This is a genomic window from Pectobacterium versatile (assembly GCF_020166435.1).
Taxonomy (GTDB): Bacteria; Pseudomonadota; Gammaproteobacteria; order Enterobacterales; family Enterobacteriaceae; genus Pectobacterium; species Pectobacterium versatile.
Map to the genome: position 1 here is coordinate 1 of NZ_JAINZP010000002.1, position 230,686 is coordinate 230,686.

General features: G+C 50.4%; 205 protein-coding genes, 1 tRNA gene, 8 pseudogenes and 1 other annotated feature (1 of these 215 cut by a window edge). Of the genes and pseudogenes, 93 read left to right on the forward strand and 121 right to left on the reverse strand.

All coding sequences use genetic code 11. From position 1 onward, the window contains the following. Positions 1 to 44: 44 nt before the first annotated feature. Entirely contained in the window at positions 45 to 380 is a 336-nt protein-coding gene (locus K7X24_RS21965; RefSeq protein ID WP_263499225.1) for an isocitrate/isopropylmalate family dehydrogenase, read from the reverse strand. A gap of 18 nt (positions 381 to 398) precedes the next feature. On the opposite strand from K7X24_RS21965, the gene K7X24_RS02795 reads away from it, so the two are divergent. Beyond that, the gene (locus K7X24_RS02795; RefSeq protein ID WP_224552846.1) at positions 399 to 611 is read left to right on the forward strand and encodes a hypothetical protein; all 213 of its coding nucleotides are present in this window, start codon (positions 399 to 401) and stop codon (positions 609 to 611) included. A 5-nt stretch (positions 612 to 616) separates the two neighbouring features. Here K7X24_RS02795 and K7X24_RS02800 read toward each other — a convergent pair whose 3' ends face one another. Continuing rightward, positions 617 to 8,974 (reverse strand): LPD38 domain-containing protein, encoded by an 8,358-nt coding sequence (locus tag K7X24_RS02800; RefSeq protein ID WP_224552849.1) that lies wholly within the window; start codon positions 8,972 to 8,974, stop codon positions 617 to 619. A 172-nt stretch (positions 8,975 to 9,146) separates the two neighbouring features. Between K7X24_RS02800 and K7X24_RS02805 the strand changes: the two genes are divergently transcribed. After that, complete coding sequence (locus tag K7X24_RS02805) at positions 9,147 to 9,314, forward strand: transmembrane anchored protein (RefSeq protein ID WP_224552851.1); 168 nt, start codon at positions 9,147 to 9,149, stop codon at positions 9,312 to 9,314. Between the two features lie 32 nt (positions 9,315 to 9,346). On the opposite strand, the gene K7X24_RS02810 is transcribed toward K7X24_RS02805, so the two are convergent. Genes K7X24_RS02810 through K7X24_RS02840 form a run of 7 tightly spaced genes read right to left on the reverse strand, consistent with a single transcriptional unit; the run spans position 9,347 to position 15,863 of the window. Then, complete coding sequence (locus tag K7X24_RS02810) at positions 9,347 to 10,681, reverse strand: hypothetical protein (RefSeq protein WP_224552852.1); 1,335 nt, start codon at positions 10,679 to 10,681, stop codon at positions 9,347 to 9,349. 12 nt (positions 10,682 to 10,693) lie between these two features. Continuing rightward, entirely contained in the window at positions 10,694 to 10,969 is a 276-nt protein-coding gene (locus K7X24_RS02815) for a bacteriocin (protein WP_224552854.1), read from the reverse strand. Continuing rightward, the gene (locus K7X24_RS02820; RefSeq protein ID WP_180829484.1) at positions 10,969 to 11,349 is read right to left on the reverse strand and encodes a hypothetical protein; all 381 of its coding nucleotides are present in this window, start codon (positions 11,347 to 11,349) and stop codon (positions 10,969 to 10,971) included. The genes K7X24_RS02815 and K7X24_RS02820 overlap by 1 nt, the downstream gene beginning before the upstream one ends. Positions 11,350 to 11,352: 3 nt before the next feature. Beyond that, positions 11,353 to 12,018 carry a hypothetical protein gene (locus K7X24_RS02825; RefSeq protein ID WP_224552856.1) on the reverse strand — a complete coding sequence of 222 codons (666 nt, stop codon included), beginning with the start codon at positions 12,016 to 12,018 and terminating at the stop codon, positions 11,353 to 11,355. A gap of 8 nt (positions 12,019 to 12,026) precedes the next feature. Continuing rightward, positions 12,027 to 12,374 carry a hypothetical protein gene (locus K7X24_RS02830; protein WP_224552858.1) on the reverse strand — a complete coding sequence of 116 codons (348 nt, stop codon included), beginning with the start codon at positions 12,372 to 12,374 and terminating at the stop codon, positions 12,027 to 12,029. Positions 12,375 to 12,408: 34 nt separating this feature from the next. Then, positions 12,409 to 14,241, reverse strand: a complete 1,833-nt coding sequence (locus K7X24_RS02835; protein ID WP_224552860.1) for a DUF1983 domain-containing protein — start codon at positions 14,239 to 14,241, stop codon at positions 12,409 to 12,411. Next, the gene (locus K7X24_RS02840) at positions 14,238 to 15,863 is read right to left on the reverse strand and encodes a hypothetical protein (protein ID WP_224552862.1); all 1,626 of its coding nucleotides are present in this window, start codon (positions 15,861 to 15,863) and stop codon (positions 14,238 to 14,240) included. Before K7X24_RS02840 ends, K7X24_RS02835 begins: the two co-directional genes overlap by 4 nt. Here K7X24_RS02840 and K7X24_RS02845 point away from each other — a divergent pair. Continuing rightward, entirely contained in the window at positions 15,853 to 16,194 is a 342-nt protein-coding gene (locus tag K7X24_RS02845) for a hypothetical protein (protein ID WP_224552864.1), read from the forward strand. The genes K7X24_RS02840 and K7X24_RS02845 overlap by 11 nt on opposite strands. Here K7X24_RS02845 and K7X24_RS02850 read toward each other — a convergent pair whose 3' ends face one another. The 7 genes from K7X24_RS02850 to K7X24_RS02880 all read right to left on the reverse strand — a co-directional run bounded on the left by K7X24_RS02850 (position 16,195) and on the right by K7X24_RS02880 (position 23,164). Then, complete coding sequence (locus K7X24_RS02850) at positions 16,195 to 18,648, reverse strand: prophage tail fiber N-terminal domain-containing protein (protein WP_224552866.1); 2,454 nt, start codon at positions 18,646 to 18,648, stop codon at positions 16,195 to 16,197. Further along, positions 18,645 to 19,307 (reverse strand): DUF6682 family protein, encoded by a 663-nt coding sequence (locus tag K7X24_RS02855; RefSeq protein ID WP_161547013.1) that lies wholly within the window; start codon positions 19,305 to 19,307, stop codon positions 18,645 to 18,647. The genes K7X24_RS02850 and K7X24_RS02855 overlap by 4 nt, the downstream gene beginning before the upstream one ends. Next, the gene (locus K7X24_RS02860; protein WP_224552868.1) at positions 19,307 to 19,888 is read right to left on the reverse strand and encodes a hypothetical protein; all 582 of its coding nucleotides are present in this window, start codon (positions 19,886 to 19,888) and stop codon (positions 19,307 to 19,309) included. The genes K7X24_RS02855 and K7X24_RS02860 overlap by 1 nt, the downstream gene beginning before the upstream one ends. Beyond that, positions 19,888 to 20,325, reverse strand: a complete 438-nt coding sequence (locus K7X24_RS02865; RefSeq protein WP_224552870.1) for a hypothetical protein — start codon at positions 20,323 to 20,325, stop codon at positions 19,888 to 19,890. The genes K7X24_RS02860 and K7X24_RS02865 overlap by 1 nt, the downstream gene beginning before the upstream one ends. 56 nt (positions 20,326 to 20,381) lie before the next feature. Continuing rightward, positions 20,382 to 20,765, reverse strand: a complete 384-nt coding sequence (locus K7X24_RS02870) for a hypothetical protein (RefSeq protein WP_224552872.1) — start codon at positions 20,763 to 20,765, stop codon at positions 20,382 to 20,384. Positions 20,766 to 20,834: 69 nt separating this feature from the next. After that, the gene (locus K7X24_RS02875) at positions 20,835 to 22,058 is read right to left on the reverse strand and encodes a N4-gp56 family major capsid protein (RefSeq protein WP_224552874.1); all 1,224 of its coding nucleotides are present in this window, start codon (positions 22,056 to 22,058) and stop codon (positions 20,835 to 20,837) included. A 56-nt stretch (positions 22,059 to 22,114) separates the two neighbouring features. After that, positions 22,115 to 23,164 carry a hypothetical protein gene (locus K7X24_RS02880; RefSeq protein WP_224552876.1) on the reverse strand — a complete coding sequence of 350 codons (1,050 nt, stop codon included), beginning with the start codon at positions 23,162 to 23,164 and terminating at the stop codon, positions 22,115 to 22,117. Positions 23,165 to 23,392: 228 nt separating this feature from the next. Here K7X24_RS02880 and K7X24_RS02885 point away from each other — a divergent pair, with 228 nt between their 5' ends. After that, a complete protein-coding gene (locus tag K7X24_RS02885) occupies positions 23,393 to 23,722 on the forward strand; it encodes a hypothetical protein (RefSeq protein WP_224552878.1) in 330 nt (109 codons plus the stop codon). On the opposite strand, the gene K7X24_RS02890 is transcribed toward K7X24_RS02885, so the two are convergent. The 26 genes and pseudogenes from K7X24_RS02890 to K7X24_RS03015 form a co-directional block, all read right to left on the reverse strand. Then, positions 23,719 to 25,863: a portal protein gene (locus K7X24_RS02890; RefSeq protein ID WP_224552880.1), complete on the reverse strand. Its 2,145-nt coding sequence runs from the start codon at positions 25,861 to 25,863 to the stop codon at positions 23,719 to 23,721. The two genes, K7X24_RS02885 and K7X24_RS02890, sit on opposite strands and share 4 nt — an antisense overlap. After that, positions 25,863 to 27,527, reverse strand: coding sequence for a terminase (locus tag K7X24_RS02895; RefSeq protein WP_224553324.1), 1,665 nt, complete (start codon positions 27,525 to 27,527; stop codon positions 25,863 to 25,865). The genes K7X24_RS02890 and K7X24_RS02895 overlap by 1 nt, the downstream gene beginning before the upstream one ends. 47 nt (positions 27,528 to 27,574) lie before the next feature. Then, positions 27,575 to 28,447, reverse strand: a complete 873-nt coding sequence (locus K7X24_RS02900) for a terminase (RefSeq protein WP_224552882.1) — start codon at positions 28,445 to 28,447, stop codon at positions 27,575 to 27,577. Positions 28,448 to 28,504: 57 nt separating this feature from the next. Then, complete coding sequence (locus K7X24_RS22070) at positions 28,505 to 29,062, reverse strand: DUF2829 domain-containing protein (RefSeq protein WP_318013123.1); 558 nt, start codon at positions 29,060 to 29,062, stop codon at positions 28,505 to 28,507. A 3-nt stretch (positions 29,063 to 29,065) separates the two neighbouring features. Beyond that, positions 29,066 to 29,449: pseudogene (locus K7X24_RS02910) on the reverse strand (Gp49 family protein); the annotation flags it as partial. 71 nt (positions 29,450 to 29,520) lie between these two features. Beyond that, positions 29,521 to 29,832, reverse strand: coding sequence for a hypothetical protein (locus tag K7X24_RS02915; protein ID WP_155277994.1), 312 nt, complete (start codon positions 29,830 to 29,832; stop codon positions 29,521 to 29,523). 103 nt (positions 29,833 to 29,935) lie between these two features. Next, on the reverse strand, positions 29,936 to 30,457 hold the full coding sequence (locus K7X24_RS02920) for a hypothetical protein (RefSeq protein WP_224552884.1): 522 nt from the start codon (positions 30,455 to 30,457) through the stop codon (positions 29,936 to 29,938). 323 nt (positions 30,458 to 30,780) lie between these two features. Next, the gene (locus K7X24_RS02925) at positions 30,781 to 31,101 is read right to left on the reverse strand and encodes a hypothetical protein (RefSeq protein WP_014915656.1); all 321 of its coding nucleotides are present in this window, start codon (positions 31,099 to 31,101) and stop codon (positions 30,781 to 30,783) included. Further along, on the reverse strand, positions 31,101 to 31,694 hold the full coding sequence (locus tag K7X24_RS02930) for an N-acetylmuramidase family protein (protein ID WP_224552886.1): 594 nt from the start codon (positions 31,692 to 31,694) through the stop codon (positions 31,101 to 31,103). The genes K7X24_RS02925 and K7X24_RS02930 overlap by 1 nt, the downstream gene beginning before the upstream one ends. A gap of 140 nt (positions 31,695 to 31,834) precedes the next feature. Beyond that, on the reverse strand, positions 31,835 to 32,230 hold the full coding sequence (locus tag K7X24_RS02935; protein ID WP_224552887.1) for a DUF6979 family protein: 396 nt from the start codon (positions 32,228 to 32,230) through the stop codon (positions 31,835 to 31,837). Position 32,231: 1 nt separating this feature from the next. After that, positions 32,232 to 33,050 (reverse strand): TIGR02642 family protein, encoded by an 819-nt coding sequence (locus K7X24_RS02940; RefSeq protein ID WP_224552889.1) that lies wholly within the window; start codon positions 33,048 to 33,050, stop codon positions 32,232 to 32,234. A gap of 89 nt (positions 33,051 to 33,139) precedes the next feature. Continuing rightward, positions 33,140 to 33,577: a VRR-NUC domain-containing protein gene (locus tag K7X24_RS02945; protein WP_224552891.1), complete on the reverse strand. Its 438-nt coding sequence runs from the start codon at positions 33,575 to 33,577 to the stop codon at positions 33,140 to 33,142. Beyond that, positions 33,570 to 33,902, reverse strand: coding sequence for a nuclease domain-containing protein (locus tag K7X24_RS02950; protein WP_224552893.1), 333 nt, complete (start codon positions 33,900 to 33,902; stop codon positions 33,570 to 33,572). Before K7X24_RS02950 ends, K7X24_RS02945 begins: the two co-directional genes overlap by 8 nt. Continuing rightward, complete coding sequence (locus K7X24_RS02955) at positions 33,895 to 34,362, reverse strand: hypothetical protein (protein WP_224552895.1); 468 nt, start codon at positions 34,360 to 34,362, stop codon at positions 33,895 to 33,897. The genes K7X24_RS02950 and K7X24_RS02955 overlap by 8 nt, the downstream gene beginning before the upstream one ends. Positions 34,363 to 34,372: 10 nt before the next feature. Further along, on the reverse strand, positions 34,373 to 35,020 hold the full coding sequence (locus K7X24_RS02960; RefSeq protein ID WP_224552896.1) for a DUF1367 family protein: 648 nt from the start codon (positions 35,018 to 35,020) through the stop codon (positions 34,373 to 34,375). Next, positions 35,017 to 36,861: a DNA cytosine methyltransferase gene (locus K7X24_RS02965; protein WP_224552898.1), complete on the reverse strand. Its 1,845-nt coding sequence runs from the start codon at positions 36,859 to 36,861 to the stop codon at positions 35,017 to 35,019. The genes K7X24_RS02960 and K7X24_RS02965 overlap by 4 nt, the downstream gene beginning before the upstream one ends. Continuing rightward, positions 36,858 to 37,733, reverse strand: coding sequence for a phage N-6-adenine-methyltransferase (locus K7X24_RS02970; RefSeq protein WP_224552900.1), 876 nt, complete (start codon positions 37,731 to 37,733; stop codon positions 36,858 to 36,860). Before K7X24_RS02970 ends, K7X24_RS02965 begins: the two co-directional genes overlap by 4 nt. 131 nt (positions 37,734 to 37,864) lie before the next feature. Next, positions 37,865 to 38,506, reverse strand: coding sequence for a KilA-N domain-containing protein (locus tag K7X24_RS02975; RefSeq protein WP_318013120.1), 642 nt, complete (start codon positions 38,504 to 38,506; stop codon positions 37,865 to 37,867). Beyond that, positions 38,503 to 38,739: a DNA translocase FtsK gene (locus tag K7X24_RS02980; RefSeq protein ID WP_224553328.1), complete on the reverse strand. Its 237-nt coding sequence runs from the start codon at positions 38,737 to 38,739 to the stop codon at positions 38,503 to 38,505. Before K7X24_RS02980 ends, K7X24_RS02975 begins: the two co-directional genes overlap by 4 nt. Then, positions 38,731 to 39,636: pseudogene (rdgC, locus tag K7X24_RS02985) on the reverse strand (recombination-associated protein RdgC); the annotation flags it as partial. The gene K7X24_RS02980 and the pseudogene rdgC, both read right to left, overlap by 9 nt. Further along, the gene (locus K7X24_RS02990) at positions 39,633 to 40,451 is read right to left on the reverse strand and encodes a hypothetical protein (protein ID WP_224552902.1); all 819 of its coding nucleotides are present in this window, start codon (positions 40,449 to 40,451) and stop codon (positions 39,633 to 39,635) included. The pseudogene rdgC and the gene K7X24_RS02990, both read right to left, overlap by 4 nt. Next, positions 40,438 to 41,364 carry a helix-turn-helix domain-containing protein gene (locus tag K7X24_RS02995; RefSeq protein WP_224552904.1) on the reverse strand — a complete coding sequence of 309 codons (927 nt, stop codon included), beginning with the start codon at positions 41,362 to 41,364 and terminating at the stop codon, positions 40,438 to 40,440. Before K7X24_RS02995 ends, K7X24_RS02990 begins: the two co-directional genes overlap by 14 nt. Further along, on the reverse strand, positions 41,361 to 41,534 hold the full coding sequence (locus tag K7X24_RS03000; protein ID WP_105879705.1) for a DUF4222 domain-containing protein: 174 nt from the start codon (positions 41,532 to 41,534) through the stop codon (positions 41,361 to 41,363). Before K7X24_RS03000 ends, K7X24_RS02995 begins: the two co-directional genes overlap by 4 nt. Then, the gene (locus tag K7X24_RS03005) at positions 41,512 to 41,703 is read right to left on the reverse strand and encodes a hypothetical protein (protein WP_224552906.1); all 192 of its coding nucleotides are present in this window, start codon (positions 41,701 to 41,703) and stop codon (positions 41,512 to 41,514) included. Before K7X24_RS03005 ends, K7X24_RS03000 begins: the two co-directional genes overlap by 23 nt. Next, positions 41,703 to 42,056, reverse strand: a complete 354-nt coding sequence (locus K7X24_RS03010; RefSeq protein WP_180745132.1) for a hypothetical protein — start codon at positions 42,054 to 42,056, stop codon at positions 41,703 to 41,705. The genes K7X24_RS03005 and K7X24_RS03010 overlap by 1 nt, the downstream gene beginning before the upstream one ends. A 16-nt stretch (positions 42,057 to 42,072) precedes the next feature. Continuing rightward, the gene (locus K7X24_RS03015) at positions 42,073 to 42,318 is read right to left on the reverse strand and encodes a transcriptional regulator (protein ID WP_224553331.1); all 246 of its coding nucleotides are present in this window, start codon (positions 42,316 to 42,318) and stop codon (positions 42,073 to 42,075) included. Between the two features lie 108 nt (positions 42,319 to 42,426). Here K7X24_RS03015 and K7X24_RS03020 point away from each other — a divergent pair, with 108 nt between their 5' ends. From K7X24_RS03020 to K7X24_RS03125, 22 genes are all read left to right on the forward strand, one after another. Beyond that, positions 42,427 to 43,170, forward strand: a complete 744-nt coding sequence (locus K7X24_RS03020; protein ID WP_224552908.1) for an XRE family transcriptional regulator — start codon at positions 42,427 to 42,429, stop codon at positions 43,168 to 43,170. 33 nt (positions 43,171 to 43,203) lie between these two features. Next, the gene (locus tag K7X24_RS03025) at positions 43,204 to 43,431 is read left to right on the forward strand and encodes a hypothetical protein (RefSeq protein WP_105879709.1); all 228 of its coding nucleotides are present in this window, start codon (positions 43,204 to 43,206) and stop codon (positions 43,429 to 43,431) included. 25 nt (positions 43,432 to 43,456) lie between these two features. Continuing rightward, positions 43,457 to 43,828, forward strand: coding sequence for a Rap1a/Tai family immunity protein (locus K7X24_RS03030; protein WP_105879710.1), 372 nt, complete (start codon positions 43,457 to 43,459; stop codon positions 43,826 to 43,828). 1,190 nt (positions 43,829 to 45,018) lie between these two features. Further along, a complete protein-coding gene (locus K7X24_RS03035) occupies positions 45,019 to 45,288 on the forward strand; it encodes a hypothetical protein (RefSeq protein WP_161547043.1) in 270 nt (89 codons plus the stop codon). Between the two features lie 125 nt (positions 45,289 to 45,413). Further along, positions 45,414 to 45,674, forward strand: a complete 261-nt coding sequence (locus tag K7X24_RS03040; RefSeq protein WP_044202393.1) for a KTSC domain-containing protein — start codon at positions 45,414 to 45,416, stop codon at positions 45,672 to 45,674. A 76-nt stretch (positions 45,675 to 45,750) separates the two neighbouring features. Beyond that, positions 45,751 to 46,086 carry a hypothetical protein gene (locus tag K7X24_RS03045; RefSeq protein WP_224552910.1) on the forward strand — a complete coding sequence of 112 codons (336 nt, stop codon included), beginning with the start codon at positions 45,751 to 45,753 and terminating at the stop codon, positions 46,084 to 46,086. Between the two features lie 137 nt (positions 46,087 to 46,223). Continuing rightward, positions 46,224 to 46,370, forward strand: coding sequence for a hypothetical protein (locus K7X24_RS03050; protein ID WP_155277992.1), 147 nt, complete (start codon positions 46,224 to 46,226; stop codon positions 46,368 to 46,370). A gap of 17 nt (positions 46,371 to 46,387) precedes the next feature. Then, a complete protein-coding gene (locus tag K7X24_RS03055) occupies positions 46,388 to 47,110 on the forward strand; it encodes a 3'-5' exonuclease (protein WP_224552912.1) in 723 nt (240 codons plus the stop codon). 94 nt (positions 47,111 to 47,204) lie between these two features. Then, a complete protein-coding gene (locus K7X24_RS03060; protein WP_224552914.1) occupies positions 47,205 to 48,290 on the forward strand; it encodes a recombinase RecT in 1,086 nt (361 codons plus the stop codon). Between the two features lie 12 nt (positions 48,291 to 48,302). Continuing rightward, positions 48,303 to 50,144 carry an AAA family ATPase gene (locus K7X24_RS03065; protein ID WP_224552917.1) on the forward strand — a complete coding sequence of 614 codons (1,842 nt, stop codon included), beginning with the start codon at positions 48,303 to 48,305 and terminating at the stop codon, positions 50,142 to 50,144. Positions 50,145 to 50,162: 18 nt separating this feature from the next. Beyond that, entirely contained in the window at positions 50,163 to 51,302 is a 1,140-nt protein-coding gene (locus K7X24_RS03070; RefSeq protein WP_224552919.1) for a hypothetical protein, read from the forward strand. Further along, positions 51,302 to 51,721: a hypothetical protein gene (locus K7X24_RS03075; RefSeq protein ID WP_224552921.1), complete on the forward strand. Its 420-nt coding sequence runs from the start codon at positions 51,302 to 51,304 to the stop codon at positions 51,719 to 51,721. Before K7X24_RS03070 ends, K7X24_RS03075 begins: the two co-directional genes overlap by 1 nt. A gap of 15 nt (positions 51,722 to 51,736) precedes the next feature. Next, positions 51,737 to 52,360 (forward strand): hypothetical protein, encoded by a 624-nt coding sequence (locus tag K7X24_RS03080; RefSeq protein WP_224552923.1) that lies wholly within the window; start codon positions 51,737 to 51,739, stop codon positions 52,358 to 52,360. A gap of 14 nt (positions 52,361 to 52,374) precedes the next feature. Next, complete coding sequence (locus K7X24_RS03085; RefSeq protein ID WP_224552925.1) at positions 52,375 to 53,184, forward strand: hypothetical protein; 810 nt, start codon at positions 52,375 to 52,377, stop codon at positions 53,182 to 53,184. A 229-nt stretch (positions 53,185 to 53,413) separates the two neighbouring features. Beyond that, the gene (locus tag K7X24_RS03090) at positions 53,414 to 53,941 is read left to right on the forward strand and encodes a class I SAM-dependent methyltransferase (RefSeq protein ID WP_224552928.1); all 528 of its coding nucleotides are present in this window, start codon (positions 53,414 to 53,416) and stop codon (positions 53,939 to 53,941) included. Further along, entirely contained in the window at positions 53,922 to 54,464 is a 543-nt protein-coding gene (locus K7X24_RS03095) for a hypothetical protein (protein WP_224552930.1), read from the forward strand. The genes K7X24_RS03090 and K7X24_RS03095 overlap by 20 nt, the downstream gene beginning before the upstream one ends. 74 nt (positions 54,465 to 54,538) lie before the next feature. Then, a complete protein-coding gene (locus K7X24_RS03100; RefSeq protein ID WP_224552932.1) occupies positions 54,539 to 54,772 on the forward strand; it encodes a hypothetical protein in 234 nt (77 codons plus the stop codon). After that, a complete protein-coding gene (locus K7X24_RS03105) occupies positions 54,765 to 55,505 on the forward strand; it encodes a hypothetical protein (protein WP_224552934.1) in 741 nt (246 codons plus the stop codon). Before K7X24_RS03100 ends, K7X24_RS03105 begins: the two co-directional genes overlap by 8 nt. 78 nt (positions 55,506 to 55,583) lie before the next feature. After that, entirely contained in the window at positions 55,584 to 55,769 is a 186-nt protein-coding gene (locus tag K7X24_RS03110) for a hypothetical protein (RefSeq protein WP_212768499.1), read from the forward strand. 47 nt (positions 55,770 to 55,816) lie between these two features. Next, complete coding sequence (locus K7X24_RS03115) at positions 55,817 to 56,293, forward strand: hypothetical protein (RefSeq protein ID WP_224552935.1); 477 nt, start codon at positions 55,817 to 55,819, stop codon at positions 56,291 to 56,293. A gap of 78 nt (positions 56,294 to 56,371) precedes the next feature. Beyond that, a complete protein-coding gene (locus K7X24_RS03120) occupies positions 56,372 to 56,608 on the forward strand; it encodes an excisionase (protein ID WP_116166573.1) in 237 nt (78 codons plus the stop codon). Next, positions 56,598 to 57,737 carry a phage integrase Arm DNA-binding domain-containing protein gene (locus K7X24_RS03125; RefSeq protein WP_224552937.1) on the forward strand — a complete coding sequence of 380 codons (1,140 nt, stop codon included), beginning with the start codon at positions 56,598 to 56,600 and terminating at the stop codon, positions 57,735 to 57,737. The genes K7X24_RS03120 and K7X24_RS03125 overlap by 11 nt, the downstream gene beginning before the upstream one ends. A gap of 136 nt (positions 57,738 to 57,873) precedes the next feature. Here K7X24_RS03125 and icd read toward each other — a convergent pair whose 3' ends face one another. After that, the gene (icd, locus tag K7X24_RS03130; RefSeq protein ID WP_224552939.1) at positions 57,874 to 59,127 is read right to left on the reverse strand and encodes an NADP-dependent isocitrate dehydrogenase; all 1,254 of its coding nucleotides are present in this window, start codon (positions 59,125 to 59,127) and stop codon (positions 57,874 to 57,876) included. A gap of 130 nt (positions 59,128 to 59,257) precedes the next feature. Here icd and rluE point away from each other — a divergent pair, with 130 nt between their 5' ends. The 8 genes from rluE (at position 59,258) to K7X24_RS03170 (ending at position 67,576) form a co-directional block, all read left to right on the forward strand. Continuing rightward, positions 59,258 to 59,884, forward strand: coding sequence for a 23S rRNA pseudouridine(2457) synthase RluE (gene rluE / locus K7X24_RS03135; RefSeq protein ID WP_224553332.1), 627 nt, complete (start codon positions 59,258 to 59,260; stop codon positions 59,882 to 59,884). Beyond that, a complete protein-coding gene (locus tag K7X24_RS03140) occupies positions 59,877 to 60,323 on the forward strand; it encodes an NUDIX hydrolase (RefSeq protein WP_224552941.1) in 447 nt (148 codons plus the stop codon). Before rluE ends, K7X24_RS03140 begins: the two co-directional genes overlap by 8 nt. 137 nt (positions 60,324 to 60,460) lie before the next feature. Beyond that, the gene (gene mnmA / locus K7X24_RS03145; RefSeq protein ID WP_224552944.1) at positions 60,461 to 61,567 is read left to right on the forward strand and encodes a tRNA 2-thiouridine(34) synthase MnmA; all 1,107 of its coding nucleotides are present in this window, start codon (positions 60,461 to 60,463) and stop codon (positions 61,565 to 61,567) included. A gap of 2 nt (positions 61,568 to 61,569) precedes the next feature. Beyond that, complete coding sequence (gene hflD / locus K7X24_RS03150; RefSeq protein WP_039472878.1) at positions 61,570 to 62,208, forward strand: high frequency lysogenization protein HflD; 639 nt, start codon at positions 61,570 to 61,572, stop codon at positions 62,206 to 62,208. 129 nt (positions 62,209 to 62,337) lie between these two features. Then, positions 62,338 to 63,708, forward strand: a complete 1,371-nt coding sequence (gene purB, locus K7X24_RS03155; RefSeq protein ID WP_224552946.1) for an adenylosuccinate lyase — start codon at positions 62,338 to 62,340, stop codon at positions 63,706 to 63,708. 256 nt (positions 63,709 to 63,964) lie between these two features. Beyond that, complete coding sequence (phoP, locus tag K7X24_RS03160) at positions 63,965 to 64,654, forward strand: two-component system response regulator PhoP (protein WP_263485397.1); 690 nt, start codon at positions 63,965 to 63,967, stop codon at positions 64,652 to 64,654. Further along, positions 64,651 to 66,105, forward strand: a complete 1,455-nt coding sequence (phoQ, locus tag K7X24_RS03165) for a two-component system sensor histidine kinase PhoQ (RefSeq protein WP_224552950.1) — start codon at positions 64,651 to 64,653, stop codon at positions 66,103 to 66,105. The genes phoP and phoQ overlap by 4 nt, the downstream gene beginning before the upstream one ends. Positions 66,106 to 66,454: 349 nt before the next feature. Further along, complete coding sequence (locus K7X24_RS03170; RefSeq protein WP_224552952.1) at positions 66,455 to 67,576, forward strand: cupin domain-containing protein; 1,122 nt, start codon at positions 66,455 to 66,457, stop codon at positions 67,574 to 67,576. 251 nt (positions 67,577 to 67,827) lie between these two features. Here the strand turns inward: K7X24_RS03170 and pepT are convergent, their stop codons facing one another. Continuing rightward, on the reverse strand, positions 67,828 to 69,060 hold the full coding sequence (gene pepT / locus K7X24_RS03175) for a peptidase T (protein ID WP_224552954.1): 1,233 nt from the start codon (positions 69,058 to 69,060) through the stop codon (positions 67,828 to 67,830). A 370-nt stretch (positions 69,061 to 69,430) separates the two neighbouring features. Here pepT and potA point away from each other — a divergent pair, with 370 nt between their 5' ends. The 6 genes from potA (at position 69,431) to K7X24_RS03205 (ending at position 75,496) form a co-directional block, all read left to right on the forward strand. Further along, entirely contained in the window at positions 69,431 to 70,546 is a 1,116-nt protein-coding gene (gene potA, locus K7X24_RS03180) for a spermidine/putrescine ABC transporter ATP-binding protein PotA (protein WP_039505391.1), read from the forward strand. Then, complete coding sequence (potB, locus tag K7X24_RS03185) at positions 70,530 to 71,390, forward strand: spermidine/putrescine ABC transporter permease PotB (protein WP_014915241.1); 861 nt, start codon at positions 70,530 to 70,532, stop codon at positions 71,388 to 71,390. The genes potA and potB overlap by 17 nt, the downstream gene beginning before the upstream one ends. After that, on the forward strand, positions 71,387 to 72,163 hold the full coding sequence (gene potC, locus K7X24_RS03190) for a spermidine/putrescine ABC transporter permease PotC (RefSeq protein WP_010309753.1): 777 nt from the start codon (positions 71,387 to 71,389) through the stop codon (positions 72,161 to 72,163). Before potB ends, potC begins: the two co-directional genes overlap by 4 nt. Positions 72,164 to 72,454: 291 nt before the next feature. Next, positions 72,455 to 73,498 (forward strand): spermidine/putrescine ABC transporter substrate-binding protein PotD, encoded by a 1,044-nt coding sequence (gene potD, locus K7X24_RS03195; protein ID WP_224552957.1) that lies wholly within the window; start codon positions 72,455 to 72,457, stop codon positions 73,496 to 73,498. A gap of 454 nt (positions 73,499 to 73,952) precedes the next feature. Next, positions 73,953 to 74,585, forward strand: a complete 633-nt coding sequence (locus K7X24_RS03200) for a YbhB/YbcL family Raf kinase inhibitor-like protein (protein WP_224552959.1) — start codon at positions 73,953 to 73,955, stop codon at positions 74,583 to 74,585. A 44-nt stretch (positions 74,586 to 74,629) separates the two neighbouring features. Beyond that, positions 74,630 to 75,496, forward strand: a complete 867-nt coding sequence (locus K7X24_RS03205; RefSeq protein ID WP_224552961.1) for a helix-turn-helix transcriptional regulator — start codon at positions 74,630 to 74,632, stop codon at positions 75,494 to 75,496. 162 nt (positions 75,497 to 75,658) lie between these two features. Here the strand turns inward: K7X24_RS03205 and prc are convergent, their stop codons facing one another. The 3 genes from prc to K7X24_RS03220 form a co-directional block, all read right to left on the reverse strand. After that, a complete protein-coding gene (prc, locus tag K7X24_RS03210; protein ID WP_224552963.1) occupies positions 75,659 to 77,674 on the reverse strand; it encodes a carboxy terminal-processing peptidase in 2,016 nt (671 codons plus the stop codon). 19 nt (positions 77,675 to 77,693) lie between these two features. Continuing rightward, positions 77,694 to 78,467 (reverse strand): RNA chaperone ProQ, encoded by a 774-nt coding sequence (gene proQ, locus K7X24_RS03215; RefSeq protein WP_224552966.1) that lies wholly within the window; start codon positions 78,465 to 78,467, stop codon positions 77,694 to 77,696. Positions 78,468 to 78,551: 84 nt separating this feature from the next. Next, complete coding sequence (locus K7X24_RS03220; protein WP_130622611.1) at positions 78,552 to 79,058, reverse strand: GAF domain-containing protein; 507 nt, start codon at positions 79,056 to 79,058, stop codon at positions 78,552 to 78,554. Between the two features lie 406 nt (positions 79,059 to 79,464). Here K7X24_RS03220 and yebS point away from each other — a divergent pair, with 406 nt between their 5' ends. From yebS to K7X24_RS03240, 4 genes are all read left to right on the forward strand, one after another. Then, entirely contained in the window at positions 79,465 to 80,745 is a 1,281-nt protein-coding gene (gene yebS / locus K7X24_RS03225; RefSeq protein ID WP_039472853.1) for a membrane integrity lipid transport subunit YebS, read from the forward strand. 2 nt (positions 80,746 to 80,747) lie between these two features. Continuing rightward, on the forward strand, positions 80,748 to 83,387 hold the full coding sequence (locus K7X24_RS03230; protein ID WP_224552968.1) for a PqiB family protein: 2,640 nt from the start codon (positions 80,748 to 80,750) through the stop codon (positions 83,385 to 83,387). Between the two features lie 144 nt (positions 83,388 to 83,531). Beyond that, positions 83,532 to 84,986, forward strand: coding sequence for a 16S rRNA (cytosine(1407)-C(5))-methyltransferase RsmF (gene rsmF / locus K7X24_RS03235; RefSeq protein WP_224552969.1), 1,455 nt, complete (start codon positions 83,532 to 83,534; stop codon positions 84,984 to 84,986). Positions 84,987 to 85,108: 122 nt separating this feature from the next. After that, a complete protein-coding gene (locus tag K7X24_RS03240) occupies positions 85,109 to 85,300 on the forward strand; it encodes a YebW family protein (RefSeq protein WP_010302631.1) in 192 nt (63 codons plus the stop codon). Positions 85,301 to 85,319: 19 nt separating this feature from the next. Here the strand turns inward: K7X24_RS03240 and K7X24_RS03245 are convergent, their stop codons facing one another. Next, positions 85,320 to 85,766, reverse strand: a complete 447-nt coding sequence (locus K7X24_RS03245; protein ID WP_224552971.1) for an extensin family protein — start codon at positions 85,764 to 85,766, stop codon at positions 85,320 to 85,322. A gap of 463 nt (positions 85,767 to 86,229) precedes the next feature. On the opposite strand from K7X24_RS03245, the gene K7X24_RS03250 reads away from it, so the two are divergent. Continuing rightward, on the forward strand, positions 86,230 to 86,712 hold the full coding sequence (locus K7X24_RS03250; protein WP_224552973.1) for a hypothetical protein: 483 nt from the start codon (positions 86,230 to 86,232) through the stop codon (positions 86,710 to 86,712). A 111-nt stretch (positions 86,713 to 86,823) separates the two neighbouring features. After that, positions 86,824 to 87,413: pseudogene (locus tag K7X24_RS03255) on the forward strand (IS3 family transposase); the annotation flags it as partial. A 15-nt stretch (positions 87,414 to 87,428) separates the two neighbouring features. Here K7X24_RS03255 and K7X24_RS03260 read toward each other — a convergent pair. The 3 genes and pseudogenes from K7X24_RS03260 to K7X24_RS03270 form a co-directional block, all read right to left on the reverse strand. After that, positions 87,429 to 88,244, reverse strand: a pseudogene (locus K7X24_RS03260) (IS256 family transposase); the annotation flags it as partial. Between the two features lie 204 nt (positions 88,245 to 88,448). Further along, entirely contained in the window at positions 88,449 to 88,661 is a 213-nt protein-coding gene (cspA, locus tag K7X24_RS03265) for an RNA chaperone/antiterminator CspA (RefSeq protein ID WP_005967874.1), read from the reverse strand. 362 nt (positions 88,662 to 89,023) lie between these two features. Next, a complete protein-coding gene (locus tag K7X24_RS03270) occupies positions 89,024 to 89,596 on the reverse strand; it encodes a hypothetical protein (RefSeq protein WP_224552976.1) in 573 nt (190 codons plus the stop codon). On the opposite strand from K7X24_RS03270, the pseudogene K7X24_RS03275 reads away from it, so the two are divergent. Next, positions 89,596 to 90,678, forward strand: a pseudogene (locus K7X24_RS03275) (IS3 family transposase). The gene K7X24_RS03270 and the pseudogene K7X24_RS03275 overlap by 1 nt on opposite strands. A 53-nt stretch (positions 90,679 to 90,731) precedes the next feature. Here K7X24_RS03275 and K7X24_RS03280 read toward each other — a convergent pair. Further along, a pseudogene (locus tag K7X24_RS03280) lies at positions 90,732 to 91,034 on the reverse strand (portal protein); the annotation flags it as partial. Then, positions 91,034 to 91,714 (reverse strand): annotated as a pseudogene (locus tag K7X24_RS03285) (terminase); the annotation flags it as partial. The pseudogenes K7X24_RS03285 and K7X24_RS03280, both read right to left, overlap by 1 nt. A 66-nt stretch (positions 91,715 to 91,780) precedes the next feature. On the opposite strand from K7X24_RS03285, the pseudogene K7X24_RS03290 reads away from it, so the two are divergent. After that, positions 91,781 to 91,933 (forward strand): annotated as a pseudogene (locus tag K7X24_RS03290) (tyrosine-type recombinase/integrase); the annotation flags it as partial. A gap of 313 nt (positions 91,934 to 92,246) precedes the next feature. On the opposite strand, the gene K7X24_RS03295 reads toward K7X24_RS03290, so the two are convergent. Both K7X24_RS03295 and ftnA read right to left on the reverse strand, forming a co-directional pair. Further along, a complete protein-coding gene (locus K7X24_RS03295) occupies positions 92,247 to 92,603 on the reverse strand; it encodes a YebY family protein (RefSeq protein WP_103860827.1) in 357 nt (118 codons plus the stop codon). Between the two features lie 283 nt (positions 92,604 to 92,886). Beyond that, on the reverse strand, positions 92,887 to 93,393 hold the full coding sequence (gene ftnA / locus K7X24_RS03300; protein WP_039480733.1) for a non-heme ferritin: 507 nt from the start codon (positions 93,391 to 93,393) through the stop codon (positions 92,887 to 92,889). A gap of 371 nt (positions 93,394 to 93,764) precedes the next feature. On the opposite strand from ftnA, the gene K7X24_RS03305 reads away from it, so the two are divergent. Beyond that, complete coding sequence (locus tag K7X24_RS03305) at positions 93,765 to 93,995, forward strand: DNA polymerase III subunit theta (protein WP_103940486.1); 231 nt, start codon at positions 93,765 to 93,767, stop codon at positions 93,993 to 93,995. A gap of 344 nt (positions 93,996 to 94,339) precedes the next feature. Here the strand turns inward: K7X24_RS03305 and K7X24_RS03310 are convergent, their stop codons facing one another. Beyond that, entirely contained in the window at positions 94,340 to 96,391 is a 2,052-nt protein-coding gene (locus K7X24_RS03310; protein WP_224552978.1) for a S9 family peptidase, read from the reverse strand. A gap of 200 nt (positions 96,392 to 96,591) precedes the next feature. Between K7X24_RS03310 and purT the strand changes: the two genes are divergently transcribed. Continuing rightward, complete coding sequence (purT, locus tag K7X24_RS03315; RefSeq protein ID WP_161509378.1) at positions 96,592 to 97,770, forward strand: formate-dependent phosphoribosylglycinamide formyltransferase; 1,179 nt, start codon at positions 96,592 to 96,594, stop codon at positions 97,768 to 97,770. 54 nt (positions 97,771 to 97,824) lie between these two features. Here purT and K7X24_RS03320 read toward each other — a convergent pair whose 3' ends face one another. Then, positions 97,825 to 98,466, reverse strand: a complete 642-nt coding sequence (locus tag K7X24_RS03320; RefSeq protein WP_211023458.1) for a bifunctional 4-hydroxy-2-oxoglutarate aldolase/2-dehydro-3-deoxy-phosphogluconate aldolase — start codon at positions 98,464 to 98,466, stop codon at positions 97,825 to 97,827. 172 nt (positions 98,467 to 98,638) lie between these two features. Beyond that, positions 98,639 to 100,114 carry a glucose-6-phosphate dehydrogenase gene (gene zwf, locus K7X24_RS03325; RefSeq protein WP_039480464.1) on the reverse strand — a complete coding sequence of 492 codons (1,476 nt, stop codon included), beginning with the start codon at positions 100,112 to 100,114 and terminating at the stop codon, positions 98,639 to 98,641. Between the two features lie 399 nt (positions 100,115 to 100,513). Between zwf and K7X24_RS03330 the strand changes: the two genes are divergently transcribed. Both K7X24_RS03330 and pyk read left to right on the forward strand, forming a co-directional pair. Then, positions 100,514 to 101,383, forward strand: coding sequence for a MurR/RpiR family transcriptional regulator (locus K7X24_RS03330; protein ID WP_010275858.1), 870 nt, complete (start codon positions 100,514 to 100,516; stop codon positions 101,381 to 101,383). Between the two features lie 384 nt (positions 101,384 to 101,767). After that, positions 101,768 to 103,210 carry a pyruvate kinase gene (gene pyk, locus K7X24_RS03335; protein WP_011094029.1) on the forward strand — a complete coding sequence of 481 codons (1,443 nt, stop codon included), beginning with the start codon at positions 101,768 to 101,770 and terminating at the stop codon, positions 103,208 to 103,210. Between the two features lie 257 nt (positions 103,211 to 103,467). Here the strand turns inward: pyk and lpxM are convergent, their stop codons facing one another. From lpxM to znuA, 3 genes are all read right to left on the reverse strand, one after another. Beyond that, a complete protein-coding gene (gene lpxM / locus K7X24_RS03340; protein ID WP_224552980.1) occupies positions 103,468 to 104,439 on the reverse strand; it encodes a lauroyl-Kdo(2)-lipid IV(A) myristoyltransferase in 972 nt (323 codons plus the stop codon). Positions 104,440 to 104,618: 179 nt separating this feature from the next. Next, positions 104,619 to 105,941: a murein DD-endopeptidase MepM gene (mepM, locus tag K7X24_RS03345; protein WP_224552982.1), complete on the reverse strand. Its 1,323-nt coding sequence runs from the start codon at positions 105,939 to 105,941 to the stop codon at positions 104,619 to 104,621. Positions 105,942 to 105,953: 12 nt separating this feature from the next. Continuing rightward, complete coding sequence (gene znuA / locus K7X24_RS03350) at positions 105,954 to 106,955, reverse strand: zinc ABC transporter substrate-binding protein ZnuA (protein ID WP_224552983.1); 1,002 nt, start codon at positions 106,953 to 106,955, stop codon at positions 105,954 to 105,956. A 76-nt stretch (positions 106,956 to 107,031) separates the two neighbouring features. Here znuA and znuC point away from each other — a divergent pair, with 76 nt between their 5' ends. Next, on the forward strand, positions 107,032 to 107,790 hold the full coding sequence (gene znuC, locus K7X24_RS03355) for a zinc ABC transporter ATP-binding protein ZnuC (RefSeq protein ID WP_224552986.1): 759 nt from the start codon (positions 107,032 to 107,034) through the stop codon (positions 107,788 to 107,790). After that, entirely contained in the window at positions 107,787 to 108,572 is a 786-nt protein-coding gene (znuB, locus tag K7X24_RS03360) for a zinc ABC transporter permease subunit ZnuB (RefSeq protein ID WP_224552987.1), read from the forward strand. The genes znuC and znuB overlap by 4 nt, the downstream gene beginning before the upstream one ends. A 94-nt stretch (positions 108,573 to 108,666) precedes the next feature. Here the strand turns inward: znuB and K7X24_RS03365 are convergent, their stop codons facing one another. Then, positions 108,667 to 109,626 (reverse strand): LacI family DNA-binding transcriptional regulator, encoded by a 960-nt coding sequence (locus tag K7X24_RS03365; protein WP_224552989.1) that lies wholly within the window; start codon positions 109,624 to 109,626, stop codon positions 108,667 to 108,669. Between the two features lie 460 nt (positions 109,627 to 110,086). Between K7X24_RS03365 and K7X24_RS03370 the strand changes: the two genes are divergently transcribed. The 3 genes from K7X24_RS03370 to K7X24_RS03380 all read left to right on the forward strand — a co-directional run bounded on the left by K7X24_RS03370 (position 110,087) and on the right by K7X24_RS03380 (position 113,433). Continuing rightward, on the forward strand, positions 110,087 to 111,415 hold the full coding sequence (locus K7X24_RS03370) for a PTS sugar transporter subunit IIC (RefSeq protein ID WP_224552991.1): 1,329 nt from the start codon (positions 110,087 to 110,089) through the stop codon (positions 111,413 to 111,415). A 166-nt stretch (positions 111,416 to 111,581) separates the two neighbouring features. Continuing rightward, on the forward strand, positions 111,582 to 111,887 hold the full coding sequence (locus tag K7X24_RS03375; RefSeq protein WP_138255298.1) for a PTS lactose/cellobiose transporter subunit IIA: 306 nt from the start codon (positions 111,582 to 111,584) through the stop codon (positions 111,885 to 111,887). A gap of 166 nt (positions 111,888 to 112,053) precedes the next feature. After that, the gene (locus K7X24_RS03380) at positions 112,054 to 113,433 is read left to right on the forward strand and encodes a carbohydrate porin (protein WP_103860836.1); all 1,380 of its coding nucleotides are present in this window, start codon (positions 112,054 to 112,056) and stop codon (positions 113,431 to 113,433) included. Positions 113,434 to 113,509: 76 nt separating this feature from the next. On the opposite strand, the gene ruvB is transcribed toward K7X24_RS03380, so the two are convergent. From ruvB to aspS, 6 genes are all read right to left on the reverse strand, one after another. Continuing rightward, the gene (ruvB, locus tag K7X24_RS03385; protein WP_224552993.1) at positions 113,510 to 114,520 is read right to left on the reverse strand and encodes a Holliday junction branch migration DNA helicase RuvB; all 1,011 of its coding nucleotides are present in this window, start codon (positions 114,518 to 114,520) and stop codon (positions 113,510 to 113,512) included. A gap of 7 nt (positions 114,521 to 114,527) precedes the next feature. Beyond that, the gene (gene ruvA / locus K7X24_RS03390) at positions 114,528 to 115,145 is read right to left on the reverse strand and encodes a Holliday junction branch migration protein RuvA (RefSeq protein ID WP_010307916.1); all 618 of its coding nucleotides are present in this window, start codon (positions 115,143 to 115,145) and stop codon (positions 114,528 to 114,530) included. Positions 115,146 to 115,236: 91 nt separating this feature from the next. Further along, complete coding sequence (ruvC, locus tag K7X24_RS03395; protein ID WP_010307920.1) at positions 115,237 to 115,758, reverse strand: crossover junction endodeoxyribonuclease RuvC; 522 nt, start codon at positions 115,756 to 115,758, stop codon at positions 115,237 to 115,239. A 72-nt stretch (positions 115,759 to 115,830) separates the two neighbouring features. Then, positions 115,831 to 116,574 (reverse strand): YebC/PmpR family DNA-binding transcriptional regulator, encoded by a 744-nt coding sequence (locus K7X24_RS03400; RefSeq protein WP_224552995.1) that lies wholly within the window; start codon positions 116,572 to 116,574, stop codon positions 115,831 to 115,833. A gap of 23 nt (positions 116,575 to 116,597) precedes the next feature. Continuing rightward, the gene (gene nudB, locus K7X24_RS03405) at positions 116,598 to 117,041 is read right to left on the reverse strand and encodes a dihydroneopterin triphosphate diphosphatase (RefSeq protein ID WP_224553334.1); all 444 of its coding nucleotides are present in this window, start codon (positions 117,039 to 117,041) and stop codon (positions 116,598 to 116,600) included. A gap of 1 nt (position 117,042) precedes the next feature. Next, a complete protein-coding gene (gene aspS, locus K7X24_RS03410) occupies positions 117,043 to 118,839 on the reverse strand; it encodes an aspartate--tRNA ligase (RefSeq protein ID WP_224552997.1) in 1,797 nt (598 codons plus the stop codon). A 497-nt stretch (positions 118,840 to 119,336) separates the two neighbouring features. Between aspS and K7X24_RS03415 the strand changes: the two genes are divergently transcribed. The 5 genes from K7X24_RS03415 (at position 119,337) to cmoB (ending at position 124,215) form a co-directional block, all read left to right on the forward strand. Beyond that, positions 119,337 to 120,554: an EAL and HDOD domain-containing protein gene (locus K7X24_RS03415; protein WP_224552998.1), complete on the forward strand. Its 1,218-nt coding sequence runs from the start codon at positions 119,337 to 119,339 to the stop codon at positions 120,552 to 120,554. A 78-nt stretch (positions 120,555 to 120,632) separates the two neighbouring features. Next, positions 120,633 to 121,445: a DUF72 domain-containing protein gene (locus K7X24_RS03420; RefSeq protein ID WP_224553336.1), complete on the forward strand. Its 813-nt coding sequence runs from the start codon at positions 120,633 to 120,635 to the stop codon at positions 121,443 to 121,445. A 152-nt stretch (positions 121,446 to 121,597) separates the two neighbouring features. Next, on the forward strand, positions 121,598 to 121,993 hold the full coding sequence (locus tag K7X24_RS03425) for an MAPEG family protein (protein ID WP_224553000.1): 396 nt from the start codon (positions 121,598 to 121,600) through the stop codon (positions 121,991 to 121,993). Positions 121,994 to 122,488: 495 nt separating this feature from the next. After that, a complete protein-coding gene (cmoA, locus tag K7X24_RS03430) occupies positions 122,489 to 123,232 on the forward strand; it encodes a carboxy-S-adenosyl-L-methionine synthase CmoA (protein WP_010306764.1) in 744 nt (247 codons plus the stop codon). After that, positions 123,229 to 124,215, forward strand: a complete 987-nt coding sequence (gene cmoB / locus K7X24_RS03435; protein WP_103860840.1) for a tRNA 5-methoxyuridine(34)/uridine 5-oxyacetic acid(34) synthase CmoB — start codon at positions 123,229 to 123,231, stop codon at positions 124,213 to 124,215. Before cmoA ends, cmoB begins: the two co-directional genes overlap by 4 nt. Before the next feature lie 156 nt (positions 124,216 to 124,371). Here the strand turns inward: cmoB and cutC are convergent, their stop codons facing one another. Continuing rightward, a complete protein-coding gene (cutC, locus tag K7X24_RS03440; protein ID WP_039544582.1) occupies positions 124,372 to 125,130 on the reverse strand; it encodes a copper homeostasis protein CutC in 759 nt (252 codons plus the stop codon). A gap of 332 nt (positions 125,131 to 125,462) precedes the next feature. Next, positions 125,463 to 126,011: a VOC family protein gene (locus tag K7X24_RS03445; RefSeq protein ID WP_224553002.1), complete on the reverse strand. Its 549-nt coding sequence runs from the start codon at positions 126,009 to 126,011 to the stop codon at positions 125,463 to 125,465. 656 nt (positions 126,012 to 126,667) lie between these two features. Here K7X24_RS03445 and argS point away from each other — a divergent pair. Then, on the forward strand, positions 126,668 to 128,398 hold the full coding sequence (argS, locus tag K7X24_RS03450; protein ID WP_224553004.1) for an arginine--tRNA ligase: 1,731 nt from the start codon (positions 126,668 to 126,670) through the stop codon (positions 128,396 to 128,398). Between the two features lie 295 nt (positions 128,399 to 128,693). On the opposite strand, the gene murJ is transcribed toward argS, so the two are convergent. The 4 genes from murJ to rimJ all read right to left on the reverse strand — a co-directional run bounded on the left by murJ (position 128,694) and on the right by rimJ (position 132,595). Beyond that, positions 128,694 to 130,229, reverse strand: coding sequence for a murein biosynthesis integral membrane protein MurJ (gene murJ, locus K7X24_RS03455; protein WP_103860843.1), 1,536 nt, complete (start codon positions 130,227 to 130,229; stop codon positions 128,694 to 128,696). 127 nt (positions 130,230 to 130,356) lie between these two features. Further along, entirely contained in the window at positions 130,357 to 131,337 is a 981-nt protein-coding gene (locus K7X24_RS03460; RefSeq protein WP_224553006.1) for a Gfo/Idh/MocA family protein, read from the reverse strand. A 28-nt stretch (positions 131,338 to 131,365) separates the two neighbouring features. After that, complete coding sequence (locus K7X24_RS03465; protein ID WP_224553009.1) at positions 131,366 to 132,001, reverse strand: YceH family protein; 636 nt, start codon at positions 131,999 to 132,001, stop codon at positions 131,366 to 131,368. A 9-nt stretch (positions 132,002 to 132,010) separates the two neighbouring features. Next, positions 132,011 to 132,595, reverse strand: a complete 585-nt coding sequence (rimJ, locus tag K7X24_RS03470; protein ID WP_039480408.1) for a ribosomal protein S5-alanine N-acetyltransferase — start codon at positions 132,593 to 132,595, stop codon at positions 132,011 to 132,013. A gap of 315 nt (positions 132,596 to 132,910) precedes the next feature. Here rimJ and mdtH point away from each other — a divergent pair, with 315 nt between their 5' ends. The 3 genes from mdtH to K7X24_RS03485 all read left to right on the forward strand — a co-directional run bounded on the left by mdtH (position 132,911) and on the right by K7X24_RS03485 (position 135,713). After that, complete coding sequence (gene mdtH / locus K7X24_RS03475; RefSeq protein ID WP_103860846.1) at positions 132,911 to 134,116, forward strand: multidrug efflux MFS transporter MdtH; 1,206 nt, start codon at positions 132,911 to 132,913, stop codon at positions 134,114 to 134,116. A 183-nt stretch (positions 134,117 to 134,299) separates the two neighbouring features. After that, the gene (gene grxB / locus K7X24_RS03480; RefSeq protein WP_130633511.1) at positions 134,300 to 134,947 is read left to right on the forward strand and encodes a glutaredoxin 2; all 648 of its coding nucleotides are present in this window, start codon (positions 134,300 to 134,302) and stop codon (positions 134,945 to 134,947) included. A gap of 199 nt (positions 134,948 to 135,146) precedes the next feature. After that, complete coding sequence (locus K7X24_RS03485; protein WP_010306811.1) at positions 135,147 to 135,713, forward strand: lipoprotein; 567 nt, start codon at positions 135,147 to 135,149, stop codon at positions 135,711 to 135,713. 57 nt (positions 135,714 to 135,770) lie between these two features. Here the strand turns inward: K7X24_RS03485 and K7X24_RS03490 are convergent, their stop codons facing one another. After that, the gene (locus tag K7X24_RS03490; RefSeq protein WP_224553011.1) at positions 135,771 to 136,343 is read right to left on the reverse strand and encodes a molecular chaperone; all 573 of its coding nucleotides are present in this window, start codon (positions 136,341 to 136,343) and stop codon (positions 135,771 to 135,773) included. Positions 136,344 to 136,420: 77 nt separating this feature from the next. After that, positions 136,421 to 137,158: a phosphatase gene (locus K7X24_RS03495; RefSeq protein ID WP_010306818.1), complete on the reverse strand. Its 738-nt coding sequence runs from the start codon at positions 137,156 to 137,158 to the stop codon at positions 136,421 to 136,423. Between the two features lie 278 nt (positions 137,159 to 137,436). Here K7X24_RS03495 and K7X24_RS03500 point away from each other — a divergent pair. Further along, a tRNA-Ser gene (locus K7X24_RS03500) sits at positions 137,437 to 137,526 on the forward strand. Between the two features lie 657 nt (positions 137,527 to 138,183). Further along, complete coding sequence (locus K7X24_RS03505) at positions 138,184 to 138,837, forward strand: hypothetical protein (protein WP_224553014.1); 654 nt, start codon at positions 138,184 to 138,186, stop codon at positions 138,835 to 138,837. 76 nt (positions 138,838 to 138,913) lie between these two features. Here K7X24_RS03505 and K7X24_RS03510 read toward each other — a convergent pair whose 3' ends face one another. The 7 genes from K7X24_RS03510 to rlmKL all read right to left on the reverse strand — a co-directional run bounded on the left by K7X24_RS03510 (position 138,914) and on the right by rlmKL (position 149,019). Next, positions 138,914 to 140,473 carry a methyl-accepting chemotaxis protein gene (locus K7X24_RS03510; RefSeq protein ID WP_224553016.1) on the reverse strand — a complete coding sequence of 520 codons (1,560 nt, stop codon included), beginning with the start codon at positions 140,471 to 140,473 and terminating at the stop codon, positions 138,914 to 138,916. Positions 140,474 to 140,881: 408 nt separating this feature from the next. After that, a complete protein-coding gene (gene rmf / locus K7X24_RS03515) occupies positions 140,882 to 141,049 on the reverse strand; it encodes a ribosome modulation factor (RefSeq protein WP_010276992.1) in 168 nt (55 codons plus the stop codon). 342 nt (positions 141,050 to 141,391) lie between these two features. Further along, positions 141,392 to 141,958, reverse strand: a complete 567-nt coding sequence (gene pqiC / locus K7X24_RS03520; protein WP_224553018.1) for a membrane integrity-associated transporter subunit PqiC — start codon at positions 141,956 to 141,958, stop codon at positions 141,392 to 141,394. Next, the gene (gene pqiB / locus K7X24_RS03525; protein ID WP_411961330.1) at positions 141,958 to 143,625 is read right to left on the reverse strand and encodes an intermembrane transport protein PqiB; all 1,668 of its coding nucleotides are present in this window, start codon (positions 143,623 to 143,625) and stop codon (positions 141,958 to 141,960) included. The genes pqiC and pqiB overlap by 1 nt, the downstream gene beginning before the upstream one ends. Next, positions 143,585 to 144,892, reverse strand: coding sequence for a membrane integrity-associated transporter subunit PqiA (gene pqiA / locus K7X24_RS03530; protein WP_224553022.1), 1,308 nt, complete (start codon positions 144,890 to 144,892; stop codon positions 143,585 to 143,587). Before pqiA ends, pqiB begins: the two co-directional genes overlap by 41 nt. Before the next feature lie 95 nt (positions 144,893 to 144,987). Beyond that, positions 144,988 to 146,898: an ABC transporter ATP-binding protein gene (locus tag K7X24_RS03535; protein WP_224553024.1), complete on the reverse strand. Its 1,911-nt coding sequence runs from the start codon at positions 146,896 to 146,898 to the stop codon at positions 144,988 to 144,990. Positions 146,899 to 146,901: 3 nt separating this feature from the next. Next, a complete protein-coding gene (gene rlmKL / locus K7X24_RS03540) occupies positions 146,902 to 149,019 on the reverse strand; it encodes a bifunctional 23S rRNA (guanine(2069)-N(7))-methyltransferase RlmK/23S rRNA (guanine(2445)-N(2))-methyltransferase RlmL (RefSeq protein ID WP_224553026.1) in 2,118 nt (705 codons plus the stop codon). Positions 149,020 to 149,129: 110 nt separating this feature from the next. On the opposite strand from rlmKL, the gene K7X24_RS03545 reads away from it, so the two are divergent. Next, the gene (locus K7X24_RS03545) at positions 149,130 to 150,233 is read left to right on the forward strand and encodes a YcbX family protein (protein ID WP_224553029.1); all 1,104 of its coding nucleotides are present in this window, start codon (positions 149,130 to 149,132) and stop codon (positions 150,231 to 150,233) included. Between the two features lie 54 nt (positions 150,234 to 150,287). On the opposite strand, the gene K7X24_RS03550 is transcribed toward K7X24_RS03545, so the two are convergent. The 3 genes from K7X24_RS03550 to pepN all read right to left on the reverse strand — a co-directional run bounded on the left by K7X24_RS03550 (position 150,288) and on the right by pepN (position 155,072). Then, positions 150,288 to 150,875, reverse strand: coding sequence for a cell division protein ZapC (locus K7X24_RS03550; RefSeq protein WP_010308830.1), 588 nt, complete (start codon positions 150,873 to 150,875; stop codon positions 150,288 to 150,290). 201 nt (positions 150,876 to 151,076) lie between these two features. Next, a complete protein-coding gene (gene pyrD / locus K7X24_RS03555) occupies positions 151,077 to 152,087 on the reverse strand; it encodes a quinone-dependent dihydroorotate dehydrogenase (RefSeq protein WP_010277017.1) in 1,011 nt (336 codons plus the stop codon). Positions 152,088 to 152,456: 369 nt separating this feature from the next. Next, entirely contained in the window at positions 152,457 to 155,072 is a 2,616-nt protein-coding gene (pepN, locus tag K7X24_RS03560; protein WP_224553031.1) for an aminopeptidase N, read from the reverse strand. A 223-nt stretch (positions 155,073 to 155,295) separates the two neighbouring features. Between pepN and pncB the strand changes: the two genes are divergently transcribed. The 4 genes from pncB (at position 155,296) to K7X24_RS03580 (ending at position 160,989) form a co-directional block, all read left to right on the forward strand. Further along, positions 155,296 to 156,501, forward strand: a complete 1,206-nt coding sequence (pncB, locus tag K7X24_RS03565) for a nicotinate phosphoribosyltransferase (RefSeq protein WP_039481260.1) — start codon at positions 155,296 to 155,298, stop codon at positions 156,499 to 156,501. 195 nt (positions 156,502 to 156,696) lie between these two features. Beyond that, positions 156,697 to 158,097 (forward strand): asparagine--tRNA ligase, encoded by a 1,401-nt coding sequence (gene asnS / locus K7X24_RS03570; RefSeq protein ID WP_039481263.1) that lies wholly within the window; start codon positions 156,697 to 156,699, stop codon positions 158,095 to 158,097. A 294-nt stretch (positions 158,098 to 158,391) separates the two neighbouring features. Next, positions 158,392 to 159,465: a porin gene (locus tag K7X24_RS03575; RefSeq protein ID WP_111778498.1), complete on the forward strand. Its 1,074-nt coding sequence runs from the start codon at positions 158,392 to 158,394 to the stop codon at positions 159,463 to 159,465. Positions 159,466 to 159,798: 333 nt separating this feature from the next. Continuing rightward, on the forward strand, positions 159,799 to 160,989 hold the full coding sequence (locus tag K7X24_RS03580; protein ID WP_224553033.1) for an amino acid aminotransferase: 1,191 nt from the start codon (positions 159,799 to 159,801) through the stop codon (positions 160,987 to 160,989). A 79-nt stretch (positions 160,990 to 161,068) separates the two neighbouring features. On the opposite strand, the gene K7X24_RS03585 is transcribed toward K7X24_RS03580, so the two are convergent. From K7X24_RS03585 to ldtD, 3 genes are all read right to left on the reverse strand, one after another. Next, the gene (locus tag K7X24_RS03585; RefSeq protein ID WP_224553034.1) at positions 161,069 to 161,716 is read right to left on the reverse strand and encodes an MBL fold metallo-hydrolase; all 648 of its coding nucleotides are present in this window, start codon (positions 161,714 to 161,716) and stop codon (positions 161,069 to 161,071) included. Between the two features lie 107 nt (positions 161,717 to 161,823). Continuing rightward, the gene (locus K7X24_RS03590) at positions 161,824 to 162,372 is read right to left on the reverse strand and encodes a YcbK family protein (RefSeq protein ID WP_224553037.1); all 549 of its coding nucleotides are present in this window, start codon (positions 162,370 to 162,372) and stop codon (positions 161,824 to 161,826) included. A 178-nt stretch (positions 162,373 to 162,550) separates the two neighbouring features. Then, a complete protein-coding gene (gene ldtD / locus K7X24_RS03595; protein ID WP_224553039.1) occupies positions 162,551 to 164,290 on the reverse strand; it encodes a L,D-transpeptidase in 1,740 nt (579 codons plus the stop codon). Positions 164,291 to 165,006: 716 nt separating this feature from the next. On the opposite strand from ldtD, the gene K7X24_RS03600 reads away from it, so the two are divergent. The 3 genes from K7X24_RS03600 to yciA all read left to right on the forward strand — a co-directional run bounded on the left by K7X24_RS03600 (position 165,007) and on the right by yciA (position 166,970). Next, positions 165,007 to 165,759 carry a YciC family protein gene (locus K7X24_RS03600; RefSeq protein WP_107332900.1) on the forward strand — a complete coding sequence of 251 codons (753 nt, stop codon included), beginning with the start codon at positions 165,007 to 165,009 and terminating at the stop codon, positions 165,757 to 165,759. Positions 165,760 to 165,958: 199 nt separating this feature from the next. Further along, positions 165,959 to 166,525: a septation protein A gene (locus K7X24_RS03605; RefSeq protein ID WP_103860730.1), complete on the forward strand. Its 567-nt coding sequence runs from the start codon at positions 165,959 to 165,961 to the stop codon at positions 166,523 to 166,525. 22 nt (positions 166,526 to 166,547) lie between these two features. Next, positions 166,548 to 166,970, forward strand: coding sequence for an acyl-CoA thioester hydrolase YciA (gene yciA / locus K7X24_RS03610; RefSeq protein WP_103860731.1), 423 nt, complete (start codon positions 166,548 to 166,550; stop codon positions 166,968 to 166,970). Positions 166,971 to 167,092: 122 nt separating this feature from the next. Here yciA and tonB read toward each other — a convergent pair whose 3' ends face one another. Then, entirely contained in the window at positions 167,093 to 167,845 is a 753-nt protein-coding gene (gene tonB / locus K7X24_RS03615; RefSeq protein ID WP_224553041.1) for a TonB system transport protein TonB, read from the reverse strand. 251 nt (positions 167,846 to 168,096) lie between these two features. Here tonB and K7X24_RS03620 point away from each other — a divergent pair, with 251 nt between their 5' ends. Beyond that, entirely contained in the window at positions 168,097 to 168,393 is a 297-nt protein-coding gene (locus K7X24_RS03620) for a YciI family protein (protein WP_224553338.1), read from the forward strand. A gap of 555 nt (positions 168,394 to 168,948) precedes the next feature. On the opposite strand, the gene mukB is transcribed toward K7X24_RS03620, so the two are convergent. The 4 genes from mukB to cmoM are packed head-to-tail and all read right to left on the reverse strand — an operon-like array spanning position 168,949 to position 176,218. Beyond that, the gene (gene mukB, locus K7X24_RS03625; RefSeq protein ID WP_224553043.1) at positions 168,949 to 173,388 is read right to left on the reverse strand and encodes a chromosome partition protein MukB; all 4,440 of its coding nucleotides are present in this window, start codon (positions 173,386 to 173,388) and stop codon (positions 168,949 to 168,951) included. A gap of 19 nt (positions 173,389 to 173,407) precedes the next feature. Beyond that, complete coding sequence (mukE, locus tag K7X24_RS03630; RefSeq protein WP_224553045.1) at positions 173,408 to 174,130, reverse strand: chromosome partition protein MukE; 723 nt, start codon at positions 174,128 to 174,130, stop codon at positions 173,408 to 173,410. Then, the gene (gene mukF, locus K7X24_RS03635; protein WP_224553048.1) at positions 174,111 to 175,436 is read right to left on the reverse strand and encodes a chromosome partition protein MukF; all 1,326 of its coding nucleotides are present in this window, start codon (positions 175,434 to 175,436) and stop codon (positions 174,111 to 174,113) included. Before mukF ends, mukE begins: the two co-directional genes overlap by 20 nt. Then, the gene (gene cmoM, locus K7X24_RS03640; RefSeq protein WP_103860863.1) at positions 175,433 to 176,218 is read right to left on the reverse strand and encodes a tRNA uridine 5-oxyacetic acid(34) methyltransferase CmoM; all 786 of its coding nucleotides are present in this window, start codon (positions 176,216 to 176,218) and stop codon (positions 175,433 to 175,435) included. Before cmoM ends, mukF begins: the two co-directional genes overlap by 4 nt. A 166-nt stretch (positions 176,219 to 176,384) precedes the next feature. On the opposite strand from cmoM, the gene elyC reads away from it, so the two are divergent. Next, the gene (gene elyC, locus K7X24_RS03645; RefSeq protein WP_224553050.1) at positions 176,385 to 177,233 is read left to right on the forward strand and encodes an envelope biogenesis factor ElyC; all 849 of its coding nucleotides are present in this window, start codon (positions 176,385 to 176,387) and stop codon (positions 177,231 to 177,233) included. Here elyC and K7X24_RS03650 read toward each other — a convergent pair. The 12 genes from K7X24_RS03650 to K7X24_RS03705 form a co-directional block, all read right to left on the reverse strand. Further along, entirely contained in the window at positions 177,185 to 178,078 is an 894-nt protein-coding gene (locus tag K7X24_RS03650; protein ID WP_224553052.1) for a YcbJ family phosphotransferase, read from the reverse strand. The genes elyC and K7X24_RS03650 overlap by 49 nt on opposite strands. Positions 178,079 to 178,404: 326 nt before the next feature. After that, the gene (gene pelN, locus K7X24_RS03655) at positions 178,405 to 179,718 is read right to left on the reverse strand and encodes a pectate lyase PelN (RefSeq protein WP_224553054.1); all 1,314 of its coding nucleotides are present in this window, start codon (positions 179,716 to 179,718) and stop codon (positions 178,405 to 178,407) included. A 311-nt stretch (positions 179,719 to 180,029) separates the two neighbouring features. Further along, on the reverse strand, positions 180,030 to 180,782 hold the full coding sequence (gene kdsB / locus K7X24_RS03660; protein WP_224553055.1) for a 3-deoxy-manno-octulosonate cytidylyltransferase: 753 nt from the start codon (positions 180,780 to 180,782) through the stop codon (positions 180,030 to 180,032). Beyond that, entirely contained in the window at positions 180,779 to 180,961 is a 183-nt protein-coding gene (locus K7X24_RS03665) for a Trm112 family protein (protein ID WP_005967647.1), read from the reverse strand. Before K7X24_RS03665 ends, kdsB begins: the two co-directional genes overlap by 4 nt. A 111-nt stretch (positions 180,962 to 181,072) precedes the next feature. Next, positions 181,073 to 182,074: a tetraacyldisaccharide 4'-kinase gene (lpxK, locus tag K7X24_RS03670; RefSeq protein WP_224553057.1), complete on the reverse strand. Its 1,002-nt coding sequence runs from the start codon at positions 182,072 to 182,074 to the stop codon at positions 181,073 to 181,075. After that, on the reverse strand, positions 182,071 to 183,819 hold the full coding sequence (gene msbA, locus K7X24_RS03675) for a lipid A ABC transporter ATP-binding protein/permease MsbA (protein WP_224553340.1): 1,749 nt from the start codon (positions 183,817 to 183,819) through the stop codon (positions 182,071 to 182,073). Before msbA ends, lpxK begins: the two co-directional genes overlap by 4 nt. A gap of 37 nt (positions 183,820 to 183,856) precedes the next feature. Continuing rightward, positions 183,857 to 186,130, reverse strand: coding sequence for a ComEC family protein (locus K7X24_RS03680; protein WP_224553342.1), 2,274 nt, complete (start codon positions 186,128 to 186,130; stop codon positions 183,857 to 183,859). A gap of 324 nt (positions 186,131 to 186,454) precedes the next feature. Next, positions 186,455 to 186,772 carry a PTS system regulator TmaR gene (gene tmaR, locus K7X24_RS03685; protein WP_005967626.1) on the reverse strand — a complete coding sequence of 106 codons (318 nt, stop codon included), beginning with the start codon at positions 186,770 to 186,772 and terminating at the stop codon, positions 186,455 to 186,457. Between the two features lie 329 nt (positions 186,773 to 187,101). Further along, positions 187,102 to 187,860 (reverse strand): ABC transporter ATP-binding protein, encoded by a 759-nt coding sequence (locus K7X24_RS03690; protein ID WP_010307093.1) that lies wholly within the window; start codon positions 187,858 to 187,860, stop codon positions 187,102 to 187,104. After that, complete coding sequence (locus K7X24_RS03695; protein ID WP_039535150.1) at positions 187,857 to 188,864, reverse strand: iron chelate uptake ABC transporter family permease subunit; 1,008 nt, start codon at positions 188,862 to 188,864, stop codon at positions 187,857 to 187,859. Before K7X24_RS03695 ends, K7X24_RS03690 begins: the two co-directional genes overlap by 4 nt. Continuing rightward, positions 188,851 to 189,813, reverse strand: a complete 963-nt coding sequence (locus K7X24_RS03700; RefSeq protein WP_010307101.1) for an ABC transporter permease — start codon at positions 189,811 to 189,813, stop codon at positions 188,851 to 188,853. Before K7X24_RS03700 ends, K7X24_RS03695 begins: the two co-directional genes overlap by 14 nt. Before the next feature lie 22 nt (positions 189,814 to 189,835). Further along, a complete protein-coding gene (locus K7X24_RS03705) occupies positions 189,836 to 190,780 on the reverse strand; it encodes a siderophore ABC transporter substrate-binding protein (RefSeq protein WP_411961334.1) in 945 nt (314 codons plus the stop codon). Between the two features lie 303 nt (positions 190,781 to 191,083). Here K7X24_RS03705 and sbcB point away from each other — a divergent pair, with 303 nt between their 5' ends. Then, positions 191,084 to 192,511 (forward strand): exodeoxyribonuclease I, encoded by a 1,428-nt coding sequence (gene sbcB / locus K7X24_RS03710; protein ID WP_224553061.1) that lies wholly within the window; start codon positions 191,084 to 191,086, stop codon positions 192,509 to 192,511. 325 nt (positions 192,512 to 192,836) lie between these two features. Here sbcB and K7X24_RS03715 read toward each other — a convergent pair whose 3' ends face one another. From K7X24_RS03715 to K7X24_RS03730, 4 genes are all read right to left on the reverse strand, one after another. Further along, the gene (locus K7X24_RS03715; RefSeq protein WP_224553063.1) at positions 192,837 to 194,207 is read right to left on the reverse strand and encodes an APC family permease; all 1,371 of its coding nucleotides are present in this window, start codon (positions 194,205 to 194,207) and stop codon (positions 192,837 to 192,839) included. Next, on the reverse strand, positions 194,197 to 194,418 hold the full coding sequence (locus tag K7X24_RS03720; RefSeq protein WP_010305272.1) for a hypothetical protein: 222 nt from the start codon (positions 194,416 to 194,418) through the stop codon (positions 194,197 to 194,199). The genes K7X24_RS03715 and K7X24_RS03720 overlap by 11 nt, the downstream gene beginning before the upstream one ends. A 400-nt stretch (positions 194,419 to 194,818) precedes the next feature. Continuing rightward, positions 194,819 to 195,574, reverse strand: coding sequence for a flagellar brake protein (locus K7X24_RS03725; RefSeq protein WP_224553065.1), 756 nt, complete (start codon positions 195,572 to 195,574; stop codon positions 194,819 to 194,821). A gap of 395 nt (positions 195,575 to 195,969) precedes the next feature. Continuing rightward, entirely contained in the window at positions 195,970 to 198,597 is a 2,628-nt protein-coding gene (locus tag K7X24_RS03730; protein WP_224553067.1) for a hypothetical protein, read from the reverse strand. A 969-nt stretch (positions 198,598 to 199,566) separates the two neighbouring features. On the opposite strand from K7X24_RS03730, the gene K7X24_RS03735 reads away from it, so the two are divergent. Continuing rightward, entirely contained in the window at positions 199,567 to 201,519 is a 1,953-nt protein-coding gene (locus K7X24_RS03735) for a methyl-accepting chemotaxis protein (protein ID WP_224553069.1), read from the forward strand. 102 nt (positions 201,520 to 201,621) lie between these two features. Here the strand turns inward: K7X24_RS03735 and K7X24_RS03740 are convergent, their stop codons facing one another. Then, complete coding sequence (locus K7X24_RS03740; protein WP_224553071.1) at positions 201,622 to 202,458, reverse strand: SDR family oxidoreductase; 837 nt, start codon at positions 202,456 to 202,458, stop codon at positions 201,622 to 201,624. 429 nt (positions 202,459 to 202,887) lie between these two features. Beyond that, positions 202,888 to 203,009, forward strand: a sequence feature (His leader region). 49 nt (positions 203,010 to 203,058) lie between these two features. Here K7X24_RS03740 and hisG point away from each other — a divergent pair. The 8 genes from hisG to hisIE are packed head-to-tail and all read left to right on the forward strand — an operon-like array spanning position 203,059 to position 210,163. Further along, complete coding sequence (gene hisG / locus K7X24_RS03745) at positions 203,059 to 203,958, forward strand: ATP phosphoribosyltransferase (protein WP_044204795.1); 900 nt, start codon at positions 203,059 to 203,061, stop codon at positions 203,956 to 203,958. Between the two features lie 5 nt (positions 203,959 to 203,963). Further along, a complete protein-coding gene (hisD, locus tag K7X24_RS03750; protein WP_044204941.1) occupies positions 203,964 to 205,292 on the forward strand; it encodes a histidinol dehydrogenase in 1,329 nt (442 codons plus the stop codon). Next, positions 205,289 to 206,362 carry a histidinol-phosphate transaminase gene (hisC, locus tag K7X24_RS03755; protein ID WP_224553073.1) on the forward strand — a complete coding sequence of 358 codons (1,074 nt, stop codon included), beginning with the start codon at positions 205,289 to 205,291 and terminating at the stop codon, positions 206,360 to 206,362. Before hisD ends, hisC begins: the two co-directional genes overlap by 4 nt. Before the next feature lie 15 nt (positions 206,363 to 206,377). After that, positions 206,378 to 207,445 carry a bifunctional histidinol-phosphatase/imidazoleglycerol-phosphate dehydratase HisB gene (gene hisB / locus K7X24_RS03760; protein ID WP_010277147.1) on the forward strand — a complete coding sequence of 356 codons (1,068 nt, stop codon included), beginning with the start codon at positions 206,378 to 206,380 and terminating at the stop codon, positions 207,443 to 207,445. Next, positions 207,445 to 208,035 carry an imidazole glycerol phosphate synthase subunit HisH gene (hisH, locus tag K7X24_RS03765; RefSeq protein WP_044204791.1) on the forward strand — a complete coding sequence of 197 codons (591 nt, stop codon included), beginning with the start codon at positions 207,445 to 207,447 and terminating at the stop codon, positions 208,033 to 208,035. Before hisB ends, hisH begins: the two co-directional genes overlap by 1 nt. A 6-nt stretch (positions 208,036 to 208,041) precedes the next feature. Beyond that, on the forward strand, positions 208,042 to 208,779 hold the full coding sequence (gene hisA / locus K7X24_RS03770; protein WP_188247006.1) for a 1-(5-phosphoribosyl)-5-[(5-phosphoribosylamino)methylideneamino]imidazole-4-carboxamide isomerase: 738 nt from the start codon (positions 208,042 to 208,044) through the stop codon (positions 208,777 to 208,779). Next, positions 208,761 to 209,537 carry an imidazole glycerol phosphate synthase subunit HisF gene (gene hisF / locus K7X24_RS03775; protein ID WP_010277156.1) on the forward strand — a complete coding sequence of 259 codons (777 nt, stop codon included), beginning with the start codon at positions 208,761 to 208,763 and terminating at the stop codon, positions 209,535 to 209,537. The genes hisA and hisF overlap by 19 nt, the downstream gene beginning before the upstream one ends. Next, entirely contained in the window at positions 209,531 to 210,163 is a 633-nt protein-coding gene (gene hisIE, locus K7X24_RS03780; protein ID WP_180789893.1) for a bifunctional phosphoribosyl-AMP cyclohydrolase/phosphoribosyl-ATP diphosphatase HisIE, read from the forward strand. Before hisF ends, hisIE begins: the two co-directional genes overlap by 7 nt. Before the next feature lie 62 nt (positions 210,164 to 210,225). Here hisIE and K7X24_RS03785 read toward each other — a convergent pair whose 3' ends face one another. From K7X24_RS03785 to serC, 6 genes are all read right to left on the reverse strand, one after another. Then, positions 210,226 to 211,824, reverse strand: coding sequence for an amidohydrolase (locus K7X24_RS03785; RefSeq protein WP_224553075.1), 1,599 nt, complete (start codon positions 211,822 to 211,824; stop codon positions 210,226 to 210,228). A gap of 558 nt (positions 211,825 to 212,382) precedes the next feature. Next, positions 212,383 to 212,667, reverse strand: coding sequence for an integration host factor subunit beta (gene ihfB, locus K7X24_RS03790; protein ID WP_005967571.1), 285 nt, complete (start codon positions 212,665 to 212,667; stop codon positions 212,383 to 212,385). An 89-nt stretch (positions 212,668 to 212,756) separates the two neighbouring features. After that, positions 212,757 to 214,454 (reverse strand): 30S ribosomal protein S1, encoded by a 1,698-nt coding sequence (rpsA, locus tag K7X24_RS03795; protein ID WP_180744587.1) that lies wholly within the window; start codon positions 214,452 to 214,454, stop codon positions 212,757 to 212,759. Positions 214,455 to 214,546: 92 nt separating this feature from the next. Next, positions 214,547 to 215,224, reverse strand: coding sequence for a (d)CMP kinase (cmk, locus tag K7X24_RS03800; RefSeq protein ID WP_039544520.1), 678 nt, complete (start codon positions 215,222 to 215,224; stop codon positions 214,547 to 214,549). 218 nt (positions 215,225 to 215,442) lie between these two features. Then, positions 215,443 to 216,732: a 3-phosphoshikimate 1-carboxyvinyltransferase gene (gene aroA / locus K7X24_RS03805; protein WP_224553077.1), complete on the reverse strand. Its 1,290-nt coding sequence runs from the start codon at positions 216,730 to 216,732 to the stop codon at positions 215,443 to 215,445. An 81-nt stretch (positions 216,733 to 216,813) separates the two neighbouring features. Beyond that, positions 216,814 to 217,899: a 3-phosphoserine/phosphohydroxythreonine transaminase gene (serC, locus tag K7X24_RS03810; RefSeq protein ID WP_224553078.1), complete on the reverse strand. Its 1,086-nt coding sequence runs from the start codon at positions 217,897 to 217,899 to the stop codon at positions 216,814 to 216,816. 330 nt (positions 217,900 to 218,229) lie between these two features. On the opposite strand from serC, the gene ycaO reads away from it, so the two are divergent. From ycaO to pflA, 4 genes are all read left to right on the forward strand, one after another. After that, positions 218,230 to 219,993, forward strand: coding sequence for a 30S ribosomal protein S12 methylthiotransferase accessory factor YcaO (gene ycaO / locus K7X24_RS03815; protein WP_103860895.1), 1,764 nt, complete (start codon positions 218,230 to 218,232; stop codon positions 219,991 to 219,993). A 439-nt stretch (positions 219,994 to 220,432) separates the two neighbouring features. Beyond that, entirely contained in the window at positions 220,433 to 221,293 is an 861-nt protein-coding gene (gene focA / locus K7X24_RS03820; protein WP_010277178.1) for a formate transporter FocA, read from the forward strand. A gap of 57 nt (positions 221,294 to 221,350) precedes the next feature. After that, positions 221,351 to 223,633: a formate C-acetyltransferase gene (gene pflB, locus K7X24_RS03825; RefSeq protein ID WP_102116261.1), complete on the forward strand. Its 2,283-nt coding sequence runs from the start codon at positions 221,351 to 221,353 to the stop codon at positions 223,631 to 223,633. A gap of 269 nt (positions 223,634 to 223,902) precedes the next feature. After that, the gene (gene pflA, locus K7X24_RS03830) at positions 223,903 to 224,643 is read left to right on the forward strand and encodes a pyruvate formate lyase 1-activating protein (RefSeq protein WP_224553080.1); all 741 of its coding nucleotides are present in this window, start codon (positions 223,903 to 223,905) and stop codon (positions 224,641 to 224,643) included. Positions 224,644 to 224,733: 90 nt separating this feature from the next. Here the strand turns inward: pflA and K7X24_RS03835 are convergent, their stop codons facing one another. Genes K7X24_RS03835 through K7X24_RS03845 form a run of 3 tightly spaced genes read right to left on the reverse strand, consistent with a single transcriptional unit; the run spans position 224,734 to position 228,764 of the window. Then, positions 224,734 to 226,302, reverse strand: coding sequence for a hydantoinase/oxoprolinase family protein (locus tag K7X24_RS03835; RefSeq protein WP_224553082.1), 1,569 nt, complete (start codon positions 226,300 to 226,302; stop codon positions 224,734 to 224,736). Positions 226,303 to 226,312: 10 nt separating this feature from the next. Beyond that, positions 226,313 to 227,422, reverse strand: coding sequence for a DUF917 domain-containing protein (locus K7X24_RS03840; RefSeq protein ID WP_224553085.1), 1,110 nt, complete (start codon positions 227,420 to 227,422; stop codon positions 226,313 to 226,315). A gap of 37 nt (positions 227,423 to 227,459) precedes the next feature. Next, complete coding sequence (locus tag K7X24_RS03845; RefSeq protein ID WP_224553086.1) at positions 227,460 to 228,764, reverse strand: cytosine permease; 1,305 nt, start codon at positions 228,762 to 228,764, stop codon at positions 227,460 to 227,462. A gap of 263 nt (positions 228,765 to 229,027) precedes the next feature. Here K7X24_RS03845 and K7X24_RS03850 point away from each other — a divergent pair, with 263 nt between their 5' ends. Beyond that, on the forward strand, positions 229,028 to 229,969 hold the full coding sequence (locus K7X24_RS03850; RefSeq protein ID WP_224553088.1) for a LysR family transcriptional regulator: 942 nt from the start codon (positions 229,028 to 229,030) through the stop codon (positions 229,967 to 229,969). On the opposite strand, the gene K7X24_RS03855 is transcribed toward K7X24_RS03850, so the two are convergent. Further along, positions 229,955 to 230,686, reverse strand: partial view of an MFS transporter gene (locus tag K7X24_RS03855; protein WP_224553345.1) — the 3' portion only. 423 nt of this gene lie beyond the right edge of the window; 732 of the gene's 1,155 nt are visible here — the last part of the coding sequence; its start codon lies beyond the right edge, outside the window — the gene reads right to left on this strand; it ends in the stop codon at positions 229,955 to 229,957. The two genes, K7X24_RS03850 and K7X24_RS03855, sit on opposite strands and share 15 nt — an antisense overlap.

A 230,686-nucleotide genomic window follows, 5' to 3' on the forward strand; every position in this document is an offset into this window, starting at 1 on the left:
AGCCAATCGCGGCCCCTATTTTTTAATCCACGATTAACACTGGATTACATGTTATCGATGATGTCCTGCGCAAACTCGCTACATTTCCGTAGCTTAGCGCCTTCCATCAGACGTTCGAAATCGTAAGTCACGGTCTTGTTCTTGATCGCGCCTTCAACGCCCTTAACAATCAGGTCAGCCGCTTCGAACCATTGCAGGTGACGCAACAGTAGATTGAAGGATAAACCACAACACAATGAATTATATAAAGAAAAATAGAAAATAGCGAATTGAACAGCATCGTTTTCATTAAGATAAATATCGATAGAAAACAGTGAGCTACTTTGTATTTTACTGAATATTTTTCCCCGAAAATTGCCTGCAATCTCACTTCTTAACAAATTTAACGGACTAATAGCATGTCATCTGTAGCCTTCATTCTTTGCCTGATTTTTGCCGCCGTTATGGTGCTGGTGCATCCCGCGTTATCAGTGCCGTTTATCATTGGCGCGTGTCTGATAACCAGTAAATGCCGCATGGAACTGGATAGCAATACCAGCATCATTCTCGGCATTACCGGATTTCTGTTACTCCTGACACTCGTTATGTGTATCAGGAGTTGGTTGAAGTAATCTGGTTAGTCGAAATACGGATGTACCCGCTTCACCGTCTGCTGAACTAATATATTTCGTTTCGCCATCAGGCGATCAATTCGCTCCCGCTTCTGGTCTGCCGTTAAAATACGATCAATCCGGGTTAGCTCAATTTGGTCATTAAGCTGCTTCACCTGCTTTTGTGTCGCCGTGAACGCCTTGCGCTGCGATAGCTTCTCGCGATTATCCTGCAACAGCTCATTGGCATCATCATGACGCCCCTGCTTACGATAGTCGTTAATCGTGCTATTAATCTGGTTGACCTTTGTCATCATCTGGTAAAAATCTTCCGTGAACTGCGTGGATTTTGCCGGGTCTGAGCCGCGGAAAATCGCTTTGATGACGGGTAATTCATCAACGCGTAGTGATGCTGACTCTCCGTTGTCGCCCAGATTGCGCATGATGATGTTTGTTGCCCCCAAAATGTATGATCCCAGTGTTCCGGTGTACCCGGTAATGATGTGATCCAGCATTTTGGGGGATAGGTTCGTCGATTCGCCGATTTCACGCATCAGCAAGCTGGTTTGATCGTTAAATCTGGCTCCGGCAATCACGTTCTTATCTGCCATGCCCTCAATCGGTCCACCTTTGAAAAAGTCGTAATTGACAAAGGTTTCAATAATAGGTCGAGTGACCTGTGGGATAGGGTTAAACGCCATGGTCTCAAAGAAATTATGCGCCATCACTTTGCCAAACTTCCCTGGTGTATCCTCTCCACCCAATGCACGAGCAAAACGCTCAGGCAATGTGCCGAACATCAAACCAATTTCAAACGGTTTAGGTATACGGATGTGCTGATCGCCAAACCATGCGTGCCAGTACGCATCTTTATCCCAATCCTGTAGCTCTTCGTAACGCTCATCCCCCCAGTTTAGCGCCAGTAACGCCAGCGATAACCCCGCGATATAACCGCCACGCTTCAACACTTCACGCGGATCATCTTTAATCGCCCGCCCCAGTTTGCTCATGCCCTGCAAGCGGGCATTGAAGAACGGCACCATGTCTGACAGGCCAATCACCAGACTACTGGAACCCTGCATGCTAAAATCCATCAGGTCGCGTGATTCAAATGCGGCCTGCACCTTACTCTTTCCTGCCTTTAGCGCGGCATCATAGGTGGCTACGCGGTTGGCATTCTCCGCCCCTTCACTGACTTTCCGGTATTTCTCCAGCGCCAAACCCATTTTATCCATCGCCTCCTTGCTATTGCGTACAATCGACGATTCAAATTCACGGATTTGGCTGTCTTTGTAGCCTTTGCGGCGCAGCACTTTACGGATGTTGGACGCTGTGCCGCCCGGATCATAGACGTTTGAATAACCACCGCCGAATGTCGCACCGGCAAACATCATGTCAACCAAGGTATTATCTGTTCGCATCGCCTTGTTCAATCCATCCCAAGACGAGCGGATCGCTTTGAACCCATCCTTATTGATTGCCCACGAGTGAACCGAGTCGCGTATAAAGTTGCGGATAATGAAGTCGGGCATGGATGTGGTGCCGATGGTTAACACGCGCTTGGCCTGTCGTGCAGCTCGCATGAATAACGATTTGCTGCGCTCCAGATCAATCATCGTGAAAGCGCGGTAAAGGTCGGGGTCGTTGATTTGAACCAAATTTTCCTGTCCATCAATGTAAACCTTTACCACATTTTTCCCGATGCGTTGGTAATCCATCTTGTTAGGGTTGTCGATGGCTTCCAGCATGTCGGCGTCTGCCAAATTGGTGACCGAACGGCGCATCGCCTCATTTTTCATAGAGGCATCAACCGACTTGGCAACGTAGTTGAACAGGTTTTCAATCGGATCTTTAATGGTGAGATCGGAGCCTTTCAGTTTACGGATTGTGCTGCTCTGGTTGGCAATCCCACGTGTCGTCCAAGGACCGTGTGTTTCGCCATTTTCTGCTTCACGATAGTACGGCAGATACCAGGCATCTTCCCATGTTGCCCGACTTTGCGGATCAATCAGCCCCATATCCTGCTGCAAGTCGATAATAGACTTGATGAACGCATCGTATTTTACCTTCTGATCCGCAAACAGTTTTTCATTGCCACGATTCAGAGACTTCATGTAGGCAATTTCATCAGCAGTAAAGTTATTCTCCTTGCCCTCTGCCATCAAACGTTCCGAGCGATGACCGGCGATCCACTTGAGAAAGTTTTCACGATGGTTGCCAAGGCCGTCCAGAATCCCCATCAAGGAATCCGCTTTGCCAGTTCCGGGAATCCGCTCAGTGATTCCCTCATTTTTGTTATAGCGAACCAGACCATGTTCCAGAACCGCCGCAGTCACAGAGCCAGAACCCGCAGACATACGCGCCGCAGTGTAGCCGGAAACCATTGCATCAGATTTACCTGCCGCATCTTCTGCGTATTTTAACGGTGCCAGACCGTCAAAGGTTTTCGTGTTCAGCTTGCGGAAGGTTTCTTGCCACCACTGCTTCAGCTCCGTCCGATCTTTATCGGCTGCCATCTGATAGAAGTCTTTGGCTTTATCAAACCAGCCCTTCTCAACGTTGAAGCCCATTTTACGGCTGGTTTCGGCATCCATTGCTGGGTTGCCTGAGCGCGAGTACAGCGTCTTGTTCTTGCGGATATCAGCGGAAGAGAGTATATTTTTACTTGATTCTGCGGGGTCGCCCTCCTTGGGCAATTGAAGCCCCTGTGAGTATCGGCGACTGGCAGAGTCTAAACCCTGGTTAGTGCTCTCCCCGGACAATTGGAGCCCGGCTGAATGAGGCTGATTAGGGTTTTCTTTTGCACGCCGATACAGCACCAGTCCAGCATCCTCCATCCCTTGCACTTTCGACATTCCGCCTACCGTGCCATAAACTGAAGCGATTTTGTTAATTTCCATGTTCTGCTTTCTGGCATTCATATGCACCGCTGACACCACCGGATTCCCATTTGTATCTTGCGCCTCAAGTAAAATCACGACGGCATCGTTTTGGGTAGACGAACGGTATACAGCAAGTGGGTCATGCATTAATTCAGGCAATTGCTCGATCACCGATAAAGGCACATCATGCTTCACCCCATTGGTGGCTTTGCGCACGGTATCGCGGTTAATAAACATATCCAGATTAGGCGCCCCCAACGCTCTTAACACTGGTGGTGTTCTGCCCAATTTCACTGACACATCACCGGACTTCAACGACCGCATAGCTCGGTCAAGATCGGCACGGTACTGCTCAGCCTCCTGCGGCAATGGCTTTAGTGGGTCAACATCATCTGCTTTTGAATACAGCGCATCGGTACGCGAGAAAGTATTATCGAACTCACGGGTGCCTGGCTGCTCATTGGCATACATCGCCGTTTTCTGGAAGCGGCCGGTGATTGTGCGCAGGATGTTGCGGATCTCTGCTGGCGTAATATCCATAGGATTCAACACGCCTGCTTTTCGCAGCGCGTTAGTCATCAGCGTAACGAACCGATCCCAGACACCGCCCAGTTTCGTTAGCTCGGAGCGCTCGGCCATATGCGCCAAAAATTCATTCGCCTGTGTTTCTAACGACTCCTGCCCGTAGGATTGTTCGACTTGCTGCCAGACATCCTGAATGGTTTTATTCTGACTATCCCGCGTCTGATGTAGCACGCGCATGATGCGATCGTATTCCACATCGCCAATCACCGACGCTAGCCCGTGATGCGCGATCACTTCATGACGCAGCTTGGCACGCAGTTCACGGGCGTTGGCAATGTTGTCGGCGATGACAATCACACGGCTCAGCTCCGGCTGGTAAATGGCATGAACTGTGCCAAATTCCGCAGGAATGCCGTTAGGCATCATCGCGGCAGCTTCGGCCTGCGTCTGCACCGCCTTCACCTTAATCTTGGCCGCACCATTCAGATGAGAGACAAAGCCGTCCGCCGCGAGCTGTACACGATCGCGTAACATGCCCGTTTCAGGCTTGCTACCATCACGGCTAAAACTACCGTCATGAATGATGTTGCCGCCGCCAATATCAGCCCCAGAAACAGAAACGCCCCCAGATTTGGAGGCGTTTTGTCGGGAGTAGAAAGCTGTTCCCTTATCAGTTTCTTTAGTCTTTAGCGTTCGGAAGAGTTTATCGAATGCCTCGCGAATACCACCATCCAGTTCCGCATTCGTTGGATAAGCATAGCTTTGCGGATCCGCATGCTCATCAGCTTTTCGGATATTAACCAGGTAGTCATTGCTTATGCCCTTCGTTTGGGCTTTATCCAACACATAGCGCTCAAAGGAACGGGCGGAAAGCTCAACGACAGTAGACCAGTAGGGCTTACTGCGGGAAGCATCGAGTGTCTGAGAGCGCTCAACCATGCCGCTGTTGTTAATAGCCTGCATGGTGCCTTTGAAAGCATCGTACACCTCTTGGCGAACCGGGTGTGTTGCTGGCACAAATTTGCCATTTTGCAACACATGATTACGCCGCTTGGATGGCGTCATAAAGCTGTCGCCGCGACCTTTGTTCTCGAAACCACGTTGATCCGCCTGGCCAAAATAGTTATCCAGCGCATGAAACCATTCGTGTGCCAGCGATCCTGCACCTTTGCCCTTGGTAAGATTTATTGCTACCTGATCCGGCTCATAGTGGGCTTTAGCACTGTTTTGTCCACCTCGCCCACGGGCACCAAAGGCAAGCCCTAATTCCCCATTGAGAGAGATTGACTGAGCAGGTACACCAAGCACATCGGCCATATCTGTTAACGCATCGAAGGCATCATTCAAATCCGTCTGGCGACGCGATCCCTCAACGTAGTTACCAAACTGAACGCCCCGAAAACCGAAAGCACTACTGAATTGTTCAGGAGAAACATCACCATTACGACGTTCAGGCCCAGTGCGTTTCTGATTTTCAGGATTACGCTGCTCGTCACGGGAGATCTTGCGCAGCTTCTCAAGCTTTTCTTCCAATTCTGGACGGTTATCTTGCAAATACTCGCGTGCTTCGGCGTTATTTTTGAAGCCAGCCTTTAACGGCAATACCTGCGTGCTGCCTTTGTAACCAAGGAAGACCTGTCCATCAACACGACGCCGGAATATTTCAATTTTCGACTGTTTGGCGCTTCCTTCGCCTAACGATGTCCCGATCTGCTGCTCAATATAGCTTTTTGCCTTTGGCAGAAGCTCCGCCAGTGTATCTGCGTAAACGCCGCGTATAGCCTTACCGCTTGTAGTTTCCAGCTCATAGACTGTTTTACCTTGCGGATATGACTGACCGTTATACATTGAGTAATGAGCTGCGTTGATTCGATATTTCGCCGCATCTTTCATCTGCTCCGGCTTAAACTGAGATACCAGCTCAATGGTATCCGCCACTTTTGACAAATGAGGTCTGGAGCGCATATTACTGCGAAGTGACTCAAAAGATTGCCTTCCGCTAATAAGATCGCTCGCCAAAGATTTAACACTGAGCGCCGTATCTGCCCATGATGAAACTCTTCCTGCATGAACCGGTTTATTCGGTATCTGTGCACGCAGCACCGCCAGCGACGCAAGTATACTATTATCGACACCATCGTTAGCCATACGAGCATATTCGGGGTGAGGAAAGACTTTTGAGAGTGGCTGAGCTTTCGCATCGTCTCGGCTGATATCTGTATCCATCGCTTGAGAAAACTGGCCCCAACGATGTTTAGCTGCACCCTGTAATTCTTCCCCAAAATCCGTGATCTTATTTTTTTGTTGCTCAGGAGATGGCAACCGCACCGCATAACCACCATCAACCTCTTCAACAGTTGCACCCTGTGTCTTCGCCCACTTGCTGGCTTTTGCAACCCGTTCACTGGAATAGGGTCGCCCAGGCTCAAACAATTTCAGTTCCCATACTGACTCCCCTCGGGCGTAGGCTTCTGTTTGTGCATCAACTGGCACACCAGCAACACGGTGTCGCTGATCAGGCAATGCGATCTGATTGTTAACGCCCATGGCATCACTAAATTCCCGCGCCTGCCGCTGACTGTGGTTTTCCCCTTCAGTAAACTGCGGAGGCTGTGCCGTCTGGCCTTCGTCAATCGTCGGTGAACCAGAGAAAATAATATTTTTATCCTCGATAACATTGGTTGGCACCGCTTCGCCGTCATACGTTTTATTGGCGCGGCCAACTTCATTTATAGCTGGAGAGCGTTCAGCGGGAATAAATTCTTGCCCGTGCACCTGCTGCCCAGCATCAAACTGCGGGCCGGTGCCTGCCTGAGCATCATCACCGACGGGCTGCCGAACGTCTCCCGGCATAGCGATCACAGAAGTTTGACCAGGCGCAGGAAGACGCGGGCGACGTGCAGTGATAATTCTTTCAGCCTGCTCCAGCGCCTCCAGTTCTTGCGGCGAATAGCCCTGATCGCCCTGCTCAATCTGCTGGCGAATAAGTTGATCAGCGGTAGGTGAATCAGGTTGTCCCGCAAGCGCGCGCTGCACATCACTGTCTTCAGCAAAGCCCTGAATGCGCGGATCCTCCCTAAGGTAGGCTGGCGTATCACGGAATTCATCAATACGGTTTTGTGGCGTGCCAACGACATTTTCGGGATTAAGCGGTGGATTATTTGCGCCTTGAGTGACGGAAATGACAGGTTCACCATCACGCCATTCGCCCGTATAGCCAGGAGGCGCTGAATCATCCCCCATTTTCACAACAGGGATAGATGACCCGTTACCGTCTGGGGAAGGTTGTCCAGATGCCTGCCATTCGGGCACATCGATCTGCGTAGTCTGCGGTTGGTTGACACCTAACCGCTGAGAAAGCACAGAACGGGCGGCTTCGTATTGAATTTGCTCTTCGTCGCTACGTTTCGTTTTTTCGTTTAGCTCACGATAGGCCACCAGTAATTCATCGTCAGGCTGCTGCTGGTATTGCTCTGCAAACTGGCTAACGCTATCTTCCCGATCCATTCCCGCTAAACGGTCATTTGCCGCACGCTTGGCATCAGCATTGTTGGATAAGTCCGCATTGGCGTACTCACGCAATACCGCAGCACGATCCATTGCGGCATAACGCTGCGTGGCTTCTTCGTAAGGAGAAAGTTGTGGCTGAACTGGCGCGGGCGGTTCTGCTGTCGGGCCGGTATCAGCATTTTGATTCGGTTCTGGTGTCGGGTTATTACTGCGGCCACGCATGCCCCCAACCGCACCAATAGAGCCGCCCAACCCTGCCCCGAGAACAGCATTGTTTGCTCCTACCTCCAACACATTCTGCATTGGATCAATATTCTGCCCAGCAGTATCAATAAGTTGCTCGTTTTGGACATAGCGTTGACCAAACCCCTGAGCAAATTCAGTGGCTCCCTCAAAAAGCGCCCCTTTTGCTGCACCAGATAAAATACCATTTGCGGCGGCTTTCTTGGTCAACAACGAAAGAAGCGTGTGGTCGCCCAGCGTTGATGCTGCAATATTCAATGCTAGCATCCGAGGGTCGGACGTTACTGCGCTGGCAGCCTTTTCGGCCACTTGGCTGCGTGCCAATTCAAGCTTTTGACTATCGGATAGGTTGGCATGGCTTGGGTTGGCATCAATGGCACTGAATGCAGACTGAAACGTAGGGCTTTCCATCAGTTCGTTGAATGACAATCCATTAACCTGCGCACGCATATCAAGGCCGCCCTGCCCTTGCGCGGTTCCGGTCATAGCACCAACGAATGTCGTTTTGCCCGCGACTGCGGCTGCACGATCTGCGGTTTCTTTCGCAAGTTGTCGGGCAGCTTCTTCAGGCATGGACTTACTGAGCCGATTGAACGTCGCACGTTCTGCCATTTCACGCGCAGCGCCTGCACCCAACCTTGACACACTGCCAGCCGTTAGTAATTGAGCGATCGTTGGAATAGCATTGATGAACCAGGCATCCTTATCGAAAAGTCCCTCCCCAGCACTGACACCCGTGATATCCCCTGCCTGATTGTGCTCAAAACTAACAAAATCCAGCGACGCCGCTTTCTTCGCCCCTTCGCTGTAACTATCCTTAATACGTTGGGATGCGGCACCAGCAAGATCACCCGCGCCTTCAACAATGAAACTGCCAGCACGCGATAACGGATTTCCGGCATTCTGCCGCATAACGTCCATCATTTGGCTATCAATGCCCAGTGGATTGGCTGCGGTATCCGCATTTTTTTCATCAAGTATCTGGTTGCCAGCTTTAAATAACTGACCAAAACCAGCAACCATATCTAACGCGCCAGCACCTGCGGCTTTAACGTAATCCCCCATTGTTGCTTCTGGCTCGACAACGGGTTTATTCCAACTCTCAGCCGAAAAGAACTGACGATCAAAATCGGATGGTTCGCCCGGCTGCTGAATGTTGAGGGATTGGCGATTGCTATTCGCCACTTGCTGTTCGGGGCGTTGCTGCTGTGGATCGTTGACCATTACGGACTCCAGAATTTAGGCAAAAAAAAGCCCCACCGAATTAACGGTGAGGCTTGGTATCTTTGGAGAATTTAGCGCGTTCTCATCAAAAATGACAGGCAGAATTTTTTCTTAGGCTACGATCTTGTTGCCGCCATTGCGCGGACTACATACATTCAAGGACTCGCTAATAATGAAGAAAGCAATTGCATTAATTTTTGTGATGTTAACTTTAGGTTCATCATTTCAAGTGATGGCTGGACCTGGCCGTTGTCAGCATGATTCTGATATCGCGGCTGACGGCTCACGCTGCGGTGGGCGATCTGCAGACTCTCGCCCTGGTGGCGGTGGCTATCGTTGATAATTTTTAGGCGCAGTAATGCGCCTATATGTTTACTTTCCCGTATAATAAGGCGGATGTGATTGCCCTTCCTTTGATTGCCGCAACTGGTTAGCCACAGCAGCATCAGCCGACGCCTTCGCACCTTTCGTATACTGCATATACTTGGCATCCAATTGCTCAGCACTCAATGATGATACCGGCACACCCATAGCGATAGCTTTCTGAGCGAATGCAGTCTTGCCCTGATCGCCAGCCGCCCATTGCTGCAACCCTCCGCCACCTTGTGCTTTCGCCTGTGGCTGCGTTTGACCATATGAATCTCTCACCTGCTGTTCCAATTGGTCGTATTGTGAGTTAATCCCCGCAGCAGTCTGCGGATCCTGTGCCATTGGATCAGCCAGAGCCTTAGCCCTCGCTTTGCCAACATCCAGCAAGTCTTTACGCAGCCCCTTTGCTTCCTCGCGTACTGCTGTTTTATCAGGTGGGTTAACCATATCGTTGAGAAACTTCGCCCGGCTACCGTAATTTAGCTGGCCTACCATCTGACTGTAGCCGCGCACCTCTTCCATAAGGCGAGGCAAAGCAATCGGTGCAATAGTGTCATTGGGATCTGTCGAACCAAAGCGAGTCATGGGTTTATCCGCAACAGAACCATCCGTGTATGTAACTTTCAGGGTTGGAATTACTCGTTGGCCATCTTCAGTTAACCCAATATGTCCCAGTTCTTTTGACTTAATCGTCTTACCAGTTTCTGGGTCTTTATCACCTATCCCACGCTGAATATGTGTAGATAACACGTTATTCATCACGCTAATGGCAGTTGGATCGTTATAGTCCATGCCGCCATTGAGAACGGCTGGCATGATACGGTTGATTTCTTTAACATTTTTTATGGCTTCATCACCAATAAAGCGCTTAGGGTGGCTAGGATTATCAGCCGAAATTTGATTAATTAACTCAGGATCAACATTTCCAGTTTTATCCAACTGGTCATAGAACATTTTGATAACTGGCATTTCATCTTGAATGCGTTGTTGCCGCGTCGTCTCCGCTACCTGAAAATCAAACCGCTGCTGCGCAAGGTTGTTACTCTGCGCTTGCAGTGCGTATGAACGATCGGCGTTTTTAGCATTCATTGTGTGCGTCAGCCCCCATCGCTCATCTTCCTGTTTATCCCGCCCAACCTGACGCTGATAATCACGTAAACCAGTTTCTTTACCGTAATCAAATTGCGCCTGAGCCAGCCCAAACCGCCGATCATCGTTCTTCTGTTGTTGGTCTACCATTAACCGCCGCAGCTCTGATTCTTCCCGGCGCTGTAACGCATTATCCATCGTATTGAATCCGGCAAGAAAGCCGTCTGCAAGTCCTCTTACATCTGCCATAGCGCCCCCTAATTATGAAAATAATGAACCCGCGACTAAACCCACCGCCGCGCCAATCCCCGCACCGATTGGCCCCCCCCATGCACCGTAAGAGGCCCCCATCGCAGCGCCACCCATCGCCCCCATTCCGGCCATCGTGCCTTTCATCTGGTTGGCGGCCTGCTTCTGCTGGGACTTAAGTTGTTCGTTAGCCGATTCCCGCTGCTGTTCCAGCTCTGCCGCCTGCTGCATACCTTGCAAGCCCTGCTGGCGCGTTTGCGCCGCAATATCAATTAAGCCGTATCCCATTAGGTTTCGCTCCCGATTTTGAGCAGATCGCGCAGCCCAGTTGAACCGCCGGTTAATATGCTCATTTGCCGATCGGTTTCCGCATCGCGTATGCCATTTTTCGCCCCTGCGGCAGCGAGTGCAGATTTAAGTCCCAGGCTGTTATCACTTTGATTTGTTTGTTGAGTTGCCCCATAACGCGCCTGCTGATTAGCTGAACCGACGGTTGCCGTATTCAACGCCTGTTGCTGCGTCGCATCTGCCCGAGCCAACTGGTTATTCATCAGTTGGCCACTGGTTGATAAATCCATCAGGCCTTGTAGCTTTGGAAAGTATCGCTGCTGCCAGTCGGCGTACTGCTTACGCGTAACGTCGGCAAAGGTATCCGATGCGTATCCCACTTTTTACCCCCCCGTATTTCTGAAGTTCGTGCTCATGAAAGGCGTATCAGAAACCCCAAATACACCACTGGAGCTGCCGCCTGTCGGTGTTGGCGTGCTCTTCGGCAAGCTGGATAACCCCTTACTTACTAAAGCGCCACCCACCGTACTGATCAGCCCCTTCGTAGCCTGCTGCTTGGAAAGGGAACTCTGCGCATCCGAAATCGCTTTCTGCTGCGACGCCGTGGCAATACCCTGATAGCCCTGCATTGCTTCCGCTTTTTGCCCCGCCCCCATTGCTTGAACATCCTGTAACCCAGCGACATGCTTATTTTGCTGGTCGGTCTGAGAGCGATTCGTTGCATCAATCGTGCCCGTCACCTGGTCAGTCGCAATATCTTTCAGGCCTCCTTGGAATTTACCGCTGCTGGGATCGACACCTGCCGATGCAAGACCATCTGCCGCCTGTCGCCTAGCCTGACCAAACTGCTGTTGGTAGCCAAGATTGACATCGCCAGCGATGTCGTCGTATTTCTGCTGATCGTTAAGCCCCTCCACCTTGTTCATAAACAGGTTTTCATAGGGCTTCAACTCGCCTTGATAAAGATCCCACTGTTGCCGCGCAACATCTGCCGCCGCATGCTGCTGGGATGTCTCCTTGATTTCATTACTGCCTTTACTGCCGCCCACTCTTCACCTCACACCGGAATTTTGAAGGTCATGAATCCTTCTTCATTGGGTAATCGCTCAAAACCTAATTTTGCAGCAATCCGAATGAAGCCTTTTCTTGCCGTATTAAATTCAGCCCATCGTCCTCCAACCATACGGGTTATCGCCTTTACCTCACCCAAATAACGCACGATGCTATCCGGCTCGGTGCCGACCGCCAGCCAGACAAAAACATAAGGAATACCGTTACGTGATTTTGGCACTAACACGATTCGCCCATTTTCCGAACCAAAGCAAAACGCCTGCTTTTTACGGCAGGCGTCTTGGATATGGATAATCAAATCTGGTTCACCGACATCTTCGGCGACACGATTCATTATTTTTTCCATAAATAATGATATTCAGGTACGGCTACGAGAACGCACTAGAGTTCTTTCGCGAAACCATGAATAAAATCCCCTCCGCGCTGCAATTTGCATCGCCTCTGGTTCTTACTTGAATAAGGACGTTTGATGAGCCAGCGGGAATTTCAGCAGAAAAGGATTTAACATAGCTGACTGATTTCTCTCCAGCAGTCACACCTGGCCCAGTAGCACCACCTCCAACAACACCCGATAGAGTAGATACAACCCGTCCATTAATCAGGAGATCTAGATATCCATTTAAAACCGTAGTTGATTTCGCAGTGAGGGTCATACTAATCGCCGCAGAGGAAATAACCATTATTTGGTCTTGCCCCCCGTTATACCTGAATGATCGGGTTTGGTTGTGTCCGATGGGTGGCATCTGATAAACCTGCATCACATCCCCTTCGATTTTGTTTGCATAAACAGTGCCTTCAAATCGGCCATCTGTTGCGTAGACTGTTCCCCGAAACACACCATCGGTGGCATAAATACTTCCTCGAAATTCCCCATCAGTTGCATGCACTGTGCCGCGAAAACTTCCGTCTGTCGCAGTGACGCTTCCTGAGAACGAACCTGACGTAGCAACTACCCGCCCCTCAATATTTGCATTCGTCGCCGTCATATTACCGTTCGGATCAACGGTAAAATTACCACTCTCAATCCGAGCCGTTTTTATATACGGAGAAACTATTTCAATCCCCGCCTTCACGCTGTCAGCAATAATAGTTTGCGCGGCCAATATTTTTATCACAGCATCTTTGGCAATTAATTCATCAATAACCACTTTTCCATCTACGACCGCAAAGGGGATCGCATAGGTTGTTTTATCGCTGGGATTATTAGGATCGAAGATAAAGAATTGATTGGCGGCCACCGCTACCTGACTAATGGTATTACCGTTTGCATCACGACCGGCCACAATGCCGATCCCTGCTTTTACATCTCCAGCTTGTGCTTTCGTGCTCCACATCGCCCGATATGACGCTGAACCATTTTTATCCATTTCAGTGATGGTTTTTGCATTTGTCTGCACCGCTGCATTATTTTCTCTCGTTGCAGCCTCTACCTTTTCAACACGTTCCGCTGATGATGAGAACTGATCGGAGACCGATTGCGATAACTCCCTTACCGCTGACATATTGCTTTGTGATGACGTTTCAACATCGGTTACCCGTTTTGCCATCGCACTGTTTTGATTCTTCACCGATTCAGATAGCGTTTTTACATTTGAATCAACCGTGCCAATATTCTTTGTGTTTGTTTCCAGCTTATCCGTAAGATTGGCAATCAGTGGCGACGCATTCAACTGTTCCGTAATCACCTCTATGATGGCCGCCGGATCGGGATGCGTTTGTGCGTAGGTGCCTTTTGAATCATTGAACGGTCCCGGCTCACCCAACGAGTTAACGTGCCGTATCCAGTAGTACCCTTTCCAGCCTGGATCAACGGGGTCACCGTAAACACCCGCCGCAGAACTGGCGATCAGCACCGCATTTGCCAGGTTGTCTTCAGGAGAACGGTAGATTTCCGTCAGTGAGCGACCGCGATAATTAGGCATATCCCACTCAAGCAACACGTAAGCAAATCCACCTGTGGCTTTGAAATTAGTTGGCCGAACCGGTTTTTGTATTCCCCCGCCCCCGCCATCTCCTTTGCCACCACCTGGTGATAATGATGTTTTGCCACCCGCTCCCACACGCAGGTTAGCCAGGCCGAGGGTTGCCAAATCACCATACGTCACCGCGCGATTGCGCCCGTCACCACGTTGGCCGGTCAGCGTTTCAACGTTCTCTAAAACCGCCGACGGGTCTTTGCCCGCTCTAAACTTTGCCGTCATGCTGTCATTTCCTGCATCGATGTAGCTAACGTAATCCGGTCTACCTGCACGCTGCCGTAGACTTCAACCTGCCAGCGTTTACCACGAATGGGAGGTAGCTTAACTAACGACTCTCGCAGGCTGCCCGGCGGCAAATGCAACGCTGAGCGGCCATCAACATGCAGAATGACGCCGACGTGCGATAACGCATTGCTCATTACTCGCAGGCAGGAAAAGGCCGTATTCGCCGGAGCCAGATATTGCTTCGAGCGCCAGCGCATATTCAGGTTGAAAGCGCCATCGTTAAACGTATATAGCTGCCGCCCCTTCACGATATGGAGCGTATCACCCGTCGGATCGTTGTAAGCCGAATCAAACGACGTCGTGATGTGGCGAATATCCATGCTGGCATGATCGAAAATAAATCCCGCCACGCCGTTATCTGTGTCATACAGAGCCAGATATTCGTTTTCCACGCGCCAAGCCCGGATCGTTGTCGGGTTGAAATCTTTCCGCCACTGCTTAGCTTCAATGATATTCGCCGTGGCAATCGTCGCCGCACCATCGGCACTGATAGAAACAAGGCCATTCGGCGAGGCATACAACGCGAAACCATCCATCGTTACCATTGATTGACGTGAGACGCAGGACAGCGCGATCAGGGAATGCGTTGACGTGATATTCGACGGTGTGATGCCTGAAAAAATAGAGGGAATACCTTTCGTACCGACGACCAGCGTTGTACCCACTGGCGCGATCGCCACAACATCATCCTGCGTGGTCTGCTTGTTGCTGTCTTTCCAGGCATAAGGCAAATAGGCTTCACTGAACATCACCTGATTGCCTTTAAACCCAGCAGCAATGCCGTTAGACATCATGCACAAACCAATCATGCCATCCGGTGGCATGTAATAGTCGTAAGTCTCCAGTGAAGCGCTAAGCTGAGCATTTGACAGATCGTCGACAAATACACCGACGGCAATATCCAGCTCGGCCACCAATAAGAAATCCGCTGCCTGACTGCTGGTCGCCGATCGATAAATCCGGCGTTTGGTGATGTTGTTGTTCTGCTGTCCGGGTGGTTGCAAATTCAGTTCCACCGAACTCCCAGAATACTTTATCGTTAACTCCGCAGAAGCTGGCCCCGGCGGCCCCTCTTCACCATATGCCGTAACGTAGGTTTCGGTGTAGAAGCGCGTTTCATCATCCGTTGGATCATCTTCTTCTACGTCAGCCGGCGGCGTGATGGTGCCAATGCCGATCGGGTTGGTAGGCACCGGAACACCAAGACGGAAAAATGCCGAGGGATAATTGCCGTTACCGCCCGTCGCAATCTGTGCAGATGTGACCTTCGGAAATTCATCGTCAGTGTAATAAACGCGCCCATAATCATCATTAGCGACCGGACTGCGGATTGCGTCAACAATCTTGTTCCAGGCAAACCAGAAGCTATCCCGATAGTGGAAGATGGTTTTGGGCTTGAAGGTAAAGGTTTTGCCCTGATCTGTATCATCCAGCATAGGGGTGATAACACCATGCCGAAAGTGGCAGCTCTCCGCCACCGTCGCGTTAGATTCAGGCAAAAGGTGTTCAACAATGCGTGGCATCATTCCGCGCATTGTGGTGATATCAATGGTCGCCATAATGATCCTGAAGCAGAAAACAAAAAAGCCCCGCTTTTTAAGGCGAGGCTTGGTATCTTTGGGGAATTTAGCGCGTATCTTTCACCTACGCAATTTAAAAGGATTGAATATGCACACCATTGATTATCACGGAACGACAATCTGCGTACTTGATGAACATGACATGCTGACAGACTGCCCCATTGGAGCATATGCAGTGATAGAAGATTCGGGGTTTTATGTCGCAGTACACATCGGCGAAACTGATGCACCAGCGATTCACACAGATCCAGTAGAAACGCTGGAGAGTGCGCTCGATATCATTGCTGAGCAATTATCGTTTTTTGCGTGATCAGGTAGGTGAGACGCTATTGCAGTAAACGTTGCTGTGGTTGACAGCTGGCTTTACAGGCTCGGGTTCAGGCATATTGACGCGAACCTGAATGAATAGCCCTTTTGGGACGTCGATCGGCGTCTGGTCCGGCCATTCCATATCTGGTGTATGCCCCAGCTCAGGGTCGAACGGAGCTTTGTCGAGCGTCAGACGATTTTGTGCGAATTGCATCGCGTCAGAGTGTACGCGATGGAACGTGTAGACAGTCACAGAGCCGTCGTCATCAACTTCGTAGTTGTTCCACGTCAGTTCCTGCCCGTTCCTGCATCTCGGATTACTCACACCGCCATCGATGCCGTTCCATGCGGCATCGGGGTGCATACCCTGACAGCCAGTGATTTTGTAGACACCCTCGCTCAACCGCTCAACATCCACGCCTTCAGCCTCATATGTAGCAGTGAATGAGCCGTCAGCATAAATATTGATGACTGGGCTGGCTGTTTTCCAAAAACCGCTGGAATCTGCAACTGCGTTACGACCTTGAACTAAAAAACGCTGGTTTCCGTGAAACACCTCTCCGGTGGTCGGAGTTATGCGTATGTCACCTGTATTCATTAGCTGAATACTAGAGCCCGTAGCATCGTTGTTTAGTTGTATAGTGTTGACATTAGTTGAGCCTCGACCGACCCAACCTTTTCTAGTTACCCCGTCTGAGTCGTAGAATGGAATAAAAACAGGGTCGCCTAGGTTCGGCGCTAAAATTCGTAACGGAGTTTGATTCGATTTAAATATTTGCATCGCTGAAAATGTCTGCGCAACGCCTAGCTGCGCTGGATTTGCTAAATTTCCAGCATCCCAAATTGTATAATCCGAACCGCTCCGTCTCACAACTGCTACGCCGCCTAATGCCGTCGATAGTCGTATTGAGCCGTTATCTAACAAAACAAGTCCGCTTGCGACTGCGGTATTAATTAATTGCACTGTTGTACTATTTGCAGCTGTCCGTCCCAACTCAAATATATTAACACCTGTTGGAGTTTGACCATTTAGTACCAAAACTCCGTTAGCAACTAATTGACGAAACGCGACCGCAGAATTTTGAAAAACTTTAAGGCCAGTAATAACTTGTGACGTGTCTAGCGTCATGGGGTTTGGTAAATTTGCACTTGTCCAAATTTCATTCCATGCAGACCACGCCCCTGCACTATCCAATTTATACCGAATAAATATTCTGTTACTGGCGTGAGTTGTATACCGCTGAACAGTACCTACAATGTTGGCTCCGGTGTACTGAATCTCAAGGCTCCCCGCGCTTAAAATTGGATAGTTTCGCGCCAATGTAGCCGTTGCTGTTACGCTCTGATACCAATTACCTCTATAGTCAGAGCCGAATAACGTATCTAAATCAGTAGTACCAAGCGACCCTCTGTCTGCGTACATCCCCGCCAGAGTTATGTTTTGATTTGTCCACAGATCATAAACAACAGGCAGTGGCCCACCCTCTGCGCCAGCTAATATCCGAACACCCTTTCTTTGCTCCACATTGCTATTAGCAGGGTGATGACCGACACTAATTGCGCCCCATGTGTCGGCTGATTTAAATAAAAATACAGGACCGTATGTTTTCAGTAGCGTTGATTCCGCACTTGCCGGAAATGTACTCGGTCTAAATATCTGACTACCGTTTGCCGCAGAATTCATGAACGCCACTTGCGCGGCTTCATTATTAAATGTCCGTTGCCCGCCCTTGCCGCCCAGTCCAAACGCCCCCTCGCCATTTGCGGACAATTTCAATATTCTATTTGGTGTAGCGTCAGTAGATGATGTCTGAACCTCTAAACCGATATTTGCACGAAATGCTTCAGCACTAACAATATCAGAACCATTCGCGGACTTTTTCATTGTATCTGACAGCGTCGCCTGAGCATTCCCCGCCGCTGTCTCCGCCGCATTTTTAGCTGCCGTAGCAGTACTGGCTGAAGCGGTCGCTGATGTTCTAGCTTGCTGTGCCTGCGTTACTGCCGCACTGAGGTTTTGGGCATACTGTGCTGCCTCATTTTTGGCAGCGGTAGCATCGTGCGAGGCGGCGGCGGCGCTGTTATTCAGCGTTTGTATCGCCGCCAGCTTCGCGGCAACGTCCGTCTGAATCTCACGGAAATAGACAATGATTGCTGGCGTAACGGTTTGTTCCATCGCAGCCAGTTTTAATAACGCATTGATCGTCGTCGGCGTCGATTTCTCATTAATAGAAACGGAACCATAGACCGAATTGTAGCCATCACTCTGGATTGAAATAGCGTATTCGCAGATCTCCAACGGAATAGCGTAGTTGCCATCCTGATCGGTCATAACAGATGCAGAAAAACCATTCAATACCGAAGGCCCGTTGGTCAGCGCGCTAAAGGTGACTTCAGCACCAGAAACAGGAACGCCGGCCGGATTCATTAATACGCCACTGATTAATACACTCACGCTTGCGAACTCCCGTTATATTGCGCCTGCTTTTTCTGCCCGGCGGCGGTATCAGTTTGTGATTTGACGCCCAGCAGATCGACAAAGGTTTGATAGTGCTGGGATGACAGCATCGCGTTATTGCCGTTTTCTGCGTCTTTGCCATAGGCGCGAAAAAGGATGAACTCAAGAACAGGGTTAAAGTACAGCTCATCAAGAGGGAATAACCGAGCGCTCTGCGGAGATAGGTCGGTAATACTGGCAGGAGAAGGTAAACGCGCTACGTTAATTTCCAATTGCGCACCAGCCAGTGCGCCAGGAAATACAAAGAAGGTTTTTGGCGTCTGTTCGTCGTAGCAATAGCGCTCAATCGGACCCGCTATGCTGTGCCAATCGGGATACTGATAATCGAGCGCATCACGCGGAAACGGTTGAATCGCACGCCCTCCGACTACTCGCGTAATTTCCAGTAAACGTATCGCGCCCTCGGGCAAATGTTGTCGCGTACCCAGCACGCAATCGAATGTCTCAATCGATGCCCCAGCATCTGGCCTGATGATGATTACGGCGTTAATCGCATCATTGTAATAATCCAGCAGCTCGGATTTAGGCCAGCGCAGCCACAGCGAATCCAGCAGTTGCGAGTTCGCTCTGCCGATCATGTCGTTAATCGTTGTCATTAGTAGAAGTCGTGTTTACGGACTGGATTGTGGAAACCGGTTATCGGGGAGTTATCAAGCGCATCACGATAGGCGCGTCGATAACCATCGGTGAAAATGGATTTGAAATACGCCGCTCGTTGCGGATCGCTCCACGGCTTACCCGGCATCAGGTAAAGGTCTTCTAACGCACCGGCAGCAATCACATCCGTGTAATCGTCGGCCAGCGCATCAGGCACGGTATCTACATCACGCCGAGGTTCTACGGCAAAGAGAATGATGATACGGCCAAACGGTCGCGTAAACGCAACGTGATTGGCCGAAATCACGGTAAAGTCTATGCCCGCAATTAGTACAGTTGGCTCATCAGGGTTGCTGATATCGGTAACCAACAAGCGCTTGACGCACTTCACTTCCAAACTCTCCGTCAACGTGAGCGTTACGCCAGATTCAATCTCTGTCAGCACCAGCGATTCACGGCAAAACAGTGACTCACGGCAGAACGTGATAGCGGCTTCCAATGCAGATTGCCGCATCATGAAATCTAACGGCCCGCTAATATGTTTACGGATCGCTGGCAGGAATGCGTCAAGCGATGCCATTATTCAGCGCCCTTTGCTTTAACAGCTTCACGAACGCGTGCGCGGAAATCATCAACTTTTTCCTGAGCGCCTTGCTTCAGAACCGCCAAATCTTCCGCTTCAACCAGCGTCGCCAGTTGGACGGATGTCAGTTTTGCCAAATCGACATCATCGTTACCGATTTTGACCACCCAGCTATTCGCTTCAGCTTCAGCCTTCTGGCGTGCCAGCTCTTCCACCGCCAACTGGGCTTTTAATGTCTCGTCCTCAGCAGACTGTGCCAACACCGATGTTACCTGGTCTTCACGTACCCATACGGTAGGGAATTCCAGCAACTGGTGAGCAATCCCGCTTTCAACGTTGACGGGTTTAAGGCGGGGGAAGATCAGGCGGCTACCTGTCACGGTATCGCGCTTTTTGTCTTTACCACCGATGTACACAACAGAAACTTCTGCCATTTTTGAATCCTTATAAAAAAGCCCACCGGAGTGGGCTGGATAGTTAGAGAGGCGGCTTAGTAGCCTACCGCAACATATTTCACATTGACGATCAGACGACCCGTTGCGGCACCACCAGCAATCGTAGCGGTGATTTTCTCACCACTGATCGCCGTGCTGTACGGCACAACGGGTACAGATTTCGCCACCGCCGCTGCATGACTCGCGGCCGCGACAAGTGTCTGATTACCGCTCTTGATCGCTACAGTGGTATTGGCACCCAGCGCATCACTGACGACATCAACAGAATAAATCCGCATACCGATCGGCATTTCCAATAACTCAACAACATCGCCAACGGCTGCGGTAGCCAGCACAATCTGGCTTTCTGCTAAAGACAGATTGCCCTGTGGCCCTTGGTACACAGCGTCACGCATGGACGGCGCTTGAATCGTTGCCATAAATTTTTCTCCTGATAGAACAAAGCAGCAGGCCGAAACCTGCTGTTATGTGGGGATTAGGGGGATGGATTAACGACCCGTAGAGATCGCGGAATCAACGACGATAATGCCGTGGTCACTCATGCGACCATCTTTCTGCTGGAAGCGGATTTTCTTCAGGCCGTTGATCCAACGCACTGAAATCTCCGTGCCGTTGCCGTGATCGACTTTCTCTTCGTGGTAACCGAAATGACCACCGCCCTCGCCCGTGCCGTAAGCATTCGCCAACGCCTGACCACCCAGCAAGATAGCGCGGTCAATGGTAGTTTTTGCTTCTTTCAGTGCAACAGTGGCCGCCAGATCATTGTTAGATACAGCGACCTGAGAGCCCGAATTGAAGCGGATCGGCATCCCTGTGTACTTGCGCACCAGAATGTTTCGCCACATTGCGCACTCACCTTTGAACAGCGGGTGATCGAAACCTTTAGATCGCTGAATAACGCGCGACAGCATCGCCTGCCAATCTTTACCCGACGTGGAGGTGTACCAGTCATTCCACTGGCGCGGCGTGACGTTTAGTACGTAATACGGATCGTCGTTCGCCATTTCGTCTTTCGACATTTTGACGGGCTGAAGCGGGTGGGCCATTTCATCGATAAACAAAGAGAGGCTATCGACTACACCCAAATTGAAGATATCGGCAGCATCCAGACTTTCAAAGCTGGTCGCATCACCGGCGTAAAAATGGCGATCATAGGTTGGCGGCAGCACATCGTTAATCATGATTTTGCCGAACTCACCATGCCCCGCCAGCGGCAGAATGGTGTCATCAGCGATGAAATCACCGCGTGCGCCCGCCAGATGTACCGTCGCGCACTGATCTTGCAGATCATTGAAATAAGTGCCCAACAAAGTACGGCCGGTTTTGTTCAGATTGTGCTTGTAACGCTGTTCGGACATTTTACCGCCCGCATCAACCAGGTGACGGCCCTGATTAATCTTGAGAGAGAAATCCGCAAACGCGAGGTTTTCACCGCGCCCTTCCAACTTCGCATCGCCCATTGTCGGGAGCTTGCTGAGTTTGTGGACGATTTGCATATCCACTTCATCGCCTTTCTGCTTTTGCAGATCGGTGATACGCACCACTGGCGCCGTATAGCTGGTTTGCTTCACGCCTTTTTTATCTGGCGTTACCGCCTTTGGCGCTTCCTGCTGTTCCGTCATGATGTTAACGAACGAGCGGTTGCGGTTAGCTGCGGTGAACAGCGCAACCTGCATCAACTTATTCGCCTGGGCGGAGGTAATGGTAGTCATGTTGATTCCCTAAAAAAGAAAACCCGCACGCGGCGGGTTGGATGATGTGAGTAACGTCAGATGGCTTGTTCTAACAGCGCTTCAATCTGCGCATCGGTCATGCCAGCAAACATCGCCTGCAATTGATCGGGATCGGCATTAGCCGCCTGCTCCAGTGGTGATGCAGTATGTTGCGTCGTTGAGCCGACATCTGATGGTGACGCAGGCAGTTGTGACGAGGCATTTGCTTTCGCCAGCAGATCTGCTGCTTTTTGCTGAAGCTCTTCAGTTGTCGGTTGCTGTTGCGCGGCTTGCATGGGCTGTTGAGGTGCACTCTCCACAGACTCACCATAAGCGGCGCGGGTTCGCTTCACGACTTCACCGAATCGTTCATTTAACGGTTTATCTTTCCACACGGGATCAAGTTTGAGTGTTTCATCGATATGCACCGCCAACGTAAAGCGGTCTGGATCGCTACCTTGCCAGTTTTTCAGATCTGGCGTGGCATCCAGTGCCGCCATCGCAGGGTTGTCATTAACAGGTTGAGAAACTACAGGTACTGGCTGCGCAGATTGCAGGTATTCCACTTTCTGTGTCAGTGCATCAAGCACATTCGCCACTTCAGGGAAACTCTCACGCACGGTAGCGATCTGCTCTGGCGTAATCTTAGCTTTCTCCGGCAACTGCGCAGGCTGTAAACCTGCATCGTTAATCTGGCGCGTAAAGACTTCCAGTTGACGCTGAGCTTCAACTAATTCTGTAGAGGTTCGCTGATTCGCTTCAGACAAGCGGCGCTTTTCGGCACGTTCCGCTTCCAGCACATCATAAGGAATAGTGTGTTTACCATCCCGGCTGAGAATGCTTTTCACGGTGCTATTGCCGCCATCAGCATCAGTTGACTGTTGGGTCGTGGTCGTCTGTGGTTGTGCAGCTACGCCCGGCGTCAGCGTAGTGGTATCGCCCTTATTTTCCTGCTGCCCATTCAGATTATCGGCGGTAGCTTGTCCGGTATGGGTTATCGCCCCCGCCGCCTCATCAGAAATATCCACATCGCCCAAACCATTCAACAATGCTTCCAGCTCTTCAGCTGTTTCTTCGCCTGTTAAATTATCAATATCAACACTCACGTTGTGACTCCTGCATGTCTATTTGTCGGATAGATCCGAAAGGGGTGGGACGTATCGCTGCCCATGCGAATAAGCGCTCTAACAAAAACGCTTATCGGCACAAACAAAAAAGCCACCCGAAGGTGGCCGATACTGATTTTGTGGTATAAAAAAACCGGAGCAGCTTTTTAAGGCATACTCCGGTATCTTTGGGGAATGTAGCGCGTATCTGAATGAGGAGCAATACCCATGAAACGATTTAACTTTCTTACCATTCCAATATTATTTATCACTGCTGTAACCAAACCCAGAAAGTGGATATTAATTACAGGATTTGCATTCAGTTCATGGGCACTAACCTCTATAGGAGGGGTAACATCCGATATCATTGCGCTTATTCAGGATTATGGCCTACAAAACATGACGCTTGCAGAGTGGGCTATCACGCTCTACATCTTTTTGGTTTTATCAGCGCTGACGTATAGCTATAAAACCATGCTCTGCAAGACAGTGTACTATTGCCGCCATCGATTTGGCGTTTATCCGTTTTGGTCAAATTTATTTAAAGAACCGATTTAGGTCGGGATAGCGTCAATCTGACCCTGAATGTTCTGCATCATCTGCGCGTTCAACACCTCAATTTCCCGTGTCGTATTCTCCATATCCTGAAGGATACGACCGGTTTCCGCCTGCGTTTTCGCATCATCAAAGCGCTGGCTGTTCGTTAAAGTTTGCTCACGCTGAGCCGCCGCCGCAATGCGCTGAGCCTCGGCTTCCAGCTTCGCCACTTTCCCAGCAATCTCACGCATCGCCAGGTCTTGCTGCTGTGCCTGTAATTGTTGCTGTTGCTGAGCCGCATGTTGTTCTTCTGGCGTCATTTCATCCGGCGCTTTCGGCGTACCCAGCGCACTGCGGATCCGCTCAATAAACTCCGCTTTCTTCGGCACATCCAGCAGTTCGACCCACATATCCAGTACCGTGGCCTGTACCTGCGGCGGTAAGCCAGTGATGACCTGAGACATACGCTCGGCAAGTTGCGATTTATAGGCTGGCGTCTGCTGGATTGGCGCAAGTGCAATATGCGCACGCAGGCGGGAAACATCGTTAGTCATGCCACCATCGCCCTCGGATTCCTCATTGATGGTGACGGATTTACGGCGGCGCGGATCGTCACGGTTCACCACAACGGAATAATTGCGCCGGCGCGTCAGATCTTCCAGCAAATACGACAGCAGCAACTGTCCGACCTGCTGACAGGCAAACTGATAGTTATCGTTGATTTCCGCCAGCGTCGTCGCCCCCTGCTCGACGAGGTTACTGATTGCCACACCGGAAGCGGCGCTGGAGTCCTGCCCGAGAAAGGCAGAATACACGCCCATCCCGTCCTGAATCAGTTTCATGCTCTCCTGCATAACCTGAAACTGCTGCTGCGCGACTTGGAAATCCTGCTGAATATTAATAGCATCCGCTGCCGTTGTTTTGTTGTGCCTCTGGGGGTTGAGCGTGATTACGCCATCTGGCCGCTCGACCTCGTCCGCTAACTGCCTGTCAGTCATGTTGGTTGCATCGGCATCCTTGATGATGCGCTTGGCCTGCAATAGCCAGGTTAGTTTGATGCGACGGAAGTTCACTTCATCCTGAGCAGGGATCGCGCGGCAGGCTAAGCCATACGGTGCACCCGTTTTGTCTTTGCGATAACCCCAGAACGGCACTAGCGGGAACATACCTTGTGGCGCTAAGCATGGGCGATCGCCAAGAAAGTGAGGCCCGACAAACCACGCTTCGCGGATCCGGCTGACGCGAGACATCACCACCGATACACGCCCAGTCGCCAGCGCCACGGCGTGCATCACGTTGTTTTTATCGAACTGGATAACGCGGCCATTGGACAACTCAAGCACTGGCACCCGCTGGTATGTGCGATAGTAGATCACCTGCAACATGACGCGCTTACGGTTGGCAGATACCCATTCAGTATCCTTGCGGCTCCACTGCTGGTACTCGTCATAGGCACTGATTAAGGCGGACTCCTGCCCCTCGGCAATATCAGTATCTACAAACCCGCGCCACTCATTGATCGAATAGTCGATAACTTGCGCCATATCTGGGAAGGTGGCCTTCACCTCATCCACATCCAGCCAGCGCTTGCGCATCAACCAGCGGCAATCGCTCAAATCAGCCTCGCGACTATGCCAGTCCCAGAACACTTCATTACGGTGAACGGTTCCAACCTTGTAGCGCGAACCAAACAGATCGCTATTACGGCGGACTTCAACCCATGATAACCCCGCCTTGATCTGCTCAGCGTAGGCATCAGAACGTGCTTTATTGATATTGGACAAGCGGCAGACATCAGCAAACTCCGCATTGACTGCATCAGCCAGTTGCTCCATTTCCTCATCAGGATCATCAGCGATAACCATCAGGTCGGTACGTGTCTTGGCCTCCATGCCCAGAACACCATCAATGGTTGGCGCAATCAGGTTATGCATCGTCAGCGGTTGACCGCGTTCACGCAGTTTCGCCACCACTTCCGGCGCAAGCTGATCGCCGTCGTAATACGCACAGGCGGTATTTGCCATGGTGCGCCAGTCTGGCTGCGCGTCAATGTCTGATGAAAGATCCAGTAATTGCCGCTGCGTAAAGCGGTCGCGATTGTCCTGCTGGCGATTATCCTGCTGCTGTGGCCGTGCCTCAGCGTCAATAGCGGCTGTGTTCATCAATATGACATCCAGTGAGTGGGTTTAGAACGGTCGATAGGTTTCAGTTTCGGTCTGGCTGGCATACGAGCACGCATTTCCTGCGCAATTGCATAGCTCATCACCTGGTCATCGAAACAACCGGTTTGTGCGCCCATGCTGCCTTTGGCGTCATAGACATAGGTATTGAGTTCGTTGATGGTGCCGACCCAGCGAATACCGCTGGCCTTTTCGCGCAGTAATGTTTTCAGCCCTTCCGTCACCACCGGCTTACTCTGCTTGGTCGTCAGCCAGCCCAGCTTCGGCGTCTCGTCGTCGTTATCGCGATCAAGGTGTTGCTCGGCATAAATAGCGCGAACGGGGTAAATATCACGCAGCTTCTGCAAAACTGCGTGGCCGTGGTTATTTCGCTCTGGCCCGATATAAGCGGTGTTGTACCACTTGCCGATGTGCGTCAGCAGTTGTGCGAACAATTCAGCATCCAGATGACCGAACCAGTGCGCCACCTGTTCGCCTGTCGATTTCTTCACAACATCAAATGAAGATCGGTCACCGTTTTCCAGCCCTTCGGCGATATCCGCGCCGATAGCATAATCCTCGTCGGGATCTGGCAATTCCCACACAAGCAAATGATTTTGTAACGTGCGCTGAAGTTCCTCTTTATCGCCGCCGCGCAGTGCCTGCACCTTTGTACGTTTACCCGTTTCAGGCTCTACGTCATAGACAATGAACGGAGGACTACAGCGCCCTTCGGCATGCATCACATTGATGGCGGCGAATACACGGCGGCCAGAGGTTAAGAAGGCTTCCTGCGGCGTGGAAGGAAATTCCTGCTTCATTTCCTCGCCCTGCTCGACCTCTTTGCGGATATACCACTGCTTTTGCTTATCACTCAGCGTGACGCGCGTTGCTGCTTCAACCGCAGCAAAGTATTCCTGGTGATATTTACTCAGGCGTAGGCCACCTGCCGGAACGGGCGCAACGTATTTCGGATCGTCGAACCACGGATAGAAATGAAACTTGTAATCCTGCATCGTCAGATCGACACCAGATTGCGCCAGCTCAAGCGCCCGTGTGCTCATGGTATGGAAATCGCCGCCCACGCCTTCCGCCGTGGATTCGTCAAACACGATACAACCATCATGCACGGCGTTCAGCGTACCGGTTCGCACCTCTTTGGCTTTGGCCGGATACTTGGCGCAGATTTTCCCGTGCTCAGAAATGTGCAGCCGCTGAACCGTACCCGAGCGAAAAGATGTGGCCACCTGAATGCTGGAGCCATGAGAAAACAAAATATAGCCTCCATTCGCCCCGCTGCGTCGCTCGGTAATCTTGAATGACGAACGTAACCAGCCAGGTAGATTGTCGAAGGGTATCGATATCTTGGTACGGAAGATTTCACCTGCGGCATTCTTATCCTGTGCAATGATCCCGCACTTGATGTTCTTATTGAACAGCGCCTGATCGAGCAGGTAGATATCAATCGCCGTGGAGAAACCAAGCTGACGCGCTTTGAGAATGATGTTGCGGTAATGCATGTGCTTGAACAGCTGGCGCTGTGCCGGACGCATCCGAAACGTGACCAACTGACCTTTTTCATTCTCGATCTTGTACAGATTATTGAGCCGCCACCATGGATTGCTCAATTTTGACAAAATAAAAAGGCGCTGCTGCGCCTCGGTCATTCCGTCAAGCTCGTCTTCTACAAGGCTGGCATCATAGTGTGGTGTCGTCATTGCGCCAGCATTCCATCATCCGGCATCGCATGAATATCACGCACCACATCGGTTAGCGGCGTCGTCACATCCTTACTTTCTGCCGTCAACTTCTCCGTTTCTGCTTTCAGCTTGGCGGTCGCCGCCTTAATGCGCTGCGTGTCAGCACTCAGACGTGGAACATTCACCGCATCCAGCTGTAATTTGCTCAGGCTGTTCTCGATCGACTCAATCCGGGCAATGTTGCGATCGAGCCCTTGCTCGGCCTTGATGAACTTATCGTAAAGCTCGATACGCGCTTCGACTGACTCCGAGTTTTGCAAATCCTCCATGATTTTGTTCAGTGTTTTCGTCACTGACAATGCACGGGCGCGGGTGAAAATCAGCTCATCACGCAGTTCAGTTTCTTGCACCGCCTCAAAAAGTTCATCGGCGTCCAGATATTTGGCATAAGCAGAATGCTTGCGCGGGATTTGATTGCCAGGCTGGAACGCATTAGCTGGAACACCATAATTCCCGCCCAGATTGTTCCCTTTAACAAAGCGACCGCTAGCATCCCGTTGCGGTTCAGTTTCAGGCTGCTGATCGCTGGTGTCACTGTCGTCTGCGTCTGCTGATTCCTCCGTATCATTATCGCCAGAATCATCGCACTTTTTCTCGCTTTTGCGATTCGCGCCCTTCTCTTTGCGAATCTGCGAATCACTTTTTTGCGAACTGCGAATTTGCGAATTCTGCTCAATGAAATCCGTTGCAGCCTTTATCGTGATGTAACGCTTCGCAGAGCTATACGGCACCTCATTCTGAGCGCACCAATCCGCTGGGGAGATTCCCGTTGCTGAGTATGCCGCAGCATAATCGGCCAGCAGCTTTTTCCAATCGTACTTTGCCATAGCGTCCTACTGAGTAAGCATTATCGAGCCACCTCTGGGAAGTGACTCTGGAATGCCTTACTCGCTGCACTCCGGTTGCTGTTCGTCTGCGCCTGCCACTCCGTCGTAAACCAGCCAATCGGTCGCCATCAGGTCACCCATTGATGGCACCCAGCCAGGCTGCATGTTCCCTTGAGCGTTTTTCAGCCCAAGACAATCTTGCATCGGGGCAGACGCCCCACCTTTGGTGTACATGGCGTTTCCAGCATGGATGACACACACATACTGATCTTTGCCATTCCAGCCGGCGCGGCAAACGCGCTTACCTTCTTTCAGCCATAGCAGGGCGTCGGAGAAATCGGCGGCTTTATATTGTGTATCTTCCGCTTTGGGATAACCCATGCCTACATTAGGCTGCTCTTCAAATGCGAGAGCAACATTACCTTTACTGCCTGTATAGGCTTGTACATCTTCCATCAGGAAAAACGGGATACCGTTGATCTTTACCATCTGTTGGCAATGCAAGATTACGTTTTCGGCCCCTTCTGGTGCTGAAACACAAAATTTGAGAGGTGTTCTATCAATAATAATTTCGCCAGGAGCGCTTTTTAAGGCGAGTTCCACTTCTGGCGGCATCCACTGCTCATAAAGGCGCTGCTTCAGCAAATATCCTTCCAACTGCCAGATTTTGTTAACCGCGTTCTGACGGGCAATCTTGCGTTCGATCTCCTCGTCGAAGTTTTCAGACGATGCACAGGCTGATTCGCCAGTGACAGTGAAGCCGTTACGCAATACCAGAACGCAGAAGGTCAGCAACGGGTGGGCATTAGCTGTGTGGATGCTGGGCGACGTTCCGACATGCACGTCGTTGTTTACCTTGTACGCGCCCAGCACACCATCAGCGGCGGTGAAATAGTTCTCGGCAATAATGACGCTATGTATATGTTCGGGTGTGATACGCGGCGCTGTTAAGTCTTTGGCTTTAATCTCTTGCTCAATGTGTTGATCGGTGACCTGTGTCATGGGATTACCTTTTATTGGGACGAAAAAAAGCCCCAGCGGGTGCTGAGGCTATGCATAGAAAACGTTATCCACTAGCGGATAGGGCGGCCAGTTTGGGTTGATTCAACATGTATCATTTTGTTGAACATATCATTAACAAGTTGATATTTATACCCAGAAAAATCGTTACCGGCATTGTATTCTTCAGTATATTTTTCGCCATCAATAATGGGGAAAGAATAGTTTTCGCCCTTTTGGGTTTCATAATTAGCCCAAATAACCAAAATTTCGTCACCACCACGATTATGCACGATGTCGATCAGCATACTTCCGCAATATGACGTTATTCTTGTTCTTGCGTCCTGAATTACGGCCTTAACGAAATCATCAAAAATAGGATACACGGCTCATTCTCCAGTAGAATCTCCCATGACATTATGAGAGATACTTCTTAAATGGGGTCAAACCGCGTATATTCAAGCACTCTAATTGTATAAAGTATTTTAATTAAAATTCTTCTGATATTGCCCTCAGTTGCCCATTTGCCAGCTCAAGCGCCGCCAGCAACGGATCGATCCAGTAAACAGCCTGCCCATACGTCAATCGGCACTCGGTGGCAGCGGCACCAGAACCGGCTGTGTCAGCTCCGCTGGCAGTGGCACGCATTGCGCTGGCACGTAGACTGTGCGCGTAGTCGAGCAACCCAGTAGCGACATCATCAGGCACGCACTCACGACCAGCAGGATGATGTTTGATAATTGTCCGGTAAATAATTTGTTTCTCATCGGATTTACCCTTGATGGTGATGGCATACTGATTCGCCTGCCTGGCGATTTCGTTGTAACGATGGAACTGAAGTGACTGTCCGGCGATAACCGCTTGCTGGCTTGTGCTGATATCTTCCGATTGCTGCTTATCCCGCTGCGCAATATCCGTATCCCACCGCAACCCCTGCGCATACCAACCCGCGCCGAACGCAGCAGCCAACCCGCCGCATAACAGCAGCGCTTTCATTTTCGTGGTTAACATGGTTTCTCTGTTAAAAAGTGGGAGGATTGATGAGGGTGAAGAATTCAGATTTCACGTAGCGTCGCCAAAATAGCCCAAAAAAGACTAATTTTTAGACAGATTAAGCTGTTTTAGGACAAAGTGCCGAATTCCTATCATCGCAATACATAGCAAAATAATGCTATCGGCCTGTCTATCTGCTCCATTTCCACCAATCAGAGCCCCCATGCACGAAATAGAAAGTGCCGAATACATTAGTTTGCCGATTACCCCATCTTTAACGTGGTCACTGAACACGCACCACCCAGCCCACAGAAGAATGGTGACGTAGGCGATGGTGAAAATCATTGGGCACCTCCACCAAACCGGGATCGGATAAGCCCCCACAGATCGGCAGCTTCAATTGCCTTGATAACGGCAGCAATCAGCGAACCGCCGAATGCCCCCAGAAGAAAACCAATCCCGCCAGCTGACGACGGGTTGATATTGAAATAATCGCCGACAATGCCTGTCAGATAGTGGGCGCAGGCGCTACCCGTGAAAACGAAGATCGCAATCCCACGCGCCGTTCTCAGGTCGCTTTGAAACGGTACAGATATCAGCGCGCCAATCAGTCCAGCGACCGCCCATTGAAATTGCTCCCACAGCCGGGGTAGCCATTCCATTACGCTGCCCCTTGATATTTGGTATACGCATTCTCAAGTTTGGTGTCATAGCGGTTTTTGGCATACGCAGAGCCGTTATAAATCCGGGCGAAGGTTGCCCAATCACGATTTTTCAGCGCCGACAGCAGTTTGTTATCCGCTTTAATAAAGCGCACGAACGTATCAAGCTGGCCGGCTGCTGTGTATTGAGCGTTAATGAAGGCCTGTAATGTTGGGTAGCCGCAGGTTTTCCAGTGGTAGCCCATTATCTGGAATGCTCCCCACGATGCAGATTGCAATGCGCAGCCACGATCAATGGCCGTTGCAGCCCGATCCATGTCTTTATCTTCTTTATCAGTGGACTGATAACTACCAGGCTTACGCCCCACCAGATCAGGGTGTTTTGCTAATTCAGCATTTGCCCGAGCGCCGCCGAAATGTTTCGTCAACTGCTGGTACATGACATGCGGCTCATACTGCACTTTTACACGGCCATCTGATAGGAAACCACTGCCATTGCTTTCAACTTCAGTAACCGCTTTAACCGTAGCAACCGGAACCCCCAAACCACTCGCGGCGACTCGGTAATCTAAAAGGGTGAGAATTTTGGACATAACATGCTCTATGTGCAGGAAATAAAAAAGCCTGCTGGGCGAACCATGCAGGCTTGAGGACTGGCCAATAAAAAACCGGAGCAGCTTTTTAAGGCATACTCCGGTATCTTTGGGGAATTTAGCGCGTATAGGCGATTAGGTCAATCGGGTTTCTGTAGTAATCCGGCGTCTTTTAATGCCAGAACAACATCCATTTGCCCATTTTGATTTTTCGCAGCCTCATCAAAATGTTCCGTCGCTTTTTTCCATAAATCAGATTTAGAATATTCTCTGGTTGGTTCACTTAATAACCTTTCAGCAGCTGCGGCGGCGTATTTTTTATTTGGACTGTCTGGAGGTAAATAATTTCCTCTCGGAATATCTTTTACATAGCCATCCTGACACAACCCAAGAAATGCAGATTTGGGACAACCTTTTTTCCTGCTTGGTTTGCTGCTGGTAAAACGAGTTATTTCATGCACCCAACACTCTTGCGGCGATTGCCCATAAATGAAATTACGCACTACCGCCACTGCTGTTTCGCCATAAATCCCCATGTCATGCCTCCATTTCGTCATGAATTTTAGTGCTGAGAGCACTAACTGCCTGAGACTCTTCAACATACAACCAGTTCATGCAGCGTTTAATCAGATCCAGATATTGCGGCCATTCACCGCGTGGAATCATAGCCCCTGAGATATCCATTAGCGATTGTCGCAGATGCTCGAATGTCGCCGTAATTCGCCCGTTACCGCCACACTCATTACACACGGCAATCGCTGGGCGCAGCGTTTTCCCCGTTCCGTTACAGCGTGGGCAAGTATTGCGCTGCCGCGCCTCTTGCTCCGACCAATCATATAACGCCTGTCGCTCCGCCTTGATACGAACACGCAATTGCTCTATTTCACAACCAATATAAAAATAATCAGCATCACTCACCTTATCTCTACAGCGTTTTTTCTCTAACCGCTTAATGTCGGCATTGAGTGAGTCGGTATTCTTGCGGGTTTGTGATGATCGGGTGCCATATCGACGCAGCAGCCTAGCTATCTGATCCGCCTGAGCAGGTAAGCTGCGCTCTAACACCATATTCACTGCCAGATGGCAGGCAATATCCGAATGCTCAAGGTGCTGGTACGTGGCATAGCCTTCCCACGCATAGATAGCCCCCATGATACGAAACCTTGCATCACTATCATGTCGGTATTTCGCCATTAGTAGATCGTAGCCAACGGGGTTTTTGCGCTGCGCGGTGGCAAATGCACCCAGAATTTGCTCTTTGGAGAGAATTGCACGCCCGCGCCCCACATTCAGTGATTCAATGCTCATACAGCGCGGATCGTGCATTTTGATAAGTTGTTCTATAGCTATGGTCATTTGGTCAGCCCCCTGTTAGTAAGGAGCTAATTCTATTTAGATGCACACGTCATTGCAAAGATAGCAATGGTTAGTAATTTACTTTCACATTATGCAACATAGCGTTCAATCTCAGTTCGAGCCGCATTGAACCCATGACAAATTTCAGCCCTATACCCCACACCACGCATTAGCGATTGCCATTCTAACTGTGCCGCCGACGCTTTACCGTTTGCGGCTTTCATTTCGATCCATAAACCAGAATAGCTCCCACGCGGCAACGCCAGAAACAAATCATGAACCCCCTTCTTCATTCCCAGCCGCTTTGCATCCTTCGCCGCCTTCGGCCCGCGCTTTCCCTCGTTTGGGATATGCAGCAGATAATCCCCAATCTTAACGCCATCAATCACGGTATTATCTGCCCATTCAATCAGCGCGGCTTGTTCTTCCAGCTCAGCTTGGTGGGAAACTTTGCGCACTGAGCCGTTACATACCTCCAATTTTGCCTGGCTACCGACGGCAGATAGAGCATCAATAGCGTTACGCAAACTTACCCCCTTTCGCAGCCAGCAAATCTCCCTCAAACCAGATGCGCCATGTCGCATGCAGCGCGGCCAGATACGTTTCCTCTTTTTCACCCGGCCGCCAGTCATACGGCATGCGCCCGTCAATCACGTCATGACATGCCGAGCAGCCGAACACTGCATAGAAATCATCCGACTTATAGGCCATACCATGTGTCGAGCTAGGCAGATGACACAGTACCGTCGTTTCGCGGTCACAGTTGCAGATGCCTGAGATCTGCAAAGTGCAGACCTGCCCACGCGCGGAATCACGGAGGGATTTAGATCGATAAGCCGGAGACTTAAGCATTGCCCTTCTCCTTTATCGCCTTAATATCATCCACTCGCTTCAGCATAAACTGAAGTTCCTGATTTGCTGCGCGGATCTGCCCATTGATATCACTGAGACGGTTTTGAGCGTTCCGCATCCGCCCTTTGCAATTGGCCTCTTCACGCTTCAAGGTTCCCAGCCCTTCGCGGTGTGATTTAATTTCCATTCGCAAAGAGCGTAGTTCCCATTCCACCTTTGTTTCCTGTTTCGCCAAAGCTAACAGATGATCGAACGGCTCCAGCACAGCACTACACAAACGGCATTTCACCGAGCGTTCGTGCTCAGAAACCACAACCCGCTCATGGTGGCACGTTCGCCCTTCTGGCTTCGGCGCTTCAACAAAATTCCGCATTTCCTTGATATCAGCGTTATCATCAAAGCGCTTTGTGAACTGCAAAACGTTGTCGCTATCATCTGGAAAATCTGCATTATCGGTCATTGGTCAGTCCTCAAAAATTCATCAACTGGTTAACAGCATTCTCCATTTCGGCTTCATCAGCAAAGTACTGGCTCAACGTCTCGTTCCAGATCACGCCAAATACGCCGCGGTAAACCTTGTCGAACTTCTCTTGCCCCATGTTGACGAATGCAATGCTCCAACGCTGTTTAAGCGTGCCGCCATCAGGATTAGGTGCCAGATCGTAGAATCCGGCTTTTACCATGACGTGATTCAGGTAAGCATCTTTGGTTTTAACCGCTTCGGGATCAAAACGGCGCTTAAGCTGTTCCGTTAACCGCTCCAGAACTCTTTCAGCAATAATCCTCGTAACGTTGTCATACAAAGAAGGATCACCCGCCTCCTGAGCGACTTCTTTAGAAACCTCATGAGCTATCCATTTCTCCCGATCGCTGACAAACGACCACGCAGGTTCCCAATACGAAAATCCCAGATCCAGCAACGCCCAGAATTTACGGTGATGTTTGATATTGCGCCGGTCGCCGATAGGTGTGAGTGAGATCGGAGTGCCGATTGGCACCCCTTTCATTACGTCACGATCATGATCGGTACAATATTTGATGCCGCCGCCAGGCAACAGAACGCCCAGCGCTTCGGTTTTGTGTTTCTTAGGTGATTTGGTGCGGGTAGCTGTTGTCATGCAGCTACCCCTTCACGTTCGGCGCACATTTCAGGCATGTTGGCGCGTACCAATGCTTCGGCAAACGGAGGCGGAACAGCATTACCGCAACGCGCTACCTGCTTATCTTTTGCGTATTTAACGCCGCGATAGTCTTGGTCGATGATGTACCAATCAGGGAAGCCCTGAGCGGCGTAAAGCTCATGCGGCTGCAACATGCGCATTCCGATATCTACGATCTGATAATCGATACCCTCGACTGTTACAAGTCCAAAGCGATCATTCGTCGTGACCGTGTGTAATGGATCATTCAAGCTGACACCTTCTTTCTCATTGCCGTAATATTTCAACAAGAAAGCGCGCACTTCCCCGAAATGGTTTCCACCTGCGGTAACAGTTTGAAGCGGCGTGTCAGTGGGTTGGCCTGTGTTGGTGCCACGCATCTTGATAAGATTTGAGGTCACCAGCGCATGGTGATTGCCTGTCGTAAGCGTATGTGCTGGCGCGTCAACACTGCCGCCCGGATGCCCTGTGTTATTCACCAGCAATTGTGCAGCTACAACAGCGTGATGATCGACGGTAGTCACTGTGTGTGCAGGCTCATCCATCGCCACGCCTGCGCCGGTATAATTTCCGCCAAAATGTTTAGCCAGAAACGTGGAAACCAACTGCGATTTACCGCCACCGCCAGCCGTAATTGTGCCGTTTGGCTCGTCAACGCCGTGGCCTATGCTGTTGCCAAATTGCTGGGCTATTACCGGAGCCACAAGCAGGTGTTCGTTTTTGCTAGTGACTGTCGTTAATGGCGTTTCAGCGTCATATGCCATTCTGTCGCCACCAAACCCAGTTTGCCCAATGCGGGCAATGTATGGTGCAACTACTGCATAGCCGTGCGTCTTGGTGATCGTCTGCAATGGCTCATCGAGCGACTGACCACGGAAACAGTCATAGCGGGTCTTCGTTGATGTGTGGTTGCATTTCACGATAAACGGATTCGGATTGTTGATGACGAACCGCTCTAAACCACGCGCAATACGCTTCAAGGTGTTTTCCGCCAGCGGACGGGAACGTTCAAAAATGCTCGGGCATGGGATCGACCAGTCGATACATTCCGCCGCCGTTCTCCACGGTTGCAGTTTTCCAGCTTGAACCGCAGGTGATTTCGGGTCGCCGTGCGTAACCCCCGGCCATTCAACGGGATGCCCATCGCAACGAATCACCATGAAGAATCTTTTGCGGATTGTCGGCGCGCCATAATCACAGGCACGCAGCTCGCGGTAATCAACGTTATACCCCAGCCCACGAACCAACTGCCGCCCTTGCGCGCTGTTCTGCTCAATACCTAGGAATTCACACGCTTCGGCAAGAGCGGGATGATCTGCCGGAATCCCGCCAGACAGCATGCCGCAGAATGATTCGAACGTTTCCCCTGCACACGCCGGATCGGGCTGCTGAGTTCCATCGTCATTAGTCAGAAGCGGTCCCCACGTTTTAAATTCCTCTACGTTCTCCAGCATCATTACGCGCGGACGAACCGCCAGCGCCCAGCGCAACACAATCCACGCCAAGCCGCGAATCTCTTTTTTTACTGGCTTGCTGCCTTTGGCTTTTGAAAAATGCCGACAGTCAGGCGAAAACCAAGCCAGACCAACAGGACGCCCAGCAGTTGCGGCCACCGGATCAATATCAAACACCGATTCGCAGTAATGCAGCGTGTCTGGGTGGTTAGTGGTGTGCATCGCAATCGCGTTAGGATCATGATTAATCGCAATATCGACACTGCGACCAATCGCCATCTCGATCCCTGTGGAAGCTCCGCCGCCACCCGCAAAATTATCGACAACAATTTCCCTGTTTTTCATGCTGCGGCTCCCATGGCTACTGACAATGTTTCTGCGGTCGTGATGATTGCTGAATCCGGTACGCCTTCGAGCTTCAGGCGGTTGATATGACTGCGGAGTTTGTTTTGAAGACCAGTTGGAAGCGTGGTTGCTGTAGAAACTCGCTCAAACAGGAAATTAACCTCCGCAGGCCAGACAGTGTTTCCTGTGTCCGGAGTCTGAATAACGTCTGGACGATACGTGCGCACTAACCGCCCCGCTTCACGCCGGATCTGCGCTAAAAACGCTTCGCCTGTTGCCAACAGTTTTTCCCGTTGAATGTAGCTGATAGCTGAACCACGCCATTCCTTATCAAACACGGCGATTGCTGCGCCAAAGCCTGCACTGCTGGGGATCTGTTTATCGTCTTTCGGCTTGAACCAAGTGGGGACGTCAAAACCGATACGTCCACGGATGAATGCAACGTGATCGGCTTGCTCCGGCCACCACACTTCGGACGTGGCTGACTTGATGAGAAAGACATAGCGCCCGCCTCGTTCCCGCATTTGAGCCGTGTGAGCCATGATGTGACGCATACCGGTGATGTATTCGCCCTCATGCATTTTCGCTGTGCTGTACGGAGGGTTAGCGAATGCGGCACCGTTCAACTCGGCCAACCGTGCCGCCCAATCCTGCGCCAGCGCGTTATCCTCTGCCGTGTAAAACGCCGGACATTTGCTATTTTCGCCATCGGTAAACAGATCGAGCACCAGTGGACCAAACATCGCATTGATACCCCAGAAAAGCGGATCAGGCGTGCGCCATTGGTCACCAACATCTTTCAGAAGATGTGCGGGTTCTGATTTCTGGCGCAGCAAGGAAGATACATACTCAGTTTCGGAGAAATCGATCATGCGACATCCCTCCCCGCAATAATCGCCAGGAGGTCTTCAGCACGCGACTCGAAGAAGTGCGGCTGTGTCTCACGCGGATTCGCCGGGCTGGTGATGTTTTTACCGTAACGCAGTCCCTGTGATGTAACGGACTAAAATGACTTGATCTGCTTCCCTGTGCTGGGGCGCGTTTTACGCTCAACAATCCCCGCGGCCTCCAGCCGGACATACGCGATCGCCGCCGTCATGCTGAAACCATGCTGGCGCAACAAATCGGTAAGGGACTTCGTTGAGCGACTGGATCCATCGACTGCATCGCTAGGCGAATCGATCGCGTAGCTAGGCATCATGTTAGGTATGCCAATGACCGACTGTAATTTTTGATAAGCCCCGAGTTTTGAACTGTTCGACAGATTTAGCAGCCGAGCAGCAGACTCTATAATCAAGATGCCTGCTTGTACCCGATCACTAATATTGCCAACTGTTGGGTTTACGTTTGCCACGCTATCGAAAGTACGAATGACTTTCAAATGAAATGCAGGACTGATCCACATCGCATAGGCGTAGACTAATTCTCGGCAAGCGAATGTCCCAATCCCTTGTTTTGAATGGATTGCTGGAATTCCAGCAATCTCTATTTCAGCGATTAACGCTTTCGTCTGATCGAGCATAAGCCAGTTACCAGGCTTATGACGAGCCTCTCCGCCGGCTGCACGGTGCAGATCGTTTAAGCTATAACGCCCTTCGGCATCCTGACGGACAACCACATCCGCGATAATGATCGGCGTGTTCATTGCACCACCTCCCCGATCACTGTCCGTGTGCCGTCATGCGTCGGCGCGGAGACTACGCCTTTTCTTTCCATCGCTTCAATCAAATGCGCCGCGCGGTTATAGCCAATACGGAAATGACGCTGAAGCCCTGAAATTGTCGCGCGACCGGATGTCTGCACAAACTGAACCGCATCAGGATAAAGTTTGTCGTCCTGCAAATCGTAGTTTTCAGGCTGAGGTGCCACGCGTTTCACTTCACCGCCCAACGCCGCTACCAGCTCGCGAATCAGCGCAGATAATTCCCCTGTCAGCAACACGAAATCAGCGTCAAAGCGTGCGACTTCATCTGCACGATCGATGTCGTCATTCTGCTCGAGTAAAACATCGGAGAATTTCAGTTTTTTGAGGCTGCCGTCATCGGCCAGCACAAAGCTGATGCGTTCACGCCATTCCAGCGCCAGCTTGGTGACCAGTTTGCCTGCGTCGATATGATTGGTGATTTCGTCACTGGTCAGATCCTGATGCTTGCTACGCAGAATACCGCCTTCTTCCAGCACTGCTTTCAGCTCGGCCTCTTCCTGCAAGGCAAAACCTGCAGGAGCTTTACCGTTGCGAACCCACTCGGTCAGTGTCAATTCAATGGGCGTTTCCAGCGCCAGCGGCACGACGGGCAGCGATCCCAGCGTTTTACGCAGCAGCGCCAGCGCGTCTTCGGCTTTTTTGCCGCTGGCGGCATCCACGATGATTAGCCCAGCCCCTGCGTTAATCCAAATCTTGGTGGTATGGTATTTACTGAACGCACGCGGCAGGAGCGTTTGGATAACTTCATCTTTCAGAGCGTCTTTCTCGGTTTTCTTCAGACGACGCTGTTGCACGGTTTCCATACTGTCGATTTTGGCTGCCAGTTCACGCGCAATCACTGGCGCAGGCAGGATCTTTTCTTCACGCTGCAACGTAAGCATGATCTGCCCGTTAGCCTGGTGAGAAAGCGTATCAAGCAGCGGAGAAATCGGCGATACCCAGCCCGTTTTCGCTCTGTCCTGGCTGCCGCATGGGGTGAAGGCAAACGGAGCCAGTTTCTCTTCCAGAGAGTCAAACATCACATCGCTATTCAGGCGATAAATCAGTGCATTTTTAAACGTAATACTCATTGGTCAGCCCTTATTGCTTGGTTTTCATCGGTTGTGCTGTGGTCAGCAGCACGGCGTAACTCGTCTTGGTAGCGCTTATCTAATTCCTTGTTTGCTTGTGCTCGTCGTTCATCCTGTTCGTGCCGTTCCTGCGCTTCCCGTTGTTCTTTCTGATCCAGCAATATCCCGGCGAATGCCTGAATTTTTGCCAACATTCCATCTCGTTTTGCTCTGTCCACCTTTGGCGGCGGCAAGCTGACGGGCGGGGATAAATATCGCGTAGCGTCCGGTGCGGGTAGTAACCCTGCGTTAACGGCCTGCTCTATCGCACCTTTCACAGCCCCTTTGTCCCAACCTTCCGAAACCGTCCACTGCGGCAAAGCGCCAGAAGATTGAGCGGTAGCAATCAGGCGTTCATAGGCTGCGATAAACGCCATCCGAGCCCCAACACGATCGCCATCAGTGAAAATAGGTTCAGCAACGCGCCATGCCTGAGCGATCTCCGTCGTCCAAATCAGCGTGTTGGCCTCATCCTGAGCAGGCAGCGCGATTGCCCACGCTTCATTGGCGCTAACCCATGACGGGCGGCCAGTGAGCCGCTGGATGTTGCGAATGATATCGGCGGGTTTTGGTGCATAGCGCCCCTGATCGGGATCGGTGATCCATTGGCTGAGCGCCTGCCGGATCAGCCCGATATCGAATGAGCCGACGGCATTCCAGTACAGACGGATAACGGATTTCGATGAATCCTTGCCGTACACGGCCAGTGTCGCTTTCAGCAGTTCGGCAAATTCACGCTTCTCCGCCAGCTCGGTGCGTTCGTCAGTAGCGACCATCGATATCTCCCCGGTTATCCAGCGCCTGTGCTTCCTCCTGTAGCCACTCTTCGAACACCTGCGCGTTACGGGCTTCAAGCGCCTCCTGCTTGTTCAGCGGTACAACACCGCGCCCAGACTGATTACGGTTCGCCAACCATTCAAACTTCAGCCCCTGCCATCCGGCGGCCATCGCCTCGCCCAATGCCTGATCAACCGTCCAACCAGCGTTAACGGCTTTCGTCAGCTCTTGGCCTAGAATATTCACGACGGTTTGCGTGATCAGGGCGCGTTTGGCTTTACGGTGCTTCACGTAATCCCCCCAGACCTGATCGCTGGGCAATGTCGGGAACGCAGAAAAATCGAATGCAGCCAGTGATGATTTCAGCGCGATTTTTCGCGTGGGCGTACCTTGTGATTCATGTTTTGAATTTACTTGTGGATCATGTGTTGAATTTACTTGTGGATCGCCTCCAGAATCTGGAGGGTCAAAACATGCTTTAGCGCCAGATTCTGGAGGGTGAAAACCGCTTGAACCTCCAGATTTCAGAGGGTCAGATTTTGAACCGTCAGATTCTGGAGGGTGAGGATTTGATACCCGTTTAGCCAGTCTGGCCGCTTTAACTTTGGCTATTTCCTGTAAGGCAACTTCTTCCAATCGCTCAGCGTTCAGGTAATACAGATTTGAGGTATTACGGTTACCTTTACGGCGTCCTTCACGATACAACCAACCCGCTTCTTCCAACTCCGCCATTGCGCCACGTATGGTGCTTTCCCCAGCGCCTAACTGTCGGGCAATAGTTTCCACGCTGGGATAGCTGATACCATCGTCATTCGAGTAATCAGCCAAACGCACCATGATCAGAAGTTTTGTATTTTTGATGCCATTGGCGGCACACGCTTCCCATACGTGGCCGGTTAACTTGCTGCTCATTTGACCTCCGTATAATATTTTTGAATTTTCCACAGCGGCTGACAGCAAGGGTGTGGATAGCCATCACGCATAAAAATCACCAGCTTGTTGGCTCGGTCATACCCAGTAACATGCACAATCACGCCGCGCTGATCTCGGTAGCGCCGATCAAGCGGCTGAACATGTGTCATGCTCGCCTGCCGTGTCGATTTCTGCCGGAGGCTGCTGGCGGGAATAAAACGCTTGCGCCATACCAGACAAAGCCCCTGTGATTGCCAAACGCCGAGTTTCATCCCCGGCGATATCAAGTTTTTTGCCGACGATCTCGGCAATCATTTCGATACCTTGCGTTTGATTCATCATGCAGCTCCTTCCGGTGCCAGCGGCAACCAATCGGGGATCGGCAAACCTGCGGCCTTGAGTTCAGAATGAACGTGATTCAGCATTTCAGGGGATTCGGCGAACATTGCCAGAAAGCCACGAATGGCAGCGGTATTAGTTTCAACGGCGGGATTGGATGACATGGCGCCAGCCACACTTTTGATGGTGGCCGCTTCACTTTCCGTCCAGCGGGTTTTGATCTGGTCTTCCCGCACAACATGGAACGGTAAGCCAGCCTTGCCCACTTTCTTGCGGGAAAGCAATTCCTTGCGAACGCCAGAAGCGATCGCGGCCCCTGCCGTTGGTGCGGCAGGTTGACGTATTGTGGTCATTGGTTAGTCCTTAGTTTTACTGCTTTTCCAAACTTTGCACTTGGTCAGGGTGCGGAAATAGATGTGGCAAATCTGGGCGAATTTGGTATGCCGAGATGATGCTGTTTGTTGCAATTTCAATACGCTTGGCATTTTCAGCAGATACCTTCTTCTTTCCGTGCAGCCATGCCCAAACTGTAGGCTGCTTAACGCCGCAGGCTGTGGCTAGCTTCTGCTGACTGCCAACAAGCTTAATAGCTTCGGATATAGCTTTGGTAGACATAAATAAAACCTCTAGTTTTAACTCACCAAAATAATAACCAAAGCTATTCATAAAGTAAATAACCATAGCTATTTGACTAAAAATAGCCACAGCTATAAGTTTATGCCTATGAAAAAAGAGACTTTTGCAGACAGGCTGAATCTGGCCATGAGGGAATCAGGGGTTAATCAACCAACCCTTGCAGAGGCTATTGGTATTAAACAGCCAAGTGTATGGAAAATGACGACTGGCAAGACCCAAAACCCTCGGAAATTGCTGGAAATATCAAAAGTTCTCAATGTCCGGCCAGAATGGCTATCTAGCGGCGAAGGGCCGATGCGTCCTGATCGCGCAGCACCGTCACAACCACAACAGGAATCTTCCATTCCGCATAAATCAGAATGGGGTTCAGTGGCAGCTTGGGATAGCAAAACTGCATTATCAGGGGATGAAGTTGAAGTGCCTTTTCTTAGGGATATCGAGTTTGCCTGTGGTGACGGGCGCATTCAGGATGACGACTACAACGGCTTTAAACTTCGTTTTTCCAAGTCAACCTTACGCAAGGTTGGCGCAAATACCGACGGTTCCGGCGTTCTCTGCTTTCCCGTAACGGGTGACAGCATGGAGCCGATGATCCCCGACGGCACCACCGTCGCAGTGGACACCAACAATAAGCGCATCGTTGACGGTAAAATTTACGCCATTGCTCAGGAAGGCGGCGGCAACGATAAGCTCAAGCGCATTAAGCAGCTTTACCGCAAACCTGGTGGAATTGTCGTGATCCACAGCTTTAATCGGGATACTGATGAAGAGGCATATGAGTCTGAACTTGAGATTATTGGGCGGGTTTTTTGGTATTCGGTGTTGATTTGACCATTTTTATCATAGCCAATGGATGAAATTATTATGGATAGCAAAAGCCGATTTACTCCTGAGGAGCAAAGAGAAATAGCTGAAGCCATAGAACGTAATGAGCAAGACGCTCGGCGGAAAAGAGATAATTTTGGCACTGCCCTCCTTATCGTTTGGGTTCTTGTCGCAACACTACTGGCAAAAAATACTGACCTTGGGCTTACAGTATCCGGTTTTATTGGTCTGGCTTCTGGATGGTTTGTCGCTTCGCAATTAAAATGAGCAGGATCACGGCGAGAGAAATGGGATGAAAAGATTATTACTGGTGGGAATGTTGGGGCTGTCCTTTGACACTTTAGCGACAGAAACGGTAGGAAATTTCTCCGACGGTAACGATTTGAATCAATGGATAAAGGCTTCTAAGAAAATAGATCAGGGCATAGAAAGCAACTCCGATTATCTCATTCACTCACGGCTTGTTGGCTACACAACTGCAATCTTTGATGTTGGTAGTAACGCTAATTTAGTGTGCGCCCAGATTTCAAATGGTGTCGTGGTAGAGCAGATTGTTGATATTGTGGGAAATTATGTTGAAAAACACCCAGAAGAAAGAAGCAAGTCAGCTTCACGTATTGCAATGGATGCGCTAATACAGGCGTTTCCGTGTAAGGAGAAATAACGGATACGCCCAGTCATTATAAAAATCAATAGCACGTAGTATTTCCGAATGAGTCAGAATTGCAGCGTGTGGTATTTCCATTATTATCTCGATACGTGCTATTTCCAAAGCTATCTCTATTACCTCGTATCGTATTGCCACGGTTATCACTGTGGATACTATTGCCAAATGAGTCAGTATTCCCCCTCATCGTATTGCCGTGATTGTCACGGTACGTGCTGTTGCCAAAGGCATCTGTTCTTCCTCTAACTGTATTCCCTTGATTATCCCGCCATGTCGAGTTACCGAAAGCATCCGTAGATCCCCGGCTGATGCTCCCATTGTTGCCGTAACACGTAGTATTCCCAAAACTATCGGTATTACATCGTGTTGTTGCGGCAGCATTCCATGAAAAAATGATTGCCGATAAGACAACAACGTTTTTTAACGCTTTCATTCGTTTGCTACTCCTTGTTGTTATATCAGTGCGTCTACCCCTTAATCATAGGGGGCTCTAGCCGTAAGTTTCAACTTATCAATAGAAAAAAATATCCTTTGTTTTCAAAAGAAAGTGATAAATGCCACACATAAAAACAACCAAAGCTATTTACATTAAAAATAGCTTTGGTTATATTAATTTCATCCCAAGCGGATACGCTCTTTAAAAATCAGGTTAAGTTGCACATTCCTACGGTCTGCATGTACCGGTGCGACGGCTACGGCTAAACATGAGCGTTACCAACATTGGAGGATACCAAGATGAAGTAATAGCGCGGATAGGCCGCGGCAAGTAGTGCCAATGCAGCAGTAATGATGCTGCCCCGAGTCTCCACGTAGAGAGCCAGCTTCGCATCTGGTTAGGGTTAATGAATAAAAGTAGCGCCGGGGAAGCATCAGGAAAGCCAATCCTGAACTGGTTATGGGCGGCCATAGGGCGGCGTACAACTCAAGGGCATGAGCGCGGCCACTGCGAGAGTGTGGCGAAGTGAATAGCACAACAGGTAAGAGCATTTAGGGGACGGCGACTGTATATTTATCAGATACATGGTTTTCTTTGGGGTGTGGTGAATGCGCAGGCTGATGCGCTGGTGAGCAAACTTAGCGACCAGAGTCGATACGTAACGTAGCTGAGCATAAGAGCAAGTGACCATGCCGGATATCAGCGCCGGCCACTACACCACCAAAGCAAACCAAGAAATAAGGACTGACCAATGACCAAACCACGTAAAAAACGCCGTACCGCGAATGCTCGTCAGTGCGTAGAGAACCTTCAGCGCATTACTCAGCGGAAAAGTGACCGCGTAGCCAAAGCGCTGGCGGCTACAGCTTGCCGCGAATCAATGCCAGCCCCTGCCCAACCGCAAAAGTTGCGTTCAGTTAAAGCCAACGACGGTAGCGATCCAGATCGTTACGTTGGCTACTCAGCGGTCGGTCGCCAGAAAATGCGTGGCAGCAGCAAAATTCCACGCGGCGTTTACTAAATACCTAAATCAAGCTCACTTCGGTGGGCTTTTTTTTCGCCTGAAAAGCGAGTTTTACGCCTCACCAGGGCAACCACGGCCACCTTCGGGTGGCTTTTTTATTTCACTCGATTAAGGACTCACAAATGACCATCAACATGACTCCCGTTAAATCATCCCAGATCCACAGTATCGGTCACGACCCAGTGACCAACACGCTGGCTATTCGTTTCAACGGGCGCGATAACGCACCGGGCAACCTGTACCACTACAGCAACGTGAGCGCCGACGATTTCGCCGCGTTCTCCGGTGCTGATTCAGTTGGCAGCCACTTCTATCGCAACATCAAGCCTCACACCGACCGCTTCCCTTATCAGCGCATCAATGAGGAAAAGACCGAAGAGTAACTAAGTAGGCTTTCACCATGCGCCCTGCTCATACAGGGCGCATGAGTAAGTTTATTGGCAAAAAGCGAGGTTTCCGATGAACGAATACAACTACCAACGAATGCGGGAGGAGCGGCTTGAACGGTATGAGCACAAGTTACATACCAGCCCTATAGAAAAGGCGGTACTGGAAGAACGCATTGAATTACTGCGCCAAAACGGAAATTTTACCGATCGCCTGAAACAACTCATCGTATCAGAGTGCGTTTCTGGCATTGAGAAACGGCCAATTCTTCGATTAGTCGAATCGCCGGAAATGGCTGAATGTTTGGACGAGTTTCAGGAAAGATTGTTTTTCATGACGGCAGCCACTGAACGCATCAGTGAGCTCGATGCTGAAGAGAACAGCGTACCTGATGAATTTCTCTGGTAACCCAGAAAGAGAAAAGCCCCAGTTTGCACCGGGGCTATCCCGGTCAACAGCGACCAAACCGTTGACCATAAGGACTGACCAATGACCATAGTCATCAGCAGTTGATCGGGGACCAACCCGATCCGGAGAATCATACCATGACCATCCGTTCCGTTAAATACATCCAGTACCAGCACCGTATTGGCAGCCACAACATTCACCAAAATCCACAGCAGAAAAACGGCCTGATATTCCTGATCGTCGTCATCGCAACCGCGTTTTCTGTTTTGTCGTTAATTCTGTAATAAGGACTGACCAAACCATGAATATCTATATCGACCTTGAAACAATCCCCGCGCAAAATCCGGAGATCAAGGATGAGATCGCAGCCAACATCAAAGCTCCGGCGCAGTATAAAAAGCAGGAGTCTATCGACACCTGGCTTGCAGAGAACCGCGATGCGGCAGCCGAAGAGGCTTGGCGAAAAACCAGTTTTGACGGCGGCCTAGGCCATATCGCGGTTATCTCCGCTGCTATTGATGATGGGCTGATACGCTCTTTCTACGTCAATGACTGGCAGGAACCGGGCGCAGAAGATTTTATCCTGCGGGATTTCTTCGCGTTCCTGCATGACAACTACGACCCGTCGCGCCGGACACCGCCCGTCTTTATCGGCCACAACATCGTGGAATTCGACCTGCGCTTCCTGCTACAACGCGCCGTCGTTCTCAACATCGTAATTCCCCCATTCCTACCCGTCGCGGCCCGCCCCTGGGATGGTTCGGTCTACGACACAATGACTGCCTGGGCAGGCCACCGTGGGACGGTGAGCTTGGACAAATTGTGCCGCATCCTGAATATCCCGCTCAAAGGCTCAGAGATCGACGAGGAGATCGACGGCAGCAAAGTATGGGATTTCATCCAAGCAGGGAAAATCAGCAAGGTGGCACGGTACTGCGAAGGGGATGTTGAGCGCGTCCGCGGCATCCATAAACGGATGACATTTTATCGTCAAGAACGCCTAGAAGCCCTGAAAAACGCATGACCTCCAGCCGAAAGGGGCATATCACGACCCAGACCGCCGTGAAACATGCCAATTTCCCACAGCATCCGGCATAACTCCACTATAAGGTATCGACATGAATCAGCAATTCCAAGATCAGGCCGCAGCTCCCGCCCAGCGCAATAGCATCATGCACTACCTCGAGGACGATCGAGTGCGCAAAGGGATAACCGCCGTGGCCGGAAAGATCATGACGCCCGACCGCTTCCTGCGACTAGCTGTCAACGCCATCAAAAAGACTCCGGACCTCGCAAAATGCGATCCTCAGAGCGTGCTGGGGGCACTGATGGCGTCCGCCGCACTAGGGCTGGAACCAAACACCGTGCAGCAGCAGGCATTCCTGATCCCCTACAAAAAGAGCTCGCCCAGAAAAACCGTGAACGGCGACATCATGAAGGGCAGCGATGGTAAATGGCTGTGGGATGAAATCTACGAGTGCCAGTTCCAGATCGGCTATCGCGGATTCATCACCCTTGCTCACCGCTCGCCGCACATCATCGGGATCCAAGCCGAAGCCATCCACGACGGCGACCTGTTTGACCACATGCTCGGCTCTGAATCGTTCCTCAAGTACCGGAAGTCGCTGAAAGACCGCGGCTCACTGATCGGTGCATTCTGCTACACGAGACTTGAGTCCGGTGCAGAAATGGCGACCGTCCTGCCACTGGATGAAATCCTGAAAATCCGCTCAAAATCGGAAACCTTCAACGCTCTCGAGCGGAAGGTTCGCGAGGAGGAAGGGAATAAAAACCAGAAGGATCTCGAAAAAACCAGAAAAAAACTGGCGGAAACGCCATGGGTTATGTGGGAAGACGATATGTCCGCGAAATCGGCAATCAAGAAGCACGCCAAGCAACTTCCGCTAATGCCCGGCGACGCTATCTCCGCAGCGGCCGCACTCGACTCAAGCGCTGACGCCGGAATCGTCGACATGAGCGCAATGACCGATCCCGATGTGGTGCGCAGCGTTATAGACGATGGTGCAGAGCCGCCAGCGCTGGAGCACCAGGCACCTAATGAGTTGGCAGCCGACCTTGCCAGTCTGCGTAGCGCCCCCGAGCCAGAACGCGTAGCAGCGCGCCAGCGCACCCAATCCACCACCTCCACGCGCGCCACGCAGCAGGACAGAACCGGCGGCGATATGTTCAGCAACGTCGATTAATCGAGGAACAGCATGAAAATCACTTCCATTGAGGTTAGCAATTTCCAAATGCTAACCGACATCAACATCGATATGACCAACACGCCGATCTGTCTCATTGCCGGCGCAAACGAGCAAGGCAAGTCTTCGCTGCATGAAGCTATCCGCTTCGCGCTGACCGGGGAAAGTACGCGCGTCCGGCTGAAAAAAGACCTTGCAGCGATAGTGCGCACAGGAGCCAAGCGTGGCCACGTCGACGTGTGCCTGACCGACGGCGACCGCGTGACTCTCAATTTACCGTCCGGCAGCGTTGACAAAACTGGCATGATCGTCAGCGAAATCCAAGAGAAGGTGTTGCCGCTGGTTTTGGACGCCGGACGTTTTGCCGCTCTACCGGATAATGAGCGTCGCTCTCTGCTGTTCGAGTTAAGTGACCTACAGCTCAACAGCCGGCTCGTCGGCGAACTGCTGATTAAACGCGGCTGCAATAGCGCGAAAGTTGATGCCATTCTCCCCGCCCTGCGCGCCGGGTTCCCAAGCGCGGAAGCAGAAGCGCGCGAAAAAATCCGTGAGTCAAAAGCCGCATGGAAGGCCACTGCTGGCGGCGAGACCTGGGGAAAAGACAAGGGCTCCAAGTGGCAGCCCGCCGCGCTACCGCCAGATGCCGACAAAGCCGAAGACCTCGCAACCACAGCTCAGCGAACTGCAACCAAACTCGAAGCCAAGTTGGCGGAGGCGCAGCAACGCCTTGGTGCCGCGAAATTCGAAGCGCAGCGCCGGCAGGGGGCCGCGCAACAGCGCGCCGACCTGGAAGAGAAAGTCAGCAAGATCGAGATCATCCGTGAAAAGGTGGCGAAAATCGAAAAGGAGTTGGCCGCACAGGAATCAGTCATCAAGGATTTGGAGGCGCGGACAGGTACTGGGCCGCGGGAAGGGCTTGTTCATGATCTTGCCCGGGCTCTAGCTGCGTTTATCGACATTCGCTGCGACAGTTCCGGCGTCGCGGGTTATCACAGGAGTGGCGATGTGGCTGTCTGGGACGAATTCGAGTTAGATCCTGCCGATGCCGCATTACTGGCCTATGGGGTGCAATACGGAAAGCTGGATGAAGCCGGAGACCCGGAAGCCGCAACTGCGCTACCGGCTGCGCACAGGACGCGAACCCAACTCGCAAGCACCGTTGAGCGCGAACGCCGCGAACTGGCCTCCGCAGAAGCCGCCGCCGCCGCGCTGACCGAAATGACGAATGGCGAAGTCAGCGGCGAAGTCGATCTTGACAACGTGACGCGCGAAGTAAACGGATTGAGCAACGACCTCAACGACCTGCGCGCAGAGGTCAAGCAGCATCAGAAGGTTGCAGTCTGGGTCAAGCAGCGGCAGGAGTCCATCGATAAGACCGCGGCCCTGCATACCAGCATTCTGGAATGGCAGAATATCGCCGACGAGCTGGCGCCGGGCGGCATCCCCAGCGAAATGCTGGCCGGCGCCATCAAGCCACTGAATGACCGACTACGCACCACTGCCACAGCTACAGGATGGGAGCAGGTCAGGATTGACGGCGATATGCAGATCCGCGTCGGTGACCACCCCTACGGCCTCAAGTCTGAATCTGCCCGCTGGCGCGCCGACGCCGCCCTTGCCGAAGCGATCAGCTACCTGTCAGACTTGCGGTTTATCGCGCTGGATCGCTGTGATGTGATGGATGCCGATAATCGGCTGGCGTTCCTGCGTTGGCTGCATGACCTGGCCACCACCGGCGACATCGACACTGCATTAGTGTTCGGTACGTTCAAAACCCTCCCTTCCGCGCCAGCAACATTCTTCACAGCCTGGCTCGAGGGTGGCGCCATTATTGAATCCAACAATTCTAAATAATTAATCAGGAAGAATCTTATGACAACCACAACAACCGCCGCTGGCGTGTTGGAATCTTCCCTGCGCCCCGTTCGGGCGCAACTCGCTTTAGCGATAGAGCAAACCACAGGAATCGTTCAGCGCTCGATAGAAAGCGCTGAGGTTTTATTAGGCCAAGCACAGGCCCTGTGCATTGAACAGCTTAATAAAGAAGTCGATGACTACAACGCCATTATTGACCGGCTTGAGGCAGCCGAAAGCGCCCTGACCACCAAGGCATTGGCGCTGACACAGATTCAGGAACGTATCGATAGCGCAGAACTGACAGCCGCCGAAGCCACTGCCGAGCGTGATAGCGTCACCGCAAAATATAAGCTGGCCATCACCGAAAAGGGGATGCTGGCGACCGAGCTGAATCAGTTGAAATCCCTTAACCCCGAGCGTCTTAAAGCGCAACTGGCGCGCGTAAAAATCGACCTGAACGACAGCCGCACGCTGCGCGATCAGCAACTGGCTGAAATCCGCCGACTGAAGAAGGAAACGGCAGATAAAACCAGCAAGCTATCAACGATGGTTCAGCTCAATGATGAGTTGAATCACGCGATCGCTGATATGAGATCTCGTCTACAGCGTGCTGATGGCGACGTTGAGCAACGCCACTGGCAGGCGGCCAACGGCGTGCAATTCTACTTCTACACCTTCCAATGGGGATTGCAGCTTTATTCCCCTGAGTATGACGTGAAAATCCTGAACGATATCGACTGGCACCTTGAGATCCGCAGCACCATCGGTATCTGCATGATTGTGTCGGTGTCGGAATGGGCAGTGCCAATCTACCCCACGGTAGAAAACTTCAAGGACTCATGGCCGGAAGGCTTAACAGAAGCCGTTACCGCACGAATTCGTGAGCTGCTGGAAGAAACGCATCCTCACTTAGTTCGTCGCGCTGAATGGGCAGAATCCGTGTTGGCCGGTTCACTCCCGTTGAAAGAGCAGCACCTCGACCTACTCAGCGCTGCGGGCATTCACTCGCTGTTTGATGTGGTGCGCCGCACGCCGGATGCGCTGGCCGAGAAAGTAAAAGGCTTTGGAATCAGCACGGCCCGCCAGGTGCATGCGAAGTGCATGGGGCTGGTAAAGGATTGGGAATTGGCACAAAAACAGAGCGAGGCGGCATGATGGACGAAGAATTGAACCCTGTTGGCGTGCTGTTTAAGCCAGAAGACGACAAATGTAATTGGTTGCCAGTCATCATTTACCGTATGCGCACCCGATCATCAATACGTGTGGGGGAACCGTATAAGCCGGAGCCTAAACCCATTTACACGGGCTATGGCCCTCAGAAACAGCAACCAGTAGCCCCGCGTATTGGCGCACGGCGTAATTACTCGTCATCCATCATGCTCGGCATTTATCAGTTGCATCGCCGCGGCATCAACGAAAACGTGATCGCCAAAGATACCAGTATCCCAGTAGGCGATATCCGCAAACTGCTGGCGCACAAAACCCAAATTCAGCGCAAACAGTGGCAATTAGCTCAGCAACTGCCGTTGCCATCTAAAGCGGTGATTTTAAATCGTTTGGGTAAGGAGGTTTGAGTGAAGGAACGGGGAATGATTTTCAATGCCGAAATGGTTCGGGCGATTCTCGACGGGCGCAAGACTCAGACGCGGCGGATTATCAAAAATCAGCCATTTGACCGCAGCCAGTACCGCCATGATCACCAGATAGAAATAATCTCAGGCCGCTCTGAAAACGGTGATGAGGTTGATGGCTTGTATGCATACACCAGCACTGGCGGAACATGGAGCGCTAAATGCCCATTCGGGCAACCTGGCGATCGTCTATGGGTGCGGGAAACCTCTGGGCTTCAAGTTCGCCGTGATGCCTTAGGCGGTACTGGTGAATTTCGCGTGTATCGCGCCAGCAATCCTGATGCCATCCGATTCACCACGGCAAGCGGGAAAATCTATCCGATCAAATGGATACCATCAATTCATATGCCGCGCTATGCGTCTCGCATTCTGCTGGAAATTACAGATGTGCGCGTGGAGCGTCTTAAACATATCCCGCGTGATGGGATTATCGCAGAGGGATATCCAGCGGAACGAGCCACTGATGGTGGTGAGTACGATCCGTTCCTCTGGTATCGGGATTTATGGGAATCGATTTACGGTGCCGGAAGCTGGCAAGCCAATCCGTGGATTTGGGTTATCGAATTTAAGCAAATCAAATAAGTAAGGACTGACCAATGACCAATAACACCACTGAAGTAACAACCGTGAACGCTGCAAGCCTTGCGGTCGATATCGCCGCTCACTGTGCCGCGTTTGAAAAGTCTGACGCGTATCAGCAAATGATCCAAGAGCATGTCGCAAAGTTGTATGAAAAGGCCATCAAAGATACGTTCAGTTGGGGCACATTCCCCGATGCCGTTAGACGAGCACTGCAATCTGCCCTCCCCGCCAATATCACCGATGTTGTCGATCTGCCACGTTATAACCTTCTGCTGTTAAAAGAGCTGGCAACGCAATGGGAGCAAGAAGCGGTATCTAACCAGTTAGTGACGGAGATGCGCGAAAAAGTCACCGCGTTTATCACCGAAAAGCAGATCCCAAAATTCATTAAAGCGTCCGACTTGTGGACAGCGTTTATTGAAGATCATCAGGAAGAAGCCGCACAAGATGGCTGGCAGCGTCCTGAAGTACTGATGGAATACAGTGAGTATGGTGGCTTCCGTGTGGGATTAGAGAAAGAACCATTTGAAGAACGGAGTTGGTCGAGCACCAAACGTAAAACGCATCCATTTGAATTTAGTACCAACCTTTATCTTTCTGAAGCCGTCGAGTATGAGAACGGGCAGAAAAAAGCGATTACGCACGACGGGATCAAATGCTACAGCTTGTATTCAGGTAAATGTGACGGCGATATTCTTGGTAAGAAAGTCATCGCCTTCTACACCCGCTTTGAAAAGCTGGTCGCAGCACTTTACTACGGTGACAGCCTGTTAGCGCTCGATCAGGATGATGCCGACGAGGTGTATTACCCCGGTGATTACTGATCACTGATTTCCCTCATTAAATTCCACCGCATCAGTTCCGTGATGCGGCTATCCCCTTTCCAATTAATACCGAAGGAGGCCGCCTTGTTCGGTCTATTTCTTTACGTCTGTTACACGTTCCAGCCCTGCCAATACGAGCCACAAGGCTGGATTTATCCCGATCTGCAAAATTGTGAAGCCGATATCAGAGCCCAGAAATTGCCTAGCACTTATGAGTGCTTGCCTGTTGATGCCGCTGTACCTGCGCGAGGTGATTAATGCCCCCCAACGTCCAATTCTTGATATGTGCAGCGGATCGCGCATGTTTTGGTTCGATAAAAGCGACAGCCGCGCTGTATTTTCCGACATTCGCCGAGAGCGTCATGTCTTGTGCGATGGACGCAGCCTAGAGATTAATCCCGATTTTATCGCCGATTTCCGCGCCCTTCCCTTTGACGATGAGCAATTCGCCCTTGTCGTTTTCGATCCGCCCCACCTTCTACGCGCTGGCGAGAGCAGTTGGCTGCGTAAAAAATACGGCGCGTTAGACAGGGATACATGGCAAGACAATTTACGAGCCGGATTCAGTGAAGCCTTTAGAGTCCTGCGGCCACTCGGCACGCTCATCTTTAAATGGAACGAAACGCAGATCCCAGTTCGTGACGTGCTGACACTTACCGATCAAAGGCCAGCCTTCGGACACCTATCTGGCAAGCGCAGCAACACCCACTGGATTTGCTTTCTCAAAGGAGAAACACATGACAAACAAACCGATTAGTGAAGTGATTGCGGAAGTTAAAGCGGCTTCAGAGTTGATAGAGAGAGGTTATCGACAGCCGTGGGGGTGTGAAGATAGTGATGATTGTATCCATGTCGGCACATTTAATGAAGAAGGCGACCTATGCCCATTCATTGAAACATTCATTTCCAATTGGTCAGGTAATGAGAAAGACAACGAGGATTTAGCTAATTACCTCGTCGTTGCAAATCCTGTGAGCGTTAAGCGCCTCATTGACCACATCGCAGCACTTGAGCAGCAGTTAGCAGCCAGTGTGGTGAGGTTGCCTGATTTGAATGCGGCACTTATCGAAATCCTCGGTCGCCCGAATTTCCACTGTAGCCCTGTAGCAAAGTGCCTGCGTATCGGTGGTGCAGAAATACCGCGTAAATCGGAAAACGAACAGGCGGCGTGCATACACTGGATGCTCAGCTTGTATCTGGAGCACGGGGAGAGTTGGAGAACCGTAGCGCAAGACGAACTGAAACGCATCGCTGACGGCATGCAGGTTGAGGGGGAATAGTGAAAGAACTGAAATTCTATGGCATGAGCGATGACCTTTTCGAATGTGAAGGCGCTATTCGCGAAGAGATCTGCGTGTACAGAAACCCTGGCATTTATCACCTCAAGTCATCCGAGGGGGAAATGCTGGTTGTTGCTTGTTACACGGTCGCTAGCTGTTGGGCGATTGGTATCGGGCAAGTCAATGAAGACACACCACTTCCGGCGTGGCCTGCATCTTTCGGGCAGTGGGATAGCGGTTATAGCGCAGTTATGACCATTCAGGTTCCTGACGACACCTATATTGTTACAGGGGATAGCGATGACTGATTTATTGAGCAAAGAGGCCATCATGGCCGTGGCAGATTTAAAGACTGGTTACCACCTCGGGCACGCTGATATTCTGATTCTGAAAGGTATATCCCAAGAACTGATGCGACGCCGTGAGGCGGCGGAGAAGCTGTTTGAATACCCAATGCCAAACCCTGAACTATACAAACTGTCAGGATGGCGGATATGCCCGGAGTTTCTTGGCAGGATCAGGGAGCAAGCGATAAGAGTAGGCGGGGACTATGGTCCGGATATGGAAGGCGTGGAGGCTGTTTTGCTTGCTTTGAAAAACATAACGCCAACCGCACAGCTCATCAACTCCGAACAGGAAGAGCCTACGGCATGGATGGTTGTACGGGACGGTGACGCAACATTCCCACGTCTTTATAAAACTGAGGTTGAGGCTGATTCTATGGTGAGAAAGGTGGATCTAAATCCACGCGCCATAAAAATGCCACTCTATGCGGCACCACTTCTGCCTGTAATGTGTATCTCAAGTGATATTGACGAGGAAGAGTATCAACGTGAACTAGAACAAGCGCCGCGAGGTGACATTTTCGTGCGCCATCCACTAGTCGAAATCCAGCATTACAAGGTTCCTGATCAGATGGCCATATCTGACGACATGGGTTTGACTCAGCAGAGCTTTGCAAAAGGCCATAACGCCTGCCGCGCCGCCATGCTCCAGCAACTTGACGAGCCAAAGGCAACTTCAGATTTGGCGAAGCAGTAGCCCCAAAAATTAGGTACCAACATTGTCGTGATAGCACTATTCCCCTGACGCAATAACGCGATCTATTGGGAAAAGAAAATGACTACGATAGACGATCAAACCATCGATAAGGTTATCTTAGCCTTATCAGACGTCAACAATCCTGCCACAGCGTTTGGAGCTGCCAAACTTATAAGCAAATGGCTCAAGGAGCACGAGCTAACTTACTTATCGTTGACAGATGGGCAAATCAAGCGCCTCAGAGAGGCTGAGGAATCAATTTAACTCCTACACCCTGCGAATGCAGGGTTTTTTATTATCTGGAGAAACACATGTATCAAACCTGGTCGGTTCCATTCCCGGAATCGAAAACTGAACATAACGGCTACCCCGTTTACTGGCGATATTTTGAAACTGTTCAGGAAGCGGGAATTGAAGTTATCGCCGAGCAATATATTGCCTTTCACCAAACCAATAGTTATGCCTTTCTGTGCCCTGCTCACTGGGCTAAGGATTATGATATTGATCGCGATAAGGCGCGATGGCTCGACGGGTGGAAAAAGAAAAATATGCGATACGCGATCAAGAAAGTCGCGAAATCAGCAGAACGCTCTTTTGCCTTTCCATCACAACAGCTGGCGCTAGAAAGCCTGCTACGTCGAAAGAAATATCATCTGGGACGGCTAAATCAGGATATCGCCATTATCACCACCGTTGTTGAAGAAATGAAAAAACTGGATTTGTCATCTCCTCAGATCGGATACAACTTCGGCCATAACGCCGAAACGGAAAGCTGGACTTTCTTCTAACCTAAGCCCCTTCCTTCTACAGACAAAACGACCAAAACTAGGGCATGTCTTTGGCATGCCCTTTATAAGGACTGACCAATGGCGCGAATGCTTTTACTCAAAGTCTGGGCAATAGATGAATTCGGTGATGAAAAGCCATCGAATAACACGCTATATCACTATGCCAAGCACAATATGATTTCCCCGCCACCGAAAAAAGTTGGGCGTAAATGGATGGTTGAACAAGATGCGCGTTTTATCGGAATGATCTCCGAACCCACAATAAATAAATCAGATAACCCTCTGCTAAAAAGGATTCTTTCGGATGGCCGGTAGACCTCGGAAACATAACATCAAAGTACAAAATCTATTTTGTTTTACCGACCCACGAACAAAGCGGGTTTATTGGCAATATAAACACCCTTTAACGGGTAAGAGACACGGACTTGGAACGAATGAGGCTGACGCTACCGCAATAGCAATAGAAGCCAACCTCCGAATTAGCGAACAGCAGGTGAAACAGGCATTTGCTATCCGTGAACGCACTCTGTCAATCACAGGAAAAGGTATAACCGTAAGCGGTTGGCTAGAAAAATATAAAGCGATTCAAGATGAGAGGCTGAAATCAGGCGATATCAAGTTCAATACTCACAAACAACGTAATAAACCCATATCCTTATTTAATCAGCACGCAGGTATGAAATTACTCATGGAGGTGGGGGCTAAAGATATTGCAGAAATTTTGGACGACTATAAAGCTAACGGGCAATCACGCATGGCGCAGGTAGTTCGCTCCGTCCTCATTGATGTTTTCAAAGAGGCGCAGCATGCTGGTGAAGTCCCTCCTGGTTATAACCCTGCACTTGCCACTAAGCAGCCACGTAAAAGAATTCAGCGCCAGCGTTTGGATTTGGATGAATGGCAGGCAATTTTTGATGTGGCCGATGCTCAGCATCAATACATGGGGAACGCCATGCTACTTGCTCTGGTGACGGCTCAACGCTTAGGGGATATTGCCAATATGAAATTTTCAGATATCTGGGATGACCACCTACATGTTGTTCAAGAGAAAACAGGTGCCCGGGTTGCCATCCCACTATCACTGAAATCCAACGCCACAGGATGGACGCTACGCGATGTCATTGCACGGTGCAGAGATTACGTTGTCAGTCCTCATCTGGTTCACTTCTTTCGTTCCACCTCACAAGCGGAGCGTGGCGCTGCCGTGGCATCCAGAACCATTACAATGCGATTCAGTGCAGCTAGGGATAAGACGGCGCTTGTGTGGGAAAACGGTACACCGCCGACATTTCACGAACAGCGGTCATTAGCAGAGCGGCTTTATAGGGAGCAAGGTGACGTAGATACTCGAATGCTTCTGGGCCATAAATCACAGCAGCAAACTGATCGCTACAATGATGATCGCGGTAAAGATTGGTTAACAATTCAGATTAAAGCAGGATGAAATCCCACCATCAATGTGGTGATTTTTCACTCTATTTTACTGAGGAATTTTACTGAGATTTTACTGAATGGATTTTTCGATGTTAAAAATCAGCGAGAGCAAAGCGCCCCCGCCGATCAATGTGATAACAGTAAGATTACATGTTATCGATAATGTCTTGCGCAAACTCACTACATTTCCGTAGCTTAGCGCCTTCCATCAGACGTTCGAAATCGTAAGTCACGGTCTTGTTCTTGATCGCGCCTTCAACGCCCTTAACAATCAGGTCAGCCGCTTCGAACCATTGCAGGTGACGCAACATCATTTCAGCAGACAGAATAACGGAACCTGGGTTCACTTTATCCTGACCCGCATATTTAGGTGCTGTACCGTGCGTGGCTTCAAACAGTGCGCATTCGTCACCGATATTCGCGCCTGGGGCAATACCGATACCGCCAACCTGTGCTGCCAGCGCATCGGAAATGTAATCACCGTTCAGGTTCATACAGGCGATGACATCATATTCAGCAGGACGCAGCAGGATTTGTTGCAGGAACGCATCGGCGATCACGTCTTTTACCACGATCTCTTTGCCCGTGTTCGGATTCTTGATTTTCACCCACGGGCCGCCATCGATCAGCTCACCGCCGAATTCTTCACACGCCAACTGGTAGCCCCAGTCTTTAAACGCGCCTTCGGTGAATTTCATGATGTTGCCTTTGTGTACCAGCGTGACGGAATCACGGTCGTTGGTGATCGCGTATTCGATAGCGGCGCGAACCAGACGTTTGGTACCTTCTTCGGAACACGGCTTCACGCCGATACCGCACTGCTCAGGGAAACGGATTTTACTAACACCCATTTCTTCACGCAGGAATTTGATCACTTTGTCTGCCTCAGCAGAACCCGCTTTCCACTCGATACCTGCATAGATGTCTTCGGCGTTTTCGCGGAAGATTACCATGTCGGTCAGCTCAGGCTGTTTAACCGGGCTAGGTGTACCTTCGTAGTAGCGTACCGGACGCAGGCAAACATACAAATCCAACTGTTGGCGCAGTGCAACGTTCAGAGAACGAATACCACCGCCGACTGGCGTTGTCAGCGGGCCCTTAATCGCTACACGATATTCACGAATCAAATCCAGTGTTTCTTCCGGCAGCCAGACATCTTTACCGTAGACCTGCGTGGATTTTTCACCCGTGTAGATCTCCATCCAGGAAATCGTGCGCTTGCCTTGATAGGCTTTCTTCACGGCGGCGTCAACGACGTTGATCATGGCTGGCGTTACATCGATACCGATGCCGTCACCTTCGATAAACGGAATGACCGGGTTGTTTGGAACAACCAGTTTACCTTGAGCATCAACCGTGATTTTCTGACCTTCTGTCGGTACAACTACTTTGCTTTCCATTAACCTCTCCTTCGAGCGCAATTTTGTTAATGACTTGTAAGATACGTGTCAATACTACTTGAATATTTAGCCCGCGCCAATCGCAAACCATTTGAGTATAATGCTTTTGTTATCCGCGACTATAAAGATGATGAATAAATTCTCTGTTAAAAATCACAAAGTTAAACGATTCAGCTCACAGCCGGCAAGAAAAAGACAGCCTGACAACGCGCCGCGCCGCATCGTTTTGTTCAATAAACCCTTCGATGTGTTGCCACAGTTCACCGATGAAACCGGACGTCGCACGCTGAAAGATTATATTCCGATTAGCGGTATTTATGCCGCTGGGCGTCTGGATCGCGACAGCGAAGGCCTGATGATTCTCACTAATGATGGAAAACTTCAGGCTCGACTGACCCAACCGACGCAAAAAACAGCCAAAATTTACTATGTGCAGGTCGAAGGTATTCCTGACGACGACGCACTGACGCGCTTTCGTATCGGTATAGAGCTAAATGACGGCAAAACGCTGCCCGCAGGGGCGGAGATCGTACCGGAACCCAGCTGGCTGTGGCCGCGTAATCCGCCCATACGCGAGCGTAAAAGCATTCCCGACTGCTGGTTAAAAATCACGCTGCATGAAGGTCGTAATCGGCAAGTCCGTCGTATGACAGCGAATATCGGATATCCTACATTGCGTCTGATTCGATACGGCATGGCCAATCAGACCGTAGAAAACCTGTTACCCGGTGAATGGAAGGAGATAACGGATGTTTAAACCTCATGTGACAGTCGCCTGTGTGGTACAGGCCGAAAACCATTTTCTGGTCGTCGAAGAGTTAATTAACGATAAATTATTGTGGAACCAGCCCGCGGGCCATCTGGAAGCTGACGAGACGTTGATTCAGGCGGCAAGCCGTGAATTGTGGGAAGAAACGGGCATTCAGGCCACGCCGCAAAGCTTCTTACGTCTGCACCAATGGATCGCGCCCGACAGCACACCGTTTCTGCGCTTTTGCTTCGCGCTCGATTTGCCTACGCGGGTCGACACCCAGCCGCACGACAACGATATCGAATGCTGCCGCTGGCTGACCGCCGAGGAAATTCTGCATTCGCGCCAGCTTCGTTCGCCGCTGGTGGCCGAAAGTATTCGCTGCTATCAGCAGCCAGAGCGCTATCCGTTAACCGTACTGGGCACGTTCAACTGGCCTTTTTAGACATCTTGTTATTTTTGCCATGAGTGGGCTAACACCCCGTGGCAGGAATAGCGATGCAGCCCTTGGTTCAACATGCTAAAATACGCCGCTTGTTTTTCGCATCAATGCGTCAGTAAATTTCAGTTCGCGAGACTCCCATGTCAGATAACAGCCAGAAAAAAGTGATTGTCGGTATGTCCGGCGGTGTTGATTCCTCCGTTTCCGCTTACCTGTTACAGCAACAGGGCTATCATGTTGAAGGCCTATTCATGAAGAACTGGGAAGAGGACGACGACACGGAATATTGTTCAGCAGCGACAGATCTTGCCGATGCGCAGGCTGTTTGCGACAAGCTGGGTATCGAATTACATACCGTCAATTTTGCCGCTGAATATTGGGACAACGTTTTTGAACTCTTCCTTGAAGAATACAAAGCGGGCCGTACCCCTAATCCCGATATTCTGTGCAATAAAGAAATCAAATTCAAAGCCTTCCTGGAGTTCGCCGCCGAAGATCTCGGGGCAGACTATATCGCGACAGGCCACTACGTCCGTCGTCACGACATTGACGGCAAAAGCCATTTGCTGCGCGGTATGGACGGCAACAAAGACCAGAGCTATTTTCTTTATACGCTGAGCCACGAACAGATCGCACAAAGTCTGTTCCCGATCGGCGAGCTGGAAAAACCGCAGGTACGTAAAATTGCCGAAGAGCTTGAACTGGCAACCGCGAAGAAGAAAGATTCTACCGGTATTTGCTTCATCGGCGAACGTAAATTCACTGATTTTCTGGCGCGCTACCTGCCCGCACAGCCCGGTCCGATTTTGTCCGTCGACGACAACAAACCGATGGGACAGCATCAGGGGCTGATGTACCACACGCTGGGGCAACGCAAAGGGCTGGGTATTGGCGGCGTCAAAGATGGCGGTGAAGATCCCTGGTACGTGGTGGACAAAGATGTCGCCAACAATATTCTGTATGTCGCACAGGGTCACGAACACCCTCGTCTGATGTCGTACGGTTTAATCGCACAGCAACTACACTGGGTCGATCGTCAGCCGCTCACCGCTGAATTACGTTGTACGGTGAAAACTCGTTATCGTCAGGCAGATATCCCCTGCACCGTCACGCCACTTGGCGACGATCGCATTACCGTGCGTTTTGATGAGCCCGTCGCAGCCGTGACTCCGGGCCAATCTGCCGTGTTTTATCTGGACGAGGTTTGCCTTGGCGGCGGCATCATCGAAGAACGCTTACAGGAGTAACCGTGGCTAAGAACTATTATGAAATCACGCTAGCGCTAGCGGGCGTTTGTCAGTCGGCACACTTAGTCCAACAGTTGGCCCACACAGGGAACTGTAATAACGATGTGCTGCATACCTCGCTGAACAGCGTTTTGAATCTCAATCCGGCGTCTACGCTGGCCGTTTACGGTAATGACGAGCAAAACCTGAAAGTTGGGCTGGAAACGCTGCTCGGCATTCTGAATAGCAGCAGCAATAAAGGCGCGGGTGCAGAACTATCGCGCTACGCTTTCAGCCTGATTGCGTTAGAACGCAAGCTGAATGCGAAGTCTGCCGCGCTTGACGAATTGGGCAAACGCATCGGGCAGTTGGAGCGCCAACTGGAGCATTTCGAGCTGCTCTCCGAGACGATTGTGAGTGCGCTGGCCGCGATTTATGTGGATGTCATCAGTACGCTGGGGCCACGTATTCAGGTTACTGGTTCACCGGAAGTGCTGAAAAACAGTCAGGTGCAGGCTAAAGTGCGTGCCGCGCTGCTGGCCGGTATCCGCTCTACGGTGCTCTGGCAACAGATTGGCGGCGGACGCTTGCAGCTGATGTTCTCACGCAGCCAGTTGGTCAAAGAAGCGAAACAGATATTGGCGCGTTGCCCGTCCGTTTGATGGTATTCTTGCCGCTATGATCGACGCTGGTGTGAGTAACGCCAGCGTCACGAAATTTATTATTGTTAATAATTCATTGTCCTTATCGAAATTAATCGTTATTGAAACCAATCTCAGGAGTTGCTTGCGATGGAATTATCCTCACTGACCGCCGTTTCCCCTATTGATGGACGCTACGGCGATAAAGTCAGCACGTTGCGCACCATTTTCAGCGAATTCGGTTTGCTGAAATTCCGTGTGCAGGTTGAAGTACGTTGGCTGCAAAAACTGGCAGCCTGTGCAGAGATCCAGGAAGTTCCTGCATTTGACGCTGACGCAAACGCTTTCCTTGATAAAATTGTCGCCGAATTCAGTGAAGAAGATGCGGCCCGCATTAAAACGATCGAGCGTACAACCAACCACGACGTAAAAGCCGTTGAGTACTTCCTGAAAGAGAAAGTCTCCGCTGTTCCGGCACTGCACGCCATCAACGAATTCATCCACTTCGCCTGTACGTCAGAAGACATCAACAACCTGTCTCATGCTCTGATGCTGGATACCGCTCGCCGCGATGTGATCCTGCCGCACTGGCGCCAAATCATTGATGCGCTGAAAGCGCTGGCACAGGAATACCGCGATATCCCGCTGCTTTCCCGTACACACGGCCAGCCCGCTACGCCATCCACTATCGGTAAAGAGTTCGCTAACGTGGCTTACCGTATGGACCGCCAATATCGCCAACTGCAACAGGTTGAGATTCTAGGCAAGATTAATGGTGCCGTCGGTAACTATAACGCCCATCTGGCAGCCTACCCGGAAGTGGACTGGCACCAGTTCAGCGAAAGTTTTGTTACCTCGCTGGGCATCAACTGGAACCCGTACACTACGCAGATCGAACCGCACGATTACATCGCCGAGCTGTTCGATTGCATCGCGCGTTTCAACACCATTTTGATCGACTTTGACCGTGATATTTGGGGCTACATTGCCCTGAATCACTTCAAACAGAAGACTATTGCGGGCGAAATCGGTTCCTCCACCATGCCGCACAAGGTTAATCCGATCGACTTCGAAAACTCGGAAGGCAACCTGGGTCTGGCGAACGCCGTTCTGGGGCATCTGGCTAGCAAACTGCCGGTTTCCCGCTGGCAGCGTGACCTCACAGACTCTACCGTGCTGCGCAATCTGGGCGTGGGCGTGGGCTATGCGCTGATTGCGTATCAGGCCACGATGAAAGGCATCAGCAAACTGGAAGTGAACCGCGATCGTCTGGCTGACGAACTGGATCACAACTGGGAAGTGTTGGCAGAGCCGATCCAAACAGTGATGCGCCGCTACGGAATTGAAAAGCCGTACGAGAAGCTGAAAGAGCTGACGCGTGGCAAACGTGTTGATGCTGCCGGTATTCAGGAATTTATCGATGGTCTCGAGTTGCCAGAAGCGGAAAAAACGCGCCTGAAGGCGATGACACCAGCCAACTATATTGGCCGTGCTATCGCGATGGTCGATGACCTGAAATAACGGTTTTCACGCAAAATCATGTATTCTCCCTGGCGGGTATTCTGCTCGCCAGTTTTCGACCGCATTAACAATTACTCATCATTTTCACCCCGTTTACATTCGGTTTACTCTCTCTTGTGGATAATTCAGCAAATAAAATAGACTATTCTCCTTGTGTATAACTATGATATGTACAAGCGAGGAATGCGTAAAAGAGATGGTGTAATAAAATCGTTACGATAAACATCACCATTTCTATTCGACAGAGGATATCGTGATGCGGATTTTGGTCGTTGAAGATAATGTATTATTACGCCATCATTTAACCGTTCAAATGAACGAAATGGGGCATCAGGTTGACGCAGCGTCTGACGCCAAAGAAGCGGATTATTTTCTACATGAAAATACACCAGATATCGCCATTCTCGATCTAGGGTTACCCGATGAAGACGGCATGAGTATAATTCGTCGCTGGCGTGCTCGGCAGGTCAAACTCCCAATTCTGGTTTTGACCGCACGTGAAGGTTGGCAGGACAAAGTTGCAGTGCTGGAGGCGGGCGCTGACGATTACGTCACCAAGCCGTTCCATATGGAAGAAGTGGTTGCCCGTTTGCAAGCGCTGATGAGGCGCAATAGCGGCTTGGCATCGCAAATAATCAGTTTTCCTCCCTTTGAAGTCGATTTGTCGCGGCGTGAATTGATGATTTATAGTGTTCCCCTCAAATTGACCGCGTTTGAATACACCATTATCGAGACGTTAATACGTAATAAAGGTAAAGTTGTTAGTAAAGAATCGCTAATGTTACAGTTATATCCCGATGCGGAACTGCGGGAAAGCCACACTATTGATGTGCTGATGGGCCGATTACGAAAGAAAATTCAACAGGCAAATGCCCCAGATGTCATCACCACCGTGCGCGGGCAAGGGTATCGTTTTGATATTGACACACCTTCAGGCTCGGCATGAGTAATAAGAAACAGCCTTTCTCTCTTCGCGTTCGTTTTTTACTAGCGACGGCGGCCATTGTTCTGGCACTGTCGCTGGCTTATGGTATCGTCGCCATTATCGGCTATAGTATCAACTTTGATAAAACCTCATTCCGTTTACTGCGCGGTGAAAGTAACCTCTACTACAGTCTTGCACAGTGGCGTGATGATCAATTGAATATTATCACTCCCCCCGACGTTGATATCAATTTTCCCACACTGGTATTGATCTATGATGAGCATGGCAACGTGCTATGGCGCGAAAAGTATGTCCCTGCACTGGAAGCACTGATAAAGCCAGAGTGGCTGAACCGAACGGCCTATCACGAGCTGGATACTGACACGAATACCAGCAGTGCTGTATTAACGGGAAACAGCTTGTTGCTGGGCAGCCTGAGGGCGTTGAATGGCACTAATAGCGATGCATTAACTCACTCTATCGCTGTTAATGTTTATCCAAAAACCGCCCACATCCCCGCAATCACGATCGTGGTGGTTGATCGTATTCCACAAGAATTACAACAAGAAGACGTGGTGTGGGAGTGGTTCAATTATGTGCTGATCGCTAACCTTCTGCTGGTACTTCCCCTACTTTGGTTAGGTGCTCACTGGAGCCTGCGCCCCATTCAGCATTTGGTAAAGCAAATCGCAGAACTGGAAAAAGGCACCCGCGAACAGTTGGATGAAAATCCGCCACGCGAATTGTTCAGTCTGGTAAAAAACCTGAATATCCTGCTGAACAACGAACGCCAGCGTTACCATAAATACCGCACAACGCTTACCGATCTCACGCACAGTTTGAAGACGCCGCTGGCGGTCTTGCAGACCACTCTGCGTGCACTGCGCACAGGTAAGGAAATTACCATCGATCAGGCTGAGCCCATCATGCTGGCACAGATCAGCCGAATATCGCAGCAAATTGGCTATTACCTGCACCGCGCGAGTGTACGCTCCGAATATAATCTGCTGATACGCGAAGTCCACTCGGTTCCGGCACTGCTAGACGGGTTGTGTTCCGCGCTAAATAAAGTGTACCAGCGCAAAGGGGTTGTACTAACGCTCGATATTCCGCCAGAGCTGACCTTCGTGGGTGAGAAAAATGACTTTATGGAGGTACTGGGTAATATTCTTGATAACGCCTGTAAGTACTGTCTGGAGTTTGTCGAAATCAGCGTACAATACTCCGACCACAAACTACACCTGATCGTTGATGATGACGGTCCTGGCATTCCCGAAAGCAAGCGAAGCATGATTTTCCTGCGTGGGCAACGAGCAGATCGCCTGCGCCCAGGACAAGGTATCGGCCTTGCCGTCGCGACTGAAATCATCGAGCAGTACCAGGGTGAAATCCTTGTCAGTGACAGTGCACTAGGCGGTGCACGAGTCGAAGCCATTTTCTCCCGACAGTATCTTGGCCAGAATGAGGGATGAAAGGGAAAGGCAGTACAGCGCGCGATGCTTCCGCTATACTCGTCATATTTCAAGTTGCATGTACGTTGGCTACGCTACTCGGCCCACTCGCGTGGGCCTCGCCCCGTTGGGGCCGCTGCAAGCAGCGTTCAAACCTGCCTCTGGCAGATTTGTCAGTCACCCGAATCACTTACCTGAACCTGAGTAAGCTCATCGGGACTCCTTCTCTTGCCGCCTGCATGAAACTCGAATTATTTAGAGTATATATTTATCACCAAAATACTGATTGTTTTAAAATACTGATTATTTCAAGAAAAATCATGTCTTCAAGAACAGTCATTTCCTCAAAAACGAATTTCTGGAAAACAGTATGGACTATCAGCTCAAGCTCGACTGGCAGGATTTTTTAGCGAACTACTGGCAAAAACAGCCGCTCTTGATCAAAGGCGGCTTCGCTAATTTTATCGATCCGATTTCACCAGATGAACTCGCAGGTCTGGCGTTAGAAAATGAGGTAGATAGCCGGCTAGTCAGCCATCAGAACGGACGCTGGCAGGTCAGCCATGGTCCTTTCGAGAGCTACGACCACTTGGGGGAAAGTAATTGGTCGCTGTTGGTACAGGCCGTCGATCACTGGCATGAGCCCTCTTCAGCCTTGATGCAGCCCTTTCGACAGCTGCCGGACTGGCGTACCGATGATTTGATGATTTCATTTTCCGTTCCCGGTGGTGGCGTAGGGCCACATCTGGATCAGTATGATGTGTTCATCATTCAGGGAACGGGGCGTCGCCGCTGGCGCATCGGTGAAAAAATACCGATGAAGCAGCACTGTCCACATCCTGATCTACTTCAGGTCGATCCGTTTGACGCCATTATTGATGAGGAACTGGAACCGGGCGATATCGTCTATATTCCGCCGGGTTTCCCGCACGAAGGCTATTCGCTGGAGAACTCGCTGAACTACTCGGTGGGTTTCCGCGCGCCGAATGCTCGCGAGTTGGTGAGCGGCTTTGCGGATTATGTGCTTTCTCGTGAGCTCGGCAGCTATCGCTACAGCGATCCTGATGTACCATCCCGCGATCATATCGCCAGCGTACTGCCGCAAGAGCTGGATGCGCTGCAAAAAATGATGTTGGATTTGGTGCAGCAGCCGGAGCATTTCCAGAACTGGTTTGGCGAATTTATTTCCCAGTCCCGTCACGAGCTCGATCTCTCACCGCCGGAGCCGCCTTATCAGGCTGGCGAAGTGTATGAATATCTGCAACAGGGTGAACCACTGCGTCGTTTAGGTGGCTTGCGGGTCATCTGCGTTGGCGATAGCTGCTTCGTTAACGGGGAAAAAGTGAACAGCACGCACAAGGCAGCGCTGTTTGCGCTGGCTGAGCACCCTGCTATTGGTGCAGAACAGTTGGGCGACGCGCTGGAAGACCCCTCTTTCCTCGCGCAGCTTACTGTGCTGATTAATAGCGGTTACTGGTACTTTGCGGATTAAGACCAAACACTAAGAAAGTGTTTAGAACGTTGGCAATGGGTAGATCGTAAAGACGCTGCAAGTACCTCCCTGTAAGCCCGAGCCGCGCAGATATGAATATCATCCCTGAGATTCACCCTTTCAGGGCCGTCGCAAGCGACGTTCAAAGGCGTTCCTGACGCCTTTGTCCCTGGCGCGGACGCTTTACTCTTCTATCCCATTACCACCGTTCTTGTTTCGGCAAAAGATTTGCCAATTATCTGAAAGCATAATTACGGCTTCGTGCGCAGTGCCGTCAGTTCAGCAATGCGCATAATCACAGACACCGCCTTTTCCATGCCTTCCAACGTGACAAATTCGTGTTTGCCATGATAGTTGTAGCCGCCGGTAAACAGATTTGGGCACGGTAGCCCTTGAAATGACAGGTGTGCGCCGTCGGTGCCGCCGCGAATCGGCTTCATATTCGGCTCAATGTCGCAATCCCGCATCGCCTGCTGCGCCAACGCAATAATGTGCGGATGCTGCTCAACCTGCTCACGCATGTTGTAATAGGTATCGGTAATCGTGACTTCAATATAGCAATCTGGGTGCAGCCCCGCGCCGACCTTTTCCGCAATATCCAGCATCGTCTGTTTACGCTGTTCAAAGCCGTTGCGGTCAAAATCCCGGACGATGTAATGCAAGTCTGCGCGTTCCACAGAGCCTTTCATGGTGTGAAGGTGGTAGAACCCCTGATAGCCGTCCGTCTGCTCCGGCGATTGACTCTCCGGCACATGCTGGTGATAGCGCGAGGCTAGCGTCAGCGCGTTCACCATCACGCCTTTGGCGCTACCGGGATGCACATTGTTGCCCACGATTTTCACCTGAACCGATGCGGCATTAAAATTCTCATACTCCAACTCGCCGACACCACCGCCATCCACGGTATAGGCCCACTGTGCGTTAAACGCTTTGACATCAAAAAACTGAGCGCCCTTGCCAATTTCTTCATCAGGCGTAAAGGCAACGCGAATATCACCGTGTGGGAGCTGACTTTTCTTCAAACGCACCAGCGCGGTCATAATTTCCGCAATCCCCGCCTTATCATCCGCTCCCAGCAGCGTTTTGCCGTCTGTGGTAATCAGCGTGTGCCCCAGTAGCTGGTGTAACACCGGGAACATCACGGGTGACAGCACTTCATCCCCCACGCCCAAAGCAATATCGCCGCCGCGGTAATTTTCCAAAATCTGCGGATTAACATTCTTGCCGCTAAAGTCCGGTGACGTATCCATATGTGAAATAAAGCCAATGGCCGGAACGGGCCAGGCAACGTTTGCGGGAAGCGTCGCCATCAGACAACCCTGCTTGCTCAGCACGACTTGCTCAAATCCCAGTTCGAGCAGTTCCTGCTGCAACGCACGCGCCAGTTTCAACTGACCGTCGGTGCTCGGCACCTGCCGAACGCCGGATTTAGACTGTGTATCAAATGAAACGTAATTCAAAAATCTGTCGAGTAATTTATCCATCTTATTTATACCCCCTGAACCCTGAAAGGCATTATGGATAGGGCTACCTCGGTAGATATTGCGTCAGGTCAGTTTTTTCCCGATTTAACAAACTGCCAGGCCAGAATTCAGGCCAAAAAGCAGCGACCGTGTCACGAAGAACATCTAAATCCGGTAACAATCAGGAAACATACACCCTAATTCATTGGCTGAATCTCCCTCATTCGTTCACCAATCGGCAGTAAGTGGGTCACACAAGTTGGCGTCAGGCAGCGTTTCCCGTAAAATGCCGCCCTTAACTGCGCACGCTGGCTGAAAGGTGATAACCCTTGGTACGATCGCAACGGAGATACCGTTGATCGGCCAAATCAGGACATAGAGCTATACCTTAATGAAAGAAAACTCCCTGACTGTGCCGGTCGTTGAATTGCTCAACGTCCATAAAGGCTTTGGTGGCAAAGACATCATTTCACATTTTAATCTCACCATTAATAACGGTGAGTTTCTGACGATCCTCGGGCCATCCGGCTGCGGCAAAACCACTGTACTACGCTTGATTGCCGGTCTGGAAACGGTCGATAGCGGCAACGTCATGCTGGAAAAGCAGGACATTACCCACCAGCCCGCTGAACAGCGACACGTTAATACCGTATTTCAAAGTTACGCCCTGTTTCCTCATCTCAGCGTGTTTGAGAACGTGGCATTCGGCCTGCGCATGCAGAAAACACCCGCCGCAGAGATTGCGCCACGCGTGATTGAGGCGCTGAAAATGGTGCAACTGGAAGAGCTGGCGCAGCGTCGCCCGCACCAGTTGTCTGGTGGCCAGCAACAGCGCGTTGCCATCGCCCGCGCCGTCGTCAATCAGCCGAAGGTTCTGCTGCTGGATGAATCCCTGTCCGCGCTGGACTATAAACTGCGTAAGCAGATGCAGAACGAACTGAAGGCGCTGCAACGTAAGCTGGGTATCACCTTTATTTTCGTCACGCACGATCAGGAAGAAGCGCTGACCATGTCCGACCGCATCGTGGTAATGCGCGATGGACGCATCGAGCAAGACGGCACGCCGCGTGAGATCTACGAAGAGCCAAAAAATCTGTTCGTCGCTAGCTTTATCGGTGAAATCAATATCTTTGATGCTGTGGTGCTGGAATTGTTGAACGAACAGCGGGTACGCGCTCAGGTCGAAGGCCACGACTGCGTTATCACCGTCAGCTTTCCGGTCAACGTCGGCCAACACCTCAACGTACTGCTACGACCGGAAGATTTACGCGTCGAAGAGCTTGGCGACGGCATGCAGGCGGAAGGTATGGTTGGCTATGTGCGCGAGCGTAACTATAAAGGCATGACGCTGGAATCCAACATTGAGCTGGAAAACGGCAAGATGGTCATGGTCAGCGAGTTCTTTAACGAAGACGATCCCGACTTCGACCATTCACTCAACCAGAAAGTAGACGTCACCTGGGTGGAAAGTTGGGAGGTAGTCCTGCACGATGAAGAAGTCGCGTAAACGCTTTCAAAACATCATTATCACACTCATCGTGGCCTGGCTGGTGCTGTTTGTTTTCCTGCCCAACCTGATGATCATCGGAACCAGTTTCCTGACGCGCGATGACACCCATTTCGTCAGCCTGGTCTTTACGCTGGAAAACTATACGCGACTGGCCGATCCGCTTTATGCCTCTGTGCTGCTGCATTCGCTGAACATGGCCGTTATCGCCACGCTCTGCTGTCTGCTGCTGGGCTATCCGTTTGCCTTTATTCTGGCGCGTTTACCGAAAAAAATTCAGCCGCTGATGCTGTTCCTGCTGATTGTGCCATTTTGGACTAACTCGCTAATCCGCATTTACGGCCTGAAAATCTTTCTGAGTACACGCGGGCATCTGAATGAATTTCTGCTCTGGACGGGCCTTATCGATACGCCGCTGCGGATTATGTACACCTCCGAAGCAGTGATTCTCGGCCTGATTTATATCCTGCTGCCGTTCATGGTGTTACCGCTCTACTCCAGCATTGAAAAACTCGATAAATCCTACCTTGAAGCCGCACGTGATCTGGGTGCCAATAAGTGGCAAACCTTCATTCGCGTCGTTATCCCGTTGACGATGCCGGGGATTATCGCAGGCTGCCTGCTGGTGCTGCTGCCTGCCATGGGCTTATTCTTTGTTGCCGATCTGATGGGCGGTGCCAAGAATTTGCTGATCGGTAACGTTATTAAAAGCCAGTTCCTCAATATCCGTGACTGGCCGTTTGGTGCCGCCACCAGTATCTGCCTGACGCTGGTCATGGGCGTGCTGCTCTTTATCTACTACCGCACGGCCCGCCTGCTGAATAAAAAAGGAGAGCTGGAATGACCGGACGCTTAATCCGCGGTGGATTTATGTCCATCATTTACGCTTATCTGTACATCCCGATCGTCATTCTGATCGTGAATTCGTTTAATCAGGCGCGCTTCGGTATCAACTGGCAGGGATTTACACTGGACTGGTATCGGCTGCTGATAAACAACGACAGCCTGCTTCAGGCCGCGCAGCACTCGCTGACGATGGCCGTTTTTTCCGCGACATTCGCCACGTTGATTGGATCCCTGACGGCCGTCGCGCTGTATCGCTACCGCTTTCGCGGCAAGCCTTTTGTCGGTGGTATGCTGTTCGTGGTGATGATGTCGCCGGATATCGTGATGGCGATCTCACTGCTGGTGCTCTTCATGCTGCTGGGCATATCGCTCGGATTCTGGTCGCTGCTGTTTTCCCACATTACTTTCTGCCTGCCGTTTGTGGTGGTCACCGTCTATTCACGTCTGAAAGGTTTTGACGTACGGATGCTGGAAGCCGCGCGCGATTTAGGCGCCAGCGAAGTGATCATTCTGCGCAAAATCATTCTGCCGCTGGCCATGCCGGCCGTAGCCGCCAGTTGGCTGCTCAGCTTTACGCTGTCGATGGATGACGTGGTGGTGTCCTCGTTTGTTACCGGGCCCGCGTATGAGATTCTACCGTTGAAGATTTACTCGATGGTGAAGGTCGGCGTCTCCCCTGAAGTCAACGCGCTGGCAACGATTTTGCTGATTCTGTCGCTCGTGCTGGTGCTCAGTAGCCAGCTGATTTTACGCGATCGCACCGGAAAATAAGGTGGCGGCTCGCGCGATGGATACCGTTATTTTCATACCACTCTTCTATACCCTAAATAATTCGGGTTGCAGGAAGGCGGCAAGAGAGGGAGTCCCGATGAGCTTACTTAAGTAAGTGATTCGGGCGACTGACAAATCTGCCAGAGGCAGGTTTGAACGCTACTTGCAGCGGCCCCAACGGGGCGAGGCCCACGCGAGTGGGCCGAGTAGCGTAGCCAACACACCTGCAACTTGAAGTATGACGGGTATAGTGTTGGTATTTCCTTTGGGACTCGTAAGGAGGTAAACATAATGAAAAAGTGGCCACACCTACTGGCAGCCTGCGCGATGGCGTTTGGCATCAGCGCCGCCAACGCCAACGACGGTAAAACGCTCTATTTCTACAACTGGACCGAATACGTGCCGCCGGGCCTATTGGAACAGTTCACTAAAGAAACGGGCATCAAGGTGATTTACTCCACCTATGAATCCAACGAGAGTATGTATGCCAAACTGAAGACCTATAAAGATGGCGCTTATGATTTGGTCGTGCCTTCAACTTATTTCATCTCTAAGATGAGCAAAGAAGGCATGCTGCAAAAGATTGATACCAGCAAACTCAGCAATTTTCATAATCTCGATCCGAACCTGTTACACAAATCCTTCGACCCAAATAACGACTACTCCATTCCCTATATTTGGGGCGCAACAGCGATTGGTATTAATCATGAAATGATTGACCCTGCCAGCGTCACCCGTTGGGCCGACCTGTGGGATACCAAGTACAAAAACAGCCTGCTGCTGACGGACGACGCGCGCGAGGTGTTCCAAATCGCTCTGCGTAAACTGGGTTACTCTGCGAATACCACCGACCCTAAAGAGATTGAGGCGGCCTATAAAGCGCTGCAAGCCTTGATGCCGAACGTGCTGACGTTCAACTCAGACAACCCCGGCAACCCATTCATCGAAGGTGAAGTCAATCTGGGTATGGTGTGGAACGGTTCTGCCTACGTGGCGCGTCAGGCAGGTACACCGCTGGATGTCATCTGGCCCAAAGAAGGCGGTATCTTCTGGATGGACAGTCTGGCGATTCCGGCCAACGCTAAAAACGTTGACGGCGCGATGAAGCTGATCGACTTCCTGCTGCGCCCGGAAGTGGCGGCACAGGTCGCGGAAACCATCGGCTATCCGACGCCGAACCTGGCAGCGAAAAAATTACTGCCACCGGAGGTTGCAGGGGACAAAACACTGTATCCGGATGAGGAAACCATCGCGAAAGGCGAATGGCAGAACGACGTCGGCAGCGCCAGCACGCTGTATGAAACCTACTTCCAGCAGCTAAAAGCGGGTCGTTAATCGCGCACGCTATCGCGATGCAGATCGGCTTTCTCTATCGGAATCGGCAGACCGTTGGCAAACCTATTTGCCGAACAAGAACGGTGGTAACGGAATAGAAGAGTAAAGCGTTTGCGCCAGGGACAAAAACGTCAGGAACGTTTTTGAACGTCGCTTGCGATGGCCCTGAAAGGGTGAATCTCAGGGATGAGATTCATATCCGCGCAACCCGAGCTTACATGGACGTACTTGCAGCGTCTTTACGATCTATCCGTTACTACCGCTCGACGCGCTTTGTCTGCAACCTCTAGCTTTCATTACCATAAACTATGTTTCTACTCTGATTACAAATATCACCTCAAACCCTCAAATTGACAGCTAAAAGCATTATCCTGACGGCATTAGGAAAATAATTGCGCTCAGCTTCTTCTATAATGATTCCACACCCACCGGAATCACGATAAGGATCACCACCATGCTGCAACTCTCCAGTCACAGTTTTCAGGACGGCGACACTATCCCGGGCGAATTTGCCTTTGCCGTACCGGACACAACTAGCCATATTGCGCTGTCTTCTAACCACAATCCCCATCTTGCCTGGCACGGCGCGCCCGAAGGGACACAGTCTTTCGTATTGATCTGCCACGACCCAGATGTCCCCAGCCGCGGTGACGATGTGAATCAGGAAGGCCGAGAGGTGAGCGCCTCTCTGCCGCGTGTCGATTTCTACCATTGGCTGTTGCTCGATATTCCAGCCAGCGCCAATGAAATTCCTGCCGCCTCGCATTCCACTGGCATCACGCCACGTGGTAAAGCGGGCCCGGATGCACCAACAGGGCTCCGACACGGCATCAATGATTACACCGTCTGGTTCGCCAGCGATGAGCAGATGAAAGGCACCTACTATGGCTATGATGGCCCTTGTCCGCCGTGGAACGATGCGATTGTCCACCATTACATCTTCACACTTTACGCTCTCGCGACGCCTGTTTTAGCAATAGAAGGTGAACTTAACGGGGCGAATGTCCGCGCTGCACTGGCTAACGCGCCAGTATTGGCAGAAGCGACACTCACTGGGCTGTATACGCTGAATCCCGCATTATTGTGATAATAATAATTTATGATAATGACTTGTTATAAGAATAGCTGGCTATGAGCGTGACCGCTTTACGCCCCGCTTCTCCGTCTCTCATTGTAGAGGCGGATTGGCGATTGCCATCAGGCCAGCCGCTGCAACGGTATGGCCTGTGCGCACTCGCTCAGCCCCACTTGCGTACACCGCAGCAGACAACGTGTTTCCATTTCTATGAGGCCACACTTCTGCTGGTTCTTTCTGGCCAATTAACCATTCTTGAGCAGGATAAAGCGACGATTATCGACACGCCGTCTCAGCTCTGCCTGATTACGCCTGACGCAAGTGCCGATCTGACGAAAATGCCCGGTGGTCACGACTCCGCTTTCCGGTCGATCTTTCTGACGTTTTCGCCCACGCTTCTGGCGCGTTTTTATCATCGCTATCCTGATGAATGCGCTCCGACTTATCCTCCGCGCCCCTTCACTACTCTCGCGCTGGATGACGATCTTATCAGTACATTACAACATCTGGTTGAAGGGATAACGGGCAACAAGCTCAATGAATCACGTCTCGAACTGCGGCTGATGGATATGCTGCTGGTGCTGTCGGAACGGGGATACCGCTTTGGTGTACCGCCACAGCCCGGCGTTACCGCTCAGCTACGTACGCTTATCAGCGAAGAGCCGGATCGCCACTGGACCGCGCAGTCTGCGGGTCGACGGCTGGCGATGAGCGAGGCTACGCTGCGCCGGAGGCTATCCGCCGAGCAGACACGCTTTGAAGTGCTGTTGCTGGAGACCCGCATGCAACACGCGATGATGCTGGTACAGACGACATCATGGAGTATGCAGCGTCTGGCCGAAGCCTGCGGGTATAAATCCTCAGCGCGTTTTTCCGAACGGTTTAAAAATCGTTTTGGCTGTTCGCCAACCAAGATTCGTTAGTCCGTCATTGACGGTACAGCGCGGTCATCCTGTAACACTCAACAACAACCATCGTCAAAAACAACGTATCAGGTTCAAAAAAAGCGCCCTGTTGGATAAACCCACAAGGCGCTTGATGATCTCAGATGATCAGAACGATTTTAGCGTATTACTTTTTACGCTTTACTCTTTCTCTTCCTGCGCCAAATCGTTAGCGATTTTCACCGTTTCATCCAGATAAGGATCGGGTGCCTGATAGTCTTTCGGCAGATCTTCCAACGATTTGAGCGGTTTTTTACCTTCTCTCGCCAGTCGATCGTTAATCCGCTTCAGACGCATCGCTTCATCATCGTCATTCTCTTTCTCGCGCTGAGCAAGATTGAGCGACACGAGGTTGCGCTTATCCTTCATCGCGTTGTAGCGGGCAATATCTTGCGCCACATACTGGAATTCAGGATCTTTGGCGATACGCTCCTGATGATGTTCGTTCAGTTTGCTAATCAACGCCTTCAGATCGCCGCTCTTCGTGTAGTTGGCCGCTTTGATGCTGTCCCACGGTAGCGCGTTGTCTTCAAACTTCTCACCAGTATCTACCGTTTCCGTGCCGGTTGGCATCATCACGTCAGGTGTCACGCCTTTCATCTGCGTGCTGCCGCCGTCAATACGATAGAATTTCTGAATCGTATATTGCACGGAACCCAGCGCTGGCCAGTCAGGACGCAGCATCTGATCGTAAATCCGATTCAGCGAGCGATACTGCTGCACGGTGCCTTTACCAAACGTCGGTTCACCCACGATCAAAGCGCGGCCATAATCCTGCATTGCCGCGGCAAAGATCTCAGAAGCGGAAGCACTGAAGCGGTCTACCAGCACCACCAGAGGGCCTTTGTAATACACAATGCCGTCAGTGTCGCTGTCTTCGCGCACTTTGCCATTGTTATCACGCACCTGAACCACAGGGCCGCCGGAGATAAACAGACCAGAAAGCCCTACTGCTTCCGTCAGCGCGCCGCCGCCGTTAGTCCGTAAGTCAATCACAATGCTGCTGACGTTCTGTTTTTCCAGCTTCTGGAGCTGAACTTTCACGTCATCCGTCAGGCCGACATAGAAACCGGGGATATCCAGCACGCCGACTTTATCCTTGCCGACCGTCTTGACGGACATTTTAACCGCGCGATCTTCAAGGCGAATGCGTTCACGCGTCAGCGTGACAATGCGGGTTTTCGTTCCCTTGCCAGCAGGCAGGATTTCCAGACGTACCTTACTGCCTTTCGGCCCTTTAATCAGCGCAACGACATCATCCAGACGCCAGCCGATAACATCCACCATCGGCTTGCCGTTTTGGCCAACGCCAACCACGCGGTCACCAACGGTAATGTTTTTGCTTTTCGCTGCCGGACCACCGGGCACCATAGAATTGATCATGGTGTAGTCGTCATCCATCTGCAGCACCGCACCAATCCCTTCGAGCGACAGGCTCATTTCGGTATTGAATTGCTCGGTGTTACGCGGTGACAGGTAGCTGGTGTGCGGGTCAATTTCACGCGCAAAGGCGTTCATGACGAGCTGGAAAACATCTTCGCTGTTGCTCTGCGCCAGACGGCGAATGGCAAACTGGTAACGCTTGGTCAGCGTCTCTTTGATGTCTTTATCATCTTTACCGGTCAGTTTCAGGCTGAGCCAGTCATATTTTACCTTGGCATCCCACAGGCGGTTGAGTTCACCCGCGTTCTGCGGCCAAGGGGCTTTGCTGCGATCGAGCTCAAACGTCTCATTGCCTGTCAGATCGACCGGTTTATCCAGCAGCGACAGTGCATATTGAAAACGCTCAAACCGACGCTTCTGCGCCAGATTGTACAACGCGTAAGGAACATCCAGTTGACCGGATTTCAGCGCGTCGCCCAACTGGGCTTTTTGCCCGGAAAATTGTGCCACATCAGAGGCCAACAGCACGTTGTGACTGTAGTCCAGCATATTGAGGTAGCGGTTAAAAATTTTCTCAGAGAACTGCGCATCCAGCATAAACTGGCGATAGTGCGAACGCAGGAAACGTGAGGCCACCCTGTCGCTAACGGTAGCATGTTGAGGTTCCTGATGTAGCTGAGGAATCTGTTCAACACGCGTAATGTTTTCATTTGCAAAACTAGAGCCCGCCAGCAGTAAGCCTGCGATGGCGGTTATTCTGACTAAGTTGTTCATGCCCAGGTTGGCCTCCGTATCAGAACTGCAAGTGTTCTGCGCGTACAATCATTGCCAGTCCAGAAGCCAATTGTACTCTGACTTCGCCTTTGGCAATTTCAAGCACGGTGGCATCCATGGCGTCTTTGCCGGCTCTGACTTTGATTTCCTGACCGATTTGCAGTTTGGAAACATCCGTAACCGCTACCCGTTGAGGCTCATTACTGGCAGGCTTTGCCTGACGAGATTGAGCATTAGCGGATTGCTGAGAAGAGGACTGCGATTGGCCGGAAGAAGGCTGACGTGGTTTACGCGGTGCATGGTTTTGAGACGCGTGGTTTTGGGATGCACGGTTTTGGGATGCATTGTTTGAAGCATCACGGCGCGGCGCACGTTTCTGAGCGGGACGAGGAGTACGCGCAGCTTCTGCCGATTCTCCGGCCGCTTCACGTTTTTTCGCCTGTTGCTCAGCACGCTGAGCCTGAACTCGTGCTTTAGCTTCTTCCAACTGCTTACGAGCATGATCGACATGCTGCTGTTCCAACTCACCGCATGGGTTACCATCCAGATCGACACGTTGGGCACCCAATTTTACACCGTACAGATATCGCCAGCTTGAGGTGTAAAGACGCAGCGCAGAGCGTAATTGCGTCTTACTGACGTTATCGGACTCCGGCATACGCTCAACAAGATCCTGAAAAATACCGATCTTTAACGGACGAGTTTCACCTTCAGTGGTGAAACAAAGCGGGAACCGCTCTGCCAAAAAGGCAATGACTTCTTTACTACTGTTCAACTTAGGTTGATTTTCCATGAAATTTCCTGATTACAACGGGTTTGCCAACCGGCGCAGGCATGAACAGGCGTCATTATAATGACGCCATCGGCAATTGCCACGTTAACCTTGTCTCAACGTGAGAGAATTGATGAATGTCATCACATCGCTCGCTTCCAGTTGAGCACAAAGTACGCTCACCACGGCCTTCAGCCCTTCTTCATCATCCGCGTCAAAACGCTGATAAAGGGTACTGTCAATATCCAGAACGCCAATCGGTTGCCCGTTAACGACAAGCGGTAGCACAATTTCAGCATTACTCGCGGCATCACAGGCGATATGACCAGGGAACGCATGGACATCATCCACGCGCTGAATGCGATTTTCAGCTATTGCCGCACCGCATACACCTTTGCCAACCGGAATACGCACACAAGCAACCTTGCCCTGAAACGGTCCCAGGAAAAGCGTGTCGTTATCCAACAGGTAAAACCCTGCCCAGTTAACCCCATCCAAACGCTCAAACAGCAGCGCACTACTGTTTGATAAAATAGTAATAAAACGGTTTTCATCCGCGATAAGCGATGTCATGTCGCGAATGAGATCCTGATAAAATTCTGGTTTATTCATAAAGTATATCGTTGTCTTTTCAAAACAGTGCGAACCATTCCCGCACAGACTGCATTAGCATCGGTTACAGAATGCCATAAGATTAGCGCCTTCGCGCGAAGAATCATCCGCTTTACTGTAACGCTGTCGTGCATATCGTGCTATTTCCACCTGTAAAATAATATCGGTCAGAGATCAGATTCCCTATAGATTTCGAGTTGCAGGAAGGCGGCAACCGCAGGAATCCCCAAGAGCTTACTCAAGTGAGTGACTGGAGTGAGTAAGGGAAGCCAACACACCTGCAACTTGAAAGATGGCGGGTAGAGCCTTTTATGAATTTATCATTCAGTTAGCCTTCAGTTACACTGAATAGCTGTGAATACGTTATCCATCGTAGACTAACACTTTCTATCGGATCGCAGGAAAGATGAAAATACAGAGTATAGCCAGCCCTGCGCCGTTTCCTTCTCCCCGGCCACCGTTAACCGGAGGATCGAAAAGTGCCGTACCTGCGGTCGATCGCTATCATCGCTGCCCGGAATGCGATGCCTTTTTTGCGCTACCGCCGTTGAAGCGAACCCAGACGGCGAATTGTCCACGCTGCGATGCCAAAGTCAGTTCAGGCCGAGATTGGAACATTTCTCGTCTTGCTGCGATGGCCGTCGCCATGCTGGTACTGATGCCGTTTGCCTTCACTGAACCGTTGATCAGTATTCGATTGCTGGGCGTCACCATCAATGCCAGCCTGTTTGAAGGCATTTGGCAAATCACCCGCCAAGGGCATCCACTCACGGCAAGCATGGTCGCCTTCTGTACCGTTGGCGCACCGCTAACGCTGGTTTTTTCTCTGCTATACCTGTTTTTTGCTCCCCGCATCGGGATGAACCTGCGCCCCATCCTGCTCATGCTAGAACGGCTAAAAGAGTGGATGATGTTGGATATTTATCTGGTCGGCATGGCCGTTGCCGCAATCAAAGTCCGTGAATTCGCGGATGTTCAGGCGGGAATCGGGCTGGTCGCCTTTCTGGCGCTGATGATCTTAAGCCTGTTGACACTGATTCACTTAAATACCGACCAGCTTTGGCAGCGGTTTTATCCGCGCATGAGGCCGTTGATTTCGCCGGATCGCTACCGAATCTGCCTTTCCTGCCATTTCACCAGTTCACCCGACAACCGAGGTCGCTGCCCCCGTTGCCATATTCCGCTTCGCTTGCGTCAGCGGCAAAGCCTGCAAAAATCCTGGGCAGCGCTCATTGCCTCTATCGTTTTACTGTTCCCCGCTAACCTGTTGCCCATATCGATTATTTATGTCAACGGTGCGCGTACGGAGGACACGATTTTTTCCGGTATTCTTTCGCTTGCGTCAGGCAATGTTCCGATTGCGCTGGTGGTCTTTATCGCCAGTATTCTGGTGCCGTTTACTAAGGTTATTGTGCTTTTCGGGCTGCTGGTGAGTATCCATCTCCGATCGGAAGGCAACATAATGATGCGCATGAAGATGCTGCGCGTTATCCGTTGGATCGGCCGCTGGTCCATGCTCGATTTATTCGTGATTGCTCTGACGATGTCGCTCGTCAACCGCGATCAATTACTCGCTTTCACCATGGGGCCTGCTGCTTTTTACTTTGGCGCGGCGGTGATTCTCACTATCCTTGCCGTTGAATGGCTGGATAGCCGACTGATGTGGGATAACACTGATGTGGAATAACAATGCAAGATAATACGCCTGGGACACCAACTGAAGCTACCGTGAAGAACAAACGTCGCCTGTCGCCCTTTTGGCTGCTGCCGCTGATTGCGTTGATGATTGCCGGCTGGCTGATTTACACCAATCAGCAGGAACGCGGCACCACGGTCACCATCGATTTTGTCTCCGCTGACGGCATTGTCGCCGGGCGTACGCCCGTGCGCTATCAGGGCGTTGAAGTCGGTACCGTACAAAATATCAAGCTAAGTGAAGATCTGCGCACCATACAGGTCGAAGCCAGTATCAAAAGCGATATGAAGGAAGCGTTACGCAGCGGCACGCAGTTCTGGCTGGTTACCCCGAAAGCGTCCCTCGCTGGCGTTTCTGGGCTGGATGCGCTGGTGGGCGGTAACTACATCGGGATGATGCCCGGTTCTGGCGAGCCGCAAGAGCACTTCTCCGCACTGGATACGCAGCCCAAATACCGCGTGAATACCGGGGAACTGCTGATTCATCTCCATGCGGACGATCTGGGCTCGCTGAATACCGGTTCACTGGTTTATTACCGTAAAATTCCGGTAGGGAAAGTCTACGATTACACGGTTTCTCAGGATCGCCGCGGTGTGATGATTGACGTGCTGGTTGAACGCCGCTTTACCCATCTGGTGAAGAAGAATAGTCGCTTCTGGAACGTGTCCGGCTTTAATGCCGACATCAGCGTTAGCGGCGCAAAAATTGAGATGGAAAATCTGGCGGCGTTGGTTAACGGTGCGATCGCGTTCGATTCGCCGGAAGAGAGCGAGGATGCCGGTGCCGAGCAATCCTACCGCCTCTATCCCGATCTGGCACAAAGCCAGCGCGGTGTGAAAATTACGCTGGACTTACCTTCTGGCGACAGCCTATCCGAAGGCCGCACCCCGCTGATGTATCAGGGGCTGGAAGTCGGCACGCTAAGTAAAATCACGTTGAACCCGGACGACGGCAAGGTCAGCGGGGAGCTCATCATCGATCCTTCCGTGGTTTCGCTGATGCGGGAAGGCACGCGAATCGAACTCAGTAAACCTCAGCTTTCGCTCAGCGACCTGAATGTTTCGCGTCTGCTGAGCGGCCCAACGCTGACGCTCATCCCCGGTGAAGGCGAACCACGCCAGCATTTTGACGTGCTGGATAGCGGACAACAGCAACTCACCCAGCCCGGCGCGCTTTCTATTCAGCTCACGGCCGCACAAAGCTATGGCATTGATAGCGGCCAACCCGTTCTGTTGCACGGCGTGCAGGTCGGTCAGGTAGTGAAGCGCACGCTGGACGAACAAGGTGTCAGCTTCCTTTTGGTGATCGAGCCACGATATCGCCAGCTATTACACCGCGACAGCAAATTCATCGTTAACAGCCGTGTGAATGTGAAGATGGGGCTGGATGGGATTCAAGTGCTGGGTGCCAGCGCGCAAGAATGGGTCAGCGGTGGTATTCAGGTTTTACCGGGCAGCAAAGGTGACGTTCAGGCGCGTTACCCGCTGTTCAGCGATCTCGAAAAAGCCGAGGAAGGCATTCGCGGTGCCACGCCCTCTCCGACTCTCACTTTAGTGACCGACAGTCTGCCGGATATTCAGGATGGCTCCATCGTGCTGTACCGTAAATTCCAGGTAGGCGAAATCATGCGGGTGCGGCCGAAGGCGGATACCTTTGAAGTTGAAGTTTATATTCGCCCTGAACACCGCAAACTGCTGACGGAAAACAGCGTGTTCTGGGCGGAAGGCGGTGCCCGTGTGCAGTTGAATACGTCGGGCCTGACCGTGCAAGCTTCCCCGCTGAACCGAGCGCTTAAGGGTGCGATCAGTTTTGATAATCTGGAAGGTGCACCGGAAATTAAAGGCGGCAAACGCGTTCTATACAACAACGAAACGGCAGCGCGTGCCGTGGGGAGCCGCATCATTCTGCGTACCTACGATGCCAGCAAACTCGCGCCGGGCATGCCGATCCGCTATCTGGGAATCGATATCGGTCAGTTGGATTCGCTGAAGCTGTCCGAGCAGCGTAACGAAGTGCTGGTGCAGGCCGTGCTCTACCCTGAATATGTGCGTAATTTCGCTCGCTCTGGGACACGTTTTTCCGTCGTCACGCCAGAAATTTCCGCCGCTGGTGTGAATCATCTGGAAACGCTATTCCAGCCTTATATCAACGTCGAGCCGGGTAATGGCAGCGTAACGCGCAATTTTGAGCTGCAACAGGCAACTATCTCCGATTCTCGCTATCAGGACGGCTTGAATATCAGCGTTGATGCGCCGGAAGCGGGCGCATTGCAGGTCGGTACGCCAGTGCTGTTCCGCGGCATTGAAGTCGGTACGGTAACCGGGCTGTCGCTGGGCACGCTTTCCGATCGTATCGCGGTGTCGCTGCGCATCAGCAAACGCTATCAGCATCTGGTACGCGACAATTCCGTCTTCTGGCTGGCTTCGGGTTACAATTTGGAATTCGGCCTGACGGGGGGCGTCATCAAGAGCGGAACCTTCCAGCAGTTCATTCGCGGCGGTATCGCTTTTGCCACGCCGCCCAGCACGCCGCTCGCCCCCAAAGCACAGGAAGGAAAGCATTTCCTGCTGAGGAACGAAGAGCCCAAAGAGTGGCGGCAATGGGGTACGGCGATTCCGACACCGAATAATTAGCGCTATCACCTGACAGGGCAGCGATCGTTGCCCTGTCGTTTTCACGCGTCGCTTTGCCGTTTTCACATGATGTATGAAGGATCCGTGCTACACTTCGCCGCTTCTTCCTCTCGTTTTACTGAATAACCTGTACGGAACCACGCCGTGGCAAAATTTACCCCAGCCAACCTGCCTGCTGAATTTCTCGACACAATGCGGGACATCATGCCTTCATCGCTTTCGATGGAGGATTTTATTGCCGCCTGCCAGCGTCCGCTGCGTCGGAGCATCCGCGTTAATACGTTAAAAATCAGCGTCGATGCCTTTCTTCAGCTCGTGCAACCCTATGGCTGGCAGCTTGAGCCGATTCCCTGGTGTCAGGAAGGTTTCTGGCTGCTGAATGCAGAAGAGGAAAACACGCGGCTAGGCAATACGCTGGATCACCTGAGCGGTCTGTTTTATATTCAGGAAGCCAGCTCCATGCTGCCCGTCAGCGCCCTGTTCCATCGTAACGATGCGCTGGAAACGGTCTTGGATGTCGCGGCGGCGCCGGGCTCCAAGACAACGCAGATTGCGGCGAGACTGAATAATGAAGGCGCTATCGTCGCCAACGAGTATTCAGCCAGCCGAGTAAAAGTGTTGCATGCCAACATCAGCCGCTGCGGCGTCAGCAATACCGCGATTACACACTTCGACGGGCGGGTTTTCGGCGCGGCGCTACCGGAATATTTTGATGCGATTCTGCTGGATGCCCCATGTTCGGGTGAAGGCGTAGTGCGTAAGGATCCTGCGGCGATGAGCCACTGGTCGCAAGAGAGCATTATCGATATTGCTGCCACACAGCGCGACCTGATTCTGAGCGCGTTCCATGCTCTGAAGCCCGGCGGCGTGATGATTTACTCTACCTGTACGCTGAATAGGCACGAAAACCAGCAGGTCTGCCATTGGCTACAGGCGCAGTTTCCTGATGCATGCGAATTTGAATCGTTACACGATCTCTTCGCCGACGCCGAACGCGCTACAACCGAAGAAGGCTTCCTGCACGTCTTCCCACAGATTTATGACAGCGAAGGCTTCTTTGTTGCCCGTTTACGGAAAACCGCCAGCGTGCCGCCCCTGCCGCGTCCGGGCTATAAAGTCGGTAAATTTCCGTTTTCTCCGGTTGCCCCCAAAGAGGCTGCATTACTCGCACAGGCAGCAGGTAAACAGGGTATTCACTGGGATGAGACGTTACTTCAACTGTGGCAGCGTGATAGTGAGATCTGGCTCTTCCCTGCGGCGCTGACCTCCGCTTTTGGCAATATCAAATTCTCACGAATTGGCATTAAGCTTGCTGAACGCTTCCCTAAAGGTTTCCGCTGGCAGCATGAAGCGGTTGTCGCGCTGGCCGATCCGAATGCAGACAATGCCTACGCGCTGACCGATCGCATCGCCTGCGAGTGGTTTCAAGGTAAAGACAGTTATCCGGAACCGCTTCCTGCTGCAGATGAGCTGATTTTAACCTACCAGAACACACCTGTCGGTCTGGCAAAACGCATCAGCAGCCGGATAAAAAACAGCCTGCCGCGCGACTTAGTGCGGGATGGCGCAGCCTCCGCCCAGCCTCTTTCTAAAGAATAAATGCGGTTTCTACATCAGGTGGCGATAAAACCACCTGATGAACCGCCCATTCTCCCTTTCCTCACTGATTTTCATCTACAATTATCCTGAAAGAAGAAAATCGGTAATGTCTGGAGAGCGACATGTTTGCGTTAGTGATATTTGTTTGTTATCTCGGGCATGGCTGTGACGACTTGGTCGTCGGTGCCTACAACACCGAAGCGCAATGTCTGCAAGCGATGGATGAACAGCGCCTGCGTCGCGCGGGTTGCTTCCCCATTGAAGAGTATATTGATGGCTTCTGGATCCCCGCCCAGGAGTACGCTGATTTTTAGTTTTCCCGCCTGGGTATTCTCATCGACACACACCAAAACCGCGCATGCCAAAATGAAAGTGATTAGCGTGTGCGGCATTGTATTCCGGCCCCAGCGAGTTACCGAAAAAACGACAGCTTTCCCTGAATGTGTTACGCAAGTAGCTGCCGCGATCGTCCGCTTCTGACCACTGATTCAGGACGCTAATCTGCCGACCGTCAGAGAGACGAAAAGCGGCAATATCCCATGCGTCCGCCGTCGCATGCTCGCTCAAACGCCCGCTCTCCTGCGCCTGCTTTAACACAGCCAGACAGGCTTCAGGATCGTTGGCGACAGACTTCATTTTTAGCCAGGTAATAAACGTAGGTGGGTCATCGATGGACAGCGGAGAAAAGGGATCGTAGCTGGGCGGGAGTTGACGTTGGATCCAGGGCACCAGAGCGACTAACGCCCCCAGTATCACCACAACGATTACCCATCCCCGCATCAGCACCGTCTCCCGATTATTGTCTTCTCCTGAATAATATTATGCTATTAACGCGAATTCGGCCGGATTCATCTGATTACGGAATCGATGTGAATGGCATAGCCGATAAAGAACAATATAGCCGTCGCGTCATCATATCGTATCGTTTCCGCTACCGGCGCGATCAGTTACACAGTACTGCGGCTCTGTATAAATAAATCGTGCCAGATGTCAGAGGGCCTCAGGATTCCTCAGTCGTATTTTTCCCAGCGATTTCAACGTCAAACACTCCGCTACACCATCCCAACATGAATAAAATATAAACAAATAAAGCGACATACCAATCACTGCAATTGTTTTAACCATCTGGTGAAAGGTAAGCCTCAGCAGTACTATCCTCTGGCATTGTAAGATGTACGCATAAACAGCTGACATATATAGGGTTGCCTGTTTATCAGACATAAATAATATGGATTTTATTTAAATGAAAAAAACATCGCGTTTTCTTCTGGCACTTGCTGGGCTATTGGTTTCTGTTACTGCTTATTCCACCGTTCCCCCCTCACTTCACGCGGAGGAAACTCGGATACCGGCCATCAAGTTAATCAATACATCAGACAATCACTCAGCTTTCGTCACAGGTAGTGTTCCGGCTTTGGAAAAGATCACCGCACAGAATTTTTGGCTGAGTAACGCAACTGAAGCATGGGAGATGAACGTTCACCCAGCGCCGCGCAAACAATATGTCATTACGCTGAAGGGCACGTTGAAATTCCGAGTGAGTGATGGTTCTACTTTTTTGCTTTCTCCGGGAACCGTTTTGATCGCCGCTGATACAAAGGGGGAAGGACATAGCTGGGAAATGGTCGAAGGCACTGAGTGGGTCAGAATTTATATTCCGATTGTGGAAGGTAACGATCGCTTCGTCCCTGATTCGCTGGTCGCTATTGCACCCCAAGCGCACTAGTTTTTAGCCGAATGTTGGCGACAGAACCTGTCGCCAACATTTTAATCCTTATTGGCATCAAAGGGGCCATCAACCTCGTCCCTGCTATCATTGTAGTGCCGCAGGTAACCGAACAATCAGCCGGTTAAACACCGTTACCGAATAAACGGTGATAACAGCATGGCATTGCCAAACTTATTGAGTCGGCAGTTTAACCCTGCTGCACCAAACCACGTCTGGTGCAGTGATATCAGTTTTATTCGCCTGCAGGACAAATGGTGCTATCTCGCACTTGTCGTTGATTTATATGCGCGTCGAATTATCGGTTCCGCTCTTTCATTAACCACCGATGCTGATTTGGTGTGCAGAGCTTTGCGTAATGCCCTGGAAACGCGACAACGTAATGGGCGGCTGTTGTTTCATTCGGATCAGGGAAGTCAGTATAAAATCAACAAATACAGAAAATTACTCTGGCGATATGGCGTAATACTATGAGTCGCAGAGGAAACTGTCTGGACAATTCGCCAATGGAAAGAGTCTTTCGCAGTCTCAAAAACGAATGGTTACCAAAAAGAGGCTATGTTGATTTTGGTCATGCGATACGTGATATCAACGACTGGATAAACCGTTATTACAATGTTTTTCATCCTCATACAAACAATGGTGGCGTACCACCTTGCGTGTATGAAGAACAGTGGAAACAAGCTATCTCGGTGTCCTGATTTTGTGATCCACTACACTGTTTTGTAGTCCTTCCAGGAGACGAACCGCAGACTGTTACGCACCATATGGACGATGTATAGCTGGATCCACGCTTCCGGATACACTGTGTTAATGGCGTCCGAGAAGCCTTTCAGCCCGTCAACACAGACGATGCGGAGATCGTTCAGACCGCGATTTTTCAGCTCTGTCAGCATACTGAGCCAGAACTTCGCGCCTTCGTTTTCGGCCAGCCATATACCCAGCAACTCTTTTTGGCCTTCGATATTGATACCCAACGCCAGGAACACGGATTTATTGATCACACGGTTATCCCGCCGAACTTTCAGGACGATACAGTCAAGATAAACAATAGGATAGACTGCATCCAGTGGACGACTCAGCCTCTCGACAACCTGTTCCATCACGGCGTCGGTGACCTTCGAGACCAGCGCCGATGAGACATCTGCGTCATACAGCTCTTTGAACGCAGCCATATTTCACGGGTGGTCATCCCTTTTGCGTACAGTGACAGGATTTGGTTATCCATGCCGGTGATCTGGGTCTGGTTTTTCTTCACAAGTTGCGGTTCGAAGGAGCCGTCACAATCGCGGGGGGGACGCTGTTCCAATGGACCACGTCGGTGATAACGGTCTTTGTGGAATAGCCATTGCGGGAGTTGGCCCCTGGTTTCGGCTGGTTTTTATCGTCGCCCAGATGATGGGACATTTCGGCGTTGAGAGCTGCCTCAACCCTGATTTTTTTAGCAGGCGATCGAACTGGTTGAGATCCTCAGGGGTTTTGAGATTTTTGGCCAGTTCGTTAGCCAGAGCCTGTAACTGTTTTTCGTCCATAAAGTAACCTGATTTTGATGTTTGATTGAACATATCAAAATCAGGCAATTATACAAATTTATGTACAGGCACTTTAAAGCTGAAAAAAAAGCCCCCAGCTTTATGCTAGGGGCTTTCAGTGCTTTTCTTGACCGCTCCGGTTAAACCATCATCGCTATCGCAAGAGAAGCATTAATTCATTTAGCTTTATTGTAACGCTACTTTTTACAGTGCGACAACGTTGCCAGCTGATGGGCCTTTCTGACCATTTTCAATGGTGAACTCAACCTTTTGGCCTTCGTCCAGAGTTTTGAAATCGTTGCTCTGAATAGCAGAGAAATGTACGAATACATCTTTGCTACCATTGTCAGGAGTAATGAAACCAAAACCTTTACCAGCGTCAAACCATTTTACTAAACCAGTCATTTTATTAGACATAGAAATTACCTTAATTTTATAGCGCCTTCCGGCAAATAGGGCCTGTGCACAGAATTTAATTAGCAACAATAAGGAGGCTCAAAAGAAGGGATATCTATGGATAACACTTTGAAATGAGAACTGCTTTACTAAACTGCCTTTTAGGTCTGCGAATCAAACCGACGAGCTATTAACGCATGTATAACAATTTTTAGCAAGCATTTATTCTTAAAAGCCTTTAAAAGCCGTACTGAGAAGGAACTCGTCTCCCCCTATACGTTCATTGGCAATGATTATCCAATCAATGCGCCAAAAAAACGATGACCAAACAGAAATCAACCAGCACTATTTTTATGGACGCTCCTGAAACACAGTAGGTAACGTCAGATGGCTTGTTCTAGCAGCGCTTCAATCTGCGCATCGGTCATGCCAGCAAATATCACCTGCAATTGGTCAGGATCGGCATTAGTCGCCTGCTCCAGTGGCGATGCAGTATGTTGCATCGTTGAACCGACATCTGACAGTGACGCAGGCAGCGGTGACGAAGCAGTTGCTTTCGCCAGCAGATCTGCTGCTTTTTGCTGAAATTTTTCGGCTGTCGGTTGTTGTTGCACGGCCTGCGTAGGTTGTTGAGGTGCACTCTCAACAGATTCACCATAAGCGGTACGGGTTCGCTTCACGACTTTACCGAATCGTTCATTCAACGGCTTGTCTTTCCACGCGGGATCAAGTTTGAGTGTTTCATCGATATGCCCCACCAGTGTGAAGCGGTCTGGATCGCTATCTTGCCAGTTTTTCAGATCTGGTGTGGCATCCAGTGCCGCAATCACAGGGTTGTCATTAACAGGTTGAGAAACTACCAGCGCTGGCTGCGCAGATTGCAGGGGTAATCCCCCCGAAAAACCGGTGTGTTGATAAGTAGAATTTTCTCGTAATCTGAACTGGGGAGAATTCAATGAAGAAATCACGTTTTACTGACAGCCAAATCATGTCCATCCTGAAACAAGCCGAGGCCGGAACACCCGTGGCAGTACTGTGCTGCGAGCATGGCATGAGTAACGCCAGTTTCTATAAGTGGCGTTCACGTTTTGGCGGTATGGATGCCTCCATGATGACCCGCCTCAAAGAACTGGAAGAGGAAAACCGCCGCCTCAAAAAATGTACGCTGAAGAACGGCTTAAAGCCGAAATCATTCAGGAGGCCATGGCAAAAAAGTGGTGAAGCCATCGCTCCGAAAGCAGATGGCACAGGATGCGGTCAGAAGACGAAGTATCAGCATACGTTTTGCCTACCGGTTGTTCGCTCTCAGCGAAAGTTGCTATCGCCATCAGCCTCAACTGAATGAAGAAAATGCCGTTTGCCGACTTGTTGCTCCGCATCACTGACAGCCAGCGCAACTGGGGATTTGGTCTGTGCTTTTTGTATCTGCGTAACGTAAAAGGCTTTAAGTTCAACCACAAAAGGGTGTACCGGATTTACTGTGAGCTGTCACTGAACATGCGGATTAAGCCGAAAAAACGACTGAAACGGGATAAGCCTGAACCGCTGGCAGTGCCTGAAAGCAGCAACGAATGCTAGTCGATGGACTTTATGCACGATCAACTATTGGACGGGCGTTCAGTCCGGTTGCTGAATGTGATTGATGACTTTAATCGTGAAGCACTGGCTATTGATGTGGATTTTTCTCTGCCAGCAAATCGGGTGGTGAGAACTCTCGAGCAACTCATTGAATGTAAATGTGAACCGGTAGCAATACGATACGATAACGGCCCATAATACCAGCAAAATACTGATATTATGGGCAGCCCAGCAAAATATAATGCTTCGTTTTATACAGCCGGGTAAACCTCAGCAGAACGCTTATATTGAGCGATATAACCGGACAGTGCGTTATGACTGGCTTGGGCAGCACCTGTTTAGCTCACTGTGCGAATTGCAGGACTTCGCTACGCGATGGCAATGGTTTTATAATCACGAACGACCAAATATGGCGTTAAATGGTTACACGCCGATGCAACATATACAACGTATGAGCTGATTCTACTGATTACCTCCGTTAAAAATGGAGGGATAACCACTTCATCCTGAGCGGGGATCGCACGGCAGGCTAAGCCATACGGTGCGTGTCTTGGCCTCCATGCCCAGAACACCATCAATGGTTGGCGCAATCAGGTTATGCATTGTCAGCGGTTGACCGCGTTCACGCAATTTCGCCACAACCTCCGGCGCAAGCCGATCGCCGTCATAATACGCACAGGCGGTATTTGCCGTGGTGCGCCAGTCTGGCTGCGCGTCAATGTCCGATGAAAGGTCCAATAACTGCCGCTGCGTCAAGCGGTGGCGATTATCCTGCTGCTGTGGCCGTGCCTCAGCGTCAATAGCGGCTGTGTTCATCAATGTGACATCCAGTGAGTGGGTTTAGAACTGTCGATAGATTTCAGTTTCGGTCTGGCTGGCATACGAGCACGCATTTCCTACGCAATGGCATAGCTCATCACCTGATCATCGAAACAACCGGTTTGTGCGCCCATGCTGCCTTTGGCGTCATAGACATAGGTATTGAGTTCGTTGATGGTGCCGATCCAGCGAATACCGCTGGCCTTTTCGCGCAGTAACGTTTTCAGCCCTTCCGTCACCACCGGCTTACTCTGCTTGGTTGTCAGCCAGCCCAGCTTTGGCGTCTCGTCGTCGTTATCGCGATCAAGGTGCTGCTCGGCATAAATAGCGCGAACGGGGTAAATATCACGCATCTTCTGCAATACTGCATGACTGTGGTTATTTCGCTCTGGCCCGATATAAGCGGTGTTGTACCACTTGCCGATGTGCGTCAGCAGTTGTGCGAACAATTCAGCATCCAGATGACCGAACCAGTGCGCCACCTGTTCGCCTGTCGATTTCTTCACAACATCAAATGAAGATCGGTCACCGTTTTCCAGCCCTTCGGCGATATCCGCGCCGATAGCATAATCCTCGTCGGGATCTGGCAATTCCCACACAAGCAAATGATTTTGTAACGTGCGCTGAAGTTCCTCTTTATCGCCGCCGCGCAGTGCCTGCACCTTGCTGCTTCCACCGCAGCAAAATATTCCTGATGATATTTACTCAGACGCAGGCCACCGGGCGCAACGTAAGACGAGAAGCCGCCAACGTTTCATGAGATAAGAAGTTTGGCTGGCAGGCTGTATGAGAAAGAACGAGGAAAGGAATTTGCCCAGAAGTTATTGGGGCATAAATCAGCAAAAATGACAGAGAAGTATCTGGATACACGAGGGAAGGAATACGTTTATTTATAAAAGACCGTATATCGAATTTCGTGGGTTTTTCGTGTATTTTCGTGTTTATTAAAAAAACCCTTTAAAAACAATAGTAAAAAAAAGACCGAACACGATTCCTGTATTCGGTCTAGGGAAATGGCTCTTGGGAGAGCCGTGCGCTAAAAGTTGGCATTTATACAAGCTGTACTAGCCCTGTAACCTTAAGCGTAGCCAACTCCCCCGCGTTTTCCAGCCTTAACCTGTTCGCAATCATCACAAATGGAACAGATTTCACACTTTATCTTAACCATAAAGAAGTAATTATTTAACATTAATAAGTAAATCAATCACTTCATGGTTTAGCATCTGGCTGGCACAGTTGCTCTGCACGTTCGATAAATGGTTGAAGGCTTTTCTTCTGTCCGGGATGCTTAGGGTCATCCAGCCGGATCGCGTCTATCGGTTGCGCACTCACCTGCCCAGATTTCATTTGCGCAATGGCAACATCGTTTAGCGGATATTGCATCAGCGTCCCGGTATGTAAGGCATACAGCGCATTACCAGGGCGGCAAATCAGTTGAACTTCTTCACGCGTGAAAGCCCAGCGATCGCCGTATTCAAATCGGCTGACATTTGCCAGTTTAGCGGCAGCAAAAGCATTCACAGAAAGTGAGGTAAGCACGATAGATAGCAAAAATTTCTTCATCATGGTATTCCCAACATCGCGTATTCAGACAATGATGTGTGTGAGTTTTGCGGCCTTATCCGAATCAGAGAAAGACAGCCTCAAACCTTATAAAACAGAATGTTGTATATCGCTACTGAGACGATCATAGCGATAGAGGGAGGTGAAGTCGAGTGTGGAATTCAGGAATAACATCGCTAGCCAGGGTCAGGCAGAAGGGTCGTTCGGCAGGAAAAAAAGCGGGATAAGGAGAATATTATCCCGCGTCATTCAAATAATCATTGGCCAGCAGAAGCGCCGTTTGTCGTTAGGCTGACGGTGCCGCCATAGACATTTTTTTCAGATCCTGATCGATGAAGAACAGGCCGCCTTCGCTGGCTTTGACTAACGCAAGTTTGTCCAGAATAGAACGGAACAGTTTCTCTTCTTCGTGCTGCTCAGCAACGTACCATTGCAGGAAGTTAAATGTGGAGTAATCCTGCAGCGCCATCGCTTCATGTGCCAGCTCATTAATTTTTGCTGTAATTAGCTGTTCGTGTTCATAGGTCAGCTTGAAAACATCAGCCAGTGAATCAAAATCAATCGGCGGTGCAGCAATCGCGCCTAATACAGGCAGGCTTCCGGTGTCGTCCAGATAGTCAAACAGGCGCTGCATGTGCTGCATTTCTTCCTGAGAATGTGTCTTCAGGAAACTGGATGCGCCTTCAAAACCTTTGTCACCGCACCATGCGCTCATTTGCAGATACAAATTCGCGGAATAAAACTCCAAATTAAGTTGCTCATTCAGCTTCTGAATCATTTCTTTTTTTAACATGCTAACTCCCTATTTTCCCGGCAGGTGAAATTATTCAGGGCATTATGCCTGAAAAAACAAAATAAAAAACACTTTATTAACATTGATAATAGATTAACAAAAAAAATCATTAAATCAATAAGATAAGACAATGTTATTGATATTTATTATCACTTAACCCTCAGGGAAAATATATTATTGCGAATCATTTTTATTATCAAAAATAACAACCACGAGAGATATCATTTATGACGCATTGGTATTAAAAATGATTCCCATTTCGTAGTGAGAATAATAAACATCCACATGATAAGGTGAACACTTGCCATTTCTCTGTCACTACTTTACCGTGACACGCATCAGTCTGTGGCCAATAGGCAGGAGAAAATGGTATGGGATACAATCTGGCAGAATTGTCCAAAGAAGATATGGATAAAATTAACGTGGACTTGGCGGCGTCAGGCGTTGCCTTCAAAGAACGTTACAATATGCCGGTCATACCAGAGGTCGTTGAGAGAGAGCAACCCGAGCACTTGCGTAACTACTTTCGCGAACGCGTGATGTTTTACCGCCAGCGGTCGCTACAGTTCTCTCGTTTACCCTACGAACCCAAGTCTAAATAGCAATTCCCCTCTAAAGCTGCCTTGCCGTGGAAAACATCCCTTTCCACGGGTTACATTCTTACACAGCAAAAACGATTTTCTGCTTGCATATCGGCCCGCACAAGAGGTTAATGGAGTAGCAACCTACCCTTTTTCACACGAGGCAAGATATGAGTAAAGGTTTGGATAGCAAAAAGAATAGTAAGAAGAAGCCATTAAAAACGGCAGCCGAAAAACGTGCCGATAAAAAGGCGAAGAAACCACAGGCTGATATTACCTAAGTACTGATATTACCTAAGTAATATGCCATGCTGATAGGGTAAACTCGAAGACGGGTTTACCCTCATAACCGCAGTTGCTAGTTCTTATTCGTGATCGTCCGCAGCCATTTCAAGCACCATCAGCAGAAAAGCATATTCCAACGCAATATCATCGTACCGTTTGAAACGACCGGATTTTCCGCCGTGCCCCGCATCCATATCGGTGTATAGCAGCACCAAACGATCGTCCATTTTGACTTCCCGCAATTTCGCCACCCACTTCGCAGGTTCCCAATACTGAACCTGAGAGTCGTGTAACCCAGTCGTTACCAGTAAATGCGGATAGCGTTGCGCGGTAATGCCATCATAGGGGCTGTATTGTTTTATGTAGTCATAATAGATTTTTTCATTCGGATCGCCCCACTCGTCATACTCTCCGGTCGTCAACGGAATAGACTCATCCAGCATTGTCGTCAGCACATCAACGAATGGAACCTGAGCAACAACGCCCTTAAATAGATCGGGAGCCATGTTCACTACCGCGCCCATCAGTAGTCCGCCCGCACTGCCCCCCATGGCGAACATATTGTCCCTGTCGCCATAACCTTTTTCTATCAATGCCTGAGACACATCAATGAAGTCGGTGAAGGAATGCATTTTATTGAGCAGGCGGCCATCGTCGTACCACTGTTGACCTAGCTCACCGCCACCGCGAATGTGCGTTAAGGCAAAGACAAACCCTCTGTCCAGCAAGCTCAGACGGCTAACGCTAAAATCGGGATCCATACTATGGCTATAAGCGCCATAGCCATAGACCAGTATCGGGTTCTTACCAGGGCTGAAATGGCCGCGATGATAAACGAGGGAAACGGGCACATCGACGCCATCTCGAACCGTGATCCACAAGCGTTCGCTCCGGTAATTGTCTGGGGAGAAATCCTTCACTTCGGCTTGTTTAAGTAACTGCTGCTCCCCCGTATCCAGATTCAATTCATACAGCGTGCTAGGCGTTGTCATTGATGAATAGCCATACCGCATCAATGCGGTTTCTGGCGTAGGGTTGTACGACAGCCACGTCACATAGCTCGCATCATTAAAGGTGATCGCTTTTTCTTCCTGTGTATGCCAGTGAATCTGGCGTAAGCTGGTCAAACCGCGTTCCCTTTCTTCAACCACCAGCCAATCACGGAACAGCTCAAAGCTCTCCAGCACACGGTTTTCACATGGCGCAATCAGCGTTTCCAGCGTTTGCTCATCGGGCTTATCTGAACGGTAGAGGCCAAAATTTTTACCTTCTCGATTGGAACGAAGATAAAACGAGTCCTGATAGTGATCGATGCCATATTCATGATCTTTTCGACGTGGGATGCATACCTGTGGCAACGCATCTGGGCGCGTCACATCGAGCAACAACACCTCACTCGTCGTAGTGCTACTGAGATAAATGGTGATGTAGTGCTCTGATGTCGTTTTGCTCAGGCTAATGTAATAGGTGTCGTCTTTCTCTTCATAGACCAGCTCATCCAACGCCGGGTCGCTCCCCAGACGGTGGCGATAGACCTGATACGGCAACAGCGTTTTCTCATGTTTGCGCACGTAATACAGAACCGTTGAATCCGCCGACCATTCCGCCCCTGCGGTCACATTTTCGATCACATCCGGTAGCCATTCGCCGCTGTTCAGATCGCGAAAACGAAGCGTGTACTGTCGACGGGATAAAAAGTCCTCCGAGAGCGCCAGCAGCGTGTTATCAGGGCTAACCTCAAGCGTGCCGAGACTATAAAACTCATGCCCTTCCGCACGTTGATTCCCATCCAGCAGCGTTTCCCATGCGTCTGTTGCCTGCTCAGGTTGACGCAGATAGATGGCATACTCTTTACCCTGCTCATAGCGACTTTGGTAGCGATAGTCTTTTCTGACATACGGCACAGACATATCCGTCGACGGAATCCGTTTGACCATTTCGTCATACAGCGACCGTTTGCGTGCGTCATGAGGTGCCATGACGGCTTCGCTATAGGCGTTTTCCTGCTTCAGATAGTCCAACACCTGCGGATCGGTACGCTGGTCATCACGCAGCCAGTAATAATTGTCGATACGCGTATCGCCATGCGTACTTAGTGCGTGGGGTCTTTTTTCAGCTTGCGGTGTCTTCATGGCGTCGGATCTCGTTGTCTTGACATAAAATTTTCGCTTTACAAGAAGAGTGGCACGATTGCTAGGCAATGCCAAGCCACGTCCTTGTCTCTTGGTGCGCTTTTGCGCATCGCCTTCCACTGCACGCCCTCTTTAATGCGCACGCAAACGTTTTCGTTTATACTGCGGCCATTTTTCACAACCCGATCAGGTATAAGGTTATGTTAACGATTGGAACCGCCCTGCGTGCGGATGCCACACGAGTGATGCTGCTTGGCTCCGGTGAATTAGGCAAAGAAGTGGCGATTGAGTGTCAGCGCCTGGGTATCGAAGTGATTGCGGTCGATCGCTATGCTGATGCCCCCGCAATGCAGGTTGCGCATCGCAGCCACGTCATCAATATGTTGGATGGCGACGCACTAAAAGCGTTGGTTGAAGCCGAACGCCCTGATTACATCGTGCCGGAAATTGAAGCCATCGCAACCGACATGCTGGTGACGCTGGAAAAACAGGGTCACCATGTTGTTCCTTGTGCCGAAGCCACACGCCTGACGATGAACCGTGAAGGTATCCGTCGTCTGGCGGCTGAAACACTCGGCGTTCCCACTTCCACCTACCGTTTTGCCGACAGCGAAGAGAACTTCCGTCAGGCGGTAGATGCGATTGGCTATCCTTGTATTGTTAAACCGGTCATGAGTTCTTCTGGCAAAGGGCAAAGCCTGATTCGCTCTGCGGAGCAGTTAGATCAGGCGTGGAGCTACGCCCAGCAGGGTGGACGAGCAGGCGGCGGCCGCGTCATCGTGGAAGGGCTGGTTAATTTTGATTTCGAAATCACTCTGCTCACCATCCATGCGGTTGACGGCATTCATTTCTGTGCGCCAATCGGTCATCGACAGGAAGACGGCGACTATCGTGAATCCTGGCAGCCACAGCAGATGAGTGCACTGGCACAGGAACGCGCACAGAAGATGGCCAGCGATGTCGTGAAAGCGCTCGGCGGCTATGGCCTGTTCGGCGTTGAGCTGTTCGTCTGCGGCGATGAGGTTATTTTCAGTGAAGTCTCCCCTCGCCCGCACGATACCGGCATGGTGACGATGATTTCTCAGGATCTGTCCGAGTTTGCGCTGCACGTTCGTGCTTTCCTGGGGCTGCCCATTGGCGCAGTTCGTCAGTATGGCGCATCGGCTTCCGCCGTGATTTTACCGGAACTGGACAGCAACAACGTGCGTTATCAGGGACTGGAAAGCGCACTGCTCCCTCATACACAAATTCGCCTGTTTGGTAAACCGGATATCAGCGGCAAGCGCCGTATGGGTGTCGCATTAGCCAGTGCGGAAACCACGGATGATGCTGTAGCAATCGCCAAGCGCGTTGCAGCGGGTGTAAAAGTCAGCGGCTGATACAAAAAAGGCCACTCTCAGTGAGTGGCCTTTGTCATTCAATCACAAGCAAACTTACGCTTTCGCGCCTGCAACCGCTTCACGCGCCAGTTCAGTAATACGCGCGTAATCACCGCTTTCCAGCGCGTCGTTCGGCACCAGCCATGAACCACCTACGCACAGCACGCTTTTCAGCGCCAGATAGTCGCGGTAGTTATTCGGCGTAATGCCACCAGTTGGGCAGAAACGGATATGAGCAAACGGACCCGCGATCGCCTGAAGCGCTTTTACGCCGCCGTTAGCTTCTGCTGGGAAGAATTTGAACTCACGTAGGCCGTAATCCATACCCAGCATCAGTTCAGACACAGTGCTGATACCTGGAATCAACGGGATGTTACCTTCCGTCGCTGCTTTCAGCAGCGGTTCGGTCAGACCTGGGCTGATAGCAAACTGCGCACCGGCCTCAACGACCGCAGCCAGTTGCTCAGGATTTGTTACCGTACCCGCGCCCACAATGGCTTCAGGTACTTCTTTCGCAATCGCGCGAATCGCTTCGATGGCGCAGTCGGTACGCAATGTCAGTTCCAGAACGCGAACGCCGCCCGCGACTAACGCTTTTGCCATCGGCACCGCGTGTTCCAGTTTGTTGACCACAATCACAGGAACAACGGGACCCGTTGTCAAAATCTGTTCCGCGCTCGTTTTCCAGTTTTTCATCAAAAGTTATCTCCAGTCATGCCCGAAGGCACCATTAATTATATAGCGCGCCCCTGCCACAGGGATCTGCGTCGCCGCAGATGTCCGACCGCACCGTGAGCCATACATTAAAAACTGTGGGATGCCGACCGTCCTCGATCAGCCTCCCCATTACTGACGTATTATCAAAAAATTACTCAAACTCATTCCAGGAACGGCCATCGCGGGTAATCATCGCCACGGATGCCACCGGCCCCCAGCTTCCTGCCTGATACGGCTTCGGTGCATCGTTGTCCATCGCCCACGCATCCATGATGGAATCCACCCATTTCCAGGCTTCCTCAACTTCATCACGGCGGACGAACAGCGCCTGAATCCCACGCATGGTCTCCAACAGCAGACGCTCATAAGCATCCGCTAAATGCTGTTGATTAAAGGTTTCCGAGAAGCTCAGATCCAGTTTTACCGTTTGCAGGCGGTGTTTGTGCTCTAACCCCGGGATTTTGTTCAGAATCTGAATTTCCACACCTTCATCCGGCTGCAAGCGAATGATCAGCTTGTTCTGCGGCAACTGCTGGTAGGAATCATGGAACAGGTTCAGCGCCGGGTTTTTAAAGTACACGACGACTTCTGAACATTTGGTCGGCAGACGTTTACCCGTACGCAGGTAGAACGGCACGCCAGACCAGCGCCAGTCGTCAATATCAACGCGAATCGAGACGAAGGTTTCCGTGCTACTGCTTTTGTTCGCGCCCTCTTCTTCCAGATAGCCCGGCACTTTATGTCCCTGAACAAAACCCGCCGTGTATTGGCCGCGTACGGTCGTTTCATGCACGTTGGAGCGATCGATACGACGCAGTGAACGCAGCACTTTCACTTTTTCATCACGGATGCGATCGGTCGTCAAATCAGACGGCGGTGACATCGCAATCATCGTCAAAATTTGTAACAGGTGGTTCTGGATCATATCGCGCATCTGGCCGGCTTTATCAAAATAGCCCCAGCGCCCTTCAATCCCAACTTCCTCGGCTACCGTGATCTGCACATGGTCGATCGTCCGGTTGTCCCAGTTTGAGGAGAACAGCGAGTTGGCAAAACGCAGCGCCAGCAGGTTCAGAACGGTTTCTTTACCCAGATAGTGGTCGATGCGGTAAACCTGACACTCGTTAAAGAATTCCGCGACCTGATCGTTAATGACGCGAGAAGACGCCAGGTCGGTACCTAGCGGTTTTTCCATTACCACACGCGCTGGCTCTTTATTCAGCCCTGCGGTTCCCAACCCCTTGCAGATCGCACCGAATGTACTAGGCGGCATCGCAAAATAGTTGATGGTGGTACGGTTTTTCTGGTCAAGCATCTTGCCCAGTTTGTTGAAGGCTTTCGTGTCTTCCACATCAAGATTGCAGAAATCCAGCCGACTGCTTAGCGTTTCCCACAACTTATCGTCGATGGCTTCTTTCATAAAGGTGTCAAGCGCTTCGCGCACGACGCGGGTATACTCCGCTTTATCCCAATCCGCACGGCCCACCCCGATAATTCTGGTGTCCGCATGGATGTGGCCTGCTTTTTCCAACTGGTAAAGGGAAGGCAGCAATTTACGGCGTGCCAGATCGCCCTTAGCACCGAAAATAACCAGATCGCACGCTTGGGCTGTTGAAGTTACCGCCATGTTCATCTCCTCGTTGCAGGATGCTGTAATTTTATTACAGCGATAATGTACTCTTTTTGACTACAGCCAGTAAACCCATCATAAAAATGCCAAATAATGGTCGGTATTGACTGAAAACCATGCATAAATCGGTCTGTAGAGTGGCTGAAGTCACTTATGCATTCGCCCTAAAACGAAATTTTTCGTCGTTTCTGACAGCCGATTACTTTTCTGAAAGTTAGACACATGTCATGTTCTGGCAAAAAAAGGACCCAACTTAGCCTGTTGCCCTCTGCCAACCACTACAGGGTCGTAGTATATTTTCACGACGTGCATTTTTTCACGTAACATTTTTTCACGTAATACATGCCAGTTGTACCTTTAGTTGAAATTGGAAAAAACTTACATGGCCCTTGTCGTATGAATATGCTGGAAAAAATCCAGAGTCACCTGGAACTCTTGAGCAAATCAGAAAGAAAAGTTGCTGAAGTGATCCTGAGCACGCCACAGACAGCCATTCACTCCAGCATCGCGACCTTAGCCAAAATGGCCGATGTCAGCGAGCCAACGGTTAATCGTTTCTGTCGCCGCCTTGAAACTAAAGGTTTTCCCGATTTTAAACTACATCTGGCGCAAAGTCTGGCAAACGGTACACCGTATGTGAACCGTAATGTTGAAGAAGATGACAGCGTTGACGCCTATACCAGTAAAATTTTTGAATCCGCCATGGCTGGCCTGGAGCAGGTGAAATCCAGTCTGGATGTCACCGCCGTCAACCGCGCCGTGGATTTGCTGACGCAGGCGAAGAAAATCTCGTTCTTTGGCTTGGGCGCTTCCGCTGCGGTCGCACATGATGCGATGAACAAATTTTTCCGCTTCAATATCCCCGTCGTTTACTTCGACGACATCGTCATGCAGCGAATGAGTTGCATGAATTCCAGCGACGGCGACGTCGTGGTATTAATCTCCCACACAGGCAGAACCAAAAGTCTGGTCGAAATGGCGCAACTGGCACGCGAGAACGACGCGACCGTTATCGCCATCACCTCAGACGGCACGCCGCTGGCGCGTGAAGCGTCGCTGGCCTTGCGGCTTGATGTGCCTGAAGATACCGATGTCTATATGCCAATGGTGTCCCGTATTGCTCAGTTGACGTTAATCGACGTTCTGGCAACAGGGTTCACGCTGCGCCGCGGGGAAAAATTTCGTGATAACCTGAAACGGGTCAAAGAGGCCCTGCGTGAATCACGCTTTGATAAAGACGAGCGGCTGATTAACCCCTTCAGGTGATAGATAAGTTTTACATTGTGCTTTGCTTTTTAGTTATATTTTATACCCTAAATAATTCGAGTTTCAGGCAGGCGGCAAGCGAGGGAGTCCCGATGAGTTTACTCAAGTAAGTGATTCGGGTGAGTAAGCGCAGCCAACGCAAATGAAATTCAAAGTATGACGGGTAATGAAAAATGAGCGGTATCATCAACCTGTTTCATCTTGATATGGCCACAGACTACAGGCATGGAAAGATGGCGGGGATTACCTGTACAGTATGATAATCAGACTCAACACGATGTTCGGATAACGCAGGTGGCATAGTTTTGTTGTACAGTGACATTTTGCACCGTTATTCGACGCTTAATCGCAACACTGCAGCTTCACAAGTGAACGGAGTTATACATGTCCAGACGGCTCAGAAGAACCAAGATTGTTACCACCCTAGGGCCCGCTACCGACCGCGATAATAATCTCGAAAAGATTATCAATGCGGGCGCTAACGTAGTACGCATGAATTTTTCTCACGGCACAGCAGAAGACCATCAATTACGTGCCAATAAAGTTCGTGAAATTGCGGCTAAATTAGGCCGCCACGTTGCCATTCTTGGCGATCTACAGGGTCCAAAGATTCGCGTTTCTACCTTCAAAGAAGGTAAAATTTTCCTGAATATCGGCGACAAATTCTTGCTTGATGCCAATTTAGCGAAAGGCGAAGGCGATAAAGAAAAAGTTGGGATCGATTACAAAGGCTTGCCAAGCGATGTTGTGCCTGGCGACATCCTGTTACTGGATGACGGCCGCGTACAGCTGAAAGTCCTTCAGGTTGAGGGCCTCAAGGTTTACACCGAAGTCACCGTTGGTGGACCGCTGTCTAACAACAAAGGCATCAACAAACTCGGTGGTGGTCTGTCTGCCGAAGCCCTGACGGAAAAAGATAAAGCCGACATTATTACTGCCGCAAAAATTGGCGTCGACTATCTGGCTGTCTCTTTCCCACGTACCGGTGAAGACCTCAACTACGCACGCCGCCTCGCACGCGATGCAGGCTGTAACGCCAAGATCGTATCAAAAGTTGAACGTGCTGAAGCCGTCTGCTCAGATGCCGCAATGGATGACATTATTCTGGCTTCCGACGTGGTGATGGTAGCAAGGGGCGATCTGGGCGTTGAAATCGGCGACCCAGAGCTGGTGGGCATTCAGAAGAAATTGATTCGTCGCGCCCGTCAGTTGAACCGTGCGGTCATTACCGCCACGCAGATGATGGAATCGATGATCACCAACCCGATGCCAACTCGTGCAGAGGTGATGGATGTTGCCAACGCCGTGCTGGATGGCACCGATGCCGTGATGCTGTCAGCGGAAACCGCCGCAGGCCAATATCCGGCTGAAACCGTCGCTGCCATGGCGAAAGTGTGTTTAGGCGCGGAGAAAATCCCAAGCATCAACGTCTCCAAACACCGTCTTGACGTGCAGTTTGATAACACGGAAGAATCCATCGCGATGTCTTCCATGTACGCCGCCAACCATCTGAAAGGGGTTACGGCGCTGATCGCCATGACGGAATCTGGTCGTACCGCCCTGATGATGTCCCGTATCAGTTCCGGTCTGCCAATTTTCGCCATGTCTCGTCATGAGCACACGCTGAACTTGACCGCACTGTACCGTGGGGTTACCCCCGTGCATTTCGACAGCTACACGGACGGCGTTGCTGCCGCTAATGACGCAGTGATCCTGCTGCGTGACAAAGGGTTCCTGATGTCTGGGGATCTGGTCATCGTCACACAAGGTGACATCATGGGTACCGTGGGCACCACCAACACGATTCGCATCCTGCGCGTGGAATAATCAGAGCCATAACCGCTCCGCTGCTGAAGTGGTGGACGGTTCATACCAGCAAAAAGCCGGACGATTTATCGTCCGGCTTTTTTATCTATGCGGCTAGTCAGCCCACGATTATCTACCGTATATACCCTAAATAATTCGAGTTGCGTGACAAAACGTAAGCGTTTTGAACAACGCTTGCGGCGACCCTTCAGGGCGAGGCTCAGAAATGAGCCGAGTATTGCCAACGCACAAGCAGCTTGAAGTATGACGGGTATAAGCTAGTTGCGGTATAAATCATCCCGACAGTACGGTTCAATCTCACCCGGCTTGCGGGTTTTCAACAACTTCAGAATCCAGGTGTACTGTTCAGGATTCGGTTTGACCAGAACTTCCACTTCTTCGTTCATGCGCCGTGCAATATATGCATCATCCGCATCCGTCAAATCGTCCATCGGCGGGCGAATAAACACATCCAGACAACCGTCTTTAGCATTATACACTGGGAACAGCGGCACGATATCAGCACGACACACTTTCATCAGCCGTCCGACGGCAGGCAGCGTTGCCTTATAGGTCGCAAAAAAGTCAACGAATTCGCTGTGCTCAGCGCCATGATCCTGATCGGGCAGGTAATAACCCCAGCATCCAGAGCGCACGGAGCTGATAAACGGTTTTATACCATCGTTACGAGCATGGATGCGGCCACCAAAACGACGGCGTAACCGATTCCACCAGTAGTCCACCAGCGCATTCTTCTGGTTGTGGAACATGGCCGCCATACGCTGGCCGCGCGAGGTCAGCAGCATCGCAGGGATATCAACCCCCCAACCGTGCGGAACCAGAAAGATCACGTTCTTTTCTTGTTCTTTAATGCGATCCAGAATGTCTTCGCCATGCCAGCGAACATATTTCTCGATTTTCTTCGGGTTACGAATTCCCACTTCCACCATCATGATCATCGACTGAGGAGCCGTCGCAAACATGTCATCGATGATAGCTTCGCGCTGTGCTTCCGTTAATTCCGGCATGCAATACAGCAGATTAATACGGGCACGGCGGCGGGCGCCTTTTGATATTCTCCCGACAAAACGCCCCAACCCACCCAGCACCGGATTTCTTAATCGGGCGGGAATATAGGCAGCGAGCGCCATCACACCAACGCCTAACCAAACACCCCAATAGCGCGGATGAAAAAAGGCGCGTTGAAACTGGGGAACAAATTCAGCGTTCGATTTTTTTTCTTTTTCCATGCCTAAACTCTTCAGATCAATCAATAAACATAATCATAATTGCCGCTCGGCGTTTAGCAACACCGACAGCAATTACGCGTCTGCTCGATAATAAAAAATCAGGAACCCGTGTTCGATAAAATGCGCTATAAATGAAAATGCCGGCAGCAAGCCACCGGCATAACATGCAGTCAGTATTATTAATCAAACTTAAGCTGTGGTACCACTTCCTTCACCTGCGCCAGATAATCACTACGCTCTTTACCCGTCAGCCCTTCAGAACGTGGCAGCTTAGCCGTTAACGGGTTTACCGCTTGCTGGTTGATCCAGAATTCGTAGTGCAGATGCGGGCCTGTTGAACGCCCTGTGTTACCGGACAATCCGATACGATCGCCACGTTTCACTTTCTGCCCTGGCTTCACCAGAATGCGGTGCAAGTGCATATAGCGCGTGGTGTACTGGCGACCATGTCGAATAGCAACATAGTTCCCCGCTGCACCGCTGCGTTTCGCGATCACGACTTCTCCATCACCGACGGCCAGAACCGGTGAACCGACCGGCATGGCAAAGTCGACGCCTTTATGCGGCGCGACACGCCCCGTCACTGGATTCAGGCGACGTGGATTAAAGTTGGAGGAAATACGGAATTGTTTCATGGTCGGGAAACGCATAAAACCGCGCGTCAACCCAGAACCTTCACGATCGTAGAATTTACCGTCTTCTGCACGAATAGCGTAATAGTCTTTGCCACCCGTATTCAGACGAACACCGACCAGCTCACTCTGCTCACTTTTACCATCGAGCATTTCACGGGACATCAGAACAGAAAAAGTGTCGTCTTTGCGTAACTTACGGAAATCCAACTGCCATTGAAGCGCCTTGATAACTTCACGCACTTCTGTGCTGGTCAAACCGGCGCTTTTCGCACTACTGACAAAACTGCCCGTTACTCGGCCATTCAGAACGCTATTACGCCACTCGCCTTTCAGCGTTTCAATACGTTCTTTGAAATCAGTACCCACACGCTCATAAATGCGTGTTTCACGACGAGACATCTGCCATGTCAAACTTTGCAGGTCGCCGTTTTCACCCAAATCCCACGAAATTTGCTGACCAATTTTCAGATTCCGCAAATCTTTATTCTGTTCAGCAAGCCGAGTAACATCTGCAATATCAATGCCGTACTGCGTCAAAATGCTGCTTAAGGTATCGCCCGTAGAGACCACGTACTCATGTACGCCGCCTTCATCGGCAACCTTATCATCCAGCTCATCTTGTGGAATCTCGTCATCTGGCGAAGGTTGGTCTATTGGTTCACTGGCTTCAGGCGTCAACGTACGCAGTTGGCTGGTTTCCAGGTCGATATCTTTCACGATGACGGGGGCATCATCGACGTGGGGATAAACAAAAGGCCGCCAAACAGCAACAGCCAATGTTACAACGGTAAGCGACCCCAGCATGACGCGATGGGGCCGAGGTAAGCTGTTATACGCCAGAGCGATAGTTCGGACTATCTGCTGCACTTATTCGTATCCTCATGATTTTTCCTCCAGACAGCTCACATACTGGTTCGATAGCTGCAACAAGAAATCGGCATAGCTATCTCTACCCAGTGCAATATTGCTTCCCAATGGATCGAGCACACCCGAGCGCACGTCGGTTCCCTTGGCAACAGCATTAATAACGGCTGGCCTGAATTGTGGTTCAGCAAAAACGCATACGGCTTTGTGCTCAACCAACTGTGTTCGTATTTGATGTAAACGCTGTGCTCCGGGTTGGATTTCGGGGTTAACCGTGAAGTAACCCAAGGGGCTTAACCCGTAGTGTTTCTCAAAATAACCATAGGCATCATGGAACACGAAATACCCTTTACCCTGCACAGGCGCTAGCATCTTAACAATTTTTTCATCTGCTTGCCCGATTTTATCCGTGAAATAAAGCAGATTCGCGTCTAGTTTGTCCTTATTCTGAGGCATAAGTTCCAATAATTTTGCATGAATGGCCATTGCCGCCTGTTTTGTCATCTCCGGCGACAGCCAAATGTGCATATTATATTCGCCATGATGGTGGCCATCATCGCCGTCATCATGGACTGCATGGCTATGATCGTGGCCTTTTTCATGGTCATCATGCGCCTGTTCATGACCATCCTCATGATCGTGTCCGGCCTCTTTTTCCAGCTCAGATTTAATCGCTGGCAGCGCGGAAAGCGCAATCTGCTTTTCAGGTGAGACTTTCGCTAACGGCTTCCCGAGAAAGGCTTCCATTTCCGGCCCGACCCAAATCACCAGTTCAGCAGACTGTAAACGCTGGACATCAGACGGGCGCAGGGCATAATCGTGGGGCGACGCGCCATCAGGTAACAAAACCTCAGTGGGCGTCACGCCATCGGCAATAGCCGACGCAATGAATCCTAAAGGACGAATTGACGTAATGACCGCAGCGGATGCCGCGCTGATTGACATCCCGCTTGCGAGTAGCGCGCTGGCAACAAACACATTTTTTAACCATTTTTTTTGCTGAATAGATTGCTGCATGAAAGTCGATCCCATCGATTTTTATGGTGTTGTTTGTTATATTATAACGTTACATGGGTTATGCAAACCGAATTCTATGTCCACATTGGTATCACTTAATAATATTTCAGTTACATTTGGCAGCCGCAAGGTTCTGTCAGATATTTCTCTTACCTTGCAGGCAGGTCGAATTCTGACGCTGCTCGGGCCGAATGGCGCAGGGAAATCGACGCTGGTGCGCGTGGTATTAGGGCTACTTGCCCCCACCTCCGGTTCACTGGTACGAGATCCAGCGCTGCGTATCGGCTACGTTCCGCAGAAACTGCATCTGGATACAACCCTGCCCTTGACCGTCAGCCGTTTTATGCAACTGCGCCCCGGCGTGAAAAAGCAGGATATTTTACCAGCGCTCAAGCGGGTTCAGGCTGCACATCTGCTGGAGCAGCCGATGCAGAAACTTTCCGGTGGCGAAACCCAGCGAGTCCTGCTGGCACGCGCGCTGCTCAACCAGCCCCAACTGCTGGTACTGGATGAGCCGACGCAGGGTGTCGACGTCAATGGGCAACTCGCGCTGTACGATCTCATTAACCAATTGCGGCAAGAATTCCACTGCGGCGTGCTGATGGTGTCGCACGATTTACATTTGGTGATGGCGAAAACCGATGAAGTCCTTTGTCTTAATCAACATGTTTGCTGCTCCGGCACGCCAGAAGTGGTTTCGCTTCATCCCAAATTTTTAGCGATGTTCGGCCACCGCGGCACAGAGCAATTGGCAATTTATCGCCATCATCATAATCATCGTCACGACCTACAGGGACGTATCATTTTGAAGAGACAAGGTGGAAACGACGCATGATAGAACTGCTGTTTCCCGGTTGGCTGGCGGGGATGTTGCTGGCGATTGCGGCTGGCCCACTCGGTTCATTCGTCGTCTGGCGACGGATGTCTTACTTCGGTGACACGCTGGCACACGCCTCTTTACTCGGCGTCGCCTTCGGCCTGCTGCTGAACATCAACCTGTTTGCTGCCGTTATTGCCGTGACGCTCATTCTGGCGTTGGGTCTCGTCTGGCTGGAGCGACGTCCCTATCTGGCTATCGATACGCTACTCGGCATCATGGCACACAGCGCCCTGTCGCTTGGATTAGTGGTCGTCAGCTTGATGAATAACGTGCGCATAGATTTGATGGCTTACCTGTTTGGCGATTTGCTCTCTGTCACGACAGAGGATCTGTGGATCATCGCTGCTGGTGTTATCGTTGTGATTGCCATTATGTGCTGGCAATGGCGCGCACTACTTTCTATGACGATCAGCCCAGAGCTGGCGCACGTCGATGGCGTCAAACTACAGCGCACCAAGCTGCTCCTGATGCTGACCACCGCGTTAACGATTGGTATCGCCATGAAATTTGTGGGTGCGCTGATCATTACATCACTGCTGATTATTCCAGCTGCCAGTGCCAGACGCTTTGCACGGACGCCGGAACAAATGGCAAGTATCGCGATTATTGTTGGAATGATTGCCGTGACAGGTGGTTTAGCGTTCTCAGCTGGCTACAATACGCCCGCAGGGCCATCGGTGGTGCTGTGCGCATCGCTGCTTTTTATTGTCAGCCTGATTAAGCGACAACCTGCCTAGCTTAACAATCACTTCATAGTACAAACACTCAATAGTAAAAAGCCCTTCCGAATACGTGATTCAGAAGGGCTCTTGAAGACGGCACAAGCCGCGTTTATTGCCGGTTAGCCATATCTGGAATGATTAAATCACCCCGCAAGACATACGAACCCAGCACATCCTGGGTTTTCTCGTTGAGCCACGACACGATTCTGGCCGCCACTGCATCCATCGAATATTCGATTGCTGGTATCGCCGGAATGCCCGGAATATCGAGAGACCCTGCCAGACTGAATACCATGATGTCTTTTGGCACGGATTTATTAAACGCCTGAAGCTGCGTAATAACACGTTTGGCTTCCAGCTCATCCGCCACCAAAAGCGCATTGAAATTCAGCGTCGTGCTGTTATTGAGCAGCACTTGCAGCGCCACCGATGACGATGAAGACGCATCCATAAAAATCAGGTTGCGGTTAAACGGTAAGAAGTTATTTTCCAGCGCCCGCTTATACCCTAACAGCACCTGTTCTGCTGAACTGCTCGCGGCTGGATTGATCAACGCAATTTGCCGTCTTCCTTGCCGAATCAGGTAATTACACGCAGTTTCCGTGGCGAAAGCGTGATCGAATTGCAGGCTGTTCGTGGTATCCGTTTCCATACAATCGATCAGAATGATGTTCTTATCGGCCAGATTCAGCGGAAAGCGCGCGCCGATGACTAAAATGTCATCACACAGGCCACTGGTCAGCTCATCAAGCACATTCATCACTTCAGCCCTGCTGCTGGCGAACCGCAACAAGAGATGCTTTTGATGTCGGCTAAAGTGTTTTTCCAGCGCATAAAGGTAGCCGGTCGTCTGGTTGATGTTGTCCTGAGCGCAAATGACACCAATACATCCGGTTGATTGACTTAACAGTGATTGGGCGATGACATTCGGCCGATATTTAAGTTCATCAACCGCTTTTAACACTGCAAGACGGCTAGCTTCCTTTACGCCGCGTGAACCACTCAACACCCGGGAGACTGTGGCTTTGGACACCCCAGCTAAACGCGATACATCGTTGATTGTAGACATCATTTGCCCCTGAAAAACGCTAAATCTGACTCAAAACCCTGAACACCAACCACGTATTGCATTGCTTCGCAGTATAACCGTTTCTATCCAGCATGGAAACCGATTATCCGTTTAACATCCAATACGTATTTCTGCCAATAAGATGTGATGCAAATCTAATTAATACCGCCAGAAATCATCACATCTTGACGGTCATCACACTTCTCTTTTCTTTGCATGGAAAACGGTTTCCATATGATATCCAATCATCTTAGCAATAACTTTTTACATTGTGCTTGGCGGAAAATGCGGTCCGCAGCGGAAGAAAAAATAACAGGTATAGGATCACATTTATAAAAGGCTGCCACACGCGACATTCCCGTAAGATTTTTAGATACAATGAGTTACGGCGTACAACGTGGCGATAACATACTGGGTGACGAGCTGTCGCTGCTACGGCGACACATGAAAAGGTGTTCACATGAGTTCCTTATATCAATCAATGATTGCCGCTATCGAACAATCGATTACCCCGCTTGCAGGGCGTTTGGGGCAGCAAAAGTATGTGATCGCTATCCGTGATGGTTTTACCGCCGCGCTACCTTTTATGATCATCGGCTCGTTTATGCTGGTGTTTATTTTCCCTCCGTTTTCCGCCGATACGACCGTCGGATTTGCCCGTACCTGGCTGGATTTTTCTATTACCTATCGCGAACAGTTGATGCTGCCTTTCGAACTCAGCATGGGCTTGATGACATTTTTCATCTCCGTAGGCGTGGGTGCCAGCCTAGGAAGACAGCTTAATCTCGATTCCGTGATGTCGGGCCTGCTGGCGTTTATGGCTTTCCTGCTTGTCGCCGCGCCTTACGCCGATGACAAAATTTCCACCGAATATCTGTCAGGACAAGGGATCTTCACCGCTTTGCTGACCTCCATCTACGCCACCCAAGTTTATGCGGCGCTGAAACAACACAACATTACTATTCGCTTACCGAAAGAAGTCCCGACGGGGGTCGCTCGCTCGTTTGAAATCCTCATTCCCGTGTTGGTGATTGTCGCAACGCTGCATCCGCTCAATCTCTTCATTGAAGTGCAAACAGGCATGATCATTCCCGAAGCGATTATGCACCTGCTAGCACCGCTGGTTTCCGCCTCAGACTCGCTGCCTGCCATTCTTCTGTCTGTGCTGCTGTGCCAGCTTTTCTGGTTCTCGGGGATCCACGGTTCGCTGATTGTCACGGGCATCATGAATCCATTCTGGATGACCAATCTAGCCGTAAATCAGGCTGCGCTGGCAGCCGGTGAAGTCTTGCCACATATTTATTTACAGGGTTTTTGGGATCACTATCTGTTGATTGGCGGCGTCGGCTCGACGCTACCGCTTGCATTTCTGCTGTTACGCAGCAAGGTCACGCATTTGCGGACCATCGGCAAAATGGGCGTCGTACCCAGTTTCTTTAACATCAACGAGCCGATCATGTTCGGTGCCCCCATCATTATGAACCCGATGCTGTTCCTCCCTTTTGTCTTCGTACCGATGGTTAACGCCGTGCTGGCTTACACCGCAACCAAGATGGGATGGCTGGCGCAGGTGGTGTCGTTAACACCGTGGACCACACCGGCCCCCATTGGTGCATCGTGGGCCGCAAACTGGAGTTTCAGCCCGCTAATCATGTGCCTGCTGTGCATGGTGTTTTCCGCGCTGATGTATTTGCCGTTCCTGCGAGCTTATGAACGCACATTAATGAAAACCGAGGAGCAAAAAATACAAGGCGATATTTCGCTGACGAAAACAGTGAGCAGTAATTAATGGGATTAATAAAAACAGCGATAGATATTAAATAGAAGAAAGAAAATAAAGCGTTTAGGGTCGGAATATTTTTATTATTCGCTTTCATCGACCCGGACGACATTCAAGAACGCGGCATAAAGAATACGTGCTGCGAATATTCGTTCACATAAAAATAGGTCATATGATGATTACATTAGAAGATGCAGTAATGGAAATTATCGTCAATGCGGGACAGTCACGCAGTCTGTGTTTTGAAGCGCTACATGCTGCGCGTAAAGGTAACATTGATGAAGCCAAAAATCTGTTGAAGGAAGCCGATGGTTACGCGCGCAAAGCCCACCATATGCAGACCAAGCTGATCGAACAGGATGCGGGAGAAGCCAGACAGCCGATGACATTAATTATGGTTCATGCTCAAGACCATTTAATGACATCACTGCTCGCCCGCGAATTATCAGAAGAGATTATTCATCTCTATCAGCGGCAATAGTTCATTTTAATACCCTTATAGGGAGGGTCGATTACGTCAGTCATTTAATTACGCCGTACCCGTTGAAAAAATAACAATCACCTTGTTCTGAGCGCCGTGTCATTATTCACGCCAATCAGAGCGGGATGGTTATTGTCTGAAAATAACTTACCGAGTTGAGATGACGATGAAAAATTCCAAAAAACTGCCCGTTACGCTGGCGGTGCTGGCTGCCCTTTGCTCCGGTTCCGCATTCGCACAAGAAACGATTACTCAAGAGCAATTAGATCGTATCGTTGCTCAGGCCGTAGAAAAAGCGCTGGCGGAGCGTCAGGCCAAATTAGACGCGATTGCCAGTAAACAGGTCGATCCGCTGACGACGCCCGACGCCCCCAAAACACCTGACATGGCGATACCTTATGGCATCAACTTTACTGGCTATGCGCGTTACGGTGCGCAATTCCAGAGCGGTGACCAAAAATATGTTGCAGTTGACGGCTCCTATAACGGTGCCTCCGCACTGGGCCGTCTGGGCAACGAAGGCAATGGCGGTGAATTCCAGCTTTCCAAGGCTTTCAAAAGTAATAACGGCGCAATCTGGGATGTCGTCGTGATGATCGACCACTGGGGTGACGAAGTTAACCTGAAAAAAGCCTATGCAGGCGTTACCAACCTTTTTGCTTCCCAGCCAAATGCCTATCTCTGGGCAGGACGTGATTTCCACCAGCGCCCACAGCAAGGTATTAACGACTACTTCTGGATGAACCATGACGGCCAGGGCGCGGGGATAAAGAATTTTGATCTCGGTGGTATTCAATTCGATGTGGCGGCCGTTGCTGCCGTGGAATCCTGTAACCCCGAAGTGATCACGAATAATGCGAACCCCTCACGCATCAGCTGTACCGGCAGTTCCGGCACGGGCGATAAAGGTAATTACGCACTGACGTCCAAAGTACATGGCATCAAGTTGGGGCCGTTGGATCTTGCGCTGTACGCGAACTACGGTTTTGACTCGAAAGCGGTGGATAACGATGCACGACTGAAAGCCTGGCAAGGCGGCGCGGTCCTGAGCCACACGGGGAAAAATAGCCTCAATCAGTTTATCACTCGCTACTCGGACAATGCGGATAACAGCGTTTACAACAAAACGGACAACCTGAAAACCTTCTATGCCAGCTTTGAAGGTAAATACAAATTCACGCCGCAAACGCAGGTCGAATATCTGCTGGCCTACCACGACTACTCGAATGACTCAGCCAGTCAGGACGATCGTCGTAACTACAATGCCATCGTTCGCCCGATGTATTTCTGGAATGATGTGCATTCCACCTGGCTTGAAGCGGGCTATCAACATGTAGATTACGGTCAGGGTGGTGATAACAAAGGGTGGAAGCTGACGCTTTCCCAGAATGTCTCGATCGCCATGGGGCCGGAGTTCAGACCGATGCTGCGCTTCTACGTCACTGGCGGGGAAGTCGATAACAAACACACCGCGCGGACAACGACCGGCGTCAACACGCAGCTCGATTCGTTCAACGTTGGGGCAATGTGGGAAGCCTGGTTCTAATCACATAAACGTAGGGAGACCTCGTGGTCTCCCTGAATAGGGAAAGCATTTCTTAGGCGATACGCTTTTTCACCCGTTAACCTAAATCTTCACGCGTTAAGCCAAAATGCCGATAGGCATGCTGCGTCGCCATGCGACCGCGTGGCGTACGCTGAATGAACCCTTGCTGAATCAGAAACGGCTCCAGTACGTCTTCAATCGTTTCGCGCTCTTCACCAATTGCTGCCGCTAAATTGTCCAGCCCGACGGGGCCGCCCATGAATTTATCGATGATCGCCAACAGCAGCTTACGGTCCATGTAGTCAAAGCCTTCGGTATCTACCGCCAGCATATCCAGTGCCTGTATCGCCACATCACCGGTAATCGCCCCTTCTGACTTAACTTCGGAGAAATCACGCACCCGTCGCAATAATCGGTTAGCAATACGCGGCGTACCCCGCGCGCGCCTCGCCACTTCAAGCGCCCCCTCAGATGTCAGATCCAGCCCTAAACACTGTGCGCTACGGCTGACGATATACTGCAAGTCCGCGACTTTATAAAATTCCAGACGCTGCACAATGCCGAAACGATCGCGCAATGGCGAGGTTAACGAGCCTGCACGCGTCGTTGCGCCAATCAGCGTGAAAGGCGGTAAATCGAGTTTGATCGAACGGGCGGCAGGCCCTTCACCGATCATGATATCCAACTGATAATCTTCCATCGCCGGATACAGCACTTCTTCCACAACGGGCGACAGACGGTGGATTTCATCGATGAACAGCACGTCATGCGGTTCAAGATTAGTCAGCAACGCCGCGAGGTCGCCGGCTTTTTCCAGCACTGGGCCCGATGTCGTGCGCATATTCACGCCCATCTCGTTAGCAACAATATTCGCCAGCGTCGTTTTACCCAGACCGGGGGGACCAAAAATTAGCAGATGATCCAGCGCATCCCCACGTTTGCGAGCTGCCTGGATAAAAATTTCCATCTGCTCACGCACCTGCGGCTGCCCCACATACTCGGTGAGCAATTTAGGGCGGATCGCACGGTCGATAAATTCCTCTTCGGGAACGGCATCAGCGGAGATCAAACGATCGGCTTCTATCATGAATACCTCACAGCGCCGCGCGCAGTGCATCCCTGATTAGGGTTTCACAGTCAGCATCGGGACGCGCAATCTTGGAAATCATGCGGCTAGCTTCCTGTGGTTTGTAACCTAGCGCAACCAATGCTGCTGCAGCTTCCGCTTCAGGTTCGCCAACGCGACTGTCTGCGGTAGCGGGCGATGCCAGCGGAATATCGCTGACTGGATTAAACAGATCGCCGCTCAAGCCCTTAAAGCGATCTTTCATTTCAACAACCAATCTTTCCGCCGTTTTCTTACCGACGCCCGGAAGTTTAATCAACGCACCGATTTCTTCACGCTCAACGGCGCTGACAAACTGTGTCGCGGACATCCCAGAGAGAATTGCCAGCGCCAGCTTCGGCCCGACACCATTCACTTTAATCAGCTCACGGAACAGCGCTCTCTCCTGCTTATCATTAAAGCCGAACAGCAACTGTGCATCTTCGCGGACAACAAAATGGGTAAAGATGACCGCTTCCTGATTGAGTTCAGGGAGTTCGTAAAAGCACGTCATCGGCATATGGACTTCGTAACCCACGCCGTTAGCTTCTATCAGCACCTGCGGCGGCTGTTTTTCCAGAATAATGCCTCTGAGACGACCTATCACGTTGCGCTTCCTTTTACATAGGGAATGAATGGCTTGAAGTATGACGAGTATATAGCATAAAAAAGGCTGGATGAATATCCAGCCTTCTGTTTCAGCGCAGTCTTCCTGCCAGCGGGTTCACTTTCGCCGCCGCTGTTCGCAGCAGGCTTTGGCTAAAGTGGCAGTGAGTAATGGCAATCGCCAGCGCGTCGGCGGCATCCGCCTGCGGGCTGGCCGACAGTTTCAGCAGTGAGCGAACCATATGCTGCACCTGCTTTTTATCCGCCGCGCCCGTTCCTACCACCGTTTGTTTCACCAGCCGTGCCGCGTATTCAAACACGGGCAGATCCTGATTCACACCGGCAACGATGGCCACACCGCGCGCCTGCCCCAGCTTCAAGGCTGAATCCGGGTTTTTCGCCATGAAAACCTGCTCAATCGCCATACAGTCTGGGCGAAATTGCGTAATGATTTCACTGACGCCAGCATAAATCAGCTTCAGCCGCGTGGGCATATCATCCACCACGGTACGGATACAGCCACTGCCGAGGTACGTCAGATGGCGCCCCTGTTGACGGATAATACCATAGCCCGTCACGCGCGAACCGGGGTCGATACCTACTATTATTGTCATAGTGCTACGATTGCCATGGTGCCGATTCGCCCGTGTGGATAGCTGTTGCTACGTTGCATTACCGACCTGCCATTACAGCAGTTCAGCTATCTCATCGGAGATTTCACCGTTATGGTAAACCTCCTGCACATCGTCGCAGTCTTCCAGCATGTCGATCAGACGCATCAGTTTCGGTGCCGTTTCTGCATCCATATCCGCTTTGGTAGACGGAATCATCGACACTTCCGCAGATTCTGCTTTCAGGCCAGCCGCATCCAACGCATCTTTCACATCACCGAACGTTTCCCACGGCGTGAAGACGTCAATCGCACCGTCGTCATACGTCACAACGTCATCGGCACCGGCTTCCAACGCTGCATCCATCACCGCATTTTCATCCAGACCCGGCGCATAAGAAATGACGCCTTTCTTGGTGAAGAGGTACGACACGGAGCCATCGGTGCCCAGGTTACCGCCAGTTTTCGTAAACGCATGGCGCACTTCGGAAACGGTACGGTTACGGTTGTCACTCAGGCATTCCACCATGACAGCGGTACCGCCTGGGCCATAGCCTTCATAAATGATGGTTTCCATGTTGGCATCATCATCACCGCCGACACCACGGGCAATCGCGCGGTTCAACGTATCGCGCGTCATGTTGTTGGACAGTGCTTTATCGATCGCAGCGCGCAGACGTGGGTTAGAACCCGGATCGCCACCGCCCAAACGGGCTGCAGTGACCAACTCGCGGATAATCTTGGTAAAGATTTTACCGCGTTTGGCGTCCTGTGCTGCTTTACGATGTTTTGTGTTAGCCCACTTACTATGACCTGCCATAAAAATCTCCGAAAAAAGCCTGTTCAGGCCGGATAAATAACAAATTCCTCAATCGCCTGCCGATTGCTCCAAGACTTGGTCAACTGAGCCGCATGGGGCACATCCAACCAATGGTAAGCAAGATGCTCGGATAATTGCACCTCCCGCTCAGCAGGTAACGCCAGACAAAACCAGTGTTCGGTATTGTGCGTGACCCCCGGCGCATAGCGACGTCTCAAATGAGCAAATAGCTCAAACTCAATACAGCGCTGACAGTCAAAGAGTGATAACGCTTCCGCGGATATATCGATGTTAACTTCTTCTTTGACTTCACGCTGTGCAGCATACGGCGCGCTTTCCCCTTCCTCTATGCTGCCAGTTACCGACTGCCAGAATTCAGGGTCGTCACGCCGCTGCAACATCAGCACCCGCCCGGTGTCACGGGCATAGATCACCACCAGAACCGAAACGGGTCGCTTGTATACCATCTTATTCGTTCTCGGATTTTCCATCCTGAGCCGCTTTCCCTTTCACAACAACCGCAATGGCAAGCTCTTCCAGCGAGGCCGGGTTGGCGAAACTTGGCGCTTCCGTCATCAGACACGCTGCTGCCGTCGTTTTCGGGAAGGCGATAACGTCACGAATGTTATCGGTGCCGGTCAGCAACATCACCAGACGGTCAAGGCCAAACGCCAGACCCGCATGCGGCGGCGTACCATATTTCAGTGCATCCAGCAGGAAGCCAAACTTCTCACGCTGTTCTTGTTCGGTAATGCCCAGAATGCTGAACACGGTTTGCTGCATTTCACCACTGTGAATACGCACGGAACCGCCGCCCACTTCATAACCGTTAATGACCATGTCATACGCGTTGGCGATCGCCGAAACCGGATTAGCCGCCAATTCAGAAGGCAGCATGTCGCGCGGCGCAGTAAACGGATGGTGCATCGCGGCAAGGCCACCGTCGCCATCTTCTTCAAACATCGGGAAATCGACAACCCACAGCGGTTCCCAACTGTTGTCTTTCGTCAGGCTCAGATCGCGACCCAGCTTGAGACGCAGCGCGCCCAGCGCATCGGTCACCACTTTCGCGCTGTCCGCACCAAAGAACAGGATGTCGCCATCTTGTGCAGCAGTACGATCCAACACGGCAGACAGAACGTCTTCGCTCAGGAATTTTGCTACCGGGCTTTGCACGCCTTCCAGCCCCTTGGCACGCTCATTGACCTTGATGTAAGCCAGACCTTTCGCGCCATAGATTTCAATAAACTTGCCGTATTCATCAATCTGCTTACGGCTCAGCTGTGCGCCGCTCGGTACGCGGATCGCAGCAACGCGGCCTTTGGCATCATTTGCCGGGCCAGAGAAAACTTTGAACTCGATGTCTTTAACCAGATCGGCAACGTCAACCAGTTCCAGCGGGTTACGCAAATCCGGCTTGTCGGAACCGAAACGACGCATCGCTTCCGCAAACGTCATGATCGGGAAATCGCCCAGATCGACGCCTTTCACGTCCTGCCATAGTTCACGTACCAGCTTCTCCATCACCTCACGCACCTGTGGCGCGGTCATGAAAGAGGTTTCCACATCGATCTGGGTAAATTCGGGCTGTCTGTCAGCGCGCAGGTCTTCGTCACGGAAGCATTTGACGATCTGATAGTAGCGGTCAAAACCGGACATCATCAGCAGCTGTTTGAATAGCTGTGGAGACTGCGGCAGCGCATAAAACTTGCCTTTATGTACGCGGCTTGGCACCAGATAGTCACGCGCGCCTTCCGGCGTCGCTTTCGTCAACATCGGGGTTTCGATGTCCAGGAAGCCGTGGTCGTCCATAAAACGACGCACAAAACTGGTGATACGGGCACGCGTTTTCAGGCGCTGCGACATTTCAGGACGGCGCAAATCCAGATAGCGGAATTTGAGACGCGCTTCTTCGGTATTGGTTTGATTGGAATCCAGCGGCAGCGCTTCAGAACGGTTAACAATCGTCAGTGCGTTGGCAAAAACCTCGACCTCACCCGTCGCCATATCTTTATTGATTTGGCTTTCTGGTCGGGCGCGGACCACACCAGTAAGTTGGATGCAGAATTCGTTACGCAACTCGGATGCCAGTTTAAATGCGTCCTGACGATCCGGGTCAAAGAACACCTGAACCAGCCCTTCGCGGTCACGCATATCAATAAAAATCAAACCACCCAGATCGCGGCGGCGGTTAACCCAACCGCACAATGTCACTTCCTGGCCCACATGGGACGAATTCAACTGCCCGCAATAATTAGTACGCATCACGATGTCCTTTTACTCATCCGCCAGCTCACACGTTCTCACGGTAGATTACTTTTCACGGTAAATCACAGTGCAAAACTGTGACATTTTCGCTGCACGGCATGGTTTTTCTGGGTTACTGTCCGGTGAAAAAAGGCGGCTATTATAAAGGATATTCGCCCGAACGATAAGCATGAAGGTAACGCTCTGCGACACAGTCACCTACTCTTTTTACGAAATTTCCTTTCCAGTTAACGAAATGTTCACCAGTCAGAGTGAAATTGTTGCAAAAACAGAGCGCCGCCCCCTCTGATCCTATCGCATCTCAACAGGCCAATAGCAATACGACTGGTCTTAACCATCCCAACACACGCAGGAAGAGCGATTTGCAGAAACCCGTCTTCTCTTTTACTAAAACCTGCTACAGTTAATAATTAACTTGTTATCTTTATAATAATTTTAATAAAAAACGCGCCATCACTACTAGTTAATGCGTATGGTTTACATGGAGAACAACTATGTATTCATTTGTTGCCCGTCAACCCATTTTAAATCAGCACCTCCAAACCGTTGCCTACGAACTCCTTTTCCGCCTGGACATTACCAATAAATTTCCTGACGTCAGCCCTGAATTTGCGACCGCACAGCTTATCTCTGATCAATTTCTAACCAATCCGTTGACAAAGTCCGTAGCTGAACAGCCTTACTATATTAACTTCCCCCATCAGATGTTGATCAATGGCCAGGCTGAAGTGTTACCACAGGAAAAGGTCGTTATTGAAATCCTTGAAAATTCAACACCCAACAATGATTTATTTGTTGCCGTAAAAAAGTTAAAAAGAAAAGGCTTCAGAATTGCACTTGATGATTTTTCGATGGATTCAGAATGGGATCGATTTTTGCCTTACATTGACATTGTTAAATTCGATTTAACGCTGTCGAATTTTGATGAAATCGAAAATTTCATCAAAAGAACCACACAGCGCAAGTTAATCTATTTGGCCGAAAAAGTAGAGACACATGAGCAATATTTGCAAAGCAAAAAGCTGGGCATCTCACTTTTTCAGGGCTATTTTTTCAGTCGTCCTGAAATGATTAAATCGAAAAAATTGGTCAATAACTCCAGCAATACCATCAAGCTGCTAAGAGAGGTCAATAAACCTGAGCTCAACTATGCTACGATCGAAGAATTGGTCTGTGCCGACCTGTCACTTTATTATAAACTGATGCGCCATATCACCAATATAAAATACACCACTCGCTTTGGTATTACTGCGACCTCGATGTCATTCCGCGCGATGGCAATGCTGCTTGGGCAACGGGAACTTAAACGTTTTGTATCATTAATCAGTATTACCAACAGTAATGAGAATAAACCCAGCGAGCTTTATCGCACCAGTTTAATTCGCGCTAGGTTTTTTGAATTATTGTATGCCTCTTTTAATGTGAAGGAGGACACCACCGAGGCGTTTCTATGCGGATTATTGTCGCTGCTTGATGCCGTATTGGACTCACCAATGCCGCTGTTGCTCTCACAAATCGCACTATCAGAAAAAATCAACCTGAGTTTATTAGAAAACACCGGCGAACTTGCGGTTTATCTGACGCTGATCTCTAAATACGAACAGCAAGAGTGGGAAGAGCTTGAACACCTCTTAATCCAGTTGGATATCGATGAAGAAAACTTCTTTACCATGATAATGGAGGCAACACAGTGGGCAGATGAAATTTTATGAACGATTTATCTCGGTTCACTCGCGCTGCCCGGATAATTACGTGATAATCGTCGGCATTCTATTGATGGCGACGACATGATGTATATCGGATTACCACAATGGCAGCATCCCGCCTGGAGTCGGTTGGGGTTAAACGATCTTGCCGACTACAGCCGCTATTTTACCTGTGTTGAAGGTAATACGACCTTTTATGCATTGCCTTCACGCGAGGTTGTCGAGCGCTGGCATGATATGACACATGATAACTTCCGCTTTTGCTTCAAGTTTCCTTCAACGATCAGTCATAAAGCCGCCTTGCAGAACTGTGATAGCGATGTCGGGCTTTTTTATCAATGCCTTGAACCGATTGCACACCGTATCGGACAATTATGGCTGCAACTCCCTGCCACCTTCGGCCCCGCGCAGTTGCCCGTTTTGTGGCGCTTTCTTGATGCCTTGCCGCAGGGATTTAGCTACGGTGTAGAAGTACGCCACCCGCTGTTTTTTGCTAAAGGCGATGAAGAACGCGCGTTGAATCAGGGGCTACAGCAGCGCGGTATTAATCGCGTGATTCTCGACAGCCGTCCGGTTCACTACGCCGCTCCAGAAAGCGCTGCCATGCGTGAAGCCCAACGGAAGAAGCCTCGCGTACCGGTACACGCCGTGCTGACCGCCACGCAGCCGCTGATTCGCTTTATCGGCAGTGAAACACTGGAAGAAAATCTTCGCTGGTTCGAGTCATGGCGTAACAAGCTGCCGCAGTGGCGCGAGGCGAATCCCTTCTTCTTTATCCATACACCGGATATCGGTGATGCCCCACCGCTGGCGCAGCAGCTTTGGCCCTTACTCGCCGAGATCGACCCGACCTTTCCGCCCCAGCCGGATTGGCCACAGCAGGCGACGCTCTTTTGAGCACAAATACGGTGTATGCTAGTCCATTTAGTTATAAAAAATTTCGTAACGTTGCCCATTTCCGCTAAAAAAATCAGCCTTTACAGGCGACAGTTGCGCTAGGGAAAGTTATTATTCTGCAAGCCGTTTTCGGCTAGGTCACGGAGTAAAAAATGGTAAGTGCGCTCTATATCGTGCTCGGCGCAATCTTGTTGATAAAGCTGTCTATTGATGTTGTGAAACTGAGAATGCAGTATCGCGTGGCCTATGGCGACGGCGGGTTTTATGAATTGCAAACGGCGATCCGGGTACATGGCAATGCAGTGGAATATATTCCGATTGCGGCGATTTTGCTGGTGCTAATGGAGATGAACGGCGCTCTTATCATCATGATCCATTTTTGCGGCATTTTATTGATCACCGGACGTTTAGTGCACTACTACGGCCTTCGGCATCGCGAATTCCGCTGGCGGCGATCGGGTATGGCGACAACCTACGCCTCGCTCATCCTGATGATTGCAGCAAACCTCTATTACCTCCCCTGGGATCTGGTTTTCACGCTGTATTGATGGCATGAAACAAGAACGAGATCTGTGCCTCCTGGGCGCGCGGAATTTATGCGTCCGGGAATCAAAAACCGCGTCCATACCCTGTGGACGATGAAGGTCATATACCCTAAATAATTCGAGTTTCAGGACAAAACGAGCTCGTTTTTGAACAACGCGAAGCGTTAGCCCTTTAGGGCGATGCTCAGTCATGAGCATCGTAACGCGGCAAGAGAAGGACAACTTCGTCGGGAACGAATTTGACCAGCCAGCGGCTGGCCTTCGGTGAGAGACAGGATGTCTCTCATTTCATCCCGATGAGCTTACTCAAGTAAGTGATTCGGGTGACTGACAAATCTGCCAGAGGCAGGTTTGAACGCTACTTGCAGCGGCCCTTTAGGGCGAGGCCTACGACGGGCCGAGTAGTGAAGCCAACGCACATGCAACTTGAAGTATGACGGGTATACCGTATTCTGCTAGAATGCGCGCCTCTTTATTACTCTCAGTGCACTTTCCGCCATGCCAAACCGCGATATGCTTTTTTCTGTGCCAATTGCCAATTTAGGTGATTGGACATTCGACGAACGCGTTGCCGACGTATTCCCCGATATGATTCAACGTTCTGTACCCGGCTATTCCAACATCATTTCAATGATTGGCATGCTGGCAGAACGCTTCGTCCGCCCGGATAGCCACGTTTACGATCTAGGGTGCTCGCTGGGCGCCGCCACGTTGTCTATGCGACGTAATATTCATGTCCCAGATTGCAAAATTATCGCGGTAGACAATTCTCCAGCAATGGTGAAACGCTGCCGCAGCCACATTGACGCTTTCCGTTCCGATACACCCGTCGAGATTATAGAAGCGGATATCCTGAACATTGATATTGAAAATGCGTCTATGGTGGTGCTGAACTTTACCCTTCAGTTTCTGGAACCTTCCCAGCGTCAGGTGCTCATCAAGCGTATTTATCAGGGACTCAATCCCGGCGGCGTGCTTGTGCTCTCAGAGAAATTCAATTTTGCAGACAAAGACGTCGGTGAATTGCTGTTCAACATGCATCTCGATTTCAAACGGGCAAATGGCTACAGCGAGTTAGAAATCAGTCAGAAGCGCAGCATGCTGGAAAACGTCATGCTAACCGATTCAGTAGAAACCCATAAGGCTCGACTGGCAGATGCCGGTTTTGAGCACAGCGAGATTTGGTTTCAGTGTTTTAATTTTGGCTCGTTATTAGCCGTGAAAGCAGAGGAAAAGGCGTGATCGATTTCGGCAATTTTTACCAGCAAATCGCAAAAGGTCCGCTCAGCCACTGGCTTAACACGCTGCCTTCACAGCTCAGTAGCTGGCAGCAGGAATCTTTGCACGGTAAGTTCAAACTCTGGTTTAACTCGCTGGAACATCTCCCGTCGTTAACGCCAACGTCCCTGGATTTGAACGACAGTGTCACAGCACGCATGGAGCCCGATATTTCCGTCGGCCAGCGTGAAGGCATTGAAAAGCTGCTACGTAACCTGATGCCCTGGCGTAAAGGCCCTTTTTCGCTTTACGGCGTGGATATCAACACAGAATGGCGTTCTGACTGGAAATGGCAGCGCGTTCTCCCGCATATCAGCCCGCTGAAGAATCGCCTGATTCTGGATGTAGGCTGCGGCAGCGGCTATCACCTGTGGCGGATGGTCGGTGAAGGCGCCACGATGGCAGTCGGCATCGATCCCATGCAGCTGTTCTTGTGCCAGTTTGAAGCCGTGCGTAAGCTGCTCGGCAACGATCAGCGGGCGCACGTTCTGCCGCTCGGCATTGAGCAACTCCCCGAACTTGCTGCGTTTGACACCGTATTTTCTATGGGCGTGCTGTACCACCGTCGTTCCCCGCTCGATCACCTGTGGCAATTGAAGAATCAGCTGGTGGAAGGTGGCGAACTGGTGCTGGAAACGCTGGTCATTGAAGGCGATGAAAATCAGGTGCTGGTACCAGGAGAACGCTACGCACAAATGCGCAATGTGTATTTCATCCCTTCTGCCGCAGCCTTGACAACATGGCTTGAGAAATGCGGATTCGTTGATGTCCGCGTCGTCGATATCTGCACCACGACAACGCAGGAACAGCGTCGGACTGACTGGATGATCACGGAGTCGCTGGCTGAATTCCTCGATCCTGAGGATCCAACAAAAACGGTGGAAGGTTACCCCGCACCAGTACGTGCCGTACTGGTTGCCCGTAAACCCGGCATCTACCAGTCCTAAATTACTACGTTAGACAAAAAAAGCCCCAGCAACACGCTGGGGCTTGGTACTTGCCATGCACACCTGATGGTATGCGGCGCGGCAAAATTGAAGAATGACGATGTGGTGTTTAGAACAACGCTGTCGCTCTACCCTTGCACCGTGAAATTCTTTACGTCATGACACGTACTGCATTTCACGATCAGGGCTGACTGCCCGCTTCATTGCTTCCACCACATCGCCATCCACGCAATACTGGCTAAACTCATCTAATTCCGTATCAGAGCACATCGACACGCCGATTTTGCGATAGCGCATCGGAGAGGGTGTCCACTGGCCTGCGGAACTGTGTAGTTCCCGGATACCGGCCTGCTGAAATTTGTGCACGTTAGTCAAGCGCACGCCGGAACCCGCCATAATAATTGGACCGCGACTGGCCTGTGTTAGTTCACGTAATAACCGCAACCCATTTTCCGCCGTCTGCTGCTGCCCAGAGGTCAATATGCGCGATACGCCAAGTTCAGTAAGCTGTTCCAGTGCAATGTATGGGTTCAGGCACATATCGAACGCGCGATGAAAAGTCACCGCCATCCCTTGAGCTGCCGCCATGATTTCACGCATTTTGGGCAAATCAATGTGCCCTTCCTCGTTGAGCGCACCAACAACAACGCCGGGAAACCCCATCTCACGAATCTGTTCAATGTCGTATTTGATGGCAGCAAATTCCGTCGCGCTGTAGCAAAAATCGCCCCCCCGCGGGCGCACAATCGGGTGAACAGGAATCGCGACCTTTTCACGCGCGCCACGCAGCGCCCCATAGGATGGCGTTAACCCACCTTCTCGCTGTCCTGCACAGAGTTCAATCCTGTCAGCCCCAGACTGTGCTGCTGTTATCGCACAATCAACGCTATAACAGCATACTTCCAGTTTCGTCATCGCTGCTCCTCCACGTAAACTCCCAGACCACTTTTCTTAATTATCGAAAAATCGACGAATCATCACGCCGATTAAAGTAATAACTATGGCATTCACATTCATATCGTGAGGAGACAGGAGTCACAATGAACGCGATACAGTGCCGAAATAAACATGACATAAACCACAGTTTTATTAATCTGTTCTATACTCGTCATACTTCAAATTGCAGGTGCGTTGGCTACGTTCACTCACCCGAATCACTTAATTGTCCTCAATAACGTGGCACACCATTTTATCTTTCAGCCAATGTTATCTTTCTGATTACGCTACGTACGAGCCATACATTATTTTTATAGCGTCGACATTTCGCTTGCGACAACATCGCGTATATCAAACGGATGAAACTTTATTGTCACTTTCCCGTCGGTTACCGCCAACGTGGGATTAGGAATTCGCTCTTTTTCGCCTTTCGGAGAACTGAATTTAAGCTTGATGCCTGGCGTACGCAGCGCATCATCAGACAAGCAGGCTAGCGCACGCTGATGCAGCGTTTCTGCCTCCCCGGGCAGCACCAGTTCCACATGTTCCCATCCTTCATGCGGATAATGCTTTTTCCCCGGCCACGGTAGCTCGATACAGGTAATCTGCCAGGGGCCGACCGTGATGGCATTATCCAGAATAAACAAGCAGATTGTGCGGCCATTGATTTGGTTTTCAGACAGTAGGCTGCCAGACTTTAGCAGCGCCGCTTTCCATAATTCAGCCGTCGTATTCTGATGGCAACGCAGCGAAATATGGTCCGCATGAAATGCGCCTAAATCCAGCTGTAGCACATCGGCCAATTCCTGTAGCGCTTGCTCAAATCGCGCTAAATCCGTTATCAAATCATCGGGTAACATATCGGACAAAACTCCTCGCGGCATCTCACATTATCAATAACCATTTGCACAGTGAGAATATCATACCCGTGATGCATCCTAATTAAATTCTATTTTTCTCCATGTACATTTATTTACACCTTCATTACTTAAAACGCATTAAATGCAAAAAAAAAAGGTAACGATGCTGTTTGATTAATAAACGAAAATGTTTTTTACCAAGTGTAAGTTGCGATACTTCTCGCAATCTATTCTGGGAGGAATCTTAAATAAAGCCCCCTCCATTGAACGCCGAAAAGAAAACGTATAAATTAAGAAAACAAATAATAACGCAGAGATATCACCATGGTTTTACTCATTATATCCATCGCACTTATCGCTATTGCGGCATATGCTATTTTTCGTCATTTTAAAACCAGAGACTCGCATAAAATTGGTGCAAATAGTCGGTCAAAAAAACGTTAAAATCGCGATTTGATTTATTTTTATTCTACCTAAAACTACTTTTTCTTTTTTATCGTGTTCTCCTTATCCTTTTTTATCTCGCTCCCTCTTCTTTAATCTCCCGCTGTCTGGGTGTTTTTTCACCTGAACATCCCGTTGCCTCGCCCCGTCTGCTGACGAGGAAAGGCAAATATGGTATAAGCAAGGCTTAATTTTTTATTTAAGGTAAACCGGTGAATATTCAGGCTCTTCTCTCCGAAAAAGTCAGCCAGGCGTTAACCGCCGCGGGCGCGCCAGCAGACAGCGAAGCTCAGATTCGTCAGTCGGCAAAAGCACAGTTTGGTGATTATCAGGCCAATGGCGTCATGGCCGTGGCCAAAAAACTGGGCATGCCGCCGCGACAATTGGCAGAAAAAGTCGTCCAATTTTTGGCGCTGGAGGGCATTGCGGAAAAAACAGAAATCGCAGGCCCGGGATTTATTAATATTTTTCTCGATAAGCAGTGGGTTGCGAGCCAGGTTGAGAACGCCCTGAATGCACCAAAACTGGGTTTAACGCCCGTTGAACCCCAAACGATTGTGATTGACTACTCTGCTCCTAACGTCGCGAAAGAAATGCACGTCGGTCACCTGCGCTCAACCATCATTGGTGATGCATCGGCCCGTACGCTGGAATTTTTAGGCCACAACGTGATTCGTGCCAACCACGTTGGCGACTGGGGTACGCAGTTCGGCATGCTGATCGCCTACCTTGAAAAAATGCAAAACGAAAGCGCCAACGAGATGGATTTGTCCGATCTTGAAGCGTTCTATCGTGAAGCGAAGAAACACTACGATGAAGATGCAGATTTCGCCGAACGCGCGCGCGCTTACGTGGTGAAATTGCAGGGGGGTGATGAGTATTGCCGTCAGATGTGGCGCAAGCTCGTCGATATCACCATGACGCAGAACCAGATCAACTATGAACGCCTCAACGTCACGCTGACCAAACAGGATGTCATGGGTGAAAGCCTGTATAACAACATGCTGCCGGGCATTGTTGCCGACCTGAAAGCAAAAGGTCTGGCGGTTGAGAGCGAAGGTGCAACGGTTGTTTTCCTTGATGAATACAAAAACAAGGAAGGCGAACCGATGGGCGTCATCATCCAGAAAAAAGATGGCGGCTACCTCTACACTACAACGGATATCGCCTGCGCCAAATACCGTTATGAAACCCTGAACGCCGACCGCGTGCTTTACTACATCGACTCCCGCCAACATCAGCATTTGATGCAGGCTTGGACTATCGTGCGTAAAGCCGGCTATGTACCTGATTCTGTCAGCCTGGAACACCACATGTTCGGCATGATGCTGGGCAAAGACGGTAAGCCATTCAAAACGCGCGCAGGCGGAACGATCAAACTGTCTGAGCTGTTGGATGAAGCCTACGATCGCGCCCTGAAGCTCATCGCAGAGAAAAATCCACAGATGGAAAGCGATGAGTTAACCGCGCTGGCGAAAGTGGTTTCTATCGGCGCGATCAAATACGCCGACCTGTCGAAGAGCCGCACGACGGACTACGTTTTCGACTGGGACAACATGCTGGCGTTTGAAGGCAACACCGCGCCTTACATGCAATACGCCTATACGCGCGTCGCGTCTATTTTCAAGCGTGCAGCTATACAAGAAGACAGCTTAACGCAGCCGATTACGCTGAGTGATGAGCGTGAATTTGCACTTGCTACGCGTCTGCTGCAATTTGAAGAAACCATCACTTCCGTCGCCCGCGAAGGCACGCCGCATGTAATGTGTAGCTACCTGTACGATCTGGCGGGCCTGTTCTCCGGTTTCTACGAGCACTGTCCGATTCTCAATGCCGAAAGTGATGACGTGCGTCAGAGCCGTCTGAGACTGGCACTGCTGACTGCGAAAACGTTGAAGCAAGGTCTGGATACGCTGGGCATCGAAACCGTCGAAAAGATGTAATTCTCCATCGACTGAAAACTTATCTATCGATTGAAAGCAAAAACGCCATTGGTGACAAACCAATGGCGTTTTACGTTACAGGCAAAGACAGCCGTGCGGTGATAATGGATAGATCGTAAAGACACTGTGAATACATCCCTGTACGCTCGGATTGCGCGAATATGAATCTCATCCCTGAGATTCACCCTTTCAGGGCCATCGCAAGCGACGTTCAAAAACGTTCCTGACGTTTTTGTCCATGGCGCAAACGCTTTACTCTTCTATTCCATTATCACCGTTGTATTCAATAACGTTGTTACACGCTACGGCGGGCGAAATCCCGAGGACGGAATCCCAACAGCGCCAACGTGGCAAAATAGGAACCCGCCCCTGCGACCACGACCAGCAGCAAACGCAGAATGCGCATCGTCATATTGCCGTCATCCCATGCGGGCATCCACCACAGCATGCCCAATAAAACCAGCGACATCACAATAACGGCAGCCAGCAGGCGAACCAGAAAACCCCGCCAACCCGGCAGCGGCTGGAAAATATCCTGCTTACGCAGTTGCCAATACAGCAGTCCGGCATTCAGGCAGGAGGCTAGACCGATAGACAACGCCAGACCAGCATGTTGCAGCGGGCCGATAAAGATCAGGTTCATAACTTGCGTCAGGATCAGCGTGACTATCGCTATTTTGACTGGCGTCTTGATATCCTGCCGGGAATAAAAGCCAGGCACGAGTACTTTGACAACAATCAATCCCATCAACCCGACCGAGTAGGCAATCAGCGCACGCTGGGTCATCAGCGCATCAAAAGCACTAAATTTGCCGTATTGGAACAGCGACACCGTTAAGGGCTTAGCCAAAATGCCTAATGCCACCGCGCTCGGCAGCGCCAATAGGAAACACAGGCGGAGCCCCCAATCCATCAGGCGGGAGTATTCGTCATGATTGCCACTGGCAAAACTCTTCGCCAGCGATGGGAGCAGGATCGTCCCTAACGCAACGCCCAGTACACCGGAAGGAAACTCCATCAGGCGGTCGGCGTAATACATCCATGACACTGCCCCTTCGCTGAGGAAGGAAGCAAAAATGGTGTTGATGATTAACGAAATCTGACTTACCGACACCCCCAGAACCGCAGGCCCCATCAGCTTCATGACTCGCCAGACGCTCGGATCACGCCACTTCAGGCGCGGCAGTACCAGCATGCCAATCTTTTTCAGATGCGGTAGCTGATAGCCGAGTTGCAGTAAACCGCCAACCAATACCGCCCAGGCCAGCGCCATCACCGGTGGATTAAAATACGGGGCGGCAAACAGCGAGAAACCAATCATGCTGACGTTAAGCAATGTCGGTGCAAACGCAGGCACCGAGAAACGGTTCCAGGTATTTAGCACCGACCCCACCATAGAAGTCAGTGAGATCAGCAGGATGTAGGGAAACGTGACTCTTAATAGATCCGAAGTGAGTTCAAAGCGCTCTGGCGTCGCGGCAAAACCGGGAGCGGTCACCATGATGACCCAGGGTGCAGCGATCATTCCCGCCACGGTGACTAATGCCAGAATCAGCGTCAGCATACCGGAAACATAAGCGAGGAACGTCCGCGTAGCTTCGTCGCCCTGCTGACTTTTGTATTCGGCCAGAATCGGCACAAAAGCCTGTGAAAACGCGCCTTCCGCGAAAATTCGTCGGAGCAGGTTAGGCAGTTTGAACGCCACAAAGAAGGCATCCGTCGCCATACCCGCACCAAAAATACGGGCGACGATCGCATCGCGCACAAACCCTAAAACGCGCGATAGCATGGTCATAGAACTGACGGCAGCCAGTGATTTAAGTAAATTCATCCGATTATTTTCTGAACGGTTCAGGACCGATTATTAACCCGTTGAGGTCATCCTGATTGCGAGGTGCGACTAGTCTACGCATTGCGCGTGTAATAGCTACCGAACATTGGCATAACCGTCGAACTTTTCAGCTTTTTCCCAGCAATTGTTCAATCATGCGCTGGGACAGCAATGCCTGGTTACCTGATGTTTCCGCTGGTTTCCGTTGTTCAATGGCTGTGATGAAATGCTGTACCGCACCGACAAATCCGCGTTGTTCTAGCGTGGTTTGCCAGGATGGTACGGCCGGACGGATCATTATTCCTTCGCGATCTTCACGCCATTCACGCATCTCATCCACCTGATATAGCCCACCCTGTGTGACGGCCTGAACCCATTCCCGCTGGCTTCCCGCATGACGGTGCATGCTCGTCGTCACCTGACAACCGCCGCTCTGGAAATGGTGCTCGGCATACAGCAATTGGCCGTCCGCATTGGCATGCAACACACCATCAATCAGTTGAGCATCGCCGCCAGCCAGCCAGAGTGCGGTATCCACCACGTGCAGATAATCGTCGAGCAGAGTAAAACGGACATCCTGCGGCCCAACGCCATTAATACGGTGTTTATCCATACGCAAAGAGGCTGGCTGCTCCAACCTCTGTTTTAGCTGCTGATAGCACGGTGCGAAACGGCGATTAAAGCCAACCATCAGAATTTTTTGTTGTTGCTCCGCCAATTCGACCAGCGCTTCCGCCTGCTCCAGTGTCTCTGCCAGCGGTTTATCCACATAGACATCGACACCTGCGTTAAGCAGTTGGCTCACAACGGAAAAATGGCTGGCAGTACTGCTATGGACGAAGACCGCATCGCACTGCGCTGCCAGCGCATCCAGCGCCGAGAAACTCGTCATCCGGTAGTGCTGACAAATACGCTGCGTCTTTTGCCAATCGGGAGAAAACGCGCCGATCAGTTCCCAGCCCTCAGCCTGACTGAGAATCGGTAAATAGGCCTTCTGCGCAATGGATCCCAGTCCAACGACGCCGATACGGGGACGTCGAGCGGAGATATTATGTTCTGAAATACGATGTTCTGCGATGCTTTCCGCAGGCGTAAGCTGAGGCTTCATGACGAGCTTTCTCCCTGATACCAGTTCATTACGCTAACAGCGCGGCAAGCTGACGTTTGAGTTCAGCAACCTCTTTTTCTAACGCCTCAACACGCTCGACTAGCGGTGAATTGTCACTTGCGTTGTCCGCTTCGGGAGCAACAATCTCACTGACCTCGCCGCTGAAAAGATGCTGATAGCGGCTTTCTCGTTTCCCTGCTTCACGCGCCAACCGGACGACAAACGGCCCATCCTCACGCTGTTGCAACTGTTCAAGGGTGGATTCGGCTTCACCAACATCTGAAAATTCATACAATCGGGCCGCACGCGTACGCAGCTCGCCCGGCGTCTGCGGGCCACGCAGCAGCAGCGTCGTCACCAGCGCCACTTCCGCAGGCGAGAGCTTCAGGTCACCAAATTCAGAATTACAAAAACGATGTTCATACTTCACTACTCGATTACCAAACCCGCTGAGCGTGCGCAGGAAATGCTTCTTCACGAGTAAATCCAGCGTTTGCTGGACCTCGCTTTCGCTCAGTTCCATCACGGGTTCGCGGTTGGTTTTCTGATTACAGGCCGTGGTGATGCCGTTTAACGACATCGGGTATTGATCCGGCGTGGTGATCTGCTTTTCCAGCATGCAACCAATCACGCGGGCTTCACGAGCATCCAATTGGTATTTCATCATTTTTCCTTAACGCGGAGACTTCCACTCGGCGTTGGTCAGCGCGGTTAATACATGATCCTGCCATTTGCCATCAATGAGCAGATAATTCTTCGCATAGCCTTCACGCTCAAACCCCAAACGCGTCAGTAACCCCCCACTACGCTGGTTATGCGGCATATAGTTAGCCATGATGCGATGCATATGCTGCTGACGCTGCATATAACGTATTGCTGGTTGCAACGCTTCATACATCAGCCCTTGCCCCTGCCATTTTTGACCGAGTGAATAGCCCAGATAGCAGGCGTGAAACGATCCCCGCAGCACGTTGCTGAAATTCGCCACGCCGTATACTTCGTTTTCATTCTGATCCAACAGAAGGAAGTAATAGGCGCTGCCCTGTTTATGCATATCGTTAATCACGCTCAAACGCGCTTGCCAGCCTGATGGATAGCAATGGCTGGCGTCTCTCACGGGTTCCCACGGCTTAAGAAAATCACGGTTTTCAGAATAGTATTCGGCCAGACGCCATGCATCGCGTTCATGGGCCAGACGCACCACCAGCCTGTCAGTTGTCAATTGCACTCTTGCTGGCGTTGAACGGTAGCCAAACATTTTTCCCCCTGCCTCTCCATGTTATCGATAAGTAAAATTCATCGCCGCTGAAAAAGTGACTATTCCACACAAGCAGAAAATATCGGCATTTCCGATAATCCTTACTATAACCACATAAATTCATAGACGTAAAATCCCCGTCGTCGAGTTATTGCGCAGTTGAGTCAGGAAAGGCATTTTTTCTCGCCGAAATGCTACTCGGATAACGTTAAATCGATAAAAAAATATTATCCAACAATAGGCTATACCAAAGTCGAATTAGAGTACAAAATAGTCACGTCTGTTATTTTCCTCCTTTCTTTGTTGTGGTGAAACATGCCTCTGATGTCGCAAGCTCGGAGCTTGGGTAAATATTTTTTATTACTCGATAATATGCTGGTGGTTTTGGGATTCTTCGTTGTCTTCCCCCTTATTTCCATTCGTTTTGTCGACGATCTCGGCTGGGCCGCATTATTAGTCGGTATCGCATTGGGATTGCGCCAGTTTATTCAGCAAGGGCTCGGTATTTTCGGCGGAGCTATTGCTGACCGTTTTGGTGCCAAACCGATGATTATTACCGGGATGCTGCTACGTGCCTCCGGTTTTGTGTTCATGGCGATTGCCGACGAACCTTGGCTGCTCTGGCTGTCTTGTGCGCTATCCGGTCTTGGCGGCACGCTATTCGATCCGCCGCGTACCGCGCTGGTCATCAAACTGGTTCGTCCGCAGGAACGTGGCCGTTTTTACTCTCTGTTAATGATGCAGGACAGTGCTGGCGCCGTTATCGGTGCCCTCATTGGTAGCTGGCTGCTTCAGTATGATTTCGAGATCGTCTGCTGGGCAGGCGCGGTCATTTTTGTGCTTGCTGCTGCACTCAATGCCTGGCTGCTGCCGGCCTATCGCATCTCGACGGTCAAGACGCCAATACTGGAAGGTCTGACGCGTGTCATTCGCGACCGCCGTTTCCTGATGTATGTGTTAACGCTGACGGGCTACTACATGTTGGCCGTGCAGGTTCTGTTGATGTTGCCCATTATGGTCAACGAGCTCGCCGGAACGCCGTCTGCGGTGAAATGGATGTACGCCATTGAAGCGGGGCTGTCGTTAACGCTGCTGTACCCTATCGCACGCTGGAGCGAGAAGCGCTTCCGGCTGGAACAACGCCTGATGGCGGGGCTTTTCATTATGTCCGTCAGTATGTTCCCGATCGGGATGACAACGGAGCTGCAAACCCTGCTGCTGCTTATCAGCCTCTTTTACGTAGGTTCGATTATTGCCGAACCTGCGCGTGAAACCTTAAGCGCTTCGCTGGCGGACTCCAGAGCCAGAGGCAGCTATATGGGTTTCAGCCGACTTGGGTTGGCGCTCGGTGGCGCGATTGGTTACAGCGGCGGCGGCTGGTTATTCGATACCGGACACGCGCTGAATCAACCGGAACTGCCGTGGTTCATGCTAGGCACCATCGGGTTCCTGACGTTAGCCGCACTGTATTGGCAGTTCAATCAACGCCGCATTGAACCCGCGATGCTGGGTGGTCATTAGTCTGAATTTTACCGACGAGTTTGATCTCGTCGGTAAAGCCCCTCTATACTTTCCTAATACATTCAAACAATTGTTATCGTCGTGAGCCTTCTCGCACACTCGACTTATCTTGTTTGATAATGGGTTACACGCTGGGTCGCACAACGGCCTTTGTCTATACCTTGTTATATTAGGAGACGACGTATGAAGCTCTACATTTACGATCACTGTCCCTACTGCGTTAAAGCGCGCATGATCTTCGGTCTGAAAAATCTCCCTATCGAACTGCAAATACTGGCGAATGATGACGCTGCGACGCCAGAGAGATTGATCGGCCAGAAAATGGTACCCATTCTGCAAAAAGACGATGGCAGCTACATGCCAGAAAGCATGGACATCGTTCATTACATCGATCATTACGACCGCAAACCGCTGCTGACTGGCTCAACTAATCCGGCCATCGCCGCCTGGTTGCGTAAAGTCACCGAGTATACGCCGCGCCTAATTATCCCCCGCTTTGCTCAGGCGGCCTTTGAAGAATTTGCCTCCGCTTCCGCCCGACACTATTTCGTCAATAAGAAGGAAGCCCAGCTAGGCAATTTCGCTGACCATCTGAGTCATTCACAGGGGCTGATTAAGAAATTGAACAACGACTTACAGGATCTGGATCCGCTGATTGTTCAGCCAAACGCCTGCAACGGTACGTTATCAACGGACGACATCAACCTCTTCCCACTGCTACGTTCGCTGTCCATCGTTGCAGGTGTTACGCCGCCTTCCCGCGTTGCGGACTATCGGGATAACATGGCAAAACAGACTCAGGTAACGCTACTCAGCAGTCTGGCAATCTAACCGTTTAGTTTCACTCCGCCGCTTCGTTCTGAAGCGGCATTATCCGCCATTTCAGTGCTATCCTATTGTTTACCCTGCGCATCAGGCGCACGCTGCCCGTGCAGAATCGTGTTGATTGTTCACATACAGAGATCGTTCATGTGAATAGACTACCGTAGTAATGAATTGTGCGCGTAAATAGCACCAAGAGGTCAGAATAATGAAAAAATCAGGATGGATGGCAGCGGCCGCAGTGCTGCTTGCTTTTACACTCAGCGGCTGTAATAAACTCACGCAATACACGCTCAGTGAGCAGGAAGTGAATGAGTACCTGCAAAAACACAACGATTATCAGAAACAGCTGGGCGTGCCTGGCGTGGTAGATGCCCATATCGTGTTGACCGAGCTATCCAGCCAGATCGGTCGGGCAGAACCGGGGAAAGTTACCCTGACGGGCAATGCGAAGGTCGATATTTCGTCCCTGTTGGGCAATCAGGCTGCCGACATGAAGCTTACGCTTAAAGCACAGCCGGTATTTGATAAAGCGCAGGGTGCGATTTACCTGAAAGACATGGAACTGGTTGATTACACCGTACAGCCGGAAAAAATGCAGACGGTAATGAAAACGCTAAGCCCGTATCTTAATCAATCGCTAAAAAGCTATTTTGACCAAAAGCCAGCTTACGTACTGAATGCGGATAAGAGCACTACGGAGTCGATGGCGAAGAAGATGGCGAAAGGCATCGAAATCAAACCCGGCCAGATCGTTATCCTGTTTACTGACTAACGCTGACTCGCCGATAGCATACTCAATGTTTGCTATCGGCATCGTCGGTCTACCGTATTACTCTTCTGCTTCAGACTCGTCGTCTTCGCTTTCGCCCAGCTCATCCCGCATGGCTTCCAGCGCTTCGCGGCACACTATCGCCAGTGTGCGATAAAATGCAGTGGTGGCGTGGCTTTCCACCTTCCCGAGGAAACGATCGCTCCACGGTAAAAGATACTCATCAAACAGGGTAATCTGTGCCGCCGTTTCGTCTTCTTGTGCCTGATCTTCCAGCCATGACGCGGCAAGCAACAAGCTACCAAAATGACCAACCGCGCCGTCATTTAACGGCATGCCGCGCTGTTGTAAAAAGGTACGAATTTCCGCATCATCAGCATCGCTTTCATAGGACGAACGCAGCGGTGAAACCGTGCCGTTTTCACTATCGAACAGCGCCTGATAATCCGCCGCCATTGCGGGCAAATCCAGCCCCTTTTGCAAACGGGCCAATAACGCATCCTGCTCTAGCGGCCAGTGCTGCGCCAGTTTCCCGTCTTTAATCAGCGTGAATAGAGGCGTCAGCAAAGGATCCTGCGGCTGGCGATAAAACAGCGTGCCCAATAGGCGGCACACAATAGAAAACTCGTTCATTCATAATCCTAGTTATTTTTAAGTGACAATGCGTTGAAGTGAGATTGCTTTAAGTAACACCGCTTTAAGTGACAGCGTCACAAATCAGCAAGTTCAGCGATAGCTGGCATCCCACGCTGTTCGAGGAAATCCAATACTCGCCGAGGGCTTACGTTTAATATCCGATCCTGCGGGAAATTCACTTCCTGCAAAATACGTTCGCAGTGGGTAAAGTCTCCCAGAGAAAAGGCAATATGGGAATCGGAACCTAAAGAAAGTAACCCACCCGCGTCACGAACGGCTTCCGCAATCGCCCGACAGTTTGGCTCACTGCCTTGGCGTGAATGCATGAAAGAGGAGTTATTGAGCTCCAGCGCAACGTTGTATTTCGCCGCAGCTTCCGCAATCGCGCGGATATCGACAGGAAATTTCGGGTTACCGGGATGGCTAATGATATGCGCGTCGCCGCGTGCCATGGTCGCGATCATCGCCGTAGTATGCGTGTCTTTATCCTGTGGTGGAAAAACCGGCTCATGAAAGCCCGCGATTATCACATCTACCTGATCCAACATGGGACCAGTGCAGTCGATATCGCCTTCGGTGTTTTTAATATTCGCTTCGATACCGCGCAGGATACCGACACCATCAACCAGACGCGGCCAGACGCGCATATTCATAAAGTGCCAATAATGCGGTGCATCCGCCATATCCGGGCCATGATCGGTAATGGCAAACAGGCGGATATTCTTCTGCTGTGCTTCGACGATGTAGTCATGCAGGGTACTGTAAGCATGTGTACTGGCAACGGTGTGCATATGTAAATCGACGGGATACATAGGTTCTCCTGGGTCAACGTTTGCGAATCAGCATACCATTTTCAGGGATATTCCGCAGCCAGCGAGCGAAATTACAGCGCATGATTAACACAAATGAAACATTCCTTTTTAGCTTAATCTCAGGGCGTGGGTGAAGGCGAGAGCAAAAACGCTCAACAAACCAACAAATTGTGTTAACTTTAGCTAATTGCACGTATTCAATGCAGAAGTTTGTTGACGCTGTTCGGCAATTTACCTACATTAGCGGCGTCCGCAGGCATGACATACCGCGAGACCACGGTGAGGTGTCCGAGAGGCTGAAGGAGCACGCCTGGAAAGTGTGTATACGTGAAAACGTATCAAGGGTTCGAATCCCTTCCTCACCGCCATATTTTAAATAAAATCAATGAATTAAGTGTTATTGTTTGGTTTTTTTCTGCGTAAAGTAATATATAAAAAGCTCGCTTCGGTGGGCTTTTTGTTTGTGGAATTCAGTACATTGTTTATTGAGTCAGCTTTTGTGCCTGTACCAACTGCCCAGTGAATCCAGACTGAGCGGATGACTACCTCGTTATGGTTTTATCTTTTCTGACACAAAAATTTTATTGTTATTCATACCATGCCCACCTTAACCAAACTTTCACATCATGAAAAAAACGGCTCCCTGACATCTAATTGAACTACGCTTAATCACGCTCTGTCTTAAATATCTACATTAGTGTTTTGAACCACACTGCGCGTGGATTGAGTAACAAAGCCGACACATAGGCACTTAGCGCATGACGGGTATATACCCGTCATACTTCAAGCTGCTTGTACGTTGGCAATACTCGGCTCATTTCTGAGCCTCGCCCTGAAGGGCTGCCGCAAGCGGCGTTCAAGTCGGCTTAGCCGATTTATCCTTGCTCACCCCAGTCACTTACCTGAGTAAGCTCCTGGGGATTCACGCGGTTGCCGCGTTCATGCAATTCGAATTATTTAGGGTATAAAAGCTTTCTGCATATATGTTAACGTCATTAAAAACTAAAATTAATATCGAGAAAACTATGGAAAACGTTCAAAAAATTTATTCGAAAAATTTAATTTTCATTCTGTTTGTTTTTATTATCTCTTTTCTTCTCCCCTATGCAAAAAGTGACATTTTTAGTGGACTATTACTCTCAGCCTCACTTATTTTATATGTGTATATGTTTATCATTTTACTCAACGTTATTAGGCGGGTAAATGATCCCGACATATCAATAAAAGAGCTTAAATTTCTTTTCATTACCATTGCTGTTTTCTATTCTGGATGTTATTTTTTTCTTGCAACAGTAGACAAAGATGAAATGGTTATATCAGGAATCAGAGAAATGGAGTTATTGGTACATTATGATTTTTGTTCATTTAATGGCTTCTATAATTACGCCAAAGATATATTTAGCACCTATCTAAATTGCGTTTATTATTCAATAATGATAATGGCAACCTTAGGTGATTCCAATATAGAGGCGAGCGGCGGAATTGCTAAATTTTTAGTTGCATCAGAAGTTGGAGTCACTTTAACGATAACAATATTTAAAATTGGCGAATATTATAGTTTACGTGCCTCTCAAGAAACAAAAGAAATGGAAAAAAATATTATCGGGAAAATTGATAACCTTAGTCGACCTTCCCAAACATTAATAGAAAAAATACTCAAGATCATTTTTAAAAAATAATAATATATCAGTCCTATTAACAATGTGGCTTACCAAAATTTTAAGCCACATTGCTACAACTTACCTAAGCATAAATTTATTTTGCCCCAAGCGCCAGATGGCGGTCTGCGGACTCATCGATGCGGAACTGTTCAACGGTGCGTGACAGATCCTGAGCCTGTTCACTCAGCGATCTCGCAGCGGCCAGTGCTTCTTCAACCAATGCTGCATTCTGTTCGGTACTTTGATCCATCTGCGATATCGCAAGATTAACCTGCTCAATGCCGGAGCGCTGTTCTGCACTCGCGACACTGATCTCACCCATCATGGACGTAACACGGTGCACGCTTTCAACCACTTCACTCATTGTATCGCCAGCCTGCTTCACGAAATCCGTGCCCTCTCCAACCTTGGCGACAGAATCATCGATCAAACCTTTAATTTCTCTGGCCGCAGATGCCGAACGCTGCGCCAGCGTACGCACTTCACTCGCGACCACAGCGAAACCACGCCCCTGTTCACCGGCACGCGCGGCTTCCACCGCCGCATTCAGCGCCAGAATGTTCGTCTGGAAGGCAATACTGTCAATAACGCCAATGATATCAACAATTTTTCGCGATGATGAACTGATAGAATCCATCGTCACGACGACTCGGCTGACAACATCCCCACCGCGCACCGCCACATCAGATGCCGACACGGCAAGTTCGTTTGCATAGCGCGCGTTATCTGCATTCTGCTTCACCGTTGCGGTCAACTGTTCCATAGCCGCTGCCGTCTGTTCTAATGCACTGGACTGCGATTCGGTGCGGGCGGATAAATCACCGTTACCCGATGCAATCTGCGTCGAAGCCGTGGCAATGGAGTTTGTGCTGCTGCGAACCTGATTGACCAAATGCGACAGGTTATCGCGCATCACGCGGATAGCGTAAAGAATACTGGTTTGATCGTCCGGTTTCGTTTCAACGTCAACGCGCAAATTACCCTCTGCGATTTCACGCACAACATCAACGGCATATTGCGGCTCACCGCCAAGCTGGCGCATCAGCGTACGCAACATATTCCATGCAAATGCGGAAATAATTAACAAAATAACCAAGCCTAAAGACAGTAAAATCAGCGCATTATGCCAAAATGTCTGCTGAATATCGTCAATGTAATCACCATAGCCAATCGTCCAGTCCCAAGGCTCAAATTTGATCACAGCATAGAGCTTTTCAACCTTATTCTGCTGCCCTGGCCGCGTCCCTTCCGCGATCACCTTGCCAATCGTATTGCCTTGAAGCGAAGCACGGTAGCGCTCTCCGGCTTCTTTACCGCCATTCGCATCGACGATGCCAATACGCTTAGGATTAGGGTGCACATAGTTCACGTCATTCGTATAGCCGCGCACGAAGAAATAGCGATCGCCCTGATGGAAACTGCCGATCGTCCGTTTAGCTTCTTTCTCTGCTTCGTCGCGCGACAGCTGGCCACTTTTCTCCAGTTCATACGCCCTCTGTGCCGCCGAATGAGCCAGTTCAACCAGCGTAGAGAGTTGGCCAGTGCGTTCACTCATCATCGTGCTATAGAGCGTGTTCAGCGCTACCGCAGATAAAATTAGCATTCCTAACAAGGTCGTACCGCATAGCAGTGCAATTCTGGTTCGTAATTTCACTATATTCTTCTCTCTAATCTCTAGCTGATTTTCAGAAAATTCCGAAGAAAAAATTACACTACATTGCAACCTTGAGCCATACCATTCAGGTAGTAATGATAGATTTTTTAACAATAAATAATGAAAAACTGCCTTATTCGCTCAAAATAAAACCACAATCGAGCAATAACGACTAAAGAAATGGCAATAAATGATCGAAATCGAAATAAATGCGTAAATAACGTTACAGAAGCACCAAAGCCTCGATTCATCATCCGAGGCTTTTGCTTTTGTCGATCAAATTATCGATAACGCCTGTCGATTGCTCTCTGTCTCGATTGAGCAGAAAGAAGCAGAATCAGGATACTTAGCCCCTAAAACACAAAAGCCTCCGCAAAGCGGAGGCGTTCCCTCTAATGACAAGGCACGCTAAGCGGTAACAGCCCTGTCCTCCATGGCTTTTCGCCAGCCTCCCAACCAGTAAGATCGGGCATTGATTGATTGATAAGGACAAAATTCCTTTGGTCTACCGACAATACCAGCTTGATAACCACGTGAATGAGCCCGTTCTAGGCGATCGCGTTTTTGTCTCTTCATGCCTTATTTCCCTCATTATTTATCTGGTGGAAAGAAAACAATGATTACTTTATAAGCAACCACATAATATCAATACCGATTATTAAGCCAAAGGTCAAGGCGAAAAATTCACACCAATGTCATATTTGTGATCCAAAATAGGAATTTTCCCCGCTAAACAACGAAAAAATCTAACCTGTTGAAAAAAATAAAAAACCTCTAAAAACGTAATGCAATTACAACATTACATTTTCAGAAGTCTGTTTTAGGTATTTTGTTTTTAGAAACTTGGTTTTAGAATTCTGGTTTTAAAAACATAGTGGTTTCGAACAACGATCGGATACTGCCAACCCGCTGTAATGCTCAGTTAAGCGTACCTGCCTGCTGCGCAATCGACTGGGAAACCAACTGCCAGCCTTGCGCCAGCGTTCTTACCAGCGCATCATAGCCATCTTCCGTTTGTGGCAGTACCACGCTGAAGGGACGTTTAGTCACGTTTCCCTGATAGGTCAGCATCCATTCGCCACGGACGATAACATTGCCATCATAACGGCCGTGAAAGCCCGTGACAGCCACGTTCAGTACAGCCTGTTCGTTTCCCTGCGGCTGAGTGGTCACGACCCAACCGGGCAGTTTATTCCCCAAATTAACCACCAGCGTTTGCTGTAATTGTTGATCCAGCGGGCTGGCCCACAGATTATTACTAGCAATAACGTATTGCACATCGTTAGTCTGGTAGACCAGCCCTGCACTGACGAGATAGTCCGCCACGCTGACATGTTCAATCCATAGCGGATGGCCCTGGGCCACCGCAGCCTGCGTCGTATTGGTATCCGCGATTGTCGGCAGCTGATAGTACGTTTTCTGCGTATTACTGCTGCTGCACGCGCTCAATACCAGCGCCAGAACCAGTGTCCATGCTTTCATCATTATTTTGCCCTCTTCGGCTGAGGATCCTGACTACCCGACGCCTCAAACACCAACGCATTACTTTTCTCGTTCAGGGTGCGCAGCACAGGCTGTAGCTCCCGCAGCACCTGATCCAGCCGCTGCATATCTGCCACCATCTTGTTATAGGCAGGTGAACCGGGCTGGAAGCCTTTCATACTACGATTCAGTTCAAGCAGTGTTTTTTGCATATCTTCTGGCAGATCCTGCATCGCTTTGCTGGATGTCAGCTTGTTCAGCGTCGCTAGCGTTTTTTGCATTTCACGCAGCGTCACCTGACTTTCCATTAGCGTCTTCGTTGCCTCATTGACCATCGGATTCAGTGGCAAATTGTTTACCTTATCCAGCACTGCCATCAGCTTCTGCTGAATCTGTGAGAGGCCACCGTCAATGGTAGGCAGAATCACGTAACCGTCCAGAACGTACAGCTTTTTATCCACTTTCTCTTTCGGATAAAAATCGAGATCGATATAGAGCGCTCCCGTCAGGAGGTTAGCCGATTTCATCGCAGCCCGCAGACCCAACGATTGAGCTTGTTTTAAATGCTGTTCAAAGTTGAACGAACCGCCAAGCTTCTTCTCAAACCGAGCGGGTTCAATACGAATCAGTACCGGAATGCGATAATCATCATCCAGATCCTGTTTCATATCACGCGGGAAAAATGGCGCTTCGGCAACCGTCCCCAGTCGAATACCACGGAATTCAACTGGCGCTCCCGCCTGTAAACCACGGATTGATTCGCTGAAGAATAGTAAATATTCTTTATATTCGGTGTACAGCGAGTCCTGAATACTGCGCTGGCTATCAAAGAGCCGATACTGCGCCATAGTCTTGGCTGCATCACCCAGTTCCCATCCGGCTGGAACATCAAAGCTGACACCACCGCTGAACAGCGTGGTCAGCGACCCCATTTCGACACGCATTCCCTGTGCCGACATATCAAACGCGACTCCAGTGTCTTTCCAGAAGCGGACATTACTGGTGACCAGACCATCATACGGGGCAGAGATAAACAGCTGATAGCGCATCTTGCGCGCTTTCGGCTCGAATTCGCTGGTTTCCACCGAACCTACACGATAGCCGCGGAACAGGACCGGATCGCCCGCGTTCAACTGCCCGGATTGCTCACTGTCGAGTATCACCCTGATACCTTTCGCATCTGGCGAGGCCAGCGGCGGCGCATCCAGCAGGGTAAACTCACGTTTATCATCCTTGTGGGCACCGGGCTGTAATTCAATATAGGCACCGGATAACAGCGTACCCAGACCAGAAATCCCCTCCCGACCAATCTGCGGCTTCACCACCCAAAAAGCGGAATCCTGCTTTAACAGTTTATCCATGCCGTCATGCAGGCGTGCTTTGATCTCCACCTGATGGAGATCATCACTCAGCACCACGCTCTCTACCACCCCAACATCGACGCTACGACTTTTGATTGCGGTTTTTCCCGCTTCAATGCCTTCCGCGTTGCTGGTAATTAGCGTAATTTGTGGCCCCTGATGGCTGAAATGGTAAAACAGTATCCAGGCACCGATCAGCACCGTGGCAATCGGCACAATCCAGACCGGCGACCAGCGTTTAATCGTTTCTACATCCGCAACGGCATGATTATCTTTCGCCAACGGAAGACTCCTTATGAAGAACATCATCGCGACGATCCCATAACAAACGGGGATCAAACATCATCGCGGCAAACATGGTAAGAATTACCACGGCTGCGAACAATACCGCGCCAACGGCGGGATAAATACTCATCAGGCGACCGATGCGCACCATCGCAGACAGGACAGCAATAACGAACACATCAATCATCGACCAGCGCCCAACAAACTCAACCATCTCATAGATAACATGCATTCGCTCGCTGTCTTCTGTTTTCTTGGTATTGCGATTGGCCTGCCAGCAAAGCCAGCCTAACGCCAGCATTTTTAGCGATGGCACCATGACACTGGCGATAAAAATCACCAGTGCGACAGGATAAGACCCCATTCCCCATAGCAGGATAACGCCCGACATGATCGTCGAGCCCATACGATCGCCGAACGCTTCGGTTATCATAATCGGCATCAGATTTGAGGGGATGTACAACATTACTGAAGTGATCAGCAGGGCCAGCGTCCATTGCAGGCTATGCTTCTTACGGGCATGCCCATGCGAGTGACAACGTGGGCAGATTAACTGGTTGGCAGGCAGAATAGCAGTGCAACACGAGCACGAACGCAGCCCTTGAGATAACCCACTTTTCCCCAAAACCGGTGGGGCAGGCAATGCGGGTGGAGATACAATGTCATTCCACAGCCAGCGGCGATCGAGGCTTTGGAAGGCCAGTAACTGTAGCACACAGAACAGGACAAAAGGCACAAAACTGGTGCCAATGCCAATGTCCCCATAGGCTATGAGTTTGACAAAGCTGACCAACACGCCAGCCAGAAAAATCTCCGCCATACCCCAACTTTTAAGGTGGAACAGCATCTTGCCTATGCCTTTTTTCAATGCCAACGGCAGCGAAGCATGCAGGCAAAGCAAAATGAGAGTTGCCATACTGAAAGCTGGGACCAGTTGAACAAAGAGCATAAACAGCGTCGCGACGCTGGCGTAGTTTTCCGCCACCATCACTTTGGGAATCTGTATCAGGGTAATTTCGCTGGTGATGCCCGCTACGCGCATAGAAACGAAGGGGAAGAGGTTTGCCAGCAGTAGCATGAACAATGCGCTCACCGCATAGCCAACTGGCCGTTTACGTGGCTCCGTCTGGCGGCTGGTTAGTCCAGTTTTACAGCGTGGGCAGGTCGCCTTCTGGCCATGTAACAGCTCAGGTAACTCCACCAGCAGGTCGCACTGCGGGCAAAGCATATAATCATCATGGTGATGCTCGTGTTGAAGATTACAGTCATGCCGATCGTGATGGGAACACACACGTTCTCTCCTTCAAAATTCGTCAGCTTCTGACTGAAAACTCCATCAATACGGGATATTACACCCATATTGATGGCGTCATACAACCACGTAGATTAGCCGTTTTTCTGTGCTTCCAGCTCTTCCCAACGTTCGAAACAAGTTTCCAGCGCACTTTCCGCTTCCGCCAGAGCGCTTAAGACCTGTTGCGTCTCTTCGCGTGGGCGGTTAAAGAAACTGGCGTCATTCATTTGCGCTTGCAGCGACTCAATTTCCTGCTCCAGTTGCTCAAGACGCAGCGGCAATTGGTCTAATTCGCGCTGCTGGTTATAACTTAATTTCCCCGTGCTTCGTTTAGCGGACGGTGCGGTGTTCACCGTCGCCGCTGGCGCTGTTACCGCCGATGCAGCCGTCGTTCGCAGTGGTGTCGCCGTTGCACGCTGCTGTTGCGCATCAAAATACCCGCCGACAAAGCGAGAAATTTTGCCCTCGCCTTCAAAGATCCAGCATTCGGTAACCGAATTATCAACGAACTGACGGTCGTGGCTGACCAGCAGAACCGTTCCTTGATAACTTTCGATTAACTCTTCCAGCAATTCCAGCGTTTCCACATCCAGATCGTTGGTCGGTTCATCGAGAATCAACAGGTTACTGGGTTTGAGGAACAAACGCGCCAACAGCAGGCGGTTACGCTCCCCACCCGACAGCGCTTTTACCGGCGTCATGGCGCGTTTCGGATGGAACAGGAAGTCCTGCAAATAGCCCAGCACATGACGTGAACGGCCGTTGACCATCACTTCCTGCTTGCCTTCTGCCAGGTTGTCCATCACCGTACGTTCTGGATCGAGTTCAGCACGGTGCTGATCGAAATAGGCAACTTCCAACTTCGTGCCACAGTGCACGCGTCCACTGACCGGTTCTAACCCACCCAGCATTAATTTTAGCAGTGTGGTTTTGCCGCAGCCATTCGGCCCCACCAGCGCAATCTTGTCGCCGCGCTGTACCTGAGCGGAGAAATTACGGGTCAGTATCTTATCGTCAATCTGGTAGCTCACGTCTTCCAGCTCAAACACAATCTTGCCAGAGCGAGCAGCTTCTTCAACCTGCATTTTCGCCGAGCCCATCACTTCACGACGCTGCGCACGATCCTGGCGCATGGCCTTCAGTGCCCGCACACGTCCTTCATTACGGGTACGGCGGGCTTTGATGCCCTGACGGATCCACACTTCTTCCTGCGCCAGTTTGCGATCGAACTCTGCATTTTGCAGATCTTCCACTCGCAATGCTTCTTCTTTCCCTTCCAGATATTTTTCGTAGTTACCCGGCCAAGAAACCAGTTTTCCGCGATCGAGGTCGACAATGCGGGTCGCCATATTGCGAATAAACGAGCGGTCATGGGAGATAAAGACAATGCTGCCTTGGAACGTTTTCAGGAAGGTTTCCAGCCAGTCAATCGTCTCAATATCCAGATGGTTAGTTGGTTCATCCAGCAGCAGCACACGCGGTGAACTCACCAGCGCTCTGCCGAGTGCAGCTTTACGCAGCCAGCCACCGGAAAGCGAAGCCAGCGGCGCATCGGCGGACAGACCAAGCTGTTCCAGCACCTCGTGAATGCGACTTTCCAATTGCCATAGGCCCTGATGCTCCAAAACGTCCTGCAACTTAGCCAGTTGATTCAGGTTCTTTTCACTCGGATCGCTTTCTACCAGACGTAGCATGGCGTGATAGTTTTTCAGGTGATCCGCCTGTGCGGCGACCCCTTCAGCAACAAAATCAAAGACGCTACCAGCAACATCACGCGGGGGATCCTGTTGCAGGCGCGCGACAATCAGATCTTGTTCATAGGTGATACGACCATCATCCAGCGGGATCTCTTTGGCCAGAATTTTCAGCAGGGTCGATTTACCCGCGCCGTTACGGCCAACCAGACAAACACGCTCATTTTCTTCGATATGGAGTTCGGTGTTATCCAACAGCGGCGCATCGCTGAACGACAGCCACGCACCTGAAACACTGATTAAAGACATCGGTTACTTTTCCTCACCGGCATGCGTTAGCAGCCAGCAGTTATGAATTTGACGATTACGGGCAAAATCCTGCGATTGGGTCTGTGCGGTAATTTCTTTGGCGTTCAGCCCCAGCGCAGTCAGACCAGCGGTATCCATCTGGAAGCCGCGTTTATTGTTCGAGAACATGATGGTGCCGCCACGACGCAGCAGGCGTTTGAGATCTTTCATCAGAGCCAGATGATCGCGCTGGACATCAAACGACTCTTCCATTCGTTTTGAGTTAGAGAAAGTCGGCGGGTCAATGAAGATCACATCAAATTGCTCGTTCCCGTTATGTAGCCATGACAGGCAATCTGCTTGGATCAGACGATGCTGACGCCCGGTCAGACCATTCACCCGCAGGTTTTTCTCTGCCCATTCCAGATAGGTGCGTGACATATCGACAGTGGTCGTTGAACGTGCACCGCCCAGTCCGGCATGTACACTCGCCGTGCCGGTGTAGGCAAACAGGTTAAGAAAATCTTTGCCACGGCTCATCTCACCCAGCATTTTGCGGGCGATACGGTGGTCGAGGAATAGGCCGGTATCGAGGTAGTCGGTCAGGTTGACCCACAGCTTGGCGCCAAACTCTTCCATCAGCAGGAAGTCACCTTTCTGAGCCAGTTTCTCATACTGGTTTTTACCTTTCTGACGTTCACGCGTTTTCAGCACCAAACGGTTCGACGGTAATTCCAGCACGCTCAGCGTCGCGTTGATCACATCAAACAGGCGCTGACGAGCCTTTTGCGCATCAATAGTTTTCGGCGGCGCATACTCTTGTACGACGACCCAACTGCCGTAGCGGTCAACCGCCACATTATATTCAGGCAGATCAGCATCATAGATGCGATAGCACTCAACCCCCTGCTGCTTCGCCCATTTTTCCAGCTTGCGCAGGTTCTTGCGTAGACGGTTGGCAAAGTCTTCTGCGATTTGCCCCGCAGCCCCACCCTGCGTTTCCGCCAGTTGATAATTTTTCTGTACGCAGTCCAGCGGGCCGTTTTTCGCCTTGAATTGGCGCTCGGCACGCAGTTGCAGGCAGCTCAGCAGTTCCGGCGATGCACTGAACAGCGAGAGCTGCCAGCCACCAAAGTCGCTTTTCATCTTACGACCCAGCATATTATGCAGGGCAATCAGCGCGGGTTCACTTTCCAGACGCTCACCGTAAGGCGGGTTGCTGACAACCGTGCCTTTCGGGCCTTCCAGCAGTGGATTTTTTAGCTGTGCGGCATCCCTCACGTCGAAAGAAATGAGTTCGGCAACGCCTGCGCGACGCGCATTAGCTTTGGCGATCTCGATCACTCGACGGTCGTTATCCGATCCGAAGAAACGCGACGTCGTCGTCTGCAAGCCTTGGCTAGCACGCTGCTGCGCTTCCGTCGTCACCTCGCGCCACAGTTCGGCATCGTGCTTTAACCAGGCGTTAAATCCCCAGTGCGTGCGATGCAAGCCGGGCGCGCGATCGGATGCGATCATGGCCGCTTCGATCAGCAACGTACCGGAACCACACATCGGATCGACCAGCGGCGTGCCGCTCTGCCAGCCGGAGCGCAGCACAATCGCCGCCGCCAAGTTCTCTTTTAGCGGCGCCAGTCCGGCCAGATCGCGGTAACCACGCTGATGTAAGCCATCACCGCTTAAATCCAGCGAAACGCTGGCCATATCACGCTGTAAAAAGACGTTAACGCGAATATCCGGCTGCTGTTTCGCTACGTCTGGACGCTGTCCGGTTTTGCGCGTGAAGCTATCCACAATCGCATCTTTGACTTTTAACGCGCCGTACTGGCTGTTGCGGATATCTTCATTGGTACCGGTAAAATGCACGGCAAAGGTTTTATCGATGCTGAAGATCGTTGACCAGTCAATCGCCTGCACGCCCAGATACAAATCCAGATCGCTGTGTACCTTGAATTCATTCAGCGGCAGCAGAATGCGCGATGCCAGACGGCTCCACAGCAGGCTCTGGTACAGCAGGCGATTGTCACCCTCAAAATGGACACCGCCCTGCACAACCGCACAGGACTGCGCACCCAATGATTCGAGTTCGCTTTTTAATAATTCTTCCAATCCCCGCGCCGTACTGGCAAACAAAGCATTCATGTCGTCACTATCACCAAAAAATAGATTCATAAAAGAAATTGAGGCGCATTATAGCTAATCCGAGACGCTTGTCATAAAGTTGCCGTTTTACTTTGGCAAGGAACAGGTCAGTGATTGGCGTAACGCGGCTTTATATTCATCCGGTAAAATCGATGCGGGGGCTACAGCTGTCCCACGCAATGGCGTCTGTCAGCGGTTTGGCGAACGATCGTGCCTTCATGATTACCGAATCGGATGGCACATTTATTACTGCCCGCCAGTATCCGCAGATGGTGCTATTTACCCCCGCCTTGTTACCCGATGGACTGTTTATTGCTGCGCCGGATGGTCAAACGGCCACGATACGTTTTGCCGACTTCACCGAAACACCTCAGCCGACAGAAGTCTGGGGGACGCACTTTACGGCACTCGTCGCCCCTGAAGCCATCAATGTCTGGTTAAGTCACTATTTTCAGCGTGCCGTACAGCTTCGCTGGGTGGGCAATGAGCCATCGCGGCGAGTGAAGCATTATCCAGACGTTCCTTTAGCATTTGCCGACGGCTATCCGTTTCTGTTAATTAATGATGCCTCATTTCAGGCGCTACGCCAGCGCTGTTCCGCCGGCATTAAAATCGAACAATTCCGTCCCAATTTGGTCGTAACAGGCGCGGAAGCCTTTGCCGAAGACAGTTGGAAGACCATTCGGATTGGCGAGGTTATTTTTGACGTCGTCAAACCCTGTAGCCGCTGCATTTTCACCACTGTCAGCATCGAACGTGGCCGTAAGCATCCGTCAGGAGAACCACTAGCAACGCTGCAATCGTTCCGCACTGCCGAGAACGGCGACGTTGATTTTGGGCAAAATCTGGTCGCCAGAAATACGGGCATCATTCGCGTGGGCGACACATTGGAAGTGTTAGCAACCAAACCGCCGCGTCCTTATGGTTCCGGTCAGGTAGTCGAAAACCTTGTGGTTCCCGAAAAAAGCGAACAGGCCGTCACCATCCACTATCAGGGAAAATCGTTACAAGGGAACAATCAGCAGATTTTACTGGAACAATTGGAACAACAGGGTATTCGAATCCCCTATTCTTGTCGGGCAGGACTGTGCGGTTGCTGTAAATTGACGTTAGTCAGCGGAGAGGTTTCCGCACTGAAGCAAAGTGCCATCAGGCAAAACGGCGAAATTCTTAGCTGTAGCTGTATTCCGCAGAGTGACGTTCATCTGCAATAGTCGAAGAAAAATAGCGTACATGCAGTTTGAAGTATGACGGGGATATGACGCGGTTTAGACGACCTTGGCATACTCAAATGCCGACGTGCCTTCACCCAACGCGGTTTCCCACTCAGCTCTATTCTGAACGACGGCAGGCATTAGCCTGTCGTGCATGATTTTTATGGCGTCGCCCAGCCCCATGGTCTTTCCACTTAATGACAGTTGTTCTTGCGCCAGCAGACAGAGACAGGCTTTATCCCCTGCTTCCGCCACCAGAAAACAGGCCGTTTCATGGGTTTCAGTGAGCTGTACCTGTACAACATCACCCGCCTGCGGCGAATACGTTACGGCATCCGGCTGTTGGATGAAGTGCCAGCTTTTTGGCATAAGCGGTTTTAAGAATCGGCTTGCGACCAACGCATTCAGAACTAATTCGCCTTGAAGGTCACGATGCAGCGCCGCTTTCTGACATTTGTCGTTATAGGTAAAAAATAGCGCAGCATCGTCAACACAGAATGCACATTCATTAAATGCATCCGGCGTTAGCATTTTAGATGGAAAACGAGAACGGAATAACATGCCGTTAGCCAAATCCAACATCAGGCGATCGTGTTCGGTATCAAAATACCAGCGCCAGTTATCGTCAGGTTTTAACTTCATATTATTTACCCTTCGCCTTCACAGTAGAAATATCAGAAATGGCTGATTGTGTTTTCTCACATTGCAATAATCGTTCATCGTCATAAACGTTGCGGTAAGACGATCAGACATCGGTTGATAGATTATTTACGCAAACGGATAAAATATAGACTAGCTGGGGGGATAAATAAACCCCCAGCTAAAAATGAAAGGCATTTCGGATTAAATATGTGTAACGATATCTTTAATCAGGCGAGGACCGTGGAAAATAAAGCCTGAATATATCTGTACCAGTGAGGCACCAGCCGCCATTTTTTCGCGTGCGGCAACCAAAGAATCAATTCCGCCAACGCCAATAATTGGCAAACGCCCTGCTAATTCCTGTGACAAACGGCGGATAATTTCCGTGCTGCTTGTCTGCAACGGACGTCCACTTAATCCTCCGGTTTGCCCACAGTGGTTTAATCCCTGAATCAGTTTTCTGTCGAGCGTCGTATTAGTGGCAATCACCCCGTCGATGTTATGGCGAACCAGACTGTCGGCAATTTGGATCAATTCTTCTTCAGAAAGATCCGGCGCGATCTTCACCGCTACGGGAACATATTTCTGATGCTTATCTTTTAATTCCGTCTGCTTGTTCTTTATCGCCAGTAAAAGATCGTCCAGCGCTTCACCATATTGCAGACTGCGTAATCCCGGCGTATTGGGGGATGAAATGTTGATCGCGATATAGCCTGCGTGAGGATAAACCTTATCCATGCAGATCAAATAGTCGTCTTTACCCTGCTCAACCGGCGTATCTTTATTCTTGCCGATGTTGATCCCTAATACACCGCCGAAGCGTGTTTTCTTTACATTCTCGACCAGATAATCCACGCCCTTATTATTGAAGCCCATCCGGTTGATCAATCCTTCCGCTTCCACTACGCGGAATAATCTCGGTTTGTCATTACCAGATTGTGGACGCGGCGTCACCGTCCCCACTTCAATAAAACCAAATCCCATTGCGCCTAACGCATCGATACATTCGCCGTCTTTATCTAATCCCGCCGCTAGACCAAGTGGGTTTTTAAAAGATAACCCCATGCAGGTAACCGGTTTAGTAGGAACAGATTGGCGGACGAGAAATTCAAAAGGCGTGTTGGTAATACGGCGTAATTGTTGGAAGGTCAGCTCATGTGCACGCTCTGGATCGAGCTGAAACAGGGCTTTTTTGATAACGGGATAGAACATATTGTCTCCTGAGATCCCTATCGCAAAGGTATCTTGCCTACGCTGGAAGTAAGCAATAGTGGATTAGCGCTTGATAATAACGTTACGTCACGCTGTGGTAAGGGATAGATCGTAAAGACGCTGCAAGTACATCCCTGTAAGCTCGAGCCGCGCCATCCCTGGCGCGGACGCTTTACTCTTCTATCCCCTACCACCGTTATCATTCCGCAAAAAATAATCGTCACAATCTAAGATTATGAATTCACGGTCGGTGATGGTAGTGCCATCTCTGCGGAAAGTAAAACGTTTGCGGAAGTAAGAAATTAGCGCGGGGGAGAATGTCACACGCGGCAGGCTACCGCGTGTGACCGAAGAATTAGCGTGGCAGGATTAGTCTTGCAGTGCCTTGCTGATCTTCTCGAACAGATCGCCAGACAGATTTTCCAACGTCTTCAACTGCTCCAGCGCCTGACGCATTTGCGCCTGACGTTTAGCATCATAGCGTTTCAGACGGATCAACGGTTCGATCACCCGCGCCGCAACCTGCGGATTGCGGGTGTTCAAGTCGCTCAGAATTTCCGTCAGGAAACGATAGCCGCTACCGTCTTCGGCATGGAAAGCTGAGGGATTTGACGCGGCAAATGCCCCTACCAGCGAACGCAGACGGTTAGGGTTGTTCAGGCTGAATGAACGGTGTTGCAGCAGTTCACGCACGCGGGTCAGCACATCGGCCGCCGGGCTGGTGGCTTGCAGTACAAACCATTTATCCATGACCAAGCCATCCTGATGCCAGCGGTTATCAAACTGCGTCAGCAGCTCATCACGCACGGGCAGTTGAGCCTCGACCGCCGCCGACAGCGCCGCCAGAGAATCCGTCATGTTATCCGCCTGACGGAACTGCGCCTGCACCAGTTTATCCGCCTGATCCGCATCGCTGAATGCCAGATAATGCAGGCAGACGTTGCGCAGCGCGCGTTTGCCCATATCCGCATGTTCGATACGATATTGCGGCGCGTGATTCGCGTGGTATACCGCCAGCCACTCATCCGCCATCTCTTTTGCCATCGTACGCGTCATGCTTTCACGTACGGCAGCAATAGCCGTAGGATCGATGATGTCAAATAGCTCGGCAATCTCGTTTTCGCTCGGCAATGTCAGAATCTGAGAAGCCAGCATCGGATCCAGTTTTTCATCCAGCAACACGCCACGGAAAGCATCGACAACATGCATCGGTACAGAAAGCGGTTGTTTCTGCTGATAGCGAGAAACGTTCAGACGGATATAGTTAGCCAGCAGGCTCTGTGCCGCATCCCAACGTGAGAAGGCATTGCTTGCGTGGCGCATCAGGAACGTCAGTTGTTCATCGCTCCAGGCATAGTTCAATTTTACCGGCGCAGAGAACTCACGTAATAAAGAAGGAATCGGGCGGCAAGGCACTTGATCGAAAATGAACGTCTGTTCGGATTCGGTCACATTAAGCACCGACGCCAGCAGTTGACCGTCTTTCTGTAACGGAATGACCTGCCCTTGTGGGTCGTACAGTTCGATATCCAACGGAATATGCAGCGGCAGCTTTGGCTGTTTGTCGGCACCGATCGGCGTCTTTTGGCTCACGCTCAGCAGATATTGTTGCGTCTGCGGATCGTAATCATCACGCACGGTCAGCACTGGCGTGCCTGACTGGCTATACCAGCGGCGGAACTGTGCGAGATCGACACCGGAAGCATCTTCCATCGCCAGTACGAAATCATCACAGGTCGCCGCGCTGCCGTCGTGACGCTCAAAATACAGACGAATACCGGCTTGGAATTTTTCCTCACCTAATAAGGTGTGCATCATGCGGATCACTTCCGATCCCTTTTCATAGACCGTCAGCGTGTAGAAGTTATTCATCTCGATCACCTGATCGGGACGAATTGGATGCGACATCGGGCTGGCATCTTCGGCAAACTGCGCACCGCGCATCACACGCACGTTATCAATACGGTTCACCGGACGCGACCCCAGATCGGAGCTGAACTCCTGATCGCGGAACACCGTCAGCCCTTCTTTCAGGCTAAGCTGGAACCAGTCGCGACAGGTGACGCGGTTGCCCGTCCAGTTGTGAAAATATTCATGGCCGATCACCGCTTCAATATTCAGATAGTCTTTATCCGTCGCGGTTTCGGCCTTGGCCAGCACGTATTTAGAGTTGAATACGTTCAGCCCTTTGTTTTCCATCGCCCCCATGTTGAAGAAATCAACGGCGACGATCATATAGATGTCGAGATCGTATTCCAGACCGAAACGCTCTTCATCCCACTTCATCGAATTCTTCAGCGAGGTCATCGCCCAGCCAGCACGATCGAGGTTGCCACGGTCAACGTACAGCTCCAGCGCCACATCGCGACCAGAACGTGTCGTGAAGCGATCCTGAAGCACATCAAAATCGCCAGCAACCAGCGCGAACAGATAAGCCGGTTTCGGGAACGGATCCTGCCATTCAATCCAGTGGCGACCGCCCTCCAGCTCTCCTTGTGCAATACGATTGCCGTTAGAGAGTAAATAAGGATAGCGAGCTTTATCCGCTGTGATGCGCGTCGTGAATTTCGCCAGCACATCTGGTCGGTCGAGATAATAGGTAATGTGGCGGAATCCTTCGGCCTCACACTGTGTACAGAGCGCGTCGCCAGAGAGGTATAGCCCTTCCAACGCGCTATTGGCGGCAGGATTGATTTCGGTTTCGATGCTGAGCGTGAAACGTGCGGGTAATTGTGTCAGAATCAGGCCATCGTCCTGCTGCTGGTAATGTGTCCACGGCTGGCCATCAACACTCAGGCTAATCAGTTTCAGCCCTTCGCCATTCAGCTTCAACGGCGCGCCAGCGTCCCCCTGCAACACCACCTGACTAACGGCTTTTACGTGCGTTTTTTCAGCATGGAGATCGAAATCCAGTGCAATGTCGGTAATGGTGTAATCCGGTGCACGGTAGTCATGGCGATATTTTATTTGCGGCTGTTGATTCATATAAATTTTCCACCTCGTCATAAGCATCAAAGATCAAGTCTAAGCCTGTTATCTTAATGTTACCACGACAAAATAATGAGGATAATCATCGTACCGCGGTTCATTCCCGCACGTCTCGCTATGTTGTCGTAATGTAATAAACGGATAATCAAGGTATACTGACCGAACATTGCTGATTGTCCCAATGGTGGATAGGCATCTTACAAGGATGCTGTAACGCATTATGACTTTGCACACTTCCCCGATTCTGCACTCATTGCTGGATACCGATGCCTACAAGCTGCACATGCAACAGGCGGTGTATCATCACTATTATGATGTCGACGTTGCGGCTGAATTTCGCTGTCGCGGTGATGAGTTATTAGGCGTTTACGCTGATGAGATAGCCCATCAGGTCGATCTGATGCGTTTCTTGTCATTGAGTGACGATGAGTTCACCTATCTTTCTTCTCTGCCGTTCTTTCAGCCCGATTATCTCCACTGGCTGCGGGACTTCCGTTTTAATCCACAGCAGGTTTCGATCAAGAATCATGCTGGCAAGCTGGATATCCGCATCACCGGGCCGTGGCGTGAAGTGATTTTGTGGGAAGTTCCCTTGCTGGCTGTGATCAGTGAAGTCGTGCATCGGGATCGCTCGCCCGACGTCACGGCCGAGCAGGCGTTCACCCAGCTGTCTGCCTCGCTGGAAAGCTTCCGCCAGAACAGCGCGAATGTGGATCTCAGCCAATTCAAGCTAATGGATTTCGGCACACGGCGGCGTTTCTCTCGTGATGTCCAGCAGACGATTGTTACGACGCTACGAGCCGATTTCCCTTATTTCATTGGCACCAGCAATTACGATCTGGCACGCCGTTTGGATATCACACCTGTCGGCACGCAGGCACATGAGTGGTTTCAGGCGCATCAGCAGATTAGTCCGACACTGGCAAACAGCCAGCGCGCCGCGCTACAAATGTGGCTACATGAATATCCCACGCATTTGGGCATTGCGTTGACCGATTGCATCACTATGGATGCCTTCCTGCGCGATTTCGATTTGTCGTTCGCCGAAGCCTATCAGGGGCTGCGTCACGACTCTGGCGATCCGGTCGATTGGGGCGAAAAAGCCATTGCGCATTATCAGCGCCTCATCATCGATCCGATGAGCAAAACATTGGTCTTCTCCGACAACCTGAATCTGGATAAAGCGCTGACGCTGTACCGTCATTTCGGGCAGCGCGTGAATCTGGTATTTGGTATCGGCACGCGCCTGACGTGTGATATCCCCGGCGTGAAACCGCTGAATATCGTCATCAAACTGGTGGAATGCAACGGCAAACCGGTGGCAAAGCTCTCCGATAGCCCCGGAAAAACCATCTGTCAGGATCAGAACTTCGTGTGTGAGTTACGCAAAGCGTTTGACTTACCCTGCGTGAAAAAGGCCAGTTAAGGCTTTCCCCTATAGATGTTGACCAACTTTGCAGCAGATTCACCCACATGAGCGAAAACTTCGCGCCATTCCGGTGATTTCTGCTTGTGTCCTGTTGCATCGCAAGTAACATAGCAAATGGCTCGGATTGGGCCATTTGACGTTTTAACCACGATATTATTTTTCTTAAACACGATTAATTAAAGAGAGAATTTTATGAGCGTAGTGCCTGTAGTCGATGTACTGCAAGGCCGTGTTGCCGTTGACAGCGAAGTCACCGTGCGCGGCTGGGTACGTACCCGGAGAGATTCTAAAGCCGGTATCTCCTTTATCGCCGTTTATGACGGCTCCTGCTTTAATCCATTACAGGCTGTCGTTAATAATAATCTCTCCAATTATCAGGATGACGTACTGCGCCTGACTACCGGCTGCTCCGTTGAAATAACCGGTAACGTCGTCGCGTCTCCGGGTGAAGGCCAGAGCTTCGAGCTGCAAGCCACCAACGTCAACGTCGTTGGCTGGGTTGACGATCCCGATACCTACCCGATGGCGGCAAAGCGTCACAGCATCGAATATCTGCGTGAAGTGGCGCACCTGCGTCCGCGTACCAATCTGATCGGTGCCGTTGCGCGCGTTCGTCATACGCTGGCGCAGGCGATTCACCGCTTCTTCCACGAGAACGGTTACTTCTGGGTATCAACCCCGCTGATTACCGCATCCGATACCGAAGGCGCGGGCGAAATGTTCCGTGTTTCTACTCTCGATCTGGAAAACCTGCCGCGTACCGAACAAGGTAAAGTGGATTTCAGCGAAGATTTCTTCGGTAAAGAAGCGTTCCTGACCGTATCCGGCCAGTTGAATGGCGAAACCTACGCCTGTGCGCTGTCTAATGTGTATACCTTTGGCCCAACGTTCCGTGCGGAAAACTCTAACACCAGCCGCCATCTGGCTGAGTTTTGGATGATCGAACCGGAAGTCGCTTTCGCCTCTTTGGATGACGTCGCGGCGTTGGCAGAAAATCTGCTGAAATATGTTTTTCAGGCCGTACTGAATGAGCGTGCCGATGATATGGCGTTCTTTGCTGAGCGCGTTGATAAAGAAGCCATCACTCGACTGGAAAAATTCGTTAGCTCTGATTTCGCACAGGTGGACTACACCGATGCTGTCGAGATCCTGCTGAACTGCGGGCAGCAGTTCGAGAACCCGGTTTACTGGGGCGTTGACCTCTCCTCCGAACATGAGCGTTATCTGGCGGAGCAGCACTTCAAAGCACCGGTTGTCGTTAAAAACTACCCGAAAGACATCAAAGCTTTCTATATGCGGATGAATGAAGACGGTAAGACCGTTGCTGCAATGGATGTTCTGGCACCAGGAATCGGTGAAATCATCGGTGGCTCTCAGCGTGAAGAGCGTCTGGCGCAGTTGGATAGCCGTCTGGAAGAGATGGGACTGAATAAAGAAGACTACTGGTGGTATCGTGATTTACGTCGTTACGGCACCATTCCCCATTCCGGTTTCGGTTTAGGTTTTGAACGATTGATTGCCTATGTTACCGGTGTACAAAATGTGCGCGATGTTATTCCTTTCCCACGCACACCACGGAACGCCAGTTTCTAAATAAAAATTTAATATAAGTAAAACAAATATGTAGAAAAGAAGAGTCGGGCTTCCCGGCTCTTTTTTTTATTTTTTATTCTGTCTCATAAAGTTCCCTATTTTTTACATTTTGAAACACATTATTTCCATTTGTTACCCGATTGCGAACTTTGTAGCACCTTTAGAGTGGATAAACGGGCGCATGAATGGAAAACTGCGTTCAGACACAGGAAGACACCAAACTTTCAGGAATAGTTCCGCAAAGAATTATTTATGGCAGTGGCAGGTGTCCAAATAACACCAATGAGGGTAATAATGATGAAACGCAACATTCTTGCAGTAGTAATCCCAGCTCTGTTAGTCGCAGGCGCAGCCAACGCTGCTGAAGTTTATAACAAAGACGGCAACAAGCTGAATCTGACTGGTCGCGTACATGCAGGTTATGCGTTCCAAAACCAAAGCGCTGAAAACGAAGACAACACCAATGCTCGTATTGGTTTTAAAGGTGAAACTCAGATCAACAACGATCTGACTGGTTATGGCCGTTTTGAATATCAATTTGATGGTAACAGTACTGAGGACTCTTTAAGTACTAGCGATAACAAAACCCGTTACGCTTTTGCTGGACTGAAATTTGCTGATTTCGGTTCTTTCGATTACGGTCGTAACATGGGTGTTGCTTACGACGTTCTGGCTTATACCGACGTTCTGCCAGAAAATGGCGGCGATAGCAGCATCACGGATACCCTGACTGGTCGTATCGGTAACGCAGCAACCTTCCGTACTACTAACCTGTTTGGTTTAGTTGAAAACTTGGGCTTCGGTCTGCAATACGTTGCTAAAGATGAAACATCTTCTCCAAACATCAGCCGTAGCCACGGTGATGCATGGGCAACCTCACTATCCTATGACACTGATTTTGGCGTAGGTGTGATTGCATCTTACGGTGCGTATGATCGTACTCAATTTCAGCAGCAGGCTGCTACTGGCGCTCGAGGTGATCGTGCTGACGTATGGTCAACGGGTCTGAAATATGACGCAAACAACATCTATGTTGCAGCAGTTTACGGCGAAGGTCGTAATTTCTTCCGCGCTAGCAGCACAGCTGGAATTGCTGATGAGAGCAAAATCTTTGAAGTTGTTGCACAGTACAACTTTGATTTTGGCCTAACACCTACCATTGCTTACGTATCTCGTAAAGACAAAATTAATAACGTTGCCAACGATTACGCTGTTAAATATGCAAGCGTTGGTGCAACTTACGCATTCAACAAAAACTTCTCTACCTATGTTGAATACGACATCAGCCTGCTTGACAAAGATCAGACTAAAACATTCAATCAAGAAAACAGCGACCGTGTAGACGTCGGTGTAATCTACCAGTTCTAAGTTGGCATCGCATAACGTAACGAGTTAATCGTTCGTATTGCATGAAAAGACAGAGCCTCGGCTCTGTCTTTTTTATTGCGTGCTGGGTCGCGTCGCGATAGCTCTCCACTTTTACGAGCAATCGCCTGCAACGTTGAAAAACGCTCTCCCGCATTTTCTGTTTCTGCTTTACGCCACGCTGCGCCAATTATTCTCGCCTAACCAGTCTTTTATTTCGTCTCTCTCCTTCTCCCTGTTATTTCCCTTTCTTTTTGACATCAACGGTTGGCAAAGCCTTTTACTGACGGTACTCTGAGAATTCTTATTTCATCTCAGTTATGGAACATTCTGGCAATGTTTGAAAATATCTCTGCCGCACCGGCCGATCCTATTCTCGGGCTGACCGATCTTTTCCGCGCCGATGACCGCGCGAATAAAATCAATCTGGGTATTGGTGTCTATAAAGATGAAACCGGTAAAACCCCGGTTCTGACCAGCGTAAAAAAAGCAGAACACTATCTGCTGGAAAATGAAACCACCAAAAACTATCTGGGCATTGACGGTCTGCCAGCATTCGGTCAGTGCACGCAGGAGCTGTTGTTTGGCAAGCAGAATGCCATCATTGCCGACAAACGTGCCCGTACAGCGCAAACCCCAGGCGGAACTGGTGCGTTGCGTGTAGCCGCTGATTTCATTGCAAATCAAACGTCTGCGAAGCGCATTTGGATCAGCAACCCAACCTGGCCAAATCACAATAACGTCTTCTCTGCTGCCGGTTTGGAAGTGTGTCAGTATGACTACTACGATGCCGCTAATCACGCGCTGGATTTTGATGGCCTGCTGAACAGCCTGAACGCTGCACAAGCGGGTGACGTGGTACTGTTCCATGGCTGTTGCCACAACCCAACCGGTATCGATCCTACTGCTGAGCAGTGGGCTACGCTGGCCGAACTGTCGGTAGCGAAAGGCTGGCTGCCGCTGTTTGACTTCGCCTATCAGGGCTTTGCCCGCGGGCTAGAAGAAGATGCGGAAGGCCTGCGTCTCTTCGCTGCAAAACACGATGAACTGATCGTATGCAGCTCGTACTCTAAAAACTTCGGTTTATACAACGAGCGCGTCGGTGCCTGTACGCTGGTTGCCGCCGATGCCGCAACAGCAGACAAAGCATTCAGTCAGGTGAAAGCCGCTATTCGCGCAAACTACTCTAACCCACCGTCACACGGCGCGACCGTTGTTGCGACCATTCTGGGCAACGATGCGCTGAAGGCCGTCTGGGAACAGGAATTGACAGCGATGCGTGAGCGTATTCAACGCATGCGTCAGCTGTTCGTGAATACCTTGCAGGAAAAAGGGGCAAATCAGGATTTCTCCTTCATCATCAATCAGAATGGAATGTTCTCATTCAGTGGTTTGACCAAAGAGCAGGTTCTGCGTCTGCGTGATGAATTCGGTGTTTATGCGGTGAATTCTGGCCGTATCAACGTTGCAGGAATGACACCGGAAAACATGGCGCCGCTCTGCGAAGCGATTGTTGCTGTTCTCTAATCGCTCTACGATAAAAAAAGCCGACACGTTGTGTCGGCTTTTTCATTTTTACCCTTTACTGATGACAAAATGCAGCAAATTACCAAATCGCGGCATCTTCACGCAGGAAAGGATTGGTTTTACGTTCATGTCCTAAGTTTGACATCGGGCCGTGTCCTGGAATAAACGTCACATCGTCACCCAACGGCAGCAGCTTATTCTTGATAGACGCAATCAACGCCTGATGATCGCCCTGTGGGAAATCGGTACGCCCTACACCACCGTTGAAAATCACATCGCCTACCTGTGCCAAGCGCGATTCTGCATCAAAGAAAACAATATGGCCCGGTGTATGACCTGGGCAGTGGAAAACCGCCAGCGTCGTCTCACCCACGCTAACCTCATCACCTTCCTGTAACCAACGTGATGGTGTCAGCGGCGCGCACTCTTCTAAGCCAAACATCCGGCACTGCGCTGGCAACCCTTCCAGCCAGAAAGCATCTTCAATCTGTGGGCCAATAATCGCTACCTGATAGTACTCAGCCAGTTCCGCCGCCGCACCAACGTGATCCAGATGACCGTGCGTTAACAGAATCTGTTTAACTGAAATCCCAGCATCCGCAACGGCACGCTTGATTTTTTCTGCATCACCACCGGGATCGACAATCGCCGCTTCATTGGTTTTTTCACACCATAATAATGTGCAGTTCTGGCTGAATGCTGTCACTGGGACTATTTGATATTTCATATCACTCCTTGAATAAACTGAGCGGCTCGCTCTGCATTAGCGAACCGTATCAGAAAATATATACCCGTCATACTTCAAGTTGCATGTGCGTTGGCTGCGGTAGCGAATTACCAGGTACGGACGGGGCCGGTATCGATATGAACGAAATCACTGCGTGGATAGTAGCCAACGCCGCCAGCACGCATTTTCATCGCCGCTTTACGAATGTTAGCGAGTTGAACGCCTTCAATATGGAAATCCATCGCCTGCCCCTTCGTGTGGTAGCTCTGCTTTGCTACACCTCTGCTATGCGCACGTAATTCATTATTCGTATCTATCGCGCGATAACCAGAAATCAGCTGTACGGGCTTGTTAGTGCCCAACATCACCTGTAAGCGATAAAGCTGATCGAAAAGTTGAGGGTCAATCGTTTTGACTTTATTGGCACGATAGTCGCGGAAAAAGTGATTCAGGCGGGAAAGTTCTGACTTGTTATACCGTTTACCATCAAAGAATTCCGTTTTCAGCCGCTCTCCGGTATTCAGGTTATTCAGCATCAAAATTCGTGGTCGGGGTGTCGATAACGTCGCAAATGCCTGACCGGGAAGCAGTGCAATACCCAACGCGGCACCACCCAGTGTAAGCCACTTACGGCGATGATTGTCAATGTGATCCATAGAACAAGTACCCTGGCTAAAGAACGGTATAAAAGGAGACACAAAACGTGCCGCCTTGAACCTTAACTGCCAGAGAAAAGTGAGTCAACCCGCTTTGCTAAGGGGTTTGCGGAAGATCGCATCGATCCTCCGCAAAACGATAAAATACCAATGCCGCTAATGCCCGTATTTTCAATACTTACTGAAGCAACAGCCCTGCTCTGGACAGCACTTTCGTCCCAGCACGCGCGGTGTCATCATAATTGTAAATATCTGTTCGGAACTGCGGTCTGCCATCTTCAGCCACCCATGCGGTCAGATAATAGAGATTGACCGGAATTCGCTGTTTCATTGAAACAAAGGTGGTGTTGCCCTGATCCAGGGTGGAAGAAATACGACTATTATTCCATCCCGCATCCTGCAATAGCATGCTAGCCAGTTCCGATGCCTTGTTGACGCGCACACAACCAGAGCTCAGCGCCCGGATATCGCGCTGGAACAGATTGTGATTAGGCGTGTCGTGCAGATAAATCGCTTCCGAATTCGGCATATTGAACTTATAGCGTCCCAGCGAGTTATTCGCACCTGGGGCCTGACGCAGGCGATAGGGGAAGCGTTCCGCTGACACCATCTGCCAATCGATCATTGAAGGATCGATCGCTTCAGCATCCTGACTCCAGCCGGACAACACCGTGTAGCCATGACGCTGTAGATAACCGGGGTCACGCACCACTTTAGGAATGATGTCCTGCCGAGTCAGCGTCGTCGGGACATTCCACGGCGGATTGACCACGACGTTATACAGCGAGCTGCTCATCAACGGTGTCTTACGCTTGGGCTGCCCCACAATGACGCGCGACGATAAACGCTCGGCGCCATCCTGATAATAGATCAGCGAATAATTAGGGATGTTCACCATGATACCCGTGTGAACATTATCCGGTAGCAAACGCAGACGCTGGATATTCAATGCCAGCAGTGTAGCGCGCATTTGCGGGGAAACATTAAGCCAGTCGCGCGTACGTTTACCAATAACGCCGTCACCCTCCAGCCCTTGCCAATGCTGGAAACGTTTAACCGCATCAACTAACTCGCCCGTGTAGCGATCGTCTATCGTGCTACTACTCTCGACCTGGGGGACCTGTCCGGCCACTACTGTCGTCGTCACGGCGGTATTGTCGTTAAACAGTGTGATGCTTTCCGTTGGTGACAACATGTCAGTACGTTGCAGAATTTCACGCAGCACCGCCAGTTCCCGACTCTGCTGTTCTGGGCGGAGAGAGTCCGTAAAATTCAGGCTCGGCCACGGACGGTTGTCTTTCAGCATCGTCTTCAGTGCTTCATGCATTTTGGCATATTGCGAATGCTGTGGTGCCAGCGAAACGACATAGGCCGCGCTAGTGCCGGATTTCACGGCCTGTTGCCATTGAGTGACGATATTAACCGCTGGAGATTGCAGGCGATAAGGCACGCTGCTGTACAGCCAGTCGTTACCGCTGCGCTCCACGCCAGAAACGAACTGCAAATAACCCAGCATCGCGTCCGATAACACGACATCACGTGCAAATCCTGTCAATTGAGGATCGGTCAGCCAGGTCACCCACGTAGTGAACTGCGGCTGTACACCCGCTATCGCTAATTCGGCAAGTTGCTGTTGAAACTGCTGAACTGCGCGATTATCTTCCCACATAGGTTGCATCTGATTTTGAGCATAAAGCGATGATAATTCAGAGAGATAATGCACCGTCATGCCATGCGGCAGTGCAGCCAAAAGCCCTGCACGGCTATTTTCTACAGAAACTACGCCCGAGCTTTGTGATAAGCCAGGTATCACCATCGGAGATGCTGCCAGCACCGAAAACGAAGGAGACAGGCTTCCGACCCAAATACAACCCACGCGCAACAGCAGCCTGACCATTTTTCGTTTATGTAACAACATCCGTTTATCCTCTGTACTCATTAATCACTATGCATTCACGACAATCCACGGTAAACATGGAAATAACAAACCGAATTCGCTCGTATACGGTCACACGGGCAGATGCTCATTTTTCACCTCCCTAATGTGGAAGACGATAAAGCGTGAAATATGATCTTTTTTATATGGCGCCAGTTATTACTGATACGCTGTTTTACAGCGTACAACCGCAAAATCCGTCTACGGTCTGCAATCGTTTTATCGTCAGTATATAAAGAGAAAAATATTTTTGCTTCTTCTTCTGGTTATTATCTTACGTTTGATGAAGCTACTCGCCACCAGCATTATCTTTATGCAAAAAAAGTTCATCGAAAGTTAGTGTGAACCAATAAAAAACGGCAGTCAGAACGTTTAGGTTTGTATTTGCCAAAACACACCTTGAACCTTCAAAACTGCCGTCGCTATGAATGCTAACCTGTCGGTATGGGTTGAATCACTTGCTTGGTTACTTCCGATTAAGCACGTAGCCAGGTTGCACTGGCATTAAAAGCAGCGTTTCCCAGTAAAGCGTGATGAACCCAAATATGCCATTTATAGCAGGAAGAACCCTTATTGGTAACACTGTTCCTCATTTTTCAGTGAAGGGAAATCGTTGACGGGGTGCCACAGCACGAATTAACAGGTTACAATCGTGAGTTAAGTTCTTTCTGTCGATTTATCTTTTTCAAGGAGCCTGCATGCCTATCACGGCTAATACGTTGTACCGTGACACAATGAATTTTACCCGCAACCAGTTCATCAGCATCTTAATGATGTCACTGTTGACGGCATTCATTACTGTCATACTGAATCATGCACTATCGCCGTCTGGAGACGAGTTACAGATTCTGAGCAGTTCCAGCAGCGATCTGTCATCTTCTGTCGAGTCTGGCTTGATGGATATGATTCAGCAGATGACACCGGAACAACAAACCGTGTTACTGAAAATGTCGGCAGCAGGCACCTTTGCTGCGTTAGTGGGCAATGCGCTCTTGACGGGCGGGGTTCTGATGCTGATCCAGTTGGTTTCTGACGGACAGCGCACCAGTGCACTGCGCGCGATTGGCGCATCGGCACCTTTTTTACTGCGTCTGCTTATCCTGATCCTGCTGTGCACACTGCTCATCCAACTTGGCATGATGCTTCTGGTCATTCCTGGCGTGCTGCTGGCTATTGCGCTGAGTTTGTCACCCGTGATTGTCGTCACGGAAAAAAGCGGAATTTTCAACGCGATTAAAGTGAGTACTAAACTGGCTTACGGTAATCTGCGTGCAACCGCGCCAGCCATCGTAATGTGGCTACTGGCTAAAATCGCTATTTTGCTGATCGTGTCGAAGTTACCGATTTCCTCACCGACCGTGCTCGGCGTGGTTCTGAACGGCTTGGGCAACCTGATCTCCGCGATCCTGCTCATTTATCTGTTCCGCCTTTATATGCTGCTGCGCGCTTAACTGCCGCTCTCGGCCTATGCCATCGCTATGGTGGCATAGGTTCCGCCAGATCTCCGTTCGCTATCTACCCAATCGTAATTTTCTGCAAATTATTACAATATCTCGGGAATGGTGTTCCACAATAAAGGATAATGGCATGAGCTATCGGATAACTCTCGCGGGTTATGATTACGACACTGTTGAGTGATGGATTGACATAATGAAGCAACTTCTTGATTTTATACCGTTGGTCGTTTTTTTTGCGGCCTATAAACTTTATGACATCTATATCGCATCGGGTGCACTGATTGCGGCAACGGCGCTGTCACTCGTGGTCACCTGGGTGATGTATCGTAAAATAGAGAAAATGACGCTGGTTACCTTTGCAATGGTCGTCGTTTTCGGTTCGCTAACGTTGGTGTTCCATAACGACCTGTTTATCAAGTGGAAAGTCACCATCATCTACGGCTTGTTCGCCATTGCCCTGCTGGTTAGCCAGTTTGTAATGAAACAAACCCTGATTCAGAAAATGCTGGGTAAAGAGTTAACCTTGCCGCAGCCAGTCTGGGGGAAACTGAATTTCGCCTGGGCCATGTTCTTTCTGGTGTGTGGACTGGTTAACATCTATATTGCTTTCTGGTTACCGCAAAACGTTTGGGTTAATTTCAAAGTCTTTGGTCTGACCGGTGTGACGCTGCTGTTTACGCTGATTTGCGGCGTTTATATCTATCGTCACTTGCCTAACGATCAGGAAAAGTCAGAAGAAGAAAAAAGCGAACAGCAGTAATAGCCAAAGCGAGATAGACACAATGAGCACACAAAACGTGTTACCACAGGGCGAACTGGTTCTCCGCACGCTGGCAATGCCAGCCGATACCAATGCGAACGGCGATATTTTTGGCGGCTGGCTGATGTCGCAAATGGACATGGGCGGCGCGATCTTAGCGAAAGAAATTGCCGAAGGACGTGTCGTTACCGTACGGGTTGATGGGATGTCGTTCTTAAAGCCTGTCGCCGTTGGCGATGTGGTTTGCTGCTATGCACGTTGCTTACGCACGGGCCGCAGCTCTATCAACATCAACGTTGAAGTGTGGGTGAAGAAAGTCTCCTCTGAGCCGATTGGCCAGCGCTACCGAGCTACCGAAGCGTTATTCACCTACGTCGCAGTCGATGAGGAAGGTCATCCGCGCGAGTTGCCCGCAGGTAAAAGCAACTTCACACCAAGCGAGTGACATCGGGTAACGTAAGCACTTAATTTGTTAATTGATATGTTGTTACCGGATATAAAGGCATAACGAAAACGGGGCGCTATCTACAAAGATGGCGCCCCGTTTCTTTTTCATATCAGCGTGAATTATTCGACTGCCGCCCCGCCATCAATTTTAAAAACGATGGTCACAACCAAATCTTTGCCCGGCTTACCGGCTTCATAACGCCATTTACGCATGGCCTGTTTGATGTCACGCTCAAACATATTACGTGGTTCTGCAGAAAGTACGCGGACATTGTCAACGCGCCCAGACTCATCCACATCAAACTGCATTTTTACCCGCCCTTCAACGCGCAGGGAAAACGCGCGCGCTGGATACTGAGGCTGTGCGCGGCTCAGCGGACGCGGTCCACTTGACTGCGTACTTGCTGCGGGTGCGGGTGCCTGCTTCACTGGCGCATTAGTCACATTGCGCGTTGGCTCTTCGCTGGTAAACGGCGACGGCGGCTGTTTTTCAACGATCGGCTCACGTTTAATCGGTTTCGGTTGCTCAACCTTCTTCACGGGCTTGGGTTCAGGCTTAGGTTTCGGCGGCTTAAGCTTTGGTTCGGGTAATGGCATAGGAACCGGCTGCGGCAATGGCTCAGGTTCTGGAACCGGTTCTGGTTCAGGCTGCTTAACCGGCTCTGGTTCAGGGGCTGATTTGGCAGCCGGTGCCGCTTCATAGGCTGCAGGGTTCACCATCACAACGCTGATGGGCTTGGATTCCTGCGGTAATTCGATTGAATTATTAAACGAGGCGTACAGCAAACCCGCAACCAGTGAACCGTGGAAACCCACTGAAAGTATGAATGGCCATGAGTAACGGCGGGTCAAAAAAAACTTTTTTTGCAGCATAGTCTGTCTTTATCCTCTTATGCCGCCCAAGTTTAAATGCAAATAGCAATCATATTCAATAACAACCCGTGAAATTGTAAAAAAAACAGAAATTGTGGGGGGATTACTCTGACAAATCAACCTATTGTCCTCGAACAACATCACGTATGATGGTAAAAACACGTTCCTCTTACCCGATAGCGCTTGGACACTGGCGATCCCTGCTCAGCATGCCAAACGAGAAAGGGTACCTTTCTATCCGTGAGGTCACCATGCTCTATGTCATTTATGCTGAAGATAATGTTGATTCATTAGCAAAACGTCTGGCGGTAAGATCAGACCACCTTGCCCGTTTACAGGCATTGCGCGATCAGGGCCGACTGATTACTGCGGGCCCGTTACCTGCTATCGACAGCGACGATCCCGGCCAGGCTGGTTTTAGCGGTTCAGTGATTATCGCCGAATTCACGTCGCTGGATGAGGCAACCGAGTGGGCCAATGCCGATCCTTACATCACAGCAGGCATCTATAAACACGTCAGCGTGAAACCCTACAAAAAAGTGTTTTAAGGAGCTATATCCTGAATAATTCGAGTTTCAAGACAAAACGTTAACGTTTTGAACAACGAAAAGCGTTGGTTCTTTATTTCTGTTAACGAGAGCCTTCACTAGAAAACGGTAGTCAGAATGTTTAGGTTTGTATTCGCCAAAACACACCCTGAACCTTCAAAACTGCCGTCACTATGAATGCTAACCTGTCGGCGTAGGTTGAATCACTCGTCCGTTTACTTCCAATTAAGCACGTAGCCAGGCTGCGCTGGCATTAAAAGCAGTATTTCCCAATAAAGCGTGATGAACTAAAGTGAAGCTGCTTAAAAAAGCGGCTTTATCATTATATACGCGTCATATTTCAAGCTGCTTGCGCGTTGGCAATACTCGGCTCATTTCTAAGCCTCGCCCTAAAGGGCCGCCGCAAGCGGCGTTCAAATCGGCTTAGCCGATTTGTCCTTGCTCACCCCAGGAACTTACCTGAGTAAGTTCCTGGGGATTCACGCAGTTGCCGCGTTCATGCCACTCGAATTATTTAGGGTATAGAAGAAAATAACAGCAAGGTTTATCACTCAACTACAAGACTTGCTCTTGCGTCTCTGCCGCTTCCGTTCCGAACCCACGCAGCCCGACCACGTGGACATGCTCGTTGTTTTGGTAGACTTTACGCACCAGTTTATAGGTGGTTCCTTTCTCGGGACTGATATTTTCCGGTGCCGCGATGACCAACTGCATTTCCAGACGATCGCAGAGCTCGAACAGCGTCGCGATCGATTTGGCATCCAGACGTGCCGCCTCATCGAGGAAGAGCAGACGACACGGAATAATATCTTTGCCGCGCAGGCGCTTGGACTCTTCTTCCCAGCTCTGCACCACCATGACCAGAATCGACATCCCGGTACCGATGGCTTCCCCGGTCGACAGCGCCCCACTTTCCGCCCGTAACCAGCCATCCGCGCCACGGTTAACCTCAACTTCCATTTCAAGGTAGTTTCGGTAATCCAGCAGCTCTTCACCGATCGTTTGCGGCGTGCGCTGTCCCATATCAATTTCAGGATTCAGGCGCTGATACAGTTTCGCCAACGCTTCCGAGAAGGTCAGACGGTTGCTGTTAAACAGATCCTGATGCATTTCCTGCTGCTCAGACAACACGTTAAGCAACGTGGTATGCGTTTCACGCACATTGACGTTGAGGCGAACACTTTTCACCTGACCAAATGCGACCGCTTGCAGCCCCTGATTCAGCATCCGAATACGGTTCTGCTCACGCTGGATCGTTTTACGAATGATGTTTGCCACGCTACGAGAACTGATGGCCAGCATCTGCTCGCGCGCCGTCAGCTCTTCAGTCAGGCGATTAAGCTCGATCTCCATCTGCTCAATGGCTTCAACTGGATCATCGGTGCGGATAATATCCTGACGGATACGTTCACGCAGATGCTGGTAAACGGCGATGTAGAACTGGATTTTTCGCTCGGGCCGCTTCGGATCTTCGGAAAGCCGCAGTACATCGCGCAGGTGTTCGTTATCCGCAACCGCCAGACGCAGTGCACCCAGCGCCTTATCCGACATGGAACGCAGTTCATCACCTTCCATATACGCCAGTTCACGGCGGTGCAGACGGCGCTCGACGCCGTTGTCTTTCACCAAACGCATGACTGCACACCAGCCCGCTTTCGCCGTAACAACCTGCTCACGCATCTGGTGATAATCACGTTCCAACTTGCGCAGTTTCTTCTGCAAACTGTCCATTTCTGCTTCACAGAACGTAATCTGTTTTTCCAACTGATTACGCCGCGAGCGGTTGGTGCTTAATGCGGCATGTAGCTCATCACGGCGCTGACGGGCGCGCGCTTCGGCATCAGCGTCCGCACGTACACCGATATCCTGAAGCTCTTGCGTCAGTTCCTTCAGCATGTCCTGCTTGGCGTCGTAAGAACTTTTCAGCGAGGCCTGAACCTGACTGTACTGCGTCAGTTGTGCCTGATGCTGGCGTAGCTGCTCACGTGCTTTTGTCCGTTCTGCCTCAGCCTGTTCCAAACGATGGCGCAGTTTGTCATTCAAGCCAGCATTCTCACCCAGCATGCCAGCCGAATCGGCATAGCTGAAGTGCGCACGACGCTGCACAACCTCAGTCAAAGCAAACGCCTGCTGTTTTGCTTGCCGTTGTGCGTTCTGCGCCTGCGTGTAATCTTCCTGCAACTGCTCATGCTGCTGCGGATCGCTTTGTAGGACAGAAACCAACGGTTCCAGCTTAGCCAGCGTTGCACCGTGCTGCTGAATGAAACGGGCAGACTCTTCGGTTTCATCCAGTTCCGCACGAATCTCTTCCACACGATCCTGCAATGTCTCATCGCAAAGCAGGCTAATGCGCGGAATCAATTTATTCAGCTGTGCGCTGGCTTCTTTTGCTTGTTCGTACTGCTGACGCTGCTGCTGATTTTCACCATCAAAGCTGGCCATCGCACGATCCAGCTCACCGCGACGGGAACTGAGCGTACGAATTTCCACTTCGGGATCGTCATCAAAAACGACAGCCAGATGGGTACCAATAAAGCGACCAAAAGACTGGTGCAGGCGCTGCGTTTTCTGCACGTCAAACGACAGCGTTGCATACTGTTCCGCCAGCGCTTCGCGCTCATCACGCAGACTTTCCAGACGCATTTCCCGCGCAGCACGACCAAAAAGCGGCACCTCAGGGAAACGCGAATAACGCCACTGGCGCTCCGCGACTTTCACCACGACAGCACGTTCCAACTCGTCAACGGCAAATACGCTGTCATCAAACGACTGCGGGTCACCCTCTATCAGATACAGATCTTCCGGGCAGTCTTCCAGACCAGCAAGCTGATCGCGCACCAGCGAGAGATCGGACACCACAATCGCATGGCGGGAGGGACCATAAAGCGCCGAGAAGTACGGCGCATCATCCAGCGTCACGTCATCATAAATTTCAGACAGCAGCACGCCGCCAAAACGTTCCGCCAGCGCGTTCAGGCGCGGATCTTCCGAACCACCGGGCTGACTCAGCCGCTCAACCTGTGCTTCAATCTGGCGTTTGCGAGCCGCGATGTCGTCACGTTCAACCGTAGTTTCACGCTCGCGCTCCAGCAGTTGCTGCATGAACTCCGTCACCTGACGGCTATCTTCAAACGTTTCTCCGCTCTGCTCGCTCAGTTGCGTCAGTATTTCCTGTGCGGCCAGCCAGACTGGCGCACGCGCCGTCAGCTTCTGAATTCGCTGTTGGGTTTGCTCCAACTCCTGACGCAGCGCCATGCGACGCTCACCCGCTTCCGCCACCAGCGATGACAGCGTTTCTATGCGGGCATCAAGTTCTTGCTGGAGGGATTCCAGCTCTTCCGGTTGATAATCCTGACCGTTGCGTTTGCTGAAATCCTGCAATAACCGCTCGGCATCCTGCTGCTCACGCAGTCGCTGTTCCAGCTCAGACAAACGCATCCGCAGCGGCTGTACTCGCTCCGCCTGATAACGTTGTGAAGCGCTGTCGCGCAGCAAATCGCGCGCAACCTGCCAGGCCTCGTTGCGATTCACCGCACCGGCAATCTTAGCCACTAACTGGTAAGCTTGTTCAAACTGACCGTGCGCCGCATCGGCCACGCTCAGTTTCTGCTCCAACATCAGCAGAATCTCTGTCGCTTCCTGCTCTTTCGCCTGATAGCTATCCAGCCACTCATCCGCGTTGTCTGCCGTTAAATCCGGCAACTGGCACAGCGTGCGGGCGCGTTCCAACGCCTGCTGAGCCTGCTGGTACTGAATAGCCCGTGTTTGCTGCACGTCCAGCGCCTGCTGATAATCGGCAAGCTGGCTTTTCAGTTCATCCACCTCCAGCTCGGTAGCATCGGCACGTTCTTCGTTTTCCGCCTGCTGCTCCCGCGCTTCTTCCACCACCTCGTTCTGTTCTTCGAGGCGATAGCTCAATTCTTCCAGGTCGGCGTTATAGCGCTCGATTTTTTCCTGCTGGCGCATGGCGGTCTGCACCAGATTCAGGTGATCGCTGGCCGCCTGATAATCTGTTTCCAGATCGCCTTCGGCCCCGCTCTGCTCTGCCAGCTCCCGCGCCATTTCTACATGACGATATTGCTCGCTGGACAGTTGCTTACGGCTGGAGAACAGGTCACGACGCAGCTCCAACGCCCCATCCAGATGAATACGACGCTCATTGGCATGTCGCATGTAGTCAGCGGCAACATAGGACGTCGCTTCAGAGATCAGGTGTTTGAACAGATCGCGATCGGACTGGGTGACGCGAATCGCTTCCAGCGTCATGCGGTTTTCACGCAGCGCGGCCTCCATATCCTGAAACGCTTTACGCACGCCGCTGTTTTCCGGCAGCAGGTAGTCACGCAGCGAGCGAGTAATCGCACTGGAGATACCGCCGTACAGCGACGCTTCGATCAGGCGATAGAACTTGCTGCGATCGGATGCAGAACGCAGGCGACGTGGCACCACGCCCAAATCAAACATCAGCGAGTGATAGTCAGTGATGGAGTTAAACTGCTTAAACTGAACGCCTTCCATCTCCTCGACGCGATCTTTCAGTTCCTGTAAGGAGAGTACGCGAGCCTGGCGATCGCCGACCACCTGCGTCAGAATTTGCGTCGGCTGTATCGCCGTCGGTAATCCCTGAATGGTGAAAGGTTTGATATCGACTTTACGGTCGCGCCCTGCAACCTGCTGGAGACGAACGCCAACCAGCACGCGCTGATGACGCGAGTTAACGACATCCAGCGTGGAGTAGCAGACGCCGGCGCGCAATTTACCGTGCAGGCCTTTATCGCGTGAGCCGCTGGTGGCCCCCGCTTCGGTGGTGTTCCTGAAGTGCAACAGCGTCAGGTCAGGGATCAGTGCCGTAATAAAGGCGGCCATCGTGGTGGATTTCCCAGCACCGTTACCGCCGGATAGCGTGGTAACCAGTTCATCCAGATCGAAGGTGCGGGCGAAAAAGCCGTTCCAGTTGACCAGCGTTAGTGAGCGAAATTTACCGCGTTCAATCATTCCTGTTCATCCTCAACACTTATTCATCCTCGCCCATTTCTGGCGCGGTATCATCGGTGCGATCATTGTCGTCGCTGTCATCTTTCAGCGACAAACTACCTTCAACAGGCATTGCTTCACCATCGCGAATCATGCGTAGCTGTGCTTCGCGGGCATCATCGCCGCTGCGCACATCGGCCCCGAAGCGGAACACCGATTCAGTAATTCTGAATTTGCTGCTGTCATTGCCCATAAAGTAGATCATACCTAACCGACGTAAGCGGTTAAGTGAGGTTCTGACTTTGTCCTGCAATTTTTGGCGATCCAGATCGGAGCCAGTAGAACGCTGGTTCACCAGCTTCAGCAGTTTGCTTTCATCCGCCAGACTCAGCAGTTCTTCATACAGTTCCTGCTGGCTGAAAATGCCTTCGTGCGCCAAACGTTCCGGGCTCAGATAGAGATAGCAGAGAATTTTCCCTACCATCATATCCAGCTCAGACAACACCGAGCGCGGGATCAGCGTGGTAGAGCGCGGACGCAGATAGAAGAATCCTTCCGGCGCGCGAATCAGCTCTACGTTGTAACGGCTGTAGAACTCTTCCAGCACGTCCTGGAAATCCATCAAAAATACATGGTTCTCCAGTTCTTCAATGCCAACATGACGCCCAGCGCGCAATTGGCTGTCCAGCGCAGGAAAGAGATTATTCGACAGCGCGGTTGCCAGCTTCACTGGCATAAATTGTTCAATATTTGTCGATGACATGGGCCTGTACCTTGGCTCCGTAATCATTGATCGCCAGCCACAATGCAGGCAATCCGGTGAAATCTGTTTCGGCTACGCCCAGACGTACTGCCTGGTCGACCACGATTCGGGCAACATCAAAATGCCGCGAGCGAGGATGCTGCGCGAGGTACTCACGCATCACTTCACTCAAATCCAGCGGAATCTGTTGCGCTTTATATTTATGCAACTCCTGCTCGACTAGCGCGATCAGCTGCTCGCGCATTTCACTAAACTCTTCGTATTCCAGCTCCGGCGGCAGTTCACCGGTGACCTCTTCACTACGCAGCGTCAGTTCTTCGTCGCGCATATCCAGTAGACGATCTGCATTGGCAAACGTCAGCGCCCACGGGTTATCGAAATAACTTTGCACCGACTGACGTAACCGCTGGGCAAAGACGCGGTTTTTATCCATATCAATCGCGGTACGGATAAACTTATGTACGTGGCGGTCGTAACCAATCCACAGATCTATCGTCTGCTGTCCCCAGCTCACAATGCGGTCGAGTTTGTTTTGCAGGTCAAACACCAGTTTGTCGACAAACTCCAGATTATGCGGATTACTCATAATCGCATCCTGTATGCTCAACAGGCTCGTCTGCAATTTGTCACCAGCGGCTTCTAGCGTATCCTGTAGCTCACGCAGCGTCGATGACGTTTCCGTCAGCAGTTGTTCACAGCTACTGATCGCAGCTCGCCAGTCCTGATTTAATAGCGCGGCGATATCGTCTTTAACGCCCTGTTGTTGCTCATCCATCACACGCTGTGACAGATCGATACTGTCAAAAATTTCTGCAACGGAATATTTCAGCGGCGCAAATACGTTGCGGTGCCAGTGAAACTCATCACCGTCTTCCTCCGCCGCATCGGCTGCACGACTGAGCTCTTGCGCCACGATAGAGAGCTGCATAGAAAGGCGCAGCGTCGAGAACTCACGTTGCCGAATGTAATAATCGGTAATGCCAATCCCCAGCGGCGTCAGACGATAAATCGCATTACCTTCGGCCTGCTCGCTGGTAAAGCGGTTAAGCAACCGCTGACGCACCAGATCGTTAATCGCGTTATTGGCGCGGACGGTAATGGTTTCGTTCGTCTGATCAAATCCCTGACTCACATGACGGAAGGCATCAATCAACTCACCTTCACTCATTTCACCATCCATGCGTTCGCCATTAAGCGTGGCAATCGCCATCAAAAACGCCAGGCGTTCGGTGGGGAGGGAAATGGAGAAATCGTTTTTTCGTGCCCAGGCGACCAGTTCGGGTACAGTCTGGGAAAAATCACTCATAATGCATCCTTTAAATGGGGTTTATGCGCCATGACATGGATATAACGGCCCAAACTCACAAAAGGCTCTTGCCGACAATACCGCTGTTCAATCTCCAGAATGTCGTCAAATTTCTCAACTTGCTGCTGTTTGTTTTTCAAGTAGTCATGAAACACGCGCACACCCGTTTTCCCGCTAATGGTCAGCCCCATCTCATCAAGCCAGCCGTACACTTCTTGCGGGTTCAGCGGGTGGTCCGGCGAGAGCGAGCGCCGTTTGCCCTTAGGCATTCCGGCCTGAACATAATCAAAGTTGCCCACCACCATGTTACGCATCAACAACCCATGATGGTTATAGAACATCAGGGACAATGCCCCCCCAGGCGACAGGCTATCGTACAGAGTTTTCAGTACCTGTTGTGGTTGCGCGACCCATTCCAGCACCGCATGGAACAATATCAGATCGGCGGGGCTATCCATATATTGCGCGATATCCTGTGCGGCACATTGCACAAAACGCATATTATGGGTAACGCCCTGCTCCGCCGCCGCATTTTTGGCGCGCTGAATCATCTCACCGGAAACATCGCACAACAATACCTGATGTCCTAAAGCCGCCAAACGACAGGCCATCTGCCCTTCACCGCCTCCCGCATCAAGGATGCGTAAAGGCCGTGCCGGAAGTCGGGTCAAAAGATCGCTAAGATCCTGCCACAATACCGCCAGCCGAAGTCTCCCCTTCGTCGTGCCATAGATATTCTGAGCAAATTTTTCGGCGATATCATTAAAATTGCGATCCTGCATCAGTCATTGTTCCGCATCATATAAACGGGGTTCTCGTGCAGGATATGTCTGCGCGATGCGATTTTTTCCAGCCTGCCATTTTGGCACAGGCTGGCTTAGAATAAAGGGCCTTACCGCATGATATCTTCCCAAATGCGGGTTTTTCACTCAAAAGGAATGCAATTTTATGCTTTTCACACTCAAAAAGTTCGTCGGTGGCCTTCTGCAGCCCCTGCCATTGCTATTGCTTCTGATGGGTGTTGGCCTGTTGCTGCTCTGGTTTACCCAGCGGCAGCGCACGGGGAAAACGATAATATTAGCCAGTTGGCTGATGCTTATTCTGCTCAGCCTGCAACCTGTTGCCGATCGACTGTTATTACCACTGGAATCACACTACCCGACCTGGCAGCAAACACCGCAGGCGAGCAAAGCCGAGTATATTGTCGTGCTAGGCGGGGGATATACTTATAACGCAGAATGGGCACCCAGTTCTAATCTCATCAGCAACAGCCTCCCGCGCGTCACGGAAGGCGTTCGCCTTTATCATGCCAATCCCGGCGCAAAATTGATTTTTACCGGTGGAGCCGCGCAGGGGAACCCTGTCAGCAGTGCGAAAACGGCGGCGCTGGTCGCCGAAAGCTTGGGTATTCCCCAGCAGGACATCATCATTCTGGATACGCCAAGGGATACGGAAGAGGAAGCGGCGGCAACCGCTAAAATTGTTGGCGAACGCCCTTTCTTGCTGGTGACCTCAGCCAACCATTTACCTCGCGCCATGCGATTCTTCCAGGCTCAGGGGTTAGCGCCGATTCCCGCGCCAGCCAATCAGATGGCGATCACCTCCGCGCTCAACCCGTGGGAAAAAATATTCCCTTCCGCTTACTATTTATCGCACAGCGAGCGAGCCTGGTACGAAACGCTCGGTCGCCTCTGGCAGGCACTGAAGGGAACCACGGCAGTACCGCACGACGCGGAACAACCGCAGGCTCACTCCAGCCAAGGGGACAACTCTCGGGAAGCCACATCAAATAGCTGACGGTCTAGCTGTCCCGTGTGGATATAGCGGGACACCGCTTCCCAAATGACATATAGCCAGCGCCGGTAGACAAAGGATTCAGATACCGGTGCCTGTTTCAGATAGTGATAAAGCAGTTGCTCCGGCATGCCAGATTCACAAAGGCGGAAGAGTTCGTATTCTCTGGGTGCCCACAGCATCATTCCCGGATTGATCATGGCCAATAGCTGATCGCTACGCGCGTCCTTCAACATACTACGCAGCGAAAGGTTACCGTGTACCAACACACAGCCATCCTCGAAATCGTCAAACAGCATCTCTAAACACTGGCGCGAACGATAAAGCACGCCCCGGTCCTGCTGCGTAAGCAGTGGTGCATTGACATTGAGCAACGTGGACCACAGGACTTCCAGACGCTGTTGATACCAGCTGAACCAATCATTGTCCTGCGTGCTGTCCACCGAACCGACGCAGCCATGACTATCAATTCGGTGCCAAGCCAATACATTTTCAACGATTTGATCCATCAGGAGCGTCCAGCGCTGGCCGCTTCGCGGTGGCGCTTCCACCGACACACCGCGCAAACGCTCAATCAGCAACAGTTCCCGATAAGGCTGCTGTTGCGTCAGCACCAGCCCGTAAACGGTTGGCAGACGCACATCGCCCTCACGCGCCAGCATCGAGAGTTTGTAAGCTTCCTGCTGCGCCACACCCTGACAAACATAGCTTTTAGCCAACAAAGGAATGGCGTTGCCTTCTTTATCATACAAGGCATACAGATCCGCATACGGCTGTTCGCTTATGCGCTCAAGTCGGCTGAGGCTTTCCCCTAACACCGTACTGAGTTCCGATTTCAACTGTTCCATAAACGGCGATACCTCAGTTGAGCCAAATAGCTCCACTCACCATGATGCGGCGAGCAGAATACAAATACTTCAACGCAGATCAAGTATACTCGTCATACTTCAAGTTGCATGTGCGTTGGCATCGTTCAGTCACCCGAATCACTTACCTATGTAAGCTCATCGGGATTCCTTCGCTTGCCGCCTGCCTGAAACTCGAATTATTTAGCGTATAAACGGGGAGCTAATGACGGCAGAGAGCACACCCTGCCGGGGTTATTGCAGCGATATTCCCTGCCCGTCAGCAGGGAATATCGTGAGTGATAGGCTAGAGTGTTAACACCCGACGATTATTCGCGTTCAAAGGCACCCAGGTCTGGGGCTGATCCTTTATAAGGCAGTTTGACATCGCCACCCTTGTTGATCAGCGCGCTACCTGAAGCAAGGCGCAGGCTCTTCAGCACTGGTAAGCTGCCATCAGCCTGACGCGGTGCATCCCATCCGGTCACGGACACGCTCTCGAAGTCAGAATCTGATACCGCAATTTTCAGATCCCACGAGTTATAACGCATGTTCGCTCCATCAGAGAACGACAGGTCTTTACCGCCGTGAGAAACGTTGTTACGCAGCGTACCCAGCCCAATCGCGTTTCCGTTTGCGTCGATGCCACGGACATTAAAGTTCGGGTTATTTTTATAGCCGGTGTTGTTAAAGAAGTCGTTCGCTACCGGATGGTGGTTAGCATAAAATCCGGCCGCTTTATTTAAAAACGCAACCGAATTACGCACGGTGTGTTTCACCGCATTCGCCACATAAACGCCACCGTAGCCGCCGATTTTAAAACCGTTACCGTTACCCGCAGCCAGTGATTGTGTCGTCCCTGGTAAATAACCGTGTGACCAAGCCCAGGAATTTTCAATCAGCACCGGCGAATAGGCATTAATTAAATCAAAGCCATCATCTGAGTTTGACCACGCCCGGCAACCGCGGAAAATATTACCCGGTTGGTTAGCAGGGATATGCGCACCAAAACCATCTCCACTTTGGCCAGCACCATTAGAGGTCAGTGGATCGTAATTATGGTGAGAATCACTATTCAATACCAGATTATTCCCCCCACGCTGGATGAACAACCCCGTCCCCATAATATGGTGAATATTCAACTGCTCGAATATATTATTGCTGCCCCTTATCCACACGCCCCAGGATTCATGGTTAAGGTTATTACGCTGTGGGACCCCGGTTATTTCAAGCCCTTTTACGGAAACCCAATCTGCAACGACGTTGAACCCTTTAACCCGGCAGTCATCCTGCATCTGGCTGAAATCAAAAATCGGTACTTCCCCGCTAGAGGCCCAATATTCAATGCGCTTACCTTCAGTGCCGCTCTTACTCAGCGTGATCGCATTCACCACATCGGTGCGTGTCGTACAGACGTTCAGCCCTTTGGTAAACACGTATTTACCGCCACGGATCCACAGGCGGTCGCCAGGGTTTAATGTTTTCTGTGCGCGGTCGATTGTTTTCCAAGGGGAGTTTTTACTGCCGTTATTCGCATCGTTACCGCTGGGTGCCATGTAATAAACCGCCGCGCTACTGCCCGCTGCTGCCCCCATTAACATACCGCCGAGAAAAATTTTTGCGATATAATGTTTAGTATTCATATCATTACCGTCCTTAGTTGAAATAACAAAAACGCCATGCGAAAACATGGCGAATTGATAGTAGCATTTAAATATAAAAATAAAAGTTCCCCTCGCGACGAATCAATTCAGGATAGGAATAAGCCATCCGCATAAATAAATCGATGCCGCGTAATTTAAGAATTTTTAAGAGTATTTATCTAAATAAGTGCTAAATGATTTTAAAAAAAATAAGGTGCTGTATTAAAAGAATCGTATTAAGAAAAACGTCATGGAGAAAGTCTATTCCGGCTCCCCCATGACGTGCTTATAACAGGCGGGTGTGACAGGTCTTACTGACCTGCCATGACGTGCCGCACACGGGCCAGATCTTCTGGCGTATCAACACCGACGCTAGGAACGGCTTTGGCGACCGCAACATGAATCTTCTCGCCGTACCACAGCACGCGCAGTTGCTCCAGTAATTCGATTTGCTCCAGTTGGCTCGGTGCCCAACTGACATAACGGCGTACAAAGCCCGCACGGTAAGCATAGATGCCGATATGACGCAGGAAGTGATCGCCAATGGCTTCCTTAGACTGAGCAAAACGCTCTCTGTCCCAGGGAATGGTCGCACGGGAAAAATACAGCGCGTATCCCTCAGCGTCGGTAACCACTTTTACCGCATTCGGGTTGAATGCTTCTTCACTGGTTTCAATCGGCACCGCCAGCGTTGCCATTCCTGCTTTACTGGCAGCGAGGTTTTCCGCCACCTGACGAATGATAACGGAAGGAATGAGCGGTTCATCGCCCTGAACGTTAACGATGATGTCATCATCGGTAAAACCGTAACGCTCGATGACTTCAGCCAGACGTTCCGTACCAGAATTATGATCGGCGCGGGTCAGGCACACTTCGCCACCATTTTGCCGCACGGCAGCCTCGACGTCGGGGTGATCGGTAGCCACAATAACGCGCTGCGCCCCCGATTCCAGCGCCCGCTCCATCACATGGACGACCATCGGTTTGCCGTTGATGTCCGCCAGCGGTTTACCCGGCAGTCGGCTTGACGCAAAACGCGCAGGAATGATCACAGTAAAGGTCATTGTGTTATCTCATCAGCCCCGAGTTTACGCGCTTCGTTTTCCAGCAGCACAGGGATACCATCACGAACCGGATAGGCCAAACCATCAACCTTGCATATCAGTTCCAGTTTCTCTTTATTAAAGTACAGCCGACCATTACAAACAGGACAGGCAACAATCTCAAGTAAACGGTGATCCATGCTTCCTCCATCTTTGGCCGATCGATGACCGACATTTTCTTTTTCGCTATCGCAGCGATCTAATAAGGTGATATCCACAAGGGATATCTGAAACCGTGGTAGCAGACCAATTTATGTTCTACTGCCCGCATTCCGATTAAGCACATTTTCCAATTTGTCGAGCAATTGCGTGCCGTAGGGCTCAGCTAACACGGCATCGACGGGCAGATACCACCAGTTATCCTGAGCAAACGCCTTACATTTTACGGCATCTTTCTCCGTCATCAGCAGCGGCTGCATCGCATCCTGAGTCAGCGGTTCTAGTTGTTCTGGCTGGTACGATTGATGGTCAGCAAAGGCGACTTCACGTGCAATGCTAACACCTGCATCACGCAGCGTCGTAAAAAAACGCGGGGGATGTCCGATGCCCGCCATCGCAACGACATCATGCAGTTGGTTCAGCTGTTGTGATTCACCAGAAAGCAAGTTAACCGCCATACCCGCCGTGAGTGTCATGCCTATCTCGTTTGCTCGCGGCGTACCGCCGTTAACAATGACGGCATCCACTGACGCCAGACGGCTTTCTCTTTCCCGCATTGGGCCTGCGGGCAGCCACCATCCGTTGCCAAAACGCCGCATCCCGTCAATCACCACTAGCTCGATATCTCTTTCCAACGCATAGTGCTGTAATCCATCGTCAGTGATCACCACATCTAGCGTGTGCTGCGCTAATAACGCACTCACGGCATCCCGCCGACGGGGGGCGACCGCAACGGGCGCACCGGTACGCTGGAAAATCAGCACCGGTTCATCGCCTGCCTGCGCCGTCGTCACCGATTCATCCAGCAGCAGCGGATAACGTTCAGCTTTACCACCGTAGCCGCGTGACACCACACCGACACGATGACCTCTGCGTTGCAGTTGTTCGACGAGCCAAATGACTACTGGTGTTTTCCCATTGCCGCCAGCCGTCAGATTCCCCACGACCACAACAGGAACAGGCGATCGCCAGCTTTTCCGCCACCCCAGTCGATAGCTCTGACGGATCAGAAACGTGATGAACCCGTATAACCACGAGAGCGGCAGCAGCAGCCAATAGAGCGGCGACCGCCCAGACCAGATGCGCTCAATCATTCGCCAAACTGCATTCTATGCAACTGAGCATAAGCACCGTTCGCCGCCAGTAACGCAGCATGATTACCACGCTCAATGATTTTGCCGTCTTCAACTACCAGAATCTCATCTGCTTTTTCAATCGTGGAAAGGCGGTGTGCAATTACCAGTGCGGTACGATCTTTTTGCAACTCGTCTAATGCAGCCTGAATCGCACGCTCAGATTCCGTGTCCAGCGCCGACGTGGCCTCATCCAATATCAGAATCGGGCTATCACGCAGTAACGCACGGGCAATCGCGATACGCTGTCGTTGTCCGCCAGAAAGCATCACACCATTTTCGCCAATGATCGTATCCAGACCGTGTTCCATCTTATTGATGAAATCCATCGCATATGCCATTTTCGCCGCACGCTCAATTTCCTCACGGCTATAATGCTCATTGCGGGCATAGGCGATGTTGTTCGCTACCGTATCGTTAAACAAATGTACGTTTTGAGAAACCAACGCGACCTGATTACGTAAGGAAGGCAGGCGATACTCGCGTAAATCATGGCCATCAAGCAGAACCTCTCCTGATTGAATATCGTAAAAACGGGTGATTAAACTGGCAATGGTCGATTTACCCGAACCAGAGCGGCCAACCAACGCCACCGTTTTACCCACGGGAATATGCAGATTGATATTCTTCAGCGCCAGATTTTCTCTTCCCGGATAGGCGAAATTCACCTGACAGAATTCGAGTTCACCTTTTGCGCGCTCGATCTCAAGCTTGCCCGTATCACGTTCCTGTTCCATGTCCAGAATCGCAAACAGCGTCTGGCACGCAGCCATACCACGCTGGAACTGCGCGTTAACGTTGGTCAGTGATTTTAACGGACGCATCAGGGCGATCATGGAAGAGAACACCACTGTGATCGTCCCCGCAGTTAGCGTTTCCATCACGCTGGGGAAACTGGCAGCATACAGCACAAACGCCAACGCCAGCGAAGCAATCAGCTGGATGATAGGATCGGAAATCGACGAAGCGGACACCATTTTCATGCCCTGCTGACGCATCCGGTTGCTAACCTGATCAAAACGCTTGGTTTCCACTTCCTGACCGCCAAACATCAGTACTTCTTTGTGGCCTTTAAGCATTTGCTCCGTGCTGGTGGTGACATGCCCCATAGTATCCTGCATGTTTTTACTGATATTGCGGAATCGCTTGGACACCATGCGCATTGCAATTGAGACGATCGGTGCAATCACAATCAGGATGATGGAAAGCTGCCAGCTGTAGTAGAACATCAGAATGAACAGGCCGATAATCGATGCCCCTTCTCTGACAACCGTAATCAACGCACCGGATGACGAAGCCGCAACCTGCTCCGAATCATAGGTGATGCGAGAAAGCAGCGTGCCAGTTGACTGCTGATCGAAGAACGACACCGGCATCCCCATGATATGGGAGAACAAGCGGCGACGCATATTCATCACCACTTTTCCTGAAACCCATGAAACACAGTAGCTGGACACGAAACCGGATAACCCTCTGACAAGCATCAGCCCAATGACAGCCAAAGGCATCCAAACCAATACGGAACGTTCCGCTTTGCCGAATCCTTCATCGAGCAAGGGTTTAAGCAGAGAGAGCATTAATGTATCGCCAGCTGCGTTTATGATGAGTGCAATTGCAGCAACAGTAAGCCCTGCTTTAAAAGGAGAGATCATCGGCCATAGGCGGCGAAAGGTCTGCCAGGTGGAGAGATCTTTATCATTCAGCATGTAGTGAACCTGAATCGGGAAGAAATAGCCGACCATTTTACTCATTATACCGCGCTACGCCAAACCACTGATGATACCAACGAGGCGATATGTGATCCCTAAACCGCAGAACATGCCATGAATCGCCGAAAAAACGAACACTTAGCTGACCAAATGATGCGGTATCCAGCCACGTGTATCCATATTGCCGATATCGTTCAACAATCTTTACTGAAGGCAACCGCCACGGGTTATAGCGTGCCGCAGAAGCCATAACAAACTCGGCATTTACCGCACGAATAAAGGGAGGCGATGATGATGTCTTGCTGCCATGGTGAGGGATTTGTAACAAATTCGCATGCAGCGCATTACGCTCTAACTTAATCAACGCCTTTTCCGCCTCCGACGCCAGATCGCCCGTCAGTAAGATACGGTGTTTTCCATCATCAACGCGGATAACGCAGGAGTCGTTGTTTTCCGCTCGTTCGACAAGCGCTAACGGCCATAGTACGGTAAACGTGAGCCCCTGCCAGCGCCAACGCTCGCCACGTTGGCAAGGACGATGATTCATAGGCCTGATTGCACTATATACCGTTGCTTCAGGATAGGCTGCCTGTAGCGTCTCTAGCCCCCCGATATGGTCCATATGGCTGTGGCTCAGGATAATGTTTTCCACATCGACTCCCCGCCATCGTAGGTAAGGTAGAATTTCCCGCTTCGCCATATCTCCGCCCTCCCAACGATTTCCCGTATCGTACAATACCGCCTTCCCATGCCGTTCGATCACGATGGCAAGGCCGTGACCGACATCCAGCATGTCCACTCGCCATTCCGGTTCATCACTCTTTGTGCGGAAAACCAATAAAACAAGAATCAGCACGACGATACTAACGGGATGGATACGCCACCAGCTAAAGCGCCATATCACAACCGCGCCCCAGCCCGCGACGCTTCCTAGCAGCAGCGATGCATCAAGATAAATCCACCCCATCTGTAGATACGTTAACGGGGCGAATACCACACGCAGTGAAATATCTGCCAGCCACCAGAGCATTTCACTCAGTGGTGCAAATGCCATCGTGCTCAGTGCCAGCAAAATGAGCGGAGTGGTAACGAAAGATACCAAAGGCACAGCCCAAAGGTTTGCGGGCAGAGAGGTGATACTGAAACCGTGGAAAATATGAAGTTGTAAGGGCATCAATAGCAGTGTGATTCCCGTTTGCAGGTGGATCCAGCGCAGCCAGAACCACCGCCGCCGGGTCTGTAGCCGATGAGGAAGCGGTGCCCACTGAAACCAGAAAATCAGCGACGCGACGGCAAGGCAAGATAGCCAAAAACTGTCTGACAATACGCTCAATGGATCGCTAACCAGAATCAGCGCGACACACCATAGCCAAACCTGCCAAGCGGAACAGTTGGCGCTCCACACTTTCAGGCAAACCCATACGCTAAGCGCCAACGCCGAACGCACCGCAGGAGGGTTACCCCCTGCCAGCCAGACATATCCCCAGGCAGCCACGGCGCTCATCAGCAAGGGAAAACGATAGCCAACCCACGACACGGGAAAGCCATATTGTAACCCCCGCGCCATCCCCCAGCCAACCAGCCCCGCAAGTACGATATGGAGACCCGAGATCGCCATCAAGTGCATTGTTCCGGTATTCTGAAGTAGGGTCTTGAGTTCCAGGCTAACCGTTTTCATCTCGCCAAACGTCAACGCCAGTAAAATAGAACGCCACGGTAACCCCTGCACCTGCTGTTCCGCCTGTGCGATCGTGCGCTGGCGGAAATCACACCGGCTATCAACCACCTTTGCCGCCAGCACACGACCCGATAGCGGTTGCCGTTTGGCTATCGCCCAGCGTTGGCTATCGAAACCGCCTTCATTTAATCGACTGTGAATAGGTCGTAAACTGGCAGTGATTGCCCAACGTTGACCACCACACCAGTTTTCCATAGCCGGTGATAAGGTCAGTTGGGCATATAATGGAGGGAAGATTCTGTGCTGATTTATCTCTTCCAGCCGCACCGTGATCCAATCATCATCATGCTCATTGAACCGTATGCTGCTTATGGTCACGACAGCGTTAACCTGCCCCTGCGTAACGCGCTCAATTTGTAGCAGTAAGGTTTGAGCATTCAACGACGCCCAGCAAAAACTCACCGCAGCAAGAGCGACAAACCGAATCCCTGCGTGACGATATCCCATTAGCAGCGCACAAGCAGACAGACCCGTTCCCCACCATAGCAACGTTTGCGCAGGGATCTGCGGTAAAAAAAGCAGCGGCAAGATGCCAAGCACGCTCGCCCAAGCCAGACTATTTACCGACATCATCCATTACCATGACACAACTGCCCTCTTTCCCTGTGGTTCGCACAGGAATATTGCAGTACCTCAAACGCATGTGACAGAAAGAAAAATGCAGGTGGGAAAGCGTCTCGCAAAGAAGCGGCTACATTGCAAAAAATAGCATCTGGAATACGAGCTGGATGCCAATTATTGGGCATTCGATACGGTTACTGGCGACCAAGCTATAACAGCCGAGGCATTAGCAAGCACACGTTTAAGCAGAAAGATGAAGGATTATTGATGCAGAAACTAAACGAAAAAAGATCGCCGAAGCGATCCTTTTTACACTAAAAACTGTGCGTTAGGTTACTTAACTTCGCCCATCGCTTTCAGCTTTTTAGACAGCTCACGGCGTTCTTTCGATAGATCGGCGTTTTTGATGATGTAGTCATCAACGCGGTCTTCATAATCACCGCGCATGTTAGCGATGATATTTTGCACGTCCTCAATGGACATACCAGGTTTCAGATATTCGCTCAGGTTGTCCAGCAGCAGAACGCGCTTTTGGTTATCACGAATTTTCTTCTCGTTGTCGACGATTTCACGCTGAAGTTTGTTTTTACGACGAAACATGCGCACGAATTCCAGCACATCCTGGAAACACGGCTTAGTGTCCTTATCCATCTTTTACCCTTACCTTAAGTCATACATAAATTCTTTATGCATTCACCATACAGGTTATACCCAGCGTCTTTCAAGCAGTGCTTACGCCCTTTGCGCTAACACCTCGCTGAGCGGATAATCTGTCATCAAACCATACCCTAAATAATTCGAGTTGCATGCAGGCGGCGACCGCACGAGTCCCCAGGAGCTTACCCAAGTAAGTGACTGGGGTGAGCAAGGACAAATTGACGTAGTCGATTTGAACGCCGCTTGCGGTGGCCCTTTAGGGCAAGGCTCAAATATGAGCCGAGTATTGCCAACGTACATGCGGCTTGAAGTATGACGGGTATTCAGCGGTAATATACTGCGATACGCTGGTTATGAACCTGCTCAATGGCCACTTCCGTATCGAAAATATCTTCCAACACCTCGGATACCATAATGTCTTCCGGTTTTCCCGTGTAGATGATCTGCCCTTTGCGCATCGCAATAATGTAATCCGAATAGGCGGAAGCAAAGTTGATATCGTGAATAACCAGCACGATGGTTTTACCTAGCTCGTCGGCCGCACGGCGAATCTGCTTCATCATCGCTACGGCGTGTTTCATATCCAGATTATTCAGCGGTTCATCCAGCAGCACGTATTCCGTGTCCTGACACAGCACCATCGCGACATAGGCACGCTGCCGCTGGCCGCCGGAAAGCTCATCCAAAAACCGATCTTTCAATTCGGTCAGATTGAGGAACGCCAGCGCGGCGCTGATACGTTCACGATCGTCAGCATTCAGCCGCCCTTTGGTATAAGGATAGCGACCAAACCCTACTAGCTCCGCTACCGTTAAGCGGCTGGTAAACTGGTTTTCCTGACGCAGCACGGACAAACACGTCGCCAGCTTATCGCTTGGCGTGGTCATCACGTCCATGCCGTTAACTTTGACCTGTCCGCGATCCGCGTCCAGCAGGCGACTGATGATGGACAACAATGTCGACTTCCCTGCACCATTCGGGCCGATAATCGACGTGACGCCACCGCGAGGCACCGTCGCTGTGACATTATTCAATACCGTCACGTTATTATACGTTTTAGTTACATTGCCGATCTCAATCACACGGAAACCTTTTTCAGTAGCAACACAATAAACAACGATCCACCCACAAATTCGATCACGACCGACAGCGCTCCAGACATATCCAGCAGATGCTCAAGCACCAACTGTCCGCCAACCAGTGAAATCACGCCCAGCAGGAAAGCCGCGGGCAGCAACAGGCGATGCTGGCTGGAGCCAATCACTAAATAGGCAAGGTTCGCGACCATAAAGCCTAAGAAGGTAAGCGGACCGACCAGCGCCGTTGAAATGGCCACCAGCACGGAAACCAGCAGCAGAATGACCGTGACGCTGCGCTTGTAGTCGATACCCAGGTTAATCGCGTTATTACGTCCCAGCGCCAACACATCAAACCGAAAGCGCATGCGCCAGATCACCACCGCGACCACCAGCGTAATGCCAACCGACAGCGCCACCAGCTCAGGCACGGTACGGGTGAAGGTGGCAAACATCCGCCCCTGTAGGATGGCGAACTCACCGGGCGTCAGCAGACGCTGCATTAAGCCCGCCATGCTGCGAAACAGCGTGCCGCAGATAATCCCGACCAGTAAAACCAGATGCAGGTTATTGCGGCTGCCGGTGAACAGCCAGCGGTACAGCAGCGCGGAGAAGAGGATGAGCAGCAGCGTCTCGAGAACGAATTTGCCTTCAACGCCCAGGCCCGGAATACCGCTAATGCCGAAAACAAACACCAGCGAGGTCTGAATCAGGATAAACAGGGCTTCAAACCCCATAATCGATGGCGTCAGCACCCGGTTATTCGTCACCGTTTGGAACAGCACCGTCGACGCGCTGGCGGCAAATGCCACCAACAGCATCGTCGTCAGCATCAGCCCGCGGTGCGTTAAAATGTAGCGCAGGTTGCTGCCTAGGTTGATAGTCATAAACAGCACGATCACCACGACAGCCGCGCCAGCCAGCCACATCAACCGCTGCGTCGGCGATAACCCCGCACGTTTTTCGCTGACGGCTCCGGTCAGCACCGTATTACGTTCATTGACTGACATGGCGTTTCTGGCTTAGCAATAAGAGAAGGAAAACGGCAGCGCCAATGACGCCAAGAATTACGCTCACTGGAATCTCGAAAGGATAGCGAATCACGCGGCTGATAATGTCGCAGCACAGCACCAGACCGCCGCCAAGCAGGCACACCCACGGGATCGTTTTGCGCACATTGTCGCCCATCATCATGCTGATCAAGTTCGGCACGATCAGTCCGATAAACGGCAGGCTGCCAACCACCACGACTACTACACCGCTGACGATGGCGATAATGCTCAGCCCCATCATCATCACCTGCCGATAGTTGAGGCCGACATTGACGGAAAATTCACGCCCCATGCCTGCGACCGTGAAGCGGTCAGCAATCCAGCAGGCCACCAGCGTTAACGCACCAACCAGCCAGAGCAGCTCGTAACGCCCTTGCAAGACACCGGAGAAATCACCGGATTCCCAACTGCCGAGCGCCTGTAGCAGATCAAAATACATCGCGCCAAACGTGGTGATTGAACTGATAACCGCACCCAGCATAATGCCGACCAGCGGCACCACCAGTGCGGATTTCAGCACAATTCGCTGTAGCAGCATCATGAACAGAAAGGTACCCGCTAAAGCGAACAGGCTCGCCACCACCATTTTGGTGAAAATCGTCGCGCCGGGCACGGCGATCATCACCACCAGCAAACCTAAGCTAGCCGACTGTGTGGTCCCCGCCAGAGACGGTTCGACAAAACGGTTTTGCGTCAGCAACTGCATGATGAGACCCGCCACACTCATGGCGCTGCCTGCCAGTAGCAAAGCTAGCGTGCGGGGAACGCGGCTGATAAAGAAAATATCGCGCATTTCCGGGTCGTTCCAGACGGCCTGCATGTTCAGTTGCCCTGCCCCAACAAACAGGCTGACAACGATCATGCAGGCCAGAAACGCAAGACCCAGCGAATAGTAAAAAGACTTCATTGATTCTGCCGTAACCCTGCCGTTATTGCTTATCTAACGCGTCGCTGACGGTAGTCACGAGGTTTTTATAGCTTTGCAGCCCCCCAGCGATATACAGCGATGCAGAATCCAGATAGATCACGCGATTGTTTTTCCAGGCGTTGGTTTTGTGAATCAGCGGGTTATCCAGCACCTGCTGGGCCGATTCCCCGCCCGGGCGACCAATCGCGCTGTCACGATCGAGGATGAACAGCCATTCCGGATTCACACTCAGTAAGAATTCTGAGGTCACCACGTTGCCATGACGCCCAGATTCAGGGAATTCGGTCGCTGGTTTGAAGCCCAGTTCATCAAACACGAAGCCAAAGCGCGACTTAGGACCGTAGGCCGACATCTTGCCGCCGCTAATCATCAGAACCAGCGCATTGCCCGCGTTTTCTGTTTTGGCACGCGTTTGGGCGATCTGCTGCTTGAAATCATCAATCTGTTTTTTCGCTTCATCTTCTTTGCCAAAGATGGTGCCCAGTTGCTCGATGCGCTGGATAAAGCTCGTCATAAACTGGTGCTCATCCACATCCATCGAGATCGTCGGTGCAATACCGCTCAGCTTGTCGTAAGCATCGCGCGTACGTCCACCGGCAATAATCAGATCGGGTTTAGCGCTGCTGAGCGCTTCATAGGCAGGTTCAAACAGCGTCCCAGCATTCAGGTAAGTATCGCTGTTGTATTTTGATAAAAATGCAGGCAGCGGCGTACTGCTTTTCGGTACACCGGCAATCCCGTCGACCTTCAGTGCATCCAGCGTATCCAATGAGGCAGGATCGAACACAATCACTTTCTTCGGCGGCTGTGGAACCTGAGTGGTGCCCTGCGCATGCTCAATGCTGACCGTGTGACTTCCTTCTGAAGACGATGCCTGCTGATCGCAGCCGGCCAGAACAAACATAGATGCCAATAACGTCGCCTTCACTGCAAACGTTGCATTCAATCGCACCGCATTTAACCGCATAAGTGTGTTCTCCATTTCGCTGTTTGTCGCCGAATGCTACCCCGCAGCGGACGCTACGCGGCAATAAAGAATTTAATTATCATTCGCATTAAAACGAAAATTGTAACCGAATGGACACAGTCATGCCTAGCGATTATGTCTACCCTCCTATTGATGTAAGTCAGGGAAGTGATGCAAATCAGGAAAGCGCCACAGAAAAGTCGATTCAATGGTATCCTTGCTGTTTTCCAGATTGTTTTGCCTGATTTCAGGCTTAGCGCACACACGTAGCTAACTGCATATATGGCCGAGAAAACACAACCCACTTTTTTCATACACGACTACGAGACGTTCGGTAAGCATCCGGCGCGCGATCGCCCCGCGCAGTTTGCGGGTGTCCGTACCGATATGGATTTCAATATTATCGGTGAACCGCTCGTCATTTATTGCCGTCCGTCGGATGATTACCTGCCGGAACCAGAAGCGGTGATGATCACCGGCATTACACCGCAGGTCGCGCTGGCAAAAGGCGTCAATGAAGCGGAGTTCGCCCGTCAGATCCACGAGGCATTCAGCGTGCCCGGCACCTGCATCATGGGCTACAACAACATTCGCTTTGATGATGAAGTCAGCCGTAATATTTTCTATCGTAACTTCTACGATCCTTATGCCTACAGCTGGCAAAACGGGAATTCCCGTTGGGATTTGCTGGATGCGTTACGCGCCTGCTATGCCCTGCGGCCGGAAGGTATCGTCTGGCCGGAAAATGATGACGGCCTGCCCAGTTTTCGCCTTGAACATCTGACAAAAGCCAACGGCATCGCGCACGAGCAAGCGCACGATGCAATGTCAGACGTTTATGCCACCATCGCTATGGCGAAACTGTTTAAGCAAGCTCAGCCCAAGCTGTTTGACTATCTGTTCCCGTTGCGTAATAAAAACAAAATTTCCGCGCTGATTGATATCCCGCAAATGAAGCCGCTCGTTCACGTGTCTGGCATGTTTGGCGCGGCAAGGAGCAACACCAGTTGGGTTGTGCCGCTCGCCTGGCACCCGGACAACCGTAATGCGGTCATCATGTGCGATTTGGCTGGCGATATGACACCGCTTCTGGAGCTGGACAGCGAAGCATTGCGTGAGCGGTTATACACCCGTCGGGATGCACTGGAAGCCAATCAGAGCGCGGTTCCACTTAAGCTAGTGCACATCAACAAATGTCCGGTCTTAGCGCCGGCCAATACCTTACGCCCAGAAGACGCAGAAAGATTAGGTATCGATCGTCAACGCTGTTTAGACAATCTAGCCGTGCTGCGTAACAACGCGAGCGTCAGAGAAAAAGTGGTGGAACTGTTTGCCGACGCTCCTGCTTTCGCCGCCTCTGATGATGTCGATTTACGGCTTTATGATGGCTTCTTTGGCGATGCCGACCGCATGGCGATGAAGATTATTCAGGAGACCGCCCCGCAGAACCTTCCCGCGTTGGATCTCACGTTTGCCGATAATCGTCTGGAACCGCTGTTCTTCCGCTACCGTGCACGCAATTTCCCCGGCACGCTGGATGACCGCGAACAGCAGCGTTGGTTGCAGCATCGGCGTGCAGTATTTACGCCGGAGCGCTTGCAGTCCTATCTGTCAGAACTCAGCAGCCTGTATCAGTTGCATGAAGACGATAAAGAGAAGATGGCACAGCTAAAAGCGCTGTACGCCTATGCGCAGGAATTGGTGGGCTAAAGCATAAAAAAGCGGAGCACATTGGCTCCGCTGGAAGTTGCTGACAAAGTCTGTTGAGCGGTAGTAACGGATAGATCGTAAAGACGCCGTAAATACATCCCTGTACGCTCGGATTGCGCAGATATGAATCTCATCCATGAGATTCACCCTTTCAGGGCCGTCGCAAGCGACGTTCAAAAGCGTTCCTGACGCTTTTGTCCATGGCGCAAACGCTTTACTCTTCTATTCCGTTACTCCCGTTCTCGTTCAGAAAATAGGTTTGTCAACAGTCTGAAACGGAGCGCACTGGCTCCGCTTTTCTCTTTTATGTAAGCCGTCGGTTTATTTAAACCGGTTCTTCGCTACATTGCGGGACTGGTTGACGGAAACTGCGCGTCACAAACGCCAGATAGAGCAATCCAATTGTTGCCCACACCAGACCCAGCGTCATCGAACTGGCTTCCAGATTCACCCACAGCGCACCCACCGTCAACGCGCCCAGCACAGGCATCACGAGGAAGTTAATGGTGTCTTTCACTGTGCGATTACGGCGTTCACGAATATAGAACTGTGAAATGACCGACAGGTTCACGAACGTAAACGCCACCAGCGCACCGAAGTTGATCAGCGCGGTTGCCGTCACCAGATCGAACGACACCGCAGACAGTGCAATGACGCCAACCAGCAAGACGTTCAAAGACGGCGTACGCCATTTCGGGTGGATATAGCCGAAGAAGCGCTCTGGGAATACGCCATCACGCCCCATCACATACATCAGGCGAGACACGCCTGCATGTGCCGCCATACCCGATGCCAGCACCGTGACGCAGGAGAACACCAGAATAACGGACTGGAAGAATTTACCCGCGACATACAGCATGATTTCCGGTTGAGACGCATCCGGCTCTTTAAAGCGCGAAATATCCGGGAAATACAGTTGCAGGAAGTACGCCACGGCAACAAAGATCACGCCGCCAATCAGCGCCGTCAGGAAGATGGCTTTTGGAATCACTCGGCCTGCATCCTGCGTTTCTTCCGACAGAGAACTGATGCCGTCAAAACCCAAGAATGAGAAGCAGAGAATAGTCGCCCCGGTAATCATCGGCACGACGTGAGCATTCTCAGACCAGAACGGACGCGTACTGGTCAGCGTACCCGCACCCTCGCCCAGATAAACACCGTGAATCACCAGACCGAGGAATACCGCCATGATCGCAACCTGCACCACCACGATAATGGAGTTCAGGTTAGCAACCAGACTGATGCCACGCAGGTTAAATAGCGTCATCAAGCCGACCAGCGCCGCCACAAAAATCCATGACGGTACGCCGGGGAAGATCGCTTCCAGATAGATTTTCGCCAGCAGGATGTTGATCATCGGCATGAACAGATAGTCCAGCAGCGACGACCAACCGACCATAAACCCGACGTGCGGGCTAATCGCTTTTTGCGCGTAGGTATACGCAGAACCCGCAGATGGGAAACGTTTTACCAATTTGCCATAGCTCAGCGCCGTGAACAGAATGGCGATCAGCGCAAACGCATAAGCAGTCGCCACATGACCGTCGGTCAGGCCAGACACGATACCGAAGGTATCAAAAATGGTCATCGGCTGCATGTACGCCAGCCCCATCATAACGACAGGCCACAGCGTGAGCGTTCTTTTTAACTGGGCACGTTTTGCGCCAGCATTAGGCAGTTGAGAATCAAGCAACATGGCGCACACCTCCGTCAGTCACAGCAAAGGCAGCACTGTTGTCGGCGAACGCACTAAAAATAAGGGAGTGGATACAGGATTCGCCTGAATCACGATGAGAAGAGGTGGCTGTAACAGCACCAGAGATAACTTGCGACTGCGTCGCGCCATAACCAATACCTTTGCAGCACAAACCGGCGGGCACCGGTGCGAAACGTGTTAATTGCCCCATCTTTCCTTTCCTCACTGTGCTCACAGGCACACACAAAATTATCTATCCGGATCGTTGTCCGGCCTCTTTGGTTGAAGACCCTATACCCAGCAAACCTGAGTCACAGAGAAAGGTAAGAAACCACACCAATACCCCTGTAACCAGAAGGTTGACGAGCATAAATGTAAAAAAATAACCGACGCTATTAGACGTCGGTTATTTGCAAGGCGCGTATTCTGCACCACTCGATCTCATCTGACAAGGCTCTGAGAACGTTGGAAACCATTTATTTATCCCCACCCTTCTTCGTGCTGCCTATACGTTGGCTTTTCGCATGAATTATGGGTATAAATAAGCTAATACTCGTTATAAAAACGTTGCTGTTATGTGTGAAGCCCAAACAAAAAGTGGTGCTTAAAAATTACAACTCTTGAAACCGCTTTTTCTTTTCGTTTTGTAATCTTTCCAACTCAAAAATCACCTGCTGAAGATCGCGTTCCTGCGCCGCGTTCAGTGAAGGGAACTTGAAGCTCAAACGCTGCGTCAGCTTAAAGTCGCCTTTGTTATCGACGATCTTCACCATTGCCTGACCGACGAACTGCAAATCCACGCAGAAGAAACCGTGGTCAGCAAGATCCATCTCCACGCTCTTAATGATGTCACCGTCAGTCAACAACCCCGTGGTGTCACGATCGGTATACAGGCTCAACCCACCCAGTGAGAGATCTTTGATAGTGAACTGGAAAACACTCTCATCCGGCAGTTCGCCACGGCACGTCAACGGCGGCCACAGCGGCGTGTTAATGCGGAAATAGGTTCTACGCTGGATAAGATAAAGCAGTTCAGGAATCTGCGCGCTAAAGGCTGGCAGTCCGTCATAAGTTACCGTCTTCGCAATTTCAGCATTAAATTCAACTTTTGCACCGGCAGGCTCAGCAACAAAAGACAGCGCTCCCGCATACAGTGCGCGGTTATTTTCACGCTCAATGCCGCCTAAATCGAAGACAAACAGGTTGTTATCGGGTACGACGTCAAGAATTTTACTGATGAACTGTCCATGAGGATGATGAACCATCAGAGACGTATCATTCTTCTTTAATTCGCGCAGCGTTGCACAGATGGCCAGTTTGTTGCGCTTAACAAACTGCTCTTTCAAATTTTCATTCACCGCTTTCATCCCCACCATTGTGTCAATGGTTTATATTGATGCACGCCTCTCCGTCGTCTTTCAAGTTCCATTTGTGCCAACACGGTGCCACCGTCCTGACTGCATATTGAAAGCGACTACGCGGAATGCCTGAAATCGCATGATATAGATTGGTGGAAACGGTATCGGCAATACGCCCAGTAACTTTAGCAAAATAGGCTGCATTAGTAGAAAAATCGGTAATGGATGGCCAGTGCGTTCTGGCATCCAGCATTAAAATCGCTAGCGGTATCTCCCCTACATCTGATCAGCACCCATCGTGGTAACAGTAGACCAAATGCAAAAAGCCACCTTTCCCTTTCGTCCTATCGACATCACCCATTCACTACGATGTCGACAGGACGGGACGCTTTCTGAGCTCTACATTAATAAAGAAATTTTAGGCGTTTTTTAAATTCGGTAAGTTCGGCATCAGTAGCATTTTTATATAAAAAATCAATCTCACCTAAAAATTCGTTGTACAATACTTCATTTTTACTGGAGAAATTAATGATTGAAAGCGGCATAGTTGCATTTACATGATGAAACGAACCTATGCGCCGTATTTCTATTTTTTTTAATCGATAGGTTTTTTCTTCGGTTAAAGAAGTAATGTCTTCATAATGAGAAATAATATTAGCTATGCAATTTTTATTTAAACTCATTCTTTTTTGGGAGAGAATTGATCTTTTTATTTCATTCATTTCTATTATAAATTTATTCATAGTATTACATTGTGCACCAACCCTCCCTAATTTATAAAGTTTATTCATAGAACCATCTTTTTTTTCGGTCATTATCAAGGGGATTTTCTCAAAATCACTAAAATGACAATTGGTACGATAATTATCTTTAACATCCGTTATTTTACACTCTCCAGTGTCATCGTGAAATGGTGATGTATTGTTGTCTGATTTTTTGTTAAAAATTTTAATTCCAGAGATAGGGGTATTAGATTTAAGCGCTAAAGATTCTTCAGTCAAAGGTAAGGGGAAACACCAAAGCTCAGCACCTTTAGCCATCGGAATAGGCATGATTTTCGCTTCTCTGAAAATATCGAATTCAGGAACTAATCCATCAATGCCGATGTTGCTATTCTGGATGAGATTGCCATTTTTATTAACAATAGACTCCTTCGTCGAATTAAATTTTAATAACTTTATAGCCACTCTTGCCCCCAGAGCCGTTCGTGGCATTACCATGTAAGTATTTTCATTAATCATCCTCCCATACTGTAGCCTGAATTCACTTTTCGCTTCGAGCGTAACGGCTAACTCTTTTTCTTTTAAATTTTTCAATTCAGCGTTATTAGCAATAAATTCATTTAGTTCTGAATCTTTATTTTCAACATTAAATTGTTGCGCAAAAATTTCCGGTGGTAGTGAAAAAGAAAAATTGTCACTATCAGCGCACTGTATAGTCAGAATAATATTTGCTTCAGCAGGTAACATTGTCATATAGTCTGCACCACTTGTCTTAAGAAAGGCTTTTTCTAACCCCTGACCAGTACCAGTAAGGCCGGTAATCCCGATCTTAGATTTATTCGTAAATGCCATACTAAGATGTTCATCTTTTGTCTTGGATAATAAGAGGTGGTGCGTGTTGGAAAACTCGCCCAACACACCAGCAAACCACCCTGGGCTAAATGGTATCCCCCCAGCAGCAATGCCAAAAAAACCTGATATTCGATCGATATTTTGTAGAGAGATTTCATCTTGGATTTTAATATTTTTAGTTATCTCGATTAGCGCATCCCCTACATCCAGCTTGCCTCTTTTTCCTAAAGTATCTGTCAATACTTCAGATACAGAATTAGTGCGCGCCTGCATATAATTTAACATTGCACCTTTATCTTTAACATCTTGGCAAGATTGACGTAATTTAATATTTTTAGCTATCCCTGACGAGGTAGTAATAATTCCTCCAATGCCTAGATCCATGCCTTTGGCAAAATCAATTGCAGCACGCTTTTTATTTCCTTGATATATATTATCCTTCCCTGACTTAAGATGAAATCTAAAATTATCAACAGTCGAAGAAAATAAAGGGATATATTTGCTGCTAAAATTTCCTTTCCGATCTGAAGAAAATGGTTGTCCGGCATGATATTTTTCATGCGGATCGCTACCAAAATACGATGAAAAATTTTGCGGTGGCTTATGGCTGAGGTGTCTGGCATGTAGGTTAGGTAGAGAAATATGTTTAGGATTAAGATAAAATATTCTGGTCTTATTACCTTTGAGTGTTTCTATCTGTAGAACGTTTATCATCCTTTTAACACTTTTAATACAGTATCCCCTTTTTAGGGGGAGTTCAATCGTGTAGTCCGTCGTTGTGTAATCACTTTTTTTATCCGCACATTGAAGTGTTTCCAACATTAAAGATTTTTCTTTAAAGCGAAATGATATAAAATTTTCATCATCTAGTTTAAATTTTAGACCATCATCATCGTTTTTTTTATACTCTACAAAAAATATTTTTATATGTTGTTCGTTTATGTCACCTTCAGTTGATATGTTAACAACATTAATAGAATAGCTTTTCCCACTATTTTTTTCATCACCAATTAACATACCATTAGCATTCACGTACAGATGGCTAAATTTAATACTACAGTTAAAGTCGGTGATTTTCGCCATATGAATGAGATATTTTGATTTGTATTTTTTTAATAATCCCTTAATGAGATCATAACTTTTACCTTTAATTAAAATCAGCTCTCCCAACTCATTTAATGATATACCAATATTATTTTTAGGGAATCCATTGACTCCACCGCAATATACATAACCCTTAGCATCAATTACTTGCCCATCGCCTACTTCTTGGTAATTTATTTTATTACTACAAGTTAGTTTTTTGCAATTAAAAATTTTGTGTAACATTGAATTGTTGGTGTTTTTTATTTGAAAAATATTATCTTGAAATTTAGTACCCTCTTCGTTGCTTTCATGTAGGTTATTATTACCTTCAGAACGAAAATTTCCCACTGAATTAGATATTTCGTTGATCATACGACCTCTACTTTTAAAATAGTATGTGAATGATAAGTAATCTAAAAAACCACACTTAGTCAATATAAAAACAACATGATAAATCCTTATTTAAAAATATGTGACCTGTGCTACTCTTAATGAATGCTTATATTATCAGTTCGATAACTGAAATCCATATATGAAATATAAAATAACAACACTTTTTATTTATTTAATTTAATAACCGTGACTTAGATCAAAATTAAGTCACTAAAAAAACAAAACAACTCAAAAAATCATAATTAAAAAACATTGTGGTGATATTTTTAATATAATAGCCAGTCATTTTCATGTATTTAAAATGCACAGAAAATGGATATTCTACGCATCAAAATCACAATTTTTATATAAAAATAATGATGTAGACATTAAGCCAACACAAATTAATTACTTGACAAGTATTTAAGTAGCTCTATTTATCGTGCGATTAATCCAATCTATCGGTAAATAATTTCAAGAATGACTATCATGAAATGTATTATTAAAAGTGGGACACTTTATCAAGATAATGCCTTACGTTACCACCCAAGCATTCACGCTAAAATAATAAAAATTAATACTAATTTTCTGGAATGCATTTCCTCCATGATTTCACGATGAAATGTCGGTGACATTGATTTTAGCTGCACATCCCCCTGCCGTAATATGATTTTCCTATGAAATCAGGGCAGAACCCGACTGCATAATTATGTTTTACATCAAATAATTATCAAGCTACGTTTTTTTGGTGATATTGACATAAAGAATTGTGCATTTGCACTATATACATTGACATTCATCACAGAACGTTATTATCGCCCAATTTGGCACTAACATCGCGATAACATAGCCCGATAACTCATAGTGGTTAGCAGTAGAGTCGTGGTTGGCAATGGAATAAATAATGGTTAGCAATAAAATCGTGAACAGTGTTTTTACTAAAAAAAGAGTCGCACATGGAGAGTTATAATGCAGCATTTTGCTAGTCAAATTCGTAACACAAAAATCGCACATAAACTGTATGCTGGGTTTGGTATTATCTTATTACTCGTTATTATTGCCTCAACACTTAGCGCAAAAAGATTTAAAGACATTAAAGATATTTATGAAAAAACCAATCTTATTTATAGCGTCAACATTGAGGTTTTTCAGGCAAAAATAAATCGTGTTAAATACTTCTACGCGCCGGATGAAAAAACAAAAGATATTCTGGCAAAATTTGTCAAGAGTGCGACAGATTTAACAGACAGTGCAAAAAACCTGGCCTGGAGTACTGACGAATTAGGTCACATCAACAATTTAAAAGAAAATTTAGAGGGATTTCAGGCATCTGTTTCCGCAATGTCCACCGCAACACTAAAAGCGGTTGGAATTCAGGAAAAAGTCAACGCATTGCATACACAAGCTACGCTGGAACCTGTTGCTCAGACCATTCATAACACCAGCGCATTCCCCGATAATGATGCTTATTACGCGATTAGCAAACTGGCTTTCTTATTGAGTGAAGTGCAAAAGCTGAGCTATGAGCTGCAAACAACAAAAGATGAGAAAACATTAACTGCGCTGAATACTCGTTATGCAGAGACGGAATCAGCCTATCAGGCCTTACCGATTTTACCTTCTGACCTGAAAGGTCAGGCTGACGCGTTACGCAATTACATCAAGCAATACCAACAGCTTAATGCGGACTACTACACCGCTTTCGATGACTTGAAAAAAGCAGAAACACTGGTCATGAGAGCAGGAACGAAAAGCAGCGCCGACATTAATGCGCTGACCGCCATCATCAAAGCGAAAAACGATGAACTGGCCTATAACTCCGCCACCATTACCATGATTATCGGCCTCATTGCCGTCATTATCGGTATCATCATTTCGATCTACATTACCCGGATTATCACCCGACCTATCATCCATAACCTGGCGCTGGCGGAACGTATTGCCAGTGGTGACCTGACGACGACAATTCAGACCGATCGTCACGATGAACTCGGCCGACTCACCATGGCCATGGGAACAATGAATGAGCAGCTGCGCCACGTTATCTCCGAAGTGCGGGACAGCGTCGGTAGCGTTAGCCAGTCGGCAAGTAAAATTGCCACAGGCAATAGCGATCTTTCATCACGCACCGAACAGCAGTCGGCTGCCGTCGTTGAAACCGCAGCCAGCATGGAAGAACTGACATCAACGGTGAAAAACAACGCCGATAATGCTAAACATGCCAGCCAGATCGCTGCTGATGCCTCCAAGAATGCGCTGAAAGGCGGCGAAGTCGTGAAACAGGTTGTGACGACCATGGACAACATCGCAGCCAGCTCCAAAAAAATTGCCGATATCACCACCGTCATCAATAGCATTGCTTTCCAGACCAACATTCTGGCGCTGAACGCCGCAGTAGAAGCCGCACGCGCCGGGGAACAAGGTCGTGGTTTTGCCGTGGTCGCAGGCGAAGTACGCAGTTTATCGCAGCGCAGTTCTCAGGCCGCCAAAGACATCGAGTCCCTGATCGCAGAGTCCGTCGAGCGTACCAATGCGGGTAGTCATCTTGTGGCGGTTGCCGGAGAAACCATGGAGCAAATCGTCGATTCCGTTTCTCGCGTGAATGACATCATGGGGGAAATCTCATCTGCTTCTGAAGAACAGAGCCGGGGAATTGGGCAAATCGCACAGGCAATCAGTGAACTGGACACCACCACTCAGCAGAACGCCTCGCTGGTAATGGAATCCTCCATTTCCGCCAACTCGCTGGAAGAACAGGCTGTGCTGTTAGAGAAGTTGCTCGAGCACTTCCGCGTGTCCCAATCTGATAACCGCGCAGGCTCACGCGCACCATCCTCTGCGTCACGCCACGCGCTGCCAAAACGTGTGTCAACGGCAGACAAAAAAGCCGTGTCATCAGAAAGCGACTGGACGTCGTTTTAGCGACTCACGCCCGGATGGCATCACGTGCATCCGGGCGTATCAGAAACCCTATAGCGGTATCAAAAATCGTGGCAAACAAGCCAGAACGCATTGCCGTTAGCGCTACAAACCTTCATTCAGCGGCATCATTGAGGGATTAGGGTACTGATACTCAAACCCGAGTTCATGGCAGATTCGCTGCCCATCAACAATCTTCCCCTGATCGCTGTCGGTTACGGGCGCAAACTGCGGCGGAGACAGGTGCAATCTGCGCGCCTGTTCAGGGTAAAAATCCTGTCTGGCAGGATGTTCTGGCGCACACAAATTATAGATATGCCCGCCGTTCGGAAGCTTAAGCAGCAACAGGATCGCCGCCAGCACATCTTCCTGATGTACCAGATTCACGCCATGATTACCACGCGGCAGATTGGTTTTGCCCGCAAGGAAACGTCCAGGATGGCGTTCACCACCGACCAGCCCTGCAAGACGCAAGATATCCACGGAGGTATCAGGTAGATGCTGCAACCACTGTTCGAGGGACACCAGCGTTTTCCCTGCTATCGTCGTCGGCTGTAGCGGCGAGTTTTCTTTTGCCGTGCCGCTGCTGTCGCCATAAACCGAGGTTGAACTGGTGAAAATAACACGCGGGACATGAAAAACGCGTGCCATATTCACCAGTTGCTGTACCGCTTGCGCATACCCGTCACCCCCTTCCGCTGTTCGGCTAGCGGGCAAGGTCACGATCAATACGTCAACCTGTAGTAATGCGCTAAGCTCGTCTGCGTCGCATTCCAATTCAGGTGTCAGCGCCAGTTGATAGCACTCAATGCCGCTCATTCGCGCGGCTTCCACGCCATCCTGAGTGGTTTTCGTCCCTGTCACGTGGTAGCCGTGCCCATTCAGCGCCAGAGCTAGCGGCATACCCAACCAGCCCAATCCCACAATCGATACTTTTTTCATCAGCCGTTCTCCCCTGCAAGGAGCCTGTTAATTAACACTATACTCTACATAATTCGAGTTTCAGGCAGGCGGCAAGAGAATGCATCCCGATGAGCTTACTCAAGTAAGTGATTCGGGTGACTGAACGCAGCCAACGCACATGCAACTTGAAGTATGACGAGTATACGCACGCCTACAGAGTAAACGGCTTTGACGCCCACCGCTACGGATGCCTGTCCGATTTCCGTAGTCTTTTCTGCCTATCAAAAGCGGATATCCAGCGCGATTATGCTGGCACATCACTCAACCAAAACGAACTTCCCACATCTGCTAAAAAAATGTTGCACAACAGCCCGAACATGGTTTAGGTTATTCGACAGAAATCGTTATTGATTTAATAAACACTGACACAACAAAGAGACATCTTATGACACGCGTTCTGTTTAGCCACCATCATAACCATCATCCTGATTAGTCTTTCGGGCAGTTGGTGCTGGAAGACATTCAGATCTTCCAGTGGCGCAGAATACAAAGAGAGCCCTCGGAAGATCACCTTCCGAGGGTTTTTTTATGGCCCAATGTTTCTAAAAATTTTAAATTTGACAGGTTAATGAGGTTTCCATGCTGGATAAAACACGTTTACGGATAGCAATGCAGAAGTCAGGCCGCCTGAGCGACGATTCACGCGAACTGCTGGCGCGCTGCGGGATCAAAATCAACTTACAGCAACAGCGTCTGATCGCGTTCGCAGAAAATATGCCGATTGATATCCTGCGCGTACGCGATGACGATATCCCCGGCCTGGTCATGGATGGCGTGGTCGATCTGGGCATCATCGGCGAAAACGTGCTGGAAGAAGAGCTGTTAAACCGTCGTGCACAGGGTGAAGATCCGCGTTACTTCACGCTGCGTCGTCTGGATTTCGGCGGTTGCCGCCTGTCGCTGGCGATGCCGCTGGACGAAGCCTATACTGGTCCTGAATGTCTGCAAAACAAACGTATCGCCACCTCTTATCCTCACCTGCTCAAACAATATCTCGACAGACAATCTGTCAATTTCAAATCCTGTCTGCTCAACGGTTCCGTCGAAGTAGCACCGCGTGCCGGTCTGGCCGATGCTATCTGCGATCTGGTATCAACCGGTGCAACGCTTGAAGCCAACGGCCTGCGCGAAGTCGAAGTCATTTACCGTTCCAAGGCCTGCCTGATTCAGCGCGACGGCGAAATGCCAGCAGAGAAACAGCAGCTAATCGATAAGCTACTGACCCGTATGCAAGGCGTGATTCAGGCGCGTGAGTCAAAATACATCATGCTGCACGCGCCCAGCGAGCGTCTGGACGAAATCATTGCTCTGTTGCCTGGTGCCGAGCGCCCGACCATTCTGCCGCTGGCCGGCGATCAGCGTCGTGTTGCCATGCACATGGTCAGTAGCGAAACGCTGTTCTGGGAAACCATGGAGAAGCTGAAGTCATTAGGTGCCAGCTCCATTCTGGTCCTGCCCATTGAAAAAATGATGGAGTGATGACGATGGCTGACAACACCAAAAGCACTGGCAGCTTTAGCACGCTCGTCGACTGGCAGCGCTGTTCAGTAGAAGAGCAGCGTCAGCTACTGACTCGTCCGGCGATTTCCGCGTCAGAACGCATTACCGCCGTCGTGAGCGATATTCTGGCAAACGTGAAAAGCCGTGGTGATAGCGCGTTACGTGACTACAGCGCGCAGTTCGATAAGGTTCAGGTGAATGCGATTCGCGTCACCGAGGCTGAGATCGCTGCCGCCTCCGCCCGTCTGGGCGATGAGGTAAAACAGGCAATGGCGATCGCCGTACGTAATATCGAGACATTCCACAACGCGCAAAAGCTGCCGATTGTCGATATCGAAACGCAGCCAGGCGTACGTTGCCAGCAGATCACGCGCCCCATCGCAACCGTCGGGCTGTATATTCCTGGGGGCTCTGCCCCGCTGCCGTCAACCGTGCTGATGCTGGGAACGCCTTCACGCATCGCTGGCTGCGGTCGCGTGGTGTTGTGCTCACCGCCGCCGATTGCCGATGAAATTCTGTATGCCGCACAGCTGTGCGGCATCAAAGAAGTCTTTCAGCTCGGTGGAGCGCAAGCGATTGCTGCGATGGCATTTGGCACAGAGAGCGTGCCGAAAGTGGATAAAATCTTTGGCCCCGGCAACGCGTACGTCACGGAAGCCAAGCGTCAGGTTAGCCAGCAGCTCGATGGCGCGGCCATTGATATGCCCGCTGGGCCATCCGAAGTATTAGTGATCGCCGACAGCGGCGCGACGCCCGCGTTTGTCGCCTCCGACCTGTTATCACAGGCAGAACACGGCCCGGATTCACAGGTCATCCTGCTCACGCCCGACGCAGCAATGGCCAAAGCCGTAGCAGACGCCGTTGAAGAACAGCTCACGCAATTGTCCCGTGCGGACATCGCGCGTCAGGCGCTTGCCAGCAGCCGCGTCATCGTTGCGCGTGATTTGGCACAGTGCATTGAAATCAGCAATCAATATGGTCCAGAGCACTTGATCATCCAGACGCGCGACGCCGAATCACTGGTTGATAGCATCACCAGCGCGGGTTCAGTTTTCCTTGGCGACTGGTCACCGGAATCCGCGGGCGACTACGCCTCCGGCACTAACCATGTTCTGCCGACCTATGGCTATACCTCGACCTATTCAAGCCTGGGGCTGGCCGATTTCCAGAAACGCATGACCGTACAGCAGCTCACGCCGCAGGGGTTACTGCAACTGGCGCCGACCATCGAAATATTGGCACAGGCCGAACAACTGACCGCCCACAAAAACGCCGTTACCCTGCGTGTTGCAGCACTGAAGGAGCAAGCATGAGCAGCATTGAAGAACTGGCACGCGCCAATGTCCGTGCGCTGACGCCGTACCAATCTGCCCGTCGTCTGGGCGGTAACGGCGATGTCTGGCTGAATGCCAATGAATACCCTGAAGCACCAGCATTTCAGTTAACGTCACAGACGCTGAACCGCTACCCGGAATGCCAGCCAGTTACGGTGATCAGCCGTTACGCCGAGTATGCTGGCGTAACGCCGGAGCAGGTTCTGGTCAGCCGCGGTGCCGACGAAGGTATCGAGCTGCTGATCCGCGCGTTCTGCGAACCGGGAAAAGATGCCATCCTGTTCTGTCCACCAACCTACGGCATGTACGCCGTCAGCGCCGAGACATTTGGCGTGGAACGCCGCACCGTAGCCAGCAAATCAGACTGGCAGTTGGATCTCGACGCGATTGAAGCACAGTTGGACGGCGCTAAGGTCATTTACATCTGTAGCCCGAACAACCCAACCGGCAACCTGATTGCACGGGAGGATTTGCGTCAGTTGCTCACGCTGGCACAGGGAAAAGCGCTGGTCGTTATTGATGAAGCCTACATTGAATTCTGTCCGCAGGCGACCACCTCGGTCTGGCTGGACGAATTCCCACATTTGGTGATTCTGCGTACCTTGTCCAAAGCCTTCTCACTCGCCGGATTGCGCTGTGGCTTCACGCTGGCAAACCCTGAGGTCATTCAGCTTCTGCTGAAGGTGATTGCCCCTTACCCATTGTCCACTCCCGTAGCGGATATCGCCGCGCAGGCGCTGAGTCACGAAGGGATCGCTAAAATGAAGGCGAATGTTGAGGAGATTACCTCCGCTCGCCGCTGGCTGAGCGATGCCTTAAAAGACATTCCCTGCATTGAAGAAATCTTCCCCAGCGAGAGTAACTATCTGCTGGTGCGCTTTACCGCCTCCCCCTCTGTATTTAAAACGCTGTGGGATCAAGGCATTATTCTGCGTGACCAAAATAAGCAACCGAGCCTCGCAGGCTGTTTGCGCATTACTATCGGCAACCGCTACGAATGTGAACGCGTTGTTGCTGCATTACAATCATTGCCGGGCATCAACGCTTAATTTTAAGGAGCTCACGTGGGCCAGAAATACCTCTTTATCGACCGTGACGGAACATTGATTGCTGAACCGCCTGAAGATTTTCAGGTTGACCGTCTGGATAAACTGGCGCTGGAACCAGATGTCATTCCCTCGCTGCTGGCGCTGCAAAAAGCCGGTTATACGCTGGTGATGATTACGAATCAGGATGGGTTGGGAACCGATAGTTTTCCGCAGGAAACCTTCGATCCACCGCACAACCTGATGATGCAGATTCTGACATCGCAGGGCATCCGTTTTGAGCAAGTGCTGATCTGCCCGCATTTACCCGCGGATAACTGCACCTGTCGCAAGCCCAAGACCGAGCTGGTGACTGCCTATTTGAACAACGGCCTGATGGATGTGGCGAATAGCTACGTCATCGGTGACCGCCAGACCGATATTCAACTGGCACAGAACATGGGCATAACCGGGCTGCTCTATCAACGTGGCGGGCTAAACTGGCAAGCGATTACCAACCAGTTGACCAAGCGTGACCGTCATGCGCACGTCAACCGCGTCACGCGTGAAACTGCGATTGATGTGAACGTCTGGCTGGATCAGGAAGGTGGCAGCAAAATCAACACCGGCGTCGGCTTCTTCGATCACATGCTGGATCAAATCGCCACCCACGGCGGATTCCGCATGAACATTGAAGTGAAAGGCGATCTATACATCGACGATCACCACACGGTAGAAGATACCGGTCTGGCGCTGGGCGAAGCCCTGAATAAAGCACTGGGCGACAAACGCGGTATTGGCCGCTTTGGCTTTGTTCTGCCGATGGATGAGTGTCTGGCACGCTGTGCGCTGGATATTTCAGGCCGTCCGCATCTGGAATACAAAGCGGAATTCAGCTACCAGCGCGTTGGCGACCTGAGTACAGAAATGGTCGAACACTTCTTCCGTTCACTGTCTTATTCCATGGCCTGTACGTTGCACCTGAAAACTAAAGGGCGTAACGATCATCACCGTGTAGAAAGCCTGTTCAAAGTCTTCGGGCGCACGCTGCGTCAGGCAATCCGCGTCGAGGGTGATACGCTGCCGAGCTCGAAAGGAGTGCTCTGATGAAGGTCGTCATTCTTGATACCGGCTGCGCTAACCTCTCTTCGGTGACCTACGCCGTGCAGCGATTGGGGTATACGCCCATTGTGAGCCGCGAGGCCGAGATTGTCCTGCAAGCGGACAAGCTGTTTCTGCCGGGCGTTGGTACCGCGCAGGCCGCGATGAATCAACTGGAAGAGCGCAACCTGATTGCGTTGATCAAGGCCTGTACACAGCCGGTGCTCGGCATTTGCCTTGGTATGCAGTTATTGGGCACAAACAGCGACGAAAATGGCGGCATTCCCACGCTCGGCATTGTTGATTCGCCGGTGAAAAAGATGGTTGACCACGGCTTACCGCTGCCACATATGGGCTGGAATCAGGTCATTCCGAAGGCCGGACATCGTTTGTTCCGCGATATCGATGACGGTGCCTATTTCTATTTCGTTCACAGCTATGCCATGCCGGTCTGCGAAAATACGATTGCCCAAGCCAACTACGGCGAAGCCTTCACCGCCGCGCTGGAAAAAGATAACTTCTTTGGCGTGCAGTTCCACCCTGAGCGTTCGGGTGCCGCGGGCGCGCAACTGCTGAAAAACTTTCTGGAGATGTAGAGCGTCATGATTATTCCCGCATTAGATCTGATTGATGGACAGGTTGTCCGTCTACATCAGGGTGATTATGGCCAACAGCGCCAGTACGGCAGCGATCCGCTCCCCCGTTTGCAGGATTACCAGCAACAAGGTGCAGGTGTGCTGCATCTGGTAGATTTGACCGGTGCAAAAGATCCCTCTGCCCGCCAGATTCCGCTATTAACGACGCTGTTGGCTGGCGTTACTGTCCCCGTTCAGATTGGCGGCGGTATCCGCACCGAACAGGACGTGGAAGCGTTATTAAAAGCCGGAGCCAGCCGTGTCGTCATCGGCTCCACCGCCGTTAAGCAGCCGGAGCTCGTTCAGCAATGGTTCACCCGCTACGGCGCAGAAGCGCTGGTGCTGGCGCTGGACGTGCGAATCGACTCCAACGGCACGAAGTTCGTCGCTATCAGCGGCTGGCAGGAAAATTCAAACGCCACGCTTGAGCAGGTCGTCGAACAATATCTGCCGTTTGGTCTGAAACATGTGCTGTGCACTGACATTTCTCGTGACGGTACGCTGAGCGGCTCCAACGTCGAGCTCTATCGTGAAATCAGCCAGCGCTACCCGCAGATTGCCTTTCAGGCATCCGGCGGCATCGGCAACTTGACGGATATCGCCAATTTGCGCGGCAGCGGTGTACAAGGCGTGATCGTGGGTCGTGCGCTGCTGGAAGGTAAATTCAACGTCGCGGAGGCTATTTCATGCTGGCAAAACGGATAATCCCCTGTCTGGACGTGCGTAACGGTCAGGTCGTCAAAGGTGTACAGTTCCGCAACCACGAAATCATCGGTGACATCGTGCCACTGGCGCAGCGCTATGCGCAGGAAGGAGCCGATGAGTTGGTTTTTTATGATATCACCGCCTCTTCCGATGGCCGTGTAGTCGATAAAAGTTGGGTATCCCGCGTCGCAGAAGTGATTGATATTCCCTTCTGCGTGGCGGGCGGCATTAAAAGCGTGGAAGAAGCGGGTCAGATCCTCTCTTTCGGCGCGGATAAAATCTCCATCAACTCACCGGCTCTGGCCGACCCTGAGCTGATTACCCGACTGGCTGACCGCTATGGCGTGCAGTGCATCGTCGTTGGGATTGATACCTGGCACGATGCCGCGACGGGCCGCTACCATGTCAATCAATACACAGGTGATGAAGCGCGAACCAAGGTCACCACTTGGGAAACGCTGGATTGGGTAGAAGAAGTGCAGAAGCGCGGTGCGGGTGAGATTGTCCTGAACATGATGAATCAGGACGGCGTGCGTAACGGCTATGATTTACACCAGTTAAATCTGGTACGTGATGTCTGTCATGTCCCGCTTATTGCTTCCGGCGGAGCAGGCACCATGGAACATTTTCTGGATGCGTTCCAAACCGCCCACGTTGATGGCGCGCTGGCAGCATCGGTGTTTCACAAGCAAATTATTAATATTGGCGAACTGAAACAATATCTTAAGCAACAGGGTGTGGAGATTCGAGTGTGTTAAGCGAAGAGTTCTTTTTAAACGACGAACAACGAAACCAGCTCGATTGGGAAAAAACGGACGGTATGCTGCCAGTTGTCGTGCAACATGCGGTATCCGGTGAAGTATTGATGCTGGGCTACATGAATCAGGACGCGTTGCAGGCTACGGAAGAGAGTGGCAAAGTGACGTTTTTCTCGCGGACCAAGCAGCGTTTGTGGACGAAAGGCGAATCTTCCGGCCATTTCCTGAATGTCGTCTCTATCACGCCGGACTGCGATAACGACACCCTGCTGATTCTGGTTAACCCTATCGGACCAACCTGTCACCTTGGCACCAGCAGCTGCTTCTCGCCTGCTGCCAGCGACTGGACGTTCCTCTATCAGCTAGAGCAACTGCTGGCCGAGCGTAAGCATGCTGACCCGGATAGCTCTTACACTGCGCGTCTGTATGCCAGCGGCACCAAGCGCATTGCTCAGAAAGTCGGTGAGGAAGGATTGGAAGCGGCATTAGCAGCAACGGTGCATGATCGCGAAGAGCTGACCAACGAAGCCGCGGATTTGATATACCACCTGCTGGTGCTGTTGCAGGATCAGGATTTAGATCTGGCGACGATCATCAATCGCCTGAAAGCGCGTCACAATAAGTAAATCTGTTCCCCGCGTTATCGATCGCTGATAACGCGGGGCTTTATTATGCCAACATCGCCGTGTTAGCTTGAGTACACCTTACGTCCCCCTTTCCAGGTTTCCAGAACCGGAATATCACGCATACCTTTCACCGGATTATTTTTATCTGCTGAATCATAGGTCAGCGGGGAATCCGCCAGAATAATAAAATCAGCACATTTACCAGCGACCAACGATCCGACCCACTGATCTGCATGACACTGCCAGGCGGCATCATAAGTTGCGGCTTTAAGCGCGGCGAAACGGGAAATCCGCTCTTGCTCGCGCAACACAGCAGGAGTCGCCTGTTGAGGCGCGCCTTCCATCACACGAGAAATCGCCTGTTCCATCATGCGTAGCGGGCCAAGCGGTGTAACGCCGTTATCACTGTGTAAGGTAATCTTCATCCCGTGATTGATCGCGGATTGGCAGCGATCAAGGTGATTAGCACGATCCTCTCCCAGAATGGTTTGCTGGAATGCCCAGCCCCAATACCCCACATGACCAATTAAGAAACTGGGGGAAATACCGAGCTGTTTCATTTCCACAAGATGATCGTCAGTGAGCAGGGAGGCATGTTCCAAACGATCCCGCCGCAGTTCGTAAGTATCTGATGTCACGCCAGCCAGTTTAAAAGACGCTAAGGTCAGCCTGATGGCTTCATCGCCATTCGTATGAATCATCAATGACCAGTTTTTATCTACAACGTTCTGCACCAGCGTATTGATATTAGTGGATGGATCAAAGTTGAAGGCACCGACATTATCCACGCTTGGCGTTTTTTCATAGAGGTGATTACAGCAGTACGGCGTGGATTGATACCCCGTCAGCCCTTGGTTTGAACCATCTGAAATAACCTTGATATACGGCAAGTGAAAGTGTTCATCTCCATACCCCGGAGAGTAATAATTCACCACTTTATTTTCAAAATCCTCACTACTCGTAACAATCAGTGCACCGCCTATCCGCACCGGACAAATCGGCAGATGCGCCCATTTGTCCAGGAAACTCACTTGATCGAAGCCCGGCTGAGACCCTTTGGGTTCAACGCCAGCATCAAGCATATAAGTCACGCCTCGTTTACTCGCTAAAGCAAATAGTTTGCTCATCGATGCAATGAGCTTTACCGCCAATTCCGTTTTAGGGTAGCTACTGACCATGACATTTAGCACTGGCTGGATACCAACTATTTCCTTAAGGATACCGTTTTCGCTGATAGGTGGGACAAGGGGTGGTTTATCTGCGTAATAGTCTTTAACACACTTAATCGCCGCATGATTGATATAAGCAAGATGCATCGAGGCATTGAGGACAAATACCGGTTGGAGTGTCGTGATTTTATCGAGAGCATCAGCATCAAATGCCTTATTTCCCTCAACAAACAGCGATGGATCAGCACCAAATCCGATAAGCCATTTATCGGATTTATGCGGTAACGCCTTCTCCTGTAGATGGGATATCACCCAGCTACGGTTATAATTTTTGCGTAATTTTTGCTCTTCAAACGGGCTAACATCATTACCAATACCAGAAAGCATCGCGGAGCTAGTGATGTGGACATGCGGCTCAATCAGCCCCGGTAACAGCGTTTGTTTGCCTGATAATTGATGCTCAGACGTGTTTTTCGGCATTTTGGCTTTCACATCCTGATACGAACCCGTTGCAACCACCAGTCCGTCACGAATGCCCATGGCCTCAACTGCAACTTCCTTCCCATCTTCTAACGTCAGAATAGCTTTTCCAGGGCTCCCATCCTTATTTGGTGCGGAACGGAATAGCTTCGTTTCAATATGTAGACTGTTCTCCCCCTCAGGGATCTCAACTGGCGTATCGGGGAGAAACGATTTCCACAGGGGGCTACAGCAGGAACAGCTTATGCTACCGGAATGGCCACACGCTTCACTCATACACTTTCCTTATTTAGAGGTAACGCATTAGAAATGTTAATGTACCGAATAAAAAATAGGCAATAACATTAGAAACTTCAACGTCCAAGCAGTTGAAAATCAAAAATTCATATTTCGTGTGCTGGCGATCACTTAGAAACGTGAAGGGCCAAAAGGAAAGCGTATTACGTGGGATCGCATTCTAATAAGTAACTAGATCAAATCATGTGGAAGGTCGGAGAGGAAAATAGGCCATAAATGTAAAAAAGCACCCGAGATGGGTGCTTTTATAAGGCTGGTATTTAAGACTAACGATTAGCCGTAAATATTAGCGCGGTCGCGGAGTTCCTTACCTGGTTTAAAGTGAGGGACGTACTTACCTTCCAACTCAACTTTGTCACCCGTTTTCGGATTACGACCTACACGCGGTGCACGGTAGTGAAGTGAAAAACTGCCAAACCCACGGATTTCAATACGGTCGCCTTCGGCTAGCGTAGAAGCCATTTGTTCGAGCATTTCTTTCACTGCATCCTCAACCACTTTGGCTGGGATATGAGATTGCTGTCCAGCAAGCCTTTCAATAAGTTCAGACTTGGTCATAGCTCCTCCAAGTGCGGTTATCAATAACCAGGATAACTGACTACCGTTACAAGAATGAGCAACTTACGTTGCTCATTCCACCGTAGTGATTACTCGCCTTTAGCTGCTTTGAACGCTTCTGCCATCGCGCTGGAGAAATTGTTTTCTTCCGGCTTGTTGTTAACAGTTGCGATTGCATCTTTCTCGTCAGCTTCGTCTTTCGCACGAACAGACAGGCTAACAACGCGGTTTTTACGATCAACACCAGTGTATTTCGCTTCAACGCTGTCGCCAACGCTCAGTACCAGAGTTGCATCTTCAACGCGGTCACGAGAAGCATCAGAAGCACGCAGATAGCCTTCAACACCGTCTGCTAATTCAACTGTAGCACCTTTGGCGTCAACTGCTGTAACTTTACCAGTAACAATAGCACCTTTCTTGTTAACAGACAGGTAGTTATTGAACGGGTCTTCAGACAGTTGTTTCACACCCAGGGAGATACGCTCGCGCTCTGCGTCAACCTGCAGAACAACAGCGGCGATTTCATCACCTTTCTTGAATTCGCGAACGGCTTCTTCGCCAGCCACGTTCCAAGAGATGTCGGACAGGTGAACCAGACCGTCGATACCGCCGTCCAGACCGATGAAGATACCAAAGTCAGTGATAGACTTGATTTTACCTTCAACGCGGTCGCCCTTGTTGTGGGTTTCTGCGAACAGCTGCCATGGGTTAGATTTGCACTGTTTCAGGCCCAGAGAGATACGACGACGTTCTTCGTCGATGTCCAGAACCATTACTTCCACTACATCACCAACGTTAACAACTTTGGATGGGTGGATGTTTTTGTTGGTCCAATCCATTTCGGAAACGTGCACCAGACCTTCAACGCCTTCTTCGATTTCAACGAAACAGCCGTAGTCAGTCAGGTTGGTTACGCGGCCAGTCAGACGCGTGCTTTCTGGGTAACGCTTAGCGATAGCGACCCATGGATCTTCGCCCAGCTGTTTCAGACCCAGAGACACACGGGTACGTTCGCGGTCGAATTTCAGCACTTTAACAGTGATTTCGTCGCCCACATTGACGATTTCGCTTGGGTGTTTAACACGTTTCCAAGCCATATCAGTGATATGCAGCAGGCCATCAACACCGCCCAGATCAACGAATGCACCGTAGTCAGTAAGGTTCTTAACGATACCTTTAACTTCCATGCCTTCCTGCAGGTTTTCCAGCAGTTGATCGCGCTCAGCACTGTTTTCAGATTCGATAACTGCACGGCGGGAAACAACAACGTTGTTGCGTTTCTGATCCAGCTTGATAACTTTGAACTCAAGCTCTTTGCCTTCCAGATGCAGCGTGTCGCGAACCGGACGAACGTCTACCAGAGAACCTGGCAGGAACGCGCGAATGCCGTTCAGCTCAACAGTGAAACCGCCTTTAACTTTACCGTTGATAATACCGGTAACAGTTGCAGCTTCTTCGTAAGCTTTTTCCAGCGTCAGCCATGCTTCATGACGTTTAGCTTTTTCGCGAGAAAGCAGCGTTTCACCGAAGCCATCTTCGATAGCATCCAGAGCAACGTCAACTTCATCACCAACCTGAATTTCCAGTTCGCCTTGTGCGTTCTTGAATTGTTCTACCGGAATGGCAGATTCAGATTTCAGACCGGCATCAACCAGTACGACATCTTTATCAATAGCAACAACAACACCACGTACGATAGAACCAGGACGGGTTTCGATTTCTTTCAGGGATTCTTCAAAGAGTTGAGCAAAAGATTCAGTCATGTTTGATAATCTTAAGGGTTTCATTTTAACGTCCATCTGGCATCCTGCTCGATGGGGTTGTTTAACATGCCCCGCTGTGCATCCTTACAGCGAGGTAAAAATTCAGTTTTCTGTGATTACGCTAAAATTTCGCGGGCATAAGCCAACGCGCGCGCTATCACTTCATCGATTGTCATTTCCGTTGAATCTAGCACCAACGCATCGGCAGCAGGCACTAACGGCGCAACGGGGCGGCTGCGATCGCGCTCATCCCGTTCTTTTATCTCAGATAAAAGACGTTCAAAGTTAACATTAAAGCCCTTCCCCTGCAACTGTAGCATGCGACGTTGTGCACGTTCTTCCGCACTGGCATCCAAAAAAATCTTCACTGGGGCATCAGGAAAGACGACTGTTCCCATGTCTCTGCCATCAGCAATCAACCCTGGAGCCTCGCGAAATGCACGCTGCCGACGTAATAATGCTTCACGAACGCGAGGGAAAGCCGCAGCCTGAGACGCCGTGTTGCCTACCGCTTCGGTACGAATTTCATGGCTAACGTCTTCGCCTTCCAAGATGACTTTCAACTGCCCGTCTTCTGCAACAAAACGCACATCAAGATGAGAAGCCAGCGGAACCAGCGCGTCTTCCGAACTGATATCCACATGGTGGTGCAATGCTGCCAGAGCCAAAACACGATAGATAGCCCCCGAGTCCAGCAGGTTCCATTGTAAAGCTTCAGCCAATGCCTTACACAAGGTACCTTTGCCTGCGCCGCTCGGTCCGTCAACCGTAATTACCGGTGCCATCACCGTCATCTCTCTCTCCTTAATACTGGGAAGTTCCGCTTATGCCGTTTTATGGCATCACGGAGCATCATTATACGCATCAATACAGAGAAAGGTTACCCCAATGCCGGAATGGCGGGAAAAATAAGGCATTCTCTGAATGCGGTACGCAATTTCAGAAGAAAAGCTGAGCGTAGCTCGGAGAAATCGATAGAGAAAAAAGGCACGGAAACCGTGCCTTAGAGAGATCAGGCTAGCTCGCTGAGGCGTGCCAGCTGTTCGAAGTAGTCCGGGAAGGTTTTAGCCGTACATTTCGGATCCAGAATCGTAACTGGTGTATCCGATAGCGCCACTAGAGAGAAACACATCGCCATACGATGATCGTTGTACGTGCCGATTTCTGCCGCTTTCAGCTTGGTCGGCGGCGTAATGCAAATGTAGTCGTTACCCTCTTCCACTTCCGCGCCAACTTTACGCAGTTCAATCGCCATTGCCGCCAGACGATCGGTTTCTTTCACGCGCCAGTTGTAGATATTACGCAGAGTAGTGGTGCCACCTTGAGCGAAAAGCGCCGCCGTCGCGATGGTCATCGCAGCATCAGGAATATGGTTCATATCCATGTCGATCGCGTGCAGTTCACCGCGTTCGCATTCGATATAATCCTCACCCCAGCGCACGGTCGCGCCCATCTTTTCCAACACGTCAGCAAAGCGAATGTCGCCCTGCACGCTATTACGGCCTACACCAGTCACACGCACAACGCCGCCTTTAATCGCCGCTGCGGCCAGGAAGTAAGAAGCCGATGACGCATCACCTTCCACCAGATAGTCGCCCGGTGAGCGATACTGCTGGCGACCCGCCACGAAGAATTGCTGATAGTTTTCATGACGCACTTCAATACCAAACGCTTTCATCATATGCAGCGTAATATCGATATACGGTTTGGAAACCAGATCGCCCTGAATGCTGATTTGCGTATCCTGCGCGGCCAGAGGCGCAGTCATCAGCAGCGCAGTCAGGAACTGGCTTGATACACTGCCATCTACGCTGATTTCGCCGCCCTGAAAACCACCGTGCAGACGAAGCGGTGGGTAGTTTTCCTGCTCCAGATAGTCAATTTTCGCCCCGCCCTGACGCAGTGCATCGACCAGATGCCCGATCGGACGCTCTTTCATCCGAGGTTCGCCTGTCAGCACAATATCGCCATCTGTCAGACACAACGCGGCAGCCAGTGGGCGCATCGCTGTACCTGCATTCCCTAGAAACAGCTCCAGCGGTTGCGATGTCGTAAACGCGCCACCCAGCCCCGAAATCTCACACACAGTCCGGTCAGACGACAGATGATATTCCACTCCCAACGCCGTTAGAGCGGTAAGCATATGGCGGACATCGTCACTGTCTAACAGGTTAGTCAGCCGGGTCTTTCCTTCAGCCAAGGCCGCCAGCAAAAGCGCACGGTTAGAGACGCTTTTTGAGCCAGGAAGGTTAAGGGTACCGTTAATCAGTTTGATGGGTTGTAGCGTCAGGGATTCCTGCATGTAAAGCCTATTCTTTCAACGTGGACATAAAAACCCCGGAAAGTCCGGGGTTGATCAAAATGTATCGAGGGGCGGTCTTAATCAACCGTGGCGACGAGCGAAGTCAGCCATAAATTCCGTCAGCGCTTTCACGCCTTCCAACGGCATCGCATTGTAGATAGAAGCACGCATGCCGCCCACTACGCGATGACCTTTCAGCGCGTGCAGACCCGCAGCAACTGATTCTTCCAGGAAGACTTTATCCAGCGCAGAGTCCGCCAGCAGGAACGGCACATTCATGCGAGAACGGTTAGCTACCGCGACGTCATTACGATAGAAATCGTTACCGTCAATCACGCTATACAGCAGGTCGGCCTTCTCTTGGTTACGTTTTTCCATTTCAGCCAGACCGCCGTACTCTTTCAACCATTTGAAGACCATGCCGGACAGGTACCAGGCAAACGTTGGCGGCGTGTTAAACATAGAGTCATTGTCCGCCAGAACCTGATAATCCAGAATCGATGGCAGCTCACGGCGCGCTTTGCCCAGCAAATCTTCACGCACGATGACCAGCGTCAGACCGGCCGGGCCGATATTTTTCTGTGCGCCGGCATAGATCACGCCGTAACGGCTAACGTCAATACGGCGAGACAGGATGCTGGAAGAATAGTCGGCGACCACAATTTTATCGCCAAAATCTGGCTCTTCTTCGATCGCAATACCGTCAATGGTTTCATTTGGACAGTAATGCACAAACGCGGCGTCATCAGACAATTTCCATTCGCGCATCGGCTTAATGCCGCGCAGATCGCCTACGCGCATTTTCACGTCAATCACGTTAGGTGTGCAGTATTTTTCTGCTTCATTGATTGCGCTGTGTGCCCAATATCCACCGTCGATGTAGTCGGCCGTTGAGCGTTCGCCCAAGAGATTTAACGGCACTGCGGCGAATTGCGCACGCGCACCACCGTGGCAAAAAAGCACTTTGTAGTTGGAGGGGATTTTCAGCAAATCACGCAGATCTTGTTCGGATTCAGCGGCAACCTGCATAAACTCTTTACTGCGGTGGCTGATTTCCATGACCGATGTGCCCAGGCCATTCCAATTACACAATTCCTGTTCAGCACGACGCAGTACTTCAACCGGCAGCATTGCTGGACCGGCGCTAAAATTAAAAATCTGAGTCATTTCCCCTCACCACACCTGAAAAAATAGCGGCTCTTTTTATCACCGTTGTTACAAATACCATTTTTATAAACCTGACGGTTATAAAAATACCGCTGTTACAAGATAGTAGTTATAACGGAACGACCGCCATAACCACACTACTTTTACCCTGCTATCGGTTTTATCACTCGTCAATCGCGGCTGCAACGCTTATTGCGCTTTCATTATGCAAAACGGCACGTTACGCAGTCTGTTCTTTTTCACTGTTACCGATCTGTTATGAATAAATAGAGTCTGAACAGAAAAATCCGTATCATGCCGCTTCCGCTAATCTCGATAAGAGTGAACACCATGACTCAAACGTTTATCCCAGGCAAAGACGCCGCCCTGGAAGATTCCATCGCCCGTTTTCAACAACAGCTCCAGGACCTGGGGTTTAACATCGAAGAAGCGTCATGGCTGAACCCGGTGCCAAACGTCTGGTCTGTCCATATTCGAGACCGCGATTGCCCACTTTGCTTCACTAACGGTAAAGGTGCCAGTAAGAAAGCGGCGCTGGCCTCTGCGTTAGGCGAGTATTTCGAGCGTCTGTCCACCAACTATTTCTTTGCTGACTTCTATCTCGGCAAAAGCATCGCTAACGGCGATTTCGTTCACTACCCGAATGAAAAATGGTTCCCGATTCCAGAAGATGATGCATTGCCGGAAGGTATTCTGGATGCCCGTCTGCACCAGTTTTACGATCCCGAGCAGGAACTGAGCGCCAGCGATCTGATCGATCTGCAATCCGGCAATGCCGACAGAGGCATATGCGCGCTGCCATTTACGCGTCAGTCCGATCAGCAAACCGTCTATATTCCGATGAACATCATCGGTAACCTGTACGTTTCTAACGGGATGTCGGCAGGTAACACCGCCAACGAAGCCCGCGTTCAGGGGCTATCTGAAGTGTTTGAGCGCAGCATCAAGAACCGCATCATTGCCGAATCCATCAGCCTGCCAGAAATTCCGCAAGAGGTACTGAACCGCTACCCAGGCGTGGTCGAAGCGATTGCAACGCTGGAAAAAGAAGGTTTCCCGATTTTCTCTTACGATGCCTCACTGGGCGGGAAATATCCGGTTATCTGCGTGGTGCTGTTTAACCCCGCTAACGGCACCTGTTTTGCCTCCTTCGGCGCACATCCTGACTTCGGCGTGGCGTTGGAGCGTACCGTTACCGAGCTGCTGCAAGGTCGTGGCCTGAAAGATCTGGACGTGTTCACCCCACCGACGTTCGATGATGAAGAAGTTGCCGAGCACGCCAATCTGGAAACCCACTTTATCGATTCCAGCGGTCTGATCTCCTGGGATACGTTCAAGAAAACAGCGGATTATGAATTTGCTGACTGGAGCTTTAAAGGATCGACGGAAGAAGAATTCGCTACATTGATGGCGATCTTCAAGCAGGAAGACAAAGAAGTCTACATTGCTGACTATGAGCATCTGGCTGTTTATGCCTGCCGCATCATCGTGCCGGGAATGTCGGACATCTACCCTGCTGACGATCTGTTGCTGGCCAATAACAGCATGGGAGCTCATCTGCGTGACACGCTGCTGGCGCTGCCTGACAGCAAATGGGAAAAAGAAGACTATCTGACTCTGTTGCAACAGTTGGATGACGAAGGGCTGGATGATTTCACCCGCGTACGCGAACTGCTTGGTATTGCCACTGGCAAAGATAATGGCTGGCTCACTCTGCGCGTTGGCGAATTGAAAGCCATGCTGGCTCTGGCTGGTGGCGATCTGGATCAGGCTCTGACCTGGACAGAGTGGACGCAGGATTTCAACGACTCCGTCTTTACGGCACAACGCAGCAATTATTACCGTTGCCTGCAAACGCTGCTGTTACTGGCGCAAGAGCCTGAACGCGATCCAGCAGAATACTACGATGCCTTTATCAAAATGTACGGCAGTGAGACGGTCGATGCCGCCAGTGCCGCCGTTGCTGGCGAAGCCTGCTTCTATGGTCTGTTTGCCGTGGATGACACCTTTGCTTCTTTACCTGCACACCAATCGCTGCTAGCCGCCTATGAAAAACTGCAACAGGCGAAACGTCGTTATTGGCAAGCAAAATAATGCCAGAGTGATGCAATCAGCACGCATTTTATATCGATGAGTGCGATTGAGTACAAATAGCAACCGAAAAATAGCCCTTTATCTTAAAGGGCTATTTTATTGTCCAAAGGGCAATATTTATTATTCGTAATGCATAATCAGAACATTGTTATTGAATGGTGAAGTTTTAATTAAATTACATCGACAAGGTGGTACTGAAATTCTACAAACCATGATTTTCATTAACGCTAAATCGGTAGGTTTAACGTATGCCATTCAACTATTTCTGCAAAACTTAAAATATTTTTTTATTATAAAATTCAATAAATTAACCATAAAACCTCGGTATCCCACCCTCCCCACCAACCTGTTAATTTCTTGCAATATGATCCACGTCAAATTTTACCGTATACTGCTTTGTTAGTATCTCAACGCTGATAATTTTTAAGAGAGAGTTAGTGTGAAAGCTGACAACCCCTTTACTCTATTACTCCCGGCCGCCATGGCAAAAGTTGCTGAAGACGCCGGAGTCTATAAAGCGACAAAACAACCGTGTACGACGTTTTATTTAGCGATCACTGCGGGTGTGTTTATTTCGATCGCCTTCGTCTTTTATATTACGGCTACCACGGGGACCGCGACGATTCCTTTCGGCATCGCGAAGTTGATCGGTGGTATCTGTTTCTCCCTTGGCCTCATGTTGGTTGTCGTCTGCGGTGCGGACTTGTTTACCTCAACCGTTCTCATCGTGATTGCCAAAGCCAGTGGACGTATTACCTGGAAGCAACTAGCCTGTAACTGGGCAAATGTCTATGTCGGCAACCTGATTGGCGCGCTTTTCTTCGTTGGGCTTATCTGGTTCTCGGGAGAGCACATGGTCGCAAACGGTGCGTGGGGGCTTAACGTCCTGCAAACAGCTGAACACAAACTTGAACACACGTTTGTTGAAGCGCTGTGTCTAGGGATTCTAGCCAACCTGTTAGTTTGTCTGGCCGTGTGGATGAGCTATTCCGGCCGTACGCTTACCGACAAAATGTTTGCCATGATTCTGCCTGTTGCCATGTTCGTTTCCAGCGGCTTTGAGCACAGTATCGCCAACATGTTCATGATTCCTATGGGCATTGTTATCAAAAATTTCGCGGCCCCAGAATTCTGGAATGCAATCGGAATGGTGCCGTCTCAGTTTGAACATTTAACCGTTAGCCACTTTATTACCGATAACCTGATTCCCGTCACTCTGGGGAACATCATCGGCGGCGGCGTAATGGTCGGTTTGACATATTGGGTAATTTATTTGCGCGGTGGAGACAAGCACCACTAAGGTGCAATCGGCCGCAACGTCGGGTTTTAAGAAATCCATATCAAAGGTAGGTGTAAAATGACCGAGCTGAATGAAAAATTGGCCAATGCATGGCAAGGCTTTAGCAAAGGTGAATGGCAGGATAACGTCAACGTTCGTGACTTTATCCAGAAAAACTACACGCCGTATGAAGGTGATGAGTCTTTCCTGGCTGGCGCAACCAAAGCGACCTCAGCGCTGTGGGACAGCGTCATGGAAGGCATCAAACAGGAAAACCGTACTCACGCTCCTGTTGATTTTGATACCAATGTTGCTGCAACTATCACGTCTCACGACGCGGGATACATCAACAAAGGTCTGGAAAAAATCGTTGGTCTGCAAACTGACGCTCCGCTGAAACGTGCGTTAATTCCGTTTGGCGGCATCAAAATGGTTGAAGGTTCATGCAAAGTTTACGGTCGTGAACTGGATCCTCAACTGAAAAAAATCTTCACCGAATACCGCAAAACGCATAACCAAGGCGTGTTCGATGTTTACACCCCAGATATCCTGCGTTGTCGTAAATCAGGCGTTCTGACTGGTCTGCCAGATGCCTACGGCCGTGGCCGTATCATCGGTGACTACCGTCGCGTTGCGCTGTACGGTATCGACTACCTGATGAAAGACAAATTTGCTCAGTTCACTTCTCTGCAATCCAAACTGGAAAATGGCGAAGATCTGGAAGCAACAATCCGTCTGCGTGAAGAAATTGCCGACCAGCATCATGCGTTGAGCCAAATTAAAGAAATGGCCGCTAAATATGGCTGTGACATTTCTGGCCCAGCAGCGACAGCTCAGGAAGCCGTGCAGTGGACTTACTTCGGTTACCTGGCTGCGGTGAAATCACAGAATGGTGCGGCAATGTCCTTCGGACGTGTCTCTACCTTCCTGGATATCTACCTTGAGCGCGATCTGGCAGCAGGCAAAATCACTGAAGATGAAGCTCAGGAAATGATTGACCACTTGGTCATGAAACTGCGCATGGTACGTTTCCTGCGTACGCCTGAGTATGATGAGCTGTTCTCTGGTGACCCAATCTGGGCAACAGAATCTCTGGCAGGTATGGGTCTGGATGGTCGTACACTGGTGAGCAAAACCAGCTTCCGCTTCCTGAACACCCTGTACACCATGGGGCCGTCTCCAGAGCCAAACATGACCATTCTGTGGTCTGAAAAACTGCCACAAAGCTTTAAAAACTATGCGGCTAAAGTCTCCATCGATACTTCTTCTCTGCAATATGAGAATGACGATCTGATGCGTCCTGACTTTAACAACGATGACTACGCGATTGCTTGTTGTGTAAGCCCGATGATCGTTGGTAAACAAATGCAGTTCTTCGGTGCTCGCGCAAACTTGGCGAAAACTATGCTGTATGCGATCAACGGCGGCGTGGACGAAAAACTGAAAATGCAGGTCGGTCCGAAATCAGAACCGATTAAAGGCGACGTTCTGAACTTCGACGAAGTGATGGAGCGTATGGATCACTTCATGGATTGGCTGGCTAAACAATACGTCACCTCCCTGAACATCATTCACTACATGCATGACAAATACAGCTACGAAGCGGCGCTGATGGCACTGCACGATCGTGATGTGTTCCGCACCATGGCGTGTGGTATCGCTGGTCTGTCTGTTGCTGCTGACTCCCTGTCTGCCATCAAATATGCCAAAGTTAAACCAATTCGTGATGAAGATGGCCTGGCTATCGACTTTGATATCGAAGGCGAGTATCCGCAATTCGGTAACAACGATGCTCGCGTAGATGAACTGGCTTGTGACCTGGTTGAACGTTTCATGAAGAAAATTCAGAAACTGAATACCTACCGTGGCGCAACACCAACGCAGTCTGTTCTGACCATCACCTCTAACGTGGTATATGGTAAGAAAACGGGTAACACGCCAGACGGTCGCCGCGCAGGTGCTCCGTTCGGACCAGGTGCTAACCCAATGCACGGTCGTGACCAGAAAGGCGCGGTTGCTTCTCTGACTTCTGTTGCCAAACTGCCGTTTGCTTACGCGAAAGATGGTATTTCTTATACCTTCTCCATCGTACCTAATGCGTTAGGTAAAGACGACAACGTACGCAAAGCTAACCTTGCCGGCCTGATGGATGGTTATTTCCACCACGAAGCCAGCATCGAAGGCGGTCAGCACCTGAACGTTAACGTCATGAACCGTGAAATGCTGCTTGATGCGATGGAAAATCCGGAGAAATATCCGCAGTTGACTATCCGTGTATCTGGCTACGCAGTGCGTTTCAACTCACTGACGAAAGAACAGCAACAAGACGTCATTACCCGTACGTTCACACAGTCAATCTAATTTCCATGACTGTCTGAAAAGGCGTAAAATAAAGGCTCCACATCAGTGGGGCCTTTTTCTCACCCTCGCTTGTCGTTCAGATTGTTAGCCTGTTTTGCCAGCCCGCTATGTTGCCCTCATTATGTGGATGGCTCGCAAAACAGATTCGACGCAGCATCTGTCACACGGTGTTCTTCTGTCAGAAACTCTTGTCAGAGCAGCATCTGCCTTCTTATGACTGCGCTCATAAAGACCGCTATTGTTCGGTCAAATTTGGAGAAAACCTCGCAATGTCACTTATCGGTCGCATCCACTCCTTTGAATCCTGTGGCACCGTCGATGGCCCAGGCATCCGTTTCATCATCTTCTTTCAAGGCTGCCTAATGCGCTGCCTGTATTGCCATAACCGTGATACCTGGGATACGCACGGCGGTAAGGAAGTGACGGTTGAAGAACTCATGAAAGAAGTCGTGACCTATCGCCACTTTATGAATGCATCCGGCGGCGGCGTAACGGCATCCGGCGGCGAGGCTATTCTCCAGGCCGAATTTGTGCGCGACTGGTTCCGTGCCTGTAAGGCAGAAGGTATCAACACCTGTCTGGACACCAATGGTTTTGTGCGTCGCTACGACCCCGTCATTGACGAGCTATTGGACGCTAGCGATTTAGTGATGCTCGACCTGAAGCAAATGAATGACGACGTGCACCAGAATTTAGTGGGTGTATCCAATCACCGGACTCTGGATTTCGCTCGTTATCTGGCAAAGCGCAACCAGCGTACCTGGATACGTTATGTGGTCGTTCCCGGCTGGTCTGACGATGATGCGTCCGCACACAAGCTGGGCGAATTCACCAAAGATATGACGAACATCGAGAAAATTGAGCTTCTCCCCTACCATGAGCTTGGCAAACACAAGTGGATCGCGATGGGTGAAGAGTACAAATTAGACGGTGTTAAACCGCCGAAGGCAGATACGATGGATCGCGTTAAATCGATTCTTGAAAGCTACGGTCACAAGGTCATGTACTAACCTCTGACGCTTTCTGGAAAAATAGCGCGCTCAAAGCGCGCTATTTTCATTTTTGGCGGGTAGATATCACTACAGTGTTAATGCGCTGTGCTAAGCCAAGTTCCCTGCCGCCTTGATTTTCACCTGTACCGCATTCCCCGGCAGATAAGCCAACGGAATTTCCTGATAGTCGATGATTTCAACACTGCCCGGCCTAGCTCCCATCTCTTCTGCAAGACAAATGGTGTGCTGCTGCAATTCGTTTTTTATCTTTTCACGATCGTTATCTGGCATTTTAACCACACGTTCGATCTGTGCGCCCACCGCCCCTAACGCCACACCAACCGCATTGGCCGCATCAAAGTTCTGCGGACGCATGACCTGACTGACACCAGATAAAACGTCAGGCAGTAAAATGCTGCCACCGCCCACAAGCACAGCAGGGATTGCTGCGCTTGACGATTTAATCCGATCGATAGCGCTTTCCACTTTCTCAATCATCTGACGATAAGCTTGCTGGCAAAATGCATTATCCAGCTTGGGTAGCGGACGAGGAAGATCCGCAATCCACCGTTCACGATGTAGTTGTAGCATGATATCGCTGAGCGTTAACGTCTCCCCGCCAAAGCTGACGCCCTGTTCAAGCAGGCGATAGCCGACACTGTCAGGCCCAAGGGTAAGCTTTCCATCCTGAGACTGTCGAACGCAGGTTCCACCGCCAATGCCGATAGAAATAATGTCCGGCATTCTGAAATTCGTCCGTACGTCGCCGACTTCAACGGCGATTGCCGATTCACGCGGGAAGCCATTCACCAACACGCCAATATCCGTTGTCGTGCCGCCAACATCAATAATCAACGCATTATCCAGCCCGGAAAGGTGGCACGCTCCGCGAATCGAGTTCGTTGGTCCACAGGCCATCGTCAGAATAGGGTATTGCTTCACCATATTCTCGGACATCAATGTGCCATCGTTTTGCCCGAAGAATGGCGTAGCCTCGATACCGTGCCGAACTAGCGCTTGCGTAAAGCCGTTAACAAAACGGTTCGCGGTGCTTTGCAACGATGCATTCAGTATGGTCGCGTTTTCCCTTTCCAATAATCCCGTGCTGCCTATCCGGTGGGATAACGACACGGAAACCGCTGGCAATGCCGCATTCACCCACTGCGCAACCTGCAGTTCCTGCTCATTATTTACGGGAGAAAATACGCCACAGATAGCCACGCTATCGACATGCCCGCGCATCTTGTCACAAACCGCGAGCACTTCATCCCGCAGCACAGAGTGAATCTCTCGGCCATCGAATTCATAGCCGCCATGAATCTGGTAGAAATGCTCGCCTAATGTCCTTTGCCACTCGTCATCCCAGCCAAACAGCGGCGGGACGCTATCGCTACTTGGCAAGCTCAGGCGCAATAATCCGACGCGATCCAATCCTTTCCGCTCAACAATGGCATTGGTACATTGGGTTGTACCCAACATCGCATAGCGAATATGCTGCGATGCGATACCAGACTGCGCCAATACTTCCGCAATCACCCGTTCGATGCCGCTGTAGATATCCAGACTGGTAGGAAATTTGGCCGTCGCGATGCAGCGTAGGTCAGCATCTAAAATTGCCGCATCCGTGTTGGTGCCGCCGACATCAATCCCGAGTCGGTAATCATTTTTATGTAACATCGGGAAAGCCTCAGCGATTTGCAAGCAGTTCTATCGGCACATACTGCACCGGATAACCGAAATACTCCGGCCCCGCAACGTCAATCCCTTTTGGCGTTCGCCACTTGTCATTGCACGGATAGGCAATCACATCGACTCGCTGCCCATAACGTAAATGTTCCGTGATGATCGGACGTCCGGTTTCACTATCTAATATGGAGATTAAATCAGGCACAACGGCCAGCAGATTATCCTGCGTAGGATCTTTCACCTGTGATGAGCGATAAGCGAGCAATAACTCATTCTGAAAAAGCACAGTAAACGACTCGCCTTTGTCGTTTCCCATACCATCCAACACCACTTTGCCCCGAGCAAAACCGCCAGCTGTGCGCCGGGCTACATCAACAATCTTTCCTGATGCAACGACATGGCCATTCAACACTGTGAGTAGAGACTGTACTGGATGACTGCCTGACCGATGAGATTCTCGCAGCGTTTTTCCGATATCCTGCGCCAGCGTCAGCGTTCCTTTAATGGCGCTACGCTTAAGTTGACTACCGAGTAAGGGGTAATCACACATCGCGCAGGCAGCCCCCATTTGTTCCGAAATCATCCTGGCTAAACGTTCAGACCACATACCGTCAATAGGATTTAAGGTAACGGTATTTCCCTTTTCATCGGCTAACGTATTTGGTGCAGAGGATAAACCATCGAGAAAAAAGGTCACCATCTGGGCTTCGGGAAAGGCTCTCCCCATCGCATCACAATCGATAACAGGTAGCCCTTTTGCAGCCGCAACGACAAACGGCATTAGCGAATTGATACCACCGACCTCTATGGGAAAGGTCGCCGTAATAGGTCGCTCAAGCGCCTTTTCCATCGCGTCAAATGCTCGAACGAATTGACTCGCTGACATGATCTTTTCTACAACAACCGTCGTTGCACCGATCATGCTACAAGGAACAAATATATCGTCGTCTTTAATTTCATCTAAATCGAATATAGGTACCTCGGCCACATTTTTTAATGCGTGTTTTGCCATTAAAGAACCTACATACGGATCACCGCCGCCCCCTGTACCGAGAACAGCGGCCCCTAATGCTATATCATCAATTGTTTGTGCATTAATATAACGAGACATACCCTACCCAAGACCTCATGTTATCTGCATAACACGTTCAATCTGCCAATTGAGGAAAAATTTTATGTATGCTGATATACATCGCCATACTGACAATTACGCCATCCAGGGCAGAAATCGAGCTTATCGTAAATAAATCGAAAAGATCTGGGGAGGTCAACAGGCTTACAATACTACCGAATGTCCAAGATATAGCCGCCGCCACATTCAAGAATGATGCCTCTGATACATTTTTCTGCAAACGTGAGGACTTAATAAAATAATACTCGACGAGATAAACACCTGCGATAGGAGAAATCAGTACACCGAGCAGTGACAGGAATTGAGTAAAATTATTAATCATACCGTTGTAGGCTAACAGCAAACCGGCAATAGCCATTAGCACAACCAATACTGGCCGAGATAGCGTTCGAATAACAACAGATAGTCCGAGAGATGCAGAAACAAGGTTGGTACTATTTGTTGTCCATTGGGCAAAAATAAGCACCACAATAGCTGACATGCCCAAACCAATACTGAAGAACACTTCAACTAGATCCTCTGTACCAACCAAATGAGTCAGAATGAGTGCAACTAATATCGTTGAACTATTGCCTAAAAAGAATCCTAAGCCAGCACCGAGAAGCGCATCTTTGCGTGTTTTGGCATAGCGGGCAATATCAGGTGACATCACTGCAGATACTATCCAGATAGAAACTACGTAAGAGATAGCGCTCCCCATGCTAATTGGCGCTTTAATTATCGGAGTCGGTATTTCGGGATGATTACTTGCGGCTAAAACCAAACCTGTAATGATCAATATCAGCATTAATGGCACGCTGAATATACTCAGTTTGCCCAATGCCCTGACTCCCCAAATAGCGGTAGAGATCATCAGCACCATACCGAAAACCAAAATAAGGAAATGTCCAGGTTCTAATTGATAATGTAGCAATGCTTTTTGCAGCATTACGCCAAAAAAATCGAGTTGAAAAGCAAACCAGCCAATCAATGATACAGCAGAGAAAATACCGATGATCTTTCCACCAAGACGTCCAAAAACGGAGATACTCAGTAGCGTTGTTGATAATCCGCATCCATAACCGACGTTAGCACATAATGCTGCCAACACACCTAAAAAGGCGGAACCGATAAGCGTGGCACTAACGGCCTGAGAAAAAGGTAACCCACCGCTTAAGAAAGCGCCAAGAAATAGACCTGAAATGTCAATTCCCATTGCCAGCCATATTAAAGCGATAACATACCAGCTTTTTCTGGCTTCAGCAGGAACAGGTTCGTATTCGTAATCATAGATTTGCCGTCCCTGTTGTTCTTTTTCAGGCACAGCATTCCCTTGAGACATAATTCCTCCATTAAATAATTATTGTATCGTTGTGATATTTTATAGAGGTTGTCTGGTGACGTATAGAACAATGGTGTCGTCAGCAAGCTAACAACACCATTATGCTTTATGAAAGACCCTGATGTGACGCATAAAACCACGTTTTTTGTGGCAACCACATCAGCGATGTGGCGTGGCAACAAGATAAATGGGTTTCATATCGATTAATACAGATATATTTTGATGTTAACATTCAGAGATGTAATGTATGCGAAGGAAATGCTATGCGCTTAGATAAACTGGAGATCCGTTGGTTAAAACTTTTCTGTAAAATTGTTGAGAAACAAGGGATTACCAACGCACAAGCTGCAACAGGCTTAAGTCAACCTGTCCTAAGTCACTACCTGTCTCGACTTGAAGATACGCTTGGGCTGGTTTTGTGTGAACGAGGACGTGGAGGGTTTGCTCTCACAACGGAAGGCGAAGTGGTCTATCAGGAAGCCAAATCGGTTATCGCCACGCTGGACGACTTTGCAAATCGATTAGCAAGGATCAAGCATCAGCTCATTGGTGAAGCCCGTATTGGCTGTTTGGATAACACTGTCACCCACCCTGCCAAAGTTATCTCCAAGGCAATTGGAAAATTGTACGGCCAGAGCCCTGACGTTGCGGTTGAACTAGAGATCGGTGATTACACACCGCTGATGGAACGCCTAAAGAATGGTCATATCGACATTATCCTGAGCGTCTTACCGGATGATGTTCCAACCGACATCTATTTCCAGCCCGTTTTCGTTGAAAAAAGTTATTTTTATTCCGCTTCAGAAAATGCAGCGAGGATAGAAAAAGAGTGGCGCGATGGAACACTTAACCCGAACAGGTTACTCATTGGTGGCCACGCACTGCACGAAATTAGTAAGCAACTAGGCCCAGTAGCAAAGAAAGGTTTACAAAATACAGCCTGGAATCTAGAAAGTAGCTTGCTGCTCTTATTAGCTGGCACACATATTGGCTTTCTTCCCGATCACTATGCAGCGAAATGGGTTGAAACTGGGCAACTTACAGCTATTTCACCGGAAAAACTCGGACTCACCAGCATATTTTATCTGGTGCGAAACGCAAAACAGCGTCTTAGCCCAGTAGCCGAAGCGCTGTGGAATAACATGGTAGAAGCTGGACAAAGTTCGTTGGCCAGCCTTGATGCCGCGAGCTCAAGCAGCAGCTAATGGCGTTGGATGATGATCGGCTTTTCTGAGCAGCAGCATCAGGTAGATCATAGCAACAACGGCGATCAATACAAACAGCAGTCGATCGGAGTAGCTCTGCATCAATACCGCAGCGACGCTTGGTCCGCAAAGACTGCCAAGCGTATAGCTGAGGAGCAGCGCCTGATTCATCGCCACGAGCTCATCAGGGCGCACTTTTTCACATGCCCACGACATAGCAACAGGGTACAGCGTAAACCCTGCGCATCCCAGCAGGAACAGCGACGGTGCCATGGCATAGTGGCTAATACTTAACATTGCAATACAGCCAATAATCACCACAAAGACTAATACCCGCAGAACCAGCAACCGACCATAACGATCGGCCATGCGTCCAACAGGCCATTGACCGATGATACCGGAGCTGATCAGCAGCGCCATCCAGTATCCAACCTGCGCATCATTCATTCCCTGATGAGAGAGATACAGCGGCATCAAGCCATACAGCGATCCTAAAATGACACCGGAAATGATACAGCCGTGTACGCCTAAGCGGGCACTGCGATACGTCAGCATTTTCCACATATTGACATGCTTTTCGTGTTGTTCTGGCGGAGCAGGAAGACGAGTGAACAACAGTGGTAATACCGCTAAAATAACCAATGCGACTATCCACGGCAACACGCTCAACAATGACGTAGGTAACACACCAAGCAGAAGCTGTCCAATCACACTGCC

Coding starts and splice junctions, on each gene's coding strand:
- K7X24_RS02795 (WP_224552846.1), top strand. CDS start 399: ATGTCATCTGTAGCCTTCATTCTTTGCCTGATTTTTGCCGCCGTTATG.
- K7X24_RS02800 (WP_224552849.1), bottom strand. CDS start 8,974: ATGGTCAACGATCCACAGCAGCAACGCCCCGAACAGCAAGTGGCGAAT.
- K7X24_RS02805 (WP_224552851.1), top strand. CDS start 9,147: ATGAAGAAAGCAATTGCATTAATTTTTGTGATGTTAACTTTAGGTTCA.
- K7X24_RS02810 (WP_224552852.1), bottom strand. CDS start 10,681: ATGGCAGATGTAAGAGGACTTGCAGACGGCTTTCTTGCCGGATTCAAT.
- K7X24_RS02815 (WP_224552854.1), bottom strand. CDS start 10,969: ATGGGATACGGCTTAATTGATATTGCGGCGCAAACGCGCCAGCAGGGC.
- K7X24_RS02830 (WP_224552858.1), bottom strand. CDS start 12,374: ATGAATCGTGTCGCCGAAGATGTCGGTGAACCAGATTTGATTATCCAT.
- K7X24_RS02835 (WP_224552860.1), bottom strand. CDS start 14,241: ATGACGGCAAAGTTTAGAGCGGGCAAAGACCCGTCGGCGGTTTTAGAG.
- K7X24_RS02845 (WP_224552864.1), top strand. CDS start 15,853: ATGGTCGCCATAATGATCCTGAAGCAGAAAACAAAAAAGCCCCGCTTT.
- K7X24_RS02840 (WP_224552862.1), bottom strand. CDS start 15,863: ATGGCGACCATTGATATCACCACAATGCGCGGAATGATGCCACGCATT.
- K7X24_RS02855 (WP_161547013.1), bottom strand. CDS start 19,307: ATGACAACGATTAACGACATGATCGGCAGAGCGAACTCGCAACTGCTG.
- K7X24_RS02860 (WP_224552868.1), bottom strand. CDS start 19,888: ATGGCATCGCTTGACGCATTCCTGCCAGCGATCCGTAAACATATTAGC.
- K7X24_RS02865 (WP_224552870.1), bottom strand. CDS start 20,325: ATGGCAGAAGTTTCTGTTGTGTACATCGGTGGTAAAGACAAAAAGCGC.
- K7X24_RS02870 (WP_224552872.1), bottom strand. CDS start 20,765: ATGGCAACGATTCAAGCGCCGTCCATGCGTGACGCTGTGTACCAAGGG.
- K7X24_RS02875 (WP_224552874.1), bottom strand. CDS start 22,058: ATGACTACCATTACCTCCGCCCAGGCGAATAAGTTGATGCAGGTTGCG.
- K7X24_RS02885 (WP_224552878.1), top strand. CDS start 23,393: ATGAAACGATTTAACTTTCTTACCATTCCAATATTATTTATCACTGCT.
- K7X24_RS02890 (WP_224552880.1), bottom strand. CDS start 25,863: ATGAACACAGCCGCTATTGACGCTGAGGCACGGCCACAGCAGCAGGAT.
- K7X24_RS02895 (WP_224553324.1), bottom strand. CDS start 27,527: ATGACCGAGGCGCAGCAGCGCCTTTTTATTTTGTCAAAATTGAGCAAT.
- K7X24_RS02900 (WP_224552882.1), bottom strand. CDS start 28,447: ATGGCAAAGTACGATTGGAAAAAGCTGCTGGCCGATTATGCTGCGGCA.
- K7X24_RS22070 (WP_318013123.1), bottom strand. CDS start 29,062: ATGCCGCCAGAAGTGGAACTCGCCTTAAAAAGCGCTCCTGGCGAAATT.
- K7X24_RS02920 (WP_224552884.1), bottom strand. CDS start 30,457: ATGTTAACCACGAAAATGAAAGCGCTGCTGTTATGCGGCGGGTTGGCT.
- K7X24_RS02925 (WP_014915656.1), bottom strand. CDS start 31,101: ATGGAATGGCTACCCCGGCTGTGGGAGCAATTTCAATGGGCGGTCGCT.
- K7X24_RS02930 (WP_224552886.1), bottom strand. CDS start 31,694: ATGTCCAAAATTCTCACCCTTTTAGATTACCGAGTCGCCGCGAGTGGT.
- K7X24_RS02935 (WP_224552887.1), bottom strand. CDS start 32,230: ATGGGGATTTATGGCGAAACAGCAGTGGCGGTAGTGCGTAATTTCATT.
- K7X24_RS02940 (WP_224552889.1), bottom strand. CDS start 33,050: ATGACCATAGCTATAGAACAACTTATCAAAATGCACGATCCGCGCTGT.
- K7X24_RS02950 (WP_224552893.1), bottom strand. CDS start 33,902: ATGCTTAAGTCTCCGGCTTATCGATCTAAATCCCTCCGTGATTCCGCG.
- K7X24_RS02955 (WP_224552895.1), bottom strand. CDS start 34,362: ATGACCGATAATGCAGATTTTCCAGATGATAGCGACAACGTTTTGCAG.
- K7X24_RS02960 (WP_224552896.1), bottom strand. CDS start 35,020: ATGACAACAGCTACCCGCACCAAATCACCTAAGAAACACAAAACCGAA.
- K7X24_RS02965 (WP_224552898.1), bottom strand. CDS start 36,861: ATGAAAAACAGGGAAATTGTTGTCGATAATTTTGCGGGTGGCGGCGGA.
- K7X24_RS02970 (WP_224552900.1), bottom strand. CDS start 37,733: ATGATCGATTTCTCCGAAACTGAGTATGTATCTTCCTTGCTGCGCCAG.
- K7X24_RS02975 (WP_318013120.1), bottom strand. CDS start 38,506: ATGAACACGCCGATCATTATCGCGGATGTGGTTGTCCGTCAGGATGCC.
- K7X24_RS02990 (WP_224552902.1), bottom strand. CDS start 40,451: ATGGTCGCTACTGACGAACGCACCGAGCTGGCGGAGAAGCGTGAATTT.
- K7X24_RS02995 (WP_224552904.1), bottom strand. CDS start 41,364: ATGAGCAGCAAGTTAACCGGCCACGTATGGGAAGCGTGTGCCGCCAAT.
- K7X24_RS03000 (WP_105879705.1), bottom strand. CDS start 41,534: ATGACACATGTTCAGCCGCTTGATCGGCGCTACCGAGATCAGCGCGGC.
- K7X24_RS03005 (WP_224552906.1), bottom strand. CDS start 41,703: ATGAATCAAACGCAAGGTATCGAAATGATTGCCGAGATCGTCGGCAAA.
- K7X24_RS03010 (WP_180745132.1), bottom strand. CDS start 42,056: ATGACCACAATACGTCAACCTGCCGCACCAACGGCAGGGGCCGCGATC.
- K7X24_RS03015 (WP_224553331.1), bottom strand. CDS start 42,318: ATGTCTACCAAAGCTATATCCGAAGCTATTAAGCTTGTTGGCAGTCAG.
- K7X24_RS03020 (WP_224552908.1), top strand. CDS start 42,427: ATGAAAAAAGAGACTTTTGCAGACAGGCTGAATCTGGCCATGAGGGAA.
- K7X24_RS03025 (WP_105879709.1), top strand. CDS start 43,204: ATGGATAGCAAAAGCCGATTTACTCCTGAGGAGCAAAGAGAAATAGCT.
- K7X24_RS03030 (WP_105879710.1), top strand. CDS start 43,457: ATGAAAAGATTATTACTGGTGGGAATGTTGGGGCTGTCCTTTGACACT.
- K7X24_RS03035 (WP_161547043.1), top strand. CDS start 45,019: ATGACCAAACCACGTAAAAAACGCCGTACCGCGAATGCTCGTCAGTGC.
- K7X24_RS03040 (WP_044202393.1), top strand. CDS start 45,414: ATGACCATCAACATGACTCCCGTTAAATCATCCCAGATCCACAGTATC.
- K7X24_RS03045 (WP_224552910.1), top strand. CDS start 45,751: ATGAACGAATACAACTACCAACGAATGCGGGAGGAGCGGCTTGAACGG.
- K7X24_RS03050 (WP_155277992.1), top strand. CDS start 46,224: ATGACCATCCGTTCCGTTAAATACATCCAGTACCAGCACCGTATTGGC.
- K7X24_RS03055 (WP_224552912.1), top strand. CDS start 46,388: ATGAATATCTATATCGACCTTGAAACAATCCCCGCGCAAAATCCGGAG.
- K7X24_RS03060 (WP_224552914.1), top strand. CDS start 47,205: ATGAATCAGCAATTCCAAGATCAGGCCGCAGCTCCCGCCCAGCGCAAT.
- K7X24_RS03065 (WP_224552917.1), top strand. CDS start 48,303: ATGAAAATCACTTCCATTGAGGTTAGCAATTTCCAAATGCTAACCGAC.
- K7X24_RS03070 (WP_224552919.1), top strand. CDS start 50,163: ATGACAACCACAACAACCGCCGCTGGCGTGTTGGAATCTTCCCTGCGC.
- K7X24_RS03075 (WP_224552921.1), top strand. CDS start 51,302: ATGGACGAAGAATTGAACCCTGTTGGCGTGCTGTTTAAGCCAGAAGAC.
- K7X24_RS03080 (WP_224552923.1), top strand. CDS start 51,737: ATGATTTTCAATGCCGAAATGGTTCGGGCGATTCTCGACGGGCGCAAG.
- K7X24_RS03085 (WP_224552925.1), top strand. CDS start 52,375: ATGACCAATAACACCACTGAAGTAACAACCGTGAACGCTGCAAGCCTT.
- K7X24_RS03090 (WP_224552928.1), top strand. CDS start 53,414: ATGCCGCTGTACCTGCGCGAGGTGATTAATGCCCCCCAACGTCCAATT.
- K7X24_RS03095 (WP_224552930.1), top strand. CDS start 53,922: ATGACAAACAAACCGATTAGTGAAGTGATTGCGGAAGTTAAAGCGGCT.
- K7X24_RS03105 (WP_224552934.1), top strand. CDS start 54,765: ATGACTGATTTATTGAGCAAAGAGGCCATCATGGCCGTGGCAGATTTA.
- K7X24_RS03110 (WP_212768499.1), top strand. CDS start 55,584: ATGACTACGATAGACGATCAAACCATCGATAAGGTTATCTTAGCCTTA.
- K7X24_RS03115 (WP_224552935.1), top strand. CDS start 55,817: ATGTATCAAACCTGGTCGGTTCCATTCCCGGAATCGAAAACTGAACAT.
- K7X24_RS03120 (WP_116166573.1), top strand. CDS start 56,372: ATGGCGCGAATGCTTTTACTCAAAGTCTGGGCAATAGATGAATTCGGT.
- K7X24_RS03125 (WP_224552937.1), top strand. CDS start 56,598: ATGGCCGGTAGACCTCGGAAACATAACATCAAAGTACAAAATCTATTT.
- icd (WP_224552939.1), bottom strand. CDS start 59,127: ATGGAAAGCAAAGTAGTTGTACCGACAGAAGGTCAGAAAATCACGGTT.
- rluE (WP_224553332.1), top strand. CDS start 59,258: ATGAATAAATTCTCTGTTAAAAATCACAAAGTTAAACGATTCAGCTCA.
- K7X24_RS03140 (WP_224552941.1), top strand. CDS start 59,877: ATGTTTAAACCTCATGTGACAGTCGCCTGTGTGGTACAGGCCGAAAAC.
- mnmA (WP_224552944.1), top strand. CDS start 60,461: ATGTCAGATAACAGCCAGAAAAAAGTGATTGTCGGTATGTCCGGCGGT.
- purB (WP_224552946.1), top strand. CDS start 62,338: ATGGAATTATCCTCACTGACCGCCGTTTCCCCTATTGATGGACGCTAC.
- phoP (WP_263485397.1), top strand. CDS start 63,965: ATGCGGATTTTGGTCGTTGAAGATAATGTATTATTACGCCATCATTTA.
- phoQ (WP_224552950.1), top strand. CDS start 64,651: ATGAGTAATAAGAAACAGCCTTTCTCTCTTCGCGTTCGTTTTTTACTA.
- K7X24_RS03170 (WP_224552952.1), top strand. CDS start 66,455: ATGGACTATCAGCTCAAGCTCGACTGGCAGGATTTTTTAGCGAACTAC.
- pepT (WP_224552954.1), bottom strand. CDS start 69,060: ATGGATAAATTACTCGACAGATTTTTGAATTACGTTTCATTTGATACA.
- potA (WP_039505391.1), top strand. CDS start 69,431: ATGAAAGAAAACTCCCTGACTGTGCCGGTCGTTGAATTGCTCAACGTC.
- potB (WP_014915241.1), top strand. CDS start 70,530: ATGAAGAAGTCGCGTAAACGCTTTCAAAACATCATTATCACACTCATC.
- potC (WP_010309753.1), top strand. CDS start 71,387: ATGACCGGACGCTTAATCCGCGGTGGATTTATGTCCATCATTTACGCT.
- potD (WP_224552957.1), top strand. CDS start 72,455: ATGAAAAAGTGGCCACACCTACTGGCAGCCTGCGCGATGGCGTTTGGC.
- K7X24_RS03200 (WP_224552959.1), top strand. CDS start 73,953: ATGCTGCAACTCTCCAGTCACAGTTTTCAGGACGGCGACACTATCCCG.
- K7X24_RS03205 (WP_224552961.1), top strand. CDS start 74,630: ATGAGCGTGACCGCTTTACGCCCCGCTTCTCCGTCTCTCATTGTAGAG.
- prc (WP_224552963.1), bottom strand. CDS start 77,674: ATGAACAACTTAGTCAGAATAACCGCCATCGCAGGCTTACTGCTGGCG.
- proQ (WP_224552966.1), bottom strand. CDS start 78,467: ATGGAAAATCAACCTAAGTTGAACAGTAGTAAAGAAGTCATTGCCTTT.
- K7X24_RS03220 (WP_130622611.1), bottom strand. CDS start 79,058: ATGAATAAACCAGAATTTTATCAGGATCTCATTCGCGACATGACATCG.
- yebS (WP_039472853.1), top strand. CDS start 79,465: ATGAAAATACAGAGTATAGCCAGCCCTGCGCCGTTTCCTTCTCCCCGG.
- K7X24_RS03230 (WP_224552968.1), top strand. CDS start 80,748: ATGCAAGATAATACGCCTGGGACACCAACTGAAGCTACCGTGAAGAAC.
- K7X24_RS03240 (WP_010302631.1), top strand. CDS start 85,109: ATGTTTGCGTTAGTGATATTTGTTTGTTATCTCGGGCATGGCTGTGAC.
- K7X24_RS03245 (WP_224552971.1), bottom strand. CDS start 85,766: ATGCGGGGATGGGTAATCGTTGTGGTGATACTGGGGGCGTTAGTCGCT.
- K7X24_RS03250 (WP_224552973.1), top strand. CDS start 86,230: ATGAAAAAAACATCGCGTTTTCTTCTGGCACTTGCTGGGCTATTGGTT.
- cspA (WP_005967874.1), bottom strand. CDS start 88,661: ATGTCTAATAAAATGACTGGTTTAGTAAAATGGTTTGACGCTGGTAAA.
- K7X24_RS03295 (WP_103860827.1), bottom strand. CDS start 92,603: ATGATGAAGAAATTTTTGCTATCTATCGTGCTTACCTCACTTTCTGTG.
- ftnA (WP_039480733.1), bottom strand. CDS start 93,393: ATGTTAAAAAAAGAAATGATTCAGAAGCTGAATGAGCAACTTAATTTG.
- K7X24_RS03305 (WP_103940486.1), top strand. CDS start 93,765: ATGGGATACAATCTGGCAGAATTGTCCAAAGAAGATATGGATAAAATT.
- K7X24_RS03310 (WP_224552978.1), bottom strand. CDS start 96,391: ATGAAGACACCGCAAGCTGAAAAAAGACCCCACGCACTAAGTACGCAT.
- purT (WP_161509378.1), top strand. CDS start 96,592: ATGTTAACGATTGGAACCGCCCTGCGTGCGGATGCCACACGAGTGATG.
- K7X24_RS03320 (WP_211023458.1), bottom strand. CDS start 98,466: ATGAAAAACTGGAAAACGAGCGCGGAACAGATTTTGACAACGGGTCCC.
- zwf (WP_039480464.1), bottom strand. CDS start 100,114: ATGGCGGTAACTTCAACAGCCCAAGCGTGCGATCTGGTTATTTTCGGT.
- K7X24_RS03330 (WP_010275858.1), top strand. CDS start 100,514: ATGAATATGCTGGAAAAAATCCAGAGTCACCTGGAACTCTTGAGCAAA.
- pyk (WP_011094029.1), top strand. CDS start 101,768: ATGTCCAGACGGCTCAGAAGAACCAAGATTGTTACCACCCTAGGGCCC.
- lpxM (WP_224552980.1), bottom strand. CDS start 104,439: ATGGAAAAAGAAAAAAAATCGAACGCTGAATTTGTTCCCCAGTTTCAA.
- znuA (WP_224552983.1), bottom strand. CDS start 106,955: ATGCAGCAATCTATTCAGCAAAAAAAATGGTTAAAAAATGTGTTTGTT.
- znuC (WP_224552986.1), top strand. CDS start 107,032: ATGTCCACATTGGTATCACTTAATAATATTTCAGTTACATTTGGCAGC.
- znuB (WP_224552987.1), top strand. CDS start 107,787: ATGATAGAACTGCTGTTTCCCGGTTGGCTGGCGGGGATGTTGCTGGCG.
- K7X24_RS03365 (WP_224552989.1), bottom strand. CDS start 109,626: ATGTCTACAATCAACGATGTATCGCGTTTAGCTGGGGTGTCCAAAGCC.
- K7X24_RS03370 (WP_224552991.1), top strand. CDS start 110,087: ATGAGTTCCTTATATCAATCAATGATTGCCGCTATCGAACAATCGATT.
- K7X24_RS03375 (WP_138255298.1), top strand. CDS start 111,582: ATGATTACATTAGAAGATGCAGTAATGGAAATTATCGTCAATGCGGGA.
- K7X24_RS03380 (WP_103860836.1), top strand. CDS start 112,054: ATGAAAAATTCCAAAAAACTGCCCGTTACGCTGGCGGTGCTGGCTGCC.
- ruvB (WP_224552993.1), bottom strand. CDS start 114,520: ATGATAGAAGCCGATCGTTTGATCTCCGCTGATGCCGTTCCCGAAGAG.
- ruvC (WP_010307920.1), bottom strand. CDS start 115,758: ATGACAATAATAGTAGGTATCGACCCCGGTTCGCGCGTGACGGGCTAT.
- K7X24_RS03400 (WP_224552995.1), bottom strand. CDS start 116,574: ATGGCAGGTCATAGTAAGTGGGCTAACACAAAACATCGTAAAGCAGCA.
- nudB (WP_224553334.1), bottom strand. CDS start 117,041: ATGGTATACAAGCGACCCGTTTCGGTTCTGGTGGTGATCTATGCCCGT.
- aspS (WP_224552997.1), bottom strand. CDS start 118,839: ATGCGTACTAATTATTGCGGGCAGTTGAATTCGTCCCATGTGGGCCAG.
- K7X24_RS03415 (WP_224552998.1), top strand. CDS start 119,337: ATGTATTCATTTGTTGCCCGTCAACCCATTTTAAATCAGCACCTCCAA.
- K7X24_RS03420 (WP_224553336.1), top strand. CDS start 120,633: ATGTATATCGGATTACCACAATGGCAGCATCCCGCCTGGAGTCGGTTG.
- K7X24_RS03425 (WP_224553000.1), top strand. CDS start 121,598: ATGGTAAGTGCGCTCTATATCGTGCTCGGCGCAATCTTGTTGATAAAG.
- cmoA (WP_010306764.1), top strand. CDS start 122,489: ATGCCAAACCGCGATATGCTTTTTTCTGTGCCAATTGCCAATTTAGGT.
- cutC (WP_039544582.1), bottom strand. CDS start 125,130: ATGACGAAACTGGAAGTATGCTGTTATAGCGTTGATTGTGCGATAACA.
- K7X24_RS03445 (WP_224553002.1), bottom strand. CDS start 126,011: ATGTTACCCGATGATTTGATAACGGATTTAGCGCGATTTGAGCAAGCG.
- murJ (WP_103860843.1), bottom strand. CDS start 130,229: ATGAATTTACTTAAATCACTGGCTGCCGTCAGTTCTATGACCATGCTA.
- K7X24_RS03460 (WP_224553006.1), bottom strand. CDS start 131,337: ATGAAGCCTCAGCTTACGCCTGCGGAAAGCATCGCAGAACATCGTATT.
- K7X24_RS03465 (WP_224553009.1), bottom strand. CDS start 132,001: ATGAAATACCAATTGGATGCTCGTGAAGCCCGCGTGATTGGTTGCATG.
- rimJ (WP_039480408.1), bottom strand. CDS start 132,595: ATGTTTGGCTACCGTTCAACGCCAGCAAGAGTGCAATTGACAACTGAC.
- mdtH (WP_103860846.1), top strand. CDS start 132,911: ATGCCTCTGATGTCGCAAGCTCGGAGCTTGGGTAAATATTTTTTATTA.
- grxB (WP_130633511.1), top strand. CDS start 134,300: ATGAAGCTCTACATTTACGATCACTGTCCCTACTGCGTTAAAGCGCGC.
- K7X24_RS03485 (WP_010306811.1), top strand. CDS start 135,147: ATGAAAAAATCAGGATGGATGGCAGCGGCCGCAGTGCTGCTTGCTTTT.
- K7X24_RS03490 (WP_224553011.1), bottom strand. CDS start 136,343: ATGAACGAGTTTTCTATTGTGTGCCGCCTATTGGGCACGCTGTTTTAT.
- K7X24_RS03495 (WP_010306818.1), bottom strand. CDS start 137,158: ATGTATCCCGTCGATTTACATATGCACACCGTTGCCAGTACACATGCT.
- K7X24_RS03505 (WP_224553014.1), top strand. CDS start 138,184: ATGGAAAACGTTCAAAAAATTTATTCGAAAAATTTAATTTTCATTCTG.
- rmf (WP_010276992.1), bottom strand. CDS start 141,049: ATGAAGAGACAAAAACGCGATCGCCTAGAACGGGCTCATTCACGTGGT.
- pqiC (WP_224553018.1), bottom strand. CDS start 141,958: ATGATGAAAGCATGGACACTGGTTCTGGCGCTGGTATTGAGCGCGTGC.
- pqiB (WP_411961330.1), bottom strand. CDS start 143,625: ATGATGTTCTTCATAAGGAGTCTTCCGTTGGCGAAAGATAATCATGCC.
- K7X24_RS03535 (WP_224553024.1), bottom strand. CDS start 146,898: ATGTCTTTAATCAGTGTTTCAGGTGCGTGGCTGTCGTTCAGCGATGCG.
- rlmKL (WP_224553026.1), bottom strand. CDS start 149,019: ATGAATGCTTTGTTTGCCAGTACGGCGCGGGGATTGGAAGAATTATTA.
- K7X24_RS03550 (WP_010308830.1), bottom strand. CDS start 150,875: ATGAAGTTAAAACCTGACGATAACTGGCGCTGGTATTTTGATACCGAA.
- pyrD (WP_010277017.1), bottom strand. CDS start 152,087: ATGTTCTATCCCGTTATCAAAAAAGCCCTGTTTCAGCTCGATCCAGAG.
- pepN (WP_224553031.1), bottom strand. CDS start 155,072: ATGAATCAACAGCCGCAAATAAAATATCGCCATGACTACCGTGCACCG.
- pncB (WP_039481260.1), top strand. CDS start 155,296: ATGACTTTGCACACTTCCCCGATTCTGCACTCATTGCTGGATACCGAT.
- asnS (WP_039481263.1), top strand. CDS start 156,697: ATGAGCGTAGTGCCTGTAGTCGATGTACTGCAAGGCCGTGTTGCCGTT.
- K7X24_RS03575 (WP_111778498.1), top strand. CDS start 158,392: ATGATGAAACGCAACATTCTTGCAGTAGTAATCCCAGCTCTGTTAGTC.
- K7X24_RS03580 (WP_224553033.1), top strand. CDS start 159,799: ATGTTTGAAAATATCTCTGCCGCACCGGCCGATCCTATTCTCGGGCTG.
- K7X24_RS03585 (WP_224553034.1), bottom strand. CDS start 161,716: ATGAAATATCAAATAGTCCCAGTGACAGCATTCAGCCAGAACTGCACA.
- K7X24_RS03590 (WP_224553037.1), bottom strand. CDS start 162,372: ATGGATCACATTGACAATCATCGCCGTAAGTGGCTTACACTGGGTGGT.
- ldtD (WP_224553039.1), bottom strand. CDS start 164,290: ATGTTGTTACATAAACGAAAAATGGTCAGGCTGCTGTTGCGCGTGGGT.
- K7X24_RS03600 (WP_107332900.1), top strand. CDS start 165,007: ATGCCTATCACGGCTAATACGTTGTACCGTGACACAATGAATTTTACC.
- K7X24_RS03605 (WP_103860730.1), top strand. CDS start 165,959: ATGAAGCAACTTCTTGATTTTATACCGTTGGTCGTTTTTTTTGCGGCC.
- yciA (WP_103860731.1), top strand. CDS start 166,548: ATGAGCACACAAAACGTGTTACCACAGGGCGAACTGGTTCTCCGCACG.
- tonB (WP_224553041.1), bottom strand. CDS start 167,845: ATGCTGCAAAAAAAGTTTTTTTTGACCCGCCGTTACTCATGGCCATTC.
- K7X24_RS03620 (WP_224553338.1), top strand. CDS start 168,097: ATGCTCTATGTCATTTATGCTGAAGATAATGTTGATTCATTAGCAAAA.
- mukB (WP_224553043.1), bottom strand. CDS start 173,388: ATGATTGAACGCGGTAAATTTCGCTCACTAACGCTGGTCAACTGGAAC.
- mukE (WP_224553045.1), bottom strand. CDS start 174,130: ATGTCATCGACAAATATTGAACAATTTATGCCAGTGAAGCTGGCAACC.
- mukF (WP_224553048.1), bottom strand. CDS start 175,436: ATGAGTGATTTTTCCCAGACTGTACCCGAACTGGTCGCCTGGGCACGA.
- cmoM (WP_103860863.1), bottom strand. CDS start 176,218: ATGCAGGATCGCAATTTTAATGATATCGCCGAAAAATTTGCTCAGAAT.
- elyC (WP_224553050.1), top strand. CDS start 176,385: ATGCTTTTCACACTCAAAAAGTTCGTCGGTGGCCTTCTGCAGCCCCTG.
- K7X24_RS03650 (WP_224553052.1), bottom strand. CDS start 178,078: ATGGAACAGTTGAAATCGGAACTCAGTACGGTGTTAGGGGAAAGCCTC.
- pelN (WP_224553054.1), bottom strand. CDS start 179,718: ATGAATACTAAACATTATATCGCAAAAATTTTTCTCGGCGGTATGTTA.
- kdsB (WP_224553055.1), bottom strand. CDS start 180,782: ATGACCTTTACTGTGATCATTCCTGCGCGTTTTGCGTCAAGCCGACTG.
- K7X24_RS03665 (WP_005967647.1), bottom strand. CDS start 180,961: ATGGATCACCGTTTACTTGAGATTGTTGCCTGTCCTGTTTGTAATGGT.
- lpxK (WP_224553057.1), bottom strand. CDS start 182,074: ATGATTGAGCGCATCTGGTCTGGGCGGTCGCCGCTCTATTGGCTGCTG.
- msbA (WP_224553340.1), bottom strand. CDS start 183,819: ATGCTGAATGATAAAGATCTCTCCACCTGGCAGACCTTTCGCCGCCTA.
- K7X24_RS03680 (WP_224553342.1), bottom strand. CDS start 186,130: ATGTCGGTAAATAGTCTGGCTTGGGCGAGCGTGCTTGGCATCTTGCCG.
- tmaR (WP_005967626.1), bottom strand. CDS start 186,772: ATGGATAAGGACACTAAGCCGTGTTTCCAGGATGTGCTGGAATTCGTG.
- K7X24_RS03695 (WP_039535150.1), bottom strand. CDS start 188,864: ATGTCAGTCAATGAACGTAATACGGTGCTGACCGGAGCCGTCAGCGAA.
- K7X24_RS03700 (WP_010307101.1), bottom strand. CDS start 189,813: ATGAAGTCTTTTTACTATTCGCTGGGTCTTGCGTTTCTGGCCTGCATG.
- sbcB (WP_224553061.1), top strand. CDS start 191,084: ATGGCCGAGAAAACACAACCCACTTTTTTCATACACGACTACGAGACG.
- K7X24_RS03715 (WP_224553063.1), bottom strand. CDS start 194,207: ATGTTGCTTGATTCTCAACTGCCTAATGCTGGCGCAAAACGTGCCCAG.
- K7X24_RS03720 (WP_010305272.1), bottom strand. CDS start 194,418: ATGGGGCAATTAACACGTTTCGCACCGGTGCCCGCCGGTTTGTGCTGC.
- K7X24_RS03725 (WP_224553065.1), bottom strand. CDS start 195,574: ATGAAAGCGGTGAATGAAAATTTGAAAGAGCAGTTTGTTAAGCGCAAC.
- K7X24_RS03730 (WP_224553067.1), bottom strand. CDS start 198,597: ATGATCAACGAAATATCTAATTCAGTGGGAAATTTTCGTTCTGAAGGT.
- K7X24_RS03735 (WP_224553069.1), top strand. CDS start 199,567: ATGCAGCATTTTGCTAGTCAAATTCGTAACACAAAAATCGCACATAAA.
- K7X24_RS03740 (WP_224553071.1), bottom strand. CDS start 202,458: ATGAAAAAAGTATCGATTGTGGGATTGGGCTGGTTGGGTATGCCGCTA.
- hisG (WP_044204795.1), top strand. CDS start 203,059: ATGCTGGATAAAACACGTTTACGGATAGCAATGCAGAAGTCAGGCCGC.
- hisD (WP_044204941.1), top strand. CDS start 203,964: ATGGCTGACAACACCAAAAGCACTGGCAGCTTTAGCACGCTCGTCGAC.
- hisC (WP_224553073.1), top strand. CDS start 205,289: ATGAGCAGCATTGAAGAACTGGCACGCGCCAATGTCCGTGCGCTGACG.
- hisH (WP_044204791.1), top strand. CDS start 207,445: ATGAAGGTCGTCATTCTTGATACCGGCTGCGCTAACCTCTCTTCGGTG.
- hisA (WP_188247006.1), top strand. CDS start 208,042: ATGATTATTCCCGCATTAGATCTGATTGATGGACAGGTTGTCCGTCTA.
- hisF (WP_010277156.1), top strand. CDS start 208,761: ATGCTGGCAAAACGGATAATCCCCTGTCTGGACGTGCGTAACGGTCAG.
- ihfB (WP_005967571.1), bottom strand. CDS start 212,667: ATGACCAAGTCTGAACTTATTGAAAGGCTTGCTGGACAGCAATCTCAT.
- rpsA (WP_180744587.1), bottom strand. CDS start 214,454: ATGAAACCCTTAAGATTATCAAACATGACTGAATCTTTTGCTCAACTC.
- cmk (WP_039544520.1), bottom strand. CDS start 215,224: ATGACGGTGATGGCACCGGTAATTACGGTTGACGGACCGAGCGGCGCA.
- aroA (WP_224553077.1), bottom strand. CDS start 216,732: ATGCAGGAATCCCTGACGCTACAACCCATCAAACTGATTAACGGTACC.
- serC (WP_224553078.1), bottom strand. CDS start 217,899: ATGACTCAGATTTTTAATTTTAGCGCCGGTCCAGCAATGCTGCCGGTT.
- ycaO (WP_103860895.1), top strand. CDS start 218,230: ATGACTCAAACGTTTATCCCAGGCAAAGACGCCGCCCTGGAAGATTCC.
- pflB (WP_102116261.1), top strand. CDS start 221,351: ATGACCGAGCTGAATGAAAAATTGGCCAATGCATGGCAAGGCTTTAGC.
- pflA (WP_224553080.1), top strand. CDS start 223,903: ATGTCACTTATCGGTCGCATCCACTCCTTTGAATCCTGTGGCACCGTC.
- K7X24_RS03835 (WP_224553082.1), bottom strand. CDS start 226,302: ATGTTACATAAAAATGATTACCGACTCGGGATTGATGTCGGCGGCACC.
- K7X24_RS03840 (WP_224553085.1), bottom strand. CDS start 227,422: ATGTCTCGTTATATTAATGCACAAACAATTGATGATATAGCATTAGGG.
- K7X24_RS03845 (WP_224553086.1), bottom strand. CDS start 228,764: ATGTCTCAAGGGAATGCTGTGCCTGAAAAAGAACAACAGGGACGGCAA.
- K7X24_RS03850 (WP_224553088.1), top strand. CDS start 229,028: ATGCGCTTAGATAAACTGGAGATCCGTTGGTTAAAACTTTTCTGTAAA.